Annotated in this window: 174 protein-coding genes and 2 pseudogenes (1 of these 176 running past the window's edge); 89 read left to right on the top strand and 87 right to left on the bottom strand. The window is 71.6% G+C overall.

The features are described from left to right. The first annotated feature begins 140 nt into the window (after positions 1-140). Together KF840_14045 and lnt are read left to right on the top strand one after the other, a co-directional pair. Positions 141-344 (top strand): cold shock domain-containing protein, encoded by a 204-nt coding sequence (locus tag KF840_14045; protein MBX3026025.1) that lies wholly within the window; start codon positions 141-143, stop codon positions 342-344. Positions 345-375: 31 nt separating this feature from the next. Then, positions 376-1,926 (top strand): apolipoprotein N-acyltransferase, encoded by a 1,551-nt coding sequence (gene lnt / locus KF840_14040; GenBank protein MBX3026024.1) that lies wholly within the window; start codon positions 376-378, stop codon positions 1,924-1,926. Between the two features lie 201 nt (positions 1,927-2,127). Here lnt and KF840_14035 read toward each other — a convergent pair whose 3' ends face one another. Both KF840_14035 and KF840_14030 read right to left on the bottom strand, forming a co-directional pair. Next, the gene (locus tag KF840_14035; GenBank protein ID MBX3026023.1) at positions 2,128-3,270 is read right to left on the bottom strand and encodes an acyl-CoA dehydrogenase family protein; all 1,143 of its coding nucleotides are present in this window, start codon (positions 3,268-3,270) and stop codon (positions 2,128-2,130) included. Between the two features lie 85 nt (positions 3,271-3,355). Continuing rightward, positions 3,356-4,552: an acyl-CoA dehydrogenase family protein gene (locus KF840_14030; protein MBX3026022.1), complete on the bottom strand. Its 1,197-nt coding sequence runs from the start codon at positions 4,550-4,552 to the stop codon at positions 3,356-3,358. A gap of 319 nt (positions 4,553-4,871) precedes the next feature. On the opposite strand from KF840_14030, the gene KF840_14025 reads away from it, so the two are divergent. The 14 genes from KF840_14025 (at position 4,872) to KF840_13960 (ending at position 19,661) form a co-directional block, all read left to right on the top strand. After that, on the top strand, positions 4,872-5,522 hold the full coding sequence (locus tag KF840_14025) for a cytochrome c3 family protein (GenBank protein MBX3026021.1): 651 nt from the start codon (positions 4,872-4,874) through the stop codon (positions 5,520-5,522). A 28-nt stretch (positions 5,523-5,550) separates the two neighbouring features. Next, complete coding sequence (locus KF840_14020; protein MBX3026020.1) at positions 5,551-8,571, top strand: TAT-variant-translocated molybdopterin oxidoreductase; 3,021 nt, start codon at positions 5,551-5,553, stop codon at positions 8,569-8,571. After that, on the top strand, positions 8,571-9,956 hold the full coding sequence (gene nrfD, locus KF840_14015) for a polysulfide reductase NrfD (protein ID MBX3026019.1): 1,386 nt from the start codon (positions 8,571-8,573) through the stop codon (positions 9,954-9,956). Before KF840_14020 ends, nrfD begins: the two co-directional genes overlap by 1 nt. A 47-nt stretch (positions 9,957-10,003) precedes the next feature. Next, positions 10,004-10,513, top strand: coding sequence for a DUF3341 domain-containing protein (locus KF840_14010; protein ID MBX3026018.1), 510 nt, complete (start codon positions 10,004-10,006; stop codon positions 10,511-10,513). Continuing rightward, complete coding sequence (locus KF840_14005) at positions 10,513-11,097, top strand: cytochrome c (GenBank protein ID MBX3026017.1); 585 nt, start codon at positions 10,513-10,515, stop codon at positions 11,095-11,097. The genes KF840_14010 and KF840_14005 overlap by 1 nt, the downstream gene beginning before the upstream one ends. Then, the gene (locus KF840_14000; protein MBX3026016.1) at positions 11,094-12,281 is read left to right on the top strand and encodes a hypothetical protein; all 1,188 of its coding nucleotides are present in this window, start codon (positions 11,094-11,096) and stop codon (positions 12,279-12,281) included. Before KF840_14005 ends, KF840_14000 begins: the two co-directional genes overlap by 4 nt. Then, entirely contained in the window at positions 12,278-12,685 is a 408-nt protein-coding gene (locus KF840_13995) for a hypothetical protein (protein ID MBX3026015.1), read from the top strand. The genes KF840_14000 and KF840_13995 overlap by 4 nt, the downstream gene beginning before the upstream one ends. Next, a complete protein-coding gene (locus KF840_13990) occupies positions 12,682-13,581 on the top strand; it encodes an SCO family protein (protein MBX3026014.1) in 900 nt (299 codons plus the stop codon). The genes KF840_13995 and KF840_13990 overlap by 4 nt, the downstream gene beginning before the upstream one ends. Positions 13,582-13,588: 7 nt before the next feature. Beyond that, complete coding sequence (gene coxB / locus KF840_13985) at positions 13,589-14,641, top strand: cytochrome c oxidase subunit II (GenBank protein ID MBX3026013.1); 1,053 nt, start codon at positions 13,589-13,591, stop codon at positions 14,639-14,641. Between the two features lie 11 nt (positions 14,642-14,652). Further along, positions 14,653-16,314, top strand: coding sequence for a cytochrome c oxidase subunit I (ctaD, locus tag KF840_13980; GenBank protein ID MBX3026012.1), 1,662 nt, complete (start codon positions 14,653-14,655; stop codon positions 16,312-16,314). A gap of 70 nt (positions 16,315-16,384) precedes the next feature. Beyond that, entirely contained in the window at positions 16,385-16,954 is a 570-nt protein-coding gene (locus tag KF840_13975) for a cytochrome c oxidase subunit 3 family protein (protein ID MBX3026011.1), read from the top strand. A gap of 9 nt (positions 16,955-16,963) precedes the next feature. After that, positions 16,964-17,293 carry a cytochrome C oxidase subunit IV family protein gene (locus tag KF840_13970; GenBank protein ID MBX3026010.1) on the top strand — a complete coding sequence of 110 codons (330 nt, stop codon included), beginning with the start codon at positions 16,964-16,966 and terminating at the stop codon, positions 17,291-17,293. Positions 17,294-17,394: 101 nt separating this feature from the next. Continuing rightward, on the top strand, positions 17,395-19,365 hold the full coding sequence (gene dxs, locus KF840_13965) for a 1-deoxy-D-xylulose-5-phosphate synthase (GenBank protein MBX3026009.1): 1,971 nt from the start codon (positions 17,395-17,397) through the stop codon (positions 19,363-19,365). Between the two features lie 14 nt (positions 19,366-19,379). Continuing rightward, positions 19,380-19,661 (top strand): hypothetical protein, encoded by a 282-nt coding sequence (locus tag KF840_13960; GenBank protein MBX3026008.1) that lies wholly within the window; start codon positions 19,380-19,382, stop codon positions 19,659-19,661. Positions 19,662-19,666: 5 nt separating this feature from the next. On the opposite strand, the gene KF840_13955 is transcribed toward KF840_13960, so the two are convergent. Together KF840_13955 and KF840_13950 are read right to left on the bottom strand one after the other, a co-directional pair. Beyond that, positions 19,667-20,002, bottom strand: coding sequence for a hypothetical protein (locus KF840_13955; GenBank protein MBX3026007.1), 336 nt, complete (start codon positions 20,000-20,002; stop codon positions 19,667-19,669). Next, positions 19,999-21,066 (bottom strand): 3-deoxy-7-phosphoheptulonate synthase, encoded by a 1,068-nt coding sequence (locus KF840_13950; protein ID MBX3026006.1) that lies wholly within the window; start codon positions 21,064-21,066, stop codon positions 19,999-20,001. The genes KF840_13955 and KF840_13950 overlap by 4 nt, the downstream gene beginning before the upstream one ends. A gap of 349 nt (positions 21,067-21,415) precedes the next feature. Between KF840_13950 and KF840_13945 the strand changes: the two genes are divergently transcribed. The 3 genes from KF840_13945 (at position 21,416) to KF840_13935 (ending at position 24,118) form a co-directional block, all read left to right on the top strand. Further along, the gene (locus tag KF840_13945) at positions 21,416-21,883 is read left to right on the top strand and encodes an SRPBCC family protein (protein ID MBX3026005.1); all 468 of its coding nucleotides are present in this window, start codon (positions 21,416-21,418) and stop codon (positions 21,881-21,883) included. 26 nt (positions 21,884-21,909) lie between these two features. After that, entirely contained in the window at positions 21,910-22,389 is a 480-nt protein-coding gene (locus KF840_13940) for a YbhB/YbcL family Raf kinase inhibitor-like protein (GenBank protein ID MBX3026004.1), read from the top strand. Positions 22,390-22,456: 67 nt separating this feature from the next. After that, entirely contained in the window at positions 22,457-24,118 is a 1,662-nt protein-coding gene (locus tag KF840_13935) for an ATP-binding cassette domain-containing protein (protein ID MBX3026003.1), read from the top strand. Between the two features lie 19 nt (positions 24,119-24,137). Here the strand turns inward: KF840_13935 and KF840_13930 are convergent, their stop codons facing one another. The 3 genes from KF840_13930 to KF840_13920 form a co-directional block, all read right to left on the bottom strand. Further along, positions 24,138-25,259, bottom strand: coding sequence for an ABC transporter permease (locus tag KF840_13930; protein ID MBX3026002.1), 1,122 nt, complete (start codon positions 25,257-25,259; stop codon positions 24,138-24,140). A 66-nt stretch (positions 25,260-25,325) separates the two neighbouring features. Next, a complete protein-coding gene (locus KF840_13925; GenBank protein ID MBX3026001.1) occupies positions 25,326-25,799 on the bottom strand; it encodes a GNAT family N-acetyltransferase in 474 nt (157 codons plus the stop codon). Next, complete coding sequence (locus tag KF840_13920) at positions 25,796-27,016, bottom strand: M28 family peptidase (protein ID MBX3026000.1); 1,221 nt, start codon at positions 27,014-27,016, stop codon at positions 25,796-25,798. Before KF840_13920 ends, KF840_13925 begins: the two co-directional genes overlap by 4 nt. A 186-nt stretch (positions 27,017-27,202) precedes the next feature. Here KF840_13920 and KF840_13915 point away from each other — a divergent pair, with 186 nt between their 5' ends. Continuing rightward, positions 27,203-28,177, top strand: a complete 975-nt coding sequence (locus KF840_13915) for a creatininase family protein (protein MBX3025999.1) — start codon at positions 27,203-27,205, stop codon at positions 28,175-28,177. A 188-nt stretch (positions 28,178-28,365) separates the two neighbouring features. Here KF840_13915 and KF840_13910 read toward each other — a convergent pair whose 3' ends face one another. Beyond that, positions 28,366-28,983, bottom strand: coding sequence for a DUF2238 domain-containing protein (locus KF840_13910; protein MBX3025998.1), 618 nt, complete (start codon positions 28,981-28,983; stop codon positions 28,366-28,368). Between the two features lie 94 nt (positions 28,984-29,077). Between KF840_13910 and KF840_13905 the strand changes: the two genes are divergently transcribed. Next, on the top strand, positions 29,078-30,688 hold the full coding sequence (locus tag KF840_13905; protein ID MBX3025997.1) for an amidohydrolase family protein: 1,611 nt from the start codon (positions 29,078-29,080) through the stop codon (positions 30,686-30,688). An 83-nt stretch (positions 30,689-30,771) separates the two neighbouring features. Then, complete coding sequence (locus tag KF840_13900; protein ID MBX3025996.1) at positions 30,772-31,533, top strand: Sir2 family NAD-dependent protein deacetylase; 762 nt, start codon at positions 30,772-30,774, stop codon at positions 31,531-31,533. 18 nt (positions 31,534-31,551) lie between these two features. On the opposite strand, the gene KF840_13895 is transcribed toward KF840_13900, so the two are convergent. Together KF840_13895 and KF840_13890 are read right to left on the bottom strand one after the other, a co-directional pair. After that, positions 31,552-32,259 carry an HAD family hydrolase gene (locus KF840_13895; protein MBX3025995.1) on the bottom strand — a complete coding sequence of 236 codons (708 nt, stop codon included), beginning with the start codon at positions 32,257-32,259 and terminating at the stop codon, positions 31,552-31,554. Then, positions 32,256-32,699, bottom strand: coding sequence for a pyridoxamine 5'-phosphate oxidase family protein (locus KF840_13890; protein ID MBX3025994.1), 444 nt, complete (start codon positions 32,697-32,699; stop codon positions 32,256-32,258). Before KF840_13890 ends, KF840_13895 begins: the two co-directional genes overlap by 4 nt. Before the next feature lie 66 nt (positions 32,700-32,765). On the opposite strand from KF840_13890, the gene KF840_13885 reads away from it, so the two are divergent. Together KF840_13885 and lhgO are read left to right on the top strand one after the other, a co-directional pair. Beyond that, on the top strand, positions 32,766-33,380 hold the full coding sequence (locus KF840_13885) for a rhomboid family intramembrane serine protease (protein ID MBX3025993.1): 615 nt from the start codon (positions 32,766-32,768) through the stop codon (positions 33,378-33,380). 101 nt (positions 33,381-33,481) lie between these two features. Further along, positions 33,482-34,693 carry an L-2-hydroxyglutarate oxidase gene (lhgO, locus tag KF840_13880; GenBank protein ID MBX3025992.1) on the top strand — a complete coding sequence of 404 codons (1,212 nt, stop codon included), beginning with the start codon at positions 33,482-33,484 and terminating at the stop codon, positions 34,691-34,693. Positions 34,694-34,755: 62 nt separating this feature from the next. Here lhgO and KF840_13875 read toward each other — a convergent pair whose 3' ends face one another. Beyond that, positions 34,756-35,772, bottom strand: coding sequence for a ferritin-like domain-containing protein (locus tag KF840_13875; protein ID MBX3025991.1), 1,017 nt, complete (start codon positions 35,770-35,772; stop codon positions 34,756-34,758). A gap of 124 nt (positions 35,773-35,896) precedes the next feature. On the opposite strand from KF840_13875, the gene KF840_13870 reads away from it, so the two are divergent. Further along, positions 35,897-36,892: a potassium channel protein gene (locus tag KF840_13870; GenBank protein MBX3025990.1), complete on the top strand. Its 996-nt coding sequence runs from the start codon at positions 35,897-35,899 to the stop codon at positions 36,890-36,892. Positions 36,893-36,962: 70 nt separating this feature from the next. Next, positions 36,963-37,877 carry an NAD(P)-dependent oxidoreductase gene (locus KF840_13865; GenBank protein ID MBX3025989.1) on the top strand — a complete coding sequence of 305 codons (915 nt, stop codon included), beginning with the start codon at positions 36,963-36,965 and terminating at the stop codon, positions 37,875-37,877. A gap of 182 nt (positions 37,878-38,059) precedes the next feature. Here KF840_13865 and KF840_13860 read toward each other — a convergent pair whose 3' ends face one another. The 5 genes from KF840_13860 to KF840_13840 all read right to left on the bottom strand — a co-directional run bounded on the left by KF840_13860 (position 38,060) and on the right by KF840_13840 (position 44,620). Continuing rightward, entirely contained in the window at positions 38,060-39,031 is a 972-nt protein-coding gene (locus tag KF840_13860) for an aldose 1-epimerase (protein MBX3025988.1), read from the bottom strand. Between the two features lie 38 nt (positions 39,032-39,069). Beyond that, positions 39,070-40,563, bottom strand: a complete 1,494-nt coding sequence (zwf, locus tag KF840_13855; GenBank protein MBX3025987.1) for a glucose-6-phosphate dehydrogenase — start codon at positions 40,561-40,563, stop codon at positions 39,070-39,072. Between the two features lie 185 nt (positions 40,564-40,748). Continuing rightward, positions 40,749-41,342 carry a thioredoxin family protein gene (locus KF840_13850; protein ID MBX3025986.1) on the bottom strand — a complete coding sequence of 198 codons (594 nt, stop codon included), beginning with the start codon at positions 41,340-41,342 and terminating at the stop codon, positions 40,749-40,751. A 1-nt stretch (position 41,343) separates the two neighbouring features. Further along, positions 41,344-41,823, bottom strand: coding sequence for a TlpA family protein disulfide reductase (locus KF840_13845; GenBank protein ID MBX3025985.1), 480 nt, complete (start codon positions 41,821-41,823; stop codon positions 41,344-41,346). A gap of 127 nt (positions 41,824-41,950) precedes the next feature. Then, positions 41,951-44,620, bottom strand: a complete 2,670-nt coding sequence (locus tag KF840_13840) for a glucosidase (GenBank protein ID MBX3025984.1) — start codon at positions 44,618-44,620, stop codon at positions 41,951-41,953. A 206-nt stretch (positions 44,621-44,826) separates the two neighbouring features. Between KF840_13840 and KF840_13835 the strand changes: the two genes are divergently transcribed. Further along, complete coding sequence (locus KF840_13835) at positions 44,827-45,762, top strand: alcohol dehydrogenase catalytic domain-containing protein (GenBank protein MBX3025983.1); 936 nt, start codon at positions 44,827-44,829, stop codon at positions 45,760-45,762. 35 nt (positions 45,763-45,797) lie between these two features. Here the strand turns inward: KF840_13835 and KF840_13830 are convergent, their stop codons facing one another. The 5 genes from KF840_13830 to KF840_13810 all read right to left on the bottom strand — a co-directional run bounded on the left by KF840_13830 (position 45,798) and on the right by KF840_13810 (position 53,175). Continuing rightward, positions 45,798-46,373, bottom strand: coding sequence for a Uma2 family endonuclease (locus tag KF840_13830; protein ID MBX3025982.1), 576 nt, complete (start codon positions 46,371-46,373; stop codon positions 45,798-45,800). Between the two features lie 62 nt (positions 46,374-46,435). Further along, on the bottom strand, positions 46,436-47,503 hold the full coding sequence (locus tag KF840_13825; protein MBX3025981.1) for an amidohydrolase: 1,068 nt from the start codon (positions 47,501-47,503) through the stop codon (positions 46,436-46,438). Positions 47,504-47,579: 76 nt separating this feature from the next. Next, positions 47,580-50,894, bottom strand: coding sequence for a hypothetical protein (locus KF840_13820; GenBank protein MBX3025980.1), 3,315 nt, complete (start codon positions 50,892-50,894; stop codon positions 47,580-47,582). Positions 50,895-51,064: 170 nt separating this feature from the next. Continuing rightward, positions 51,065-52,255 (bottom strand): amidohydrolase, encoded by a 1,191-nt coding sequence (locus tag KF840_13815; GenBank protein MBX3025979.1) that lies wholly within the window; start codon positions 52,253-52,255, stop codon positions 51,065-51,067. A 107-nt stretch (positions 52,256-52,362) separates the two neighbouring features. Further along, on the bottom strand, positions 52,363-53,175 hold the full coding sequence (locus KF840_13810) for an iron-containing redox enzyme family protein (protein MBX3025978.1): 813 nt from the start codon (positions 53,173-53,175) through the stop codon (positions 52,363-52,365). A 265-nt stretch (positions 53,176-53,440) separates the two neighbouring features. Here KF840_13810 and KF840_13805 point away from each other — a divergent pair, with 265 nt between their 5' ends. The 4 genes from KF840_13805 (at position 53,441) to KF840_13790 (ending at position 58,422) form a co-directional block, all read left to right on the top strand. Next, a complete protein-coding gene (locus KF840_13805; GenBank protein ID MBX3025977.1) occupies positions 53,441-54,577 on the top strand; it encodes a nitronate monooxygenase in 1,137 nt (378 codons plus the stop codon). Positions 54,578-54,752: 175 nt separating this feature from the next. Next, positions 54,753-55,568 carry a hypothetical protein gene (locus KF840_13800; GenBank protein MBX3025976.1) on the top strand — a complete coding sequence of 272 codons (816 nt, stop codon included), beginning with the start codon at positions 54,753-54,755 and terminating at the stop codon, positions 55,566-55,568. Between the two features lie 203 nt (positions 55,569-55,771). Continuing rightward, positions 55,772-56,767, top strand: a complete 996-nt coding sequence (locus tag KF840_13795; protein MBX3025975.1) for a DUF2889 domain-containing protein — start codon at positions 55,772-55,774, stop codon at positions 56,765-56,767. 80 nt (positions 56,768-56,847) lie between these two features. Further along, a complete protein-coding gene (locus KF840_13790; protein ID MBX3025974.1) occupies positions 56,848-58,422 on the top strand; it encodes a hypothetical protein in 1,575 nt (524 codons plus the stop codon). A gap of 54 nt (positions 58,423-58,476) precedes the next feature. On the opposite strand, the gene KF840_13785 is transcribed toward KF840_13790, so the two are convergent. Next, positions 58,477-59,247 (bottom strand): SDR family oxidoreductase, encoded by a 771-nt coding sequence (locus KF840_13785; protein MBX3025973.1) that lies wholly within the window; start codon positions 59,245-59,247, stop codon positions 58,477-58,479. 76 nt (positions 59,248-59,323) lie between these two features. Between KF840_13785 and KF840_13780 the strand changes: the two genes are divergently transcribed. From KF840_13780 to KF840_13765, 4 genes are all read left to right on the top strand, one after another. Continuing rightward, positions 59,324-60,091 carry an SDR family oxidoreductase gene (locus tag KF840_13780; GenBank protein MBX3025972.1) on the top strand — a complete coding sequence of 256 codons (768 nt, stop codon included), beginning with the start codon at positions 59,324-59,326 and terminating at the stop codon, positions 60,089-60,091. A 76-nt stretch (positions 60,092-60,167) separates the two neighbouring features. Then, complete coding sequence (locus tag KF840_13775; protein MBX3025971.1) at positions 60,168-61,370, top strand: acyl-CoA dehydrogenase family protein; 1,203 nt, start codon at positions 60,168-60,170, stop codon at positions 61,368-61,370. Positions 61,371-61,456: 86 nt separating this feature from the next. Continuing rightward, positions 61,457-62,449, top strand: coding sequence for an acyl-CoA/acyl-ACP dehydrogenase (locus KF840_13770; GenBank protein ID MBX3025970.1), 993 nt, complete (start codon positions 61,457-61,459; stop codon positions 62,447-62,449). A 5-nt stretch (positions 62,450-62,454) separates the two neighbouring features. Continuing rightward, positions 62,455-63,138 (top strand): hypothetical protein, encoded by a 684-nt coding sequence (locus KF840_13765; protein MBX3025969.1) that lies wholly within the window; start codon positions 62,455-62,457, stop codon positions 63,136-63,138. Between the two features lie 85 nt (positions 63,139-63,223). On the opposite strand, the gene KF840_13760 is transcribed toward KF840_13765, so the two are convergent. Together KF840_13760 and KF840_13755 are read right to left on the bottom strand one after the other, a co-directional pair. Next, positions 63,224-64,108: an alpha/beta hydrolase gene (locus KF840_13760; protein ID MBX3025968.1), complete on the bottom strand. Its 885-nt coding sequence runs from the start codon at positions 64,106-64,108 to the stop codon at positions 63,224-63,226. Between the two features lie 11 nt (positions 64,109-64,119). Then, positions 64,120-64,344 (bottom strand): hypothetical protein, encoded by a 225-nt coding sequence (locus KF840_13755; protein ID MBX3025967.1) that lies wholly within the window; start codon positions 64,342-64,344, stop codon positions 64,120-64,122. Between the two features lie 308 nt (positions 64,345-64,652). Here KF840_13755 and KF840_13750 point away from each other — a divergent pair, with 308 nt between their 5' ends. Next, complete coding sequence (locus tag KF840_13750; protein MBX3025966.1) at positions 64,653-66,263, top strand: AMP-binding protein; 1,611 nt, start codon at positions 64,653-64,655, stop codon at positions 66,261-66,263. Positions 66,264-66,338: 75 nt separating this feature from the next. Here the strand turns inward: KF840_13750 and KF840_13745 are convergent, their stop codons facing one another. Both KF840_13745 and KF840_13740 read right to left on the bottom strand, forming a co-directional pair. Beyond that, the gene (locus KF840_13745; GenBank protein ID MBX3025965.1) at positions 66,339-69,812 is read right to left on the bottom strand and encodes a PAS domain S-box protein; all 3,474 of its coding nucleotides are present in this window, start codon (positions 69,810-69,812) and stop codon (positions 66,339-66,341) included. Positions 69,813-70,150: 338 nt separating this feature from the next. After that, positions 70,151-71,701: an acyl-CoA synthetase gene (locus KF840_13740; protein ID MBX3025964.1), complete on the bottom strand. Its 1,551-nt coding sequence runs from the start codon at positions 71,699-71,701 to the stop codon at positions 70,151-70,153. A 99-nt stretch (positions 71,702-71,800) separates the two neighbouring features. Here KF840_13740 and KF840_13735 point away from each other — a divergent pair, with 99 nt between their 5' ends. Both KF840_13735 and KF840_13730 read left to right on the top strand, forming a co-directional pair. Continuing rightward, complete coding sequence (locus KF840_13735) at positions 71,801-72,436, top strand: very short patch repair endonuclease (GenBank protein ID MBX3025963.1); 636 nt, start codon at positions 71,801-71,803, stop codon at positions 72,434-72,436. Beyond that, a complete protein-coding gene (locus KF840_13730) occupies positions 72,415-73,695 on the top strand; it encodes a DNA cytosine methyltransferase (GenBank protein ID MBX3025962.1) in 1,281 nt (426 codons plus the stop codon). The genes KF840_13735 and KF840_13730 overlap by 22 nt, the downstream gene beginning before the upstream one ends. Here KF840_13730 and KF840_13725 read toward each other — a convergent pair. From KF840_13725 to KF840_13685, 9 genes are all read right to left on the bottom strand, one after another. Continuing rightward, entirely contained in the window at positions 73,667-74,452 is a 786-nt protein-coding gene (locus KF840_13725) for a restriction endonuclease (GenBank protein MBX3025961.1), read from the bottom strand. The genes KF840_13730 and KF840_13725 overlap by 29 nt on opposite strands. Before the next feature lie 129 nt (positions 74,453-74,581). After that, positions 74,582-75,232 carry a hypothetical protein gene (locus KF840_13720; GenBank protein ID MBX3025960.1) on the bottom strand — a complete coding sequence of 217 codons (651 nt, stop codon included), beginning with the start codon at positions 75,230-75,232 and terminating at the stop codon, positions 74,582-74,584. Positions 75,233-75,256: 24 nt separating this feature from the next. Next, positions 75,257-76,093 carry an ABC transporter permease subunit gene (locus tag KF840_13715; GenBank protein MBX3025959.1) on the bottom strand — a complete coding sequence of 279 codons (837 nt, stop codon included), beginning with the start codon at positions 76,091-76,093 and terminating at the stop codon, positions 75,257-75,259. A gap of 2 nt (positions 76,094-76,095) precedes the next feature. Next, entirely contained in the window at positions 76,096-76,605 is a 510-nt protein-coding gene (locus tag KF840_13710; GenBank protein ID MBX3025958.1) for a hypothetical protein, read from the bottom strand. After that, positions 76,595-77,500, bottom strand: a complete 906-nt coding sequence (locus KF840_13705; protein MBX3025957.1) for an ABC transporter ATP-binding protein — start codon at positions 77,498-77,500, stop codon at positions 76,595-76,597. Before KF840_13705 ends, KF840_13710 begins: the two co-directional genes overlap by 11 nt. Next, entirely contained in the window at positions 77,490-78,899 is a 1,410-nt protein-coding gene (gene nosD / locus KF840_13700) for a nitrous oxide reductase family maturation protein NosD (GenBank protein MBX3025956.1), read from the bottom strand. Before nosD ends, KF840_13705 begins: the two co-directional genes overlap by 11 nt. 34 nt (positions 78,900-78,933) lie before the next feature. Beyond that, positions 78,934-80,976: a Sec-dependent nitrous-oxide reductase gene (nosZ, locus tag KF840_13695; protein MBX3025955.1), complete on the bottom strand. Its 2,043-nt coding sequence runs from the start codon at positions 80,974-80,976 to the stop codon at positions 78,934-78,936. Positions 80,977-81,013: 37 nt separating this feature from the next. Continuing rightward, complete coding sequence (locus KF840_13690; GenBank protein ID MBX3025954.1) at positions 81,014-81,385, bottom strand: c-type cytochrome; 372 nt, start codon at positions 81,383-81,385, stop codon at positions 81,014-81,016. Between the two features lie 27 nt (positions 81,386-81,412). Beyond that, positions 81,413-82,072, bottom strand: a complete 660-nt coding sequence (locus tag KF840_13685) for a DUF542 domain-containing protein (protein ID MBX3025953.1) — start codon at positions 82,070-82,072, stop codon at positions 81,413-81,415. Positions 82,073-82,206: 134 nt separating this feature from the next. Here KF840_13685 and norR point away from each other — a divergent pair, with 134 nt between their 5' ends. From norR to KF840_13670, 3 genes are all read left to right on the top strand, one after another. Beyond that, a complete protein-coding gene (norR, locus tag KF840_13680) occupies positions 82,207-83,766 on the top strand; it encodes a nitric oxide reductase transcriptional regulator NorR (GenBank protein ID MBX3025952.1) in 1,560 nt (519 codons plus the stop codon). Positions 83,767-83,854: 88 nt separating this feature from the next. Then, positions 83,855-85,174, top strand: a complete 1,320-nt coding sequence (locus KF840_13675) for a DUF1329 domain-containing protein (GenBank protein MBX3025951.1) — start codon at positions 83,855-83,857, stop codon at positions 85,172-85,174. A 90-nt stretch (positions 85,175-85,264) separates the two neighbouring features. After that, positions 85,265-86,374 carry an amidohydrolase gene (locus tag KF840_13670; GenBank protein MBX3025950.1) on the top strand — a complete coding sequence of 370 codons (1,110 nt, stop codon included), beginning with the start codon at positions 85,265-85,267 and terminating at the stop codon, positions 86,372-86,374. A gap of 22 nt (positions 86,375-86,396) precedes the next feature. Here the strand turns inward: KF840_13670 and KF840_13665 are convergent, their stop codons facing one another. Next, complete coding sequence (locus KF840_13665; GenBank protein ID MBX3025949.1) at positions 86,397-86,924, bottom strand: YdcF family protein; 528 nt, start codon at positions 86,922-86,924, stop codon at positions 86,397-86,399. A 62-nt stretch (positions 86,925-86,986) separates the two neighbouring features. On the opposite strand from KF840_13665, the gene KF840_13660 reads away from it, so the two are divergent. From KF840_13660 to KF840_13625, 8 genes are all read left to right on the top strand, one after another. After that, on the top strand, positions 86,987-87,622 hold the full coding sequence (locus KF840_13660; GenBank protein MBX3025948.1) for a histidine phosphatase family protein: 636 nt from the start codon (positions 86,987-86,989) through the stop codon (positions 87,620-87,622). A gap of 11 nt (positions 87,623-87,633) precedes the next feature. Further along, positions 87,634-88,077, top strand: a complete 444-nt coding sequence (locus KF840_13655; GenBank protein MBX3025947.1) for a DoxX family protein — start codon at positions 87,634-87,636, stop codon at positions 88,075-88,077. A 93-nt stretch (positions 88,078-88,170) separates the two neighbouring features. Then, positions 88,171-89,160: a hypothetical protein gene (locus KF840_13650; protein ID MBX3025946.1), complete on the top strand. Its 990-nt coding sequence runs from the start codon at positions 88,171-88,173 to the stop codon at positions 89,158-89,160. Positions 89,161-89,284: 124 nt separating this feature from the next. Continuing rightward, the gene (locus KF840_13645) at positions 89,285-90,064 is read left to right on the top strand and encodes a hypothetical protein (GenBank protein ID MBX3025945.1); all 780 of its coding nucleotides are present in this window, start codon (positions 89,285-89,287) and stop codon (positions 90,062-90,064) included. Between the two features lie 28 nt (positions 90,065-90,092). Beyond that, positions 90,093-90,746 (top strand): hypothetical protein, encoded by a 654-nt coding sequence (locus tag KF840_13640; protein MBX3025944.1) that lies wholly within the window; start codon positions 90,093-90,095, stop codon positions 90,744-90,746. Continuing rightward, a complete protein-coding gene (locus KF840_13635) occupies positions 90,743-91,882 on the top strand; it encodes a hypothetical protein (GenBank protein ID MBX3025943.1) in 1,140 nt (379 codons plus the stop codon). Before KF840_13640 ends, KF840_13635 begins: the two co-directional genes overlap by 4 nt. Continuing rightward, positions 91,879-92,841, top strand: coding sequence for a MoxR family ATPase (locus tag KF840_13630; protein ID MBX3025942.1), 963 nt, complete (start codon positions 91,879-91,881; stop codon positions 92,839-92,841). The genes KF840_13635 and KF840_13630 overlap by 4 nt, the downstream gene beginning before the upstream one ends. Continuing rightward, positions 92,841-94,154 carry a DUF58 domain-containing protein gene (locus tag KF840_13625; protein MBX3025941.1) on the top strand — a complete coding sequence of 438 codons (1,314 nt, stop codon included), beginning with the start codon at positions 92,841-92,843 and terminating at the stop codon, positions 94,152-94,154. Before KF840_13630 ends, KF840_13625 begins: the two co-directional genes overlap by 1 nt. A gap of 131 nt (positions 94,155-94,285) precedes the next feature. On the opposite strand, the gene KF840_13620 is transcribed toward KF840_13625, so the two are convergent. After that, positions 94,286-95,326, bottom strand: a complete 1,041-nt coding sequence (locus tag KF840_13620; GenBank protein MBX3025940.1) for a stage II sporulation protein M — start codon at positions 95,324-95,326, stop codon at positions 94,286-94,288. Between the two features lie 40 nt (positions 95,327-95,366). Here KF840_13620 and KF840_13615 point away from each other — a divergent pair, with 40 nt between their 5' ends. After that, positions 95,367-96,209: an RDD family protein gene (locus KF840_13615; GenBank protein MBX3025939.1), complete on the top strand. Its 843-nt coding sequence runs from the start codon at positions 95,367-95,369 to the stop codon at positions 96,207-96,209. Between the two features lie 37 nt (positions 96,210-96,246). Here the strand turns inward: KF840_13615 and KF840_13610 are convergent, their stop codons facing one another. Together KF840_13610 and sppA are read right to left on the bottom strand one after the other, a co-directional pair. Further along, complete coding sequence (locus KF840_13610; GenBank protein MBX3025938.1) at positions 96,247-97,746, bottom strand: hypothetical protein; 1,500 nt, start codon at positions 97,744-97,746, stop codon at positions 96,247-96,249. 42 nt (positions 97,747-97,788) lie between these two features. Next, positions 97,789-98,778: a signal peptide peptidase SppA gene (gene sppA, locus KF840_13605; protein ID MBX3025937.1), complete on the bottom strand. Its 990-nt coding sequence runs from the start codon at positions 98,776-98,778 to the stop codon at positions 97,789-97,791. 41 nt (positions 98,779-98,819) lie between these two features. Here sppA and KF840_13600 point away from each other — a divergent pair, with 41 nt between their 5' ends. Continuing rightward, complete coding sequence (locus KF840_13600) at positions 98,820-100,163, top strand: DUF1329 domain-containing protein (GenBank protein ID MBX3025936.1); 1,344 nt, start codon at positions 98,820-98,822, stop codon at positions 100,161-100,163. A gap of 33 nt (positions 100,164-100,196) precedes the next feature. Here KF840_13600 and KF840_13595 read toward each other — a convergent pair whose 3' ends face one another. The 4 genes from KF840_13595 to KF840_13580 form a co-directional block, all read right to left on the bottom strand. Then, a complete protein-coding gene (locus KF840_13595) occupies positions 100,197-100,673 on the bottom strand; it encodes a hypothetical protein (GenBank protein ID MBX3025935.1) in 477 nt (158 codons plus the stop codon). A gap of 231 nt (positions 100,674-100,904) precedes the next feature. Continuing rightward, positions 100,905-101,654, bottom strand: a complete 750-nt coding sequence (nth, locus tag KF840_13590; GenBank protein ID MBX3025934.1) for an endonuclease III — start codon at positions 101,652-101,654, stop codon at positions 100,905-100,907. Continuing rightward, complete coding sequence (locus KF840_13585; protein ID MBX3025933.1) at positions 101,651-102,928, bottom strand: hypothetical protein; 1,278 nt, start codon at positions 102,926-102,928, stop codon at positions 101,651-101,653. Before KF840_13585 ends, nth begins: the two co-directional genes overlap by 4 nt. Before the next feature lie 185 nt (positions 102,929-103,113). Then, positions 103,114-103,938 carry an SDR family oxidoreductase gene (locus tag KF840_13580; GenBank protein MBX3025932.1) on the bottom strand — a complete coding sequence of 275 codons (825 nt, stop codon included), beginning with the start codon at positions 103,936-103,938 and terminating at the stop codon, positions 103,114-103,116. A 224-nt stretch (positions 103,939-104,162) separates the two neighbouring features. Between KF840_13580 and KF840_13575 the strand changes: the two genes are divergently transcribed. Next, positions 104,163-104,477, top strand: coding sequence for a hypothetical protein (locus tag KF840_13575; protein MBX3025931.1), 315 nt, complete (start codon positions 104,163-104,165; stop codon positions 104,475-104,477). 216 nt (positions 104,478-104,693) lie between these two features. On the opposite strand, the gene KF840_13570 is transcribed toward KF840_13575, so the two are convergent. The 5 genes and pseudogenes from KF840_13570 to KF840_13550 all read right to left on the bottom strand — a co-directional run bounded on the left by KF840_13570 (position 104,694) and on the right by KF840_13550 (position 109,659). Next, positions 104,694-105,668, bottom strand: coding sequence for an NADPH:quinone oxidoreductase family protein (locus KF840_13570; GenBank protein ID MBX3025930.1), 975 nt, complete (start codon positions 105,666-105,668; stop codon positions 104,694-104,696). Positions 105,669-105,756: 88 nt separating this feature from the next. Further along, positions 105,757-106,302, bottom strand: coding sequence for an OsmC family protein (locus KF840_13565; GenBank protein ID MBX3025929.1), 546 nt, complete (start codon positions 106,300-106,302; stop codon positions 105,757-105,759). A gap of 246 nt (positions 106,303-106,548) precedes the next feature. Beyond that, positions 106,549-108,450, bottom strand: coding sequence for a sigma 54-interacting transcriptional regulator (locus tag KF840_13560; GenBank protein ID MBX3025928.1), 1,902 nt, complete (start codon positions 108,448-108,450; stop codon positions 106,549-106,551). A gap of 3 nt (positions 108,451-108,453) precedes the next feature. Further along, positions 108,454-109,152: pseudogene (locus KF840_13555) on the bottom strand (molybdenum cofactor biosynthesis protein MoaE). A 12-nt stretch (positions 109,153-109,164) separates the two neighbouring features. Then, a complete protein-coding gene (locus KF840_13550; protein ID MBX3025927.1) occupies positions 109,165-109,659 on the bottom strand; it encodes a molybdenum cofactor biosynthesis protein MoaB in 495 nt (164 codons plus the stop codon). Here KF840_13550 and KF840_13545 point away from each other — a divergent pair. The 3 genes from KF840_13545 (at position 109,642) to KF840_13535 (ending at position 113,324) form a co-directional block, all read left to right on the top strand. Then, positions 109,642-112,068 carry a UvrD-helicase domain-containing protein gene (locus tag KF840_13545; protein MBX3025926.1) on the top strand — a complete coding sequence of 809 codons (2,427 nt, stop codon included), beginning with the start codon at positions 109,642-109,644 and terminating at the stop codon, positions 112,066-112,068. The two genes, KF840_13550 and KF840_13545, sit on opposite strands and share 18 nt — an antisense overlap. A 120-nt stretch (positions 112,069-112,188) precedes the next feature. Next, positions 112,189-112,731 carry a M15 family metallopeptidase gene (locus tag KF840_13540; protein MBX3025925.1) on the top strand — a complete coding sequence of 181 codons (543 nt, stop codon included), beginning with the start codon at positions 112,189-112,191 and terminating at the stop codon, positions 112,729-112,731. A 182-nt stretch (positions 112,732-112,913) separates the two neighbouring features. Next, positions 112,914-113,324 (top strand): hypothetical protein, encoded by a 411-nt coding sequence (locus KF840_13535; GenBank protein ID MBX3025924.1) that lies wholly within the window; start codon positions 112,914-112,916, stop codon positions 113,322-113,324. 72 nt (positions 113,325-113,396) lie between these two features. On the opposite strand, the gene KF840_13530 is transcribed toward KF840_13535, so the two are convergent. Continuing rightward, entirely contained in the window at positions 113,397-115,100 is a 1,704-nt protein-coding gene (locus tag KF840_13530) for an alkaline phosphatase family protein (protein ID MBX3025923.1), read from the bottom strand. Between the two features lie 520 nt (positions 115,101-115,620). Between KF840_13530 and KF840_13525 the strand changes: the two genes are divergently transcribed. Together KF840_13525 and KF840_13520 are read left to right on the top strand one after the other, a co-directional pair. Continuing rightward, positions 115,621-118,662: a VCBS repeat-containing protein gene (locus KF840_13525; GenBank protein MBX3025922.1), complete on the top strand. Its 3,042-nt coding sequence runs from the start codon at positions 115,621-115,623 to the stop codon at positions 118,660-118,662. A gap of 215 nt (positions 118,663-118,877) precedes the next feature. Continuing rightward, a complete protein-coding gene (locus tag KF840_13520; protein ID MBX3025921.1) occupies positions 118,878-121,121 on the top strand; it encodes a hypothetical protein in 2,244 nt (747 codons plus the stop codon). A 105-nt stretch (positions 121,122-121,226) separates the two neighbouring features. On the opposite strand, the gene KF840_13515 is transcribed toward KF840_13520, so the two are convergent. The 5 genes from KF840_13515 to KF840_13495 form a co-directional block, all read right to left on the bottom strand. After that, complete coding sequence (locus tag KF840_13515; GenBank protein MBX3025920.1) at positions 121,227-121,406, bottom strand: hypothetical protein; 180 nt, start codon at positions 121,404-121,406, stop codon at positions 121,227-121,229. 136 nt (positions 121,407-121,542) lie between these two features. Continuing rightward, entirely contained in the window at positions 121,543-122,181 is a 639-nt protein-coding gene (lepB, locus tag KF840_13510) for a signal peptidase I (protein ID MBX3025919.1), read from the bottom strand. Between the two features lie 247 nt (positions 122,182-122,428). Then, a complete protein-coding gene (locus tag KF840_13505) occupies positions 122,429-123,319 on the bottom strand; it encodes a hypothetical protein (GenBank protein MBX3025918.1) in 891 nt (296 codons plus the stop codon). After that, positions 123,306-124,124: a hypothetical protein gene (locus tag KF840_13500; GenBank protein MBX3025917.1), complete on the bottom strand. Its 819-nt coding sequence runs from the start codon at positions 124,122-124,124 to the stop codon at positions 123,306-123,308. The genes KF840_13505 and KF840_13500 overlap by 14 nt, the downstream gene beginning before the upstream one ends. A 54-nt stretch (positions 124,125-124,178) precedes the next feature. After that, on the bottom strand, positions 124,179-125,429 hold the full coding sequence (locus KF840_13495; GenBank protein ID MBX3025916.1) for a YncE family protein: 1,251 nt from the start codon (positions 125,427-125,429) through the stop codon (positions 124,179-124,181). Between the two features lie 209 nt (positions 125,430-125,638). Between KF840_13495 and KF840_13490 the strand changes: the two genes are divergently transcribed. Both KF840_13490 and KF840_13485 read left to right on the top strand, forming a co-directional pair. Continuing rightward, positions 125,639-127,060 (top strand): VCBS repeat-containing protein, encoded by a 1,422-nt coding sequence (locus KF840_13490; protein MBX3025915.1) that lies wholly within the window; start codon positions 125,639-125,641, stop codon positions 127,058-127,060. Positions 127,061-127,095: 35 nt separating this feature from the next. Next, on the top strand, positions 127,096-131,367 hold the full coding sequence (locus KF840_13485; GenBank protein MBX3025914.1) for a DUF11 domain-containing protein: 4,272 nt from the start codon (positions 127,096-127,098) through the stop codon (positions 131,365-131,367). Positions 131,368-131,442: 75 nt separating this feature from the next. Here the strand turns inward: KF840_13485 and KF840_13480 are convergent, their stop codons facing one another. The 4 genes from KF840_13480 to KF840_13465 all read right to left on the bottom strand — a co-directional run bounded on the left by KF840_13480 (position 131,443) and on the right by KF840_13465 (position 133,973). Then, a complete protein-coding gene (locus KF840_13480) occupies positions 131,443-131,730 on the bottom strand; it encodes a hypothetical protein (protein ID MBX3025913.1) in 288 nt (95 codons plus the stop codon). Positions 131,731-131,779: 49 nt separating this feature from the next. Continuing rightward, positions 131,780-132,265: a peroxiredoxin gene (locus KF840_13475; GenBank protein ID MBX3025912.1), complete on the bottom strand. Its 486-nt coding sequence runs from the start codon at positions 132,263-132,265 to the stop codon at positions 131,780-131,782. A 145-nt stretch (positions 132,266-132,410) separates the two neighbouring features. Then, positions 132,411-133,436 (bottom strand): LLM class F420-dependent oxidoreductase, encoded by a 1,026-nt coding sequence (locus tag KF840_13470; GenBank protein ID MBX3025911.1) that lies wholly within the window; start codon positions 133,434-133,436, stop codon positions 132,411-132,413. Between the two features lie 99 nt (positions 133,437-133,535). Continuing rightward, positions 133,536-133,973 carry an NUDIX domain-containing protein gene (locus KF840_13465; protein MBX3025910.1) on the bottom strand — a complete coding sequence of 146 codons (438 nt, stop codon included), beginning with the start codon at positions 133,971-133,973 and terminating at the stop codon, positions 133,536-133,538. 53 nt (positions 133,974-134,026) lie between these two features. Here KF840_13465 and KF840_13460 point away from each other — a divergent pair, with 53 nt between their 5' ends. Beyond that, positions 134,027-134,497 carry a DnaJ domain-containing protein gene (locus tag KF840_13460; GenBank protein ID MBX3025909.1) on the top strand — a complete coding sequence of 157 codons (471 nt, stop codon included), beginning with the start codon at positions 134,027-134,029 and terminating at the stop codon, positions 134,495-134,497. Between the two features lie 28 nt (positions 134,498-134,525). Here KF840_13460 and KF840_13455 read toward each other — a convergent pair whose 3' ends face one another. From KF840_13455 to KF840_13445, 3 genes are all read right to left on the bottom strand, one after another. Then, on the bottom strand, positions 134,526-135,719 hold the full coding sequence (locus KF840_13455) for a hypothetical protein (protein ID MBX3025908.1): 1,194 nt from the start codon (positions 135,717-135,719) through the stop codon (positions 134,526-134,528). Between the two features lie 107 nt (positions 135,720-135,826). Continuing rightward, on the bottom strand, positions 135,827-136,963 hold the full coding sequence (locus KF840_13450; GenBank protein ID MBX3025907.1) for an acyl-CoA dehydrogenase family protein: 1,137 nt from the start codon (positions 136,961-136,963) through the stop codon (positions 135,827-135,829). A 120-nt stretch (positions 136,964-137,083) separates the two neighbouring features. Beyond that, positions 137,084-137,884 carry an enoyl-CoA hydratase/isomerase family protein gene (locus KF840_13445; GenBank protein ID MBX3025906.1) on the bottom strand — a complete coding sequence of 267 codons (801 nt, stop codon included), beginning with the start codon at positions 137,882-137,884 and terminating at the stop codon, positions 137,084-137,086. A 65-nt stretch (positions 137,885-137,949) separates the two neighbouring features. Between KF840_13445 and KF840_13440 the strand changes: the two genes are divergently transcribed. Next, entirely contained in the window at positions 137,950-138,765 is an 816-nt protein-coding gene (locus tag KF840_13440; GenBank protein ID MBX3025905.1) for a hypothetical protein, read from the top strand. Between the two features lie 169 nt (positions 138,766-138,934). Here KF840_13440 and KF840_13435 read toward each other — a convergent pair. The 3 genes and pseudogenes from KF840_13435 to KF840_13425 all read right to left on the bottom strand — a co-directional run bounded on the left by KF840_13435 (position 138,935) and on the right by KF840_13425 (position 140,595). Then, positions 138,935-139,318 (bottom strand): annotated as a pseudogene (locus KF840_13435) (type II toxin-antitoxin system death-on-curing family toxin). Next, positions 139,315-139,542: a hypothetical protein gene (locus KF840_13430; GenBank protein ID MBX3025904.1), complete on the bottom strand. Its 228-nt coding sequence runs from the start codon at positions 139,540-139,542 to the stop codon at positions 139,315-139,317. Before KF840_13430 ends, KF840_13435 begins: the two are co-directional and overlap by 4 nt. Positions 139,543-139,683: 141 nt before the next feature. Beyond that, the gene (locus KF840_13425; GenBank protein ID MBX3025903.1) at positions 139,684-140,595 is read right to left on the bottom strand and encodes a hypothetical protein; all 912 of its coding nucleotides are present in this window, start codon (positions 140,593-140,595) and stop codon (positions 139,684-139,686) included. On the opposite strand from KF840_13425, the gene KF840_13420 reads away from it, so the two are divergent. Continuing rightward, positions 140,581-140,721 (top strand): hypothetical protein, encoded by a 141-nt coding sequence (locus tag KF840_13420; GenBank protein MBX3025902.1) that lies wholly within the window; start codon positions 140,581-140,583, stop codon positions 140,719-140,721. The two genes, KF840_13425 and KF840_13420, sit on opposite strands and share 15 nt — an antisense overlap. A 96-nt stretch (positions 140,722-140,817) precedes the next feature. On the opposite strand, the gene KF840_13415 is transcribed toward KF840_13420, so the two are convergent. Both KF840_13415 and KF840_13410 read right to left on the bottom strand, forming a co-directional pair. Beyond that, positions 140,818-141,609 (bottom strand): DUF1566 domain-containing protein, encoded by a 792-nt coding sequence (locus tag KF840_13415; protein ID MBX3025901.1) that lies wholly within the window; start codon positions 141,607-141,609, stop codon positions 140,818-140,820. A 156-nt stretch (positions 141,610-141,765) separates the two neighbouring features. Beyond that, positions 141,766-142,773, bottom strand: coding sequence for a glycosyltransferase family 2 protein (locus KF840_13410; protein ID MBX3025900.1), 1,008 nt, complete (start codon positions 142,771-142,773; stop codon positions 141,766-141,768). A 342-nt stretch (positions 142,774-143,115) separates the two neighbouring features. Here KF840_13410 and KF840_13405 point away from each other — a divergent pair, with 342 nt between their 5' ends. Then, complete coding sequence (locus KF840_13405) at positions 143,116-146,022, top strand: VWA domain-containing protein (protein ID MBX3025899.1); 2,907 nt, start codon at positions 143,116-143,118, stop codon at positions 146,020-146,022. Between the two features lie 127 nt (positions 146,023-146,149). Here KF840_13405 and KF840_13400 read toward each other — a convergent pair whose 3' ends face one another. Beyond that, positions 146,150-146,662 (bottom strand): DUF456 family protein, encoded by a 513-nt coding sequence (locus KF840_13400; protein MBX3025898.1) that lies wholly within the window; start codon positions 146,660-146,662, stop codon positions 146,150-146,152. Positions 146,663-146,782: 120 nt separating this feature from the next. Between KF840_13400 and KF840_13395 the strand changes: the two genes are divergently transcribed. The 4 genes from KF840_13395 to KF840_13380 all read left to right on the top strand — a co-directional run bounded on the left by KF840_13395 (position 146,783) and on the right by KF840_13380 (position 153,399). Continuing rightward, entirely contained in the window at positions 146,783-147,979 is a 1,197-nt protein-coding gene (locus tag KF840_13395; protein ID MBX3025897.1) for an acyl-CoA dehydrogenase family protein, read from the top strand. Between the two features lie 35 nt (positions 147,980-148,014). After that, a complete protein-coding gene (locus KF840_13390) occupies positions 148,015-150,444 on the top strand; it encodes a CoA transferase (protein MBX3025896.1) in 2,430 nt (809 codons plus the stop codon). 1,845 nt (positions 150,445-152,289) lie between these two features. Continuing rightward, positions 152,290-152,916, top strand: coding sequence for a dienelactone hydrolase family protein (locus tag KF840_13385; GenBank protein MBX3025895.1), 627 nt, complete (start codon positions 152,290-152,292; stop codon positions 152,914-152,916). Between the two features lie 3 nt (positions 152,917-152,919). Then, positions 152,920-153,399 carry an SRPBCC family protein gene (locus KF840_13380; GenBank protein ID MBX3025894.1) on the top strand — a complete coding sequence of 160 codons (480 nt, stop codon included), beginning with the start codon at positions 152,920-152,922 and terminating at the stop codon, positions 153,397-153,399. A 65-nt stretch (positions 153,400-153,464) separates the two neighbouring features. Here KF840_13380 and KF840_13375 read toward each other — a convergent pair whose 3' ends face one another. Together KF840_13375 and KF840_13370 are read right to left on the bottom strand one after the other, a co-directional pair. Beyond that, the gene (locus KF840_13375; protein ID MBX3025893.1) at positions 153,465-154,316 is read right to left on the bottom strand and encodes a hypothetical protein; all 852 of its coding nucleotides are present in this window, start codon (positions 154,314-154,316) and stop codon (positions 153,465-153,467) included. 11 nt (positions 154,317-154,327) lie between these two features. Beyond that, positions 154,328-154,984 carry a TetR/AcrR family transcriptional regulator gene (locus tag KF840_13370; GenBank protein MBX3025892.1) on the bottom strand — a complete coding sequence of 219 codons (657 nt, stop codon included), beginning with the start codon at positions 154,982-154,984 and terminating at the stop codon, positions 154,328-154,330. A gap of 204 nt (positions 154,985-155,188) precedes the next feature. Between KF840_13370 and larC the strand changes: the two genes are divergently transcribed. After that, complete coding sequence (gene larC / locus KF840_13365; protein MBX3025891.1) at positions 155,189-156,373, top strand: nickel pincer cofactor biosynthesis protein LarC; 1,185 nt, start codon at positions 155,189-155,191, stop codon at positions 156,371-156,373. Positions 156,374-156,405: 32 nt separating this feature from the next. Here the strand turns inward: larC and bioD are convergent, their stop codons facing one another. The 4 genes from bioD to bioF all read right to left on the bottom strand — a co-directional run bounded on the left by bioD (position 156,406) and on the right by bioF (position 160,093). Next, complete coding sequence (gene bioD / locus KF840_13360; protein ID MBX3025890.1) at positions 156,406-157,161, bottom strand: dethiobiotin synthase; 756 nt, start codon at positions 157,159-157,161, stop codon at positions 156,406-156,408. Between the two features lie 43 nt (positions 157,162-157,204). Further along, positions 157,205-157,357 carry a hypothetical protein gene (locus KF840_13355; protein ID MBX3025889.1) on the bottom strand — a complete coding sequence of 51 codons (153 nt, stop codon included), beginning with the start codon at positions 157,355-157,357 and terminating at the stop codon, positions 157,205-157,207. Between the two features lie 196 nt (positions 157,358-157,553). Further along, complete coding sequence (gene bioA / locus KF840_13350) at positions 157,554-158,915, bottom strand: adenosylmethionine--8-amino-7-oxononanoate transaminase (GenBank protein ID MBX3025888.1); 1,362 nt, start codon at positions 158,913-158,915, stop codon at positions 157,554-157,556. Then, complete coding sequence (bioF, locus tag KF840_13345; protein ID MBX3025887.1) at positions 158,912-160,093, bottom strand: 8-amino-7-oxononanoate synthase; 1,182 nt, start codon at positions 160,091-160,093, stop codon at positions 158,912-158,914. The genes bioA and bioF overlap by 4 nt, the downstream gene beginning before the upstream one ends. Before the next feature lie 95 nt (positions 160,094-160,188). Here bioF and KF840_13340 point away from each other — a divergent pair, with 95 nt between their 5' ends. Together KF840_13340 and radA are read left to right on the top strand one after the other, a co-directional pair. Beyond that, complete coding sequence (locus KF840_13340; protein ID MBX3025886.1) at positions 160,189-161,715, top strand: alkaline phosphatase family protein; 1,527 nt, start codon at positions 160,189-160,191, stop codon at positions 161,713-161,715. 88 nt (positions 161,716-161,803) lie between these two features. Further along, entirely contained in the window at positions 161,804-163,162 is a 1,359-nt protein-coding gene (gene radA, locus KF840_13335) for a DNA repair protein RadA (protein ID MBX3025885.1), read from the top strand. Positions 163,163-163,249: 87 nt separating this feature from the next. On the opposite strand, the gene KF840_13330 is transcribed toward radA, so the two are convergent. From KF840_13330 to KF840_13320, 3 genes are read right to left on the bottom strand one after another with little or no spacing between them, the layout of a single operon-like run. After that, positions 163,250-164,596, bottom strand: a complete 1,347-nt coding sequence (locus KF840_13330) for an MATE family efflux transporter (GenBank protein MBX3025884.1) — start codon at positions 164,594-164,596, stop codon at positions 163,250-163,252. An 8-nt stretch (positions 164,597-164,604) separates the two neighbouring features. Beyond that, complete coding sequence (locus tag KF840_13325) at positions 164,605-164,805, bottom strand: hypothetical protein (GenBank protein MBX3025883.1); 201 nt, start codon at positions 164,803-164,805, stop codon at positions 164,605-164,607. 17 nt (positions 164,806-164,822) lie between these two features. Further along, a complete protein-coding gene (locus tag KF840_13320) occupies positions 164,823-166,724 on the bottom strand; it encodes a peptidyl-prolyl cis-trans isomerase (GenBank protein ID MBX3025882.1) in 1,902 nt (633 codons plus the stop codon). A gap of 187 nt (positions 166,725-166,911) precedes the next feature. On the opposite strand from KF840_13320, the gene KF840_13315 reads away from it, so the two are divergent. The 5 genes from KF840_13315 to rodA are packed head-to-tail and all read left to right on the top strand — an operon-like array spanning position 166,912 to position 172,183. Further along, positions 166,912-167,922, top strand: coding sequence for a rod shape-determining protein (locus tag KF840_13315; protein MBX3025881.1), 1,011 nt, complete (start codon positions 166,912-166,914; stop codon positions 167,920-167,922). Between the two features lies 1 nt (position 167,923). Continuing rightward, positions 167,924-168,757, top strand: coding sequence for a rod shape-determining protein MreC (gene mreC, locus KF840_13310; protein ID MBX3025880.1), 834 nt, complete (start codon positions 167,924-167,926; stop codon positions 168,755-168,757). After that, positions 168,757-169,257: a rod shape-determining protein MreD gene (mreD, locus tag KF840_13305; GenBank protein ID MBX3025879.1), complete on the top strand. Its 501-nt coding sequence runs from the start codon at positions 168,757-168,759 to the stop codon at positions 169,255-169,257. Before mreC ends, mreD begins: the two co-directional genes overlap by 1 nt. A gap of 3 nt (positions 169,258-169,260) precedes the next feature. Next, on the top strand, positions 169,261-171,093 hold the full coding sequence (gene mrdA / locus KF840_13300; protein MBX3025878.1) for a penicillin-binding protein 2: 1,833 nt from the start codon (positions 169,261-169,263) through the stop codon (positions 171,091-171,093). Beyond that, complete coding sequence (gene rodA / locus KF840_13295) at positions 171,080-172,183, top strand: rod shape-determining protein RodA (GenBank protein ID MBX3025877.1); 1,104 nt, start codon at positions 171,080-171,082, stop codon at positions 172,181-172,183. Before mrdA ends, rodA begins: the two co-directional genes overlap by 14 nt. A gap of 108 nt (positions 172,184-172,291) precedes the next feature. Here rodA and trxA read toward each other — a convergent pair whose 3' ends face one another. The 4 genes from trxA to KF840_13275 form a co-directional block, all read right to left on the bottom strand. Next, a complete protein-coding gene (gene trxA / locus KF840_13290; protein ID MBX3025876.1) occupies positions 172,292-172,624 on the bottom strand; it encodes a thioredoxin in 333 nt (110 codons plus the stop codon). Positions 172,625-172,718: 94 nt separating this feature from the next. Next, positions 172,719-173,165 (bottom strand): response regulator, encoded by a 447-nt coding sequence (locus KF840_13285; GenBank protein MBX3025875.1) that lies wholly within the window; start codon positions 173,163-173,165, stop codon positions 172,719-172,721. Between the two features lie 212 nt (positions 173,166-173,377). Continuing rightward, positions 173,378-174,244 carry a FecR domain-containing protein gene (locus tag KF840_13280; GenBank protein MBX3025874.1) on the bottom strand — a complete coding sequence of 289 codons (867 nt, stop codon included), beginning with the start codon at positions 174,242-174,244 and terminating at the stop codon, positions 173,378-173,380. 7 nt (positions 174,245-174,251) lie between these two features. After that, positions 174,252-175,781 carry a tetratricopeptide repeat protein gene (locus tag KF840_13275; GenBank protein ID MBX3025873.1) on the bottom strand — a complete coding sequence of 510 codons (1,530 nt, stop codon included), beginning with the start codon at positions 175,779-175,781 and terminating at the stop codon, positions 174,252-174,254. A 252-nt stretch (positions 175,782-176,033) separates the two neighbouring features. On the opposite strand from KF840_13275, the gene ligA reads away from it, so the two are divergent. The 9 genes from ligA to KF840_13230 all read left to right on the top strand — a co-directional run bounded on the left by ligA (position 176,034) and on the right by KF840_13230 (position 186,133). Beyond that, positions 176,034-178,043 carry an NAD-dependent DNA ligase LigA gene (ligA, locus tag KF840_13270; protein MBX3025872.1) on the top strand — a complete coding sequence of 670 codons (2,010 nt, stop codon included), beginning with the start codon at positions 176,034-176,036 and terminating at the stop codon, positions 178,041-178,043. Positions 178,044-178,060: 17 nt separating this feature from the next. Continuing rightward, entirely contained in the window at positions 178,061-178,339 is a 279-nt protein-coding gene (yccX, locus tag KF840_13265; GenBank protein ID MBX3025871.1) for an acylphosphatase, read from the top strand. 27 nt (positions 178,340-178,366) lie between these two features. Further along, the gene (locus KF840_13260; GenBank protein ID MBX3025870.1) at positions 178,367-179,332 is read left to right on the top strand and encodes a phosphotriesterase-related protein; all 966 of its coding nucleotides are present in this window, start codon (positions 178,367-178,369) and stop codon (positions 179,330-179,332) included. 71 nt (positions 179,333-179,403) lie between these two features. Beyond that, positions 179,404-179,733 carry a YajD family HNH nuclease gene (locus KF840_13255; GenBank protein MBX3025869.1) on the top strand — a complete coding sequence of 110 codons (330 nt, stop codon included), beginning with the start codon at positions 179,404-179,406 and terminating at the stop codon, positions 179,731-179,733. A 189-nt stretch (positions 179,734-179,922) separates the two neighbouring features. Then, positions 179,923-180,381, top strand: a complete 459-nt coding sequence (locus KF840_13250; GenBank protein ID MBX3025868.1) for a prepilin-type N-terminal cleavage/methylation domain-containing protein — start codon at positions 179,923-179,925, stop codon at positions 180,379-180,381. Further along, positions 180,368-180,769 (top strand): hypothetical protein, encoded by a 402-nt coding sequence (locus tag KF840_13245; GenBank protein MBX3025867.1) that lies wholly within the window; start codon positions 180,368-180,370, stop codon positions 180,767-180,769. Before KF840_13250 ends, KF840_13245 begins: the two co-directional genes overlap by 14 nt. A gap of 28 nt (positions 180,770-180,797) precedes the next feature. Continuing rightward, positions 180,798-181,598 carry a hypothetical protein gene (locus tag KF840_13240; protein MBX3025866.1) on the top strand — a complete coding sequence of 267 codons (801 nt, stop codon included), beginning with the start codon at positions 180,798-180,800 and terminating at the stop codon, positions 181,596-181,598. A gap of 23 nt (positions 181,599-181,621) precedes the next feature. Further along, positions 181,622-183,760, top strand: coding sequence for a pilus assembly PilX N-terminal domain-containing protein (locus KF840_13235; GenBank protein MBX3025865.1), 2,139 nt, complete (start codon positions 181,622-181,624; stop codon positions 183,758-183,760). 204 nt (positions 183,761-183,964) lie between these two features. Next, entirely contained in the window at positions 183,965-186,133 is a 2,169-nt protein-coding gene (locus KF840_13230; GenBank protein ID MBX3025864.1) for a pilus assembly PilX N-terminal domain-containing protein, read from the top strand. Between the two features lie 33 nt (positions 186,134-186,166). Here the strand turns inward: KF840_13230 and KF840_13225 are convergent, their stop codons facing one another. After that, positions 186,167-186,976 (bottom strand): enoyl-CoA hydratase/isomerase family protein, encoded by an 810-nt coding sequence (locus KF840_13225; GenBank protein ID MBX3025863.1) that lies wholly within the window; start codon positions 186,974-186,976, stop codon positions 186,167-186,169. A gap of 125 nt (positions 186,977-187,101) precedes the next feature. Between KF840_13225 and KF840_13220 the strand changes: the two genes are divergently transcribed. The 3 genes from KF840_13220 to KF840_13210 all read left to right on the top strand — a co-directional run bounded on the left by KF840_13220 (position 187,102) and on the right by KF840_13210 (position 189,136). Further along, positions 187,102-187,632, top strand: coding sequence for a hypothetical protein (locus tag KF840_13220; GenBank protein ID MBX3025862.1), 531 nt, complete (start codon positions 187,102-187,104; stop codon positions 187,630-187,632). Then, positions 187,629-188,141 (top strand): TIGR00725 family protein, encoded by a 513-nt coding sequence (locus KF840_13215; GenBank protein ID MBX3025861.1) that lies wholly within the window; start codon positions 187,629-187,631, stop codon positions 188,139-188,141. The genes KF840_13220 and KF840_13215 overlap by 4 nt, the downstream gene beginning before the upstream one ends. A 269-nt stretch (positions 188,142-188,410) precedes the next feature. Then, entirely contained in the window at positions 188,411-189,136 is a 726-nt protein-coding gene (locus KF840_13210; protein MBX3025860.1) for a hypothetical protein, read from the top strand. Between the two features lie 72 nt (positions 189,137-189,208). On the opposite strand, the gene KF840_13205 is transcribed toward KF840_13210, so the two are convergent. Further along, positions 189,209-190,318 (bottom strand): phosphatidylinositol-specific phospholipase C1-like protein, encoded by a 1,110-nt coding sequence (locus KF840_13205; GenBank protein MBX3025859.1) that lies wholly within the window; start codon positions 190,316-190,318, stop codon positions 189,209-189,211. Positions 190,319-190,665: 347 nt separating this feature from the next. On the opposite strand from KF840_13205, the gene KF840_13200 reads away from it, so the two are divergent. Continuing rightward, on the top strand, positions 190,666-191,091 hold the full coding sequence (locus KF840_13200; protein ID MBX3025858.1) for a putative lipoprotein: 426 nt from the start codon (positions 190,666-190,668) through the stop codon (positions 191,089-191,091). A gap of 2 nt (positions 191,092-191,093) precedes the next feature. After that, entirely contained in the window at positions 191,094-192,941 is a 1,848-nt protein-coding gene (locus KF840_13195) for a hypothetical protein (GenBank protein ID MBX3025857.1), read from the top strand. Between the two features lie 24 nt (positions 192,942-192,965). On the opposite strand, the gene KF840_13190 is transcribed toward KF840_13195, so the two are convergent. The 5 genes from KF840_13190 to KF840_13170 all read right to left on the bottom strand — a co-directional run. Then, positions 192,966-193,769, bottom strand: coding sequence for a transporter substrate-binding domain-containing protein (locus tag KF840_13190; protein MBX3025856.1), 804 nt, complete (start codon positions 193,767-193,769; stop codon positions 192,966-192,968). 89 nt (positions 193,770-193,858) lie between these two features. After that, positions 193,859-195,091 carry an ABC transporter permease gene (locus KF840_13185; GenBank protein MBX3025855.1) on the bottom strand — a complete coding sequence of 411 codons (1,233 nt, stop codon included), beginning with the start codon at positions 195,089-195,091 and terminating at the stop codon, positions 193,859-193,861. 73 nt (positions 195,092-195,164) lie between these two features. Continuing rightward, on the bottom strand, positions 195,165-195,890 hold the full coding sequence (locus KF840_13180; protein MBX3025854.1) for an ABC transporter ATP-binding protein: 726 nt from the start codon (positions 195,888-195,890) through the stop codon (positions 195,165-195,167). Positions 195,891-195,901: 11 nt separating this feature from the next. Beyond that, positions 195,902-197,086, bottom strand: coding sequence for an efflux RND transporter periplasmic adaptor subunit (locus KF840_13175; protein ID MBX3025853.1), 1,185 nt, complete (start codon positions 197,084-197,086; stop codon positions 195,902-195,904). A 143-nt stretch (positions 197,087-197,229) separates the two neighbouring features. After that, on the bottom strand, positions 197,230-197,799 hold the 3' portion of the coding sequence (locus tag KF840_13170) for an SGNH/GDSL hydrolase family protein (GenBank protein MBX3025852.1). Its footprint extends 528 nt past the window's final position; 570 of the gene's 1,098 nt are visible here — the last part of the coding sequence; its start codon lies off the right edge, out of view; its stop codon occupies positions 197,230-197,232.

Below are 197,799 nucleotides of genomic sequence, written 5' to 3'. Positions count from 1 at the left end.
GGACCTGCCGGTCGTCAGCGACGCGCAAGCCGCGCTCGAGCCCGGCGCGACCCGGCGAGACGGCGGGCGCTGGCGGCCAGGCCCCGGCCGCGGCGGGCGGCCCGTCGCGTCGTCGGCGCCGTCGGCACGGGTGAGCGGCGATGTTCGGCACCATCAAGAGGATCGTGAAGGACAAGGGATTCGGGTTCATCGTCCCCGACGACGGGAGTGACGAAGTCTTCTTCCACCGCTCGCGTGTGGCGCCGAAGGTGTACTTCGAGGATCTGCGCGAAGGCGAGGAAGTGGAGTTCCAGGTGCGCCGCGGCGAGAAGGGGCCGCAGGCGTTCAACCTGAAACCGCGGTGACCGGCGTGGCGCAGGGGCGCGGAGAGCGCGGATGACGACGCGGCCGGACGCGCTGGCCACGCCGGCGGTGCCCGATGCCGGGGTCCTGACGCGCTGGCAGCTCGTCGCGGCGCCGCTGGTCACCGGCGCGCTGGTGGCGGCGCCGTGGCTGGACTTCTCCCTCTACCCGGTCGCCTGGGTCGCCTTCGTGCCGCTGCTGTGGGCGCTCGGCCGCGCCAGCTCGCGCCGCGAGTCGCTGCGCCTCGGTCTGCTCACCGGCCTCGCCACCAACGTGCCCGCCTTCTACTGGCTGGTCTACACCATCCACGTCTTCGGCGGCTTCCCGTACGCGCTCGCCGTCTTCTTCTACGCCTGTCTGTCGCTCTACTCGGCGACCCAGTTCGTGCTCTTCGCCTGGGGCTTCCACCGCCTGCGCTTCGGGCCGTTGGGGCTCTTCGCGCCGGTGCTCTGGGTGGCGCTCGAGTTCCTCTTCCCCAATCTCTTCCCCTGGCGCATGGCGAACTCGCAGCTCGAGCGGCCGCTGCTGCTGCAGAGCGGCGACCTCGCCGGGCCCTATCTCCTCAGCTTCGTCATGGTGTGGGTGAGCGCCGGCATCGCGCTGGCGCTGGACGGCCGGCGGCGCTTCGCGCCGCTCGCCGCGGCCCTGGCGGCGCTGGCGGCGCTGGTGCTGTACGGGGTCTGGCGCATGCCGATCGTGCAGGCCGCGGTCGACGCCGCGCCGACGGTGCGGGTCGGGCTGGTGCAGGGGAACATCGGCATCCACGAGAAGGGCAACGTATCGCTGTTCGACGTCAATCTCGACCACTACCGCGAGCTGTCGGCGCCGCTGCAGTCGCAGGTCGACGTCCTCATCTGGCCGGAGTCGGTGGCGCAGTGGTGGACCGAGGTCGGAACCGATCAGGTGCCGCCCAAGCACAACCCGTACGTCGGCACCGCCACGTACCTGATCTACGGCGGCCTGGCCTACGAGTATCCCGCGGAGGGCGGCGAGGCGCGGATGTACAACAGCGCCTTCCTCATCGACGGCGACGGGCGCGTCTTCGGCCGCTACGACAAGCAGGTGCTCATCCCGTTCGGCGAGTACATCCCCGGCGGCTCGTTGTTCCCCCAGGTGTACGATCTGAGCCCGCAGACCAGCCACTTCACCGAGGGAAGCGAAATCGCGCCGCTGCAGGTGCCCGGCCTCATCCGCATGGCGCCGCTCATCTGCTACGAGGACGTGCCGAGCCGCATCGCCCGCGCCATGACCGCCGCCGGCGCCGAGGCGCTGCTGACGATCTTCAACGACGCCTGGTTCGGCCGTTCGATGGCGCCGTACCAGCACGAGGCGATCGCCGTCTGGCGGGCGATCGAGAATCGCCGCTACTTCGTGCGCGTCGGCAACGCCGGCGTCACCGGCGTCATCGATCCCTTCGGCCGCATCGTCGACCATCTCGGCCTGTTCACCGCCGAGACCCTGCGCGCCGACATCCGGCCGCTGCGGATCACCACCGTCTACACCCGCATCGGTGACGCCTTCGCCTGGGGCGTCGTGGCGGTCGCGGCCGCCTCGCTCGTCCTCGCGCGCCTGAAGGCGCGCTGAGCAGCGGTCATCGCTGCCGCGGCATCGCTGCGATGCGGCGATCACCGCCGCCGCGCCGGCCTCCGGATCGTCGCCCCATCGGCATCACGCTGCTCCCGGTCACGGTCTCGAGTCTCGCCGATCGCCGTCGCTCCGCTGCCATCGAGTGCATCGTCCCGCTGGTCCGAGGCACGGCCCGCCGGCCGTGGCTGCTCGCGGGAGTCAGTAACCGCGCAGGGTGGCGAAGCGCTCGCGGTGGTGGGCGGCGTCGCCGAACGTGATCTCGGCGGCGCGGGCGCGCTTCAGGTAGAACCCGATGTCGTGCTCGTCGGTCATGCCGATGCCGCCGTGCATCTGCACACCCTCGTTGGCGGCGAGCAGGAAGGCGTCGGCGCAGCGGGCCTTGGCGGCGGAGACGGCCTGCGGCGCCTGCGCGTCGTCCTCGTCGAGTGCCATCGCCGCGGCGAGCACCGCCGAACGCGCCAGCTCGATCTCGGTGAAGACCACGGCGGCGCGGTGCTTGAGCGCCTGGAACGAGCCGATCGGGACGCCGAACTGCTTGCGCGTCTTGAGGTAGTCGAGGGTCATCGCGAACGCCGCCTGCATGCCGCCGAGCATCTCGGCGCAGAGGCCGGCGGTGGCGCGGTCGATCACGGGGGCGAGCAGGGCGGCGCCGTCGTCGACCGCGCCCAGCGCGTCGGCCGCGCCGACCGGCGTGCCGTCGAAACCCACCAGCGCCGCGTTGCGGCCGTCGAGCGTCCACTGGCGGACCACCGACACCCCCGGGGCCCCGCGGTCGAGGAGGAAGAGGGTGATGCCGTCGCGGTCGTTGTCGCCGCCGGCGGTGCGGGCGCTGACGATGAGGCGATCGGCGACGTGCCCGTCGAGGACGAGGCATTTCTCGCCGCGCAGGCGCCACCCATCGCCGGCGCGCTCGGCGCGCGTGGCGACGCGGTGCAGGTCGTAGCGGCTGTGCCGTTCCTGGTGGGCGAGGGCGAGCAACAGGTCGCCGCGGATCAGCGCCGGCAAGACCGCCGCGCGCTGCGCGTCGCTGCCGCCGCGCGCGATGGCGCCGCCGCCGAGCAGCACCGTCGACAGCATCGGCTCCGGCATCAGCCCCTTGCCGAGCTCTTCCAGCACCAGCGCCAGCTCCTTCAGCCCGAGCCCGAGCCCGCCGTACGCCGCGGCGAACGGAATCCCGAGCCAGCCCAATTCCGCCATCTGCTGCCAGAGATCGCGCGAGAATCCATCCGCGTCCCTGGCGTCGCGCAGCGCCCGGATGCGCCGCAGCGACGAGTGATCGCGCACGAACGCCGCCGCGGATTCACGAAGCAGCGATTGCTCCTCGTTCAACGAAAACTGCATCGCATGTGCCTTTCGAGGATCTTCACCACGGAGGCGGGGAGGGCGCCCGCGGACTCCGTGCCTCCGTGGTGACGTCGTCCTTCCTTCAGTCCGGCAGGCCCAGCACGCGCTTGGCGATGATGTTGAGCTGGATCTCCGACGTGCCGCCCTCGATCGAGTTGCCGCGCGAGCGCAGCCACTCGCGGGTGATCTCGAGCTCCTCGGAATCGAAGCCGTCGCCCTCCCAGCCGAGGGCCTGCGGGCCGAGGATGGAAACCATCAGCTCGCGGCGACGCTTGTTCAGCTCGGTGCCGTAATACTTGAAGATCGACGTCTCCGGGCCGGGGGCGTGGCCGGCCTTCGCCTCGTCGCGCGAGCGGGCGAGGGTCCAGTCGAGGCAGCGCTGATCGATCTCGACCTGCGCCAGGCGATGGCGGATGGCCGGATCGGCGATGGCGCCCTCGCGGGGGCCGAGATAATCGCGCGCCAGTTGCACGGCCGTGCGCGTCCGGGTCTCGCCACCGAAGCCCTTGCCGATGTCGGCGATCATCGTCCGTTCGTGACCGAGCAGCGCCTTGGCCACGCCCCAGCCCTTGTTCACCTCGCCCATCACCTGGGTGCGGGGGACGCGGACGTTGTCGAGGAAGGTCTCGCAGAACGGCGAGTAGCCGCTGATCAGCTTGATCGGCTTCACGCTGACGCCGGGGCTGGTCATGTCCATGAGCAGGAAGCTGATGCCCTCGTGCTTCGGCGCCGTGGGATCGGTGCGGACGAGGAGGAACATCCAATCGGCCTGGTCGGCGTAGGAGGTCCACACCTTCTGGCCGGTGACGACGAAGTGGTCGCCGTCGAGCACGGCGCGGGTCTGCAGGCTGGCGAGGTCGGAGCCGGCGCCAGGCTCGGAGTACCCCTGGCACCAGCGAACCTCGCCGCGCACGATCGGCGGGAGGTGGGTGCGTTTCAGCTCCTCGGTGCCGAGTTGCAGCAGCGTCGGTCCGATCATCGTCAGCCCGAAGCCCACCAGCGGCGGTCGCAAGCGCAGCGCGGCGAGCTCCTGCGACAGCACGCGCGCTTCGTCGCGGCCGAGGCCGCCGCCGCCGTACGCGGTCGGCCATGTCGGCGCGGTCCAGCCGCGCGCCGCCATGACGTCGAGCCACCGCTTCACGTCCGGGTTGTCGTAGCGCGCCTTGCGCCCTCCCCAGCACGGCTCTTCGTGCTCGCCGAGCGGCGTGCGCATCGACGCCGGCGCATTCGCCTCCAGCCAGGCGCGCGTCTCGCGCCGGAATTCGTCGAGATCAGCCATGGCCGCACCTTCGAACGCGCCGGCGCGCGCCGTCAAGCGCGCCGCCGCGCCTGGCGGCGCGCCGCGGTGGTCCACCCGCCGGCGCGGGTCGTCTTGCAATTTTCGGCCGTCGCGATAAACGCAAGCGGCTCGTCTGCGCGAGTCGTCCAATCCAATCGAGTCACAAGTGGGATGCTGATCGCGAGGGTCTCGGAGCGCCGGAACGACCGCATCGTGGCGCGCGCGTCGAGATAAGGGGTTCTACATGGGGCGGAAAGCTGATTTCGTCGGCGCTTATGTTGATATGGCGCGACGCTGTCTCGTAATCTCCCGGTGATCCATGTCGCAGGTCTTCCGTCCGTACTCCAACGTTCTCGCCAAGGTCAGCGTCGTCGGGGTGGCGCTGCTGCTCGGCGGCGGGCTCGTCGGCCTCGATCGCCTGTTCCGATCCGCCTACAACACCGGGCAGGACGTGGCGCGCGAACAGCCGGTGCCGTTCAGCCACAAGCACCACGCGGGTGAGCTGGGGATCGACTGCCGCTACTGCCACACCTCGGTCGAGGTGTCCTCCAACGCCGGCTTCCCGCCGACCCAGACCTGCATGAACTGCCATTCGCAGATCTGGTTCCAGAGCCCGACCCTCGAGCCGGTGCGGGCGAGTTGGCGGAGCGGCGAGTCGCTCAACTGGACCAAGGTCTACGACCTCCCCGACTTCGTCTACTTCAACCACTCGATCCACATCGCCAAGGGCGTCGGGTGCGTCAGTTGCCACGGGCGCATCGACAAGATGAACCTCACCTATCAGGTGCCGACGCTGTTCATGGAGTGGTGCCTGGAGTGCCACCGCAATCCGGCGCCCAACCTGCGGCCGCGTTCCGAGGTCTTCAACATGGGATGGGAGCCGCCCGCCGACAATCCGAACCTCGGCGCCGAGCTGATGGCGGCGCACGACGTCCACGGCCGCCAGGACTGCACCGCGTGTCATCGCTGAGCGCGGTCGCCACGAAGGTCTGACAATCATGAGCGTCACGTCCGACGAGCAGACGGCCGCGCCGCGCGGCGGCAAGCCCCGTTCGGCCCTCGATCTGCCGGCCCTACGCGCCCGTCTCGAGGCGCAGTCCGGGAAGCACTACTGGCGGAGCCTCGACGAGCTGGCCGACAGCGAGGAATTCCAGTCGTTCCTGCAGGCCGAGTTCCCCGCCGAGGCGCAGCAGGCGCTCGATCCGGTAGGGCGCCGCACCTTCATCAAGCTGATGGGGGCGTCGCTGGCGCTGGCCGGCGTCAGCGCCTGCACCAAGCAACCGACGGAAACGGTCTTCCCGTACGTGAAGGCCCCCGAGTACATCGTGCCGGGCGAACCGCTCTATTTCGCCACCGCGATGCCGCTCGACGGCATCGGCAGGGGGCTCCTGGTCGAGAGCCACATGGGCCGGCCGACCAAGATCGAGGGCAACCCGGACCATCCGGCGAGCCTCGGCGCGACCGACGTGCTGGCGCAGGCGTCGGTGCTCGGCCTGTACGACCCGGATCGCTCGCAGGTGGTCCGCTATCTCGGGGAGGTGCAGACCTGGCGCAACTTCGCCACCGCGGCGTCGGACCTGCTCGCCAAGCAGCAGGCGAGCGGCGGCGCCGGGCTGCGCATCCTCTCCGGCAACGTCAGCTCGCCGACGACGGCGCGCTTGATGGGCGACCTGCTCGCCAAGTATCCGCAGGCGACCTGGCACCGCTACCAGCCGATCAACAACGCCAACGCGCAGGCGGCGATGCGCACCGCGTTCGGACGCCCGCTCGACGTCCAGTATCGTTTCGACAAGGCCGACCGGATCCTCTCGCTCGATGCCGACTTCCTCGGCGGCGGTCCGGGCATGGTGCGCTACGCCAAGGACTTCACGCGCCGCCGCAAGCTCGATGCCGGCGGCGGGGCGATGAACCGCCTCTATGTGGTCGAGACCTCGACCACCAACACCGGCGCCAAGGCGGATCACCGCCAGCCGCTGCGGCCGGCGGAGATCGCCGAGTTCGCGCTCGGCGTCGCCCGCGGCCTCGGGCTGCCGGTGCGGGCGCCGGTCGGCATGGAGGGGCACCAGGCCCTGATCACCGCCGTGGTGCGCGACCTCCAGGCGCACAAGGGCCGCAGCATCGTGCTCGCGGGCGAGTGGCAGCCGCCGGTGGTGCATCTGCTGGCGGCGGCGATCAACACGGCGCTCGGCGCCGACGGCAGCACGGTGCTGTACACCGAGCCGGTGGTGGCGTCGCCGGTGGACGAGACGCAGTCGCTGCGCGATCTGGTGGCGGCGATGCAGGGCGGCGCGGTCGAGGTCCTGGTGCTGCTCGACGTCAACCCGGTGTACGACGCGCCGGTCGACCTCGAGTTCACCGCCGCGCTCGACAAGGTGCCGACGCGCATCCACCACGGGCTCTACTACGACGAGACCGGCATCCTCAGTCACTGGCACCTGCCGGCGACGCACTATCTCGAGGACTGGGGCGACGTCCGCGCCTACGACGGCACGGCCAGCATCCAGCAGCCGCTGATCGCGCCGCTGTACGATGGGCGCGGCACGCCGGCGGTGCTCTCGGTGCTGCTCGGGCAGCCGGACGCGACCACCCACGACCTGGTGCGCGAGACCTGGAAGAACCAGCTCGGCGGGGACTTCGAGAAATCGTGGCGCAAGGCGGTGCACGACGGCGTCATCGCCAACACCGCCGCGACGCCGGTGCAGCCGAACTGGGTCGGCCAGCCCGCCGACTGGAGCCGGAGCATGCTGCCGCCGCCGGCCGAGCGCCCGGCGGGCGCGGTCGACGTCGTCTTCCGCCCCGATTCGAGCCTGTACGACGGCCGTTTCGCCAACAACGGCTGGCTGCAGGAGGTGCCGAAGCACATCACCCGCGTCACCTGGGACAACCCGGCGCTGATCGCGCCGGCGACCGCGGAGCGGCTCGGCCTCGACGTCGGCGCGCTGGTCGAGGTGACGCTCGCCGGGCGCACCCTGCAGGTACCGGTCTGGATCCAGCCCGGCCACGCGCCGGATGCGATCACCCTCGGCCTCGGCTTCGGCCGGCCGCGCGCCGGGCAGGTCGGCAACGACGTCGGCTTCAACACCTACCTGCTGCGCACCGCCGATGCGCCGTGGAGCGCCAGTGACGCCAGCCTGGTGCCACTCGGCCGTCACTACAAGCTCGCCTGCACCCAGGACCATCATTCGATGCACGGCCGCAACCTGGTGCGCACCGGCACCGTCGAGCAGTTCGAGAAGAAGCCGACCTTCGCGCGCACGCGCGACATGCGCGACAAGTCGCTCTACCCCGGCTTCAAGTTCGAGGGGCATGCCTGGGGCATGACCGTCGACATCGGCAACTGCATCGGCTGCAACGCCTGCGTGGTCGCCTGCCAGGCCGAGAACAACATCCCGGTCGTCGGCAAGGACCAGGTGGCGCGCGGCCGCGAAATGCAGTGGATCCGCATCGACCGCTACTTCGAGGGCGACCTCGACAACCCGCAGACGGTGATGCAGCCGGTGTTCTGCCAGCATTGCGAGCAGGCGCCGTGCGAGGGCGTGTGTCCGGTCAACGCCACGGTGCACGACACCGAGGGCATCAACGCCATGGTGTACAACCGCTGCGTCGGCACCCGGTACTGCTCGAACAACTGCCCCTACAAGGTGCGGCGCTTCAACTTCACGCTCTACAACGACCCGCAGTCCGACGTGCACAAGATGGTGTTCAACCCCGACGTCACCGTCCGCAGCCGCGGCGTGATGGAGAAGTGCACGTACTGCATCCAGCGCATCAACTACGTCCGCATCAAGTCGAAGCGCGAGAATCGGCCGATCACGGACGGTGAGGTCCTCACCGCCTGTCAGCAGGTCTGCCCGGCCGACGCGCTGACCTTCGGCGACATCAACGATCCCGAGGCCGCGGTGACGAAGAACAAGCAGGACCCGCGCAACTACTCGCTGCTGAACGAGCTCGGGACGCTGCCGCGCACCACCTACCTGGCCGGGATCCGCAATCCCAATCCCGATCTGGCGAGGGGCTGATGGCTGCACAGGAACGACAGGGTCGCCACGACGGACTGCCGCCGGTGATCGAGCCGGGGCATTCGTTCGGCACGGTCACCGACAAGATCGCCTCGATCGTTCAGACGCGGCGCACGCCCTGGGGCTGGATCGTCGGCTTCGGCATCGGCTTCACGCTGCTGCAGCTCCTCGGGCTCTCGGTGACCTACCTCTTCCTCAAGGGCACCTACATCTGGGGGCTCAACATCCCGGTCGGCTGGGGCCTCGACATCCTCAACTTCGTCTGGTGGATCGGCATCGGCCACGCCGGCACGCTGATCTCGGCCATCCTGCTGCTCTTCCGGCAGACGTGGCGGACGTCGATCAACCGCTTCGCCGAGGCCATGACCCTGTTCGCCGTCGCCTGCGCCGGCATGTACCCGGTCATCCACACCGGCCGTCCCTGGCTCGCCTACTGGCTGCTGCCCTACCCGAACACGATGGGCATGTGGCCGAACTTCCGCAGCCCGCTGATCTGGGACGTGTTCGCGGTGTCGACCTATGCGACGGTGTCGCTGCTGTTCTGGTTCGTCGGCCTGATCCCCGACCTGGCGACCCTGCGCGACCGCTCGGAGAAGCCGATCGGCAGGACCATCTATGGCGCCCTGGCGATGGGCTGGCGCGGCTCGGCGCAGCACTGGCACCGCTACGAGACGGCGTACCTGCTGCTCGCCGCCCTCTCGACGCCGCTGGTGCTCTCGGTCCACACCATCGTGTCCTTCGACTTCGCCGTCGGCCAGGTGCCGGGCTGGCACGCGACGGTGTTCCCGCCGTACTTCGTCGCCGGCGCCATCTTCGCCGGCTTCGCGATGGTGATGATCATCGCCATCCCGCTGCGCAAGTATTACGGGCTCGAGGATTTCGTGACCATGCGGCACTTCGACTACATGGGCCGCATCACGCTCGCGACCGGCCTGGTCGTGGGCTACGGCTACATGGTCGAGACCTTCATGGCGTTCTACGGCGGCAACAAGTTCGAGATCGCCCTGATGATGAACCGTTTCGGGGGCCCCTACGCGCCGCTCTACTGGATGCTCATCTTCTGCAACATCGTCTCGATCCAGTTGCTGTGGTTCCAGCGCATCCGCTCCAGTCTCGGCTGGCTGTTCTTCATCTCGATCATCGTCAGCATCGGCATGTGGCTGGAGCGCTTCATCATCATCCCGGTCAGCCTGTCGCGCGACTTCCTGCCGTCATCCTGGGGCATGTACTACCCGACCTTCTGGGACTGGTCGACGTTCATCGGCACCCTCGGCCTCTTCACCACCCTGCTGTTCCTGTTCATCCGCCTGCTGCCGATGATCTCGATCTTCGAGGTGCGCACCTTGCTGCCTGAGGCGAAGGTCAACGGGGGGCATCAAGAATGAGCGCGGCGCACGCCAAGACCGCGGGAGACCCGCTGATCTTCGGCCTGATGGCCGAGTTCCACAGCCCGGCCGAGTTGGTCGAGGCGGCGGAACAGGCCACCAGGGCGGGGTACACGCAGTACGACTGCTACACGCCGTTCCCCATCGAGGAACTGGAAGAGGCGATGCCGCACCGCCGCAACTGGCTGCCGTTCCTGGTGCTGATGGGCGGCATCATCGGCGGCGTCGCCGGCTTCTCGCTCGCCTACTTCACCTCGACGGTGATCTATCCGCTGAACGTCGGCGGCAAGCCGCTCAACAGTTGGCCGGCGTTCATCCCGATCACCTTCGAGTGCACGGTGCTGCTGGCCTCGCTGACGGCGGTGTTCGGCATGCTCGGGCTCAACGGCTTCCCGATGCCCTACCATCCGGTGTTCAACGAGAAGCGCTTCGCGCTCGCCTCGCGCGATCGCTTCTTCCTCTGCATCGAATCGACCGATCCGAAGTTCGATCTCGACCAGACCTGGAGCTTCCTGTCGCGCCTGCATCCGACGCAGGTGTCGCAGGTCGAACGCTGATGCGCTGTTCGATCGTCGCGCGCGTCGTCCTCGCCGCCGCGGTGCTGTCGCCGCTCCTCGCCGGCTGCCGGCAGGACATGCACAACCAGCCGAAGTACCGGGCCTTCGCCCACAATCCGTTCTTCCCCGATCAACGCGCCTCGCGGCCGCTGGTCGAGGGCGTGGTGGCGCGCGGCCATCTCGACGAGGACGAGGCGTTCTTCCAGGGCGTCAGCAACGGCGCGCCGGTGGCGACCAACCCGCTCGGCTCGGGCCTCGAGGTGCTGCGGCGGGGCCAGGAGCGCTTCAACATCTACTGCACGCCCTGCCATGACCGCACCGGCAGCGGCGAGGGCATGATCGTGCAGCGCGGCTACAAGCAGCCGCCCTCGTTCCACGACCCGCGCCTGCGCGCGGTGCCCGACGGCTACTTCTTCCAGGTGATGACCAACGGCTTCGCCACCATGCCCGGCTACGCGGCGCAGGTGCCGGCGCGCGATCGCTGGGCGATCGTCGCCTACATCCGCGCGCTGCAGTTGAGCCAGAACGCCACGCTCGCCGACGTCCCCGCCGACGAGCGCGCCAAGTTGGGAGCGGCGCGATGAGCACCCTGCAGGCGACCTTCTCCCTGCCCGAGAACCACGTCCTGCGGCGCGGTCCGAGCGCGCTGCTCGGCCTCGGCGTCCTCGGCCTGGCGGTGCTCGGCGCCGGCGCGCTGGTCGATCGCGAGCAGTTCTTCCGCTCCTATCTCGTCGCCTTCATGTTCTGGGGCGGCATCGCCTTCGGCTGCTTCGGACTGGTGGCGCTCAACCACGTCGCCGGCGGCCGCTGGGGCATCGTCATCCGGCGCATCTGCGAGGCCGGCATCCGCACCCTGCCGCTGGTGGTGGTGCTGTTCCTGCCCATCGTGTTCGGCATGCACGACCTCTACTCGTGGGCCGATCCGCACCATGTCGAGAAGAGCAAGCTGCTCCAGTTCAAGGCGTCCTGGTACCTCAACCCGGAGTTCTTCATCGTCCGCGCGATCATCTATTTCGCCATCTGGATCGGCTTCGGCCGCCTGATGCTGCGCTACTCGCTGGCCCAGGACGCCACCGGCAACCCGAGCCTGGTTCGCACGCTGCAGCTCCTCGGGCGCGGGGCGATCGTGCTCTACGCGCTGACCATGACCTTCGCCGCGGTCGACTGGATGATGTCGCTCGAGCCGCACTGGTACTCGACCATCTACGGCCTGCTCGTGATCGGCGGCCAGGTGCTGAGCGCCTTCGCCTTCGCGATCGCCGTCCTCACCCTCCTGGTCGAGCACGAGCCGGTGGCGCACGTCGCCACCGCCGAGCGCTTCCACGACCTCGGCAAGATGCTGCTGGCGTTCGTCATGATCTACGCCTACTTCGCGTTCTCGCAGTTCCTGATCGTCTGGTCGGGCAACATCCCGGAGGAGACGCCCTGGTACCTCAAGCGCATCGCCGGCGGCTGGGGCGTGATCGCGGTGGCGCTGCCGCTCTTCCACTTCTTCCTGCCGTTCTTCGTGCTGCTGTCGCGGAAGCTGAAGAAGAACCCGCGGCGCCTGATCATCGTCGCCCTGTTGATGCTGTTCATGCGCCTGGTGGACCTGTACTGGATGATCGTTCCCGCCTTCTCGCCCGGGAAGTTCGTGCTGCACTGGATGGATGTCGCGGCGGTCCTCGGGGTCGGCGGCGTCTGGCTGGCGGCGTTCCTGTGGCAACTGCAGGGCCGGCCGGTGCTCCCGCTGCGCGATCCGGCCCTGCCGCTGGAGGCCGCCGCATGAGCCTGCCGCAGGGAGTCAGCGAGTCCGGCCACGCGCCGCACGCGCACGAGGAAGACAACACCGTCCTGCGCCCGGTGGTGATCGCCGGCATCGGACTGATGGTCGCGCTCGTGCTGTCCGCCGTCGCGATGTTGGGCCTGTACCACCTGCTGGCCCGCCAGGAAGCGCGCATGAGCCCGCCCGCCAATCCGCTGGCCGCGGCGGAGGGGCCACGGGTGCCGCCCCAGCCGCGGTTGCAGGCGCATCCGCTCAAGGACCTCGACGAGCTGCGCAAGGCCGAGACCGAGCGTCTCACGACCTACGGATGGGTCGACCAGAGCGCCGGCACGGTCCACATTCCGATCGACCGCGCCATCGACATCCTCGCCTCGCGCGCCGGGGGCACGGGGGCGGCGCCACAATGAGGCGAGCCAGCACGGCGCTCGCGCTCGCGCTCGCGGTGCTCGCGGCACCGCTGAACGCGCGCGCCTTCGAGGGCGGCGGTCCCGTCGATCGCGATGCCGATCGGCGCGGCCAGCCGAGCGAGGTCCGCCCGCCCGAGCTGCGCGACGTCGGCATCGACCAGCACCTCAATCAGCCGGTTCCGCTCGATCTCCCGTTCCGCAACGAGGCCGGCGAGACCGTGACGCTGCGCAGCCTGATGCGCGGCAAGCCGGTGATTCTGTCGCTCGCGTACTACGAGTGCCCGATGCTCTGCACGCTGGTGCTCAATGGCCTGGTGAGCGCCATGCGCGCCCTGCCGTTCGACGCCGGCAACGAGTTCGACGTCATCACCGTCAGCTTCGACCCCACGGACACGCCGGAGCTCGCCGCCAGGAAGAAGGCGACCTACCTGCAGGAGTATCGCCGCCCGGGCGCCGAACGGGGCTGGCACTTCCTCACGGGCGACGAAGCGTCGATCAAACAGCTCACCGACGCGGTCGGCTTCCGCTACACCTACCTGCCGGACAAGAAGCAGTTCGCGCACGCCGCCGGGGTGTTCGTGCTGACGCCGGACGGCATCCTCTCGCGCTACTTCTACGGCGTCGAGCCCGCGCCCCGCGATCTCAAGTTCGGGCTGATGGAGGCCGCCGACGGCAAGATCGGCTCGCCGGTCGACCAGTTGATGCTGTTCTGCTTCCAGTACGATCCGTCGACGGGGCGGTACACCAGCGAGGTGATGACCGCCATCCGCATCGGCGGCATCCTCACCCTCCTCGCGCTCGGCGGGTTCATGTTCCGCACCTGGCGCCAGGACCGCCGCGGCGGGACGGGCGCAGCGACGGCGGCCAAGCCAAGCACCGGGCCGGCCCGGCAGTGAGACGATGATGCGCGCCTACGATTTTCCGCTGTTTCCCGAGCAGGCGTCGACCATGGCCGCCCAGGTCGACTACTTCTATCTCTTCCTGATCGCCGTCAGCCTGTTCTTCGGCGTCATCATCGCCGCGATGCTGGTCGGCTTCTCGATCCGCTTCCGCCGCCGCAATCCGCAGGACGTCGGGCATCACATCCACGGCTCGACCCTGCTCGAGATCGCCTGGTCCGTGATCCCGTTCGGCATCACCATGGTGATCTTCGCCTGGGGCGTGTGGCTGTTCTTCGGTTTCTCGCGCCCGCCCGACAACGCCCACGAGGTGTTCGTGGTCGGCAAGCAGTGGATGTGGAAGCTGCAGCACATGGAGGGGCGGCGCGAGATCAACGAGCTGCACGTCCCGATCGGCCAGGCCGTGAAGCTGACGATGACGTCCGAGGACGTGATCCACAGCTTCTACATCCCGGCCTTCCGCATGAAGTTCGACGTCCTGCCCGGCCGCTACACCACCTCGTGGTTCGAGGCGACCAAGGTCGGCGAGTACCACCTGTTCTGCGCCGAGTACTGCGGCACCGAGCACTCCGGCATGATCGGCAAGATCGTCGTCATGGAGCCGGCGGCGTTCGAGAAGTGGTTGTCCGAGCAGCCGCCGGCGCCGCAACCGCCGGGGCACCCGGCCGCCGCCGCGGTATCGGCCCCGGCGGGCGCCGCCGCGTCGCCGGTCGCCGCGGGCGAGGCGCTCTTCACCGCCAGGGCCTGCGCCACCTGCCACCTGCCGCAGGGCGGCGGCCTCGGGCCGTCACTGGTCGGCGTGTTCGGGCACATGGTCAAGCTCAGCGACGGCAGCGAGGTGCTGGCCGACGAGGCCTACGTCCGCGAGTCGATCCTCAATCCGACCGCCAAGATCGTGCAGGGCTTCCAGCCGGTGATGCCGACCTTCCAGGGGCAGCTCAGCGAAGAGCAGGTGATGCAGCTCATTCAGTACATCAAGTCGCTCGACAAGGGCGCACCGGCCAGCGGACAGGGCGTGGCGCAGACCGCGCCCGTCGGCGCCGACAGCGCTTCCTGAAAGGACGACGCATGGCCACTCCAGCACTCAAGCCCGTCGCCGCCGGGGCGCCGCCCGCGGAGCGCATGCGACGCAGCTACCTCAACGCCGATTACAGCGTCGCCTCGTGGCTGCTCACCGTCGACCACAAGCGGATCGCCGTCCTCTACCTGATCTCGGTCACCGTCTTCTTCATCCTGGGCGGCCTCTTCGCCGCCGGGGTGCGGCTCGAGCTGCTGACCCCGAAGGGCGACCTGCTGCAGGCCGATACGTACAACAAGTTCTTCACCATGCACGGCGTGGTGATGGTCTTCTTCTTCCTCGTGCCCTCGATCCCGGCCACGCTCGGCAACTTCCTGGTGCCGATGATGATCGGCGCCCGCGACCTCGCCTTCCCCCGCATCAACCTGCTGAGCTGGTACGTCTTCATCCTCGGCGGCGCGTTCGCGCTGGCGGCGATGATCTTCGGCGGCGTCGACACCGGCTGGACCTTCTATACGCCGTACTCGACCTCGTACTCGGTCACCAACGTGATGCTGGCCGCGGTCGGCATCTTCATCACCGGCTTCGCCTCGATCCTCACCGGCCTCAACTTCATCGTCACCATCCACCGCATGCGGGCCCCCGGTCTCACCTGGTTCCGCCTGCCGCTGTTCATCTGGGCGCACTACGCCACCAGCCTCATCATGGTGCTCGGCACGCCGGTGATCGCCATCACCATCTTCCTGGTGGCGATCGAGCGCGGCCTGCACATCGGCATCTTCGATCCGGCGCTCGGCGGCGACCCGGTCCTCTTCCAGCACCTGTTCTGGTTCTACTCGCACCCCGCCGTCTACATCATGATCCTGCCCGGCATGGGCGTGATCAGCGAGATCATCACCTGCTTCGCGCGCAAGCCGATCTTCGGCTACAGCTTCATCGCCATGTCGAGTCTCGCCATCGCGGTGCTCGGCTTCGTCGTCTGGGGCCACCACCTGTTCACCAGCAGCCAGTCGGTGTACGCCGCGCTCATCTTCTCGATCCTCAGCTTCGCCGTCGCCATCCCGTCGGCGGTCAAGGTGTTCAACTGGTCGGCCACCCTGTACCGCGGCGCCATCTCCTTCGAGGCGCCGATGCTCTACGCCCTCGGCTTCATCGGCCTGTTCACCGTCGGTGGCCTCACCGGTCTGTTCCTGGCGGCGATCGGGCTCGACCTGCACGTCCACGACACCTACTTCGTGGTCGCCCACTTCCACTACATCATGGTCGGCGGCGCGGTGCTGGCGTTCCTCGGCGGCCTGCACTTCTGGTGGCCGAAGATGTTCGGCCGCATGTATCCCGAGATGCCGGCGCGGGTGGCGGCGGTGATCGTCTTCATCGGCTTCAACCTGACGTTCTTCCCCCAGTTCCTGCTCGGCTATCTCGGCATGCCGCGGCGCTACCACGCCTATCCGGCCGAGTTCCAGGTGCTGAACGTGATGTCCACGGCCGGCGCCTCGATCCTCGCCGTCGGCTATCTGCTGCCGTTCTGCTACCTGTTGTGGTCGCTGAAGTTCGGTCCCAAGGCGGCCAACAATCCCTGGGGCGCGACCGGGCTGGAGTGGACGACGCCCTCGCCGCCGCCGACCGAGAACTTCGCCGAACAGCCGATCGTGACCGCGGAACCGTACACCTACGGAACGGCGGAAGACCTGGAGGAGGTGTCCGTTGCTTGAGCAGACGGCGCCCTACGTCGCGCACCACTTCGACGACGCGGAGCAGCAGCATGACGCGTCGACCCTGGGCATGTGGTTCTTCCTCGCCCAGGAGGTCATGTTCTTCGGCGGCCTCTTCACCGCCTACGTGGTGTACCGCACCGCCTTTCCGGAGGCCTTCCACGCCGGCAGCCACGAGCTGGACATCTCGCTCGGCGCCTTCAACACCCTGGTGCTGCTGACCAGCAGCTTGACCATGGCGTTGTCGGTGCACGCCGCGCAGGTCAGCAAGCGCGGCATGCTGATCGTCAATCTCATCCTCACCCTGATCCTCGGCTTCGTCTTCCTCGGGGTGAAGGTGGTCGAGTACGCCGCCAAGTTCGAGCACCACCTGGTGCCGGGGCCGCACTTCCAGTTCCACGGCGCCGACCCGACCAACGCCCAGCTCTTCTTCTCGCTCTACTTCGCGATGACCGGCCTGCACGCGCTGCACATGATCGTCGGCGCCGGCCTGCTGCTGGTGCTCATCGTCCGGTCCTACCAGGGGATGTTCAATCGCAACTACTATACCCCGGTCGAGATGGTCGGCCTCTACTGGCACTTCGTCGACCTGATCTGGATCTTCCTCTTCCCGCTGCTCTACCTGCTCGGGCGGCACTGAGGGGCTGCGATGTCGTCTGCTTCCGCCGGTCACTCCGCCGATCACTCCAACGCGCTGCCGGTCTCGACCTGCATCGCGGTGTACGTCGCCCTGCTCGGGCTGACCGCCATCACCGTCGGCGCCGCGTTCCTCGACATGGCGTTCCTCAATACGCCGGTCGCGCTCGGCATCGCCTCCGCCAAGGCGCTGCTGGTCATGTATTTCTTCATGGAGCTGCGGCACAGCGAGAAGCTCAACTGGGTCGTCATCGGCTCGTCCCTGTTCTTCCTCGCCATCATGATCCTGCTCACCATGTCCGACATGGTGAGCCGCGGCTGGCTCGGCGTTCCGGGGAAGTAGGGCGCCCGTTCCGTCCCGGTCGGCCTATGCCGGCGGGCGTCCCCCCGGTGGGCGCGAACCCTCCCTAGGCGCGGACCGCGCTCGGGTGTAGCGTGGCGGCGATGCGCGCACCGCTGGAGTCCCCGTACCCATTGCTCGACGCGCTGGGCTCGCCCCAGGACGTCAAGGACATGGACGCCGACGGCCTGCGGGCGCTGGCCGGCGATCTGCGGCGTTTCATCATCGACTCGGTGACCCGCACCGGCGGCCACCTCGGAGCCGGTCTCGGCGTCGTCGAGCTCACCCTGGCGCTCTTCGCCGAGTATCAGTTCAACGACCGCGACAAGCTGATCTGGGACGTCGGCCACCAGTGCTACCCGCACAAGCTGCTCACCGGACGGCGCGACCGCTTCGCGACCCTGCGCCAGTGGCAGGGGCTGTCGGGGTTTCCGGACCCGGAGGAGTCGCCGTACGACACGGTGAAGACCGGCCACGGCGGCACCAGCATCTCAACGGCGATGGGCTTCGCGCTCGCCTGGCGGGGCAGCGAGGCCGATGTCGGCCGCAAGGCGGTGGCGGTCATCGGCGACGGCTCGATGCAAGAGGGCAACGCCTTCGAGGCGCTGAACCACGGCGGCGCCTACCGCGACCTCGAGCTGGTGGTGGTGCTCAACGACAACAACATGAGCATCAGCCCGAGCGTCGGCGCGCTCAGCGCCTATTTGTCGCGGGTGCGCAGCTCGACCTGGCTCAACCAGCGCCTGCGCACCATCCAGGGCGCCATCCGCCGCATTCCGGGCGTCGGCGACGACGTCGACGACGTGCTGCAGCGCTGGTACCACTCGCTGCAGGGCATCATCCCGCACCACGCCCTCGGCATCATCTTCGAGGAGCTCGGGTTCTTCTATTACGGGCCGATCGACGGCCACGACATCGACGCCCTGCGCACCGCCTTCCGCGCCACCCGCTGGATGCGCCGCCCGGTGCTGATCCACGCCATCACCACCAAGGGGCGCGGCTACCGGGACGATGTCCCCGAGGCGACCTGCTACCACGCCGCCAGCGGCAGCCAGCCGCCGGCCGCCGCCGCGATCGCGGAGTACCCCGACCAGGGCGGTCCGACGTTCACCGCCGCCTTCGCGGCGCACGCCGGTACGCTGCTCGAACGCGACCCGCGGGTGGTCGTGCTCACCGCGGCCATGCTCGACGGCACCGGCCTCACCCCGGTGCAGCAGCGATTCCCCGAGCGCGTGCTCGACGTCGGCATGGCCGAGCAGCACGCGGTTGCCCTCGCCGCCGGCCTGGCCCTCGCCGGCCATCGACCGATCGCGGCGATCTACTCGACCTTCCTCCAGCGCGCCTACGATCAGCTCTTCCAGGAGGTGGCGCTGCAGAACGCGCCGGTGCTCTTCTGCCTCGACCGCGGCGGCGTCGTCGGCAACGACGGCGCGACCCACAACGGCGTCTTCGACATCACCTACCTGCGCTGCCTGCCGAACTTCGTCCTGATGGCGCCGCGCGACAGCGGCGAGTTGGCGGCGATGATGGATCTCGCGCTCACCGTCGACGGTCCGACCGCCATCCGCTTCCCGCGCGGCAGCGGCGCCGCGCCGGGCGCGCAACTGCCGCACGCCCCGTTCCGCGTCGGCGAGGCCGAGCGGGTCGCCGATGGCCGCGACGGCTGCATCCTGGCCTACGGCCCGATGGTCTATGCCGCGCTGGCGGCGCGGCAGCGGCTGCGCGAGACCAGCGGCCGGACGCTGGCGGTGGTCAACGCCCGCTTCGCCAAGCCGCTCGACGAGCGCCTGATCGCCGCCGAGCTCGCCGAGCAGCCGGTGGTCTTCACCCTCGAGGACCACGTCGCTGCCGGCGGGTTCGGCTCCGCCGTTCTCGAGCTCGCCCGCCGCCAGCCGGGGCTCGACGCCAACCGCGTCGAATTGCTGGCGCTGCCCGATCGCTTCATCGACCACGGCCAGCGCGGCGAGCAGTTGGCGTCGGTCGGCCTCGACCTCGACCAGCTCACCGACCGCATCGCCGCTCGCCTCGCCGCGCTTCGTCCCGGCGCCCCCGTGCGCCTGGTCACCGGCATCTGAAGAGGAGCCTCGCCATGCGCGCCACCACTGGGATCCGCCTCGTCGCCCTGACCCTGATGCTCGCCGCCGCGACGGCGGCGCTGGCCGAGGAGCCGTCGATCAAGCAGGGCTTCGAGGAGCTCGGCCGCGGCATCAAGGCCGACACCAAGAAGGGGTGGGACGCGACCAAGGATGTCGCCAAGGACGGTTGGGACGCCACCAAGCGCGGCACCGGCACGGCGCTGGAAAAGACCGGCGAGGGTCTGAACAAGGCCGGCGGTTCCCTCCAGGGCGCCGGCACCGACGTCAAGGAGTGATCCCGTCAGTTCTTCCCGCAGGCGGCGACGATGTCGTCCGCCGTTCCCAACTCGCCGTCGGCGCCCGGCGACCGGAGGACGATTCCCTCGCCGCCGACGCTGATCTGCACCGCGTGACCCCAGGCGTCGGCCGGGTGTCGGAGCAGGTCGCCCGCCGGCCGCGCGGTCGGCGCCGGCGTGGCCGGCCCGCGATGCTTGCCGCACGCATCGCAGGGCATGCTGAGCTCACCGCACAATCGCTGCAGCAGCGCGCGGGTCGCGTCGTCGTTGCCGGGCGTTTGCGCCCGCGCCGACGCCGCCAGCAGCAGCGACGCGATCATCAGGCGCCGCATGCCGCTCACGCCGCGCGCCGCCGCGGGGTCGAGTCGGCGAGCTCGTGGAGCAGCGCCTCGGTCTCGTCCCAGCCGATGCAGGCGTCGGTGATCGATACGCCGTAGGCGAGCCGTTCGTCCGGCATCCAATTCTGCCGCCCGGGTTGCAGGTTGCTCTCCAGCATCAGGCCGAGGACGCGGCCCTCGCCGTCCCGCACCTGCGCCGCGACGGCGCGACAGACGGCGCCCTGGCGCTGGTGGTCCTTGCCCGAGTTGTCATGCGAGCAGTCGATCATGATCGGCCGCGCGATGGCCTCGTCGGCGAGCAGCCGGGCGGCGCGCGCGATCGCCTCCGGGCCGTAGTTCGGATCGCCGGCGCCGCCGCGCAGGACGATGTGGCGGTCGGGGTTGCCGGTGGTCTGGACGACGCTCACGGCGCCGTTGCGGTCGATGCCGAGGAAACTGTGCGGGTGGCGCGCCGAGATCATCGCGTTGAGCGCCACCTGGAGCCCGCCGTCGGTGCCGTTCTTGAACCCCACCGGCATCGAGAGCCCGCTCGCCATCTCGCGATGCGTCTGGCTCTCCGTCGTGCGGGCGCCGATCGCGACCCAGCTCAGCAGGTCGGCGATGTACTGGGGCACGATCGGGTCGAGCATCTCGCCGGCGCAGGCGATGCCCATGCCGTTGATGTCGAGCAGGATGCGGCGCGCCAGGTGCAGGCCGGCGGGGAGATCGCACGAGCCGTCGAGCAGCGGGTCGTTGATCAATCCCTTCCAACCGACGGTGGTGCGCGGCTTCTCGAAGTAGGTGCGCATCACCAGCACCAGCGAATCACGGGTCGCGTCGGCCACCCGCCGCAGGCGCCGGGCGTAGTCGAGCGCGGCGTCCGGATCGTGGATCGAGCACGGCCCGACGATCACCACCAGGCGGTGGGTGTCGCGCCCGTGCAGCACGTCGCGGATGGCGGCCCGCCCGGCGAGCACGGTCGACGCCGCGGCGTCGGTGAGCGGCAACGCCGCCTTCACGTCGCGCGGCGGCGGCAGCGGCCGCAGGGCGGCGAGGTTGCGGTCTTCGATGGCTTCGCTGTGGTGCATGACAGCTCCAGAAAACAAAAAAGCCCTGGGGATTGCCCCAGGGCTTCGGGTGTCGTCGGTTGGCTCGGCGGCGCTATGCCGAGGTGAGACCCTCCCGCAGCCCTGGGCGGCGCCAGGTAAAGTACCCAAAAAACCAGCTCCGGGTCTGCGACGCGATCATCACCGTTCCCAGCTATCGCACATTGCGCGGGAGCGTCAACCGGGATCTGCTGCGGCCCCTCGCCTCCGGGAGGGATCCCGACCAGATCCCGCCGCGCGGAGGCACACGGGGCCGGCTGGACGCGCAGGGAGGACGTCGCGTCCGCGTCCATCTGTGGCCATCGGCGTCCATCTGTGTTTTCAGACGCGCATGGCCAAGTTCCCCACCGAGGTCGAGGGGTCGGTCACCGTCAAGGTGCCGATCGAGAAGGCGTACAAGTATCTCTGGGACGTCGTCGGCTCGTCGAAGCACATCCCGGGGCTGGCGAGCTGCAAGAAGGTCGGCAACGACACCTATCGCTTCGTCTACGACGAGCGCTCGACCGCCGGGCTGACCATGAAGGTCCAGTACACGGCGGCGTACGAGACCGACGGCAAGACCTCGATCGTCTTCGTCAGCGCGCCGGCGAAGGGCGACAACACCGACGTCGACGGCGAGATCCGCTTCCAGAAGGCCGGCACCGGGACCAAGATCACGTTGCGGCAGATGGTCGCGCCCGACACGCCGGTGCCGTCGCTGCTGCAGCGCCTGGTGAAGTCGTTCGCCGAGAAGGAGGCGAGCGCCACGGTGAAGGAATACCTCGCCAACGTGAAGGAGGCGCTGGAGGCGAAGGCGTGACCGCCGCCGCGCTGCTCGCCATCGTCATGTCCCCCGCGTTCGCCATCACCTCGCCCGCGTTCGCTCCCGGCCAGTCGATCCCCGTCCTCCACACCTGCCAGGGCGCGGACGTCTCGCCGCCGCTCCACTGGGCCGCGCCGCCGGCCGGCACCAGGAGCCTGGCCCTGATCGTCGACGATCCCGACGCCCCCGATCCCGCCGCGCCGCGCATGGTGTTCGCACACTGGCTGCTCTACAACCTGCCGCCGCAGGCCGGCGCGCTGCCGGCGGGCGTCCAGCCCGAGGCGCTGCCCGCCGGCGCCCGGCAGGGACGCAACGACTTCCGCCGCATCGGTTACGGCGGACCCTGTCCGCCGATCGGACGCCACCGCTACTTCTTCAAGCTCGTCGCCCTCGACGCCGTGCTCCCCGACCTCGGCGCCCCCACGAAGACACAGCTCGAGGAGGCGATGCAGGGCCACGTGCTCGCCACCGCCGAGCTCGTCGGCACCTACCAGAAGTCGTAGCGCCGGCCGCCGCCTTGCGCCGGCGGTCTCCGCTGACACATAGGAGAGCGCAGCCGCCCACCCGTCCATGCCCGACGCCGTCATCGCCGACCACCTCACCCGCAGCTTCGGCAGCCGCGTCGCGGTCGATTCCCTGAATCTCACCATCGCCCAGGGCGAGATCTTCGGGCTCCTCGGTCCCAACGGATCCGGCAAGACGACGTTGATCCGCATGCTCTGCGGACTGCTCGCGCCGACCTCGGGCAGCGCCAGCGTCGGCGGCTACGACATCGTCCGCCAGCCGGAGGAGATCAAACGCCACATCGGCTACGTCTCGCAGCGCTTCAGCCTCTATCCCGACCTCACCGTGCGCGAGAACCTCGACTTCTTCGGCACGGTGTACGGCGTCGGCGCCGCCCGCGCCGCCGAGCGCCAGCGCGAGCTCCTCCACCTCTGCGGCCTGGAGGGCCGCGAGCGGCAACAGGCCGGCAGCCTCTCGGGCGGGCTCAAGCAGCGCCTGGCGCTCGCCTGCGCGCTGCTGCACGAGCCCGAGATCCTGTTCCTCGACGAACCCACCGCCGGCGTCGACCCGGTGGCGCGCCGCCTGTTGTGGGATCTGCTCTTTCAGCTCGCCCAGTCGGGGACGACGCTGTTCGTCACCACCCACTACATGGACGAGGCCGAGCGCTGCACCAAGGCGGCATACATCTACTACGGGCGGCTGCTGGTCAGCGGCGATCCCAACTCGATGAAGCGCCAGGAGATCGCCCACACCAACCGTCGCGTCGAGATCGTCTGCGAACCGCTGATGCCGGCGCTGGCGGCGCTGCGCGACGCGCCGTACGTCGACGACGTCAGCGTCTTCGGCCAGGCCCTGCACATCCGGCTGCGCGACGTGCCGCCGGAGCCCGAGGGGTCCGGTCAGTTCGCGTCGTTCGCCTCCGCCGCCCGCCGCGCGGCGGTGCGCCACGTGCTCCGCCAGACGCTGCTCGATGCCGGCATCGAGGTGGCCGAGAACCAGGTGCACTCGGTCTCCCCGACGCTGGAGGACATCTTCGTCAGCCTGACGCGGCAGATGGACACCAGCCTGGCGGCCCCCGAGCACGTCTTCGCCCCGCGCGCGACGCAACACCCGGCGCATCAGGTGGAGGCCCGCTACGGACCGGGCGAGGTGATCTTCCGCCAGGGCGACCACGGCGAGGAGATGTTCGTCGTCGCCGAGGGGGCGGTCGGGCTGTCGATCGCGGTCGAGGGCCACGAGCAGCGGATCGCGGTGCTCGGTCCGGGCGAGTTCTTCGGCGAGCTGTCACTGCTCAGCGGCGCGCCGCGGACGGCGACGGCGACGGCGCAGGAGGCGACCGCGCTGCTCGCCATCAGCCGCGACGTGTTCAAGATGATGGTGCAGGACGACCTCGAGATCGTGTTCGAGATGATGAAGGAGCAGGGGACGCGCATCAGCGCCAGCCATCGGCCGCTCCTCGAGCTCGGCCAGCGGCTCGATGCCGTGCGCATCGCCGCCTGGGCCCTGCAGCGGGTGCGCGTCCCGCACGATGCGCTGCCGGTGGCGTTCGACGTCGAAGCGCTGGGCGGAGCGCTCGGCCTCAGCCCGCGGGCGGTGCGCGACAGCATCGGCGACTTCGTCGCCCACGGCGCGGGTCGCCTCGAGGGCGCCCGCTGGACGATCGCCGCCGGCGAGCAGGTCGATCGGCTGCTCGAGCGACTCTCGGCCTACGCCGCGGGCCGCGGCTGAGCGCGCGCCGGGCGTCCTCTCAGGCGAGCTGCTTGCGGAAGCGCGCCAGGCTGAGGATCGTGAACCCGACCATGAACGCCGCCAGGACCAGGAAGTCGTGCGCCAGGTCGGCGACGCTGGCCCCCTTCAGGGTGAGGCCGCGAATGGCATCGACGAAGTAGGTCATCGGCAGGCTCCAGGCCACCGGTTGCAACCACGGTGGGATCGCCTCGATCGGGAACACGAATCCCGACATCAGCACCGAGGGGACGATCACGAAGACCGCCATGAAGTTCGCCTGCAGTTGCGTCTGCGACACGGTCGAGATCAGGGCGCCGAGCGCCAGCAGGGCGAGGATGAAGAGGATGGCGAGCAGCGTCACCGGGAGGGCGGCGCCGGAGAAGGGCATGTCGAAGATCAGCTTGGCGAGGATCGAGATCACCGCGAAGTCGAACAGGGCGACGATCCCATAGGGGATCATCTTGCCGGCGATCAGGGCGAAGCGGGAGATCGGCGTCACCAGCAGTTGCTCGATGGTCGCCTGTTCCTTTTCGCGCACCAGGCCGGAGGACAACGTCAGGACGACCAACATGATGACGATGCCGATCGTGCCCGGCAGGAAGAAGTTCGAATCGCGCAGGGTCGGATTGAAGAGGATGCGCTGGGTGATCTTGATCGGCGGCTTGGGCGGCGGCGGGGCCGGGTTGTCGGGATCGACGAAGGTGAACTGGGCGGTGGCGTCCTCGCCGCTGAGCACGCTGGCGCCGTACAGCGCCGCCTGGGCGAGGGTCGGCATGGTGCCGTCGACGAAGAGCGGGAAGCGGGTCTGTTTGGCGTCGGCGACGTTCTGCTCGAAGCCCTGCGGAATGACGATGCCGAGCCGCGCCTCGCCCGTGGTCAGCATGCGACGGATGGTTTCCTCGGAGTCGACCGGGATGAGGCGGAACTGGCGGTCGGCGCGCAGCCGATCCTGCACCTGCGAGCTGAAGAAGGTCTGGTCGAGGTCGCACACGGCCAGCGGCATGCGTTCGACCTGCAGCCCGAGCGCGTAGCCGAACAGCACCAGCAGCAGGATCGGCAGTCCGAGGACGAAGCCGATCAACTGCGGATCGCGCGCGATGTGCACGAACTCCTTGCGGATCATTGCGCCCAGCGCTTCCATTCGCCGTCCTCGGCTCCCCGCCGCGCCCTATAGACCTTCCACCGCCGCGACGCGACACGGCTCGCGTCAGCCTGAACGCGTCGCCGCCGGGAGCTCGCGCAGCATCACGTGGTGCGGGCCGATGCCTGGCACGTCGAAGGCATCCGATACCACCCGCCAGCCGGCGCTGGCGTAGAAGGGGACCGCGGCGAGGCGGGCGTTGCACCACAGGAGGGTGCCGCCGTGGTCGCGCACCACGGCGGCGGCGGCGCGCAGCACGGCGCTGCCGACGCCGCGGCGGGCCACATCGGTCCGCGTCGCCATGCCGCGCAGTTGCCATCCCGGTCGGCCGTCGTGCGGGCGCGGCAGCAGGGTGCAGCAGCCGACCACCTCGCCGGTCTCGAGCGCGGCGGCGAGATGGACCGTCGTCGGCTCGCCGTCGCCGTCGAAGTGCGCGCTGGCGAGCGGTCGACCCGGCCGCAGCACGGCATGGCGCAGGGCGAGGATCTCGTCCAGCGTCGCGCGCCGCACGCGCACCGGCAACGGGGGCCGCGGGCTCACGCGGCGTCGGTGCGTGCCGCGGGATGCATGTCCCGCCGCAGCGCCGCCATCGCCACGGCGGCGCCGAAATCGGCGGCCCGCACCACCATCGCGATGTCCAACGCCTCGACGGTGTCCTCGACCCGGTGGTAGTTGCGCGGCACGCCGTTGGCCTCGAGCGAGATCAGCGAGAGCGCCGGGTATCCGGCGGCGGCCGGCACGTGGCCGTCGGTGGCGGCCAGCAGGTCGGTCGGCGTCACGGCGCCCCAGCGCCCGTCGCTGGCGAGCTGGCGCGCGAGCTCGTTCATCCGCGGCGGGAAGTATCCCTTCTCGAGCACCCCCTCGCTGCGGATGTAGTGCAGGTGGCCGCCGCCGACGCACTCGAAGTTGACGAAGTAGGTGTGCTCGCGCGGCCAGTCGCGGTGCCGCTCGACGAAGGCGTGCATGCCGCAGCAGCCGACCTCCTCGGCGCCGGTGCCGACCACCCAGAGCTCGACGTCGGCCGGCAGCTCGGGCAGCAGTCGCTCGGCGCAGGTGAGCATCGCCGCCACCGCGGAGGCGTTGTCGTTGGCGCCCGGCGTCGGCGGCGAGAGCGCCCATTGCAGGGTCAGGGCGGCGGTGAGCAGCAGGCCGCCGGCGGTGACCAGCTTCACCAGCCCGAACAGCAGGCCATGCGCCCCGAGCCAGCCGGCGACCGCGACCAGGGCGCCGGCGATGATCAACCCTTCCGGCAGCGCCAGCGGGCCGATCGGTGGGCGGCCGCCGTCGCGCCGGCCGGTGAGTCCGGCGAAGGCGTCGGCGACCCGCTTCGAGAACAGGACGCCCGCCTGCGCCGAGTCGATGTGGGCGCTGAGCACGACCCGCCGCGTCGGCGCCGTCGCGCCGCAGCGGCCGACGACGTTGACCGATTCGGGCGCCGGCAGCAGGCGCGCCAGCCGCGGGACGCGCCGCCGCAGGTGGCTGCGGAATGACCACAGGGACAGCACCGCCAGCGCCGCCCCGAGGCCGTTCCCCCACCACAATCCGAGCAGGCTGACGCCGGCGTGCAGCGCCAGGACCGCGCCGCTGCGCGGGGCGCTCGCCACCGGCTCGATCGCCACCTCGCGGCATCCCAGACCGCGCATCCACTCGCCCACCTGCTCGGCGACCCGCCGCTCGGCGCTCGTCCCGGCAAACCGATCCGCCGCCGTGGTCATGGTCTCGATCCACTGATACGCGCGCGTTTCCTCGTCCGTCATGACCTTCTCGCCTACCAGACCTCGCCGAATTGAAAAACGACCGCCGCGGAGGGACACAGTGGCCTGCGTGCCCTCTGTCGCGACGATTCGATCGGCCCGCCTCCGGACCGATCGCCGGCGCGACGTTGCTCGCGGTTCGGTCTGGGCCCGCGGCCCCATTCCGACCGCGACGAAGAAAGGACTGCGATGACCGAGCCCACGCTGCTGCGCTGGGAGACGCTGACCAAACGCAAGTTCGACCAGCTCGACCGCGACAATTGCGTCGTGATGGTCACCTGCTCGCCGCTGGAGGTGCACGGCCCGCACCTTCCCTTCGGCGCCGATGCGCTGGAGGGCGAGGGGCTGGCGCGCCGTCTCCTGCGCTTCCTGCCCGAGCGTCACCAGGGCAAGACTTTCCTGCAGCTTCCGTTCATCTACGCCGCGACCGACACCGTGCCGCATCCCGGTTCGCTGTTCTTCCGCCCATCGACCACCCAGGCGGTGCTGCGCGATCTCGGCCGCACCCTGGCGGCGCAGGGATTCAAGACCATCCTGGTCTCCAACTTCCACGGCAGCCCCCGCCATTTTCTCGCCATCGAGGCGGCATGCGCGCGGGTCAGTCGCGAACGCGGCATCCGCATGGTGTGCATCTTCTCGGTGCTGCTGAAGCGCCTCACCGGCGGCAGCAGCGAGCTGTACGACGTGCTCGGCCAGTTGCCGGGGGTGCGCCGCGAGGATCTCGTCGGCGACACGCACGGCGGCCTCGTCGAGACCTCGCAACTGCTGGCGCTGCATCCCGAGTGGGTGGAGCGCGACTACGCCGACCTGCCGCGGCGCACGGTGGACGGTTGGCTTGCCGAGCGCGGCGAGGCGCCGCCACCCATTGAACGCGGCAAGCCGGCCGGCATCCTGACGATGATCCGGGCGTTCCGGGGCGGCCTGCGCTTCTTCCGCGCCGAGACCTATGCCGGCGCGCCCGGCAGCGCCTCGCCGGAGCTGGGCGAACGCATCCTCGATCGCCTGGGCGAGCAGGGCGCCGCGGCCGTCGCCGAGATTCTCGACGGCGAGCTGCCGCCGAGCGAGTGGCACTCGCCGCTCTGGACGCAGCGCTTCTGGTTCACCAACCCGCTGATGGTCCGCTTCTTCAATCGCGTGCTGGGCATCACGAAGGGGATGGCCTAGCCGACCTCGATACGACAAGACACCTTCACCACGGAGGCACGGAGACACGGAGGGCTCGGTGCCATAGCGAAGGCGCGGGGGCCTCTTCTCACTCCATTTCCAATGAACTGTGGGATGAACGCTGAGCGGGCTTCGAGATCAGTACTCTCCGTGTCTCCGTGTCTCCGTGGTGAAGGTCTTCTGTCGCATCAAGGCTGACCGGAGCGAGCCGCGATGCGCGCCAGCTCGCGATCCTGCAGGCGCGACAGCGTCGCCTGCGCGAGGATCGCGCCGATCAGCGCCATCAGCATGTCCGCCTGCGTGTCCCATTGGTCGCCCTGCGTGCCCAGGAACGCGGCCGCGGACTCGCCGCCGATGAGCGCCGCCCACCACTCGACGAATTCGTAGAACGCGCTGGCGGCGAGGCAGACGCAGCAGACCAGGAAGAAGAGCCACTTCCCGCGCTGCAGCGGCGAGGTGCGCAGCAGCACCTCGCGCGCCACGATGGCCGGCACGAAGCCCTGCGCGAAGTGGCCGATGCGATCGTAGTGGTTGCGCGACCAGCCGAAGGCGTCCTCCATCCAGAAGCCGAGCGGCACCTGCGCGTAGGTGTAATGGCCGCCGAGGCAGAGGATGAGCGCGTGCGCGCAGAGCAGGCGGTAGGCCAGCGGCGTCAGGGGAAAGCGCCGGTAGGTGGCGACCAGGACCGGCGCCGCGATCAGGACCGGCGCCACCTCCAGCAGCCAGGTCCCCGGCTGCACGGCGCCGATCCCGGAGGCGGCCACCGCGGCGAGCGCCAGGAGCAGCAGCAGCAGCGGTTCCCCCATGCGCGCCACGAAGCACAAATTCCCCCGCCGGGCCATCGACGACGCCTCCCGCCGCGCCGTGGTCCTTCGCGTTCGTTTGTGGTTTCAGTCGGGCATGACCTTCGACCTCCTCCTCCGTGGCGGCACCGTGCTCGACGGCAGCGGCGGTGACGGCGTGCCGGCGTCGGTCGGCGTGCGCGACGGGCGCATCGCCGCAGTCGGCGATCTCGCCGGGGCGACCGCGGCCCGGGCGCTCGACTGCGCCGGGCGCGTCGTCGCGCCCGGCTTCATCGACATGCATTCGCACAGCGACTGGGTGATTCCCCAGCCGGATCACGCCGAGGTGCTGGCGCCCCTGCTCGAGCAGGGCATCACCACGATCGTCGCCGGCAACTGCGGCTGCTCGCCGGCGCCGTTCGTCGCCGAGAACCGGGCGCTGCTGCCGCAGATCGGCCGCATGCTGCACGACCGCGACCTCGACTACGGCTGGAGCGGCATGGGCAGTTACCTGGCGGCGCTGGCGCAGCGCGGCCTGGCGCTCAACGTCGCGCAGCTCGTCGGCCACGGCACGGTGCGCGCCGCGGTGAAGGGCCGGGCCCCCGGGCCGGCGCTCCCGAACGAGACGGCGCGCATGGCCGATCTGGTGCGGGCGGCGCTCGACGAGGGCGCGATCGGCCTCTCCACCGGCCTCGGCTACGCGCCCGGCGTGTTCGCCGACCTCGACGAGCTGCTCGGCGTCACCGCGCCGCTCGCCGAGCGGCGCGGCGTCTACACCTCGCACGCGCGCAGCTACATCGCCCTCGACCACCGCGCCGCGCCCGATCAGCCGCCGACCAACCTGCTGGCGCTGGACGAGACCGCGGCGGTGTGGCGGGCGCACGGCGTGAAGGTGCAGCACTCGCACCTGATCTTCGTCGGCGACCGCACCTGGCCCACCACCGACCGCGCCCTCGAACACTTCGACCGCCTGCGCGAAGAGGGCGTCGACATCGCCTGCGACGCCTTTCCCTACGTCGGCGGCAACACCACCCTGGTGGTGTTCATGCCGCCGTGGGCGCTCACCCAGCTCTCCCGGGCGGTCACCGATCCCGAGATGCGCCAGCAGTGCGCCGCGACGCTCAACTGGGTGCTGCCGTCGCTCGGCATGCGCTGGCACGACACGCAGGTCCTCTGGGTGCCGAAGCGCGAGTATGCCTCGTATGAAGGGCGGACCGTGGCCGAGATCGCGCGCGACCGCGATCAGGATCCGACCGAGACCTACCTCGACCTGGTCGGCGAGCTCGGCAGCCAGGCGCGCATCATGAACTGGAACTACTCCGGGCGCGACGCCGAGGAGGCGAGCCTGCGCAAGGTGCTGGCGCACCCGGCGTGCTGCTTCGAGACCGACACCATCCTGACCGGCAACGGCGTCGACAATCCGGCATCGTACGGCACCTTCCCGCGTCTGCTCGGCCGCTACGTGCGCGAGCTGCGCCTGTTCTCCCTCGGCGAGGCGGTGCGCCGCATGACCGCCTTCAATGCCGAGCGCATGAACCTGCGCGACCGCGGGCGCATCGCGCCCGGGCTCGCCGCCGACCTGGTGGTGTTCGATCCCGACACGGTCGCCGATCACTGGGACCGGCGTCCGACCGGCATCGACACCGTGGTGCTGAACGGCGCCGTGGTCGTGTCCGGCGGCCGCTTCGATCGCACGTCACGCGCCGGCCAGGTGCTGCGGGGCCACTGAATACCGGTGGCCACGTGGGCGCGCCCTTGCGCGTCCATCGGTGGCCATCCGTCTCCATCTGTGTTTGTGGTGTCCGAGATCCCATGTCCGAGGAGCTCCTCCGCACCGCCCGCCGTTGGGTCGCCGAGGCCGAGCGCATCGTCGTGCTCACCGGCGCCGGCATCTCCACCGACTCCGGCATTCCCGACTTCCGCGGCCCACAGGGCGTGTGGACGAAGAACCCGGGGGCGGAGAAGATGGCCACCCTGCAGCACTACATGGCAGACCGCGCGGTGCGGGTGCGCGCCTGGCGCAGCCGCCTCGAGACTTTCGCGCGCCAGGTCGATCCCAATCCCGGGCACCACGCCCTGGTCGAGCTCGAGCGGCGCGGCACCCTGCACACGCTGATCACCCAGAACGTCGACGGCCTGCACGTGCTCGCCGGATCGTCGCCGCACAAGGTGGTCGAGATCCACGGCACGGTGCGCGAGGTGGTGTGCATGGCGTGCGGCGAGCGGGCGCCGATGGCGAACGCCCTGGCGCGGGTCGAGGCGGGCGAGGAGGATCCGCCCTGCCGTTCGTGCGACGGCATCCTCAAGTCGGCGACGATCTCCTTCGGCCAGGCGTTGGTGCCGGAGGACCTCATGCGCGCGCAGCGCGCGGCCAGCGAGTGCGACCTGATGCTCGCCGTCGGCTCCACCCTGTCGGTGTACCCGATCGCCGGCGTCGTGCCGGTCGCCAAGCGCGCCGGCGCCCGCGTCGTCATCGTCAACGCCGAGCCGACCGAGATGGACGACATCGCCGACGCGGTGCTGCGCGGCTCGATCAGCGAGATCCTGCCGCGGCTGGTGGGCGCCGACGCCTGAGCGGCACGCTCCCGCGGGTCACAGCAGGTCGAGCAACTCCGGGATGCGCCGGATGACGTGCGCCGGCCGCGCCCCGTCGGCGGCCGGCTGCCGGTCCTCGCGGTGCCAGATCAGCACCGAGCGCATGCCCATGGCGTTGGCGCCGGCGATGTCCTGGGCCAGCGTGTCGCCGACGAAGATCGCCTCGGACGCGGCGCAGTCGGCGCGGCGCAGCGCTTCCGCGAAGATCGCGGGATCGGGTTTGCAGGCGCCGGCGGCCTCGCTCGACAGCAGCGAGTCGAAATGCGGGCGCAGGCCGGCGACCTCCAGCAGGTGCGCCAGTTGGTCGTCGTCGATGTTGCTGACCATGCCGACGTGCAGGCCGCGGGCGCGCAGGGCCTCCAGGGTGTCGATGACGCCCTCGCGCAGTTGGAAGTCGCGCTGGTGCAGTTCCCACTGCAGAGCGCGGAAGCGGTCGAGATGATCGGGATCCGGCTCGGCGCCGAGGGCGCGCAGCGTGGCGGCGGCGGCGTCGCGAAAGAGGTCGCGGTGCAGATAATAGCGGCGCGGCAGGTAGGAGCGGAACACCGCCCGCATCGCCTCGCGCTGCGCGGCGCGGATCGTCGGCAGGTCGGCGTCGAGTCCCGCCCAGCGCGCCAGGGCGAGGAGGCTCTCGGCGTCGCCGGGCGCCAGCGTCGCGTAGTCGTAGAGCGTGCCGCCGAAATCGAAGAGGACGGCGCGGGTCACGGGACGAGTCCCAGGCGCGAGTAGTCGACCGAGTACCAGCGCTCGGGGCGCAGCTCGACCAGCACCGTCGGCTCCGGATTCTGGGCGCTGGTGGCGAGGTAGATCTCGCCCATCGCCTCGCCCAGATAGCGCAGCGCCACCTGGCGCACGTCGGTCTCGTAGTCGGGAGCGCCGAGGGTGACCGGTCCCTCGATGCTGACGTACTGGTAGGGTGGCGACTCGCTCTGGACGCAGAAGCCGGCCCGCCCGGCGGCGCGCAGGAGCGCGGCCTTGCGGGACCGCGCCCCGGTGACGAAGCGCAGGGTGCCGCCCGGGGCGTAGCGGTACCACACCGGTACCGCGAGCGGGCCGCGGGCGCCGTCGGCGATGCTCACCACGCCGACGTGCGTGGCGGCGAGGAACTCGTCCCGCTGGGCGGGAGACATGGCGAGGGTCGACATGGCGTCGACGCTAGCCGGCCCCGCGCCGCGCCCGCAAGAGGCGGTGTGCTAGGCTCCCGCAGCATCATGGGCCGTCCGATTCCACCCGTCACCCGCCTGATCCTCATCCTCAACGTCGCCGTGTTCCTGCTCGAGCTCAGCGGCGCCAATTTCAACGCCTTCGCCCTGTGGCCGATCGGCGGTGGCTTCGCGCCCTGGCAGATCCTCACCTACGGGTTCCTGCACGCCTCGCCGACCCACGTGCTGTTCAACATGTTCGCCGTCTACATGTTCGGCGGCACGATGGAGTACGTGTGGGGCGGCGGCCGCTTCCTGATCTACTACCTCGGGTGCATCGTCAGCGCCGCGCTCGCCCAGGTCGCCGTCGATGCCCTGATCGCCAGTCCGTATCCGACGATCGGCGCCTCGGGCGGCGTCTTCGGCATCCTGCTCGCCTTCGCGATGTACTTCCCGCGCCAGCGAGTGATGCTGCTCATCCCGCCGATCCCCATGCCGGCGTGGCTCTTCGTCACCCTCTACGGCGCGCTCGAGCTCTATCTCGGCGTCACCGGCACGCAGGCCGGGGTCGCCCACTTCGCCCACCTCGGCGGCATGCTCGGCGGCTGGCTGATGATCCGCCGCTGGCGAGGGCGCCGCGAGCCGGCGTTCACCGTCGAGGCGCCGGGCCGCGAGGACTACTGAGGCGCCGGTCCCCGGGCGCGTCGCCGCGCGCCCGGCCGGTCGCGCCGGAGCACGGCGCAAGCGTTGCCCGGCTGTCGCGCATCGCCTATTCCTGCCGTTCCATGTCCACGGAACCACGGGTCGTCATCATCGGCGGCGGCATCGTCGGGCTGGCGACCGCCAAGGCGCTGGTCGAGGCGGAGCGGCCGGCGCGGCCGATCGTGCTCGAGAAGGAGCCGGCGCTGGCACGGCATCAGACCGGGCACAACAGCGGCGTCATCCACTCCGGCATCTACTACAAACCCGGCTCGCTGAAGGCGCGCTTCACGGTGCAGGGGGCGCGCGAGATGGTCGAATTCGCGCGCGCTCACGGCATCGCGCACGAGATCTGCGGCAAGGTGGTGGTGGCGACCCGGCCCGACGAGCTGCCGCGTCTCGCCGAGCTGCACCGCCGCGGCACCGCCAACGGCGTCCCCGGCCTGGAGATGATCGGCCCGGAGCGCCTGCGCGAGATCGAGCCGCACGCGGCCGGGTCGCAGGCGCTGGCGGTGGCGTCGACCGGCATCATCGACTACGTCGGCGTCGCCGAGCGCTATGCCGCGATCGTGCGCGAGCGCGGCGGGGAGGTGCGCGCCGGCGCCCGCGTGATCGGCCTGCGCCGTGACGGCGGCGAGTGGATCGTCGAGACCACCGCCGGCAGCGAGCGTGCCGCGCACGTCATCAACTGCGCCGGCCTGCATTCGGACCTGATGGCGCGGCTGGCCGGCACGACACCGCCGGTGCGGATCATCCCGTTTCGCGGCGAGTACTACGAGCTGGTGAACGAGCGAGAGTCGCTGGTGAAGGCGCTCATCTATCCGGTTCCCGACCCGGCCTTTCCGTTCCTCGGCGTGCATTTCACCCGCATGGTGAAGGGCGGCGTCGAGGCCGGGCCGAACGCCGTGCTCAGCTTCAAGCGCGAGGGCTACCGCAAGACCGATTTCGACCTGCGCGAGGCCTGGCAGACGCTCGGCTATGGCGGCTTCTGGAAGCTCGCCGGCAGGTACTGGCGCACCGGCGCCGGCGAGTTCTACCGCTCGTTCAGCAAGGCGGCCTTCGTCAAGGCCCTGCAACGCCTGCTGCCCGACCTACGCCCGGACGACCTGCGCCCGGCCGAGGCCGGCGTGCGCGCCCAGGCGATCGATCCCAGCGGATCCCTGGTCGACGACTTCTCGATCCAGGTGCTCGGCGGGGTGGTGCACGTGCTCAACGCCCCGTCACCGGCCGCCACCGCCTCGCTCCCCATCGGCCGCGCCATCGCCGAGGAGGCGCGGCGGCACTTCGGACTGGAGTGAACCGCGGCGGCACGCGGCGGGCACAACGGGATCTCCCGTGCGGCCCTCCGCGTGCCGGCGGGCTAGGCGAGTCCGATCTCGCGGTCCGCCGCCTCGGCGTCGTAGTTCTCGAACTGGATGATCTCCAGGTCCTCGAAGCCCTTGCGCACGAACGGCGTCAGGAGGCCGAGCTTCTTGATGTTCGGCACGACGCGGGCGAACAGCGACTGGCGGAACATCTTCATCACCGGCGAATCGAGGACCTTCTGGCGCACCGTCTCGCGCGGCCAGCCGAAGTGGGTGGCGATCTCGTCGCCGACCAGGCGGTCGCGCATCAGGTGGCAGGCCTCGACGACGAACTGCTCGCGCTCCCGCCGCTCGGTCTCCGCCATGTCGGTGTAGTAGTTGCGCAGCGAGATGACGCCGAAGGCGACGTGGCGCGATTCGTCCTTCATCACGTAGTGGACGACGTCGCGCACCAGCGGCTCGACCGCCATCTGGTACATGCTGGAGAAGGCGGCCATCGCCAGGCCCTCGACCAGGATCTGCATGCCCAGGTACTTCATGTCCCAGCGGCTGTCGGTGATGATCAGGTCGAGGAGCTGCTTGAGGTTGGGGTTGATCGGCCACTCCCACTCGAGCTTGTCGCGCAGGTAGCGGGCGAACACCTCGACGTGGCGCGCCTCGTCCATGGTCTGCGTCGCGGCGTAGTACTTGGCGTCCATCCACGGCACGGCGCCGGTGAGCTGCGAGGCGACGATCAGCGCGCCCTGCTCGCCGTGCATGAACTGCGAGAGCTGCAGGGAGATGGTGGCGTGGCGGAATTCCCTCTGCCGCTTCTCGTCCAGCTTCTGGAACGGCGCGTAGTCCTCCAGCGGGTTGTACACCTGCGGGATGATCTCGCCCTCCGGATCGACCGGCGTGCTCCAGTCGAGCTGCACGCTGCCGTTCCACTGGTCGCGCTTGGCTTTCTCGTAGAGGTCGCGCAGCCCCTCCTTCACCGAGCCGTAGTTCCACGCGTAGTGGATGTCGTAACTGGCGAGGATGGTGTCGATGTCGGTGGCGGCCCCGGCGCCGCTGGCGGTCTGGTCGCGATCCATGCCTGCGTCCTCCAGGGGGGACGCTAGCCGGCGCCGGTGGCAGGGTCAACGCGAGATGCACGGGGGATGCGCGGGTGGCGGCCGCTGGCAGGCCGCCGCGTGGTTCACTAAAGCACCGCGCGTGATGTCCCGCTCTTCCCTGCTCCGGGCCGCGATCGCCCTTTCGGTGGTGGTCGCCGTGGGCGTGGTCGGCTACATGGCGCTCACCGGGCTGGGCTTCATCGAGGCGCTGTACATGACGGTGACGACCATCAGCACCGTCGGCTTTCGCGAAGTGGCGCCGCTCGGCACGGCGGGGCAGCTCTTCACGATCGCCCTGATCATCAGCGGCGTCGGGATCGTCTTCTACAGCGCCTCGATGGTGGCGCGCGACCTGATCGAGGGAGAGCTGCGACGCGGCTTCGGGAGGCGAAGAGTGGAACGACAGATCGCCCGCATGTCGGGCCATGTCATCGTCTGCGGCTTCGGCCGCATGGGGCGGTCGGTGTGCCGCGAGCTGGCGGCGAAGCCGGCGCCCTTCGTGGTCATCGACCGCGATGCCGAGGCGCTGCGCCACGCCGAGGACGAAGGGCACCTGTCGCTCGCCGGCGACGCCAGCGAAGACGACATCCTGCGCGCCGCCGGCATCGCCCGCGCCCAAGGCCTGGTGGCGGCGCTGTCCACCGACGCCGCCAACGTCTACGTCGTGCTCACCGCGCGCGAGCTCAACCCGCAGCTCACCATCGTCGCCCGCGCCGAGGACGAGCGCAGCGAGCGCAAGCTGCTGCACGCCGGCGCCAACCGCGTCGTCCTGCCCTACGCCATCAGCGGCCACCGCATGGCGCACGCGCTGCTCCGTCCGGCGGTGCTCGACGTCATCGACCTCGCTACCCATTACCGGAATCTGGAGCTGCAGATCGAGGAGGTGGCGGTCGGCGCGCAGACCTTCTGCGCCGACCGGACCGTGCAGGAGTCGGGATTGCGCGAGCAGCTCGGACTGATCGTGATCGCGATCAAGAAGCCCAACGACACCATGCAGTTCAATCCGACCGCTGACACCCGCATCGAGGCCGGCGACCGCCTGGTGTTGATGGGCCCGGCCGAGAACCTGCGCGAGATCGAACGCCGCCTCCGGCCGTGAGCCGCGCGGCGGCCGGGGGCCGGACGGCGCGTGCCGCATGGCGCACGACGAGGCGAAGAGGAGGCGAGCGATGACGGCGGAGACCGGCGGTCCGCGGATCGGGTGGATCGGCACGGGCGTGATGGGCGCGGCGATGTGTGGGCATCTGGTGGCGCGCGGCCATGCGGTGACCGTGTTCACCCGCACCGCCGAGCGCGCCGCGCCGCTGCTGGCGCGCGGGGCGCGCTGGGCGGCTTCGCCGCGCGCCGTCGCCGCGCAGTCGGACGTGGTGTTCACCATGGTCGGCTTCCCGGACGACGTGCGCGAGGTGGTGCTCGGGGCGGACGGGACGCTCGCCGGCGCGGCCGCCGGGGCGGTGCTGGTCGACATGACCACCAGCGAGCCGGCGTTGGCGCGAGAGATCGAAGCGGCGGCGCGGGCGCGCGGCGTCGCCAGCCTCGACGCCCCGGTGTCCGGCGGCGACGTCGGGGCACGCGAGGCGCGGCTGTCGATCATGGTCGGCGGCGAGGAGGCGGCGCTCGCGCGCGTGCGGCCGCTGCTCGCGTGCCTGGGCACGACCATCGTGCGGCAGGGGCCGGCGGGGAGCGGCCAGCACGCCAAGATGGTCAACCAGATCCTCATCGCCAGCAACATGGTGGCGATCGCCGAGGGCCTGCTGTACGCGCACCGCGCGGGCCTCGATCTGGCGACGGTGCTGGCCTCGGTGTCGGGCGGCGCCGCCAGCTCGTTCGGCCTGACGACCTACGTGCCGCGCGTCCTGGCCGGCGACTTCGCTCCCGGTTTCTTCGTCGACCACTTCGTCAAGGACATGGGCATCGCCCTCGCCGAGGCGCGGCGCATGCGGCTGGCGCTGCCCGGGCTGGCCCTGGCGGAGAGCCTCTACGTGGCGCTGCAGGCGCAGGGTCACGGCCGCAGCGGCACGCAGGCGCTGGTGCTGGCCCTGGCGTCGCTGTCGAACAGCGACTGGCCGCCGCGTCAGCGTTGATGTGACGAAGACACTTCACCACGGAGGCACGGAGACACGGAGAACCCGGACAAGAGAGGGTTCGGGGGCGAGATCCCCAACGCCATCAGCATGGCCAGGGGGATCGCACCCACCCGCCCTTCCGACGCTGCACCCTCCGTGTCTCCATGCCTCCGTGGTGAGGGTGTTGTGTCGTATCGAGGTCAGGAGTGGGGCGCCGCCGCGCCGCACTCCTGCGCTTCGATGGCGAAGGCGGCGGTGAAGACGTCGCCGGGGGCGACCTGCCGCAAGCCGTCGCCGCTCAGCAGCGCGTTGGTCGGCGCCGTCATCGGCTCGAAGCAGATCACCGGTTCGCCGGGCGGGGCGAAGATCTGGGCGCAGGGATAACCGGCGTCGAAGGCGACGGTGAGGCGGCGGCTGCCGCCGCTGATGGCGAATCGCGTCGGCGCGTCGAGCGCGGGGAAGAGATCGTCGAACGTGCGGGCGCCGAGCGGGCCGTCGGCGATGGCGCCGGGCGCGCTGGCGCCGGTCGGGATGCCGCGCGCGTCGAGCACGGCGCGGCGGCGAACCGGCGCCTGCAGCAGCCAGGTGGCGCGATCGGCGCCGGGCAACGTGAGGTAGGGGTGGAAGCCGAAGGCGATCGGCACCGCGACGTCGCCGGTGGGGCGCAGCGTGGTCGCGATCTCCAGCGTCCGCTCGCGCAGGGTGACGGCGATGGTCAGGGTGTGCGGGAAGGGAAAGGCGGCGAGCAGCTCCGGATCGGCGGCGAAGTCGAGCGTCGCGGCCAGCCGGGCGCCGCCGGCGCCGGCGCCGCGGTCGTCGATCCGCCAGCCCGGATGCGCGGCGAGCAGGCCGTGCATCGGCAGGCCGTTGCCGTCGCGGTGCAGGCGCGGGTTGGCGGCATCGATCGCCACCGCGCGGTCACCGATGCGGTAGGCGGTGCCGGCCAGGCGGTTGGCCCACGGATGGAGCAGCGGGATGCCCATCGTCGAGCCGCTCGCCGCATAGCGGGCGAGGCCGCCGCGCTGTCCGAGCAGCTCGTCGCCGCGGTGGCGCAGCGAGCAGCCGATCATCCCCAGCGACGGCACGAAGGTCGCGTGCAGGTCGGCGTCGCGCGCCGAGAGCACCACCGCCGCGTGCCCGGCCGCGCTGGCGTCGCCGACGCCGTATCGCATTCGCCCGCCTCCGCCCGTCGGCGTCGCCGCGGCGCGGATCAACCCTGCAGCGACTTGGGTTCGACCCACACCCGTCCGTCGCGCGCCAGCATCTGATTCGACGCCTCCGGACCCCAGGTGCCGGCGGGGTACATCGCGATCTGCGGCCCCTGGTGCTGCCAGTAGTCGAGGATCGGCATCACGACTTTCCACGCCGCCTCGACCTGGTCGCCGCGCATGAACAGCGTCGCGTCGCCGCGCATGACGTCGAGCAGCAGGGTCTCGTACGCCTCCGGCGTCGGCTCGTTGAACGAGGCATAGGAGAAGCGGGTCTCGACCGTGGTCAGGCGCATCGTCGGCCCCGGATACTTGGCCTGGAACGACTCGACGATCGCCTGCTCCGGCTGGATCTGCAGGTAGAGGCGGTTGGGCTCGATCTCCGCCACCTGCTCGGGCGGGAAGGCCATGTGCGGCACCGGCCGGAAGGTGATGCAGATCTCCGACGCCTGACCGGGGAGGTGCTTGCCGGTGCGCAGGTAGAACGGCACGTCCTGCCAGCGCCAGTTGTCGACCTGCAGCTTGAGGGCGACGAAGGTCTCGGTGGTGGACTTCGGATTCACGCCCGGCTCCTCGCGGTAGCCGACGACGCGCTGGCCGTCGATCGTGCCGGGGCCGTACTGGCCGCGCACGGCGTGGCGCGACAGCTCGTCGCGGTCGATCGGCCGGATGGCGTGCAGCACGTCGACCTTCTTGTTGCGCAGCTCGTCGGCCTCGAACGACACCGGCGGCTCCATCGCCACCAGGCAGAGGAGCTGCAGCAGATGGTTCTGGATCATGTCCCGCAGCGCGCCGGACTGATCGTAGTAGCCGCCGCGGTGCTCGACGCCCACCGCTTCGGCGACCGTGATCTGCACCGAGTCGATGTAGCGGCGGTTCCACAGCGGCTCCTGGATGCCGTTGGCGAAGCGGAAGGCGAGCAGGTTCTGGACGGTCTCTTTCCCGAGGTAGTGGTCGATGCGGTAGACCTGGCGCTCGTCGAAGAGGCCCATCAGGAAGCCGTTGAGCGCCTGCGCGCTCTCGAGGTCGTGTCCGAACGGCTTCTCGCAGACGACCCGCGCCCGTACCTTGTCCTCGGTCAGGCCCGACTGCTGCAGGTGGGTGGCGATCATCTGCACCACCGTCGGTGGCGTGGAGAGATAGAAGAGGCGCGTCGCCCGCACCTTCCACTGTTCGTCGAGCTGATCGAGCTTGGTGGCGAGCGCCGCGTACGGCGCGGGGTCATTGAAGTCGGCCTGGACGTACTGGATGTTGCCGCTGAAGCGCTGCCAGGCGGCATCCTCCGCCTTGCCCTGGCGCGAGAAGGCGTCGATGCCGTCGCGCAGATGCTGGATGAACGTCGCCGCATCGTTCGGCTTGCCGTCGATGCAGAAGATCCTGAACGGTTCGGTCAGCCACTGGTCGAGCCAGAGGTTGTAGAGGGCCGGGATCAGCTTCCGCCAGGTGAGGTCCCCGCCACCCCCGAAGATCACGAACGCCGTCGGTCCGATCTGCATCGTCATCCACGCTCTCCTCGCGCGTCGAGATACCACACTGGCGGAGCAACCTGGAGGGCCGCGCTCCGGCGCGGCCGCGCGACACGCTCGATCGCCACCGGTGCCTCGTCGCGCGCACCTCGGGACCGCTCGCGCGCCGGTCTGATGCGCCGGCAGCGCGCGACCGCGCGGGGGCGCGGCCCAGGTCAGCTCCCGTAGTACTTGATCGTGCAGCCCAGGGCCTTGGTTTCCTTCACCGCCACGGGCTGGCCGCTGGCCACGGCCTCCAGGGCGTTGGCCAGGTAGGCCTCCTTCACCTGGTCGGCGTGCTCGGCGTTGTCGTCGATGGTGCCGTGGTAGACGAGCCGGCCCTGGGCGTCGAAGAGGAACGCCTCCGGCGTGCGCTCGGCGGCGAAGGCGCGGGCGACCGTGGAGCCGCTGTCGACCACGTACGGGAACTGCAGTCCCAGCGCCCTGGCGCGCGCCACCATGCCGTCGTAGCTGTCGTCGGCGTAGGCGGCGGGGTCGTTGGCGTTGATGGCGATGACCCCGATGCCGCGCTTGCCGTAGGTGTTGCCGAGGGTCGCGATGCGCTGCTCCCAGGCCTTCGCCCAGGGACAGTGGTTGCAGGTGAAGATCACCAGCGTGCCCTTCGTGCCGGCGATCTCGGCGATGCTCACGGCGGGGCCATCGACGCTCCGCATCTTCACGTCGGCCTTGGGCGCGGTGGCGCCGAGGTCGAGCGCCGCCGCGGGGGCGGCGAACAGCAGTCCAACGACGAGCAGGGAGCGGACGGTCATCTCATCCTCCGGGCGCAGCGTTGAGCACGTCGAGGACCTTGGCCTCGAGCTGTGCGTAGGACGACTTGCCGAGCAGCGCGTGCCGCAGGCGGCCCTGGTCGTCGAAGATGAAGGTGGCCGGCAGCGCGCCCGACCACTGGGGATCGAGGGCGTTGATGAACGCCATGTCGTCGCCGGTCTTGATGTAGGTGGGGAAGTCGACGCCCTGCTCGCCGAGGAACGCCGCCGCCTGTTCCCGCTCGGCGGCGAAGTCGCCGGACACCAGCAGCAGCGCCACGCCGCGGTCCCGGTAGGCGCGCCGCAGCCGCAGCAGGTCGGGCATCTCCTCGCGGCACGGGATGCACCAGGTGGCCCAGACGTTGACCACCACGACCCTGGCGTCGGCCGCCTTCACGGCGTCCAGCACCTGCGCCGCCGTCGCCGGCACCGGCGCCGGCGCCGCCGGCACGGTGGCCAGCGCCGCGGTGCCGACGAGGAGCATGGCGAGGGCGCATCGCACGGCCCCCAGAAGGCCGGCTGTCGGGCGCCGTGTCAATCGGGTCCCGTCGCCGTCGCGCAGCATGGTCGGGCCCGGGCGACGCCGGCGCGCGCCCGACCGTCTCGTCCGCTCACGCCGCCTTGCGGGCGAGCTGCTTGAAGGCCTGCTGTTGCAGCAGCTTGGCGACCAGCGCCGTCCAGCCGGTCTGGTGGCTGGCGCCGAGGCCGGCGCCGTTGTCGCCGTGGAAGTACTCGTAGAAGAGGACGTAGTCGCGCCACTGCGGATCGTGCTGCAGGGTCGGCTGGCCGCCGAACACCGGCCGCTGGCCGTTGGCGTCGCGGGTGAACAGCGAGATCAGGCGCTGCGAGAGATCGTCGGCGACCTCGTCGAGCGTCAGGTGGCGGCCGGAGCCCACGGGGCACTCCACCGTGAAGTCGTCGCCGTAGTAGTGGTGGAACTGCTGCAGCGCCTCGACCAGCAGGTAGTTCATCGGCATCCACACCGGGCCGCGCCAGTTGGAGTTGCCGCCGAACAGGCCGCTGCGCGATTCCGCCGGCTCGTAGCGCAGGATGTGCTCGTCGCCGTCGACGGCGAGCACGAAGGGATGGCGCTCGTGGTACTTGCTGACCGCGCGCACGCCGTGATCGCTGTAGAACTCGGCCGGGTCGAGCATCCGCTTGAGCAGCGCCTTCATGCGGTGGCCGCGCACCAGGGCGACGAGGCGGCGCTCGCCGACGCCGGGCTCGTGCCAGCGCGACACCAGGCTGGCGAGGTCGGGCCGGTGCTCGAGGAACCACTCGAGCCGCAGCGTGAAATTCGGCACCTTGGCGAGCATCTCCGGCTCGATCGTCGCCACCGCGAAGAGCGGGGTCAGGCCGACCAGCGAGCGCGCCTTCAGGCGTTCGCGGCGGCCGTCGGCGTGGTGGAGGATGTCGTAGAAGAACTCGTCCGTGTCGTCCCACAGCGAGATGCCGTCCGAGCCCATGTTGTTCATGGCGCCGGCGATGTAGAGGAAGTGCTCGAAGAACTTGGTGGCGATGTCCTCGTACACCGGATTGTGCTGCGCCAGCTCGAGCGCGATGGCCATCAGGTTGAGCGAGAAGACGCCCATCCAGCTCGTGCCGTCGCTCTGTTCGAGGTAGCCGCCGTTGGGCAGCGGCGCGTTGCGATCGAAGCTGCCGATGTTGTCGAGGCCGAGGAAGCCGCCCTCGAAGACGTTGTTGCCCTCGGCGTCCTTTCGGTTCACCCACCAGGTGAAGTTCAGCAGCAGCTTGTGGAAGACCCGCTCGAGGAACGCGAGGTCGCCGCTGCCGCTGCGCTTCTCGCAGATCTTGTAGACGCGGTAGGCGGCCCAGGCGTACACGGGCGGGTTCACGTCGCCGAACGCCCACTCGTAGGCGGGGATCTGGCCGTTCGGGTGTTGGTACCACTCGCGGCCCAGCAGGAGGAGCTGCTCCTTGGCGAACGCCGGGTCGAGCAGGGCCAGCGGGATGCAGTGGAAGGCGAGGTCCCAGGCCGCGTACCACGGGTACTCCCACTTGTCCGGCATCGAGATGATGTCGGCGTTGTTGAGGTGCGCCCACTGGTGGTTGCGGCCGTGCTTGCGTTCCGGCGGCGGCGGCGGCTGGGCGGGATCGCCGTCCAGCCACTCCTGCACGTTGTAGTGGTAGAACTGCTTCGTCCACAACAGGCCGGCGAGCGCCTGGCGGTGGATCAGCCGCTGGTCGGCGTCCATCGCCTCCGGCTCCAGCTCGGCGTAGAGCTCGTCGGCCTCGCGCAGGCGTTGCGCGCAGGTGGCGTCGAAATCCACGAACGGCGTCCGCCGCGGCTGCCCGTCGTGTTCGCTGCGGCAGAGGCGGAGGCGGATGACGGCGCTGCCGCCGCCGGCGATCATGCGCTCGTACCACGCCGCCGCCTTGGTGCCGTGCGGTTCGGGATTCACCCCCGCCTGGCGGCCGTGCACGACGCGCTCGTGGAAGGCGTCCTTCACGTACGGCGTGGGGTTGGCGCCGCCGAACAGGCGCGCCGCGTTGGTCTCGTTCTCGGTGAAGAGCAGCCCATCTGCCGCTTCGGCATAGAGCACGTAGTCGCCCAGCGAATGATGGCGGGCGTGCACGGCGCAGACGCCGGGGCGTGTCTTCGGCAGCCCGCTCAGGGTCGGACGGCGGTCGTCGTAGCCCCAGGCCCAGGTGTTGCGGAACCACAGGGTCGGCAGCAGGTGGATGGTTGCCGGCTCGGGGCCGCGGTTCTCGACCGTGATGCGGATGCAGACATCGTCGGGTCCGGCCTTGGCGTACTCGACGAACACGTCGAAGTAGCGGTCCTCGGCGAAGATGCCGGTGTCGAGCAGCTCGTACTCGAAGTCCTCCTTGCCGCGGCGCGCGTTCTCCGCCAGCAACTGCTCGTACGGGTAGGCGGCGTGCGGGTACTTGTAGAGCCAGCGCATCCACGAGTGCGTCGGGGTGGCGTCGAGATAGTAGTAGTACTCCTTGACGTCCTCGCCGTGATTGCCCTGGTTGCCGGTGAGGCCGAAGAGGCGTTCCTTGAGGATCGGGTCGCGGCCGTTCCACAGGGCGAGGGCGAAGCACAGCCGCTGCTCGTCGTCGCACCAGCCGGCGAGGCCGTCCTCGTTCCAGCGGTAGACCCGCGAGCGCGCGTGGTCGTGCGGGAAGTATTCCCAGGCCGTGCCGCCCGCGCTGTAGTCCTCGCGCACCGTGCCCCAGGCGCGTTCCGACAGGTACGGCCCCCAACGCTTCCAGTTGGCGCCGTCCTGATTCAGGCGTTCGCGTTCGGCGCTCATCGGCGTGGGCGAGGATAGGTGGGTCCGGTGCGGGGGGGCAAGTGGAACATGGGCGTGGGATGCGGGGCGACCCCGGAAGATTTCACCGCCGAGACGCAGAGACGCGGCGGCGCCGGACTCGCATCCGCATCCGCCGCTTCTCTGTGTCTCTGCGGTGAAATCGTCTGGGTTTGACTGCGGTTCGCCGGCTCTGATTTGCACCCGCCATGCGCGCTGTTCGAGTGGAGAACGGGTCTGTCTGCGTGGTCGATGTGCCGCCGCCCAACGGGGACGGGGTGCGGGTGAAGATCAGGGCGGCCGGGATCTGCGGCTCCGATCTGCACATGATCGAGCACGGGGCGACGATGGGGGTGACGCTGGGGCACGAGCTGGCGGGCGAGCTGCCCGACGGCCGGCCGGTGGCGATCGAGCCGCTGGCGCCCTGCGAGAGCTGTGAATTCTGCCGCGCCGGCGACTACAACCTCTGCCGCTCGGCGCCGCAGATGATCTTCGGCATCATGCGCGACGGCGGCATGGCGGAGGAGCTGATCGTGCCGCGGCGCTGCCTGGTGCCGCTGCCCAGCGGCGTCGCGATCCGCGACGCCAGCCTGGTCGAGCCGCTGGCCGTCGCGGTGCACGGCTTCCGCATGATCGGCCTGCGCGGCGGCCAGCGCGTCGCCGTGGTCGGCGGCGGCTCGATCGGCCTCTGCGCCGTCGCCGCCGCCCGCTTCGCCGGCGCCGAGGTGTCGCTGGAGGCGCGCTACGATCGGCAGCGCGAGGCCGGCGAGCGCCTCGGCGCGACGCCGATCGACGGCGAGTACGACGTCGTCGTCGAGTGCGCCGGCAGCGACAGCGCGCTGCAGCGCATCACCGAGGTTGCCCGGCCGGGCGCGACCCTGGTGCTGCTCTCGGTCTACTGGGCGCCGCTCGGGCTGCCGGGCCTGCCGCTGATGATGAAGGAGCTGCGCATCCAGCCGTCGAGCATGTACGGGCGGCACGCCGCCGGCCGCGACATCGAGGCGGCGGCGGCGCTGCTCGCTGACAACCCGGAGATCCCCGGCGCCGTCATCACCCATCGCCTGCCGCTCGACGCGGCGCCCGAGGCCTTCGCCATCGCCCGCGACCGCAAGGCCGGCGCCATCAAGGTGGTGCTCGAGCCGTAGCCGCGGCCCTCGTGGCCGCAGGTCGCGCCCGCCGGTCAGTCGGTCGTGCGTCGCAGCAGGTCGCGCATGCGGATGGCGAGGCCGGGGAACAACGACGGCTTGAAGGTGCCGCGCGGACCCACCTCGGCCTCGACGGCGTAGGCGTCCCCTTGCAAGCGCAGCGCGACGAGCGTCCCCGCGCGCGGGTCGACCATCCAGTAGTGGGCGACGCCGGTGCGGGCGTAGAGCGCCTTCTTGCGGCCGCGGTCCCGCGCCGCCGTCGACGGCGACAGGATCTCGGCTGCCAGGTCGGGCGGACCGAAGATGCCCTTGCTCTGCACGATCGCGCGCCGCGCATGTGCGACGAAGATCAGATCTGGCTCGACCCCGCTCAGCGGCTCGAGCACGACGCCAACTGGGGCGAAGAGCAGGAGACCGAGCCGATGCCTGCGCACATGGTGGCGGAGGACGTCGTTCAGGTTCGCCAGCACCTCCTGATGGCTGACGTAGGGAGCGGGGGTCACGAACACCTCCCCGTCGATGATCTCGTAGCGGTTGCCGTCGTCCGGCATCCGCCAGAGATCGCGCGCGGTGAAGCGCTTCTGGCGGAGGATGTTGGCGGGTTGCGCCATCAGGACCTCTCTACCGCCGCGCCGAGGAGGGGAACATGACGTCGTTGCATCGAGGCTTCTTCTCATCCCAACCCATAGAACCGCTGCGCGTTGTCGCCGCCGATCTTGCGCCGCGACGCGTCGCTGATGTCGCCGCGGCTGCGCAGGTGCTTGGTGCTCTCCGGCCAGTCGCCGTCCCAGTGCGGGTAGTCGCTCGCGAACATGATGAAGTCGTCGCCGAGGACGTCGATGACGCCGGGCAGGATCGGCTCCTCGGGCTCGCAGCTCACGTAGATGTTGCCCGCCTTCAGGTACTCGAGCGGATCGCGGCGCCAGCCGTTGGGGATCCAGTCGCCGCGCTTCTCGTAGTGCTCGTGCAGGCGGTCGAGGAAGAACGGCACCCAGCCGACGCCGGCCTCGAGGAAGGCGACGCGCAGCGTCGGGTGGCGGTCGAAGACGCCGCCCGAGACCAGCGCGGTCATCGCCGTCATCTGGTCGAAGGGGAAGCTGATGCAGTGCACCTGGATGTAGTTGGTGAAGCGGTCGACGCCGATCTTCGGCAGGTGGATGCCGGGCGCGCCGTGGACGCCGAGCGGCATGTCGAGCTCGGCGGCGGCGGCGTAGAACGGATCGAGGTCGAGGTGGTCGAGGTTGCGCGTCTTCAGCGCCGGCGGGATCATCGTCGCCACCAGCCCGAGCGCGCGCGCCTCGCGCATGATGTCGATCGCCACCGCGCCGTGCTCCAGCGGCGTCACCGCCACGCCGCGCAGGCGGCCCTTGGTGTCCTTGCAGTAGTCGGCGATCCACTGGTTGTAGAGGCGCGCGAAGCCGGCGGCGAACTCGGGATCCTCGATGCTCGGGGCGCAGAGGCCGAAGCTCGGATAGAGCACCATGGTGTCGATGTGGTCGCGATCGGCGTCGCCCAGCACCCCGGCGGCGCTCGACCAGTTGATCCCCTCGACCACGCTGAGCCCGTGCTCCGGCGGACAGCCGGCGCCCGGCCCCGAGTCCTCGGGATAGTGCCGGCCCTCGATCATCAGGCTGGGGCGGCCGTCGGTGCGCAGCGCGATGTGCTGCGGCCAGCGCTTCATCGCTTCCAGCGCCAGCGTCGATCCCTCGGCGACGTGTCCGTCTGCGTCTACGATCTGCATACCCGGGCGTCCTCCCAGGCCGACCGGTTAGCAGCGGACCGCGGTCCGGAAAAGCGGGATGACCCCGGCCGCGACCCTACCCGTGCCGGCGGCGCAACCAGAGAAGAGCCAGCGGCAGCAGCGACAGCGCCGACGCCGGCGCGGCGCCGCGCGCGGCCTGACACCCGCCGCTGCCGGACGCGTCGCCGGTGGACGGTCGGCTGCCCGATCCCTCGCGGACCACGATGGTGCCGTCGATGCCGCTCAGCGGCACCGCGAGCCCGTCGGGATCGGAGGCGCCGAGGTTGGAGAGGGCGAGGCGATGGGTTCCCGGTTCGGCGCCGGCCGCGACGTGCAGGGCGCAGGTGTACAGGGCGGCGCCGTCGGGGATCGGATCGGCGTTGCCGAAGGAGATGACGATCGCGCGCAGGCCGGTGCAGGTCGCGCCGGGTGCGCAGCCGGGTGGCTGGAAGGCGAAGCTGGTCGCCTCCTTGTCGATGCCCGGATCGACCGCGCAATCCGGCGCGCCGTCGTCGCGGGCGGGGACCGTGATGCCGTCCGGGAACGCGAGGTCGTTCTGGATGCCGGCGATCGGCGCGTCGGTCGCCCGCAGGAGTGCCGTGATGGTCGTGGTGCCGCCCGCCTCGGCGGCGACCGCGTCGAGCGCCAGCACCGTGCATTCCTCGTCGCCGCCGGGGCACTCGAACGGCGCCGCCGTGCGACGCGGCGTCGGCGTTGGCAGCGCCGGGCAGGTCGGCGCATCGACCACCGGCAGCGCCGCCAGCGGCAGCGCCCACAGCTCGCGCCCGCTGGTGCCGAAGTCGCCGACGAAGAACACCCGATCGCCGGCGCGCGTGAGCTCCGGCGCCGGCGTCCGGCGGTAGCGGAGGCCCTCCGGCACCGTCAGCAGATCCTGCAGGGGCACGGTGCCGGCGGCGCTGCCGTCGCTGGTCCACAGGCGCGTGCCGTAGCCGACGTCGGGAGCCGAGGTGAACAGGACGCGATCCCCGAGACCGACGAGATCGAAGAGCGGATTGGGCGATTCCATCAGCACGCCGCAGTCGAGCCGGTAGAGCTTCGGGAAGTAGGTGTCGAGGATCGCGAACAGGCCGTTCCCGGCCGCGGCAGTGGTGGCGCGATCGAGGCGCGGGACGGGTACGGGGAAGGTGCCGGTCGCGGTGCCGTCGCTCTCCCAGAGGTGGACGCGATTGTGGCGTCCAACGTACGTCTCGGTCGCAAACAACATCCGTCCCTCGGCCACCGCCGCTCGGCCCACGAGTGTTCCCACGTCGGCGAGGCGCACCGTCCCGGCGCTGGTGCCGTCGCTGCGCCACAGGCTGCGGTCGCGCGACGGATTGACGGCGAAGAAGACCATCGCGTCGTTCAACGGGGTGAACCACTCGGGATCGGCCCCCGCCTCGCCGGGGAGGAGGTCGGCCACCAGCGTCGTTCCCGCCGCGGTGCCGTCGCTGCGCCACAGCTCGGCCCCGTGCTCGCCGTCGTCGGCGTTGAACAGCAGCGTCGGGCCGAGAAGCGCCGGCGCTGGGGTGTAGGGCAGCGATCCCTCCGGGCCGGGGCGGATGTCGCGCACCAGGCGGGTGCCGGCGGTCGTGCCGTCGCTGTGCCACGGCTCGTAGCCGGTCTCAGGCTGCGAGGCGAAGAAGAAGACGCCGCCGCGGCCGTCGGGGACGAACAGCCACGGATCGCCGGACTGCGGGGCGATGTCTTTCACCAGGTGGGTGCCCGCCGCCGTGCCGTCGCTGCGCCACAGCTCGCGGCCGTGCACGCCATCGTCGGCGCTGAAGTAGAGCGTGGCGCCCGACGCCGCCAGCTCCTGCGGGGACGACGACCGCGCACCAGGCGCGATGTCGGCGACCAGCGTCGTGCCGGCGGCGGTGCCGTCGCTGCGCCACAGCTCCACCCCGTGCGCGGGGTCGCTCGCCACGAACAGCAGCGTGCCGGCGACGTCGGTGAGCTGGTTCGGGTCGAGGCCCGGGCGACCGACGGCGATGTCGACCAGCCGTCGGGTGCCGGCGGCGGTGCCGTCGCTGGCCCACGGCTCGGTGCCGGCGACCGCGTCCGCGGCGGCGAAGACGATGCCGTCGCCGGCGGGCGTCATCGCGGAGGCGTAGTCGTACGGCGCCGCCACCATGGTGGTGCCGGACGGGGTGCCGTCGCTGGTCCACAGCCGCGCGCCGCCCTGGGTCGACTGCACGCTCAGGTAGAGCCGGTCGCCGGCCGCGGCGCTCTGCAACTCGCCCCAGTCGTCGGTCAGCCGCGCCACCCGGCGGGTGCCCGCCGCCGTGCCGTCGCTCTCCCAGAGCTCCAGCGCGACGCCCGACGGGCGCGCCGTGAAGAACAGCCGGCGGCCGGCGGGGAGCATGGCGATGGTGCGCTGCGCGACGTCGGAGTCGTCGTCGCCGCCGCTGGTCCCGTCGGCCCCGAGCGCGCCGGCGCCGAGGTCGGCGACCCGCTGCGTGCCGGCCTCGCTGCCGTCGCTGCGCCACAGCTCGAGGCCGCTGAGGCCGTCGTTGGCCATGAACAGCAGGGTGTCACCGACGGCGGCGAAGAAGGGCTGCGGCATCTCGCTGTAGTCGTTGAAGTGGAGGCCGCTGCTGGCGCCGGGAGCGATGTCGCGCACCCGCCGGGTCCCCGCCTCGGTGCCGTCGCTGCGCCACAGCTCCCAGCCGGCGTCGTCGCGGGCGACGAAGAAGAGCTGAGCGCCGGCGGCGAACAACTGCGCCTGGTTGTTCCCGCCCTCGCGGTTGGTGAGCTGGACGGCGCGCAGCGGGCGGGTGCCGGCCGCGGTGCCATCGCTGGTCCACAGCTCCTCGGTCGCCGCTGACGATACGGCGAAGAAGAGCCGGTCGCCGACCAGCGTCATCGACGGGGTGATCTGGCTGTCGGGAAACGCGGCGAGCCGGATGGAAACGCCGTCGTCGTAGGCGATCCGCCACAGCGCGTCGTCGCTGCCGAAGGCATACAGGGCATCGGGCCCGGCGAGCAGGTCGATGGCGGCGATGTCGGTCAGCCGACTGGTGCCGGCGGCGCTGCCGTCGCTGCGCCAGAGACCGCCCGGGCCGACGAAGTACAGCACGCCGCGGTGCGCGGCGCGGACGTCGCTGCGCCGGCCGGCCATGTGCCCCAGGTCGGCCACCAGCGCGGTGCCGTCCGGCTGCCCGTCCGTCCGCCACAGTCCGACGCCGTGCTCGGGGTCTTCGGCCGTGAACAGCACGACGCCGCCGAGGTCGGCGAAGCCCGACGGATCGGAAGACACCCCGGCCTCCGAGCCATCGGTGACGTCCTTGACCAGGTAGGCCGGACCCTCCGCCAGAGCGCGACTGTCGCCGGCCGCGCACACGGCGAGCACCGCCAGACTGGCCGCGAGGCCGCCCATCCCCCGTGCTGCCATTCCGTTCCCTCCCGGAGCGGGTCAACAAGCAATGCGCGCGCCGCCGATGTGTCGCGCGACTCGCCTGTGCCGCGTCCGCGCCGCGAGGCCGCGTGCCTGCGATGCCTTGCGTTCGCGCCACGGTCGCCGGGGCCGCCGGCATCGCGACGGCCCTCGCAGGGGCGCCGCCGTCACCCCGTCGCCGGGGCGCCGCTGCGCGCCTCGGGAGCCAGCACCGTGATGTCGTACAGCCGAGCGAAGTTGTCCCACAGGATCTTCTTCTGCGATGCCGCCGACAGCGGCAGCTTGGTGAAGGCTTCGACGGCGCGCGGGAACTTCGAGTCGGCGTGCGGGTAATCGGTGGAGTAGACGAGGTTGTCGTCGCCGAAGGTGCCGACGTACTGGCTCACCGTATCCTCGTCGGCCTCGACGGCGAGGAAGCAGTTGCGTCGGAAGTACGCGGACGGCTTCATCGTCAGGTCCGGCGCCTCAAAGGCGCCCAGCCATTCATAGTGCTCGTCGAGGCGGTAGAGCAGCCAGGGCGCCCAGGAGCAGTTGCCCTCCAGCAGGCCGGCGCGCAGGGTGGGGAAGCGCTCGAAGACGCCGCCGGCGGTGAGGCTGACCAGCGTCGCCATGATGCCGAGCGGCTGGCTGAACGTGTGCCACATCATCAGCTTGTCCAGCACCTCGAGCGAGAAGTCCGGCTTGAGGAAGTTCTGCCCGCCGCCGTGGAAGCAGATCGGCACGTTCTGCTTCGCGCACTCGGCCCACAGGGGATCGTAATCGCGGTGATGCCACGGCTTGCGGTTCACCGTGCCGGGCGACAGGAACACGGCCTTGAAGCCGAGCTCCTGCACGCAGCGGCGGACCTCGGCGACCGCCTGGCCGACGTCGTGGGGCGCCACCATGCCGCAGCCGAACATGCGCGTCGGATATTCGGCGCAGAAGTCGCGCATCCAGTCGTTGTAGGCGCGGGCGATGGCGGCGGCGAAGTCGGGCTCGAGGCCGTCGCCGCCCATCTGCTGCGGGGTGTCGAGACCGAGCACGAACAGGCCGCGGGTGGGGAACAGCACCGCGACGTCGATGCCCTCGGCGTCCATCGCCTGCACCTGCGAGGTCGGATCCCAGCCGCGCCGCTCGGCCTCGTCGTAGGGCGTGTCGTGCTCCGCCTTCCACGCCCCGCCCGCGTTGGGGTTCACCGGCCGCACCGCGCCCATGCGCAGGATGACGTGCGACTTCACCTTCACCCGCATGTCGCGCCGCATCTCGGTGAGGCCCACCGGCGCCGCGTGGCGGTATGCCGGATCGATGTAGCGCTGCCACAGATCCGGCGGCTCGAAAATGTGCATGTCGCAGTCCGCGACGAGCATCCCGTTCTTCATCGAAGACCTCCGATCCTCACCGCAGAGACGCAGGGGCGCGGAGAGCTCGGCATGGCCATGGCGACTCGGGGATCTCGGCGCCTCCGCGTCTCTGCGGTGACAGGCATCTAGGCCGCGCGCTTCGATACCTTGACGCGCTTCGACGGCTTCGGCCGCAGCGCGCCGGGCTCGTCGAGCCACTTGTTGAGGGCGGCGGTGCGGGCGTTGCGGCAGAGCAGGACGTGCTCGATGGCGCGGCGCACGCGGCGCTGCTGGCCGGCGGTCTGCACCACCTGGCGGAGGAGGAAGTCGGCGGCGTTGCCGTGGTCCTCCTCGGCATAGGCGTGGACGCGGAAGTTCTCGACGTCGAGGCCGTAGTAGTCGCGCATGCCTTCGTACATCAGCTTCGCGTAGTTGGTGGAGGCGGCGAAGCGTTCGCCCGCCCAGCCGAAGGCGGCGAGGCCCTCCTCGTACGAGCGGCGCATGTAGTAGAGCGTCGTGAACACGGAGCCGACGGTCTCCGGCATCGGCCGGTAGCTGATCAGCTCTTCGTCGCTGATGCCGAGGGCGCGCGCCCACGAGACCTTCATGTCGACGTGGTTCGCGTCGCCGGTGTAGCCGGTCTCGTCGGCGAGGTTCTGCAGCCAGTGCTGGAAGTGCTCGCTCGACCGGAGGTCGAGGGCATCGACGTCGGGCGCGTTGGAGACGATCGAGCCGAACTCGCACGTGTACCATTTGCCGAGGAAGTAATATTCCTTGCACAGGCGCTCGAGCAGCGGGACCGACAGCGTGCCGTCGGCGACCCGATGCCAGACCTGGTTCTTCTCCGTCGCCACCTCGGCCTGCAGGCGCTCCAGCGATCGCATGAACCGGTCGACCGGCATCGCCTTCGCCGACTCGCTCCCCGCGCCGCGGACGTTCCGGAAAACGCGTTTCGTCATCGCTCCCTCCCCTGGTCGAAGGTCACCGGTTAGCAGCGGACTGGAGTCCGGAAAAGCGAAATCCGGGGCGGGGCGTGAGGCCGCATCGGCCGGGGCTCTCGCGTGGCGCAGTCTCCGTCCGCAATGGTATGGGTCATCCATGACCCGCGGCTCGGCTTCCTCCACGCGACCAGACCCGATGACCCTGGACGAGGCGCCGCGGGCCAAGACCCGCCGGCCGCGCCGGCGGCGATCGCGGTCGTAGTCGCCGACATCGGACCCCGCCGTGCACACCCGCGTCACCCGGATGCTCGGGATCGACTTCCCGATCCTCGCCTTCACCCACTGCCGCGACGTCGTCGCCGCGGTCAGCAATGCCGGCGGCCTCGGCGTGCTCGGGGCCGTGGCGCACACGCCGGAGCAGCTCGACGTCGACCTCACGTGGATCGCCGAGCAGACCAAGGGGCGGCCGTTCGGCGTCGACCTGCTGATCCCGCGCAAATTCGTCGGCGCCGAGAGCGGCGGGCTCGACCGCGGCAGCCTGCGCGCGATGGTGCCGGACGCGCATCGCGAGTGGATCGAGGAGGTGCTGCGCCGCTACGACGTGCCGCCGCTGCCGCCGAGCGACAGCGATCGCGACGCGCGCGGCATGGGCGGGCTGCGGGTCGATCCCAGGAGCATGGAGCCGCTGATCGAGGTCTCCTTCGCGCATCGGGTGGCGCTCATCGCCTCGGCGCTCGGCACGCCGCCGGACTGGCTGGTCGAACGCGCGCATGCCGCCGGCATCCCGGTCGCGGCGCTCGCCGGCCGCATCGACCATGCCGTGGCCCACAAAGCGGCCGGCGTCGATCTGATCATCGCCCAGGGCACCGAGGGCGGCGGCCACACCGGCGAGATCGCCACCATGGTGCTCGTCCCCCAGGTCGTCGACGCGGTGGCGCCGACGCCGGTGCTCGCCGCCGGCGGCATCGCCAGCGGTCGGCAGATGGCGGCGGCGCTGGCGCTCGGCGCCGAGGGGGTGTGGTGCGGTTCGGTCTGGCTGACCACGCACGAGTCCGAGACCTCGCCGACCATCCGCGAGAAGTTCCTCGCCGCCTCGTCGGCGGACACGCGGCGTTCGCGCTCGCTGACCGGCAAGCCGGCGCGCATGCTGCGCAGCGCCTGGACCGACGCCTGGGAGGAGCCGGGCGCCCCGCAGCCGCTGCCGATGCCGCTGCAGAGCATCCTGGTCGCCGACTCGCAGCGCCGCATCCACCGCGTCGCTCACAAGGCCGACTCCCCGGCGCGTCCGCTGGTCACCTACTTCGTCGGCCAGGTCGTCGGCCAGATGAACGTCGCCATGTCCGCCCGCGACGTCGTCCGCGGCATGGTCGAGGAGTGCCTCGACACCCTGGAGCGAATGAACGGCCTCTTCGCGGAATAGCAGCCCGTTGAGAAGCAGGTCGGCCACCGCGGGCGGGTGTTGTGCGCCAGCTCTTCGTTGCCGAATCCTCGACAATACCGACCGGTTTGCCTCCGGTTCGGCGCCTCGATCTGGCGCACGATCCCCCGCCCTCGCTACGCCGCCTGCTTTTCAACGGACCGCTCGGGCCCCCGCCGTGGCGCGGCGCCTGTCCGCCGGCGTCGCGGCCGCGCTGCTCGCCGCCTGCGCCACGACGACCACGCAGCGCGTCGTCTATACGCCGCTCGGCGCGCCGGCGGCGCACCCGTTCGCCACCCGCCTGGTGGTGGTGCCGTTCGCCGACGGCCGCCCGCCGCGTGTCTACCCGGCGCCGCGCGACAGCGCGCTCCGGTTGCTGCTGCCGCTGGTGCCGTCGGTGACCGTGGACTACGAGCGCCTCGACGAATCGCGCGCCGCCGAGCGGCTGATCCGCGGCGCGCTGCCGCAGCGCGAGGACCTCTTCGAGGACGCCCTGGCGCGCGCCGTCGCCGCCGACCTGGCGGCGGCGCGGTTGTTCGACGGCGTCGAGCTCGCCGCCTCGCCGCCGCCCGACGCCGACCTGGTGCTCGGCGGCACCATTGTCTCCACCCGCTTCGTCTCGTCCACGACCGCGTACCTGCTCGGCGCGCCGGGCCTCCTGCTCTGGCTCACCGGCCTGCCCAACGGCCGCGACACGGTCGAGATGGCGATCGATCTCGCGCTGCGCGACCGCGACGGGGTCGTTCTCTGGCAGTACCCGCTGCGCGCCGAGGCGAGCCGCGTCGTCACGCTCTACACCGGCGGCGGCCACCAGCTCTCGACCGGCGCCGGCGGCCTGTCGATTCCGCGCTACGGCGACAACGACAAGGGCATCGACCCGGATTCGCTGTGGGCCTTCCACAGCGAGGCGCTGCGCGCCGGCATGGCGGCGGCCCGCCGCTCCCTCGCCGCGTACCTCGGCAGCCGCCAACGGTCGATGCCCCCTGACGCGTGATGGCGCCCGCGCAACGCGTCGACGTCGGCGATCATCGCGCTGTGCCGAGGCGCATCCGGCTCGTCGATGACGAGGACCGGCGCCGCCGCGCTGCGGCGCCAGTGCCCGCATCGCGGGACCGCTTGGCCAGGCGACATCTCCGGGCCGCTGCGGTCGGCCGCGGGACGCCTTGCGCCGCCGGGCGCCGCGAGACAGAACGACGCATGCCCCTCTCCGCCGCCGGCAATCCGCTGCACACCCGCGCCCTGTCCGTGACCCTGGCGGCGGCGGATGCCGAGGTGGCGTTCGCCGCCTACGTGCTCGATCTGCGCAAGCGCGGCTTCGCGCCGGTCGGCGGCGACCTGCAGGGCCCAGGCATCATCCACCACATGCGCCTCGCCGGCCGGCTCGATCGCGCCGCGGCGCGGGTGACGGCGATCGACGCCGAGATGCCCACCGTCGCCTTCGAGGCCTCGCCGGCGACCGGCGGCGAGAGCTGCCGCGACCAGATCGGCCGTGTCGTCGGCCTCGCCGGCCTCGGGCTCGACGCCGGCTGGTCGCCCGGGCTGAGCGCCGCCATCGGCGGCACGCGCGGCTGCTCGCACATCCTCACCCTGGCGCACCTGCTCGGGCCGAGCGCGCGCTGGGGCCTGGCGGAGGACGCGCGCCTGCACGCCGGCTCGCCGCCGCGCCGCCCCGGCGAGCGTCTCTTCCGCCGCGACATCACCGTCGACGGCTACGAGCCGGAGATGGGCGAGCTGGTGTTCACGCTGCAGCTCAACGACCTGCACTTCGCGCCGGCGCCGGCGCTGGCGATGCCGATGGACCGCTACGCGGCGCAGCGCGAGATCGTCGCCCGCGCCACCCTCACCATGCAGACCCTGGCGCTCACCAGCCTCGAGCTGCGCGAGCGCGTCCGCACGCCGGTCGACTTCCGCGACGCCGAGTGGGTCGACCGCACCGCCGACGGGGCGCCGCTGCGTGGCGCCTCGCTGCGCGCCGGCATCACCGCCCGCATCCTGGCCCTGTTCCCCGATCCGGCGCGCGATGCGCCGCTGCGCGACGCGCTGCTGCAGCTCGCGCCCGGGCTCATCCAGTGCTTCGCCGCGCTCGACATCTGGACGCTGTTCGCCGACGAGAGCGCCGCCCGCCAGACCGGCGGCCAGCCCGATTCGTGCTGGATGTGGCGCACCGGCGGCGGCCTGCAGCGCGGGCGGTGACCCGGCGCGCCGGCAGGGAGCGGTCGCGCGGCGCGGCTTGACGCTCACGCCCGGACCGGCGCAGGGTGCAGTCGCTGCCCATGAAGCGCCGCGAATTTCTGCGCCTCGCCGCCAGCGCGGCGGCGATGACGATGGCGGGTTGCGGCGATGCCGCCGATCCCGGCGCGTCGCCGACCGACGACGGCGAGGTGGCGCACATCCTCGGCACGGCGAGCAGCGATCGCCTGTATCTCAAGGTCTCGTTCCACGAGCCGCCGGCGTCGGCGCCCGAGCTGCGCCTCGACGGCCGCCGGCTGCGCGGCATTCGCACCGACAGCAGCGGGCGCTTCTGGGCCTTCGATGCCCGCGGGCTGGCGGCGCAGCGCCGGCACGTCCTGGCGCTGCACGAGGGGCGGCGCGCCATCACCGAGCCGTGGCGGCTGGCGACGCTGCCGGCGCCGAACGCGCGGCCGCGCCGGGTGCGCATCCTCGCCTACACGTGCGCCGGCGGGCACGACGCCTTCGGGCTCTACGTGCCGATCGACGTCCGGCGCCGGCTCCTGCAGCGCGGCCTGCGCTACGCGCCCGACGTCGTCGTGGCCAACGGCGATCACATCTACTGGGATCTGCGGGCGAGCATCTCGGCGGTGCTGCTCGGCCAGTCGCCGACCGCCAGACGCATCGCCGGCGTGTTCGATCGCGACCAGGCCGTGCTCGGCACCGCCAACGAAACGGTGCTGACGCGCGCCGTCGACGGGCAGATCGCCGCGCTGTACGGCACCCTGCTGCGCGACACGCCGGTCTTCTTCCTGCGCGACGACCACGACTACTTCGAGGACGATCAGGTGACGCCGTCGCTGACGACGTTTCCGCCCGACGCCTTCAGCCGCGAGCTGGCGCGCGCCACGCAGTGGCTCTACTACCCGGAGTTCCTGCCCGATCCGTGGCGCCCGCTCGACCTTCCCGGCGCCTCGGCCGCCGATCGACCCGCCGGCGTCAGCGAGTCGTTCGGCACCCTGCGCTGGGGGGAGCTGCTCGAGGCCCTGCTCTACGATTGCAAGGGGTTCATGCACCCGGCCGACGGGCCCGACGCCGGCCTGGTGCCGGACGCGGTCGAGCGCTGGTTGCACGGGCGCATGGCCGAGGCCACCGCGGCGCAGCTCGTGCACCTGCCGTCCAATCCTCCCGGTTGGACGGCCGGCAAGTACGCCGAGTGGTACCCCGACTACCTGGTCGACGGCGCGCTCACCACCGACGTGCCGAAGCCCGGGTGGGCGAGCGGGTTCCTGGCCCAGCACGACCGCCTGCTCGCCGCCGCCTCGGCGATGCCGCGGCTGCCGCTGTTCGTCAGCGGCGACATCCACGGCCAGGGCTCCGGCATCATCCACGCCAGCGGCGCGCGCGACTTCCGCGCCAACCCGATCGTCAGCGTCATCAGCGGCACGCCCGCCACCGGCGTCGGCTGGCCGTCGGCCGCGCGCGGCACCCTCGCCACGCCGCCGCGCGGCCTGGACGTCGAGCCGATCACGCCGATCCAGGAGCTCAACGGCTTTCACCTGCTCGACATCGAAGCCGACCACGTCACCATCTCCCACTTCCGCTGGCAGCGCGGCGTCGACAGCGTCGAGTCGATCGACACCCTCGAGCCCTACCACGTCAGCGTCCACGCCCGCTGACCGCCGTTCGGGGACGATCGGGGCCGCGGCCCCGATCGCGACCGGCAGCCGCGATCAGCCGGTGCGCACGCGCCCGCCGTCGACGAACACCACCTCGCCGGTGGTGTAGCTCGCCGCGTCCGAGGCGAGGAACAGCGCCGCGCCGGCGAGCTCGTCGGGGTCGCCGACGCGATTGAGCGCGGTGCGCGGCAGCAGCGCCGCCCAGCTCGGCACCTTGAGCGCGCCGCCCTCCTCGATGGTGCCGGGGCAGATGGCGTTGACCCGCACCGCCGGCGCGCACTCGCGCGCCAGGTAGCGGGTCATCGTCCACAGCGCCGATTTCATCGCCCCATAGGCGAGCATCGGCGGCACGACGGCGAAGGCGGCGGTGCTGAGGACGTTGATGACGGCGCCGCGGCCGCGCGCCTGCATGGCGGGGATGAGGGCGCGGCAGAGCTCGAACGGCGCCGCGACGTTGACTTCGATGGCCTCCCGCCACTGCGCCTCGCTGGTCGCCAGCCCGCTGTCCGGTCGGCCGCCGCTGGTGGCATTGTTCACCAGCACGTCGATCTCGACGCCCGCCGCCGCGACCGCGGCGAGCAGCCGCGCCCGCTCGGCGGGGCGCGAGAGGTCCGCGGCGACCGCCAGCACCGGCACGCCGTAGCGCTCGCGCAGCGCGACGGCGCACGCCTCCAGCCGATCCGGGGCGCGGGCGTTGATCACCAGTCCGGCGCCCGCTTCCGCGAAGGCGCGGCTGATGGCGGCGCCGATGTTGCGGCTGGCGCCGGTGATCAGCGCCGTCCGCCCGTCGAGACGGAAGCGATCCAGGTATCCGTGCTCGCCCATGTGCTCCGCGCGCCCCCGTGTCCTCGCCGTCGAACCGCGCTATAGCCTGCGCCGGCTCGCAGCCAAAGGAGCGCGCATGACCGAGCATGGGGTGAAGGACCGGGTCGTCATCGTCACCGGGGCCGGGCAGGGCATCGGCCGCGGCATCGCCCGCCATCTCGGGCGCCACGGCGCCCGGGTCGTCGTCGCCGAGTGGAAGGAGCATCGGATGCAGCGCACGCTCGACGAGCTGCGGGCGCTCGGCGTCGACGCGCTCGGGGTGGTCTGCGACGTCCAGCAGCCGGCCTCGATCGCGGCGATGGTGGCGGCGACCGTCGACCGCTTCGGCCGGGTCGACGCGTTGGTCAACAACGCCCAGACCTTCCGCGCCCAGGCGCCGGTGGAGGCGATCACGCAGGCGGACGCCGACGTGTTCCTGGCCTCCGGCCCGATGGGCACGCTGTGGGCGATGCAGGCGGTGTTCCCGCACATGAAGGCGCAGGGCTGGGGGCGGATCGTCAACGTCGGCTCCGCCGCCGGCTTCGTCGGCCTGCACGGCTACGGCGCCTACGCGATGTCGAAGGAGGCGATCCGCGCCATCACCCGCACCGCGGCGCGCGAGTGGGGCCAGCACGGCATCGTCGTCAACTGCTTCTGCCCCGGCGCCGCGTCCGACCGCGGCAGGTCGGGCGTCGAGCGCGCCGCCGCCCAGGGCCGTTCGCTGGTTTTCGACCGCTGCATCGACCGCCTCGGCGATCCCGAGGACGACATCGCGCCGGTCGTCCTCTTCCTCTGCTCCGACGCCTGCCGCTACCTGACCGGGCAGACCCTCATGGTCGACGGCGGCGCCTTCCTCTGGGCGTGAAGAGGGGCGCACGACAGGAGCGGCGCACAGAGGCGCGCTCTTGAGCCCATCCCCGCCGCCGCGCTAGCACCAGCCGATGGACATCCGCTTCACGCCCGAGGAGGAGCGCTTCCGCGCCGCGGCGCGGGCGTGGCTCGAGGCCAATCGCTCCGACCATGAGCCGCCCGAGCACGACCTCGAGGCGCGCAAGACCTTCGACATGGCCTGGCAGCGCAAGCTGTTCGATGCCGGCTATGCCGGCATCTCGTGGCCGAGGGAGTTCGGCGGCCGCGGCGCGTCGCTGATGGAGCAGCTCATCTGGTACGAGGAGTTCGCCCGCTCCGGCGCCCACGATCCGACCACCCTGTTCGTCGGCCTCAACCACGGCGGGCCGACGCTGATCGCCTGCGGCAGCGAGGAGCAGAAGGCCTTCCACCTGCCGCGCATCCTGCGCGGCGAGGTCATCTGGTGCCAGGGCTTCTCCGAGCCCGGCGCCGGCTCGGACCTGGCGGCGCTGTCGACCCGCGCCGTCGTCGACGGCGACGACCTGGTGGTCAGCGGCCAGAAGATCTGGACCAGCTTCGCGCAGATCGCGCAGTTCCAGGAGCTGCTGGTGCGCACCGATCCCGAGGCGCCGAAGCACAAGGGCATCACCTGGGTGATCTGCCCGATGGACGCCCCGGGCATCACCATCCGCCCGATCAAGACGATCGCCGGCGGCAGCGACTTCTGCGAGGTGTTCTACGACGAGGTGCGCATCCCGCGCCGCAACATCGTCGGCCGGATGAACGAGGGCTGGCAGGTGGCGATGGCCACCCTCAGCTTCGAGCGCGGCACCGCCTTCCTCGCCGAGCAGGTGAAGCTGACCCGCCTGGTCGACCAGCTCATCGAGATCGCCCGCGCCACGCCGCTGCTCGACGGCCGGCCGGCGCTGGCCGACGACGAGGTGGCGCGCCGCCTCGCCCTGCTGCGCGCCGAGGTCGAGGCGCTGCGCTCGATGACCTATCGCAGCGTCAGCCGCACCGCCCGCACCGGCATGCCGAGCGCCGAGGCGTCGCTCATCCGCCTCTTCTTCTCCGAGCTGCAGCAGCGCGTCTTCGCCCTCGCCATGGAGGTGCTCGGCGCGGACATTCTCGCCTGGGACGCCGAGGGCACCCCGGCCCGCGTCACGCCGCGCACGGCGACGGCGCCGAGCTGGGTCAGCCACTACCTGATCGCCTTCTCGTCGACCATCGCCGCCGGCTCGAAGGACATCCAGCGCAACATCATCGGCGACCGCATCCTCGGATTGCCCCGATGACCCTCTCCACCGCCGATGCCGCCGAGGGCGCCGCGGCTCGCGGAGGCGACAGCGAGCGTTGATCTCTGGAGTGAGCGATGGACCTGATGCCGACCCCTGAACAGGACGCGATCCGCGACTCGGTGCGCGCCTTTCTCGATGCCGAGCTGCCGATGACGCGGGTGCGGGCGCTGTGCGGCGCCGACGGCGACGCCCTGGCGCCGCTGTGGCGCGCCGCCGCCGGCCTGGGCGTCTTCGAGGACTACGCGCTCACCGAGCAGATGGTACTGTTCGAGGAGCTCGGCCGCGTCCTGGCGCCCGGTCCGTGGCTGGGCAGCGTGCTGGCGGCGCAGGCGCTCGGCGAGTCGAGACACGCGGCGGCCGCGGCGGCGCGCGCCGGCGAGCTGCGGGTCGCGCTCTGTGTCGACCCCTGGGGCGGCCCCCTGCGACTGAGCGGCGACCGCCTCTCCGGCACGCGGCGCGCCGTGCTCGGCGCCGGGCTGGCCGACGCCTTCCTGGTGATCGACGAAGCCGGCGTGCTGTTCGTGCCGCGCGGCGCCGGCGTGACGGCGCAGGCCGAAGCCAGCCTCGATGCCACCAATCCGGTCGGCACGGTGGCTTTCGCCGACGCCGCCGCGGTCCGTCTGCCGGCTGACCGCGCCGGGTTGCGCCGCGCCGCGATCGTCCTCGGCTGCGCCGAGGCGGTCGGCGGCATCGCCCGCACCGTCGAGATGTCGGTCGAGTACGCCAAGGTGCGGCAGCAGTTCGGCAAGCCGATCGGCTCGTTCCAGGCGGTGAAGCACCGTTGCGCCGACATGGCGGTGCGCGCCGAGGTGGCGCGCAGCGCCACCACCTATGCCGCCGTGTCGGTGCGCGACGGCGCCGCCGATGCCGACTTCCAGGTCGCCGTCGCCAAGCTGCTGTGCGCCAACGCCTACCTGCAGAACACCGCCGACAACGTGCAGAACCACGGCGGCATGGGCTTCACCTGGGAGTGCGACGCGCACCTGTTCGTCAAGCGCGCGCGCGCCTTCGACGCCACCATCGGGCCGCGGCGCGCCCAGGTCGACGCGCTGGTGGCGCGGTTCCGCGCCGCCTGAGCGGCATGGGCGGAGCGCGCGCCTGGCACGAGCAGGTGGCCGCGGCCGCGGCGCTGCTGCAGCCGTTCGCGCTCCTCACCGCGCTGCTGCTGTTCATCGCGCCGCCCGACGAGGTCGCGCTGCGCGCCGCCGATCCGCTGGTGCGCTCGATCGCCCTGACGCTCGGTCTGTTCGCCATCCCCGTCGCCGCGATTGCCGCCCTGCCGATCTGGCTGCTGCTCGCCTGGCCGGGCGCGCCCGCGCTGCGCCGCTCGCTGCGCCTCGCCGCGGTGGGCGTCGGCATGGCGATCGGCGCGGCGGTGCTGCTGCGGCTGCTCGTCGGACCGCGCCTGCCGGGCATGATTCCGCCCGAGGAGAGCGCCGCCCCCGGGCTCTCGGCCGGCCTCGCCGCCGGGCTGGCCGAGGAGGTGCTGATCCGCCTCGCCGTGCTGCCGGCGGCGCTGGCGATCGCCCGCCGCCGCCTGCCGCCGCGCACCGCCGCGGCGGTCGCGGTGCTGCTCGCGGCGACGGCATTCGCCGCGCTGCATCAGGTCGGCCCCGGCGCCGCTCCGTTCGTCCCCGCCCAGGTCGCCACCCGCTTCCTCTTCCCCGGCGTCGTCATGAGCGCCGCCGCCCTGTGGCCGGGCCCGGCCCTGGTCTGCGTCGGCCACTGCGCCGCCCACCTGGTGATCCCGCTGCTGTTCGCGTGAGCGCGTTGCGACGCGCTGCCGTCGGGGCGGTCGAGCCGTCGCTTCCCTGCCCGACGGTGCCCTGCGGCCACGGGCGGAGCCGCGGTCACGCGTCGATGCGGTCCAGGAAGGCGCGCAGCGCGTCGCCGGCGAGGCGTGGGTGGGAGAGGAAGAAATGGTGGCTGCCGGGGAAGTCGTGGACCTCGAGCGCGCCGCCGCGGCGGGCGCGCAGGGCGGCGACCTCCGCGCGCGGGGTGACGAAGCTGCCGCTGCCGCGGCCGATCCAGAGTGGGCAGGCGACGCTCGCCGCGACGTCGAGCAGGTTGCCGGCGCCGTCGCCGGCGAGCGAGAGCACGGCGCGGTCGAAGCGGAAGGCCCATTCGCCCGGGGCGCGCTCGGCGATGGCGTGGAAGGCGAGGTCGTCGGTGATCGCCGGCGCCACGTCGGCCTCCGGCGGCACGAAGCGGAAGGCGGCGCGCGCCTCGGCGTACGAGGCGTAGGCGCGTCCCCGGCGCTGGCCGGCGACCCGCCCGCGCCACTGCCGTGCCGTGGCGTCGTCGACCCCGGCGAGGCTGGTGTCGAGCAGCGCCAGGCCGCGCACCAGCTCGGGGTGGCGCGCCGCCAGCCAGACGGCGACCCGGGCGCCCATCGAGTGGGCGACGAGCGCCACCGGCGCGAGATCGAGCTCGTCGAGCAGCGCCACCAGGTCGGCGCCGAAGTCGGCCACGCCGTAGGCCGGCTCGGCCGGCCAGTCGCTCTCGCCGTGGCCGCGCAGGTCGGGCGCGATCAACCGCCGGCCGTCGAGCAGGAACGGCACCAGCGCGTCCCACCAGTGCGCGTGACCGCCGTTGCCGTGCACGAGCAGCACCGGCGGCGCCGCGCGCGCCCCCCATTCGAGGCAGTGCAGGGTCAGGCCGCCAGCGCCGACATCGCACGGCCGCGGCAGCAGACCGCCGGTGACGGCGGCGACGAGCGCCTCGCTTTCGGTCATCCCGCCCACGCCTACCAGTCGATGCGCCAGGCGGCGATGCGCTGCCCTGCGGCGTCGGTGCGTTCGTCGGCCGTGTGCAAGCCGGTGGGCGCGCGGCCGGCGAGAACGATCAGGCGGGCGGGGAACGAGTCGATCGCTCGCGGGCCGCCGACCAGATCAGGCCGACGAAGCCCGCGAACCGAAACCTTCAGGGCGTGAGCCCCGGTCGCGAACGGCGCGGCGAGCGCGACGACCACGAGCAGGCGGAAGCTCGTGCCGTCGTGTCATCTTCGCCGTCGGGGCACCTCACGACCGTTTGCGGCGCGGTCGCTTGCGCACCCGCAGCACGCCGGTGGCGGAGAGCAGCGCGGCGAGCAGGCTCATCGGGTCGAAGGTCAGCGGTGGACTTTCGGGTTCCTCTTCCGGCGTCTCCACGGGGCACCCTCCTCCTGCAGGTGCCGCTTCATAGCCCACGGCGGGTGACCGGTCCACGGCAAACCCGCGACGTCCACGGCCGCCACCGGCGCGGTTCCGCCCCGTCGCCGCGGATGCTACGAGCCGATCCGTGCGACCGACCCGCCCGCCCGACGACCGGCGCGCCCGCCACGAGGCGAGCGGCGAATGGCCGCAGCCGACCCTGTCGGCGATGCTCGACGCGCGCCTGCCGGCGGGTCGCGACCGCGTCTTCCTGATCGAGGGCCTGCGCAGCGGCGGCCGCCAGCTCACCTACGGCGCGCTGCGGGCGCGCGCCGACCGCATCGCGGTGGCGCTGGCGAGGCTCGGGGTGCGCGCCGGCGACGTCGTCTCCTGGCAACTGCCGAACTGGTTCGAGGGCGCGGCCCTGGCGGTGGCGATCGATCGCCTCGGCGCGGTGTCGAACCCGATCATCACCATCTACCGCGAGCGCGAGGTGGCGTTCGTCTGCCGTCAGGCGCGCTCGCGGGTGCTGGTGGTGCCGGGCGAGGTGCGCGGCTTCGACCACCGCGAGCTGGCGCGCGCCGTCCAGGCGGCGGCGCCGGATCTGGAACACGTGCTCACCGTCCGCGCCGCGCCGGCGGCCGGCCAGCGGGCGCTCGAGGCGCTGGAGGACGATCCGGCGGCGCCGCTGCCGCCGTCGCCGCTCGGGGCGCACGATGTCAGCGCGCTGTTCTACACCTCGGGCACCACCGCCGACCCGAAGGGCGTGCTGCACACGCCCTCGACCCTCGGCGCCGTGCTCCACTACCACGCCCAGCTCTTTCCGCCGCAGCCGGACGACCGCAGCCTGCTGCAGTTCCCGCTCACCCACATCGGCGGCCTGGTGATGTTCGTACTGCTGCCGATCCGCTGGGGGGCGAGCACGGTCTACATGGAGAGCTTCGATCCGGCGCTGGCGATCGACCTCATCGAACGCCATCGCGTCACCAGCGCCGGCGGTCCGCCGGCGATCCTGCAGGGCATGTTCGCGGCGCCCAACTACGCCCCGGAGAAGCTGCGCTCGGTGCGCAGCTCCGGCTCCGGCGCGGCCGACGTCTCGCCGGAGCTGATGCGCGAGCTGCGCGACAAGTTCGGGTGCTTCGCCTATCGCTCCTACGGCATGACGGAGTGCCCGATGTTCACCTGCGGCCGCCCGGGCGACCCGGAGGAGAAACTGCACGGCACCGACGGCCGGCCGGTGCCGGGCGCGACGGCGCGCCTGGTGGACGAACAGGGGCGGCCGGTGCCGCCGGGCGTCGAGGGCGAGGTCGAGGCCTACGGGCCGCAGCAGTGCGTCGGCTATCTCGATCCGGCGCTCAACGCCGCCTTCACCGCCGACGGCTTCTTCCGCACCGGCGATCTCGCCGTCGCCGACGCCGAGGGATTCATCCGCATCACCGGCCGGCGCAAGGACATCATCATCCGCAAGGGCGAGAACCTGTCCGCCAAGGGCATCGAGGACGATCTCGCGGCCCATCCCGCGATCGCGGACGTCGCCGTCATCGGCGTGCCCGATGCCGCCAGCGGCGAGCGCGTCTGCGCCTGCGTCGTCCTCCGCCCCGGCCGCGCCCTGAGCCTCGGCGACCTGCGCGCCTTCATGCAATCGCGCGGTGTCATGATGCAGAAGATCCCCGAACAGCTCGAGGTGGTCGACGGACTGCCGCGCAACGCCACCGGCAAGGTGCGCAAGGACGAATTGCGGGCGCGTTATCGCGGGTGAGCGAGATCACCGCCGAGCGCGCGGGGCGACGGCAACGGGGGAGGCCCGCGCCGGCTGGCGCGGGGGCGAAGGCCGTTACGTCGTCGCGGTCGGGGGGGCCGGGCCGAGGGTAAAATAGAACGTCGCGCCGCGGCCCGGCTCGCCCTCGGCCCAGACGCGGCCGCCGTGACGGCGGACGATGCGCTGCACCGTCGCCAGGCCGATGCCGGTGCCCTCGAACTCGGAGGCGGCGTGCAGGCGGGTGAAGGCGGCGAAGAGCTTGTCGGCGTACGCCATGTCGAAGCCGGCGCCGTCGTCGCGCACGAAGTGGACCGGCAGGCCGTCCGCTTCGAGGCGGCCGAGCTCGATGCGCGCCCGCGGCTGCTTGCTGGTGTACTTCCAGGCGTTGCCGATCAGGTTCTGCAGCACGACCCGCAGCAGTCGCCGGTCGCCTTCGACGCGCAGGCCGGGCGGGATGACGAAGTCGACCTCGCGCCGCGGGTCGGCGAGCTCGGCGGCGATGGCGGCGGCCGCCTCGCTGAGATCGACGACCTGCCAGTGGAGATCGCCGCGCGCCACCCGCGACAGATCGAGCAGGGCGTCGATCAGCTCGGCCATGCGGCCGGCGGCGGTGCGGACGCGCCCCAGGTAGTCGCGGCCGGCGGCGTCGAGCTGCGCGCCGCACTCTTCGGCGAGCAGGGCGCTGAAGCCGTCGATGGCGCGCAGCGGCGCCCGCAGGTCGTGCGAGACGCTGTAGGCGAAGGCTTCCAGCTCCTGGTTGGTGGCCTCGAGCTGCAGCGTGCGTTCGTGCACCCGCCACTCGAGCTCGTCGGCGTGGCGCCGCACCGCCTCGTGCAGGCGCGCCTGGCGCATCGCCACGGCAATCTGGGTGGTGACCTCGCGCGCCATCTCGATGTGTGCCGGCTCGAAGGCGTCGGCGCTGCGCGACAGCAGGTTGACGGTACCCAGGAGCTCGCCCTCGGCGAGCATCGGCAGGCGCACCATGGTGCGGAAGCCGGCGGCGGCCAGGCGGCGCAGGCCCGGTGGCCCGTCGTCGGCGACTCCCGGCGGCGCGATGTGCTCGGGGTGGCCTTCGCGGAGCACATCCATGGCGCCGATCTCCCCGAGCCCGAAGCGGTCGCCCGGCAGCAGCGAGGGCGGGCCGGCGTCGTCGGCCGCCAGCAGCGTCATCGAGCCGGTGGCCTCGTCGAAGAGCAGGACGCTGGTGCGGTCGCAGCCGACGGCCTGGCGCAGCCGGGTGATGGCGGCCTGGGCGATGGCCTCGGGCGCGGCGGCGGCGAGAATCGCCTGGTCGATCTCCCACAGCATCTGCAGCCGCTCCGAGGCGCTACGCAGCGCCGCGGCGTCGCGCCGGGCGGCGCCGATGTCGCGCGCGATCGAGGCGAGGCCCGTGGCGCGGCCGTTCGAGTCGACGATCGGCGAGACGGTGAGCGAGACGTCGACCAGGGTGCCGTCCTTGCGCCGGCGCAGGGTCTCGAGCCGCGGCGTCGCCTGGCCGCGCAGGGCGCGATCGAGGATCTGCTGCTGTTCCTCCTGGCAGTCGCCCGGGATGATGCGCCGCACCGAGCGGCCGATCATCTCGCCGGAGCGGTAGCCGTAGAGGCGTTCGGCGCCGGGGTTCCAACTGATGATCGTGCCGTCCAGGCTCTCGCCGATGATCGCGTCGTCGGAGGCGGCGACGATGCGCGCCAGGTAGCGTTCGACCTGGCGGGCGCGGTCGCGCTCGATCGCCGCCGAGAGCGCGGTGGCCAGGCCGCGCAGGAAGGCGAGGTCCTCGTCGTCGAAGCGGCGCGGCGCGGTGGTGTACACCGCCACGCAGCCGACGACCTGCGGCGGCACGCCGATCGGCGCCGCGACGCCGCTGACGACGCCGTGGGCGCGCAGCACCGGCGGGATGGCGAAGCGCTGCTCGCTGCGCGCGTCGGCGAGCACCACCGGGTGTCCGCGGTGGAGGGTGTAGCCGGTGTGCGACGCCGTCTGGCTGCCGACGGTGGTGTACCCGACGAGCCCCGGCGCCCAGCCGACGCCGGCGCGCGACTGCAGCGTCTCGCCGTCGGCCAGCAGCTCGACGATGACGCTGAGCTGGGTGTCGAGCGCCCGCGCCGCCGTCTCGGCGGCGGCGTCGTACACCGCTCGCAGCGGCGGATCGGCGAGCAGCAACTGGCCGAGCGACGCCAGCGCCTCCTGGTGGCGTGCCCGCCGACGCAGCGCCGCTTCCCCGCGCTGGCGTTCCAGGGCGTTGAAGAACATCTCGCCCACCACCTTGAGCAGCCCCAGCTCCTGCTCGTCCCAGCACCGCTCGCCGCGCACCGACGCGTAGCCGACGACGCCGGCGAGGGCGCCGCCGTAGGCGATCGGCACCAACAGCGACGAGCGCACGCCGGCGGCTTCGCTCATGAGGCGTTCCGGCGCCGCCTCCGGCGGCAGGTCCGCGACGCGCGGGATGAGGACGACCTCGCCGCGCCGGTAGCGTTCCAGCGCCCAGGGGAAGGCGTCGAGCGATCCGAGGTTGGCCATCATCGGGCGCAGCGAGGCAATGCCGGGCGCGCACCATTCGTGCGCGTACTCGGCGCTCTGGCCGTCGGCCGACACGCGGAGGATGTAGGCGCGGTCGACGCCGGTGAAGGTGCCGACGCGGCGCAGCGCTTCGCCCACCGCGTCGTCGATCTCGTCGAGCGGGCAGGTGATGAAGCGGCTCGAGAGCGACACCAGCAGCGCGTCGGCGTCGGCGCGGCGGCGCAACGCCGTTTCGGCGGTGACGCGCTCGGTGACGTCGCGCAGCGTCATCACGACGCGGCCGACGCTCGGCTGCGCCAGCTCGTTGCGCCCCGTCGCCTCGACCCAGCGCGCGCCGTCGCGCAGGCGCACGGTGCCCGATGTCGGTACCCGCGGGTGGGCGAGGACCGCGGCGAAGCTCTGGCGCGCCAGCGGGGCATCGTCGGGATGGACGAAGTCGATGGCGGAGCGGCCGGCAATCGCTTCCAGCGGCAGGCCGAGCACGCGCGCCGCGGCCGGGCTGGCGTAGTCGATGCGGCCGCGCGCATCGAGCAGCAGGATGCCCTCGCGGGCGTCCTCGACCAGGGCGCGGAAGCGCTCCTCGCTGGCGCGCAGGTGCTCTTCGGCCTGGCGTCGTCCGGTGATGTCGACGTGGATCATCAGCGCCCCGGGATGCGGCCGCAGCGGGGTGATGCGAAGCTGGAACCAGCGCTGCTGGCCGGGGGCGTGGCAGGGATACTCGCGCAGGAAGGTCTCTGACGTTCCGCTCAGCACCGCCCGCAGGCCGGCCGCGACGGCGACCGCGTCGTCGCAGTCCGCCGCCGCCGCGCAGAGGGCGGGATAGTCGCTGCCGACGCCGCAGGCCGGGTCGGCGAGCTGGTTCTCGGCCGCGAACTGCCGCCACGGGCGGTTGACCGCGACGATCACGCCGTTGCCATCGAGCAGCGCGACGTGCGCCGGCAGCGCGTCGAGCAGCGCCGCGATCGGTGGGCCGCGATGCGCCGGGTTGGCGCCCGTCGCCACGGGTCGCAGGTGCGATTCACGCCAAGCCATGCGTCGCGGCCCCTCCGCTCACCATTCCTCGCCGCGGGGCACGGCGTCGAAGCCGCGGATCCGGTCGACGTCTCCCCCCGGCGCGCCGGTGTTTCGTTGCCGCTTCAGCGCGTACTCCCCTAGCGTCCCCCTTTGCAAGGCTCGATCTGCGCCGATCACTACATTTGACGTAGCACGGTCCGGGCCAGGTCGGCCGTGGACCGCGGCGCGGAAGCCCGTCGGGAGATCGGAGATGACTGGCGGCATCGCTCGGGCGATTCCGGGCGCATGCGGGGTTCAATGACACCTCGACGGGCGCAGCGCTGGCGCGCTGCCGTGTCGCGAGGAAGTGCCGGACGTCAGTTGATGCGGCGCGCGTGGCCGTGCCAGTAGCGGTCGCGGAGCAGCCGTTTGTACAGCTTGCCGGTCGGCGCGCGCGGCAGCTCGGCGGTGAAGTCGATGCTGCGTGGACACTTGTAGCGCGCCAGGTGCTGGCGGCAGAAGTCCTGCAGCGCGGCGGCGAGCCCCGGTCCGGCGGCCGCCATGTCGAGGGGCTGCACCACCGCCTTCACCTCCTCGCCCATCTCGTCGTTGGGGACGCCGAAGACGGCGACGTCGGCGACCTGCGGATGGGTGACGAGCAGGTTCTCGATCTCCTGCGGATAGATGTTGACGCCGCCGGAGACGATCATGAAGTCCTTGCGGTCGGTGAGGTAGAGATAGCCGTCCGCGTCGAGGTAGCCGACGTCGCCGACCGATCCCCAGCCCTGGGCGTTGCGCAGCCCGGCCGTCTTGGTGGCGTCCTTGTGGTAGGCGACCGGCACCGGCGTGGGCATCTCGAAGAAGACGCGGCCCGATTCGCCGAGCGGCAGCTCGTTGCCGTCGTCGTCGAGGATGTGGATGGTGCCCGCCAGCGCGCGGCCGACGGAGCCCTTGTGCGCCAGCCAGGCGGCGCTGTCGATCGTGGTGGCGCCGATGCCCTCGGTGGACGAATAGTACTCGAACAGGATCGGCCCCCACCAGGCGATCATCTGCTCTTTGACCGCCACCGGGCAGGGCGCCGCGGCGTGGATGGCGATGCGGTGCGAGGCGAGGTCGTGACGCCGCCGCTCCGCCTCGGAGAGTTTGAGCAGGCGGACGAACATCGTCGGCACCCACTGGCTGTGGGTGACCCGGTAGCGCTCGATCAGCGCCAGCGCTTCGCTGGGGTCGAAGCGCTCCATCACCACCACCGTGCCGCCGGCGCGCAGCATGCTCATGCAGAAGTGCAGCGGCGCGGCGTGGTAGAGCGGCGCCGGCGAGAGGTACACGGCGCCGTCGTCGACCCCGTAGAGGGCGCAGAAGGTCTGCAGCAGCGGCGGGCCGCCGCCCATCGGCGTGCGCGCGTGCGGCTGCAGCACGCCCTTCGGCCGCCCGGTGGTGCCGGAGGAGTAGAGCATCGGCGAGCCCTCGATCTCCTCGGCGAGCGGCGCCGGGGGCTGCGCCGCCACCGCCGCTTCGTACGATTCGTAACCGGCGATGGCGCCGCCGGCGGCGAGTCGGATCGCCACCTGTGGGCCGAGCTGGCGCGCCAGCGCCGCCGGCGCATCGCCGAGCCCGCCGCCGACGATCAGCGCTCGCGCGTCGCAGTCGCCGACGATGTACGCCATCTCCTCCGCCGTGAGGTGGAAGTTGATCGGCGTGTACACCAGGCCCGAGCGCTGCGCCGCCCACGTCACCTCGAGGAAGCGGGCACAGTTCTCCATGCACAGCGCCAGGTGATCGCCCCAGCGCAGCCCGCGCGCGTACAGGAGCTGCGCCAGCCGATTCGACTCGGCGTCGAGCTCGGCGTGCGTCACCACCTCGCCCGAGCCGGCCATGACGATGGCCGGCTTGTCCGGCGTCCGCGCGGCATGGAATCCCGGCCACATGCGCGGGACGTCTAGTCCGAACCGCGCGGAGACGCCAAGCGCCGTCGGCGGTGCCGATGCCGAGACTGGGATCAACTGGCGGTTCGTCAGGCCTCGGCGATGTTCTCGACGCCCGCGCGCGCCCACCGACGCGCGGGGAATTTGGCGGTCGGGGATTTTCTTGGTAGCGACCGTCGCGTGACGATGGCGCGGGCTCCGAGCTATGTCGGGCGATCCTCCGCAAGCGCTCGCGCCAGCGCGGCGGCGCGCGCCAGCAGCCGGAAGGCCGGGACACGGTGCGAGGAGGCCCTGCGTCGGGCGCTTGCACGGCTCGGATACCGCTACCGCCGTAACGTCACCGATCTTCCCGGCAAGCCTGACTTCGTATTTCCGCGGGCACGGGTCGTGGTGTTCTGCGATGGCGACTTCTGGCACGGCCGGGACTTCGAGGCGCGACGTGCCAGACTGCGGGCGGGGACCAACGCCGACTATTGGATCGCGAAGATCAGCCGCAATCGAGAACGCGACCGCGAGCAGGCTGCCCGGCTTCGTCGCTGCGGCTGGAAGGTACTGCGATTCTGGGAGTCCGACATTCGGCGCAGCGCCGAGCGGGCTGCCCTGGCGGTTCGTCGGGCGCTGGAGCAGCGCCTGGGATGCGAGCTCAAGAGCGTTGACTCGCTGTCCAGCCGTGGGCGAAGATACGGCGTAAGTCGTCGCGGGCGAGGGACAAGGACATGGCCAGGCCGAGGGCGCTAAGCCTCTATACGGGTGCGGGTGGGTTGGATCTCGGGTTCGAGGCCGCCGGCTTCCAGACGGCGGTGTGTGTGGAGATCGACCCAGCGGCAGCTTCCACTCTGCGAGCGAATCGTCCTTGGCCGGTTCTCGACCGGGACGTCCACGCAGTGACGTCCGCCGAGATTCTCGCCGTGGCCGGCCTTGCCGAAGGGGAAGCTGACGTACTCATCGGCGGTCCTCCGTGTCAGCCGTTCTCGAAAGCCGGGTACTGGGCGACGGGTGACACGCTGCGCCTCGACGACGAGCGGGCCGGGACGCTGGGCGCGTATCTTCGCGTCCTTCGCGATGCCTTGCCGCGAGCGTTTCTTCTCGAGAACGTCCCCGGACTGGCGTACCGTGCCAAGAGCGAAGGCCTCGACCTCATTCGGCGCACCATCGACGCGATCAACCGGGAGCGACGGTCCGACTATGCGTTGACCGTCGCTTGTCTCAACGCCGCTGACTACGGCGTACCGCAGCAGCGGGAGCGCGTCTTCGTCGTCGGCGCTCGCGACGGTGCGAGTTTCAGGTTTCCAAGCCCGACCCACCGCCCCCACGACGCGGAGACGCAGTGGCTGATCGACCTGCCCCCCTATGCGACCGCTTGGGACGCGATCGGCGATCTCGAGAACACTCCCACCGATGGTTTGCAGGTGCGCGGCAAGTGGGCACACCTCCTGCCGAGCATTCCGGAAGGGCAGAACTATCTGTGGCACACCGAGCGGGGCGGCGGCGTGCCGCTGTTCGGCTGGCGCCGTCGCTTCTGGACGTTCCTGCTGAAGCTGGCGAAGGACCGCCCTTCGTGGACGATTCAGGCTCAGCCCGGTCCCGCGATCGGGCCATTCCACTGGAAGAACCGCCGGCTGTCCGCCCGTGAGCTCTGTCGGCTGCAGACGATGCCGGACGATTTCGATGTGCTCGGCAATCTCGCGGCGGTCCAACGACAGGTCGGCAATGCGGTCCCGTCGGGTCTGGCAGAGGTTCTGGCGCGCGCGATCAGACGGCAGCTTCTCGGCCAACCCCGGGTCGCGGCGAATGCGACCTTGTTGCCCAGTCCGCGCCCGGGCGCGCCGGAGCCGGAACCACCAGGCATCGTGCCCCGCAAGTACATGGCGCTCGCGGGTCGCCACGACGCACACCCCGGCACCGGCAAAGGGTACGCAGCCGCCAAACGCGCGGGGAACGGCGAAGGGGAGGGCCGGCAGCGGGCGGCTACACTTCCCCTGGCTTCCGTCCCGTAGCCCCGTCCTTCTGTGCCAGCAGCCTGTGGAGTTGCTTCTCTACCGCCCTTCCCGTCTTGAAATTGTACTTTCGCCAGTAGTCGTAGAACTCGCGTTCCGACGCGAACTCGCCCTTTCCGGCGCGAAGCTGGTCGATGGATTGAACGGCACCCAGGTATTCGCGTGTCGTCGACGAACGCTGCCGGGACCCAATGCGCCACGCTTCGTGAACCAGGAGCTCGACGTCGCGGGCGCGCTGCGTCAGCTCCGGGTCGAGGGTGTAGAGGACGATCACGTCGAGGTGGCTCGCGTACTCGCCGAACGGCCGAAACGTCCCAGGCCACCTCAACGTGTCGTACCGAAAATAGGTGTTCCCGGTGTAGAGGGTGATGCGGCTCTGGGTGCGCGTCGCGTTCCGTCGCCTGGCGACCTTGACGTCCACGGCGTGAAACCTGTTGCCCCAGACGTCGCCTCCGATTTCGATGTCTGGATAGCCCCGCTCGGTTCCTCGGTTCGCCAGCGCGCCGGGGACTTCGCGGATGCGCGTCAGCAGGTAGTCGACGACCGTGACCTCGATGACGTTGGCAAGCGCGGCGGGCTCTTTGGGGAGCGGGAGCAAGTGCCCACCCTCTCCGAGCTTTGCTTCGAGCTCCTGATCGTTCCGCGCCGTCAGCGGCCACGCGCTCGACCGGCTGTGTCGGAACACCGCGCGCGGCTCCAGTCGGTACTCCGCGCACGCATTCCGCAGCCATTCGAGGATCTGTCCGCGCTCATCCATCGGCGCGCATCATGCACGGCGATCCGATCGCTGCAACAGACGCCCTCCTGTGTCCGGCTCTCACGGGGCGATCAACGCGAGCCTGGACTCGTCCCTCGCCCCTGTGGCGTTTCTCGTCGCTCCCCCGGTTCAGACGGCGGCCGTCCGCAGGGCCCGGCTGCGGCCGGAGTACAGGTACCACAGCGTCAGCAACGTCACTCCCGCGGCGTAGAGGAAGATCAGGTAGCCGCCGATCGCCGGGTAGCTGTGGGTGGTGAAGTTGGCGATCTGCTTGGTGCCGAAGATCGCCGGGGTGAAGGGCTCGACCTTCACCGGGGCGTCGGGGGCGAGGTCGTGGCCGTAGAGGTAGAGGCGGTAGGTGAAGCGGGCGAAGGCGAAGGCGCAGACGTAGAGGTTGATCATCGTCAGGTCGATGAGCGAGCGGGTGGTGCCGATCGCGGCGGCGCGCAGCGCCAGCAGGGCGAGGATGCCGAAGCCGAAGGGGAGCCAGTCGAGGTCGGACATCTCGGCGCGGTCGAGGTGCTTCATGCCGATGTAGTGGTTCAGGGTGTTGATCTCCTGCAGGTGCTGGCCGTCGTTGCCGGCTGCGAGCTTGTGCGAGTAGATGTCGAGCCAGAGGCCCTTGGGATACTGCGGCGCGTACATCGAGATGCGCCACATCGGGGTGACGAAGCTGAGCAGCAGGGGCACGATCAGCGCCGCCAGGATGACCCGCACCGGCATGCGGATGGGCGTGTCGAGGTAGGCGTAGAATTTCTCGATCATCAGCGGTTTCATCACGTGGTCCCTCGTCCGTGGTTGCGCTCACGCCACGTCGCCGCGGGTGAAACGCACGTACGCCAACAGCCAGGCGGCGAGCCCGGCGCCCAGCGGCCAGGCGATGCCGAACGCCAACAGGGCGCCGGCGCCGACGCGGTTGGCGAGGTAGAAGCCGACCGGCCCGAGCGTCGACAGCTCGGGGTCGCCGGCCGACAGCAGCGCCATGCGCGCCGCCTGCACCGGATTCAGCAGCGCCAGGGCGAACACGCCCTGCGGCTGCAGGCGCCACTGCAGCATGACGCCGATGAGGGCGAAGTCGAGCAGGGCGACGGCGAGGATCCACGCCACCAGGGCGATGGTCGCCGAGCGCGCCGGGTTGGCGACGAAGGTGGAGATGGCCAGGCCGATGCCGAGGAAGGCGGCGAGCAGCGCGGCGCTCACCAGCAGCGAGCGGGCGAGGACGTTCCACAGGACGCCGCCGCCGAGCACGGTGGCGCCGAGGACGCTGAGCCCGGCGAAGAGCCCGAGCAGCGGCACGGTGAGCACCAGGTAGCGCGAGGCGGTGACGCCGAGGAAGTACGCGCCGCGGCGAATCGGATGGCTGAACAACACCTCCAGCGCGCCCTCCTCGCGGGCCCGGTTGATGACCTGCGACGAGGCGGTGAGGGCGAGCAACGGCAGCACCATCAGCATGGCGTGGCTGAGGCCGACCAGCACCCGTCCCATGCCGGTGAAGCCGAGCAGGGTCGATTCGCGCATGCCGACGAAGACGAAGACGGCGGCGAGGGCGGCGTAGAGGCCGACGCAGAACAGCGCCCAGCGCGAGCGGATGGTCTCCGCCAGGTCCAGGCGAACGATCGCGGTGAGGTCCCGGGTCGTCATCGTCACCTCCGCACCTCGGGGCGCGCCGCGATGCGGGCGCGCGCCTCGTCGTAGCTGATCGCTCCCGGTTCGCCGTCGGCGACCGCCGCCAGGCCGAGGTTCATCGGCGTGGCGGGCGCGGCGACGAAGGCGACCTCATGCCGCCGCCACCAGTGGTCGCTGCGCGAGTCGTGGAACCACACCTCGCGGATCGCCGGCCGTTCGTCGTCGAGGTAGAGGAAGAAGCAGCCCGGGTCGTCGAAATTCACCACCTCGCCGTCCAGCGTCTGGAGCTGCACGGCGTACTGCGGCTGGCTGAGCTGCATGTGACAGTGGGCGCAGGCTTCCCTGTCCCAGGCGATCGCCACCGGCGCATCCGGCAATCGCTGGCCCTCGCGCACCTGCCAGGCGACGACGGCGACGACGGCGGCGAGGGCGGTGACGACGCCGCCGACCAGCAGCGCGGCGCCGCCGCGCCAGAGCGGCGAAGCCGGCGCCCGCCGCGCGCCCGGGCGAAGGCTGTCAGTCGTCATGGTCGTTCTCCGCCGCGGCCTCGGGCGCCGCCGCCGGCGACAAGGTCTCGACGTCGCGCACCAGGACGTTCTCGACCGAGCCGTTGAGGCTGACGGCGAGGTCGCGCACCAGGGCGAGCTTCTGCCGCTGCGGCAGCACCCGCCGCCACCAGCGGTTGGCCCCGGGCGCGAAGCCGCGGGCGCTGAGCAGGGCGCCGGCGGTGTCGGCGGCCAGGCGCACGTCCACCACCGACACCGCGGTCGCCTGCAGGTAGTCCTCGGTCGCGCCGGCGAAGTCGAGCACGCCGTCGCGCAGCGCCAGCACGTGCGAGGTGAGCTGGCGCAGCTCGTCGAGGCGGTGCGAGCACAGCACCACGGTGGCGTGCGCCGGGATGCCGGCGATCAGGCGGAAGAAATCCTGGCGCGCCTCGGCGTCGAGGCTGGCGGTCGGTTCGTCGAGCACGAACAGCGACGCATCGACGGCGAGGGCGAGGGCGATGAGCAGCTTCTGGCGCATGCCGCCGGAGAGGTCGCGCAACTGGCGGCCGGCGATCTCCTCGAGGTCGAGGTGGAGCGCGCGCGCCGCGGCGGCGACCCGCGTCGGTTCGACGTCGCGCACCTGCGCGACGGCACGCACCAGGTCGCGCACCGGCACGGCGATGCGCGGCGCCACCTGCGGCACGTAGGCCAGACGCGCGGCGAGCGTGGCGCGGTCGGCGAACGGCGACAGGCCGTCGATGCGCGCCTCGCCCTGGCAGGAGACCATGCCGAGGAGGACGCGCAGCAGGGTCGACTTTCCCGAGCCGTTGGGGCCGATGAGGGCGACGCGGGATCCGCTCGGCACCGCGGCGGTGATCCCCTTCAGGGCCGCGATGCGACCGAAGGATCGGCGCACGTGCGTCAGCTCAATGCGCATCGATGGCATCCCGCAGCGCGCCTTCGTCCACCAGCGGCTGCATGCGCGGCCGGCTGTCCACCAACAGGGTCGTCGGCCGGAAGAGCGGCGCGATGTGGTTGACGGTATCGACCGCGAACAGCGCCAGGCCGCCGCGGAAGTAGGCGAGGCTCGGGTAGCGGCCGATGAGCGTCGTGGTCAGGCTGTGCAGCTCGTAGGGCACGTCGCCGAAGCCGTCGCCGTCGAAGTCGTAGCCGGCGTAGTCGTCGAAATCGTTGCCGCGCCACTCGGCGTCGAGCGCGGTGGTGCCGCCGCGGCTCTCGACCTGCGCCAGGTTGTCGCGGAAGCTGTTGTCGAGGAAATGGTTGCGGGTGGCGCGGCCGTGGAAGACGACCGCCGTCCCGCTCAGCCGGATGGCGTTGCGCGCGAAGCGATTGGCGTCGTCGTTGGCGAGCGGCGAGGTGTCGATGTAGACGCCGATGGTGTCGCGGACGAGGACGTTCTGGGTGGCGGTGACGTTGCCCGATTCCTTGAGGCCGATGCCCATGCCGGCGGCGCCGCCGCTGCCCGCCATGAGATTGTCGGCCAGGGTGACGTCGCGGCTGTACATCACGAACACGCCGACGACGTTGTCGACGTAGCGGTTGCGCCGCACCTGGTTGCGGTGGCTGTACATGAAGTGCGTGCCGTAGCGGCCGCGCACCACGACGTTGTCGATGACCTGATTGTCGCGCGAGTACCACACCACCATGTCGCGCGAGTCGGTGAGGCGGTTGTGCGCGATCGTCGCCCCGTCGACCTCCCAGAGGCGGATGCCGTCGCCGCGCAGGCCGAAGGGCAGGGCGGGATCGCCGACGATGTCGTTGCCGCGGACGGTCACCCGCTGCGCGCGTTCGACGAGAATGCCGAACGCGGCATGGACGACGGTCAGCCCCTCGACGGCGACATCGGAGGCGCCGACCTTCACCGCCGCGTCGACGGTGTCGAAGCGCCCGCCGCTGCCGTCGACGGTGAAGCCGAGCAGCCGGGCGCCGGCGCCGGTGACGCGGACGGTGGTGCCGACTCCCTTGGACGCGATCACCGCCTCGGCCGGACCCCACAGCGTCAGCGCGCGGGCGACGGTGATGGGGCCCGCATGGCGACCGGGCTCGAGGCAGATCGTGGCGCCGTCGGGCGCGGCGTCGAGCGCCGTCTGCAGGTCGCGGTCGGCCGCCGCCGTCAGGCAGTCGGCGGGGCGCGGCGGCGCCACCCGCGTCCAGCGCGTCGCCGCCGCCGCCGGCGCGGCGCCGATGTGCACCGGCTCGTAGAGCACCTCGTGCTCGTCGGTGGCGGCCGGAGCGGAAGCGGCGACGAGGAGGATGGCGCCGGCTAGGAGGCCGCTCCATCCCGCCCGCGTCGTCGCTCGGCCGAGTGTGGTCATGGTGGTCACCGGTCCTCTCTCCAGTGCCCTGCCGCTACTTCTTGCCCTTGGCCGCGGTCGTATCGGCCTTGGCCGTCGTCCCGCCGGCCTTCGGTTCGACGAGCAGGTAGCCCGCCATCTCCAGGTGCAGCGCCGAGCAGAATTCGGTGCAGTACATCGGGAAGACGCCCGGCTTGTCGGCGACGAAGGTGACGTTGGCGTGCTCGCCCGGCTCGAGGCTGAGCTGGATGTTGTGCGAGTCGATGGCGAAGCCGTGCGTCGCGTCGTACGCCTGCTCGAGGTTGGTGATGTGCAGGTGCACGGTCTCGCCCTCCTTGACGCGGATGATGTCGGGCGTGAAGTGGCTGCGGATGGCGGTCATGTAGACGTGAACCCCGTCCGGCTTGCGGTCGATGCGCTCCTTGCCGCCCTCGACCGCATGCGGGTCCTTGGTCTCGGTGAGCGGGTTGGTGCCGACCGGCTTGTAGACCTCGAGCGGCTTCAATTTGTCGGCCTTGATCATCTGCGCGTAGTGCGGCTCGCCGAGCGGGATCGGCAGATCGGCGAGGAGCTGCATGTGCTCGCCGCTGACGTCGAGGAGCTGGAAGTTCTGCGGCAGCAGCGGACCGACCGGCGCGAAGCGGTCGAGCGCCCACTTGTCCATCATCACCACGTACTTGCCATCCGGGCTGACGGTGTCGCCCTCGGCGGCGGTGATGTGGCCGATGTTGTAGTGGGCGGGAATCTTCTCGATCAGCTTGAGATCCTTGAGGCTCCACTTCGCCGCCACCGACTCGATGAACACCGAGGTGTAGGCGTTGCCCTTGTCGTCGAAGACCGTGTGCAGCGGGCCGAGGCCGATCTCCACCTGGCCGCGGATCGACTCCTTGAAGGGCAGGATGGGGACGCCGTACGGGTCGGTCCCCTCGAACTTCTTGTCGGCGATGAGCTGCTTGATCTTCTCGATGCTGTAGACGGTGGCGTGGGTGTCGAGCTTGCCGCCGACGACGATGTCCTTGCCGTCGGGGCTGACGTCGACCCCGTGCGGGCTCTTCGGCTCGGGGACGAAGTGGAGAAGGCCCTCCTCGACCGCCACCGGCAGACGGATGACCGTGAAGCCGGCGATCTTCTCCGTCTTGCCCGCCTTCACCACCTGCTCGGCCTTCTTCCAGTCGATGACGTGCAGGTAGTCCATGTCGTTCTGCGAGTAGCCGGACTCCATCGGCGGCCGGCCCTCCAGGTCGCCGCCGTAGGCGCGCTCGGTGTTGATCGAGTTGCAGAACGCGAAGCCGTCGCTGGCCAGCTTGCCGGCATCGACGAGATCCTGGGCGTACGGCGGCAGCTCGATGGCGAACGACTGCTCGGGGACGATGCGGCCCTTGTCGCGATCGAACTTCCAGAAGATCATCGCCCCGCGGTACTCGTCGTTGAACTGCTCGAGCGGCGCGTATTTGCCGCCCAGCGGCGCCGGGTACTGGCTGGCTTCGATGACGTACTCGGTGTTCGGGGTGACGAAGGTGCCGCCGTGGTCGGACTCGATGAGGTTCGACGACACGATCTGCTTGGTGGCGAAGTCGGCGAGGTCCACCACTGCGACGCGCGCGTTGGCCTTGTCGCCGATGAACAGGTAGCGGCCGTCGTAGTCCCCCTTCAGCTCGCTCAGCGCCGGATGATGAGTGTCGGCCCAGCGCAGCGGGTGGCCGTGGCGATCGCCGGTCTCGATCAGCGCATCGGTCTCGTCGCCGAAGCCGTAGCCCTGCCACGGCTCGGGGGTGAAGACGGCGATGTACTTGAGGATGCGCATGCTGGGCACGCCGATGACGACGACCTGGCCGCTGTGCCCGCCGGAGGCGAAGATGTAGTAGTCGTCGTGCCGGCCGGTCGGCATGTAGGTCTTCAGCGCCGCCGTCACGTCGGCCTCGCTGAGGTCGCGCGCCTTCATCAACTCCTGCAGGCTCTCGCCGCTGGCGCCACGCGCGGGGTGGCCGACGAGTGCCGCCAGCGCCAGGATCGCGGCGCCGGCCAGCAGTCGGCCCGCCCTGCGGACCACCGTCGTGCTCGCGGCCCCCAGGGCCGCTGTTGCGGTCGACTGAGTCATCTCCTGCCCTCCTTCTCGTGGCCTGTCGCGAGCGCGGTCACTTGCCGAACCCGCGCACGATCTCCCGCAGCTCGATCACCACCTGCGGCTTGGCGTTGAGGTCCGGATTGGCGGGCATGGCCGGGCTCTTCCCGACCGCCGCGCCGCCGTACTTGATGATCTTCTCGATGTGGTCGTCGGTGACGCTCTGCTGCCAGGCGGGATCGCTGAAATTGCGCGGTGGAGGCGTCAGGCCCTTCGACGCCGCGCCGTCCCCTTTGCCCTGCGCGCCGTGGCATGGCGTGCAGCGGCCGGCGAAGATCTCCTGCGCCTGCTGCCTGGCGTCGCCGCCCTGCGCTGCCGCGCGGTACGGCAGGGCAAGCGGGCTCAGCGCCAGGGCCGCGGCGATCGTGCGGGTGATCCAGCTCATCGTCATCGTCTCCTCGTCGTCGTGCGGTCAGTCCTCGCCGCGCAGGGCGCGCGGAAAGAGGACGTTGTTCTCGAGGTGCATGTGCTCGCGGACATGGCGGTCGAGCTCACAGAGCCCGTCGACGATCGGCGCCGCGGACGCGGCAGACGCGGCGGCGAAGGCCTGTCGCAGCGCCCGGACGTGGTTGAGCTGCCGCAGCGTCGCCTCGTGCTCCATCACCATCACCTGGATCGGCGTGCGCGCCAGGTCGCCGCGGCCGGAGCGCAGCCAGGGGAAGAGGACGCTCTCCTCCTTCGCCATGTGCTCGCCGAGGTCGCCGCGCAGCGCGTCGAACGCCTCCGCGAGATCGCGCGCCGCGGCGCCCGCCGGCTGCCGCGCCACGGCGTCGGCGAGCCGCCGCCCGAGCTGCTCCATCGCCCGCCGCTCCACGGTGTGGAAGGCGCCGATCAGGTGATCGACGAGCGCCGCGACCGGTCGCCGCAGCCACACCACCGCCGCCGGCCCACCGCCCTCCTCGCGCGCGACCTCCGCCAACACCGCCGCCGGCTCGACCGCCGCCTCGCGGCAGGCTTCGGACAGGCGCCGCGACGCCCCGGTGCAGTACTCGATCCCGTGTCGGTAGAGCACGCGGGTCGACGCCGGCCGCGTCGTCGCCAATTCCCCGATCGTCATCTCGTCCTCTCGCATCGCTGCGCTCTCCTCCCGGACGAGGGCAAAGGACGCGCCATGACCGTCCAACGGGCCGCCCCTTGCGGTCAGCCGCTTCACGGGTCAATCTGACCCGAGACTGCTCGAGTCCAACTGACTCGGGTGGAGTCGATATGACCCGAATCGGCGATGCCAGGGCGGTGGCGCTGCTCAACGCGGCCTGTGATCTCTCGGCGGATCTCGAGGAGCAGGAGCGCTATCGGCGGTTGCTCGATCACATCCGCGAGGTGATCCCGTACGACTCTGCGGCGTTCCTACGTCTGGACGGCGACGGCAGCCTGGTGCCGGTGGCGGTGAACGGGCTGGTGCCGGAGACCGTGGGGCGGCGCTTCTGGCCGCGGGAGCATCCGCGGCTGCAGCAGATTCTCGACGCTCCGGGGCCGATCCGGTTTGCCAAGGATCTGGCGGCGCCCGATCCCTTCGACGGGCTGCTCTCGTGCGACGCCTCGGCCGCGCACCGGGTGCATGCCTGCATGGGGTGCGCGCTGCGCGTGCAGGGCGAGACCCTGGGGGTGCTGGCGGCGGACGCGCTGGCGGCCGACGCGTTCGACGGCATCGACGTCGAGACGCTGGGCCACTTCGGCGCCCTGCTGGCGCTCGCCTTCAAGACCGCGAGCCTGTTGTCGGGGCTGCAGCACCAGTCGCAGCGCGAGCGCGTCGTCGCCCAGCAGCTCGGCTCCGAGGCGCACGAGCGGGTGGGCTCGGAATTCCTCGGCGTCAGCGCCGCGGCGCAGCGCATCCGCGAGGACATCGCCCTGATCGCCCGTTCCGACCTGCCGCTGCTGATCACCGGCGAGACCGGCGTCGGCAAGGAGGTCGCGGCCCGCGCCATCCACCTGCGGTCGGGGCGGCGACACCGTCCGCTCATCTATCTGAACTGCGCCGCGCTGCCGGAATCGATCGCCGAGAGCGAGCTCTTCGGCCACACGCGCGGCGCCTTCACCGACGCGCGCGAGGCGCGGGCCGGCAAGTTCGAGGTCGCCGACGGCGGCACGCTGCTGCTCGACGAGATCGGCGAGCTGCCGTTGTCGCTGCAGCCGAAGCTGCTGCGCGTGCTGCAGACCGGCGAGGTGCAGCGGGTGGGCTCGGACGAGACGGTGCGCGTCGACGTGCGGGTCATCGCCGCCACCAACCGCGACCTCCCGACCGAGGTCGAGTCCGGTCGTTTCCGCGCCGACCTGTACCACCGGCTCAACGTCTACCCGCTGCAGATCCCGCCGCTGCGCGAACGCCCGGCCGACATCGACCTCCTCTGCGGCTACTTCCTCGACCACGTCCGCGTCCGCCTCGGGCTCGGGCCCGTGCGCGTCTCCGCCGAGGCGCGCGCGGCGCTGCACGCCTACGACTGGCCGGGCAACGTGCGCGAGCTCGAGCACGCCCTGCTGCGCGCCTCACTGCGCGCCGCCGGCAGCCGCCGCGGCGAGCCGGTGATCATCGGCGGCGAGCACCTCGGCATCGTCGGCGCCGCGCCGCCGCCGATCCCCGACGGGCCCGCCGCCGCCGCGGACCTGCCGCTGCGCGCCGCCACCGACCAGTTCCAACGCCGCCGCATCGAACAGGCCCTGCGCGCCGCCGACGGGAGCTGGAGCGTCGCCGCCCGCGCCCTCGGGTTGGATCGCGCCAACCTGCGGCGATTGGCGAATCGCCTGGGCGTCTCCGCCGCCGCGCGCTGACGGGCCGCCGCCGATGGCCGCGTCTTTACAAATCCTGCGATCGGTCGATATGAGCGCCGCAGTCGTTGGGCAGGCGCGGGAGGGGCGCATGGCGACAGCGAGATGGGGTGGAGTGATCGCGGCGGTCATCGTCGCGCTGAGCGCGGCCGGATCGCCGGCCGGCGCCGAGCCGGCGCCGGGCACGGTGCTCAACGCCGACACCTGGCAGCAGGCGGAGGGCATGCTGCCGGCGGAGTTCCTCGACCGCTACAAGAACGGCCAGTGGCAGCACGAGGTGGTCACGCCGCCGGCGGAGACGCACTTCGGCGACGAGGATTTCCTCGCCGCCGGCCAGAGGAACGGCGGCCAGTACGCGCTCGGGGCGGACGGCGGCGTGGTCGAGAGCGGCAGCGGTCAGCAGCCGGCGTTCATCTACGGCCCGCCGTTCCCGGTGGTCGACCGGAACGACCCGCAGGCCGGCGCGAAGATCGTGTGGAACTTCTTCTACCAGTCGTACCTGCTCGGCAATTCGCACAACCAGGTGAACCTGGAGTGGGTCGGCTCGCAGGGCATGCAGCGCAGCATCGGCACCGACGTCTATCAGCACTTCTTCGACGGCCAGCCGGCGAAGTACCGGCCGGCGAGCAACCCGCAGAACTTCCTCTTCCAGCAGATCTCGGCGGTGACGGCGCCAGCCGACCTGCAGGGCACGGTGGCGTTGACGCACCGCTTCCGCGACCCGTCGCGACGCGACCAGGCGTGGACCTTCGTCCCGGCCCTGCGCCGCGTCCGCGCCGTGTCGCCGGCCAACCGCTCCGACGGCTTCCTCGGCTCCGACATGTCGCAGGACGACGGCTCGTACTTCGACGGCAAGCCCGAGGACTTCGACTGGAAGCTGGTCGGCGACGGCGAGATGCTGGTGCTGATGGACCGCGCGTCGCTGATGGACAAGGAGTGCAACATCTCCCGCCTGCCGAGCGGCGGCTTCCAGGGCCGGGACGGCCTGCTGCCGCGCTTCGCCTACCAGACCAAGGACTTCACCGGCTTCGCCTGGCGGCCGCTGCAGAGCGACTTCGTGCTCGTCAAGCGCCCGGTGTGGATCGTCGAGGGCACCCCCAAGGACAAGTACTACCTGTTCGGCAAGATCGTCCTGCGCTTCGACAAGGAGAGCTGGCGCGGCACCTACAACAGCAAGTACGACTGGCAGGGCGAGATCCTCAACTCGTACCTGCCGGTCTACGGCCCGTTCTTCGACGTCGACGGCGAGTGGCGCAGCTACGCCAAGCTGACCTTCACGATGGCGCAGAACTGGAAGCTCGACCGCGCCACGGTCAGCTTCGCCGACCCGAAGGCGCCGACGCAGCAGTCGCGCATCAGCTTCCCCGAGGGCTTCTTCAACGTCGACCAGCTCAATCGCCAGGGGAAGTAGACCGATTTCCGGAACGCGAGTGCCGTTTAGCCCCTGGCGCTTGACTGCCCGCGCGCGATGGATGAACTCGATGCGCAGGAGGGCTCACCGATGAGCGATCGCATCGTCTCCGCCGATTCGCACGTCAATCCGCCGAAGGACCTGTGGGTGCGCGACTGCCCGGCGCAGTTCAAGGACCGCGCGCCGCGCGTCGAGTCGACCGAGATGGGCGACTTCTGGATCGTCGACTCGCAGATCAGCGGCGCCATCGGCCTCGATTCCTCCGCCGGCCGCAAGCCGGAGGACTACAAGCCGCACGGCCTGACCTACAAGGACATGCGGCCCGGCGCCTACGACCCGACGGCGCGCCTCGCCGACATGGACCTCGACGGCGTCGACGCCGAGGTGCTCTATTTCGGCGGCCCGGTCACCCAGTACGCCGCCGACCCGGCGCTCCGTCGCTACGTCGTGCAGCGCTACAACGACTGGATGGTCGAGCTCTCGAAGGCCGCGCCGACCCGCCTGGTCGGGCTCGCGCACGTGCCGCTGGTCGACATCGACGAGGGCTGCGCCGAGCTCGAGCGCATCGCCCGGCTGGGGCTGAGGGGCTTCCACGTCGATCCGTTCCCCGACGAGCGCGGCGGCAAGGCGTTGTGGGATCCCGCCTACGAGAAGCTGTGGGCGCTGATCGAGGAGACCGGCCTCCCGATGAGCTTCCACATCGTCGGGCCGCGCAACGCCAACGTGCAGGCGACGTTCATGAATCCGACCCCCGGCGTGAAGGAGACGTTCATCGCCATCGCCCCGATCTCGATCTGCGAGGTGGTGTCGACGCTCACCTTCACCGGCATCCTCGAGCGTCATCCGAAGCTCCGGTACGTGCTCGTCGAATGCGGCATCGGTTGGATCCCCTACTTCCTCGAGCGCATGGACCAGACCTTCAACAAGCACCGCTTCTGGACCAAGTCGGTGATCACCGAGAAGCCCAGCTTCTATTGGTACCGCCAGGGGCACGCGACGTTCATCCAGGACCTCGCGGGCGTCGCCGAGCGCCACCGCGCCGGCCTCCACAACGTCATGTGGTCGACCGACTACCCACACTCCGACAGCACCTGGCCGAAGTCGCGCGAGGCGCTGGCCGAGCACTTCAAGGACGTTCCGGACGACGAGCGGCGCCTCATCGCCGGCGCCAACTGCGCCGCGCTGTACGGATTGAGCTGACCGCCGGCGATAGCCGCCCCGGTCATTTCTTCTCCACCGCCAGCCGCACCACGTACCACGGGATCGCCACCAGCTCGCGGGCGCTCAGCAGCAACCGGCGCCAGGCGGCGGTGTCGGAAGGGTCGGGCGGGGCGCTGCCGCGGGCGACGACGCCGAAGTGTCGGAAGGCCATCAGGGAGCGCGCCAGATGGTAGCGGTCCGTGACCAGCAGCACCCGTGTCCAGCCGCGCGCCGCGATGATGCGGGCGCAGGCGCGGGCGCTCTCGAGCGTCGTCGACGCGCTCTCGTCGAGCACCAGGCGCGCGGGCGGGATGCCGGCTCGCTCGGCGATGGCGCGCATGACGGCGGCCTCGGACGGCGGATGGCGGCCGACCCCGCCGGTCAGCAGCAGATGGGCGACCGCGCCACTGCGCGCCAGCTCGACCGCGTGCATCGTGCGCCGCGACAGCGTCGGACTCGGGCGTCCCTGCGGTCGTACCGCGGCACCGAGCACGACGGCGACATCGGCCTCGCGTCCTTCGGGAGGTGCGCCGGTTCCGCTGCGCTGCATCCCGTCATTTGATACACGGTGCCCTGTTCGATCGTCCACAGGGCTGCGGAGGAGAGGGACGCATGGCGCGATGGATCCGGCTGGCGATGGTGGTGGCGGCCCTGGCGACGCTCGCCGGCTGCCCGTCGCGTCAACCGGAGGCGCCGGCGATGCCGCCCGCCGTCGTGCCGCCGGTCAACGCCGCCCAGCTCGCGGCGGCGCTGCGCCAGGGAGGCCTGGTCCTCTTCGTCCGCCACGCCGCCAGCGACCCCAGCCGCAAGGACGACGCCCGCGTCGTGCTCGAGAACTGCGCCACCCAGCGCGGCCTCTCGGCGCTCGGGCGCGCGCAGGCCGAGGGCATCGCGGCGGCGATCGCGCGCCTCCGCCTGCCGATCGGCATGGTGCGCAGCAGTCCCTACTGCCGCTGCGCCGACACCGCCCGCCTCGCCTTCGGCTACATGTTGCTCGACCACGACCTCCTGCCCGCCACCGGGCCCAACGCCAAGTCGCACCTCGCCGCGGTGCGCCGCCTGCTCGGCACGCCGCCGATCCCGAGGCAGAACACCGTGCTCGTCGGCCACGGCGACACCCTCAAGGCGCTCCTCAACCTCGATCTCGAGGAGGGCGAAACCCTCGTCGTCCGCCCGGCGCCGAGCGGCGGGTCCTTCGCGCTCGTCGGCCGCATCCGCGCCGAGCAATGGGCGGCGCTGGCACACTGAGGAGGAACGCGATGAACGAACGCAGCGGGCTCCTCGCCTGGATCGTCCCACCCGTGCTCGACGGCCGCGGCGCGCTCGGGCTCCTGCTGCTCCGCCTGGTCGCCGGCGCGGCCTTCCTCGTCCACGGCTCGGGCAAGATCGAGACGCCGTTCTCCTGGATGCCGCCGGAGGCTCCCGTGCCCGGCGCGCTGCAGGCCCTGGCCGCCATCGCCGAGTTCTTCGGCGGCGGTCTGGGGTGGATCGCCGGCTTCCTCACCCCGATCGCCTCGCTCGGCGTCCTGGCCACCATGACCGTCGCGGTCGTCTTCCACCTCCAGCGCGGCGACCCGTTCGTCGGCGCCGGCGGACCGTCCTTCGAGCTGGCGCTGATCTACTGGTCCATCGCCCTCCTGCTCCTCTTCACCGGCCCCGGCCGCTTCTCGCTCGACGCCCAGTTGTTCCGCCGCCGCGCGTAACGAGGTTTCGCGCCTCGTAACGCCTTGGCAGCGAGACCCGTCCGCGCGGCCCGTGCGGGTGGACGGCCCGGTCCGTTGCCTGAGGAGGATGCGATGCGTGCGACCACGATTCTGTTCTGGGCTTCGGCGCTGTTGGCGTCCGCCGGCTGTGGCGGTGGCGGTGGCGGTGCCGGCGCGGCGGCGGTCGGGGAGCCGCAGGCGACCGGCGCGAGCGTCGCCGCGGCGCTGCGCGTCGCCGACGCCCTGGCCGAGCTGGCCGGCGGCCGGGACGTCCCGGCTCTCGCCGCCGCCGGCACGGCCTGCGAGCGCGGCAGCCTGCAGGGCGTCTGCGTCGAGCTCCGAGGCGGTAACGTCCTCCGTCTGGTGGCGCGTCAGTGCGCGCTGCGCGATGCGGCGAGCGGCGTGGTGGTGACCGTCGACGGCCGGATCGCCGTCAGCTCGGCGACGGCCTTCTGTGGCCTCGGCGGCCCGATCCCGCCCGAGATCACGCGCACCTATCGCCTCACCAACGTCCGCGCCGAGGTCGTCGACGGCGACGGCGTCGCCGAGACGTTCACCGCCGATCGCCTGGTCGAGACCGTGCAGCCCCTGCGCAGCGGCTGCGACCTGGACGATGCGATCCTGGCGCTCGACGGCGGGCTGACGGTGCAGCGGCGCGGCCGCGCCCCGCTGGCGCTGCGCGCCCGGGGCCTGCGTCTCGAGCGGCGGGCGAGCGGCAGCGCCGGGCAGTGCGTGCGCGCCGTCACTGCCAGCGGCCGCCTGGCGGTCGGCGCGGGCGGCGCGGCGAGGATGGAGGATGCCGCGCTGGACGGTTTCTCGGTCACGGTCGACGCCGCCGGCGTCGCGCGTCGCCTCGCCGGCGGGCTGGCGCTGTCCTGCGCGCGCCCGTTCACGGTCGCCACGGACGAGCCGCTGACCGGCGGCGGCGCCTGCCCGAGCGCCGGCCGCCTGGCGCTGGAGCGCCAGGACGGTTCGCGCGGCGGCGCGCATTTCGCGGCCGGCGCGGCGGAGATCGACGCCGACGGCGACGGCGCCGCCGATCTCGCCGCCGACTGCGCCGCCCTGCCGCGCTGCGGTGGCTGAGGGCGCCCCGCCTCCGGCGCGCACGCCGCGGCGCCCGTCGCAGATGGCGCTTGACGCTGTCCGGTGCCTTCGGCAGTAACGCCGCAACAGCGGATGCGCGGCACCGGCCGTGCGGGAGGCGGCGATGGCGTACGAGATCCGGCCGATGTCGGTGGGCGAGATCCTCGACACGGGATTCCGGCTGCTGCGCAACCACTTCGGACCGCTGGTCGCCATCGCGGCCATCGCCTACGGTCCGCTGGGCGTCCTGCAGTTGGCGCTGGTGCGGGTCACCGGCGGTGGCCACGGCCAGGCCGGGGCGATGCTGGCGCCGCTGCTGGTGGTGGTCGGGCTGATGATGCTGGTGGTCTTCGTCGCCTTCCCGCTCGCCTCGACGGCGATGACCATGGCGCTGGGGGACCTGTACGTCGGCCGCTCGTCCAGTGCCGGCCAGGCGCTGCGCCAGTCGTGGGGAATCCTGCTGCCGGTGGTCGGCACCGGCCTGCTGTCCTCGGTCCTGATCGGCCTCGGCATGCTGCTGCTGGTGCTTCCCGGCATCTGGTTGGTGTTCGCCTACTGGGTGTCGACGCAGGTGATGGTGATCGAGCGCATCTTCGGCATGGCCGCGCTGCGGCGCAGCAGCGCGCTGATGAAAGGCAACAAGGGCCGCGGCTTCGTCATCGGCTTCGTCGCCATGATGTTGATGAGCGTGGTGAGCAGCGGCGCGACCTGGGCGCTCAATGCCTGGCCGTCGGTCAATGCCATCGCTTCGACCATCGTCGGCATCGTCACGTACGCGTTCCTGTATGCCGTCAACGTCGTCTTCTACTTCGACGTCCGCTGCCGCCGCGAGGCCTTCGACCTCGAGCACCTGGCGCGGCTCGTCGAGCAGCGCGGCGCGGTGCCGGCAGTGGCGGCGCTCTGAGCGGCGCGACGGCGCGCCTGCCCGAGCGGTGGCCGCGCTGTCGGCGCTCGCGGAGGCGCTGATCGAGATGGATCCGGCGGCGATCGGCGACGAGCAGGTGCGCGCGCTCGCCCGCGAGATCCTGAGCCGCGAGCCGTACGCGACCTGGCACGGCAGCGACGATCCGCTGTGGTGGCTCCACCACGTCTCCGATTGGCTCGAGCGCTGGAACGACTGGGTCGGGGCGTTGCCGGCGGCGAGCCAGGTGCTGATCATCGCCGGCCTGCTGGCGGTGTCGGCGCTGCTGCTCACCCACGTGGTGTGGTCGGTCGCCGCCGCGCTGCGCGCGCCGCGGTCCGACGCCGCGCCGCCGGCGACCGACGCGGCGCCGAGCTTCGCCGCCGAGGCGGAGGCGCTGGCGGCGCAGGGGCGGTTCCTCGACGCCGCGCACCGGTTGCAGCTCGCGACCATCGCGCTGTTGGTGAGCCAGCGCCGGCTGGCCCTGTCGCGCTTCGAGGCCAACCGGGTCCTGCGCCGCCGGGTGCGCGAGGCGGCGCTGCCGTCGGCCGAGCGGCGGACGCTGCTCGACCTGCTCGACCGGCTGGAGCGCGGGTGGTTCCGCGACCGCGCCGGCGATGCCGACCTGTACGGCGCCTGGCGGGCGCTGCACGCCCGCCTGGCGGGGGGCGGCGGCGAGGCATGAGCCGCTCCGCCCGCTGGTCGCTGGTCGCGCTCGGCCTGCTGCTCGGCCTCGTCGGCCTGCTGCAGCCCGATCGCAGCCGGGAGCTCTCGCGCAGCACGTTCGGCGTCACCTCGGTCGGCCACGGCGCGCTGCTGGCGCTGCTCACCGAGCTCGGGCTGCCGGCGAGCCGCTCCTTCGCGCCCGCCGACGCCCTGCCGCCAGGCGCCACGGTGTGGTGGATCGAGCCGCAGGGGGTCTGCCGCCCGCGGACGCCATCGGCGGACGCGGTCGAGGCGCCGTGGACCGGCGATGCCTGGCTCGCCGCCGGCGGCGTCGCGGTGGTCTTTCTCGGCGCCGATCCGGACGACGACTGCGCCGAGATCGCCGGCGTGACGGTGCCGGCGCGCACCGCCGTCGACCATCGACCCGACGCGCCGCGCGCGGCGCAGACGATCGACGGACCGCTGGTGGGCGCGCCGCGTCTCCTGCCGATGCCGGCGCTCGCCAGCTTCACGGATCACGGCGCCGGCACGGTACGGGCGATGATCGACGGCAAGCCGTTCGTCGTCGCGATGCCGGTGGGCGACGGCACGCTGGTGCTGGTCGCCGACGCGGCGCCGCTGCGCAACCAATGGCTCGACGCGGGCGACGCGGCGCTCTTCGCCATGGACCTCGTGCGCGCCTACGGTGTGCCGCGCATCGACGAGCGCAGCCACGGCCTGCACCGCGAGCGCGGCGCCGTGCGCTACCTGGCGCGCTCGCCGGCCGTGCCGGCGCTGCTCGGGATCGCCGTGCTCGGCCTGCTGGTCGTCTGGCACGCCAATCTCTGGCCGGCGCGGCGCGCGCCGAACGCTCCGGAGCCGGCGCCGACGCTGGAGGCGTTCGTCGATTCGCTGGCCCACCTCTATGCCCGCAGCGGCGACTTCCAGCGCGTCGCCGAGCGCTACCAGCAGCTCGCCGCGGCGCGACTGCGCCGCCATTTCGGTCTGCCGGCGGACACGCCGCTGCCGGCCCTGCTCGATCGCCTGCGCGCCAGCCGGCGCGCCGCCCCGCCGGCGCTGGCGGCGCTGACGGCGCCGATCGCCGCGCGCAGCGCGGCGGCGCTGGCCGCCACCGTGCGGGCGCTCGATGCCCTGGTGGAGGATGTGACCCGATGAGCCAAAGCGGACCCGCCACGATCGCCGACATCGGCGCCGCCTACGCGCGTCTGCGCGAGACGCTCGCCGCCGTGCTGGTTGGCCAGGAGGAGGCGGTCCGCCTCGCCTTCATCACCCTGCTGTGCTCGGCGCACAGCCTGATCGAGGGCGTGCCGGGCATCGGCAAGACGCTGCTGGTGCGCGCCCTCGCGGCCTGCCTCGACGTCCGCTTCGGGCGCGTCCAGTTCACCCCCGACCTGCTGCCCGGCGACGTCATCGGCATGCCGGTGCTCGACCCGGCGCGCGGCGAGCTGCGCTTCCGCCCCGGACCGCTGTTCACCGACCTGCTGCTCGCCGACGAGATCAACCGCGCCCCGGCGAAGACGCAGGCGGCGCTGCTCGAGGCGATGCAGGAGCGCGCCGCCACCATCGACGGCCAGCGCCACGCGCTCGGGCCGCACTTCGCGGTGTTCGCCACCCAGAACCCGGTGGAACAGGAGGGCACCTACCCGCTGCCGGAGGCGGAGCTCGACCGTTTCCTGTTCAAGATCGCGATGGCGTACCCGGACGAAGAGGAGGAACGCGGCATCCTCCGCCTGCACCAGGACGATCGCCGCACGCCGGCGGCGTTGCCGCGCGTCCTCGATGCCGCGACGCTGGAACAGGCGCGCGACCTGGTGCGGGCGGTGATCGTCCAGGAGGAGATCATCGCCTACGCGGCGGCGCTGGTGCGCGCCACCCGCGCCGACCTCAGCTTCGCGCTCGGCGCCTCGCCGCGCGCCGGGGTGCTGCTGCTGCGCGCCGCCAAGGCGAACGCGACCCTCGAGGGCCGCGACTTCGTCATCCCGGAGGACGTGCAGGAGATGCTGCTGCCGGTGCTGCGCCACCGCGTCCAGCTCGATCCCGCCGCCGAGGTGGAGGGGACGGCGGTCGACCAGGCGCTGCGGCAGACGCTGCAGAGCGTCACCGTGCCGCGCTGATGATCGGGCCGGACCGCCGCCTGCTCGGCGCCGCCGCCGCGTGGTGCGCCGGCGCGCTGCTGGCGGTGGCGCTGCCCGTCCTCTGGCCGTTCGTGCTGGCGGGGGCGCTGGCGCTGGCGGCGCTGGTCGCCGCCGACCTGCTGCTGCTGCGCCGCCTGCCGGCGCCGCGTCTTCTCCGCGCGCTGCCGGCGCGCGCCTTCGTGGGGCGCGCAGCGGCCATCGGTCTGCGGGTCGCGGTGCCGCGCGGCACCGCGCTGGTGTGCGCGCTCGCCGACGACCCGCCGGCCGACGTCGCCGCGGCGCCGCGGTTCGCGGCGGTCGCCGTCGATCGCGACGGCGTCGCCGAGCGCCGCTACCCGATGCAGCCGACGCGGCGCGGCGATCGACCCTTCGGCGAGCTGGTGGCGCTGGTGCGGTCGCCGCTCGGCTTCCTGCGCCGCCGCCATCGCGGCGCCGGCGGCGACGTGCTGCGCGTCTATCCCGACACCACCCGCCTGCTGCGCCCCGCCGCCCTCGACCCGCGGCGGGTGCTGGCAGCGCTGGGTGTCAAGCCGGCGCCGCGCCGCGGCGACGGCTTGGACTTCGATTCCCTGCGCGACTACCTGCCCGGCGACGATCCGCGGCGCGTCGACTGGCGCGCCACCGCGCGCCGCGGCCGGCTGGTGGTGCGCCAGCTCCAGCACGAGCGCAACCATACGGTGCTGATCGCCGTCGACACCAGCCGCCTGATGGCCGGCGACGTCGACGGCCGCAGCAAGCTGGATCACGCGGTGGATGCCGGCCTGGCGCTCGCCTACGCGGCGCTGCAGGCCGGCGATCGCGTCGGCCTCGTCGCCTTCGATCGCGAGCTGCGCGGCTTCTGCCCGCCGCGCCCCCAGCGCCGCCAGCTCGGGGTGCTCATCGACGTCCTGCGGCCGCTGCAGCCGCGCCTGGTCGAAGCCGACTACCGCGTGGTGGTGCGCACGCTGGCGGCGCGCCATCGCCAGCGGGCGCTGCTCGTCGTGCTCACCGACGTCGTCGAGGCCGGGGCCGCGATCTTCACCGAGCCGCTGGCGCTGCTCGGCCGCCGCCATCGCGTCCTGCTGGTCGCCGTGCGCGACCGCGCCTTCGCCGCGCTCGACGCGCCCGGCGGCGGCGCCGACGTCCTCGCCGTGTCGCGCCGCCTGGTGCTCGCCGACCTGGTGCGCGAGCGCGACACCGCGCTCGCCACCCTGCGCCGCGGCGGCGTGCAGAGCATCGACCTGCCGCCGGAGGCGATCACCGCCGCGGTGCTGCAGCGCTACCTCGCCCTGCGCTACGGACCGGAACGCTGAGCCGTCCATCTCGGGCGCTCCCCGGACCGAGCGGGATCGCCGCATGCAACCGTCCACCTGGAGGGCCGCGCCGCCGCGCGGCCGTCGCGGCTCGCGGCAGGCGCGCGCGAGTCGAGCCCTGAGCCCGTCGTTCACGTCAGGTCGCGCAGCCAGCTCGTGTCGGCCGCGTGCGGCGGCGCGGCGCGGCGGGCGGCGACCACCAGAGCGACCGCGGCGGCGATCCACAGCGCGGCGACGGCGAGACGCGGCGCGGTGCCCAACGCGGACTGGCGGACGAAGCTCTCGATCAGCGCCGCGACCACGAACAGCGGCAGGGCGGCGCCGAGGAGCACCAGCACCGGCGGGACGGCGTCGGCGAGCGCCGCGGCGCGGCCGCGTGGTCCGGGCATCGCCACCGCGGCGCCCAGTTGGAGGCCGCCGGCGGCGCAGAGCGAAATGGCCGTCAGCTCCGGCACGCCGTGTGGTAGGATCCAGGCGAGGAACGCGAGAGGCCACGGATCGTGGAGAAAGATCGAGGCGAAGGCGCCGAGCAGGATGCCGTTGTAGAGGGTCAACAGCAGCGTCGGAATGCCGGCCAGCATGCCGGTGGCGAAGGCCAGGAGCCCGACGCGGGTGTTGTTGGCGAACAGGAACGAGCCGAACACCGCCTTCAGGCCGGCCGGCATCGCGTGCGCGGCGAAGAAGCGCTCGCGCGCCGTCGCCGAGGCGAGCAGCGCGTCGAGCTGATCGGGCGAGTAGCCCATGCCCGACGGCACCAGCGCGTGCACGGCGAGCGGGTCGTGCCAGGTGAGGCCGCCGCCGAGCAGCATGCCGGCGGCGAGCAGCGCCCAGGCGATCACCTGCGCGCGCCAGGTCTGGCCGAGGGCGGCGCGCAGCGCCTGCGACCAGGGGCGGCGGGTGCGCGCGGCGCGCTCGCTGAACAGCGCCGCGTAGGCGCGGGCGCAGAGCCCGTTCAGCGTCCGCACGGCGTCCGGATCGGCGTCGCGATCGCGCGCCACCGCCAGGCGCGCCACGTGGGTGCGATACAGCGCCGCCAGCTCCCGCAGCTCGTCGAAGCCGACGCCGCGGACGCGGAGCCGTTCGGCGCGCTCGACCAGCGCCGCGAAGCGCTGCAGGTCGGCGCGCGCCGCGCCACGGCGGGGCGCGATGGGCTCGGCTGGTCGCGGCGTCATCGGCGCCCCAACCTCAGCACAGAGACGCCGCGGGTGCCACATGCATGAGCCGGCGCGCCCGCTTCCCGTCGCCGGCGAGCCGATCCAGGAGATCCGCTCCGCCGAGCAGGTCGCGCTGCGCTTCCCGATCGCCGGTCCGGGGACGCGCGTGCTCGCCTACGCGATCGACGCGATGGTGCTGGGGCTCATCGAATGCGCCGTCCTCATCGGGTTGTTCCTGACCACGCCGCTGGCGCAGTCGATCCTCGAAGCGTTCCGACCGCTGCTCGACGAGGGGCTCGGCGGGCGCGCCCAGGAGATGCTGGTGAACGCCGGGATGCTGGTGATCGCGTTGCTGATCATCGGCCAACTGCTCGTCGAGTGGGCGTACTTCATGCTGAGCGAGTGGCTGACCGGCGGTCGGTCGATCGGCAAGCGGGCGGTCGGTCTGCGGGTGATGGGCGACGATGGCCTGCCGCTCACCAGCCGCGCCTCGCTGGTGCGCAACCTGTTGCGCGCCGTCGACGCGCTGCCCGGCAGCTACGTCGTCGGGCTGGTGGCGATCGTCGCTTCGCCGCGCTGCCAGCGGCTGGGCGATCTCGCCGCCGGGACCATCGTCGTCCGTCTCGACGCCGGGGCGCCGCTCGACCTGCCGATCGACGGCGATTCGGCGGGCGACGCCTTCCGCTTCAGCCACGCCCAGGTCGCCGCCCTCGGTCCGCTGGAGCGCCAGCTCCTGCGCCAGACCCTGCGCCGGGTGGAGGCGCTGGACGGCGAGCCCGCGGCGGTGGCCGTCGAACGCAGCGTCGAGGCGCTGCGCGGCCGCATGGGCTACGAGCCGGTGGCGCCGGGACAGCGGATGGAATTCCTGCGCGCCCTGCTGCGGGTCATCGAGCGCGGCTGACGCCCGCCCGCTGCCGGGGCGCGGCCGCCGGCCGCGGCTACGGGAACGGCAGCATGCCGCGCGGCGCGGTGGACGGGCCCGTCGCCGCGTCGCCGTCGCGGCTCCACAGGGCGGCGACCTGGTCGGTGTACAGCAGATGCCACTCGCCGCGGCGGTCGAGCGGCGTCGGCGTGCCGCGCGGGACGAGCACCAGGGTGGTCGGATAGGCATCGAGCAGGCGCGCCGCGTTGGCGTCGCCGTCGGCGCGGAAGAACGCGAATCCGTCCTCGACGACGGCGGGCGGGTAGACGGTGGCGAAGCGGCCGTCGAGCGACACCTTGAGCGCCGGCGCGCCGTGCCAGAGCGCGTAGCCGCCCCAGTCGAGCGGCAGGGCGAGGTTGCCGGCGATGCCGCGCTCGCGCAGGAAGCGCAGCGCGCCGACGGGATACTCGCCGGCGTCGAAGACCAGGGCGCCGCGGTCGCGCGACAATTGGCCGCCGACCGTCGCGAGCTGGACGGCGGCGAGCGCCGCCAGCGCGGCCGCCACGAGCGCGCTGGCGGCGGGCGAGAAGCGCCAGCGCGTGCGCAGCGCGGCTACGTCGAGGGCGCCCTGCAGTTGGTCGGCGAGGGGCGCGGCGGCGCACAGCGCCAGCAGCGGCACGTGCCGCTGCGAGCGCAGCGCCATGACGCCGACCAGCAGCAGCAGCGCGGCCCACCAGCGGCGCTGGCGCAGCAGGCGGGTCCAGTAGAGGCTGGCGAGCAGCGCGGCCAGCAGCACCACTGCCGGGCGCTGCGCCGGGTCGTCGAGCGCGAGCGGTTGCCATTCGCTGATCGGGTGCGGCACGCGCAGCTCGTTGGCGATGTAGGCGAGCAGGTGTGGACCGTAGGGATTGCAGGCGATGGCGAGCAGGGCGCAGGCGAGCAACGCCGCCCGCTGCGCCGTGGTCGCGCCGTCGTGGCGGGCGCTGCCGAGCGCGGCGTAGAGCGCGAGCATGCCGATGCCGGCGACGACCGCGCCGTGCGCGTTGGCCCACAGACAGAAGCCGGCGGCGACGATCGCATACGTCGCCCAGCCGGGCGGCGCGCGGCGCGGGCGATCGAGCCAGGCGAGCAGCGCGGCGACCCCGAAGTACGTCACCACCTGCGGGCGCACCGCGTAGCCGCGCGCCATCGCGGCCAGGGTGAGCACCATCACCGGGCCCCAGACCCAGGGCGAGCGGGCGTGGCGGCGTACCAGGCGCCAGACGAGCGCCGCGGTGCCCAGCGCCAGGGCCAGCTTCGCCATCCACATCGCGGTCGAACCGCCGGCGGCGTAGAGCGCGGCGAGCCCGACCTGGCTCAGCCATTCGTGGTCGATCCACGGCAGGCCGGCGGCGGTGTACGAGGCGTCATCGAGGCGCGGGATCGCCCCCTCGGCGAGGATGCGCCGACCGCTGTAGAGGTGCATCCAGAGGTCGTTGTCGGCCTGGTGGTCGGCGAGGAAATAGAGCGCGCTGCTGGCGACCAACAGCGTCCAGGCCCAGGTGAGGAGGCGGGGCGATCGCCGCGGGTCGGTCATGCCATGCCGCTCGCCGCGGGCCGCTGCCGCGGAGGGCGCCGCTCACGGCTCCCAGAGATAGAGGAAGTGGGGTCCGGGCGGCAGCCGCCCGTCCTGGAGGCTCAGCAGGCTGACCTGCGTCACCTGCGCCGGCACGGCGGCGCGGGCGTAGATCGTATCGGCATACTCGTCGCCGCGGCGGTAGCGGATGACGCGCGCTTCGCTGACGCCGGCGCGCTGCTTGGCGCGCTCGATGGTGTCGGTGAGATAGCCGAGACGGTCGATCAGCCCGCCCTGCAGCGCCTGGTCGGCGCTGAAGACGCGGCCGTCGGTCATCGTCGTGCTCATCTCCGGCGTCAGGCCGGGGCGGCGCTCGCGCACCAGGTCGACGAAGCGCGACTGCAGATCGCCGATCAGGTTCTGCAGAACGCCGCGCTCGGCGGGCGTCATCGCGCGCAGCGGCGAGCCGATGTCCTTCATCGCCCCCGAGGCGACGGTCTGGTTCTGCACCCCGAGCTTGTCCATGAGGCCGGCGACGCTGATGTTGGTGAAGATGACGCCGATGCTGCCGGTGACCGTCGTCGGGGTGGCGACGATCTCGTCGCCGGCGAGCGCGGCGTAGTAGCCGCCGGACGCGGCGACGTCGAGCATCTGCACCAGCACCGGCGTGCCGTGCTCGGTCTTGAAGCGGGTCAGCGCCGTATAGATGATGTCGCTGGCGGTGACCGTGCCGCCGGGGCTGTTGATGCGCACCACGATGGCGCGTACCGCGTCGTCCTCGGCGGCGGCGTCGAGCTCGGCCTGGACGCGCGACACCGTGCTCTCGCGGCCGCCGAGTCCGAGCGGCCCGGCGCGTTCCTCGCCCGAGATGACGCCCGAGAGGTCGATGAGCAGGACCTTCGCCTTGCCGGTGCCGCTCACCACCTGCTCGGTGAGCGGGCGGGGGCGGCGCGACAAGGGGTCGAAGTCCCCGGTGATGACGATGCAGCCAGCGGCGGTGAGCGTCAGCAGCGCGGCGAGCAGCGAACGGTGCACCAGGGTTGGCATCGGCAAGGGTTGGCTTATAGTCATGGCCTCCACGGCGAAACAAGGTGATGCAGGCTCCTCCGCGGCGCGGCGCGCCGCTCGCGCTCGCGATCGCGAGCACGCTCGCCGTCCTGACGGGCGCGGTGGTGGCCGCGGCCGCGGCAGAGGACGCGACGCGCATCAGCGCGGCGAACGCGAAGGCGTTCGCGGCGCTGCTGCCCGAGTCGGTGTACGCGCGCGTCGCCGCCGGCCAGTACGAGCTGCCGCTGGTGGCGGTCGACCCGGCACGCTTCCGCGCCAACTACAGCGATCGCTTCTGGCAGGCGTCGCAGGCGAACCGCGGCAGGTTCGGCATCGATGCCGAGACCGGCGGCCTCACCGACGCCGCGACCGGCCGGATCCCGACCCGCTTCTTCGGCCTGCCGTTTCCCGACATCGACCCCGCCGATCCGCAGGCCGGCGCCAAGATCGTCCACAACTACCGCGCCCGGCGCATGCAGATGGACGGCGACTTCCACACCTTCGACCTGAGCGACGTCGAGCTCGACGGCGAGGTGCGGCGCACGGTGCGCATCCTGCTGTCGCAGGCCTACTACGTCGGCACCAGCGCCGAGCCGCCGGCGTCGCTGCCCGACAACACCGAATCGCGCCAACTCGCCGCGGCGCTGGCGCCGAAGGACCTCGAGGGCGTCGGCGTCCTCACCTGGCGCATCAACGACTGGACGACCTGGGACCAGGTGTGGGCCTACCTGCCGACCATCCGCCGCGTCCGCCGCGTCCGCAGCTCGACGCGCGGCGACAGCATTCCCGGCTTCGAGGTCCAGGGCGACGACGCCGACTGCTACGACAACAAGACCAGCTACTTCACCTGGAAGCTGGTGCGCGCCGACGAGGTGATCGGACCGCTCGGCAGCGACACGCCCTACGCCCGACCGCTGACCGACGAGCCGCCGAGCCGTCGCGCCATGAGCCTGCCCTACAACCCCGCCGTCTACGAGAAGCCCGGGGCGCGCGGCGCCGGCTGGTTCACGCTCGACAACGTGTACGTCAGGCGGCCGGTGTGGATCGTCGAGGGCACCCCGCGCGATCCGTACTACGAGGCCGGGCGCATCGTCCTCTACGTCGACCGCGACCTCTACCACGGCTACTACAAGCTCTCGTACAACAAGGCGGGCGAGCTCTACCGCACCAACTTCTGCGGCACCGCCTGGGGGCGCAGCGCCGACGGCGGCTTCGCCGCGCCGACCGCCCTGCTCATGCTCGGCGTCAACGAGAAGGAGAACCGCGGCACGCCGGCCGGCCGCTTCACCAGGGAGACCTACGATCGCGCCTTCGCGCCCGGCTGGTTCACCGCGACGCATCTCGACGAGCTGTCGGCCACCGCGGACGGCACGCCGGGCCCCGCCCGGTAGACCCGTCGACCGGGCACGGGATGCCCGCGATGGCTACGCCGTGACCGGTTCGCTGTGGCCGGAGTCGCCCGACTCGCCGGGGCGGATCTGGTCCCAGGCGTTGCGGTAGGTCGCGAACTTCCCCGCATACGACCGCCGCGAGTCCGGCAGGTAGAACGTCTTGCCGCTGATCGCCTCCCAGGGGATGACGAAGGCCTGGGTGAGATCCAGCGCCTGACCCGGGACCAGCGGCACGCAGGCGAAGAAGTCGCTGTACCGTTCGCCCACCTTGCCGCGGTGGTGGAAGTTGAAGTTCCAGGCTCGGTACACGTAGTTGTAGTGGCGGCCGCCGACGTGCACCCGCCGCCGCGACGAGCTCGGATACGCCACCCGCAACGCCAACCGCACCCCGCCGTCGACGTAGAAGTCGAAGCGCGCCTGCGGAGGAGCGGGCTCGACGCGGTGGCCCAACTCGGCGAGGTGGGTCACAACCTCCTGCTTCGGGACATCATGGATCTCGACCCGGTTCATCGTCCGTTGCGCGGGCGGCGTGCGTCGGCTCGTGCCCATTTTCAAAAATGCGAGGCTTGTCAGACCACCAGAACTCCGGCCGCCGTTTACTTACCAGCGCGTCATCCGACTGCCAAGCAAAAAAGTCAGAGCCGGGCAGGCGCCGACGGAATTGCTGCCCGACGGGGCGTGGACCGTCGCGCCAGTACTCCACCTCCTGACGGGCCTGCCGCCCGACATGAGTAAAGCGGTTTACACCCAGCGCGAGCGGCGCGGGGGTTCTTTCGCAGCTTTCGGAGGCGTCTTGTCTGGAAACGGGCAGATATCGATGAGAACGCAGGCCGAGCAGTCTGGCTTACGGGCGAAGCAGACCCGACGGCCGTGGAACTGGAGGAGGTGGCAGAAGCGGATCTGGTGCGTGGCGGGGACCACCTTGGACAGATCGCTCTCGATGCGGTCGGGGTCGGTGTGGCGGGTCAGGCCCAGGCGTTGGCTGAGTCGGCCGACGTGGGTGTCGACGCCGATCCCGGGGATCCCGAAGGCGTTGCCGCGGAGGATGTTCGCCGTCTTGCGGCCGACGCCGGGCAGGGTGAGGAGATCGTCGAGGTCGCGCGGCACGCTGCCGCCGAAGCGGTCGACCAGCGCCTGGCAGCAGGCGCGGACGGCGCGTGCCTTCTGGCGATAGAAGCCGGTCGGACGGATCCAGCGCTCGAGCTCTTCCTGCGCGACGGCGGCGAGGGCGGCGGCGGTGGGGAAGGCGCGGAAGAGCGCCGGGGTGACCTCGTTGACCTTGGCGTCGGTGCACTGGGCGGCGAGGATGAGAGCGATCAGCAGCTCGAGCGGCGAGCTGAAGTCGAGGGCCAGCTTGGCGTCCGGGTACGCCGCTTCGAGTCGCGCGATCACCTGGTCGATCGGGGCGGCGGCGGGTCGGCGGCGGGCGGTCGGTCGGCTGGTCGCCGTCCGTTTCGCCGGGCGTGGGGTGCGGCCGCGGGGCGGGCTCATCGCGGCTGGGCGGGGGCGGTGGGGTCGATCGGCGCGGGCAGGCAGGCCTTCAGGAGGGCGCCGGTGCCGGCGACCGAGCCGCTGCTGCGCGCCCCGGCGGCGATCCACAGGCGGACGGCCTCGAGCTCGTCGGGGCTGAGCGCCGGCAGGTCGATCGGCATGGCGCGACCCGCGACGTCCGAGCGCCCGACCGTCGCCTTGGCGAGCAGCAGCCACAGGCGGCTGCGTTCGGGATCGCCGGGCTCGATGCGCGCCAGCGGGCCGACCGCGGACGGCACGCCGACGGTCTCGTCGTAGGAGACGCCGATGCGCAGGTCGAGGTCGCCGGCGCGCGCTTCGCCGTGGCAGCGGTCGTCGCTGCAGCCGTGGCCGTCGAACACCGCGTCCTGGATGAGGTCGAAGGTGGACGCGTACACCGGGCAATCGGTGCGGGTGCAGTCGGCGCGACAGGTGTCGTCGTCGTTGGCGTTGCCGTCGTCGCACTCCTCGCCCGCTTCCTCCATGCCGTTGCCGCACACCGGCGCCGGGCAGCGGGTGCGGTCCTGCACGTAGACGCCGCCGACCAGGCAGTCGGCGCGGCTGCCGACCGCGTCGAGCAGTTGCGCGATCGGGCGTCCGTACAGCGCCGAGAAGGCGTCGGCGTCGCAGGTCGCGGCGAGGCGCGCCGCGACGCTCACCCGTGCCCGTTGCGCCCGTTGGGCGCCGCGCGCCACGGCGGCGAGCTTTCCCTCCGGCGCGATCGCCTGGCCGGCGATGCGATCGTACGGCGCCCGTTGCTCGCGGGCGGCGAAGCGGAGCAGCTCGCTGGCGCGGGCCGCCGCCGCCTCGAGGCAGGCGGCCCGCGCCGGCGCCACTGCGCCGACGACGTAATCGGCCGAGCTGCCGACCAGCGCCGGTCCGTACACCGCGGTGACCAGCTCGCGCTCCAACTGGCGGCAGATACTGGTGACGTCGGCCAGCGCCTCCTGGCGATCGATGAAGCGCAGCGGCGTCATGTCGACCTCGCTGCAGAAGGCGTCCACCCTGTCGAGCGCTCGCTGCCGGGCAGCGCGCACGGCGCGGGTCACCGCGTTGGCGTCGCAGGACTCGCCGCGGAGCTGCGGTTCGATGCAGGCGCGGCGCAGCGCCCAGACGTCGAGAGCGCACTGCGTCGCGGCCTGGCCGAGCGCGCGCTGACAGCGGCCGGCCTCGGCGCCGAAGTCGCCCCACTCCGCCAGCGGCAGCGGCGTGCCGTGCGCCCAGGCGCCGCCGGCGCCGACTCCGACGAGCAGCACGGCTATCACGGCAGCGGCGCGCGGACTCACGACTCCTGACCCTGGCGGGCGATGCCGCCGAATGCAACGCCCGGCGGACCGCGCTCCGGCTGGGCGGTCGCGGCGCGGCACGAGACGGGAGGTATCTCGGCGCCGATCGCGACGCCCCGCCGTCCGCCCGGCCGCGCGACCGCCCAGGTCGGGGATCACATGTACGAGCCGCCGGTGACCAGCACGACGTGGCCGGTGACGTAGTCGGCCAGCGGCGAGGCGAGGAACAGCACCGGACCGGCGGCCTCCTCGGGCGTGCCGGCGCGTCCGAGCGGGACCATCTGCATGGCGAGCTGCCGCATCTGCTCGGGGATGCCCATTTCGACCGCGTGCCCGTCGACGCTCTCCTTCTGGGACCTGTCCTTGGCGGCGGTGAGGCGGGTCTCGATGAAGCCGTAGGCGACGGCGTTGACGTGGATGTTCAGCCGTCCCCACTCCTTGGCCAGCGTCTTGGTGACGCCGACGATGCCCATCTTGCCGGCCGAGTAGTTCACCTGGCCGGCGTTGCCGGCGACGCCCGAGGTCGACGAGGTGTTGACGACGCGGCGGATCACCCGTTGGCCCGCCGCCTGTTCCTGCTTCGCCCAGTCGCGCCAGTAGAGCGAGGCGGCGCGCAGGATGCGGAACGGGCCGGTGAGGTGGCAGTCGATCATCGCGTACCACTGCTCGTCGCTCATCTTGTGGATGACGCCGTCGTAGGTGTAGCCGGCGTTGTTGACGATGATGTCGAGCGCCTTGAAGCGGTCGACCGTCGACTTGATCAGTTGGTTCGGAAACGCCGGGTCGGTGACCGATCCCGGGGCCGCCACCGCCTCGGCGCCGGTCTTGCGGATCGCCTCCGCCGCCTCCTCGGCGACATCGGCGTTGAGGTCGTTCACCACCACCCGCGCGCCGTGCTGCGCGAACAATTCGGCCACCGCGCGCCCGATGCCGCGCCCCGACCCGGTGACGATCGCCACTTTGCCTTCGATCAGCTTCATCTGGACCTCCTGTGGGGAATCGCTCCTGCTTAGCCGATACCGGCGGGTGCGGGAACTCCGCGCGACGGCGCGGCCGCCACCGCTGCCGTCGCGCGGCCATGAAACGCCACGCCAGTGTCGCTAGGGATCGCTGCACCAGAGCGCACAGCGGGACGGAGAGGGCTGGCGCGCTGTTTGCCCTTCTGCGGCGCGCCGCAATCGACCGGCAGACGGAGGGTAGGCGCATGACCAGACGCGTGACTGACGGACTGATCATCCTGGCGGTGCTGGCGCTCGCCTCCACCCACCTCTGGGCGCAGGGGGTCGGTGGGCGGCGGGTCGTGCGGCCGAGCCAGGCGGGCGTGAGCGGCGCCGCCGGGCGTGGCGCCGGCGGTGCGACCGACGGCGCCGCGATCGGCGGTCGCCGCGTCGCGGGCGACGCCGGCACCAACCGCGCCGCTGATCGGACTCGCGCCGGTCGGGGGCCGGGCGACGCGCCGGGCGTCCCCGCCGGCAGGCTGACGCGCCCGAACGCCGCGGCGGAGGTGTCCGGCCGCTAGCCTCGATACGACAAGGACACCTTCACCACGGAGGCACGGAGACACGGAGGGGGCAGCGTGGGAATGGCGGGTGGGCGCGATCCCTGTGGCCGCTGATGGCGTTGGGGTCGTCCCCGAACCCTCTCTCCTCTCGTCCAGGTGACTCCGTGCCGCCGTGGTGAAATGTGTTCGTCACAACAAGGCCAGCCCGGGCGCGGCGCCGGCGCGGGGTGCGGGCTACGGAATCAGCAACACCTTGCCGACGCTGCGGCGCGAGGCGATTTCCTCCAGCGCGTCGGCGGCGCGGGTGAGCGGATACTGCGACGAGACCAGCGGCGTCACCAGGCCGCGCTCGTAGAGCGCGAACAGCTCGCGCATCGCCAGCGGAATCTTGTCGGGGTCGTGTTGCCGGTAGGCGCCCCAGTGCAGGCCGACGATCGCGATGTTCTTCAGCAGGACGCGGTTGAGCTGCACGCTCGGGATGGTGCCGGAGGCGAAACCGATGACCAGGAAGCGGCCGCCGAAGGCGATGCACTTGAGCGACAGGTCGACGATGTCGCCGCCCACCGGATCGTAGATCACGTCGGCGCCGCGGCCGCCGGTCGCTGCCTTCACCTGCTCGACCCAGTCCGGCGTCGAGTAGTCGTACGCCGCCTCGGCGCCGTGCTGGCGGGCGATGGCGAGCTTGGCCGGCGAGCCGGCGGTCGCCAGGACGCGCGCCCCGAGCGCGGCGCCGATCTGCACCGCCGCGAGGCCGACGCCGCCCGCCGCGGCGTGCACCAGCAACGTCTCGCCCGGCTGCAGGGCGGCGCGGTAGACGAGGCCGAAGTACGACGTCTGGTAGACGACGCCGAAGGCGGCGCCGTGCTCGTAGGACATCGAGTCCGGCATCCGCACCGTGCCCGCGGCCGGCGCCAGGCACATGGTCGCGAAGCCGCCGTAGCCGAGCATGGCGAAGACGCGATCACCGACCGCGAGCCCGCTGACGCCGTCGCCGACGGCGCGGACGATGCCCGCCACCTCGCCGCCGGGCGAGAACGGCAGCGGCGGCTTCACCTGGTACTTCCCCTGCGCGATCAGGATGTCGAAGAAGTTGCAGCCGATCGCCTTGACCTCGATCGCCACCTGCCCCGGGCCGGGCCGCGGGTCGGGCAGCTCGCGCCACGCCATGTCCCGGGGCTCGCCCCAGTGCTCCACCAGCATCGCCTGCATGGTGGCGGTGTAGCCGCCGCGCGGCCGTCGGCGCAACCGGGAGGGCGCCGCGCCAGCAGCGCCCTCCCGGTCGCCGCGCGAGCCTCGCTCACGCGCGCGTGATCACCACCGGCACCGGCCGGCAGACGGTGTTGCACACCGGCGAGTGCCGCTGGGCGACGGCGATCAGCTCGTCGAGTTGCGCCGCGTCGCAGTCGGCTTCCACCTGCATCGCGATGCGGATCTGTTCGTAGCCGGGCGACACGGACGCGTCGAGGCCGAGCAGGCCCTGCAGGTCGATCTCCCCCTCGAGCGCGGTGGACAGCGCGGTGATGCGGATGCCGCGCGCCGCGGCGTGCAGCACCAGCGTGGTGGTGACGCAGCCGGCGAGCGCGTGCAGCAGGAACTCCACCGGGTTGGCGCCCTCGTTGTGTCCGAGCAGCACCGGCGGCTCGCCGTTGACGAATTCGAAGCTGCTGCTGCGCGAGGTGTCCTCGCCGCCGGCGCCGTAGAAGTCGCGGATCGTCGAGTGGTTCTCGCCGCCGTCGATCCAGCGGTTGCGCGCCCGGAACTGGAAGCGCGCCAGGCTCGGCTGGCGCTTGATGGCGGCGATGGTGTCGGTCATCTGCGCCGTGTCGAGGCCGTTGAGCGTCATCGCGGGGCGGGTGGCAGGTGCGGGCATGGGATCCTCCTTTGCGTCTGGCGCGCTCCGTGCGCGCGATGCCACGAGGTATCCCAAGTCGCGTGCCAGGCTGCGGCGGCGCCGCAGCGCGCCGCGGCGACTGCGGGTCGAGGCCCGAGATCCCGTGCCCTCACGAGATCTCGGGTCGCGAAACCCGACGTCCCACGAGGCACGGGCGCCGCGCCCCTTGGTGTCGCGCCTGCCGGGTGCGATCCCTCGTCAGTCGCGGCGGGCGATGCCGAGCGACTTCATGCGCGAGGAAAGCGTGTTGGGGTTGAGGCCCAGGCGCTCGGCGGCGCCGCCGGCGCCGGCGATCTTGCCGCCGGCGGCGGCGAGCGCGCGGCTGATGTTCTCGCGTTCCAGGGCCCGCAGCTCGTCGGCGGTGAGGATCCGGTCCTCGGCGGCGGCCGACGGGGCGACCGGCGCGGCCTCCGGCAGGGCGCGCGCCAGGTTGAGGTGGCGGCCGTCCTCCGACGTGATCACCGCGCGCTCGATGACGTTGCGCAGCTCGCGCACGTTGCCGGGCCATTCGTAGCGGCGCAGGCGGTCGCGATCCGCGGCGCGCAGCAGCAGCGGCGCCCCGCCGCGGCGGCGCGCCAGCTCGGCGGCGAACGCCTCGGCGAGGCGGACGACGTCGTCGCCGCGTTGCCGCAGCGGCGGCACGTGCAGCGGGAAGACGTTCAGCCGGTAGAGGAGATCCTGGCGGAAGGTGCCGGCCCGCACCATGTCGTCGAGCGAGCGGTTGGTGGCGGCGATGACCCGCACGTCGACGCGCACCGTGCGGCTGCTGCCGACGGGATCGAGCTCGCCCTCCTGCAGGACGCGCAGCAGCTTGGCCTGCAGGTCGAGCGGCATCTCGCCGACCTCGTCGAGGAAGATGGTGCCGCCGTCGGCGAGCGCGAAGCGGCCCTCGCGGCGCTGGGTGGCGCCGGTGAAGGCGCCCTTCTCGTGGCCGAAGAGCTCGCTCTCCTGCAGCGTGCTGGCGATGGCGGCGCAGTTGACCTTGACCAGCGGCTGGGCGGCGCGCGGGCTGAGGCGGTGGATGGCGCGCGCCACCAGCTCCTTGCCGGTGCCGGTCTCGCCGGTGATCAGCACCGTGGTATCGCCGCCGGCGACGCGCCGCAGGTCGGCGAGCGCGGCGCGCAGCGCCGGGCTGTCGCCGATCAGCTCGTCGTCGCCGAGCAGCGCCGCGATCTCCTCGCGCAGCGTCGCGGTCTCGCTGGCGAGGGCGCGGATGCGGGCCTCGGCGGCGACGCGCTCGTTCACGTCGCGCAGGATGACCGTGAAGTAGGCGCGGCCGTCGAGCTCGAAGCGCGACAGCGTCGCCTCGGCCGGGAAGGGCTCGCCGTCGGCCCGCTGCGCGGTCAACGCGTCCGGAATCCACAGCGATTGCTGATCGCTCGGCTGCCGCGCCAGCTCCCGGGCCAGGCGCTGCAGGGTGGGGCGGGACGGCGGCGCCAGCAGGCCGTCGATGGGCGCGCCGAGCAGCGCCGCGGCGCGGCAGCGGAAGACCTGTTCGGCGGCGGGGTTCATGCCGACGACCGCGAGCGCGGTGTCGACCTCGATGATGGCATCGCGCGCGCTGTCGATCAGCCGCGACAGGCGCTGCTCGCGCTCGCGCAGCTCGCGGTCGCGGCGCACCCGGCGCAGCTCGGCCGCGGCGCGCCCGGCGAAGATGCCGAAGACGGCGAGCGCCCGCGGGTCGGCGGGCATCGGCGCGTCGTGCATGACCGCCAGGTGGCCGAGGATGCGCTCGTCGGTGTCCACCAGCGGCACGCCGAGGTAGCTGACGGCGCCGAGCGGCCGCAGATCGGGATCGTCGCTGTAGAGCTCGATCAGGCGCTCGGGAATGTGCACCAGGCGGCGGTTGTCCATCACCGTGCCGCAGGGGGTGTTGGCGACCGCGTACTCGTAGTCGTCCTTGAATTCGCCGCCGACCCAGAAGGCGAGGGCGCGCAGCCGCCGCGCCTCGGGCAGCCATTCGGTCACCCACGCGCACGTCGTCCCCAGCGCCTGCGCCAGGTGGCGCACCAGCTCGGCGAAGAACGCCTCGCCGGTCTCCCCGGCGGTGCCGGCGAGGATCGCCTGCAGGGCGGCGTCGTCGAGCGGCGCGGCGGCCATGCGCTAGGGCTCGTCGCCGGCGAAGCGGGTGCCGGTCTGCGAGCCGATCCACACCTCGCCGCCGTGGAAGCGCTCCTTCTTCCAGATCGGCACCACCTCCTTCAGGCGGTCGATGGCGAAGTGGCAGGCGGCGAAGGCGGCGACGCGGTGCGCGGACGAGACGGCGATGACGACGCTCGCCTCGCCGATCGGCACGACGCCGATGCGGTGCACGATGGCGATGCGCGCGATCGGCCAGCGCCGCCGCGCCTCGTCGCCGATCTTGCGCATCTCGGCGACGGCCATCTCCGGGTACGCCTCGTACTCCAGCTCGGTGACGGCGCGGCCATCGTTGTGGTCGCGCGTGGTGCCGAGGAAGGTGCAGGTCGCGCCGGTGGCGGGATCGGCGACGGCGGCGGTGACCGCCTCGGCGTCGATGCGGTGGGTGACGATCTCGAACATGCGCTCCTCCCCGGCTCAGCCGCCGCTCACCGGCGGGATCAACGCCAGCTCGTCGCCGTCGGCGAGGCGGTGCGCGCGGTCGACGTATTCGCGGTTGACGGCGAAGGACATCGACGCGCCCAGCGGTTCGAGCGCCGGGTGCTCGCGGCAGAGCGCCGCCCACGCCTCGCCGACGGTGCAGCCGTCGGGCAGCACGCGCTCCGCCTCGCGGGCCCGCAGGCGTTCGCGCAGCACGGCGAAGAAGCGGAGCTGGACGGTCACGCGCCGCTCCGCTCAGCGCAGCAGGCCGACGATGTGGCCGAGCTCGGGAAGGATGAGCTTGGTCATCGCCAGCTCGACGGCGCGGCTCGATCCCGGCAGCGAGAAGATGGCGCGCTGGCCGGCGATGCCGGCGGTGGCGCGGCTCAGCATCGCCGCCGAGCCCACCTGCTCCCAGCTCAACATGCGGAAGAGCTCGCCGAAGCCGGTGATCTCCTTGTCGAGCAGGCCGCGGATCGCCTCGTAGGTGGTATCGCGGCGGGCGATGCCGGTGCCGCCGTGGCAGATCATGACCTCGATCTCGGCCGGCGCGCCGGTGAGCAGGGCGACGATCTGCTCCGGCTCGTCCCTGACGATGCGGTAGAGGCCGACGCGATGGTCCTCCTTCTCGAGCAGGGCGCGGATGCGCTTGCCGCTCAGGTCGTCCGCCTCGGTGCGGGTGTCGGAGATGGTGAGGATGCCGCAGGCGATGTTCCGCACGTCGCTCTGGTGATGGTGTTCCGACGCCATGCCCATCGACTAACCGAGCCGGCGCCGCCGGGCAACGGTCGGCGCCGCCGCGCCGGGAGTCGCCGCCGCGCGGGGCGGACCGCGAGATCGACGCGGCGGCCGGCGATCACCGGCGGGGATCACCGGCGGGGTTTTCCGGATCGCCGCGGCGTGCTAGCGACGCCCGCACACCAACAACTTCACGCAAGAGGGGTGGCGGCGGTGGCGGATCTTCTCTCGGCCCTCAATCCGGCTCAGCAGCAGGCGGTGCTGCATGGCGACGGCCCGTTGCTCATCCTCGCCGGCGCCGGCTCGGGCAAGACGCGGACGCTGACCCACCGCATCGCGCACGTCATCGGCGAGCGCGGCGTCGAACCCTGGCGCATCCTCGCCGTCACCTTCACCAACAAGGCGGCCGCCGAGATGCGCGAGCGCCTGGAGCGGCTGCTCGGCGGCGAGCGCCTGCCGTGGGTGTCGACCTTCCACGCCGCCTGCGTGCGCATCCTGCGGCGCGAGATCGAGGCCCTCGGCTTCACCCGCGACTTCACCATCTACGACGACCGCGACAGCGAGCGGCTGGTGAAGGACGTGCTCGCCGGTCTCGGCGTGCCCGAATCGGTGCTGGCGCCGCGCCTGGCGCAGTCGCTGATCGACGGCGCCAAGAACAAGGGCATCAGCGCCGCCGAATACGCGCGCCGGCACGAGCGGCACGAGGCGATGGCGCCGGTGTACCGGCGCTACCAGGACGTGCTGAAGCGCGCCAACGCGGTCGACTTCGGCGACCTGCTGCTGCTCACCACCCAGCTCTTCACCGAGCATCCGGCGGTGCTCGAACGCTACCGCGCCCGCTTCCGGCACGTGCTGGTCGACGAGTACCAGGACACCAACGCGGTGCAGTACCGGCTCACCAACCTGCTCGCCGGCGAGCACCGCAACCTGTGCGTGGTCGGCGACGACGACCAGTCGATCTACCGCTGGCGCGGCGCCGAGATCGCCAACATCCTCGACTTCGAGCGCGACTACCCGGACGTGACGACCATCCGCCTGGAGCAGAACTACCGCTCGACCGGCACGATCCTCGCCGCCGCCGGCGCGGTGGTGGCCTGCAACGCGCGCCGCAAGGGCAAGACGCTGTGGACCGAGAACCCGCGCGGCGACCGGATCGCGGTCGGGCCCATGCCCGACGACCTCGAGGAGGCGCGCTTCGTGGCGCGCGAGATCGAGCGCGCCCTGCAGGGGGCCTGGGCGCGGCGCGACATCGCCATCCTCTACCGCACCAACGCCCAGTCGCGGGCGGTCGAGGAAGCGCTGGTGCGGCACCGCATCCCCTACGTGATGATCGGCGGCGTGAAGTTCTTCGCCCGCGCCGAGGTGAAGGACGTCCTCGCCTACCTGCGGGTGCTGGTGAACCCGGCCGACGCGCTGTCCACCCGGCGCATCATCAACACGCCGGCGCGCGGCATCGGACCCGGCACCGTCGAGCGCCTGGGGCAGCTCGAGGAGGAGGCCGGCGGCCTGCTCGCCGCCTGTCGGCTGGCGGTCGCGCGCGAGCTGCTCAAGCCGCACCAGGGCGAGAAGGTCCGCGCCTTCGCGGCGATGATGGACGGCTTCCGCGCCCGCCTCGCCGAGCTGCCGTATCCGCAACTGACGGCGCGGCTGATCGAGGAGAGCGGCTACGGCGCGGCGCTGCGCGAGGACGGCAGCCCCGAGGCGCGCGAGCGGCTGCAGAACCTCGACGAGCTGCTGAAGGGCATGGAGGAGTCGGCGGCGATGGGGCGCAGCCTGCAGGAGTACCTGGAGCAGGTGGCGCTGGTGAGCGACATCGACGCCTGGGACGGCGGCGCCGATCGCGTCACCCTGATGACCCTGCACTCCGCCAAGGGGCTCGAGTTCCCGATGGTCTTCATGATCGGCATGGAGGAGGGGCTCTTCCCGCACGCCCGCGTCGAGGACGCCGACATCGAGGAGGAGCGCCGCCTCTGTTACGTCGGCATGACGCGGGCGATGAAACGCCTGGTGCTGACCCACGCCCTGCGCCGCCGCGTCTACGGCGACGCGCAGATGAACGCCCGCAGCCGCTTCATCGACGAGATCCCGCCCGAGCTGGTGGAGACCGTCGGCCAGCCGGCGCGGCCGGCGGCGCCGCAGTGGCGCCTCCCCGCCCGCCAGGGGTCCTTCTTCGCCGCGCCCCGCGCCGCCAGCCGGCCGGAACGCATCGAGGTCGCGAACGGCGAGGACGGCGAGCGGGTGCGCATCGTCTACGACGAGGACGCGCTGCGGGTCGGCAGCCGCGTCCGCCACGGCACCTTCGGCCTCGGCACGGTGAAGGGCCTCGAGGGCGCCGGCGAGCAGCAGAAGGTGACGGTGGTGTTCCAGTCGGTCGGCGCCAAGAAGCTGCTGCTCAAGTTCGCCGGCCTCGAACCGGCGTGACCGGCGCGCCGCGGCCTCTACGGGTATTTCCCGACTTGCCAGCGGCACGGCGGCCGGCGACATGGTGCGGCCGGCGCGGACAGGGATCTGCAGCACACCCCGCGTCGATCAGGAGGGGACATGCCGTCGAGAAAAATCAGCGACCTGGTGACCGAGCTGCGTGCGCCGGCGACGACGTTGATCGAGCGCTGCGCCGCCAAGGGGGTCGAGCTGCGGGTCAGCGCCACGCTGCGCGATCCGTTCGAGCAGGCGCGGCTGTGGCGTCAGTCGCGCACGATCGAGGACATCAAGGCGAAGATCAAAGAGCTCAGGCTCGCCGACGCGCCGTTCCTCGCCCACTGCCTGGAGAGTGTCGGACCGCAGTCTGGCCGCGACGTCACCGGCGCGCCGCCGGGGTTCTCGTGGCACCAGTGGGGCGAGGCGATGGACGTCTTCTGGGTCGTCGATGGCAGCGCCGAGTGGTCGACGACGCGCAAGGTGAACGGCGTCAACGGCTACCAGCTCTATGCCGCCGAGGCCGTGAAGCTCGGGCTCGACGCCGGCGGGCTGTGGAAATCGCGCAAGGACTGGCCGCACGTCCAGCGACGCGATGCGAGCAGCCCGGCGAAGGTCTTCAGCGTCGCTCAGATCGACCGCGCGATGGCGAAGAGATTCGGCGGCTGAGCCACCGCTGAGGGCGACGGTCGGGGCGCGCCCGCCTCGCCGCGCGGCGATTCTCTCAGGCCCCTCTTCCCAGGAGCCCCGGGCATGGGTTCAATGGAGGGCGCGGAGCGCTGCCGACGCCGCGCGAGGAGGTTGCCTGGATGCGACGCTCTCCCAGCACGTTCACCGCCGCCTGTGCCGTCCTGATCTCCGCGGCCCTCCCGGCACGCGCCGCCGAGACCCACTGTGCGATGACCTTCGACCTCAGCGGCTGGTCGGCGTTCTACAAGACGGCCAGCGGCGCCGGCACGATCACCTGCGACAACGGCCAGACGGCGCGGGTGGCGATCGCCGCCAAAGGCGGCGGCCTGACGGTGGGCACGTCGACGATCCGCGACGGCCACGGCAGGTTCTCGCCGGTGGCCTCCATCAGCGACCTGTACGGCGACTACGGCATGGCGGAGGCGCACGCCGGCATGGGCCGGTCGTCGTCGGCGCAGGTGATGACCAGGGGGACGGTGTCGCTGGAGCTGACCGGCAAGGGGCAGGGCGTCGACGTCGGCTTCGCGTTCGGCAAATTCACCATCGCGCCACGCGGCGCCGCCGGCCGGTGACGCCGCCGCGGTCCGACGGCGTCGGCCGTGGCGCGGGACATTCCGGCAGCCCGGAACCGCAACGAGCGGACCTCACCACGGCGCCAGGGGGAGGGTGTTCTCGCTGGTCAGCGCGCCGTCGGTGTCCGACACCCAGATCGCCTGCCCGTTGCGGTCGAAATACTCGACCGTGAGCCGACTCGCCGCGCGGTCGATCTGGATGCGGCAGTAGTTGTCCTCCTGGGTGAAGGCCCAGGCGCGGTAGTGCATCTCCCCCCCGGTGAAGGGGAAGAGATCGGTCTGCCCCGGGTAGCGCGATTCGTGGACGTAGCCGTTGGGGTCGCCGTCGGCAAAGGGAAACGGCCAGTAGAACGCCGACGAGGTGATGTCGTAGGCGCGGAGCGCGGCCGGGTTGGGATCGAAATCGAGCGCGGCGATGTTCGAGCAGTGAATGTCACCGCTGAGGAACACCACGTTCTGGATGCCGTTGCCGTGGATGTGTTCGACGAGCTGCCGCTTGGTGCCCGGGTAGGCCGGCCACGAGTCGCTGTTCAGGCGCCGCTCGCGGTTGCTCTCGAACAACGTGTCCTCGATCGTATGGCCGACGCGCTCGGCGATGCGCTCGTTCATCGCGTTGGGCGCGAACACGCTGGAGGTGGCGATGAACTTCGGCACGTTGCCGCGCGTCCGCTGCTGCGCGCTGAGCCACTCGAGCAGGCACTGGAGCTGACCCCGGTGGGCGGGGTCGACCATCGGGTAGCCGAGCATGTGGTTGTCGGCCAGGCTCTCCCTGATGTCGTCCTTGAACCGCTGCGTGCGGGTGTCGAGCACGAAGAAGGGATACCCGGCGCAGTCGAAGTAGTAGTAGAGAAAGCGGCCGAACGAGCGCGGGCCGTGGCTCCACTGGTAGCTCATGTAGGCGCCGATCGCGACGTTGAAGAGGCGGTGCTTGGCTTCGTCGTGGATGCGATCCTGCGTCCAGTTGTCCTCGATCTCGTGGTCGTCGAGGATCATGTAGGTGGGCGCCGTGCGCAGCAGGCGGCGCATGTTGGGGGAGCGGTAGGCGGTGTGGTAGCGCTCCTGGAACTCCTCGTAGGTGTCGGCGCGTCCGATCGGGACGTAGCGGGTGAGCGTGTCGCCGTAAATCTGGTCGCCGACCATCAGCGTGAAGCGCGGGCCGGTCGCCCGCGCGCTCAACTGGTCGACCATCGGACCGAAGATGCGATCGGCCTCCTTCACCTTCCACAACCACCCGGGGTAGCGGCAGGAGCCCAACAGGAAGGACAGGCTGGCAGCCGGCGCGTCGTCCTCGGGAAAGGTGCGGAAGGTCGCCTCGCAGGCGTCAGCCGGCAGATCCAGCAGCAGCGGCGCGATGTTGTTGATCGGCGGCAATCGCCTCGCCAGCTCGCTGTCGCTGAGCGTCTCGGCATCCGGCGTCGGGTCGTCCAGCAGCATGGTCGCCATGCGGACCGTGTACTCCGTGTCGGGAAGGAGCGTGAACGGCTCGTCCCGCTGGCTCTCGGGAACGCCGTCGAGCGCGTGTCGGCCGAGCGCCACGTCCTTGCCGAGCATGAAGGCCCCGCTGCGATCGAACTCGCGCTGCAGGCGAAAGTAGTACGCCTTGTCGACCTTCCTGCCGCTCTTCGACAGCACGCCGATGATGCCGACGCTCCGTCCCTCGCCTCCCGGCGCGCCGGGTCCAGATTCAGGAGCGACCGATTGGATCCAGAGCCGGCAACTGCGCGGCGTGGTGTGACCGACGATCGGTCCGAGCTCGGGTGGGCGAAGGGCGGACATGCAACCTCCTTGGTCGTGTGTGCCGGTCGTGGATGGATCGCCGGGACCCGTCCGTGCGGATCGCGCTCGGTGGTCGTCAGCCGTCCGAGCGTGGCGACATGGTCGCCCCTGCTCCTGACTCTTCGACGCCGCGCGCGCTGCCGGTCTGCCCCGTCGAGAGCGCAGTAGCGTCCCGCGCCGGTGGTGAACCAGTTCGGAATTTCCCGATCAGGGATTTCCCTTACGGCGTCCACCGCCACCGGTGATGGCCCGCGGCGCTGGCAATCGCGCCAGTGTCCGGTCGCGATGCAAGGCCATGCGCGCGGCGCCGCGCGCCGCCGCGGCGATCCGGGATCGCGGCATGGGCGTTGCTTCGTGCCGCGACGGGGGTCTGGTGCGCATGGGAGGAATCGCGACGCGTGGCGCTCGCCGTTGGCGAGTCGCGCTCTGCTCCGGAGCGCTGGCGGCCGCGGTCGTCGCCGCGCGGCCGGCGGCGGCGGGGCGCAATGTGTGGACGGCGATCGGGCCGGACGGCGGTTCCGTGCGCGCGCTCGCGGTCGATCTGACCAATCCCCGCATCGCCTACGCGGCGGCGGGTCGCCTCTTCAAGACCGTCGACGGCGAGCACTGGCGGCGCCTGCCCATCGACGACTACCTCACCGCCCTGGCGGTCGATCCGCGGACGCCGTCGACGCTCTACGTCGGCAGCCAGGACGATTCGGGCGAGGGGTACATCCGCCGCAGCGACGACGGCGGCGAGACCTGGAGCGATCCGATCCCGGTGCTGAGCGATGACGTGGTCGCCATCGCCATCGATCCGCAACAACCGCGGACCCTGTACGTAACCCAGGGACTCGCCCAGATCGGCATCAGCCGCGACGGCGGCGTCACCTGGGCGGTCGCGACCGTCGCCCAGTCCCTGGCCCGGTCGCTGGCGCTCGACCCGCGGCGCTCGGGCACCGTTCACGCCGTCAGTCCGCGCGGGCTGCACACCTCGACCGACTACGGCAGCACGTGGACGCTGCGCGCGTTTCCGGAACCGCTCGACGTCAGCGCCCTCGCCATCGATCCGGTCGATTCCGACCTGCTGTACGTGGGGACCTACGACGCGGGCCTCTTCCGCAGCGACGACGGCGGAAACACCTGGACCCCCGATCCGGACCTGGCGGGGGTGAGCGTGTGGGGGTTCACCGCCGATGCCGGGACGGCCGCCGTGTTCGTCCGCACCGACCGCGGCCTCTTCCGCATTCGCGGCGGCGGCGACGGCGTCGAGCCCATGGGGCTCGATGGCGTCCAGGCGGTGGCGACGGCGGGGGCGACGCTCTACGCCGGATTCTCCAGCGCCGGCATCGCCCGCAGCGACGATGGTGGCACCACCTGGCAGCGCGCCTCGTCCGGGCTCGGCGCGGCGCCGGTGCCGATAACCGCTGGCGCCGACGGCACGCTCTACGCGCCGGCGGACGGCGTGTTCCGCAGCACCGACCACGGGCGGAGCTGGACGCTCCCGACGACCGGGCTGCGCGGCTTCGTCTTCGCGCTGGCGCCGCACCCGGTGCGCGGCGACACGCTCTACGCCGGCACCGAGCACGGCGTGTTCGTCTCGCACGATCGCGCCGCCACCTGGCAGCCCACTGGGCTGGTGTTCGACCCGCCGCCATACAACGCCAGCTTCCACGTGCGGGCGCTCGCCGTCGATCCCAGCCACCCGGCGCGGCTCTATGCCGGCACCTGGGAGGGCCTCTACGTCAGCGCCGACGGGGGCGACACCTGGCAGCGGATCGAGCAGCGGCTGCTCCGCCATGTCCAGGTGTCGCAGATCGCCGTCGCCGCCGACGGGACGGCATACGTCGCGGTGTTCGGTGCCCGCTCGCTCTTCGTCTCGACCGACGGCGGCGCCTCGTGGCGACTGCGCGATCGGCGAGGGGGCGAATTCACCGCCCTGGCGGTGGATCCGCGGCGTCCGGGGACGCTCTTCGCCGGGCGCCGCTTCTGGTACGGCTCGCGACGCGGCGGCACCGACGGGCTCTACGTCAGCCGCGACGGTGGCCGCACCTGGTCGCTGCTTCGGCTCGGCGGCTACGGCCCGGAGTGGATCGATGCCGTCGCGGTCGATTCGGCCGGGCGCGTCTTCGCCGCCGGTTGGCGGTTCGCCTACCGCTCCGACGACGGCGGCGCCTCGTGGCATGTGTTCACCGCCGGGCTGCCGGGCGATGTGAACGATTTCGCGTTCGCGCCCGATCGCCCGGACGTGGTCTACGCCGGCTCGTCCGCTGGCATCTTCGAGGTGGAGATCGTCGAGCCCTGCCGCGGCGACTGCGACGGCGACGGCCGCACCGGCGTCGACGACCTCGTCGCCGCCGTGGTGGCGGCCGGCGACGCCGATGCGGGTGCCTGCGCGGTGGCGGACCGCGACGCCAACGGCGAGATCTCGATCGCCGAGATCATCGCCGCGGTGCGCGCCGGCCAGCGGCCGTGCGCGAGCATCCGCGAGCCGGCGTATCGCGCCCCGCGGAGCCTGTGGCTTCCCGCCCTGCCGTTCGCGCTCTTCGCCGCCGACGTCGACCGCGACGGCCGGATCGACGCCGTGCTGGCCACCGAGGGCCTGGTGCTGGTGGCGCGCGGCGACGGCGCGGGCGGATTCTCGCTCGCACCCGGCGGCGGCTTCGAGCCGCGGGGGACGATCCGGGCGGCCGAGGTCCTCGACCTGAACGGGGACGGGGCGCCCGATCTGTTGCTGCAGACGGCGGCGGACGGCAGTGGCGACGACCTCGGGGTGACGGCAGCGCTGAACGACGGCCGCGGCGCCTTCACGCCGCGCGCGACCTACCGCGGGCGCGGCAGGTCGTCGTCGCCGTCGTTCGCGGCCGGCGACCTCGACGGCGACGGCGTGCCCGATCTCGTGCTCGCCGACGGGTCCGGAACGGTGATCGCGTACCGCGGCAACGGCGACGGAACCTTCGGCGCCACCAGGACCATCCGCCCGCAGACGTGCTCCGGGGAGGACCCCTACTGCTACGCCGTGCGTGCGATTGCCGACCTCAACGGCGACGGCGTGCCAGACGTCGTCTCGAGCGACGACGTGCTGCTGGGACGCGGCGACGGGACGTTCGGCGATCCGGTCGGCGGCGGCGCGGACGGTCCGCTGGTCGACCTCGACGGCGACGGCTACCTCGACACCCTCGCGTGGTCGTGGCCGTACGGCAACGTCGACGTGTCCTTCGGCGCCGGCGACGGCAGCTTCTCTCGGTTCTGGACGTTCGCCAGCGGCGGCGACTGGAACGACATCGCCGGCGGCGATCTGAACGGCGACGGGGCGCCGGACTTCGTTGTCGCCATCGGGCCGGACTGGGGCGACGGGACCGGCGACTCCGCCGATCGCCTGTCGCTGGCGCTCAACCTCGGCGACGGCGCCTTCACGATGCCGCGCTCGCTGGCGGTGGTCGGGGCGCCGGTCGTGGTCGCGACCGCGGACGTCAATGGCGACGGGCGGTTGGACCTGCTCGCCGCCGTGCAGTGCTCGCAGATCGGCCGCCCGTCGTGCGAGGGAACGGCCGCGCTCACCGTCTGGTTGGCCGCGCCCTGAGGGGCCGCGCGCTGGCGCGGCGAGGTCGCCGCGGCTGACCGGCGGCTACGCAGCCAGGGCGCCGACCCTGGCGCGGCGTCAGGCGAGGTCGCGATCGCGCGTCGGCCGGGCTGCCGGCCCGAGGTGACGGCGATGATCGCGCGCCTCCTCGCCGTTGCCTTTCCGCCGCCGCTTTGCTCTGTCCGGCCCGATTCGTTCAGCACGGAGCCGACATCGTGAGCGACCTCCGCCGCGCCGCGGCGCGCGTTTCCTGCCAGGGCCGTTCCCGGGAGCGGTGTCGCGGGCGGTTCGAGCGGGTCGTGGTCGCGGCGCTGCTCCTGTTCGCGCCCTGCGCGGCGATGGCAGTGCCGCGCGGCGTCATCCCCGGCGGCCGCGAGGGCGAGATCGCGGCGCTGGCGGCGCCGCTCACCCTCGGGGGAACGGTGGCGGACGGCTACCGGCTCGCTGGCATCCGGGTCGAAGGAGACGCGTTCGCCTTCGTCCTCGCCGCCGACGGGCAGGCCCCGGTCGAGGTCCGCTTCGCCGCCGACGGGACGGTCGAGAGCCGCCCGGCGGCCGCGGCGCTGGCGCCGGCGGCGCAGGCGGCGGTGGCGCGCCTGCGCGCGAGCGTCGAACCGCGCGTCGATGCCGCTTTCTGGCAGCGGATTCTCGTCGCGCCAGGCGCCAGCGGCCCGCGGCGGATCGAGACGCCGCATCCCCTCCTGACCTGGGCGGTCTTGGCAGCCGCCCTGCTCGCGATCGCGCTGCTCGACCGGAGGGGCGTGGCGACGCCGCCGTCCCTCCTGCTCTCCGCCGTGCTGGCGCTGGTGCCCCTGGTCGCGTGGTCCGTGCAATGGGGGGCGCCGCCGGGTGGAATCGATCCGGGGCAGCTCGAGGACTGGCTGCAACAGCGCGAGCGACATCTCGTGCAGCTCGCGCTCGCGGTCGCGCTGGTCGGGCTCCTCGCCGGCGTCGGCGTGCTCGTGCGCCGCCGCCGGCTGTCCCGCGCCGCGGCGATCGACGCCGGATCCGTGCTGCTGTGGAGCCTCGCCGTGCGCTTCCGGCTCACTGCCGCGAACGTCCTCACCGACGGCGGCTCGGGATGGAGCCGACTGCTCGAGTACCGCCGCGGCTTCAGCGGCATCGCCGTGCTCGTCGATCTCGTGCTGCCGGATCGTCCGATGTGGGAGTCGATCGCCGTGCCGCGGCTCGTCGCGGCCCTGTCGCCACCGCTCCTGGTGCTGCTGGCGCGCGCCCTCGGCGCCGACCGCGGCAGCGCCGTCTTCGCCGGGCTGGCGCTCGCGTCGTTGCCGCTGCACGCGGCGCTCTACTCGAGCGACTTCGAATCGGGCGCGGTGGTCAGCCTCGCCCTGGCCGCGTTGGCGCTGGTCGCGGCCGCGCGGGACGGCCTGGGGCTGCTGCTCGCCGCCGGCTGCGCGCTCCTCGGCTATGCGGTGTGGGGGCGCCCGGAGGCCCTCGTCATCGGGCTGCCGCTGCTCGTCGTCGCCTGGGGTGTTCTCCGCCGGTCGTGGGCGCGCTGCACGGTGGTCGCGGCGCTGGTGTGGTTGGGAGGACTGACGGTGGTCCGCCTCGCCTCGCTGCCGCAACTCGCGCACGGCACCCGCGGCGATCTCGCCGGCCCCTGGCGGGTCCTGCCGCTCGGCGAGCTGCTGACCACCAGCGCCGTGCTGCCCTGGTGGCTGTGGCTGCCGCTGCCGGTCGGGTTGGCGTGGCTGCGCGGCCGCGCCCGCGCCGCCTGCGTCGCCGGCCTGCTCGCCGGGGTGGTGCCGTTGCACGTGACCCCGACCGGCTTCGATCCGACGGAGACCTATCTCGAGCTCTTCCGCTACGGCTCGTTCGCGCTGCCGTGGATGGCGCTGCTCGCCGGCGCCGGCCTGGCGGGCGTCGCCGCGGTCCTGGCGCGCGGGCTGCGCCGTCGCGGCGCGGCGAGTGGAGCGGCGGTGGTCCTCGGGCTGCTCGTGGCGGCGACGCCGTTGCTCAACCGCGACTACCTCGCCCGCCGCTACGGCCCGGCGGTTGACGAGGAGGTGTTCCGCGAGGCCCTGACGCAGGTGCCGGGGCAGTGCGCGCTCATCGTGCCCGACGACGGCGACGCGCGCGGCGCCCTCGAGGTGATGAAGCGCTACGTCGAGATCGCGCGCACGGCGCCGCCGCCGGCGGGCGGCGCGTCACCGCGGTTGGTGGGACTGTCGGCGTTCCTGCGCGACTGGCGCGACGGCGGCGCGATGCCCGATGGCTGTTGGTTCTTCTACCGTGGCAGCTTCTGCCACGACGGCTTCGAGGGGACGCCGCCCGCCGATTGCGCGGCGCTGCTGGCGCGGGCGCCGTTCGAGCCGGTGTGGAGTCGCGCGGTGGAATACCGCAGCCACCGTCTGGTCACGCGCCCGGCCCGGGTCGCGGCGCCGTGGTACGAGCCGCGCCTGGAGCTGACGCTCTACCGCCTGCGAACGCCATCATGAGCGCTCGCGACGGGCCGCCGGCGCCGTCGCGCGGGGGGTTGCGATCGTGCGCTGCGCGTTGCTGGGACGACGCCTCGCTCCGTGGTCGCTGACGGCGGCGCTCGCTCAGTCGGCGTCCTGGGCCGACGGTTCGTCCGGTGGGTTGATCGTCTCGTCGATGTCGTCGATCGACTTCTTCTGTTCCTTGCGCGCCGCGCGCTCGCGCATCTTCTCTTCCTGCTTCAGCTTGCGCGCCATCTCCTTGCGGCGCTTCTGGTCGCGCTTGAAGGTCTTCCCACCAGCCATGGGCGGACTCCTTTCGGGTTGTTCGGAACGCGGGACCGCGACCGTACCAGAGGCCCTGGGGGGCCGCAATTCGCGCTGGTGCGTGTGCTCCGGTCGCGCAGCGGATCGCCGCGCGCCGCCAGGAATCGCCGCGGCGCTAGTCGATGAAGTGGCCGAAGCGCTCGAAGCGCGGCGCCGCCAGCCAGCCGTTCGACGTGTCGCGCGACCAGTAGATGAAGGTCGCCTTGCCCTTGATGTCCTCGATGTTGGCGAAGCCCCAGAAGCGGCTGTCGTAGCTGCGGTCGCGGTTGTCGCCCATGACGAAGAACTTGCCCTCGGGGACCTGCGTCGGTGGCATGTTGTCGCGGCCGCCGTTCGGATTGATCGTCGAGTCGACGAAGTGGGCGTGGCTGTCGGGGATCGCCTCGCCGTTGACGAACACCTTCTTGTTCCTGATCTCCACCGTGTCGCCGGGAACCGCGATGACGCGCTTGATGAGGTCGGTGGAGCGATCGACCGGCGAGACGAAGACGACGATGTCGTTGCGCTGCAGATCGCCGACCTTGAAGAGCTCGGTGCCGATCAGCGGCAGGCGCACGGCGTAGGCGAGCTTGTTGACGAAGATGTGATCGCCGATCTGGATCGTCGGCAGCATCGATCCGGAGGGAACCCAGAAGGCCTGCACGACGGAGGAGCGGACGGCGAGGGCGATGATCAGCGCCAGGCCGATCGATTCGACGTTCTGGCGCCAGCGCGATTTCTCGGGCTTCGGGGGAGCGGGGGATGCCGGTTTCATCAGCTCTGGAGTAGAGCACAGACGTGCGTCCATGGCCACGCGGCATCCGGCCAGGGCGGGCAGCGGAGCGGCCGGTCGCGCCCGGGCCATTCACCCGGCGCAGCGCGCCGGAACGGGGCTGGCGCGGGCTTCACGGATGAGATCGACCTCATCGGGCGAGGACCCGGTCCATGCGTCGTCGGTGCGCCAGTTCCATGCCCCGGGGCGCGGGTGATCGCCAGGGTGGCGGCCGCGCCGGCACGCCGGGTCAGAATTCCACCCGCACGCCCTCGTCCTCCTCGCTCTCGGCGTCGGTGAGGACGGCGCGCGCGCTGGTGTAGTCGGCGAGCGGGAAGTAGAGGAAGCCCTGCTGTTGGCCGTTGGGGGCGATCGACGTCGCCGTGAATTGATGGGCGGCGAGCGCGTCGGCGATGGCGGCGGTGTTCATGGTGGTGAGCGGGGCGCCGCCGACGCGCGCCGCCGCCACCTGCGCCGCGGCGGCGGACACCGCCAGCGGCGCGACCCGGGTGCGGTCGCGCCGTTGCAGGCGGATGGCGTCGGGGGCGAGGCGATAGGTGCGCGGCGTGAGGTTGGTGATGTCGACGCGCACCGGCAGGATGCCGGCGGCGGCGAGGTCGAACGGGAACTCGAGCTTCGAGCCCGGGCCGCGCAGCGGCGCGATCACCACCCGCAGGTCGCGCCGTTGCTGCGAGGCCGGCGCGGTGCCGGCGCGCATCTGCGCCTCGAGCTGCTGCTGCGCGGCGCCCATCGCCTGCACGTTGAGGAAGGCGTGGTGGAAGCCGCGCTTGGTGTCCATCTGCTCGACCAGCACGCCGTCGCGGCTGGCGTTCAGCGTGACGCCGCCCGGTCCGCAGGCGATGCCGACGGTCATGTGCTGCTCCTCGCCGGAGCCGCGCGCCTGGCGACTGGCCCTGATCGTGCCGTCGCGTCCCGGCGTCGCCGGCTCGAAGGCGCCCACCGTGTACCCCATGGCCTCGACGGTCCGGTAGGCGAGGTGGTTGCCCTCCTCGCAGGTGAGCGGCTGGTCGGCGAGGTCGTACTGACGGATCGGCGCCGAGGCGCAGCCGACGAATGGCAGCAGCGCCGCGGCGGCGATGCGCCGTGACCAGCGTCCGATGCGCCGCTCAGAACTCGACACTGAAGCCTTCCTCTTCCTCGGTGTCCTGGTCGATCAGCACCACCGTGGCGCGGCGGTAGGCGGAGGCCGGCGCGTAGAGGAAGCCGGTGACGACGGCGCGCGGCGCGACCACCGTGTCGGCGATGGCGTGGCGGCTCGCCGCCTGTTCGCCCGGCGCGCCGGCGCGCTCGCCAACCTGGGCCGCGGACAGCGCCGCGGTGCGCTCGCCCTCCTGGCTCTCGAGGCGGACCCGGGAGGGGGAGAAGGCGTAGGTGCGGTCGGTGCGATTGTCGATGGTGAGGCGCACCGGCGTGACGCCGGCGGCGGGCAGGTCGATGCCGAGGGCGTGGCGCGCCTCGCTGTCGCGCAGCGGCTCGATGGTGATCACCATGCCGGTGGCCGGGCGGCTGGCGAGCTGCGGTCGCTGGATGCGGCGCGCCGCGACGGCGTCGACGGCGCTGACGAAGTCGCCCTTGAACGTCAGCGCGCCGGGCAGCGGCTCGTCGGTGACCGCCTCCAGGGTCGCGCCGGCGTTGGCGCAGGTGACGGTCACCGTGGCGGTGTACTGGCGGGTCGCCGCGTTGGTGACGTAGTCGTAGCCGCCGGCCTTGTGGGCGACGATCCGGCCGGGCGTCCCCGGCCGCGACGGGGTGACCACCTCGCCGTCGTAGCCGAGCCGCAGCAGCGCCGCGCGCGCCACGCGGTCGGCCTCGCTGCACGGCATGCCCTTCATCGTCGCCCGGCTCTGGGTCAGCCCGGTGCTGGCGGCGCACCCGGCCGCCAGCAGCGCCAGCGCCGCGCCGCGCCATTTCCCAGCTCGCCGCATCCGCCGCAAATAGCCGCTCGTCGCGGCCGCCGCCACCGGCGAGCGCCGCGCGGCTCAGCAGCCGCCCAGGGCGGCGTTCACGGCGGCGATGAGCTCGTTGACGCTCACCATCTCGTCGCCGTTGCGGTCGAACGACGGACAGTTCGCGACGCTGGTGTTGCCGAGCGCGATGTTGACGCCGGTGATCAGCTCGCCGATGGCGACCATGCCGTCGCCGTTGCAATCGCCGGTGCAGGTGCCGCTCGGTGGGGTCGGGGTGACGGTGGAGCGCGGCGTGGCGGTGACGGTCGCGGTCGGCGTCGGCAGCAGCGGGCAGCTCCCGAGGGCGAGGTCGAACGGCGCGCCCTGGTCGGCGAGCGTCGTCACGCCGCCGCTGGCGACGTCGAGGATCGACAGCGTGTTGTCGGAGAGGTTGGCGACGTAGCCGGTGGTGGCGTCGTCGGTGAGCACGATGTCGATCGGCGCGCGGCCGACGGTGATCGGCGTCCCCGGGGTCTGGCTGGCGGTGTCGATCGGGGTGAGGGTGCCGTCGAGCCAGTTGGCGACGTAGGCGGTGGCGCCGCTGCTCGTGAAGGCGATGGCGCGCGGCCCGAGGCCCACCGGAATCGAGCCGAGGGGCGCGCCGGGATTGGCGAGGTCGAGCACCGAGACCGTCGCGATCCGGAAGTTGCTGACGTAGAGCCGGGTGCCGTCCGGGGTCAGCCTGACGGCCGTCGGGCCGCCACCGATCACGACCGTCAGGGTGTCGATGACCTCGCCGCTGGCGGTGTCGATCACCGACACCGTGTCGCCGCGAAAGTTGGCAACGTAGAGGCGCGAGCCGTCGGGGCGGACGGCGAGGCCGCGCGGTTCGTCGCCGACCGCGATCGTGTCGATCACCGCGTCGAGCGCGGTGTCGATCACCGATACGGAATCGCTGCCGAGGTTGGCGACGTAGAGGCGGGACCCGTCGGGGCTCAGCGCGACATCGGCCGGAGCGCTCCCGACCCCGATCTTCTTCGGCGGGGCGATGCCGGTCATGTCGATGACCTGCACCGAGCCGGCGTCCTGCCGCGCCACGTAGGCGCGGCGCCGCGCGGTGTCGACCGCCAGCGCCGTCGGCATGCACTGCGGCAGCACGCATTCGCTGAGCCCGACGCTCGCCACCAGCGAGAGCCCGGGCCGGGAGAAGGCCTCGACCGCCCCGCGCAACTGGTTGACGACATAGAGGCACGGCTGGCCCTGCGCCGGCGCCGAAAAGGCCAAAAGAAGAGCCCCGCAGAGGAGCCCGTGCAGCAAACCGGGAAGAGCGAATCTCCCCCCCATTTGCCAATTCGCGTGTCGCCGGGGCATGGTCATGTCTCTATTCGTCTCCTCCAACAGCGGCAAGGCAAATCACCGTCTCGCCCACCGTCCAAATATTCTTGAAAAACTTCAGCGCCGGACAATAGGATGCAGCGTTCGGACCTGCATGAATGCGCGTGTGCTCCGGGGTGCCCATGGTGAGGCGGGCGGGGCTCTGTCTCACCTGGGCAATGTGGCTCTGTGTCGTGGTGTCGCCGGGCTGGGCGGCGCCTCGCTTCGGGCGGCCGGGGACGTACGCGGTCGACGGCTCGCCGGTGAGCATCGCCATCGGGGCCGTGGACGCGCAGGCTGGACGTGATGTGGTGACGGCGAACGAGGCCGGGGCGGAAGGCCCGTCGCTGTCGATTCTCTTCAATCGGGGTCAGGGGAGCTTCTTTCCGGAACAGCGGGTGAGCGTGGACGCGTCGAAGTACATCCTGCACGCGGTGGCGGCCGGCGATTTCAATGCCGACGGCGCCGCCGATCTCGCCGCCGCGGTGGACGACGTCACCGCCTTTCCGCTGCGCGGCAGCATCCTGGTGTACCTCAACAACGGCAGCGGCGGCTTCGCCCGTCCCGTCGAATACAAGCTCGGCGGCTTCTTCCCGCGCGTCATCCGGGTCGGCGACGTGACCGGCGACGGCGCGCTCGACCTGGTGATCGGTTTCGCGCAGAGCGGCGGCAGCCGCGGCCTGTTCACGGTGCTCGCCGGCCAGCGCCAGTCCGGCTCGCCCAGCGGCGCTTTCGCCACCACCGCCACGACCGTCGTCGGCACGGCGCCGAGCGCCATCGACCTCGGCGATCTCGACGGCGACGGCCACGTCGACGCGCTGGTGGCCGATCGCGAGGGTGGCGCGGTGTTCGTGTTCTATGGCACCGGCACGGCGGCGCCGTTCGGCTCGCCGCAGTCGGTGACGACGGTCACCGCGCCGGTGGCGGCCCTGATCGACGCCGCGCCGGGCCTGGCGCGGCCGCAGGTGCTGGTGGTGGCGCACAACAACGGCCGCTTGCTGACCCTGGCGCAGACCGCGCCGCGCACCTTCGCGGCGCCGACGACGCAGATCGTCGGCTTCCTGCCCGAGGCGGCCGCCCTGGCCGACGCCGACGGCGACGGCACGGACGATCTCTTCGTCGTCAGCGTCCTCGGCCTCGAGCTGTGGAAGGGCGCCAGCGACGGCGGCTTCAGTCTCGCCGAGAAGATCATCGCCAACGACGACTCGCTGGACGCGCTGGCGATCGACGATCTCAACGGCGACGGCATGCCCGACGTGGCGGCCAGCGCCTCCAGCCAGGACCGGGTGACGGTGGCGTTGAACGGCGCCGACGTGCCGTTCACGCCAGCGCCGACCTTCACGGCCACGCCGACCTTCACCGCCACGCCGACCCACGTCGGCACGGCGACCCCGACGCGCGGGCCGCAGGCGTGCGCCGGGGATTGCAACGGCGACGGCGCCGTCTCCATCAACGAGCTCATTGTGGGGGTGAACATCGCCCTCGGCACCACGGCAGTCGACGGCTGCGCCGCGTTCGACCGCGACGGCGACGGGCAGGTCTCCGTCAGCGAGCTGATCGCGGGCGTCAACAGCGCCCTCGGCGGCTGTCCGGCGACGTGACCGGTGCAGGGGGGAACGGGGGCATGCGAAGACTGATGACGAATCGCCGCGCGGTGTGGTTGCCCGCGCTCGTCCTGCTGGCCGCTCTCGTCTCGGCCCGCCCCGGCCTGGCACAGGTCGACACGCCGACCGAAACCGAAACCGCCACGGCGACCGCGACGGCCACGGAAACCGAAACCCCGACGCCCCTGGACACGGCCACCGCCACGGCGACGGAGACCGAGACCCCGACGCCCGAGGACACCGCGACCGCCACGGCGACGGAGACCGAAACGCCGACACCCGAGGACACCCCCACCGCGACGGCCACCGCCACGGACACCGCGACCGCGCCGCCGCTCGACACCGCGACCGCGACGCAGACGGCAACCGATACCCCAGTCGACACCGCGACCCCGACCAGCACCGCGACCGAGACGCCGGTCGACACGCCGACGGCGACGGCCACGGAGACGGACACGCCGACGCCGACGAGCACGGCGACCGAGACCTTCACGCCGACCTTCACCGCGACCGAGACGGCGACCGCGACGGCGACGCCCACGGCCACGGCGACGGACACCTTCACGGCCACCCCCACGCCGACCAGCACCGCCACCCACACGTCGACGCCGACGGTGACCAACACGCCGCAGATCGTGCGCATCAACCTCGGCACCGGCAGCGGGCTGCCGGGCGGATCGGTGTCGATCACCGCCTCCCTGGTCACCGCCGGGCTGGATGTCGCGGCGGCGGGCAACGACATCACCTTCGACAACACCGCCCTGAGCCTGAGCCTCGGCAACTGCAGCGTGAACCCGTCGCTGCTGCGCACCCTCTCCGGCGGCGTGGTCAACGTCAGCGGCAACCTGACCACCATGCGCATCCTGGTGCTCGGCGCGCCGCTCAACACCGATCCGATGCCGGACGGACCGCTCTACACGTGCACGTTCGGCATCCTCGGCAGCGCCCTGCCCGGCACCTACGCCCTCACCGGCAGCAACCACATCGCCCAGGACCCCATGGGGACCAACCTCCCGCTCGTGACCGGCGCCAACGGGTCGATCGTCGTCACCCTGGTGGGCCCGACCGCGACCGTGACTTCGACGCCATCGATCACCGCCACCCCGAGCTCGACCGGGACCGCGACCTTCACCCCGACCGTCACCGAGACGCCGACGGTCACGTCGACCGCCACCGACACGCCGACCAACCTGCCGACCGCGACGGAGACGGACACGCCGACCGAGACGCCGACGGTCACGGCGACGCCGACGGTCACGGCAACGCCGAGCCTCACCCTCACGCCGACCCCCTCCCAGACGCCGGTCAGCGTGCTGATCGATCTCGATCAGGTGATCGGGCTCGCCGGCCAGCAGGTGGTCGTGCACGCGACGATCAACAGCTCGCTGCTCGGCGCGTCCGTCGCCGGCACCGGCAACGACCTCACCTTCGACAACACCATCCTGTCGATCAATCCGGCCAACTGCGCCGCCAATCCGCTCCTCGGCAAGGCGATCTCCGCCGGCATCGTCAGCATCAGCGGCACCCAGAGCACGCTGCGCGTCTTCGTGCAGGGACCGCCGCTGAACACCGATCCGATTCCAGACGGTCCGCTCTACTCCTGCGCCTTCGACATCGTCGCCAGCGCGCCCCCGGGCAACTACGCCCTGGTCAACAGCAACGGCATCGCGCAGGATCCCAATGCGCTGCCGGTGACCCCGGTTGCGGGCAGCGACGGCCGGGTCACGGTGCAGCTCGTCGGTCAGACGTTCACGCCGAGCCTGACGCCGACCGTGACGCCGACGCCCGCCGACACGCCGACGATCACCCAGACGCCGATCAGCGTGCTGCTCACCGTCGGCGAGAGCGTCGGCCTCGCCGGCCAGCCGGTCGACGTGCCGGTGACCATCAATTCCTCGATCCTCGGCGCGCAGGTGGCCGGCACCGGCAACGACCTCACCTTCGACAACACCGTGCTCAGCATCAATCCGGCGAACTGCGCGACCAACCCGGCGCTCGGCAAGTCGATCTCCGCCGGCATCGTCGGCGTCAACGGCACGCACACCACCCTGCGCGTCTTCGTCCAGGGTCCGCCGATCAACAACGCCCCCATCCCCGATGGCCTGCTCTACACCTGCCGCTTCGACGTCATCGGCAGCGCTCTGCCCGGGACCTACCCGATCACCATCGCCAACGGGCTGGCGCAGGACACCAATGCCATGCCGGTCGGCCCGGTGCAGGGCGCCGACGGCCAGGTCACCATCGTGCTCGTCGGCCCGACCTACACCCCGAGCAGCACGCCGACGATCACCGACACGCCGTCGATGACGCCGACCGAGACGCCGACGCCGACGCCGACCGACACGCCGACCGACACGCCCACCAACACGCCGACCAGCACCCCGACGTCGACGCCGACGAATACGCCGACCTCGACGCCGACCGAGCCGCCGCCGGTGCTGGACATCAGCGCCGTCGCCAGCCGCGATCCGATCGGCGCCGGCCAGTTGCTGACCTACACCCTCACCTTCACCAACGCGGGCGGCCACGCCACCGGCATCACCGTCACCGCCGATACGCCGCCGGGCACCACCTTCGAAGCGGCCAGCTCCGATCCGGACAGCGCGCCGACCATCGGCGGCACCGGCACCGTCACCTGGAGCATCGACGAGCTGCCGATGAGCGGCGGCGGCATCGTCACCATGACGGTGCGCGTCGACACCGGTCTACCCAACGACTCCACCATCGTCCTCACCGGCTACCAGGTGGAGTGCCTGATCCCGCCGCTGATCCCGCCGGTGACCGGGCGCGACATCGCCGTCACCGTGCAGAGCGACCTCAGCCTCGAGATCGAGAAGGTGGACGATCCGGACGGCGTCGCGCCGGGCAGCCCGCTGACCTACGAGGTCATCGTCGCCAACCGCGGCACCTCGGCGATGCGAGGCGTCGTGGTGCGCGAGCTCTTCGATCCCAATCTCGTGGTGGTCTCGTCGCTGCCGGCGCCCGACCTCGGCACCGACGATCGCTGGACGTTCCCCTTCCTGCCCGCCGGTTCCTCGCGCACGATCAGCATCGCCACCGAGGTGAAGGCGGAGGCCAAGCCGGGCACCATCGTGCAGAACATGGCCCAGGTCGAGGACGAGACCGGCCGCGTCGCCCGCACCTACGAAGACACCGAAGTGGTCGAGCCCGGCGTGCTCGGGATGTCGATCGACGATCTGCCCGATCCGTTCGGTCCCCAGGACGAGCTGGTGTACGCGATCACCTATCAGAACCTGAGCGACGAGACGCTCGAGGGGGTCGTCGTCCGCGCCGAGCCCGACCCCAACCTCGAGCTCGAGTTCGCCAGCCCGCCCGAGGACGGCGACCTGTTCTGGGAGATCGGCGACATGCCGCCGACCAGCGCCGGCCGCATCTTCGCCGCCTTCACGGTCGACGACCCGCTGCTCTACTTCGACGGCACGCTGGTGCCGATGCGCACCTGGGTGGAGGACGAGCACGGCCACGTCGCCAGCGCCGTCGAAGTGACCCTGTACCGCACCGAGTCGGGGCCGCTATCGCCCTACACCCTCAGCATCACCGGCGCGCCCCGCAACCTCCGTGTCGGGGCCGTGACGACGATGGTCTACGTGATCAAGCTGACCAACCAGGGGGCGCTCGCGACCACCGACGTCGTGATCAACAACACCCTGCCGGCCGGCCTCGATTTCCTCGAATCCGATCCGCCGCCGGCCGACATCGCTGGCGGCCTGCTCAGCTTCAAGCTGTCGAGCCTCCAGCCGGGCGCCAGCAAGGTCATCGTCATCCGCGCCGAGCTCAACGCGTCGGCGGTGCCGGGGTCGACCCTGACCAACCGCACCAGCGTCGTCGACGCGCAGGGCAACTCGGCGCAGGGGACCTTCGCGGGCGGCCTGCGCGCCGGGTCGCTGCCCAGCGACGGCAAGCTGCAGCTCAAGCTGACGATGCCCAAGACGCTGACCATCGCCGGCGGGCGCGCCGGTCAGCTCAAGTCGAGCCTGACGGTCACCAACGGCGCCCGCGGCGATGCCAAGAACGTCGTCGTCACGCTCGAGGGCCCCGCCGCCGCCGGGTTCAAGTCGGCGATTCCGGGTCCGTCACTGACCGAGACGACGCCGCAGGGGATGCGGCGGCTCACCTGGACGTTCCCGTCCTTCAAGGGGCCGGGCAACAAGACGATCAAGATCACGCACGAGGTGCCGCCGACCGTGGCCGACGGCAGCGTGCTGAGCTTCACCGCGACGGTCAGGGCCGGCGACGGCCGCCACGATGACGAGAGCCGCACCATCACGGTGCGGAACCGCTGAAGGGGGAACGAGCGCTTTCAGTCGGGTGGTGCGGGGCGTGGCCTTGAAGGGGGACGCCCCGCACCCTCGTCATGCTCAGTCGAGCGGCCGACAGGTCGCCTTGGTCGGCAGCGTGCGCTGGCAGCGCAGCGTGTCGGTGACGCCGGAGGCGAGGATGGCGCAGGCGTTGTCGACGCCGGTGCGCAGTCCTTCCTGCTCGGTCTTGCCGGTCACCGTTCGGCAGGTGGAGCGTCCCTCGAAGGTGATGCACACCTCGCACTCGAAGTCGCTCACCTGGAAGCTCGAGTAGACGACCACCGCCGCGATCGGCAGCAGCACGACCAGGGTGACGATGGTGTTGCGCCAGGGATGCTTGGCGGCCACGCGGGGGGACGCGGCGGGCGGGCCCGGGGGCCCGCCCGCCGCATGCGCTCTAGAGGTTGCTCAACACCGACTCGGCGCTGGAGGCGCTGAGTCCGGGGCCGGGTTCGACCAGCAGCTTGACCACCTTGCCGTCTCTGGCGATCAGCGCGAAGCGCTGCGAGCGCTTGCCCATGCCGAAGCCGGAGGCGTCGAGCTCGAGGCCGAGCGCCCGGGTGAAATCGCCGTTGCCGTCTCCGACCATGCGCACCTTGCCGTGCGCCTTCTGGCTGTCACCCCAGGCGCCCATCACGAAGGCGTCGTTGACCGCCATGCAGACGATCTCGTCGACGCCCTTGGCCTTGATCTCGGCCGCTCTCTCGACGAAGCCCGGCAGGTGCTTCATCGAGCAGGTCGGGGTGAACGCGCCCGGCACCGCGAACAGCACCACCGTCCTGCCTTTGAAGATGTCGCCCACCGAGACGTCCTGCGGGCCCTTTTCGCCCATCTCCTTGAGCGTGATGTCGAAGGGAAGGGTGTCGCCTTCTTTGACTGCCATCCGAATCCTCCTGCGGACAATGCGTGACCGGTGACCAGTGACCGGTGACCCGTGGGTTGGGAAGGTCGCTACCGGCTACTCGTAACCGGTCGGCGCCCCCCGGTCGAGAGGCGGTGGCGCGCTGCTCACCGATCGCGCCGTCTCCTCACTGGCACTCCGCCAGCAGCCGCACCGCTTCGACCTGCATCGTCGCGCAGATCAGCGTCTGGATGCCGCTCTCGCGCCAGGCGGCGAGGCGGTCGCGGATGCGCGCCGGCGGGCCGACCAGCGCGACCTCGTCGGCCAGCTCGTCCGGGACGGTCGCGGCGGCCTCGTCCTTCTTGCCGTCGAGATAGAGGTCCTGGATCTTCTTCGCCTCCGCCGCGAAGCCGTAACGGCAGGCGAGGTCGTTGTAGAAGTTCTTTCCGCGCGCCCCCATGCCGCCGATGTAGAGGGCCAGCACCGGTTTGACGAAGCCGAGGCACGCCTTGACGTCGTCGTTGATGATCACCGTGGCGCCGGCGGCGATGTCGAAGTCGTGCAGGCCCTTGCCGCCGCCCGCCTTCGCGAACCCAGCGTCGAGCGAGTCCTTGAACACCTTCGGGGCGCGGAACGGCGACCAGAAGATCGGCAGCCAGCCGTCGGCGATCTCCGCCGCCTGACGCACGCTCTGCGGGCCGATGGCGGCGACGTAGATCGGGATCTGGCGGCCGTGCAGGATGCTCTTCAGCGGCTTGCCGAGGCCGGTGGCATCGGGGCCGCGGTAGGGAATCTGGTAGATGTCGCCGCCGTGCTCGAGCGGCTTCTCGCGCGCCCAGACCTGGCGGACGATCTTTATGTACTCGCGGGTGCGCTTCATCGCGTTGCCGTAGGCGACGCCGTGCCAGCCCTCGACCACCTGCGGCCCGGACGCGCCGAGGCCGAGCAGGAAGCGGCCGCCGGAGAGCTGATCGAGGGTGGAGGCGGTCATCGCCGTCATCGCCGGTGAGCGCGCCGGCATCTGCATGATGCCGGTGGCGACGTTGATCTTCTCGGTCTGCGCCGCGATCCACGTCGCCGGCGTCACCGCGTCGGATCCATAGGCCTCCGCCGTCCACACCGAATGGAAGCCGAGCCGATCGGCTTCCTTGATCAGCGGCATGTTGAGCTGAATGCGCGCGCCCGAATAGCCGGCGTTGAGTCCGAACCGCATGCGATGTCCTCCCTGCAATCGCCTCTCCATAGACCAAGCCGGCGGCGCGAGCGAGCACGGCGCGGTCGGCGGATCGACGCACCCCGAGGGGAGCGTCGCTCAGCGGTGCGTCAGCGGCCCCGAGTCGGCCAGGCGGTCGAGGAACTGTCGCTGCGCTTCGATCATCAACGGGCGGGCCTCGGCGACGGGGTAGAAGCGGCAGACGTCGTTCTCGGCGTCGTGGTGGGTGCAGCGGCCGCGGTCGTCGATTCGGGACAGGCTCTCGGCAGCGACGGTGGCGTGGAAGGCATGGACGACCTTGCCCGACTTCTGTTTCACGCTGCCGAGGTCGGCGCCGAGCGCGACCCGCAGCCCGGTCTCCTCCTCGGTCTCGCGCCGGGCGGCGGCGGGCAGCGACTCGCCTGGCTCCACCAGGCCTTTGGGGATGCCGAACAGCGGCCGTTTGAAGGTCGCGCCGCGGGCATGCACCAGCAGCACCTCGAGACCGGACGGTCCCTCGCGGGTCACGACGCAGCCGGCGGACACCAGTGCGGTCACCAGCGCTCCACAGCCGATCGCGCCCGCTCGGTCAAGGCGGTACACTGCCGGCGATGGCGCGATTGATCCTCGTGCTGGCCGCCGCCGTCCTCGTCTACTTCTGGTTCCGGCCGCCCAGTCGCGGCGCCGTCTGGCGCGGCAGACTGCCGCTCGTCGCCGCTGCGGTGCTGGCGTTGGCATACGTGATCTCGCCCATCGACCTGCTGCCCGACTTCAGTCCGCTCGGGCTGATCGACGATCTGATCGTCCTCGTCGCCACCGGCTGGTGGATCCACGCGCAGTGGCATCGCCGGCCGCGGCTCGAGCCGGCCGGGCCGGCGGGGGCGCCGCCGGGTTGGGATCCGCATGCGGTGCTCGAGGTCGAGCGCGGCGCGTCGCCCGACGAGATCTCCCGCGCCTACCGCGAGCAGATGAAGCGCTACCATCCCGATCGCGTCAACGGGCTCGGCGAGGAGCTGCAGCGTCTCGCGCACCAGAAGACGCTCGAGATCCAGCGCGCCTATGCCGAGCTGCGCGGGCGATGACGGCGCCTGCCGGCGTGCCGCCGTCCGTTCAGTCGACGAACACGAAGGTGGTGATGATGTCGGTCGGCTGTTGATTCACCGCCAGGGTGTTCAGCGCCGGCGCGGCCAGGACCAGCGTGCCGGGGCCGTCCTCCACGCTCCACGTTCCGCAGTCGAAGTTGGCGCCGCTCTGCTCGGCGCTCAACGTCGCCCCCGGTTGGTTGTTGTAATCGACGATCGTGCAGCGCGCCGTGCCGGTGGTGAGGGCGATCGAGGTGGTCAGGGCGGTGGCGTTGGGCTCGTCGCCGCATGGCAGCGCGGCCTCTTGGATGATCGCCACCGGAATGCCCTTGGTGATGCCGGTGTTGGGGTCCGGTGACAGCAGCAGCGCACCCGGGCCGGTGTCGCCGGGCAGCGTCGCGCCGGCGAGCGGGCCCTGGCAGACGCCGGGGAAGGGGTCGTCCTCGCCCTCGAGCGTGCCGCCGAGGGCGCGGCAGCTCGCGGCGGTGAAGCAGGCGCCCTGCGGACAGTCGTCGTCGCTCGCGCACGCCAGGCCGTCGGACGGTCCGCCGAGGCAGGCGTCGGCCACGCCGAGGTTGCGATCCTGGGTCAGCGACAGGCCCAGGCTCACGCCGCCGTTGCAGGCGAGGATGCCGGCGTTGCGCACCGGCAACTGGCTGCGGTCGACCTTGATGCACACCGCGCTGCCGCTCGCCGGAATGCTCAGGGCGAGGAAATCGGAGGCGTCCAGCAGGTCGACGAAGGTGATGCCGGTGTTGCGGTCCGGGGCCCCCGCCGAGAGCTCGAGGAAGCCGGTGAAGCCGGTGGTGGGGAAATCGAAGCCCTGCGCGATGGTGGCGACGAGGCGGCTCCTCGCCGGGTCGAGCGAGAAGTGGCGCACGCCGAGCGGTCCGCCCGGGGTGTTGGTCGGCGCCGGCGTGGCGGTGGCGGTGCTGGTCCCGACCGGAATGCCGGTCGCCGTTGGGGTCGGAACGAGCGGGCAGCCGTCGAGGGCGTTGTTGACCATCCGGATCAGGCAACTGATGTCGAGCGGCGCGTCGCTGCAGAAGGCATCGCAGACGCCGATCGGGCTGTTGCCGAGCGCGACGTTGATGAGGGTGATCAGCTCGTTGATCGCCACCTGGCCGTCGCCGTTGCAGTCGCCGGGGCAGGTGGTCGAGCGGGCCGGGGCCGACCAGGCGAGCGAGGCGAAGACGACGAGGCACGACAGGATGCGGAGCATGCGGATCCCTCCCGTGCCAGCCCTTGCACAGTCGCCGACCAGGGCCAAGGACGAGCGCTCGTGCGGGCGATTGCGCCGTCCGTACGGCCGCCGGCGGCGCGTCGGGACTACCGCCGCGGCAGGCCGAGGACGCGCTGGGCGACGATGTTGCGCTGCACCTCGCTGGTGCCGCCCGCGATGGTCGACGAGCGGTCGGCGAGGAACTGGTACGCCATCCGGCCCGCGTCGGGCGCGTCGTCGTCCCAGAGCAGGCCGTCGACGCCGAGCATCTCGACTCCGGTCTCGGAGAACTTCTGCGTCAGCTCGGTCGAGAGCAGCTTCATGCCCGCCGAGAGGTGCGGGTTGCGGCGCCCGCGCAGGTCGTCGGTCATCGCCTGGTAGCCGGCGGCGCGCAGGATCTGGGCGCGGATGGCGAGATCCGAGAGCCGCTGCCGCCAGTGCGGAACGCCGGTCAGGCGGCGCTGCCGCGCCAGCGCGACCAGGCGGGCGAGCGACTGGTCGGCGCGGATCGAGCCGGCGATGCCGCTGCGCTCGTTGATCAGCGCCGAGGAGACGATCTCCCAGCCCTGGCCCTCGGCGCCGAGGCGGTTGCTGACCGGCACCTTCACCTCGTGCATGAAGACCTCGTTGAACTCGCTGTCGCCGGTGATCTGACGGATCGGCCGCACTTCGACGCCGGGCGATTTGAGATCCATCAGCAGCACCGTCAGCCCGGCCCACTTCGGGCCCTCGCTCGAGGTGCGCACGAGCACGAAGTACCAGTCGGAGATGTGGGCGATGGTCGTCCACACCTTCTGCCCGCTGACGACGTAGTAGTCGCCCTGCCGGTCGGCGCGGGTTTTCGCCGCCGCCATGTCGCTGCCCGAGCCCGGCTCCGAATAGCCGGTGGCCCAGATCTCCTCGGCGTCGAGGATGCGCGGCAGGAAGCGCCGCTGCTGCTCCTCGGTGCCGTACTTCATGATCGCCGGGCCGACCCACCAGATGGCCATGATGTTGACCACCCCCGGGGCATTGGCGCGCGCCAGCTCCTCGTTGAGGATCGCCTGCTCGACCTTGGTCAGCGTCGCGCCGCCGTACTGCGCCGGCCAGCCGACGCCGAGGAAGCCGGCGTCGTGCAGCGCCCGCTGCCATGCCCGCGCCGCCTGGAGATCGCGCACCGCGGTTCGGGCCGGAGCGTGGTCGGCGATCCACTGGCGCACGCGCACGCGGAAGGCTTCTTCCTCGGGAGAGTAGGTCAGATCCATGTCTCCGTTCCTAACCACAAAATGAGCACGAAGGGACACAAAGGACACAAAGGCCCCAGAGAAGCTTGTGTGTGCTTCGTGGTCCTTCGTGTTCTTCGTGGACTCGTGTGCTTCGTGGCTTCAGCGCGCCTTCCACACCGGCTTGCGCTTCTCCACGAACGAGCGCGGGCCCTCCTTCTGGTCCTCGGACTGCTCGACCACCTCGAGGTAGCCGGCGGCGATCTCCTCCGCCTGCTCGATCGGCAGGCCGAGGCCGCGCAGCACGCCCATCTTGGTGCCCCACACCGCCAGCGGCGCGTTCTGACAGAGCTTCTGCGCCAGCTCGTTGGCGCGCTCGAGGAGCTGCTCGTGCGGCACCACCTCGGTGACCAGTCCGACCTCGTAGGCGCGCTGCGCGCTCATCCGCTCCTGGTTGCCGAGCAGCGCCATGCGCAGGCAGACGGCGACCGGGACGCGGCGCGCCATGTTCACCATCTCGTGCGAGGAGACGAGGCCGATCGAGACGTGCGGGTCGACGAAGTACGCCCGGTCGGAGGCGATGGGGATGTCGGCCTCGGTGACCTGGTCGAGCGAGACGCCGGCGACGACGCCGTTCACCGCCGCGATCACCGGCTTGTGGACGACCATGCGGCGCGGCGTCGGCAGGGCGCGGATGCCCTCGTGCATGCAGAGCTCGCGCCAGCGGTCGATCTTGGTGAAGCCGCCGGAGTCGAGCGCCTGCACGTCGGCGCCGCTCGAAAAGGCCTTGCCGGCGCCGGTGATGATCGCCACCCAGATCTCCGGGTCGTCCTTCACCCGCTGCCAGGCGGCGCGCAGATCGTCCTTCATCTGCTGGTTCATCGCGTTCATGCGCTCCGGCCGGTTCAGGGTCAGCGTGGCGACGCGATCGCGCACCTCGAACGACACGGTCTCGTACGACATCGAGTCTCCTCTCGTGGGGACGCGGCTTGCCCTGGGCGGCCGCGCGATGGTAGCGCCGCTAACATATGTTCGCCGCGCCGAACAAGGACGCGGCGGCGCTGCTGGCGCATCTGCGCGCCGGCTCGCCGCCCCCGGAGTGGAGCCGCGTGCCGGTGCTGCGCGGCGCCGACATCGCGGCCGAGGTCGAGGCGCATCCGCCGTTCGGCCGCTACGGCGTCGTCGCCGACGATCTCATCCGCGCCGGCCTCGCCACCGCGGCGCTGCCGACGCCGACGCCGATCGCCTGGTCGCGCGCCGACCTCGACCGCGAGGCGGCGCTCGGCGCCCGCATGCTGCGCCGCGCGGGCCTGGCGCCGCGCGGCCGCAGCTCCGACACGCTCGAGGGCGGCCTGGTGGCGCCCGGCACGCTGGCGGTGACCGACGCGCTCGATGCGCTCGACGCGCTGGCGCTGCCGGTCGGGCCGATCGTCGACGCCGCCGGCCTTCGGCGCGCCGCCGACGTGTGGGAGATCGTCCGTCCCGACGTGCTGATCGTCGATCCCGCTTCGCTCGCGTTCCTGCACGGCGCCGACGGCTACCCGCGGCCGCGGGTGTTCGTCGCCATCCTCACGCCCGCGGACGCCGCCTTGCTCGCCGCCCCGCCGCGGCCCGACGTCAGGCGCATCCTCTCCGTCCCGCACGTCGGCACCTGGATCGCGGGCGAATGCGCGGCGCAGCGCGGCCTGCACCTGGCCGACGACGTGTACGCGGAGACCGTCGACGGCCGCCTGGTGCTGACGGCGTTGCGGCGGGCGATCGCGCCGCTGCGCGTCGACGTCGAGCTGTCGGCCGCGATCGACGCCTCGCCGTGTCCCTGCGGCGATCCCAGCCCGCGCCTGTAGCCGCCACCGCCGGCAGGCGCGGCGTCGCGCCCCGCCGCTCTGGGTCGGTGTGGCACTGCACGAGACGGCGGCGACGATCGGGCGGGTGGCGGGCAGGTGCGTCCTTCGTCAGCGAAAGCGACCGCTGACGGAGCTCATTCCGTCGGTCCTCCGACACGGGGTTGGGCCTTCAACGCCCTTTTGCCACGCGAACATTGTGCCGCAACCACTCCTCGAGCTGCGCAAACTGGAACGTGCCGGCGGTGTAGAGACCGTTGATGAAGTCGAATGCGGAGTCGCCCGATGCCGTGAGCTCCATGCCGTTGGCGGCGAGGAAGGTGTACGTCGCGGCAAAGGCCAGGCGTTTGTTGCCGTCGACGAAGGGGTGGTTCTGCGAGAGGCTCTCCCAAAGCGCGGCAGCTTCCTCGATGACGTCCTTAGTAGTACCCCGTCTGCGGGCGAAAGAGGGCCGCATCGAGGAGGCCGGGGTCGCGGACCCCATGCCTGCCCCATAGCGGTCGATCAGGTCGCGGTGGATTGCCAGCGCCTCGACGAGCGTGAGGTGGACGGTCACTTCGCCAGCTTGCGGTAGAGATCCGCATACCGGTCATGGCTGGCGGCGTAGAGATCCATGATGCGGCGACGCGGGCTCTCCTGACGCCGTTTGTCGAGCAGGTCGTGCAAGGCCTCCTCGAGCAGCGCCTGAATCTGCCGGCCTTCCGCCTTGGCCAGGCGGCGCACATCCCGCAGGAGGCTGCTGTCGATCTGGGATGCGAATTTCTCGCGCGCCTGGCCCATGAGCCCAAGTGTCTCGATCTGCCTTGATCTGTCAAGATTCATCAAGATTCGGTGCGGAGACAACGCCCGTCGTGAGCCGCGAAGAGGGCAGGTGTTGTTGGCCGCGCACCTGGCGACGGCAGGCGCGGCGCGCCCCGCCGGTCAGCGAGCGCGCCGTCGACCGGCCCACGCGCCGGCCGTCTCGCGGATCCGCTCGATCCAGGCGAACCGAGCGTGCCACCGCGGCGCCGGCGGCACGAATTCGTCGAGGCCGAAGCGCTCGGCGTAGGCCTGGTAGTGCCGGCCCGGACAGCGCGGGGCGAGAGTGCACGTCGCGACGCGCGGGCAGGGCACGGTGGCCACCGGCTGCTCCTTGCCGTCGTACGCCGGGCTGTCGGCCCCCTCGAGGTGCCAGTGATCGTCGCGGCGCGGCCGCAACGGCCTGCCGCCCGGCTGCTCGGCGGCGCGATACAAGACGCAGGGATGCGGCAGCGTCTGGGCGAAGGCGCGCGCGACCTCGTCACGCCGCGAGCGGATGCGCGCCAGGGCGCGCGCGAACGTCTCGACGATCTCGCTCTCGCGCAGCGCCACGCCGCCGTAGATCGCCGTTCCGGCCTGGCGGAGCGGATAGGGCAGGCGACTCCGCACCTCGACGCCGAGCCTGGCGCCGAGCGCGAAGATCGACGCGATCTCTCCGACGTTGGCCGGTGTCGGCACCGTCGTGATGGCGACCTGCACCGGCTTGCGGCTGCTCGCGAGCAGTCCATCGATGGCGGCGCGCGCCTCCCGGAACGAGCCGGGGCGACCGGTCACCGCGTCGTGGACGTCGGCGGTGACGCCGTACAGCGGCACGACGACGGTCGTCGCGTGCGGGGCGCGGGCGAGGAATGCCTCCCGGAAGGAGGTGTCGGCGAAGCGTCGCGCCGTCCCCATGACGGTGAGCCGGGAGAAGCCGAGCGGCGAGAGCTGCTCGACCAGGGGCAGGATGTGCGAGAAGGCGACCGGATCGATGCCCTCGAGCTGAACGTGCGCGATCCCCCGCTCGCGCGCCGCCCGCGCGTGCGCCAGCAGCACCGCCAGCTCGGCGGCGGCTCCGTCGCGCGGCGGCTGGTAGGTCTTGAGGGCGCAGAAGGCGCAGCGCTGTCCGCACTCGGCGCCGAGGTACAGGAGCAGCAGGTCCGAGCCGATCCGGTGCTGTGACGATGGAGCGAACGGTCCGGCGCCCGCCGCCTTTCCGGGGGGGGGGACAACTCGCTCACCGGCGGCTCGTGGCGGCGGCGCCGCGTGCGCCGCGGGTCAGTACGCGTTGTTGCGGACCCGGGCGCGCGAGGCGCCGGCGAGGGCGTCGAGGTCGGTGAGGCAGTCGACGTTGCCGGTGAGCGTGTTGAGCGCCCTGGCGCACGCCGCGTCGGGGTCGTAGGTTCCCGACAGCGCGTGCAGGATCAGCGACGGCACACCCGGTCCGACCAGCGGATCGACGGGCGAGCACGGCAAGCTGCTGCAGTCGAAGATGGTCAGCAACTCCTCGATCGTCGGCAGGCCCCAGTTCCGCCGACCGCCCAGCGCGCTGGCGTCGTCGAGCCCGTTGACCCGGCCGATGAAGGTCGTCATCGCCTCGTTCCAGGAGCGGTCGACGTCCATGCAGTGCAGACACCCGCCGGTCGCCGTCTTCTTCTCCCAGAGGATGCCGGTGGCGTTGTCGGTGACCGTGCCGTCACCGTTGTCGACGAAGCGCGTTCCCGACAGCGCGCCCTCGACCCGTTGGACGCACCCCTGGATCTCGATGCCGACCGACGCGGCGTCGCCGCCCCCCGGACAATCCCCGCCAGCGGCGGTCTCGGCCTTCGCGAAGGCGCTCGACAGCTTGTTCTGGCAGGCATCGAGCGCGTCGCCGGACGGCGCGTCGCCGATCTGCGCCGCCTTGGCCCCGGCCTTGAACAGGCACTTGGCGGCGTTGCCCGAAGCGAGCAACTGCTTCGCCGTGCACTTCTGCGCGTCGGTCGGGCCGGCGAGCGCCGAATCCCCGGTGCCCAGCACCGTGGCGACGGCGACGGCGATGGCGAGTCCCGTGATGTGTCTCTGCAGCATAGCCCCCTCCTGGCGAGCGATGGCTCGCGACGCGTGTCGATGCGCTGCGACGGCCGGCATGGCGAGCGCCCCCCTGGCGCTTCGCCACCGTCGATGTCGCTCATAGGCCGGCGTCGTGGGTGATCGCAAGATCCGATCGCGCGCCCGCTCGGTCGCCTACTTCAGCGCCAGTTCGATGGCGTCGAGCTTGAAGCGGCTGATCAGCTCGTAGAGCTGGCGCTTGCTGAGGGCCGACCGGCGCTGGATGTGGCGCCGCGCGCGCCACATCGGCGGCAGATGCCACGCCGCCGCCAGGTAGGCGGCGGCGATGGTCGTCGCGCCCTGGGCATAGGAGTAGTCGCGGGCGAACTTGCCGGCCAGGCCCTGACGGGTGGCCGCCGCGTACAACTGCAGCAGGTAGCGGTTGAGGGTGAACAGCGGGCTGACCAGGAGCAGGAAGCCGGGCAGGAACTTGACCGCGTTCCAGATGCGGTTGCGCTCGACCAGGAAGGCCTTGCGCCGCGAGTGTGGACCGGTGGTGAACGAGCCGCGGTGGCGGACGCGGGCGGCGGGCACGTAGCGACACCCCCAGCCGGCGAGCCGCCCGCGCATGCCGAGGTCGAGGTCCTCGAGGTACATGAAGTACGCCTCGTCGAAGAGCCCGGTCTCGCGCAGCATGCTGGCGCGATAGCCGGCGGCGCAGCCGTTCGGCGCCAGGACGTCCGCCTCCTGATCGTACTGGCCGAGATCCTTCTCCTCCCAGCCGCGCGAGCGGCAGATGCCGTCGGGGTAGAGGAGCAGCCCGGCGGAATCGATCAGATGGGGGAACTCGTACGACACGACGCGGCAGGCCAGCATGCCGACGTCGGGACGCGCGCCGGCGACGGCCATCAATGCGGCCACCAGGTCGGGGTCGGCCACCGCGTCGTCGTTCAGCAACAGGATCCACTCGCCCCGTGCCGCCCGTATGCCGCGATTGCAGCCGCCGGCGAATCCCTCGTTGCGTCGGTTGGCGATGATGCGCAGGCGCTCGCCGTGGCGCGCCCGCATGGCGCCGGCGTGGGCGCCGTCGTCGCTGTTGTCGACCAGGATCACCTCGAGCCGTGGATAGGTCTGGCCGAGCAGTGAGGCGAGGCATTCCACCAGCACGTCGCCGCCCTGCCGGCTCACCACGACCGCCGACACCAGGGGCTGAGGCGCGAGACCCGGTGCGCCGGTGGGCGTGTCCATGGACGCCGCGCCATTACCGGGTCCGCGGCCGCAGCGTCAATGTGCCCGTCGGTCGAACCGCTTGCGCGGCATCAGCCGTGCGCATGAGTGCCATTTCCGTGAGCGATATCGGGATTAGGCGAGTTGGTATGGCAGGTAGCATGTTGGATTAAATGGATTCATGCATGGGGCAACGCATTTTATGTTGAATGACGAACGCTTTGCGGCGAACGTACTGAGCATCCCCCTTCGTCGATGGCGCGCCCAGTTCTGGGCCAACGAAGCGTGCCGGACACGGTCCGAAAGAGAGGAAGAGCCATGCTCGTACGTTCTGCGTCCCGTCGCGCCCTCGCGCCCGCTTCCCTGGCCCTGTTCGCGCTGCTCCTGTCGGCCGCGCCGGCGGCGGCGACGATCACGCACGTCAAGACGATCGGCACTGCCTCATCGAAGACCGCGGGGACGACCATCGCCGTCACCGTGCCAGCCGGCGGGGTGGCGGCCGGCAACAGCATCATCCTGACCCTGGCGATGGACAACGCCAGCGGCACCGTCTCGGCCACCGACAGCGCCAACAACACCTATTCCGCCGATGCCACGGTCACCAACGCCGACGGGGTGCGCACGGTCATCCTCGCCGCCCACAACGTCGCCGCCCTGGCCGCCGGCAACACCATCACCGTCTCCCATCCGAGCGTCACCGCTCGTGCCCTGGCGGCCAACGAGTTCTCCGGCATCCTGGCGCCGTCGCCGCTCGACAAGGTCAAGACGCAGACCGGCACCGGCACGGTGCCCTCTTCCGGACTGAGCGCCACGACCACCCAGGCCTATGAATTGGTGATCGGCGCCATCGGCGTCGAGGGCCCGAGCGGCGACAGCTTCACCGCCGGCCCCTACTACACCGGCCTGACGCGCGCCGGCACCACCGGCGGCACCGCCGACACCAACATCACGATCAATCCCGAGTTCCGCATCGTCACGCTGACCGGCGCCTATGCCGCCGACGGCACGATCACCAGCCGCGACTGGGCGGTGGCGCTGGCGACCTACAAAGGCGTGTTCATTCCCCCGGCGCTCACCGCCGCCAAGCAGGCGGTGGCGCTGGCCGACTGCCAGCAGGCGCGCGTGAAGCTCGACGTCAGCGGCACCGGCGACCCGCCGAGCCAGCACGTGCCGCTCGACGTGCAGATCGTCTTCGACCGCTCCGGATCGATGGACGATGCCGGCGGCAACCCGGTGCAGCCCATCACCAACGCCAAGAACGCCGCCAAGGTCCTGATCGACCAGCTCGATCCCGCCACCGATCGCGCCGGCCTCACGTCGTACAGCACGACGCCGACCCTGGACAGCGGGCTGACCAGCAACTTCACCAGCGTCAAGACGGCGGTCGACGGCCTGTCGGCCAGCGGCTTCACCAACATCGGCGGCGGCGTGCTCAACGGCCAGACCCAGCTCGCCAACAACGGCCGCAGCGCGCCGGTGGTGCGCGTGCTCGTCGTCCTGTCCGACGGCGTCGCCAATCGCACCGCCGCCGGCGCGACCTGCCCCACCGAGCCCACCACGCCGAACGCGTGCACGCAGGACGCGGTCGATCAGGCCACGGCCGCCAAGGCGGCCGGCACGATCGTGTACAGCGTCGGGTTGAACCTCTCCAACATCGCCGAACCGACGCGCACCATCGCGCGCGATACCCTGCGCAACATCGCCACCGATCCGAGCAAGTACTTCGAGGTGCCGACGAGCGGGATCGAGGCGGCCTTCGCGCAGATCGCCGAGGCGGTGACCTCGATCGCCGGCTCGACCGCGGTCATCACCGACATCCTGCCGCCCGGGGTGTCGTACATCGGCGGCTCGGGCAACCCGGTTCCGACCAGCATCAACGGTCAGACGCTCACCTGGAATCTCGGCATCCTCAGCCTGGGCGAGACGCGCTCGGTCACCTTCGACGTCACGCTGAACCCGGGCGGCCCCAACCAACTCGTGGACGTCTACCCCGACTCGCGCGTCGACTACACCAACTACCTCGGCCAGAGCGCGTCGACGCCGTTCCCGCAGACGTTCGTGTCGACCACCGTCTGTCCGACCAAGACCCCGAGCGTGACGGCGACGGCCACGGTCACCTCGAGCGCGACCAGGACCCTGACGCCGAGCGTCACGCTCACGGCCTCGGCCACCCGGACGGCCACCGCCACCGCCACCCGCACCGGCACCGCCACCAACACGCCGACCGCCACCGCCACCCACACCGGAACGGTGACCTCGACGCCGACGGCGACCGCCACCCACACGGGGACGGTGACCTCGACGCCGACGGCGACGGTGACCGCGACCTACACGGGGACGGCGACGTCGACGGCGACGGCGACGGCCACCCACACCGGGACGGTGACCTCGACGCCGACGCCGACGGTGACTCCGACCTACACGGGGACGGCGACGTCGACCGCGACGGCGACGGCCACCCACACCGGGACGGTGACCTCGACGCCGACGCCGACGGTGACTCCGACCTACACGGGGACGGCGACGTCGACCGCGACGGCGACGGCCACCTACACCGGGACGGTGACCTCGACGCCGACGCCGACGGTGACTCCGACCTACACGGGGACGGCGACGTCGACCGCGACGGCGACGGCCACCCACACCGGGACGGTGACGTCGACGCCGACGGCGACGGCCACGGCGACTCGCACCGGGACGGCAACGCCAACCGTCACCCCCACCGAGACGTTCGTCGAACCGACGCTGGAACCGCTCATCGGCCCGGATGTCCGCATCCGCAAGGCCTTCACCGCATCCTGTCGGCCGGGAGCGACGACCACCATGCGACTGCTGGTGGACAACGTCGGTGATGGGCCGACCAGCGGACCCATCCAGGTGACGGATGCGCTGCCTGCCGGCCTCACCTTGTCACTGCCCGTCAACGCTCCGGGCTGGAACTGCGCCGCTTCGACGGCGACGGTGCTGAACTGTTCCTACCCGCCGCCCGTGGCGGCCGGCGGCAGCCCATTGGTCATCTTCGCGACCGTCACGGTGGCGCCCAAGAACACGGCCAAGGTGAACACCGCCGTCGTCAGCACGAGCGGCGATCTCAACCCGGACAATGATCGCAGCAGCGCGCTGTGCGGGCCCGCCGCGCCGGCGCCCGCGGCGTCGCCGATCGGCCTCGGCCTCGGACTCGCCGCGCTCATCGCCACGGCCGCCGTCGCCTTCCGCCGCCGCTGAGCCTCGTCCACGCCCAGAGGCCGCCCGCGCCGTTCTCGACGCGGGCGGCCTCGGCGCCCGAGCGGCGCTTCGTGCGCCCCGGGTGAACGGCACCCTTGCTCCCGGGGCGGCAACGCCGGAACCGCGGCTACAGGACGGCGAAGAGGACGATGATCACCATCGCCACCGCGATGGCCGATTTCACCACGAAGCCGAGCAGCCGCCCGCGCATCGCGGCCAGGCCGGTGGTCAGCGAATCCTCGACGCTGCCGCCTTCGCTGCGCACGGCGAGCGCGGCGCCGACGAAGGCGCCGGCCAGCGCGCCCAGGAGCGCGCCGACGCCGAAGAGGAACGGCGTCCCGAGGATGCCGCCGGCCACGGCGCCGCCGAGCGCCCCGAAGGTCACGCGCCGCGACGGCCGCGCCGCGCTGGCGCCGGCCCCGGCGGCGAGGAGTTCGAGGCCCTCGGCGGTCACGGCCAGCAGCGCCAGCCAGCCGATGGTCGACCACTGGATGAGCGTGAAGTCGGTGGCCCAGGCGTAGACGAGCGCGATGCCGACGATCAGCAGCGTGCCGGGCAGGCCGAGCACCAGCGTGAACACCGCGACGCCGCAGGCGAGCATCAGCAGGACGATGCCGAGGACGTGCAGCAGGGCGCTCATCGCCGGCGCACCATATCGCCTCGTCGAGCCGCGCGCGATTGGCGCCACGCGCCCCGCCCACGACCTTGACTCCACCGGCGGCGCTCAGTACGCACGGCTACCACCCGTCAGCCCCTGCGCATGATCACCCTCGCCGATACGCCGCCCGACGCGGCCTTCCGCCGCGAGCTGCGCGCCTGGCTCGAAGCGCACCTGCCGCCCGGGTGGCTCGCCGGCCGGCGCGACATCCCGCACGAGGAGAAGGCGCGCTACGAGTTCTTCCGCGACTGGCAGCGCACGCTGCACCGAGGTGGCTGGCTGGCGCCGGAATGGCCGGTCGAGCATGGTGGCCGCGGCGCCAGCTCGCGCGAGCAGATGATCTACACCGAGGAGCTGGCGCGGGTCGATGCGCCGCGCATCCTCGACAACGTCGGCCTGGGCATCGTCGGGCCGTCGCTGATCGACGTCGGCACGCCCGCGCAGCAACGCCGCTTCCTGCCCGGCATCCTGTCGGCGGACGAGATGTGGTCGCTCGGGTTCTCGGAGCCCAACGCCGGCAGCGACCTCGCCTCGCTGCGCACCCGCGCCCGGCGCGACGGCGACGAGTGGGTGATCGAGGGGCAGAAGGTGTGGTCGAGCCGCGCCCACCTGGCGCGCTGGTGTCTGTTGCTCGCCCGCACCGATCCCGCGGCGCCCAAACACAAGGGCATCAGTTGCCTGCTACTGCCGATCGACGCCCCCGGGCTCACCATCCGCCCGACCCGCCAGCTCACCGGCGAGAGCGAGTTCTGCGAGCTCTTCCTCGACAACTGTCGCATCCCCGCCGACCACGTGCTCGGGCCGGTGCACGGCGGTTGGGCGGTGATCCAGACCGCGCTCGGCCACGAGCGCGGCACGCTGTGGGCGACCGAGTTCAAGATCCGGCTCGAGAAGGGCGCGCGCAGCCTCGCCGCGATGTACGACCGCCTGCGGCGCGAGGGCGTCGTCGACGGCGCCCAGCTCGCCCGCCTGCGGCCGCGCGTCGTCCAGGCGTGGATCGAGGCGACGGTCTTCGCCGCCCAGACCCTGCGCACCCTGCCGCTGCTCGAGCACGCGCCGACGGTGCCGCCCGAGGCGGCGCTGCAGAAGCTCTTCGGCAGCGAGATCGAGCAGCGCATCGAGGAGCTGTCGCTCGACCTGCAGGGACCCTACGCGCAGCTCTACCGCGATGCCCGCCAGCTCGATCCCACGGACTGGCAGGAGCGCTACCTCTATGGGCGCTCGGTGACCATCTCGTCGGGCACGTCGGAGATCATGCGCAACCTGCTGGCGCAGCGGGCGCTGGGGTTGCCGCGCTGACGCCCCGCTGAGGCGTCACGGAGGAGCACGGAGTCATGGCTGAATCGCTGGCTCTCAGCGGCCTGCGCGTCGTCGATCTGACCGACGAGAGCGGGCATCTCGCGGGCCGCATCCTGGCCGATCTCGGGGCCGAGGTGCTGAAGGTCGAGCCGCCAGGCGGCGATGCGGCGCGGCGGCGCGGGCCGTTCCTCGGCGGCGAGCCGCATCCGGACGCCGGGGCGCAGTGGCTGGCGCGCAACCTGGGCAAGCGCAGCGTCGTGCTCGACCTCGACGCCGCGGCCGATCGGGCGCGGCTGCACGCGCTGCTGCGCGAGGCCGACGTGCTGCTCGAGACCTGCACGCCGGCGATGCGCCAGCGCCTCGGCCTCGACGACGCGGCGCTGCCGGCGCTCAACCCGCGGCTGGTCGCCTGCTCGATCACGCCCTACGGGCGCAGCGGGCCGAAGGCCGAGCTGCGCGGCTCCGATCTGACGGCCCTGGCGGCGAGCGGCAATCTCTTCATGACCGGCGACGCCGACCGGGCGCCGGTGCGCTGCTCGATGCCGGTGACGCACTACCACGGCGCCGCCGAGGCGGCGCTCGGCGTGCTGTTCGCCCTCTGGCATCGCGACCGCACCGGCGCCGGCCAGCAGGTCGACGTGGCGCTGCAGGAGCTCATGCTGATGCCCAATATGACCCACCCGGCGCAGGCGTGGGTGCAGGGCTATCGCGGCCAGCGCTCGGGCAACTTCAACCGCGTCGGCGAGACCATCCAGCAGGAGATCTGGCCGTGCAAGGACGGCTTCGTCAGCTTCGCGTTGCGCGGCGGCCCGGCGCGCATCCCCGGGCTCATCGCGATCACCCGATACATGGACGAGCACGGCATGGCGCCGCCGGTGCTGAAGGATCGCGACTGGACGACGTACAACAACAACCTCCTGACGCAGGAACAGGTGGACGAAATCGCGGCGCCGTTCGCCGCCTTCTTCAAGACGAAGACGATGCAGGAGCTGTACGATGCCGCCTGCAGCCGCCGCCTGATGCTGGCGCCGGCGAACACCGAGCGCGAGCTGTTGCAGAGCCGGCAGCTCGCGGCGCGCGCCTACTTCACCGAGCGCGCGCCGTCGCCGGCGCGCCGCGAGCGGGTACGGCTGCCGTCCCGCTTCGCTGCGTTTCCGCTCGCCCGGGTGGCTGAGCGCGCCCCGGCGCTCGGCGATGCCGGCGGCTTCTCGCCCGGCCCGCGCTTTGCCTCGCCGCGGACCGGCGCCGTGCCCGCGGGCGAGGGCGGGATCTTCGCCGGCCTCAAGATCGTCGAGTTCGGCGCCGGCGCGGCGGCGCCGCTGGCGACGCGCTACTTCGCCGACCAGGGCGCCACGGTGGTGAAGATCGAGTCGCGGCAGCGTCCCGATTTCCTGCGCACCCTGCGCGACGACGGCTCCGGCAAGCTCGACCACAGCCTCTTCTTCGCCTGCATCAATCCCAACAAGCTGAGCGCCGGCCTCAACATGAAAGCCCCGGGCGCCATCGCCCTGGCGAAGCGGCTGATCGGCTGGGCCGACGTCGTGATCGAGAACTTCGCGCCCGGGGTGATGGAGAAGTGGGGCCTCGGCTACGCGGCGCTCGAGAAGGAGTTTCCGGGCCTGATCATGGTCAGCACCTGCCTGTGGGGGCAGACCGGCCCGGAGCGCGCCTATCCCGGCTTCGGTGGTCAGGGGTCGGCGCTCGCCGGCTTCAACCATCTGACCGGGTGGCCCGACCGCGAGCCGCTGGGGCCGTTCGGCACCATCACCGACTCGATCTCGCCACGCTACGGCGTGGTGGCGACGGCGGCGGCGCTGCTGCACCGGGCCCGCACCGGCGAGGGCGCGTACATCGACGTCTCGCAGGTGGAGACCGGCGTCTACGGCCTGAGCGAATGGCTGCTCGGCTACGAGGCGAGCGGCGCCAGCGCCGGCCGCATCGGCAACCGCTCGCCGCACGCCGCGCCGCACGGCGTCTTCCCGTGCGCCGGCGAGGACCGCTGGATCGCGATCGCGGTCCACGACGACGAGGACTGGCGTCGGCTGGTCGCGGCCATCGGCAGCCCCGGCTGGGCGACCGCCCCGGCGTTGGCCTCGCTCGCCGGTCGCCTGCGCGCCCTCGACGACATCGAGCGCCAGCTCGCCGCCTGGACGCGCGCCCAGGATGCCGCGCCGCTCGCCGAGACGCTGCAGCGCGCCGGGCTCGACGCCGCGGTGGTCGCCGACATGCAGGACCTGCTCGCCGATCCGCAACTCGCGCACCGCGGCCACTTCACCGAGCTCGTGCACCCGGTGCTCGGGCGCTACGTGGTCGAGGCGATGGGCGTGCGCTTCTCCGCGGCGCCGATGCGCTTCGCGCGCCCGGCGCCCTGTCTCGGCGCCGACAGCCGGGAGACCTACTGCGGACTGCTGGGCATGTCCGAGGCCGAGCTCGAGGACCTGCGCGCCGCGGGCGTGCTCTCCTGAATCCACGGATGAACGCCGATCCCCGCGCCACCCCGCAGCGATGAACGCAGAGCCGATCCGCCCCGCGCGCGCTCGGCGTCCTGGGGTCCTCGCAACCCTTCGCCGCCGATGGGCGGCGTGCGGCTTCGTGTTCATCGGTGGGCGATGGGGCGGGAATCGGTGTTCATCGGTGTCTCCATGTCCTGAATCCACGGATGAACGCCGATCCCCGCGCCACCCCGCAGCGATGAACGCAGAGCCGATCCGCCCCGCGCGCGCTCGGCGTCCTGGGGTCCTCGCGACCCTTCGCCGCCGATGCGCGGCGTGCGGCCTCGTGTTCAGTGGTGGAGGGTGGGGCGGGAATCGGTGTTCATCGGCGTCTCCATGTCCTGAATCCACGGATGGACGCCGATCCCCGCGCCACCCCGCAGCGATGAACGCGGAGCCGATCCGCCCCGCGCGCGCTCGGCGTCCTGGGGTCCTCGCGACCCTTCGCCGCCGATGCGCGGCGTGGGGCTTCGTGTTCATCGGTGGAGGGTGGGGCGGGAATCGGTGTTCATCGGTGTCTCCATGTCCTGAATCCACGGATGAACGCCGATCCCCGCGCCACCCCGCAGCGATGAACGCAGAGCCGATCCGCCCCGCGCGCGCTCGGCGTCCTGGGGTCCTCGCGACCCTTCGCCGCCGATGGGTGGCGTGCGGCTTCGTGTTCATCGGTGGGCGGTGGAGCGGGAGTCGGTGTTCATCGGTGTCTCCATGTCCTGAATCCACGGATGAACGCCGATCCCCGCGCCACCCCGCACCGATGAACGCAGGGCCGATCCGCCCCGCGCGCGCTCGGCGTCCTGGGGTCTTCGCGACCCTTCGCCGCCGATGGGCGGCGTGGGGCTTCGCGGTCATCGGTGGGGGCTGCAGCGGGAATCGGTGTTCATCGGTGTCTCCATGTCCTGAATCCACGGATGGACGCCGATCCCCGCGCCACCCCGCAGCGATGAACGCGGAGCCGATCCGCCCCGCGCGCGCTCGGCGTCCTGGGGTCCTCGCGACCCTTCGCCGCCGATGGGTGGCGTGCGGCTTCGTGTTCATCGGTGGGCGGTGGAGCGGGAGTCGGTGTTCATCGGTGTCTCCATGTCCTGAATCCACGGATGAACGCCGATCCCCGCGCCACCCCGCACCGATGAACGCAGGGCCGATCCGCCCCGCGCGCGCTCGGCGTCCTGGGGTCTTCGCGACCCTTCGCCGCCGATGGGCGGCGTGGGGCTTCGCGGTCATCGGTGGGGGCTGCAGCGGGAATCGGTGTTCATCGGTGTCTCCATGTCCTGAATCCACGGATGGACGCCGATCCCCGCGCCACCCCGCAGCGATGAACGCGGAGCCGATCCGCCCCGCGCGCGCTCGGCGTCCTGGGGTCTTCGCGACCCTTCGCCGCCGATGGGCGGCGTGGGGCTTCGCGGTCATCGGTGGGGGCTGCAGCGGGAATCGGTGTTCATCGGTGTCTCCATGTCCTGAATCCACGGATGGACGCCGATCCCCGCGCCACCCCGCAGCGATGAACGCGGAGCCGATCCGCCCCGCGCGCGCTCGGCGTCCTGGGGTCCTCGCGACCCTTCGCCGCCGATGGGTGGCGTGCGGCTTCGTGTTCATCGGTGGGCGGTGGAGCGGGAGTCGGTGTTCATCGGTGTCTCCATAATCCACGGATGGACGCCGATCCCCGCGCCACCCCGCAGCGATGAACGCGGAGCCGATCCGCCCCGCACGCGCTCGGCGTCCTGGGGTCTTCGCGACCTTTCCCCGCCGATGGGCGGCGTGGGGCTTCGTGTTCATCGGTGGGCGGTGGGGCGGGAGTCGGTGTTCATCGGTGTCTCCATGTCCTTCGTCGGCCGCGTGTTGATTCCCGCCCCGCACGGGCAGTTGGAAGCCATCTACCGGCCGGCGAGCGATCGCGCCGAGCGCGTCGCCCTGGTGCTGCACCCGCACCCGCTCTACGGCGGCACGATGCACAACAAGGTGGTGTACCGGATCGCCAAGGCGCTCGAGCAGGCGGGGCTCCTCACCCTGCGCTTCAACTTCCGCGGCGTCGCGGGCAGCAGCGGCGGCTACGACGAGGGGCGCGGCGAGGCCGAGGACGCGCGCACCGCGCTCGACTGGCTGCTGGCGCGGCAGCCGGCGGCGCGCCAGGTAGTCGTCGCCGGCTTCTCCTTCGGCGCCTCGATCGCGCTCCGCGTTGACTGCCCCGATCCGCGCGTGCAGCGGCTGATCGCCGTCGGCACGCCCGCGCGCTGGCTCACCGCGGCGGCGCTCGCGGCGTGCGGGAAGCCGATCGACTTCATCCATGGCACGCGCGACGACCTGGCGCCGCTGGCCGATCTCGAGGCGCTGCGCGCCGGCGCCGCGGCCGCCGCGACCTCGCTGCACGTGATCGACGGCGCCACCCACTTCTTCGATGACCACCTCGAGGAGTTGGCTCGGATCGTCGCCGCGCTGGTGCAGTGAGCGATGCGGTTGCAGCCGGTCGACCTCGCGTTCGCCGCCCGCGCTCCCCATGCCTGCATCCGCGACGCCGACATCGCGGCGCCGCCGGCGGCGGTGTTCGAAGCGCTCGGCGATCTCGAGAGCTGGCCGCGCCGCTTCGGCCCGGCCGTGCGCGGCGAATGGATCACCTCGCCGCCGCATGGCATCGGCGCGGTGCGCGCCGTCCAGGTCGGCGCGCTGTATCTCGTCGAATGCTTCGTCGCCTGGGAACCGGGACGCCGGTTCGCCTTCACCGTCATCGACGCGAATCTGCCCTTCGCCCGCGCCCTGCTCGAGGACTGGCAGATCGCTCCCATCCGCGACGGCAGCCGCGTCACCTACGCCATCTACTACGCGCCGCCGTTGCTGCTGCGCCCCTTCGCCGGCGCCGTCGTCCGCCGCCTGGAACGCGAGGGCCGGGCGACGCTCGCCAACCTGAAGCGATCGATCGACGGGCGGGACTGAGCGCGGGTCTTGCGGTCGCGTCCGCTCCCGCCGTGCGAGGCGCGTGATCGGTGCGGGGGGCTCGCTCAGAGACCCAGGAGGCGTCCCGGATTGCGACGGGCCATCAGGTCGATGTCATCCGCGCCGAGGCCGGCGCGCAGCATCTCGTCGATGAACAGCCGCATGCCGATGGCCGGGTGCGGGCTGCGCTCCTGGCCGAAGTCGGTCGACATGATGGCGCGCGCCGGCCCGACGGTGGCCATGGCACGGGCGAAGGTCGAGGGCGCGTGCGTCGCGGCGAATCCGCCCGGCATGCAGCTCAGGTAGGTGAACTCGATGACCGCGCCGCGATCCGCCATTTCGACGACGTGCGCCAGGGTGTGATCGGCGCCGATCTGGGTCTCCAGGGCGTGCGTCATCACCAGCTTCACGCCGATGGCGCGGCAGGCGTCGGCGAGCGCGAAGAGCTCCGGCAGGTCGACGTGTCCGGTGGCGACGACGGCGTCGTGCGCCTTGGCCAGGCGCAGGATCTCGTGCACCGGCGACACCGGCGTGCCGCGGCTGTCGAGCAGCGCGATCCCGGGTCCGGGGAGGCGCAGCTTGCGGCGGTCCGGAATCGACGAGAAGGTCGGCATCCAGACCACCTTGGCGCCGGTGCGCAGGGCGACCTCGACGGCGGCGGGGTTGAGCCCACCGACCTCGAAGTCGCAGCAGATGCCGCCGAAGACGCGCAGCCGCTGCACCTGTTTCTGCATCAGGATGGCGATCGGCCCCGTCGGGTAGGCGTGGCTCTTCAGCACCAGGGCGCGCATGCCGATCGCGTCGGCCTCGCGCGCCGCTTCCTCGGCGTCGACCGAGCGCGCGCGATGCGGATCGGGGCCGTGGTGGCAGTGCATGTCGATGGCGCCCTGGACGAGCTCGGCGGCGGCCGTCGACATGGTCTCGCCGCTCAGCGGTGGGGCCGCGTCCGCCGGCGCGCCAGGCTCGGCGGTGCCAGCAGCGCGCCGCGCGCCAGGTCGAGCACGGTGCGCTTCCACGCCGAGCGGTCCGGCGGCGCCACCCGGTTCAGGATGGCGGAATACGGACGCGCCGCCAGGCTGTGGTAGAGGATGGCGCCGGTGAGCGCGACCTGAAAGCGGAAGCGATCGACCTGGCGGAACTGGCCGGCGCGCTGGCCGGCCTCGAGAAAGGCGTCGATGCGGCGGTAGATCTCGAACGCGGCCGAGCGCGTGTCGGGATCCATCTCGTCCGAGTGCTCCATCATCTCGCGGAAGAGCAACTGCGAGACGTTGGGGTCGGTGGCGACGAGATCGACGTAGCTGTAGACGAACTCCTCGAGCCGCTGCGCGAACGGCCCTTCGCCCTCGAGCCGCGCGCTCACCTCCGACAGGCGGGTGAAGATGTTGCGCAGCACCGCGTTGTAGAGCGCGTGCTTGCTCGGGAAGTGCTTGAACAGCGACGGCGCGCGGATGCCGACCTGGGCGGCGATCTCGCGCAGGCCGACACCGTGGTAGCCGCCGCGCGCGAAGAGCGCCTCGGCCGCGCGCAGCACCTGATCGCGCCGCGCCTCGGGCTCGGGCGGAGTCGCCGCCTGCGGCTTTGCCATCCTGCCGCGCGGCTAACACACGTTAGCCGGAGGAGTCAACGCAGCGACACGCAGTGACACGCAGCGACACGCAGCAGCGACACGCAGCGGGGACGCGCACCAGGTACGCGCGTGCCAGTGACGCGCCCAACCACCGCCGGGCGCGGGCTGGCGTGGGGCGGCGGATTGCCCGCCCGGGACCGGTGCACTATCGCTGGCGCAGCGATGCGAGCGCTCTACTTCGATGCCTTCGCCGGCGTCAGCGGCGACATGACGATCGGCGCGCTGCTGGCGCTCGGCCTCGACCTCGAACACGTGCGTGCCGAGCTGGCGGCGTTGCCGCTGCAGGGCTATGCGCTGCGCGCCACGCCGCGACTGGTACACGCCATTGCGGCGGTGAAATTCGAGGTCGAGATCGAGCCTCGACAGGCGCGGGAGCACGACCACTCGCACGACCACCGGGCCTACGGCGAGATACGGCGCATGATCGAGGACAGCCGCCTGGCGCCGCGGGTCCGGGAAACGGCGCTGGCGATCTTCGCCCGGCTCGCCGAGGCCGAGGGGCGGGTGCACGGGGTTGCCGCCGAGTCGGTGACGTTCCACGAGGTGGGCGCGGTGGACTCGATCGTCGACATCGTCGGCACCGCGATCGGGTTGCACGCGCTCGGCGTCGAGGCCGTCTACGCGTCGTCGCTGCCGCTCGGGACCGGGCTCACACGGTCGCAGCACGGGGTCATCCCGGTGCCGGGTCCCGCGACGGTCGAGCTGCTGCGCGGCCTGCCGGTGCGGGTCGGCGATGGCGCGGCGGAGTTGGTGACGCCCACCGGCGCGGCGATCGTCGCCGCGCTCGTCGATCCCGCGCAACCGCTGCCGCCCCTGCGGATCGAGGCGGTCGGCTACGGGGCCGGCACGCGGACGCTCACCGACCGGCCGAATGTGCTGCGCCTGCTGCTGGCGCGCGTCGAGGCGCCGTTGGCTGGCGAGGAGCTGGTGGAAGTCGCCGCGACGATCGACGATGCCAACCCCGAGCTCTACGCGCACGCGCTCGAGGCGGTGTTCACGGCGGGCGCGCGCGATGCCTGGTTGGTGCCGGCCTTCATGAAGAAGCAGCGCCCCGGCGTGGTGCTGTATGCCCTGGCCGATGCTGGCGCGCGCGACGCGGTGGCGGGCGCGATCCTGCGCGAGACGACCGCGATCGGCCTGCGCTTCCACACCGTGCGGCGCGCCGTCCTGCCGCGCCAGATCATCGACGTCGAGACGCCGTACGGCCCGGTGCGGGTGAAGATCGCCACGGCGCCGGATGGGACCCGCAACATCGCCCCCGAATACGAAGACTGCCGCCGCCTCGCGCGCGAGCACGGCGTGGCGCTCAAGCTCGTCTATCAGGCCGCCATCGCGGCGGCGCTCTGAGGGCGCCGCCGCCGCGCTGCGCGCCGGCTGGGCTAGCGTCGAGCCTCCGCGTCCCCGCGTCCAGGGACGAGCTGTTCCAGCCGCAGGGTCCTCTCGGCCAGGTCCGCCAGCCGGTCGCGGCTCGCCTCGTCGCACGACGTTTCGCCGACCCAGGGAAAGACGCCGAGCGATGGGCCGAGGGTGTCGTGCAGCAACTCGACGTTGGTCTGCATCGCCATGTCGGCCGCGGGCTGCAGCGTGTTGACGACGTAGCCGACGACGTCGAGGCCGGCCGTCTCGGCGCAGCGCATCGTCAGCGCGGCATGATTGACGCAGCCGAGCCGGTTGCCGACGACGACCAGCAGCGGCAGGCGGCAGCGGGCAGCCAGGTCGGCGAAGGTTGTCCGCCCAGCGAGCGGCACGAGCAGGCCACCCGCTCCCTCGACGAGCCCGACGTCCCAGCGCCGGGCGAAGCGATCGACCAAGGCGGCAATCTCATCGAGATCGAAGGCGACGCCCTGCCGGCGAGCGGCGAGCGCCGGAGCGAGCGGATCGCGGAGCGGGAAGGGGCAGATGACCTCTGGGGGGTCTGGGCTGCCGGCGAACCAGCGCAGTCGTTCCGCGTCCGCCGCATGCGATCTGCCATGCGCATCGGCGTCACAGCCGGTCTCGGCCGGTTTCATCACCCCGACGCGGCAGCGCCTGCGCCGGAGGGCCGCCGCGATGGCGCTCGCGACGGTCGTTTTGCCGATACCCGTGTCGGTACCGGTGATCAGGAAACAGCGTGACAGCGGCAGATCCTCGCGGATCTGCCTACCATAGGGGCAATTGGCTCAGAAGCCGTCTGGCGGCTCAGGTGGCCCAGGCCAGCATCGCCAGCCCGGCCCACAGCGCCAGGCTCAATACCGTACCCGTCAGGAACCCGAGCAACGGCATCCCCGGAAGCCGGTCATTCACCAGCTCGTCGGTGTCCTCGTAGCGCCTCAGCGAATGTGCTCTCGGCATCGCTCGCTCCGTCCGATGTGATCTCTAGCATAGAAGCAATCGCGGTGCCTACAAGGGGAGTGGCATGAATTTGTGGCCTTGTGGTCAGACGGTGTGCAAAAGGCACGAAGCAAGTGCCAAAGAAGTGTCCAGTGTGTCGGAAAGACCCGATTCCTGACACTCCCGGTGTGGGCGCTCGTGGAGCCCACGACGAATCCTAGGTGCCGGCGATCGATTGGATCGACTCGGCGGTCACGCGGACCAGGGTTTCCAGCTCCTCGGGGGTGATGCTGAGGGGCGGCATCAGGATGATGACGTTGCCCAGGGGGCGTAGCATCACGCCGCGCTGCCGGGCGGCCTGGATCACCCGGTGCCCGACGCGCAGGGCCGGGTCGAACGGGGTGCGGGCCTCGGGGTCGCAGACCAGCTCGAGGCCGACCATCAGCCCCCACTGGCGGACGTCGCCGACGCACGCCAGGTGTCCGGTGGATTCGGCCAGCAGCCCGGCGAGGTGGGCTGCCCGGTCGGCGCACCGCTGCACGACCTGCTCGGCGGCGAACACGTCGAGGTTGGCGAGGGCGACGGCGCAGGCGAGTGGATTCCCGGTGTAGGTGTGGCCGTGGAAGAAGGCTTCGAAACGCTCGTAGGGGGACAGGAAGGCCTCGAAGATCGCCTCGCTGGCGAGGGTGGCGGCGAGCGGCAGGTAGCCGCCGGTGATGCCTTTGCCGAGACAGAGCAGGTCCGGGGCGATGCCCTCGTGCTCGACGGCGAACAGGCGGCCGGTGCGGCCGAAGCCGGTGGCCACCTCGTCGCAGATGAGCAGGGCGCCGTGCCGGCGGCTGAGGTCGCGCAGCGCCGGCAGGTACCCGAGCGGCTGCGCCCACATGCCCGCCGCGCCCTGCATCAGCGGCTCGACGATCAGCGCCGCCACCTCTCCACCGTGCGCGGCGAAGACGCGTTCGGCGTCGGCGATCGCCAGCTCGAGGGCGCGCGCCGGCGACTGGCGTTGCTGCCAGCGGAACACGTGCGGGGGGTCGATGCGCAGCGCCGGCGTGATCACCGGGCGGAAGAAGCGGTGGAACGCGTCGCTGTAGCCGACCCCGACCGCGCCCAGGGTGTCGCCGTGGTAGCCCTCGGTGAGCGAGACGAACCGGGTGCGTTGCGGCTCGCCGCACAGTTGCCAGTACTGCAGCGCCAGCTTGAGAGCGATCTCCACCGCGGTGGCGCCGGCATCGGAATAGAAGACGCGGGTGAGCGGGGTCGGCGCGACCTCGATCAGGCGCTTGGCGAGCTCGGTCGCCGGCACGTTCGCCAGCCCGAGCATGGTGCTGTGGGCGATGCGCGCCGTCTGCGCCGCCAGGGCCTCGTCGAGCTCGCGCTTGCGGTGGCCGTGGACGTTGCACCACAGCGATGACACGCCGTCGAGGTAGCGCCTGCCATCGGTGTCGACGAGGTAGTTGCCCTCGCCGCGCTCGATGACGATCGGCGTCTCGGCCAGCCAATCGCGCATCTGCGTGAAGGGATGCCACAGGTACTGGCGGTCCCAGGCCGCCAGCTCGGCGGTCGTCGGCCGGCTCATTGCGCCGCCCGCCGGCGCGCCGGCGCCAGGTCCGCGAAGGCCGCGAGCGCGGCGTCGATCTCGGCCTCGCGGTGCGTGGCCATGGCGGTCGCGCGCAGGCGGGCGGTGCCCTCCGGCACCGTCGGCGGCCGGATGCCGTGCGCGAAGACGCCGCGTTGGAGCAACGCCGTGGACAGCGCCATCGTCGTCGCCGCCTCGCCGACCATGATCGGCAGGATATGGCTCTCGGGGTCGCCCGGCACCTCGAAGCCGAGCGACAGCAGGCCCGCCCGCAAGCGCGCGGCATTGCGGCGCAGCGCGGCGCGCCGCTCGGGTTCGCGCTCGACGATGGTCAGCGCGGCCCCGGCCGCGGCCGCCACCGGCGGCGGCAGGGCGGTGGTGAAGATGGCGGTGCGGGCGGTGTTGATCAGCAGATCGACGAGGGCCCGGCTGCCGGCGACATAGGCGCCGAACGTTCCCAGCGCCTTGCCGAGCGTGCCCATCTGCACCGTCACCCGGTCGTGCAGGCCGAGCGCGTCGACCAACCCGGCGCCGCGCGCGCCGAGCACGCCGGTGGCGTGCGCCTCGTCGACCATCACCATGGCGCCGTGCCGTTCGGCCAGCGCGCAGATCGCCGCCAGCGGCGCCGCATCGCCGTCCATGCTGAAGATCGAATCGGTGACGATGAGGCGGCGCTTCGCCGGCACGGCGCGCAGGCGCTCGTCCAGCGCGGCGACGTCCGCGTGCGGGTACACGTGGACGGCGGCGCGCGACAGCCGGCAGCCGTCGATCAGGCTGGCGTGGTTGAGGGCGTCGCTGAACACGGCGTCGCCGGGGCCGACCAGAGCGGTGATGACCCCGAGGTTGGCCTGGTAGCCGGAGGTGAACAGCAGGCAGGCGGCGGTGCGCTTGAAGGCCGCCAGCCGTTCCTCCAGGCGATGCAGCTCGCGCATCGAGCCGGAGATCAGGCGCGACGCGCCGGATCCCATGCCGGCGGCGCGCGCCGCCGCGACCGCGGCCTCGATCACCTCGGGATGGTTGGCCAGGCCGAGATAGTTGTTGGAGCAGAGGGACAGGACGCGCCGGCCGCCCACCAGGATCGCCGTGTCCTGCGCTCCGTCGACCGCCCGCAGCGAGCGTTCCAGCCCAGCCGCGCGCAGGCGCGCCAACTCCGCCGCGAAGACGTCGTCGTGGCGCATGACCGCCATCGTTAGACGCCCCCCGGGGCGATCGCAAGCGACCGGCGCGCCCGCGCCGCGTTGACTGCGCGCGCGGTCGTTGTCAGGGAGCGAGGGTGGCGCAACCGCGAACGGTGGTGATCGGGCTCGATGCAGCGGAACCCTCGCTGCTCCGCCGCTGGTGCGATTCCGGCGACCTGCCGACCCTGCGCCGCCTCGTCGCCGGCGGCGACGCCGGGCAACTCGAGACCGGATCACGCCAGTTTCCCGACCCGGCGATGCTCACCGCCTACACCGGCGTGCGCCCGCCGCGGGTCGGTCGCTACTTCTTCATCCAACCGCGGCGCGATCGGCCGACGCTCGAGGTCGCCGACCATACGCTGCCCTGCGATCCGTTCTGGGTCACCGCCGCTCGGCACCAGCGGCGGTGCATCGTCGTCGACACGCCCAAGATCGAGCTCGCGCCGCCGGCGGACGGCGTGCACGTCGTCGGCTGGGGCGCGCACGGCTTCAACAGCGCGCTGCGCAGCGCGCCGCCCGAGCTGGCGGACGCGCTGATCGCCCGGCACGGCCCCTATCCGCTGCCGAATTGCGACGACCATGGCCGCGGCCAACGCAGTTACCGCCGCCTGCGGCGCCGCCTACTCGACGGCGTCGCCGCGCGCCGGCGGTTGCTGCTCGACCTGGCGCGCGGCGGCGAGTGGGATCTCTTCTTCGCCGTCTTTTCCGAGCCGCACTGCGCCGGGCACAACCTCTGGCACTTCCATGATCCGTCGCACCCGCTGCACCACCCCGATGCCGAGCTCGGCGCCACCCTGCGCGAGGTCTACACCGCGGTCGACGCGGCGATCGCCGAGCTCATCGCCACCGCCGGACCCGAGGCGCGTGTCCTCGTCTTCTCCAACCAGGGCATGCGGCCGCAGTACCACGGACGCGACCTCATCCCGGCGCTGCTGCGGCTGTGGGGGATGCACGAGCCGCAGGATCGCGCCCCCGACCCGGCACGCGCCACGCACCAGCGCGCGCGCCAGCCGTGGCTCAAGCGGGCGCGCGAGGCGGTGCCGCTGCCGCTGCAGTACGCCGTCAAGCGCCGCTTGCCCCGACGCCTCGGCGAGGCGCTGCTGTGCCGGTTCATGGGCGTGATCGCGCTCGACGTCGGCGCCCGCGCCTACCAGGTGCCGAACAACGAGATGACGCCGGCGTTGCGCATCAACCTCGTCGGCCGCGATCCCCACGGACGCGTCCAGCCGGGACGGGAGTACGAAGCGTTGCGCGACTTCCTGGCGACGCGAATGCGCGAGCTGATCAACCCGGCGACGGGCGAGGCGGCGCTCGCGCACGTCGCCATCATCGACGAGCTGTACGAGCGCGAGGCGCGCGACGTGCTGCCCGACGTGGTCGGCTACTGGAGTCCCGCGGCGCCGATCCCGGCGCTCCATTCGCCCGGCTACGGAACCGTCTTCGGCGCGCACGGCGACTATCGCACCGGGGGGCACGGGCCAGACGGTTGGTTGTGCATCGCCGGCGCGCCCGCCGATCTCGCCGGCGCCCATATCGCCGACGTCGCGCCCACCGTGCTCGACATGCTCGGCGTGCCCATCCCCGCGGACCTCGACGGTCGCAGCCGTCTGGTGGGCCGGTAGCCGCGGCCACCGATGCCGCGGCTACCGGCACGCGAGCGATGCCCTGCACGGTTGGACGCCCGCGCCGTTCAGGCTAGCTGTGCTGGCGATGGCCAAGGAGCGCAGCGTCTTCGTCTGTCAGAGCTGCGGCGCGCAGGCGCCGCGCTGGCTCGGTCGCTGCGCCGACTGCGGCGAATGGAACACCTTGGTCGAGGAGCGCCTGGCCGCCGCGCCCAAGGGCGCGGGGCGTGTGGTCGCGGCGGAGCGGCCGGCGGCGGAGCCGATCACCGCGCTGGCGGCGGCGAGCGAGCGGCGCAGCTCGTGCGGCATCGGCGAGCTCGATCGCGTGCTCGGCGGGGGCGTCGTCCCCGGGGCGGTGATCCTGATCGGCGGCGACCCCGGCATCGGCAAGTCGACGCTGGTCCTGCAGGCGCTGGCGCAGCTCGCACGCCAGGGGCAGGCGCTCTATGTCACCGGCGAGGAGTCCCCGCAGCAGGTGAAGATGCGCGCCGACCGTCTGGGCATCGCGGAGCCGACGCTGCTCGTGCTGGCCGAGACCAACGTCGAACGCATCCTCGAGCAGGCGCGCGCCCTCGCCCCTGCGATCCTCGCCGTCGATTCGATCCAGACGATGTTCACCGAGCACTTCGCCTCGGCGCCGGGCAGCATCGGCCAGGTGCGGGAGAGCGCGGCGCAGTTGGTGCAGTTCGCCAAACGCAGCGGACAGGCGATCGTGCTGGTCGGCCACGTCACCAAGGAGGGCGCCTTCGCCGGGCCGCGCGTCCTCGAGCACATGGTCGACACGGTGCTCTACTTCGAGGGCGATCGCGGCCACTCCTTCCGCATCCTGCGCGCGGTGAAGAATCGCTTCGGGTCGACCAACGAGATCGGCGTCTTCGAGATGAAGGAGCAGGGCCTGCAGGCGGTGTCGAATCCCTCGGCGTTGTTCCTTGCCGAGCGGCCGGTGGACGTGCCGGGATCGGTGGTGGTGGCGAGCATCGAGGGGACGCGGCCGATCCTGGTCGAGATCCAGGCCCTGGTGTCGGCCAGCTCGCTCGGCACGGCGCGGCGGACGACGCTCGGCATGGACCACAATCGCATCGCCCTGCTGGTGGCGATCCTGGAGAAGAAGATGGGGCTGCAGCTCACCGGCCAGGACATCTTCGTCAACGTCGCCGGCGGCGTGCGGCTCGACGAACCCGCGGCCGACCTGGCCGCGCTGGTGGCGGTCGCCTCGAGCTTCCTCGACAAGCCCATCGACCCGCACACGCTGATCATCGGCGAGGTCGGCCTCGCCGGCGAGGTGCGCGCCATCGGCCAGGCGGAGGCGCGCGTGCGCGAAGGCGGCAAGCTCGGCTTCAGGCGTTGCATCCTGCCCGAGACCTCGCGCCAGCAGCTCCCCTCCCTGCGCGACGTCGAGCTGCGCGGCGTCGCATCGCTGAACGAGGCCTGGGACTTCCTGTTCTGAGACGACCTCGCAGCCACCGGTCACGGTGGAGGCGTTCCCAAATTGGGGACGCCCACGTGTCCCGCCGCTTGTGGCTCGCGGTCGCGTCTAGGCGTCGCGCGTGGCGCCGAGGGCGCGCCAGAAGAGCAGGACCAGTACCAGGCACGAGACGACGTTGGCGACGGCGATGATGACGAAGATCGTCTGCGCCTGGGCATGGAAGGTGTTGATGGCGAGCAGGGCGGCGGCGAGCACCAGCACCACGCGCGCCACCATCACCGCCAGCGGGATGACGGCGCGGGCCAGCGCCTGGAACGACGAGGCGACGACCATGCTGACCACGATGAAGAAGTAGGTCGGGCCGACGATGTGGAAGTAGTCGGCGCCGATGCCGTGGATCGCCGGCGCGTCGCTGAAGGCGCCGATCCACCAGCTCGGGCGCACGATGACGATCACCGCCGGGATGGCGACCACCGCCACCGCGACCAGCGCCGATTGCGCCACGTAACCGCGCACCAGCTCGCGACGGCCAGCGCCGACGGCCATGCCGACCAAGGTCAGGCCGGCGGCGGCGACGCCGAAGCCGAGCGAGAAGAGCAGGAAGTCGAGCCGCGATCCGAGGCCGTAGGCGGCGAGGTAGACATCGCCGAAGCGCGCCACCGTGCCGGTCAGCACCATGAGCGTGATGTAGTTGAGCGCCGCCGAGAGCGACGCCGGGATGCCGACGCGCAGGATCTCGCGGAAGTGCCGCGCCTGGAGGCGGCGCGGCACCAGGCCTGGGCGCACCGGGCTGCGGGCGCCGAAGATGAAGCGGGAGCGGGGTACCAGGCCGATCGCCTGGCCGGTGAGCGTCGCCAGCGGCGCGCCGACCAGCCCGAGGTTGAAATGGAACATGAACAGCGGCGTGAAGGCGATCTGCAGCAGCAGCGACAGGGTGGAGCACATCGCCGGCACGCGGACGTTGCCGGCGCCGCGCAGGATGGAGTCGAAGGTGCCGACGGTGAAGCTGATCAGCAGGCCGCCGAACAGCACGCGCGAGAACAGGGTCGCCTGGTCGAGCACGGCGCCGGTGCCGCCCATCAGCCTGAACAGCGCGCGGGCGCCGATCTCGCTCGCCACGCTGCCGCCGACGGCGAGGGCGGTGGTGATGACGATGGCGTGTTCGGCGATGGCGCGGGCGTCGCCGGCGCGGCCGGCGCCGAGGGCGCGCGCGATGCCGGAGGCGACGCCGGTGCCGAGACCGCCGGAGACGACGGTGATCAGGATCATGACGATCGGGAAGACCAGCGACACCGCGGCGATGGCCTCGTCGCCGAGGCGGCTGACGAAGTAGGTGTGGAGGATGTTCGACAGCGCGGCGATCAGCATCACCGCGGTCGTCGGCGCGGCGAGGGTGACGATCGCCCGCAGCGGGCGCAGCGCCAGCAGTGCGGCGGCGGGCTGGTGCTCGGACACGGCGGCCGTCAGGCGTCCGCGGGATCGGGCGGCGGCGGGTTCGGCTCGTGACCGGGGCAGCGGACGACGGGCAGGGGCGGATAGCGGTGGTAGCGGGCGTCGCTGGCGGCGCGATCGCAGAGCAGGAAGAGCGAGCCGCGGCGGGTGGCGATCCGGCGGGCGTGCCGGCAGTCGGCGCAGAGTCCGGCGGCAGCGCCGTCGCGGGTCACCGCCGGGCCTCCGTGGATCAGGAGCCGAGGTCGATCGTGCCGGTGACGCCCATGCCGTACTCGATCTTCGACTTCGCCTTGAGCTGATCGACGAAGGTGCGCACGGCGGCCGCCGCGGCCTGGCCGCGGAGGCGGTCCTCGATCGATGCCTTCTCGCCGTCGAAGCGCGACGGATCCGCGGGCAGGCGCTCGATCAGCACGGCGACCACGGCATCGCCGTTGGCGTCGTACACCGCGGGCGCCACCGGGCTCTCCGGCGTCAGCGCGAACGCGGCATCCTTGAGCGCCTGGGCATTGCCGATGTTCGGCAGGTAGCCGCCGAAACGTCCGATCTCGCGGCTCTCCTCGACCGCCAGGCCCGCCTCGCTGGCGACGCGCTGGATGTCCTCCTTGTTCTTCAACTTGGCGAGGATCTCCTCGCCGCGCTGGTGGGCCAGCTCCGCCGCCTTCTTGGCGCGCAGATCGTCCGTGACCTTGGCGCGGATCTGGTCGAGCGGTGGCACCGTCGACGGGATCCGCTCCACCACCTTCAGGATGGTGTAGCCCCCGGCTTCGGTCACCACCTCGCCGATCTCGCCGACCTCGGTGTTGAACGCCTCGTCGTTCAGCGGCTTGCGCGGCAGCCCGTCGACCCGTTCGGTGCCGGCGAACGGCGCCGGCGTCTTCACCGTCAGGCCGTAGTCGGCGGCGATCTTCTCCAGCGGCGTCCCGTCGAGCGCCGCGTCGTGCGCCTTTTCCACCGCGTCCAGGGCCACCTGGCGCGAGTGTCGATTCTTCAGCTCGCTGACGATCGCGTCCTTCGCCTCGTCGAGCGACTCGGTGCGTGCCGCCTGCTTCTCCTCGAGCTTGATGATGTGGAAGCCGAACTGCGTCTCGACGATGTCGCTCACCTGCCCTGGCTCGAGCGCGAAGGCCGCGGCCTCGAAGGGCGGCGTCATCATGCCACGCCCGAAGGTGCCCAGGTCGCCGCCACTGGCGGCGGTCGAGTCCTCGGAGAACTCCTTGGCGAGCGCCGCGAAGTCGGCGCCGCCCTTGGCCTTGGCGAGCACCTCCTCGGCCTTCTTGCGCGCCGCCGCCTTGTCGGCGTCGCTGGCGTCGGGCTTCACGGTGAAGAGGATGTGGCGCGCCCGCACCTCCTCCGGCTTCTGGAACTGGCCGAGATTGGCTTCGTAGTATTCCTTGATCTCGTCGTCGGTCGGCGTGACCTTGGCCGCGAATTCGGTTGGGTTGAACTCGACCATCTGGATCCTCACCCGCTCCGGCTCGCGATACTTCTCCTGGTTCTCGTTGTAGTAGGCCTCGACCTCCTGATCGCTCACCGTCACCTGCCCCAGGAAACGAGCGACCGGCAGGCGGATGAACTGCAGGCTCAGGCGCTCGTTGTCGAACTGGAAGCGCTCCTTGACCTCTTCGTCGCTGACGTAGGCCCCCTGGGCGACCAGCTCCTCGACCTTGCCGGCCAGGAGCTGGCGGCGCTGCAGCTCCTCGAAGTCGCTCGGCTTGAAGCCATTCTGGCGCAGGATCTCGACGTACGCGTCCTTGTTGAAGCGCCCATCGGTCTGGAAGCTCGGCATGCCGGCGATCGACTGCCGCAGCTCGCTCTCGTCGACCTCGAAGCCGAGCCGCTGCGCCTCCTGGATCAACAGCTCGTTCGAGATCAACTGCGCGATCGCCTGCGAGCGCAGCAGCGCGTCGGGCGGCGCCGCCTGCTGGCCCATGTTGCGGTACATGTTGACGAGGTTGGTGTAGGCGCGGTCGTACTGGCGCTTGGTGATGACCTCGTCGTTGACCCGCGCCGCGACCTCCATCCGGTTGGCGCGCATGGTGCCGACGCCCCAGAAGACGAACACCGCGACGATGATCAGATAGAACGCCTGAACGGCGAGCGAATTGCCCCGTTTGCGTAGCGCATCCAGCACGGTACAGCTCTCCTTGCGAAGCCCCGGACGATAAAGAACCCACGTTTCAAAAGCAACTTGCGGGCCGCCCAACCTTGCCCGCCCAGGGCAATTCTGGTACGGCGCTTACGCTCCACACCTTCACACAGCGGCAACTACCCAGGCAAAGCGAGGCGGGCGGCGGATGGTGCTGAATTTCCTGCTTGGCATGTTCTCCAACGATCTGGCGATCGATCTGGGGACGGCAAACACTCTGATCTACGTCAAAGGCGAAGGCATCGTCTGCAACGAACCCTCCGTGGTCGCGGTCCAGAAGGACGCCCGCGGCGGCCGCCGCGTCCTCTCGGTCGGCGCGGAAGCGAAGAAGATGCTGGGCCGCACCCCCGGCTCGATCGTCGCCATCCGGCCGCTGAAGGACGGCGTCATCGCCGACTTCGACATCACCGAGGCGATGCTCAGCTACTTCATCCACAAGATCCACAACCGCCGCACCCTGGTGCGGCCGCGCATCGTGATCTGCGTTCCCTTCGGCGTCACCGAGGTGGAGAAGCGGGCGGTGAAGGAATCGGCCGAGGCCGCCGGCGCCCGTGAGGTCTACCTCATGGAGGAGCCGATGGCGGCGGCGATCGGCGCCGGGCTGCCGATCACCGAACCGACCGGCAACATGATCGTCGACATCGGCGGCGGCACCACCGAGGTCGCGGTGATCTCGCTCAAGGGCATCGTCTTCTCGAAGTCGGTGCGCGTCGGCGGCGACAAGATGGACGAGGCGATCGTCCAGTACATCAAGCGCAAGTACAACCTGCTGGTCGGCGAGCGCACCGCCGAGCTGATCAAGCTGACGATCGGCTCCGCCTATCCGGGCAACGAGATCCAGACCATGGAGATCAAGGGCCGCGACCTGGTGGCCGGGGTGCCGAAGACGGTGGAGGTCTCCGACGAGGAGATTCGCGATTCCCTGCTCGAGCCGATCAGCCAGATCGTCGACGCGGTGCGCATCGGCCTCGAGCGCACGCCGCCCGAGCTGGCGTCCGACATCGTCGACAAGGGCATCACCCTGGCCGGCGGTGGGGCGCTGCTGCGCAATCTCGACGTGCTGCTGCGCGAGGAGACGGGGCTGCCCGTCCATCTCGCCGAGGATCCGTTGACCGCGGTGGTGATGGGGGCCGGCAAGGTGCTGGATGAGCTGACGTTGCTGAAGGACGTCACGATCCAGTGAAATGGAGTTTCTGCGCCGCAACCGCGTCCTCGTCGCGTCGGCCAGCCTGCTCGTCTGCTCCCTGCTTCTCGTCTCGGTCAGCGTCCGCGCCGAGCGCCGCGATCCGGTTGGCCGCCTGTTGCTCGACGCGCTGGCGCCGTTCCAGGTCGTGTTCAGTTGGATCGGTCGGGGCACCGGGCAGCTCTGGGCGGGCTACATCGACGTCGTCAACGCCCGCCGCGAAGCCGACGAGCTGCGGGTCCGCGTGGCGGCGCTGGAGAGCCAGTTGTCGCGCCTCGCGGAGATGGAGCGCGAGAACCAGCGGCTCCAGGCGCTGCTCGGGTTCCGCGCCCAACTGCCGTCGACCGCGTACGGCGCGCGGGTCATCGCCCGCGATCCGGGTCCGCTGTCGACGACGCTGACCATCGACCGCGGCAGCCGCGACGGCGTCACCCGGGGCATGGCGGTGGTGGCGAGGGACGGCGTGGTCGGCCGGGTCGTCGAGGTCAGCCACACGGTGTCGCGGGTGGCGCTGCTCACCGACCACAACAGCGGCATCGACGCGATCGTCGATCGCACCCGCGCCCGCGGCGTCGTCCAGGGCGGCAGCGACGGCGACTGCTACATGAACTACCTGAACCGCGATGCCGACGTGAAGATCGGTGACCGCGTGCTGACCTCCGGCCTCGACGGCGTCTTCCCCAAGGGCATGACCATCGGCGAGGTCGTCGAGGTCGGCCGGCGCCACCGCGGCCTGCTGCAGTCGGCGACCGTCCACCCGAGCGCCGAGCTCGATCAGGTGGAGGAGGTGATGCTGGTGTCGCCGGCGCCGGTGTCCGAGGAGCCGCCGGCGTAATGCGGGCGGTGGCCGCGATCGCGCTGGTCGCGGGGTTCGGGGTGTTGCTGCAGACGACGTTGATCCACGCCCTCCCGACCCGCTTTCAGATCGCCCCGGATGTCCTGCTCGCGGTGTGCGTCTTCCTCGGCCTGCACCGCCACACGGTGGGCGGGGTGATCGGCGCCTTCCTGCTCGGCTACGTGCAGGACGCGGTGGGCGGCGGCGCCGTCGGCCTCAACGCCTTCGGCATGGTGGTGGTCTACGTGCTCGTGTACTTGACCTGCCGCAGCCTCTGGGTGGACAACGTCATTTCCAAGGTCGTACTGGTGTTTCTCGCCTCGTGGGTGAAGACGGTGGCGGTCCTGGCGGTGTCGATCGTGTTCGGGACGATCGGCGACGACTGGGGGCCCGTGTTCGGCCAGGCGCTGATCAGCGCCACGTTGGCGGCGGCGGTGGCGCCCCCGGTGTTCGCGCTGCTCGCCGGGATGCGCATGAGCGACCCGCGCGAGGCCGCCTGAGCGATGTTCGGCGTCCACGAGGTCTCGCCCGTCGTTCGCCGGCGGGTCAGCCTGGCGATGACCTTCGCGGTCGTCGTCGTGCTGCTCCTCGGCGCGCGATTGTGGCACCTGCAGGTGCTGCACGGCGAGGAGATGGCCGCGCTGTCGGAGAACAACCGCATCCGTCTGCGCCGCGACCCGGCGACGCGCGGCCGGGTGGTCGACCGCTACGGCGCGGTGGTGATCGACAGCCAGGCGTCGTTCGATGCCGTGCTGGTGCCCGAGGACGCCCGCGACCTGCCGTCGGTGGTCGAGACGCTGGCGCCCTTCCTCGGCCAGACCACCGCCGAGACGCAGGCCGCCCTGGATCGCGCCGCCGGCCGGCCGGCGTTCCAGGAGGTGACGATCAAGCGCAACCTCGCCTACGACGAAGTGGCGGCGATCGAGACCCATCAGGTCGAGCTGCCGGGCGTCTCGCTGCGCGTGACCCCGAGTCGGGTCTATCCGCACGGACCGTCGCTGGCGCACGTCCTGGGCTACGTCGGCGAGGTGACCCAGGAGGAGGTCGAGCGCCATCCCAACTACCGCCCCGGCGACGTCGTCGGCAAAGCCGGGCTCGAGCGGCAGTGGGAGGCGGATCTGCGCGGCGTGGAGGGCGGCCAGCAGATCGAGGTGGACGCGCTCGGCCGCGAGCTGCGGGTGCTCGACGAGGCCGAGGCGGTGCCCGGGCACACCCTGGTGCTGTCGGTCGACCTGGCGCTGCAGGAGGCCGCCGAACGGGCGCTGGGCGACAATGCGGGCGCCGTCGTCGCGCTCGACCCGCGCAACGGCGACGTCCTGGCCATGGTGAGCGAGCCGTCCTTCGATCCCAACGCCTTCACCGGCGGCATCAAGCCGGCCCTGTGGCGCGAGCTCACCACCCACCCGCGGCATCCGCTGAACGCCCGCGCCACCCAGGGACAGTATCCGCCCGGCTCGACGTTCAAGATCATCGTCGCCGCGGCGGCGCTCGAGGAGGGGATCGTCAACCCGTTCACCCGCATCGGCTGCCCCGGCTATCTCGCCTTCGGCAACCACACGTTCCGCTGCTGGAAACACGGCGGGCACGGCTCGGTGAACGTGCACGACGCCCTGGTGGGGTCCTGCGACGTCTTCTTCTACCAGGTGGGCTCGCGACTCGGCGTCGACACCATCGCCCGGTACGCGCGCGAGTTCGGGCTCGGGGCGCCGACCGGCATCGAGATCGGCAACGAGCGCTCGGGCCTGATGCCGGACTCGGCGTGGAAGAAGCAGCGATTCAAACAGCCCTGGCAGAAGGGTGAGACGCTGTCGGTGGCGATCGGCCAGGGCGCGGTGACGGCGACGCCGCTGCAGATGGCGGAAGCGGTGGCGACCATCGCCACCGGCGTGCGCTACCAGCCGCGTCTGGTGCAGCGGGTGGAGGCGATCGACGGCTCGCTGGTGCGGGAGATCCCGCCGCGCGTCGCCGCCAAGCTGGAGGTGCGGGACACCGTGCTGAAGCAGGTGCAGGAGGCGCTGGTGGACGTGGTCAGTCGCGGCACCGGCAAGAACGCGAAGCTGCCCGACATCGCGGTCGGCGGCAAGACCGGCACCTCGCAGGTGGTCACCATCGGCCGCACCCGGCTCAAGGCGAGCCAGATGAAGTGGAACCAGCGCGATCACGCGTGGTTCGTCGCCTTCGCGCCCGCCGAGGAGCCGACGATCGCCATCGCGACGCTGGTCGAGCACGCCGACGGCGGCGGCGGCGCCGTCGCGGCGCCGATCGCCAAGGAGGTGCTGAAGGCCTACTTCCGCCTCCAGGAGGAGCGAACGGGGGTGCGCGTTGCTCAGAATTGACCGCCGCCTCCTGGCCCACATCGAGTGGCCGCTGCTGGTGCTGGCGCTGCTGGTGACCGGGGTCGGCCTGCTGACCATCCTCAGCGCCACCTTCCACGATGGTCACCTGGTGAGTGCCTACGTCGTGCGCCAGGCGACCTGGGCGGGCCTCGGCCTGATCGGCATGGTGCTGGCGATCAGCATCGACTACCGGACCCTGAACCGGTACGCGTACCCGATCTACGGCCTCCTGCTGCTGGCGCTGGCGCTGGTGCTGGTGATGGGCGTCAGCGGCGGCGGCGCGCGGCGCTGGCTGGGCGTCGGCGCCGTCGCCCTCCAGCCCTCCGAGTTCATGAAGGTGGGGTTGGTGCTGCTGCTCGCCCACATCCTCCACCGCTGGGCCGGCGAGCGCCGCCTGACGATCCGGCGCCTGATCGGGCCGGGGCTGTTGATCGTCGTGCCGATGTTGCTGATCCTCAAGCAGCCCGATCTGGGAACCGCGATCGCGCTCGGCATGGGCGCGTTCACGGTCCTGATGATCGCCGGCTTCCCGGTGCGCCTGCTGGTGATTGCCGCGCTGGTGATCGGGCCCCTGCTGCCCTACGGCTACCATCACCTGAAGCCGTACCAGCAGAAGCGGCTCGACAACTTCATCAACCCGCAGGCGGATCGGCTCGGCTCGGGATACCACGCGCTGCAGTCGCAGATCGCGATCGGCTCCGGCCAGGTCTACGGCAAGGGGTACCTGAAGGGCACGCAGAATCAGCTCAAGTTCCTCCCCGAGCAGCACACCGACTTCATCTTCTCCGTGTATGCGGAGGAGTGGGGCTTCGCCGGCGCCGCCGTCCTGCTGGTCCTCTACCTGGCGCTCGTGCTGCGCGGCGCCAGCATCGCCTTCCGGGCCCGCGACAACCTGGGCGCCCTGCTCGCGGCGGGCCTCACCGGCACCATCTTCTGGCAGGCCGTCATCAACGTCGGCATGACCAGCGGCGCCCTGCCGGTGGTCGGCATCACCCTGCCGTTCCTGAGCTATGGCGGCTCGTCGATGCTGGCCCTGCTGCTGTCCGTCGGGCTGCTGATGAACATCAGCATGCGACGGCACACGTTCTGAGACAGGGGGTTACGCTGTTGGGGTGTTGCGGTGTCATGCCGTTAGGGGGGCCGGAGAGCGGATTCGGCCCGCCCTCCGGCCCCCCTGACAGCCTGGCAGCGTAACAGCTCAGGCCAGCGCGTTGTCGATGGCGCGCACGAGATGCGCCTTCGGGACCGCTCCCACGATCTGGTCGGCCACCTGGCCGCGCTTGAAGAGGATCAGATTCGGGATGCCGCGAACGCCGTACCGCGACGGGGTCTGCGGATTGTCGTCGACGTTCATCTTCACGACCTTGAGCCGTCCGGCGTAGGTGCCGGCCACTTCCTCGACGACGGGGGCGATGGCCTTGCAGGGGCCGCACCACGGCGCCCAGAAGTCGATGAGCACGGGGGTCGATGAGTTGATGACTTCCTGGTCGAAGGTTTGGTCGCTGACCTCCAGCACGTTACCCACAGCCACTCTCCTTTCCGGTGGAGGGCGAACCTAGTCCCGCGACACGGGTGGCGCAAGGCGCCTGCCGGGGCCGCGCCAGGGACTGATCCGCGGCGACCGGTCAGTGACTCGTGCCGAGGTCGCTCTCCACCGCGCTCATCTTCGACAGGCGGTGGCGGAGGCTGAGCTGGTCGCGGACCGTGGCGAGCAGGCGGGCGCGATCGACCGGCTTGGGAATGAAGTCGGCCATCCCCGACCGCATCGCGCGCTGCTTGAAGCGGGTCAGGTCGTAACAACTGAAGGCCACGATGGGGATGTTGCGGAACTGCTCGCGCGACAGGATGTTCTCCGCCAGGCAGTAGCCATCCATGCCCGGCATGTGGAGATCGAGCAGAATCAGGTCGACCGGCTGTTCCTGGAGGACCCGCAGCGCCTCCCAGCCCCGGTCGGCGCAGACACATTCGTACCCCTGACTCTCCAGGAATCGCCGCGTGATGATCAGGTGGTCCTGCTCGTCGTCGACCAGCAGGATCACTTCCTTCCGCATCGCCTCGTTCTCATGCTCCATGGTCGCCTCGCTCGTATCCCCGCCATCGAGCACGGGCCGTACCAACGCGTGCCGATCGGGTGGAGCGGACATCTACGCCGTGCAGCAAAAGACCGATCGCTCGGAAATTAGCACCTGACGGCGCGAAGGCGGTCGAGTGACGAATCTGGCGATGGCTCGGATCGGCGGCGGGAAGCAGGAGCGGACGCGCGATTGCGCATCCGCCATGGCATTCACTGCGGCGGAACGACGTTCGGCGGGTACGCCTCGTAGACCGGCAGCGGCTGGGTGTTGGCGCGCACGTCGGGAGACAGTCGCCACATCAGCGGCTCGTCGGGGACCGGCGGCTTCAGATACGTGCCGCCCGTCGCCGTGGCGGCGGCGCTGAGCTGCGGGTGATCGCTCTCGGCGACGACACTGCCCTCGAGCAGCGGGTTGTCGGTGTCGAGTCCATCGCGACCGCCGGTGCCGAACAACCCCAGCCCAGCCAGCATCTGGGTGCGCTCGGCGGCGGACATCTCACGCACCGGGCTCGGGAACTTGCCGATCTCCACCCGGCTCGTCTCGTCGCGACCCACCGCGACCCCAGGGCCGATGACGGCGGTGCGTCCCTGCACCGCGACGGTGCCCTCGAGCCCAGCCACGTCGGTGGCTTTGGTGATCGGGTCGAAGCGGACCACGAACTGCGTACCCTGCACCCGCACCACCGCCGACGCGGTCTCGACCTCGAAGCGCGCGCCCTCGCCGCTGTAGCCGCTGACGATCGCCTGCATCGCGCCGTTCTCCAGGCGCAGCAGCGCCCGCCGCGGCGCCTTGCCGCCGTAGCGGTCGACCGTGAGAGCGGTGCCGGGGCCGAGAATGACGACGCAGTCATCGTTGAACACCAGCGTCACGCCGCCGCTGGCGTTGGTGCGCAGACGATCGCCGTCGACCACCGGATGGCCGGCGAAGGCCGGCTGCCAGTCGCCCTTGCCGCGCAGCACCTCGACCTCGCCTCGCACCGCTGCCAGGCTCGCCACCTGCTGCGCGGACGCCGCGCCGGCGGCGACCGCGACCGCGATCGCCGCGAGGAGGGCACAGGGCGAGGGGCGTCGGGACATGGGTCGCTCAGAACTGCAGCCAGACATTGGCCTGGATGATCTGCCGATCGTATTCGAAATCGGAGATGTTCGAGTGGTTGAAGACGCCGAGGTACGCGAGATCGGCCGAGATCATCTCGGTGAAGGCGTGCGTCAGGTGCACGACCACCTGGTTCTGACCGTCGTGGCGCCGTTTCGAGTAGTCGACCCGGCTGTTCGGGTGCTCGTAGTTCTGGAGGTCGAAGAGGTAGCCGACCTGTCCCTGCGCGTAGTCGAGGATCGGGAAGTCGATCGCCGCGTCGAACATGTTGTCCGTGTAGGCGAAGTCGGTGCCGTTGCGGGAGAGCGGGTCGAAGTTGTCCCAGGTGTACCCCAGGCTGAGGAAGCGGTCGACGGCGCCGAGCAGGAACATCTGCCGGGCGCCGACGCGGTTGATGTAGGAATCGCGGAAGGGGTTGAAGGGGCCGCGGAAGAAGTCCTGACCGCCGAAGGTGTAGAAGATCTGCGTGGCGCCGATGTCCCCCTGGTAGAAGTTGACGAAGGGCGTGCCGCGTCCCGCCTGATAGAAGGACTGATAGTCGAGCAGGTAGAAGTCGTAGATGCCGGCGACGCCGGCCTGCCAGAAGCCGTTGCGGAGCGGCGTCGCCAGCGTGAGGTTCAGGCGATGGCTCTGCAGGTCGAAGCGCGGCGTCGAGAAGTGGACGCTCTGGTAGATGTTGTACCCCATCTCGGCGCTGCCGATGTCGGCGTCGGCCACCGTGTAGCTGCCGCCGGCGCCGACGCGGAAGAAGCCATCCATTTCGCCGGCCGTGTCCAGGCCGACCTGCGCCGCCGAGCTCGACGGCACGAGGCCGTTGTTGCTGTCGTAGCCGAAGCCGGCGTTGGCGTGTACCGACCAGGGCTTCTCCGCGCCCGCCGCCACCGCCATCGCGCCGCCGCCGGCGAGCGCCTGCCTGGCGACCTGCGTCGTCTGCAGATCGCCTGGTCCCGCCTGCACCTCTTGCAGCAGCGTCTTGCCCGGGCCGGTCTGTCCGTCGCGCAGCAGCGCCACCGCTTCGTAGTACTGCCCGGTCTGGCGCAGCGCCGGATCCTTCTGCGCTTCGCGCAGGTACGCCAGGGCGCCCGCCGGGTCGCCGAGCCGCAGGCGGGTGATGCCGAGGTAGAGCGCCGCAGAGAAGCGGCTGTCGGGCTGTTGGTAGGCGCGCTCCAGCCATTGCTGCGCCGCCGGATACTGGCCGCTGTCGAAGTACAGGATGCCGAGGTCGAGCAGCGCCGGCTTGAGCGTCGGATCGAGCGCCAGGGCGCGCTCGATGTCACGGATCGCATTCGGCCGATTGCCGAGGCGCGCCTCGGTGAGGCCCAGGTAGTACGCCGCCACCGCGTCGTCCGGGTCCGCCTGCAGGGCGGCGCTGAAGATGGGCTGCGCCTCCTGCCAGCGCTTGGCCTGGAAGGGGACGAGCCCCTTGGCGTCGAGCTGCTGCGAGCGCGTGTTGGCCACCGCCGGTGCGGCCAGGCCCGCCGCGAGCAGGGCCACGCCAATGCCCCGCCAGTATTTCACACCCCTCCGCATGGCCGCTGCGCCCAGCCCGCCCTCCATACCGGCGCGCCGGCCCGACCGACGCGCGCCTGGCGGTATATGCCGCGTCGCGGGAAAGGGTCAAGTCGGCGATGGAGGTCCGCGCCGCCGCGCGGCCGCGCGCCGCGCGGGCGCCGCCAGCGGCGACGGCGGCGCGGGAGGCGGTCCTCCCGCCATGACAGGCGACGGGCGCTGCGGTAGGAAGTCGGCGTGTCCGAGCGTCCATCCGCCGCCGTGGCCGAGGAAGTCGAGCGCCTGCGCGAGGAGATCGAGGCGCACAACCGTCGCTACTACGTCGAGGACGCGCCGAGCATCAGCGATGCCGAGTACGACGCGCTGTTCCGGCGCCTGGTCGAGTTGGAGCATCGCTACCCGTCGCTCGCGTCCGAGCGTTCGCCGACCCGACGGGTCGGCGCCGCGCCGGCGGCCACCTTCGCGCCGGTGCGCCACGGCGCGCCCATGCTGTCGCTCGACAACGCGATGTCGGAGGAGGAACTCCGCGAGTTCGACGCCCGGGTGCGGCGGACGCTGCGGCGCGACGAGCCCATCGAGTACGTCGTCGAGCCCAAGCTCGACGGGCTGGCGATCGAGGTGGTGTACCTCGACGGCGTCCTGACCGTCGCCTCCACCCGCGGCGACGGCGTCACCGGCGAGGACGTCACCGCCAACGTGAAGACGATCCGGTCGGTGCCGCATCGCCTGCGCCGCGCCGCGGGCGCGCCACCGCCGGCGCGCCTCGAAGCGCGCGGCGAGGTCATCTTCCCGAGCGCCGCCTTCGCGGCGCTCAACGAGGAGCGGCGCCGCCAGGACGAGCCGCCGTTCGCCAATCCGCGCAACGCCGCCGCCGGCTCGCTGCGCCAGCTCGACCCGGCGATGACCGCGGCGCGCCCGCTCGACCTGCTCTTCCACAGCGCCGGCCTCACCGAGGGGGCCGCGTTCGCCAGCCACTGGGAGTTCCTCGCCGCCCTGCGCCGCTGGGGCCTGCGCACCAGCGAGTACAACGAACGGGCGACCGGCGCCGATGCGGTGGTCGACTACCATGCCCGCATCGCGGCGCAGCGCGAGCGGCTGCCGTACGAGGTCGACGGCGTGGTCGCGAAGGTGAACGACGTCGCCCTGCAGCGCCGGCTCGGCGAGGTGTCGCGCTCGCCGCGCTGGGCGATCGCGTTCAAGTTCAAGGCGCAGCAGGGCGAGACGCGGGTGCGCAACATCATCGCCTCGGTCGGTCGCACCGGCGTTCTGACCCCGGTCGCCGAGCTCGAGCCGGTGACGGTCGGCGGCGTGACCATCTCGAGCGCCTCCCTGCACAACATGGACGAGGTGGTGCGCAAGGACGTGCGGATCGGCGACGCGGTGCTGATCGAACGCGCCGGCGACGTCATTCCCTACGTGGTCCGCGCGTTCCCCGAACGGCGCAGCGGCCGCGAGCGCGTCTTCCGCATGCCGAAGACCTGCCCGGTCTGCGGCAGCGCGGTGCTGCGCGAGGAGGGCGCCGCCGCCTACCGCTGTCTCGATCGCCAGTGCCCGGCCCAGCGCCGGGAGGTGGTGCGACACTTCGCATCGAAGCACGCCCTCGACATCGACGGCCTGGGCGAGAAGCTGGTGGCGCAGCTCGTTGGCGGCGGCATGGTCGAGGACGTCTCCGACCTCTTCCGCCTCACCGTCGAGCAGCTCGCCGACCTCGAACGCATGGGCACGAAATCGGCGACCAATCTGGTGCGCGCCATCCAAGCCAGGCGGCAGCCGCCCCTCGATCGCCTGATCTACGCCCTCGGCATTCCGCAGGTGGGCGAGCGCACCGCGGCGCTGCTGGCGGAGCGCTTCGGCACCCTCGAGGCGCTGGCCGATGCCGACGAGGAGACGCTGACGGGTATCCGCGACATCGGCCCGGAAACGGCGCGCGAGATCCGCGCCTTCTTCCAACTGCGGCAGAACCGCGACACCCTGCGCCGCCTGCACGAGGTCGGGGTCCGGCCGCAGCCCGCCACGCGGCGCCCCCGCGGCGGACCGCTCGCGGGCAGGAGCCTGGTGATCACCGGCACGCTGTCGGCGCCGCGCGACGCGGTGATCGAGCGCATCGAGGCGGCGGGTGGCAAGGTCACGGGCAGCATCAGCCGCAAGACCGACTACATCGTCGCCGGCGAGGACGCCGGCTCCAAGCTCGAGAAGGCGCGCACGCTGGGCGTCGAGGTGCTCGACGAGGCGGCGCTCGAGCGGCTGCTCGAGCGGGCGGACGGGGCATAGCGGGCCGGATGGACGCGATGGTGACGACGTCGGTGCGTCTGATCGTGCGTGGCCGGGTGCAGGGGGTCGGCTTTCGCTATGCCACCGTGGAGCAGGGCCGCCGCCTCGGCCTCGCCGGTTGGGCGCGCAATCTCCCGGACGGCGCAGTCGAGGTGGTCGCCGCGGGCGACGTGGACGCCGTCGAGCGCCTGGTCGCCTGGTGCCGACAGGGGCCGCCGAGCGCGCGCGTCGCCAGCGTCGAGCGCGGCGAGGGGCCGCGCGATGGCCCACCCGCCGGCTTCGCGGTGCGGTATTGAACGCCAACCGATTGACGGAGGAACGCGATGAGCACCATCAACACCGCCACCGGGAGCTGCGGCGCCGGCGATCTCGGCATCACGCTGATGCACGAGCACCTGCTGATCGGCTGGCCGGGCTGGGAATCGGACCGCGCGGCGCCGCCCTGGGACCCCAGGGAGGCGAAGAAGATCTGCGTCGACCACATGCTCCAGCTCAAGGAGCTCGGGGTGACGGCGCTGGTCGACCCCTGTCCGATCGACCTCGGACGCGACGTCGAGCTGGCCGCCGAGGTGTCGCAGGCCTCGGGCGTCCGCGTCATCTGCGCCACCGGTCTCTACAAGGAGGACGCGGGCGCCGCCCCGTACTACAAGTTCCGCGGCGGATTCACCGATACGGTCGCCGAGATGACCGAGACCTTCGTCAAGGAGCTCACCGAGGGGATCGGCCCGACGGGGATCAGAGCCGGCGTGATCAAGGTCGCCACCGGCCCGCATCGGGTCACCGACTACGAGAAGGCGGTGATCACCGCCGCGGCGCGCGCCCACAAGGCGACCTGCGCGCCGATCACCACCCACACCGACGAGGGGACCATGGGGCGCGAGCAGTTGGCGATCCTCACCGCCGAGGGCGTCGACCCGGCCCACGTGGTGATCGGCCACTCGTGCGGCAGCGCCGATCTGCGCTATCACGTCGACCTGCTCGACGCCGGCGCCTATCTCGGCTTCGATCGCTTCGGGCTCGAGCTGCTGCACCCGGATCGCCTGCGCCTGGCGTCGCTCATCGGCCTGCTCGGCATCGGCTTCGAGCGGCAGATCGTGCTCTCGCACGATTCGGTCTGGTGCTGGCGCGGCCGGCCGCTGCCGCTGCCGGTCGAAACGCTCGCCCCGCAGTGGGACCCGCGTCACGTCTTCCTGCACATCGTCCCGGCGTTGCGCGACGCCGGCGTCCCGCAGGCGAAGATCGATGCCATGCTGGTCGACAACCCGCGGCGCTACTTCGGGGCGCGGTGAGATCCCGGACGGGCGCCGCTCCCGTACGGCGGCCTTGCACCACCAAGCGCCGCGCGTAACCTGATCGCGAAATGACCCGCTCCTTCCGCCCCTCGCGCCAGCGGCGCCGTGGCGCGCCCGTCGACGCCGGGGAGCTGGTGCGCGCGGCACGGGCACAGGCGGCCGAGCGGGCACAGGGCTATCGCGAGCGCTCGTTGGCGCTGCATGGATGGATCTGCGCCAAGTGCGCGCGCGAGTTCGATGCGAGCACGTTGCACCTGCTCACCGTGCACCACCGGGACGGCAATCATCAGCACAACCCGCCCGACGGCAGCAACTGGGAGAACCTCTGCGTCTACTGCCACGAGGACGAGCACAGCCGCGGCCTGCTCGCCGACTACCTGAGCGGGCGCGACGACTGAGCGAGCGCGACCCGCGTGACCACCTCGTCGCCATCGTCATTTTCTCGTCGATCATTTGCCGAGTGACCAGTCCGTCCCGGGGCATTGCGCCCTGCTGACGGGCGGTGGTCTCTCACTTGCACGCCTGCCGTGGTGTTCCCGGAGCGACGAGAGGCAGGCGGACAGATGACAGGGACCATCGCACGGCACGTGGCAGGTCAGCGCGGCTACTCGCTGATCGAGCTGCTGGTCGCGGTCGGCATCTTCGGCCTGTTGGCGGCGCTCGGCCTGCCGCACCTCGATACGCGACGGCAGAATCTCCAGAACGTCAGCAAACAGGTGGTGGCGGACTACCGCTGGGCACGCAATCGCGCCATCACCAGCGGCGTCCACTTCGGCATCGAGTGGACCTCCACCAACAGCTACCAGGTCCAGCGGATGAAGCAGGCGGCGAACGGCTCGTGGTCAACGGACGTGACGGTGAAGCAGGTCACGCTGCCGACCAACGTCAACACCACCTGGTACTGGCCGACGCTCCAGGAGTTCAACACCCGCGGCATGATGGTGACCACCACCTACCCGGTGTACCAGCTCTTCTGGGACTCGACGTACAATGGCTGGCGCATGCTCTCGATATGGCCGTCGGGGCAGGTCTATGAAGAATACTGAGCCCCGGCGCCGCCGCCTCGACGCCCGCGGCATCTCGTTGATCGAGACACTGGTCGCCCTGGGCCTGTTCGCCATGACCGCCGCCACCATGGGGCGATTCCTGGTGACGCAGATCCGCCAGGCGTCGAGCTCGCAACTGCAGACGCGGGCGCTCTCCATGGCCGCCGAACAGCTCGAGTCGACGCGGGCGCAGCGCTTCAGCGACATGGCATCGGGGACCAAGACCAAGACGATCGGCGGCGTGCTCTTCACGATCCGGACCACCGTCAGGGACGCCACGCCGACGAGCGGGCTCAAGTCGATCGCCGTCGACGTGAGCTGGAACGAGCCGCTGGGGTCGAAGAATGTCACGGTCAATACGATCTACACCGAAGTGCGCCGCTTCTGAGGGCGGCTTCACGGCGGTCGAGCTGCTGATGGGCGTCATGCTCATGGGGCTCGCCGTGGTCGCGACCTCGGGCATGTTCGTCGCCGGCAAGGAGCACATGAAGCGGCAGTCGCGTGAGGTCGAGGCGACGCAGGCCGCGCGTGCCGCCGTGGACATGATCATCCGCGACCTGCGCCTCGGCGGCGCCTGCCTGCCGGTGACGGGGGACTTCATCTCGCTCGACGGCATCAACAACGGCAACACGGACCAGATCACCACCCGCACCGGCCTGACGCGCCCCGACCTGTCGTGCATCCGCACGTCGGTGCCGACCGGAGCGACGGTGACCGCCTCGGGCGGCGTCTTCTCGGTCTCGAGCTCGGAGGGCTTCTCCCCTGGCATGCGCGCCTACATCCGTCATCCGGACGGCCTGGGCGAGTACTTCGACGTCATCGCGGTCCCCTCGCCGACCCAGCTCGCGAAGGAGCAGCCGCTGAGCCGCAACTACCCCGAGACCAGCGGCGTGTACGCCATCGACGAGCGCCGCTTCTACCTCCAGAACTTCACCAACTGGCGCGGCACGGTGCCGGAGCTGGTGCTGCAGGTCGGCAACCAATCGCCGCAGTCATTCGCCGTCGGCATCGAAAAGCTCAACATCCAGTATCAACTGCGGCGCAACTGTCCGCCGTGCGACGTCGTCGATCTGCCGGCGAACAACGCCGAATGGTCGGTCGTCGAGCAGGTGCTGGTGAACGTGACCGCCCGTTCGGAGCTTCCCGACGCCACCGGCAGCTATCTGCGGCGAACCGTGTCGGTGGGCGTCAAGCCGCGCAATCTGCTGCCGCAATAGACTCAACCGGGAAGGGGGCCGTCATGGCCATGCGCCTGCGTGCCGATGACCGCGGCATGGCGCTGATCGGCGTCATCGTCCTGACGGCACTGTTGATGTCGCTGGCGATCGCCGTCGCCCTGCAGGTCGGCTCCGATACCCAGGTGGGCGGGGCCTTTCGCAGCGGCGTCACCGGCTTCTACGCCGCCGAGTCCGGCCTCAACAGGGGCATGGGCGAGTACCGCAACATCTTCCTCGACTACAACGTTCCCTCCGGCAGCGACTTCAGCGCCCGCAGCTACGCGCTCGGCGATCGCCAGGTCAGCTACAAGCTGTCGGAGCGGCCGGGCAACCCGCAGAACATCGTCATCCCCTCGGGCGAGGTGTTCTCGGGCCTCAACGCCATCCAGTACCGCTACATCGTCAACTCGACGTCCCAGAACGTCAACGGCGATGTCGAGGCATCGGTCGGCGCCGAGTTCCTGGTCGGCTACATCCCGCTCTTCCAGTTCGTGGCCTTCTACAGGAACGATCTCGAGATCCTGCCCGGTCCCAACATGACCCTGAACGGCCGCGTGCACACCAACGGCCGGCTCTACCTGAACGCCAACAACACCCTGACCATCGCCGACAACCCGGCGCAGCAGGTCTTCACCGTCCAGGTGTCGGCCGGCCTGGGCGTCTATCGCGGCCGCAAGGACCAGAACACCTGCACCGGCACGGTCAGCGTCGACATGCTCGAGGACAAGGTGGCGCCGTTCGGCGATCTCGATCCCAAGATCCTGCCGTGCAACGGCAGCAGCACGCGCGAGGTACCGGTCGCGGAGCTGGCGGCGTGGAAGGGCTCGATGATCCGCGACATCGGCAACATCGCGATTCCCGAGCCGGACATCGTCAAGCCGCCGAGCACCGTCAGCCCGGGCGGCAGCGGCGATCCCGGCGTGTACTGGGCGAAGGCCGACCTGCGCATCGTCCTGCACCGCGACCAGGCCGGCGGCCTGCCCGGCGGCCCCGGCGGCCTCGCCGTGGTGGACGTGGTGAACGCCGCCGGCGTGCGCGACGACGCGCGCACCAACGCGCTGTGGCAGTTCATGTCGGACGCGACCTGGAACGCCGGTCTCGTCTCCGGTCGCGGTCCGAGCAGCTACCCGGGGACGATGCCGATCTTCTACACCGACGTGCCGATCCCGGCGAGCGGCTGCGGCAACAACCAACCGGCCTGCAACAACACCGCCGCGGCGGCGTACAGCCCCACCATTCCCGCCCCCGGCTCGCTCGGCGGGCCACGCGCCGGCGCCGCGGCGTCCGGCGTCTACGCCGAGCTCATGGGCGCCGCGCTCGGCACCTTCGATCGCGATTACCGCCGCGGCGGCTTCTACAACCAACGCGAGAAGAAGTGGATGCTGCTGCTCAACCTCAACGTCCGCGATCTCATCCTGTGGAACAGCCAGAACGGCGAGCCGTTCTTCGCCACCAACGACACGAGCGAGGGCGGCCTGGTGATCTTCGCCACCATCGCCGGACCGGCGTCGGCGGGGATCAACAACTACGGCGTGCGGGTCTTCGGCAGCGCCGACATCCCGCTGCCCGGCGGCATCGGGGTGTCCGCCGACCCGACCGGTGTCACCGTCGCTTCGGATCAGGCGATGTACGTGCTCGGCAACTACAACCGCGGCACCGCCGCGGTGCCCGCCGGTCCGCCGCGCCAACCCGCGTCGCTGATCGGCGACAGCATCAACGTGCTCTCGCAGCGCTACTGGCAGAGCCAGGCCGCCTGCAACAATACCCTGTGCCGCGACGGGCAGAGCACGCAGAGCCTCGGCAACGCCTCGCGCAACGCCCAGAACACGTGGATCAACGCCGCATTCCTCGGCGGCGTCGACACCACGCCGGACGGCTATCAGGGCGCCGGTTCGTACAACGGCGGGCTCGAGAATTACCCCCGCTTCCACGAGAGCTGGTCCGGCACCAGCCTCACCTACCAGGGCTCCTTCGTGTCGCTCGGACAACCCGAGCACGTGAACGGTGACTGGTGCGGCACCGGCAACGGCTGCAACATCTACAATCCCCCGGATCGCCTGTGGAACTTCGATCCGGCGTACAACGACGCCGCCAACCTGCCGCCGCTGACGCCGCGCTTCGTCTACGTCCAACAGGTCCTCTTCACCGAGGACTTCAAGTAGCCGCGACGCGGCCGAGGATTGCCGGGGCGCCACGGGGCGGGCGCCCTCGAGGTGTCAGGCGCCCTTCGGGTGACGTGTCCCGTCGACGGCGTCGATTTCCCGACGCCGGTGCAAGCCTGCAACGGCGCGTGCGAATGCCATGTCCTGCTCAGTGCACGGCGCGGCGGATTGGTACAACGCGTGCACAGCAGCATGACGGGGCAGATGAGCATGACACGTCGCAACTCGCCGCCGCTGAACGAGCGCGGCATGGCGCTGATCGGAGTGCTCGTGCTCTCGGCGCTGCTGATGTCGCTGGCGATCGCGCTCGCCCTGGCGGTGCGCTCCGATCAGCAGATGCGCGGCGCCTTCGGCAGCAGCATCACCGGGTTCTACGCCGCCGAGTCCGGCCTCAACATGGGCATGGGCGAGTACCGCAACATCTTCCTCGAATACAACGTGCCCTCCGGCAACGACTTCAACCCGCGCACGCTGACGGTCGGCAACCGGACGGTGACCTACAAGCTCAGCGAGCGCGCCGGCAATCCGCAGAACATCGTCATCCCGTCGGGCGAGCTGTTCTCCGGCCTGAACGCCATCCAGTACCGCTACATCGTCAACTCGACCGCGACGAACGCGAGCGGCGACGTCGAGGCCGGCGTCGGCGCCGAGTTCCTGGTCGGCTACATCCCGCTCTTCCAGTTCGTGGCCTTCTACAAGAACGACCTCGAGATCCTCCCCGGCCCGAACATGACCCTGAACGGCCGCGTGCACACCAACGGCAAGCTCTACCTCAGCAGCAGCGGCAACACCCTCACCATCGCCGACAACCCGGCCCAGGGCGTCTACACGGTGCAGGTCTCGGCGGGGCAGGGCGTCTACCGCGGTCGCAAGGACACCACCGTCTGCGACGGGACGGTCACCATCGACATGCTCGAGGACAAGGTGGCGCCGTTCGGCGACCTCGATCCGAAGACGCTCCCCTGCAACGGCACCACCACCCGCCTGGTGCCGCAGTCCGAGCTCGCCGACTGGAAGGGCTCGATCATCAGCAACATCGGCAACATCGCCATTCCCGAGCCCGACATCATCCTGCCGCCGACCTCGGTCAGCAACGGCGGCACCGCCAACCCCGGCGTCTACTGGGACAAGGCGGACCTGCGCATCGTCGCCCATCCGGGGGTCGCCGGCCCGGCGCTCGGCGGTGGGCCCGCGGGCCTCATGCTGATCGACGTCGTCACCGCGGCGGGCGTCCAGGATGCCACGAAGACGACGGCCCTGCGCAACTTCATGATGGACGGACGGTGGAACGAGGGCGAGCTCGCCAGCAAAGGCCCGAGCCGGATGCGGGGCACGATGCCGATCTTCTACACCGACGTGCCCAACGCGGCGAGCAATTGCGGGCCCGGCGTCTACTCCGGCGCCTGCACCCACATCAACCGCACCAACTACACGCCGAACCTGCCCGATCGCACCGGCTATACCGGAAACAACGCCAACTCGGGCGCGTACGCCGAGGCGATGGGTCCGGGATTTCTCGGCGGCGCGGCCGTCGCGACGTTCGACGGCGACTACCGGCGCGGGGGCTTCTACAACCACCGCGAGAAGAAGTGGATGCTGCTGCTCAACATCAACATCCGCGACCTCATTCTGTGGAACAAGGAGAACGGCGAGCCGTTCTTCGCCCACAACGACAACACCGAAGGCGGTCTGGTCATCTTCGCCACCGTCGCCGGCCCGAATTCGAACAGCACCAACAACAACTACGGCGTGCGCATCTTCGGCTCGAACGACATTCCGCTCACCGGCGGCATCGGCATCTCCGCGGATCCGACCGGCGTGACCGTCGCCACCGACCAGGCGATGTACGTGATCGGCGATTACAACCGCGGCACCGTCAACGGCGGCGTGGCCCGCCAGCCCGCGTCGATCATCGGTGACAGCATCAACGTCATGTCCAGCAACTACTGGCGCTCGGGCGCGGCGGGCTGCACCGATCAGCGCTGCCGCGACGGCCAGAGCTCGCTGGACCTGACCGGCGGCCGACGGACTGGCGCGAACACGTGGATCAACGCCGCCTTCCTCGGCGGTGTCAGCAACAGCGCGGTCGGCAACTACAACGGCGGACTCGAGAACTATCCGCGCTTCCACGAGGACTGGAGCGGCACGACGCTGAACTACCAGGGCTCCTTCGTGTCGCTCGGCGACACCAAGCACGTCAACGGCGCCTGGTGCGGCACCGGCGGCAGCAACAGCAGCGGCTGCAACATCTACAACCCGCCCACTCGCGCCTGGAACTTCGACCCCGCCTTCAACAACGCCGCCAACCTGCCGCCCCTGACCCCGCGCTTCGTCTACGTGCAGCAGGTGCTGTTCACCGAGGACTTCAAATGACCGGAGGGCCGCGCGGGAGCGCGGCCCTCCGGGTCAGAACAATCCGCCCTTCTCGACGTCGACCGTCTGGCCCCCGGCGGCCATGAAGCGGCGCATTCGCTCCTGGGCGTCGGGGGTCGCCAGCGAGCGGTTGAAGCAGTCGGCCTCGATCAGCAGGCCGGCGAGCACGCCGGTATCGGCGGCGTTCACCGCTTCCTTGGCGAGCGCGATGGCGGCCGCCGGGAACGATGCGATGCGGGTCGCCAGCCGCTCCACGAACGGCCACAGCTCGTCCGCCGGCAGGGCGCGGTTCACGTAGCCCCAGCGTTCGGCGACATCGGCCGGCACGTCGTCGCAGCCGAGAATGATCTCCAACGCCCGCGCCCGCCCGACCAGGCGCGGCAGGCGCTGCGTGCCGCTGCCGCCGGGGATGATGCCGAGCGCCACTTCCGGTTGCGCCAGGCGGGCGCGGCCGAGCGCCGCGAAGCGCATGTCGAGCGACAGCAGCAGCTCGCTGCCGCCGCCGCGCGCGATCCCCTCGACGACGCCGATGGTGGCCTGCGGCATGGTGCGGAAACGGTCCACCATCTGGTGGAACGGCCCCAGCTCGGTCGGCGCCGGGGGCGGCGTGGTCGGCAGCCGTTGGATCAGCGTCACGTCGGCGTGGGCGATGAAGAAGTCGGGATTGGCGCTGCGCAGCACCAGCACCCGCACCGACTGGTCGGCGGCGATGGCGCGGCCGAGTGCGTCGAGCTCGCCGATCAACGTCAGGTCGAGCAGGTTGAGCGGCGGGTGATCGATCGTCGCCGTCGCCACCCCATCGCGGATCGCCACCCGCACGCACCGCAGGTCGTCGTAGGGCATTCCGTGCTCCTCTCTGCCCGCACTATGCACCGGACGGTCACGTCACGGCCATCCCGCGCCGCCCCGGCGCCCGGACCCGTAACTTGCGCTGGCATGAGCAGCCGAAGCGGCCTATTTCCGACGCTATGCGGAGCGCCCAGCGCCTGATCGCCCTCCTGGCTCTCCTCGCCCCCACCCTGGCGGCGGCGCAGCCCACGTTCACCCCGATCGAGTCCCCCACCCCGTACCGCACGTTCACGCCGTTCCAGACCTTCACCCCGATCCAGACCTTCACCCCGATCCGCACGTTCACGCCGGTCACCACGGTGACGCCACCGACGGCGACCCGCACGCGCACGCCCACGTCCACCGCCACCGCGACGGCGAGCGCGACCCCCACCGGCCCGACGCCGACCGGCACGGCGAGCCGCAGCCCGTCGCGGACGCCGACCCGCACCAGCCTGCCGTCGCTGACGCCGACCCGCTTCGTCTATTGCGTCGGCGACTGCAGCGGCGACGGTATCATCGTCGTCAACGAGCTCATCATCGGCGTGCTGATCGCCCAGGATCCGCGCGGCCTCGCCACCTGCGGCGCCTTCGACCGCAACGGCGACCAGCGCGTGAGCATCGACGAGCTGGTGGTCGCAGTCGGCCTGGCGCTCAGCGGCTGTCCATGACCCGCCCGCCGCAGGTGGTGGTGATCGGCGATGCGCGCGCGCCGCGTCCGACGTTGCGCGCCGCCGAGGCCATCGGCGCCGCGATCGCCGATCTCGGCGCCACGTTGATCACCGGCGGCCGCGGCGGCGTCATGGCGGCCGCCAGCCGCGGCGCCCGCCGTGCCGGCGGCTGCGTCGTCGGTATCGTGCCGTCCCCCAGCTTCGCGGAGGGCAACCGCTGGTGCTCGGTCGTCATCCCCACCGGGCTGGGGCACGCGCGCAACGCCATCACCGCGCTCGCCGGCGACGTCGTGGTCGCCGTCGGCGGCGGCGCCGGAACGCTGTCGGAGATCGCCTTCGCCTGGATCCATGGCCGGCCGATCCTGGTCGTCGCAGGCAGCGGCGGTTGGGCCGAGGCGCTGGCGCGCCGCGGCGTCGACGCGCGGCGCTCGGCGACGATCACCGCGGTCGCCGACGCCGCCGCCTGCGTCGCCGCCCTGCGGCGAATGCTGAAACGCCCCCGCGCCTGACCCATCGCCCGCCGGCGAGCCGCCCACGCTCCCCGCACAGCATCCGCGCTCCGAAGCGACGCGGGACTGCCGCTGGCATGGCGGCGCGACGCCGCTTTTCGTCCGCGCCGCGCGATGCCGACAGCACCTGCCGTACCAGCCTCCGTGTGACTCGTACGGGTGGCGCGAGCGGGGCGATGCCGGCCGTGACGGCATCGGCCTTGCAGAACGTGGCGGACAAATCTCTACCCGTCGCGCTTGGGGGCGTGCGGGTAACAGGGGAGGTTCGCATGCCTCAGAACACGTCCGCAGCAGTGGTCCACGGTCCGAACGCCAACGCGATCGTCACCGTGCGTTGGGCACTGATCCTCACCTGCGCCTACCTCATGTTGATGGGGCGCAGCGGCGGCGGCGCCGAGGTGCCGACCTGGCTCGGCCCGCTGCTCATCGCCGCGTATCTCGCGTCGAACCTGGCGGTGGGCCGCGCCCAGCAGCCGTACTCGCAGGGCCTGAAGGTCGGGCTGGCGGTGCTCGACAGTTGCTTCATCGCCGCCTCGCTGTGGGTGGCGGGACAGCTCTCCGTCGAGCTCCTGCTGCTCTGTCTCGGGGTGCTGGTGTTGGCGATCGCCGGCCTGTCGGTGGGCACCATCGCCGGCGTGACCATCGGCCTGGCCCTGGCGTCGCTGGCGGTGAGCTGGCTCACCGGCGACGCGCCGCCCTTGCAGTCCAGCCTGCTGCTGCGCGTGCCCTTCCTGCTCGGCGCCGCGATGGTGTTCGCCCTGCTGGTCGACAACCGGCGCGGCGGCGCCGGACCGCTCGACCGCGACGACCTCATGGAGAGCCTCAGCGCCCACGTGACGCAGCAGCACGACGCCCTCCGCCGCTGCAACGCGGCGCTCGCCGACGGGGCCGTGAAGTCGGCGCACACGGCGATGGAAGACGTGATCTTCCACAACCGCCAGATGGCGCAGAAGCTCGGGCGCTTCCGCCCCGAGGGCGCGCGTCACGCCGCCTGACGCCGGCGGCGTGACGGAGTCAGGCGGGGCGGGGCGCAGCCGGTCCAGGCTGCGCCCCGCCCCGCGCACCCATTACTCGATGTCTGACGCCGCGCACTCCACCGGCGCGCTGATCGGGTTGCAGCGGGCCGGCATGCCGCCGGGGATGGCGACGAAATAGCCGGTGCCGAAACGCGGATCGGGTACGGGGTAGTCGGTGCTGACGAACTGGGCGCCGCTGGTGATCGCGGCGTCGCGCTGCGTCGTGTCGCCGGTGCGCGCCTGCACGGTGTCGGCGTCGGCGCGCGTGCGCACGATGTAGCCGGCCGCGACCAGCTCCTGGATGCGGGCGAAGTCGGCGAGCGGGTCGTTGAGCTTGACGAAGCCTGCCTCGTCGGCGGGCGGCGCCGAGCTGGTGAACATCACCCGTCCGCGCAGCGAAGGGTGGCCGTCCAGGTAGTACCGCTTCGCCGCGCCCTCGTTGTCGAGGGTGAACAGCACCCGGCCGCGGGCCGCGCCGAGCGTCGGCCAGCCGTCCTGTTCGAGCGCCTCGCGCAGGGTGGCGCGCGCGCCGCGGACGTCGTCGGGCGTGATCAGCGACTCGGGCGGGAACACGGAGCGGATCTCGTAGTCGATGGCGTCCATCTCGTCGGGGCCGAAGGGCACCGGCACGACGAAGTCGAAGCCGAGGTTGGCGGGGAGCACGTCGTCCTTCGCCTCGACCTGGATCATCAACGGCGCGTGCAGCGGATGCGCTTCGGACCAGCGCCGCACCTGGGTCAGGCATTCGATGAAGGTCTGGCAGTTCGTGTAGTAGTCGATGTCCTGGACGTGCAGCACCTTCAGCCCGGGGGCCTCGAGCTCGGGGATGCGCAGGTTGGGATCGCCGCTGACCAGCGCCAGGCCGAGCGGATGCGCGTACAGGCCGCCCTGCGGGTCGGCGAAGACATCGAGCTCGATCTGGCGGATGCCCTGGTCGTCGAACTGCTCGGGGAGCGGCGGATGCGAGTACTCGAGACTGTCCGCCAGCACCTGGAGGAACGCCGCGACCGCGTCGAAGAGCGGCGGCGGCGACTGCACGTGGTAGCTGTTGTGGCTGCCCAGCACCTGCATCTGGTTGAGCCGCAGGCTGTCGTCGCGCGGGTAGGGCGCCGGGCAGGCGTCGAGAGCCGCGCCGAGGCCGCTGACCAGGTCGCTGACCATCACGTCGCCGTCGCCGTTGGCGTCCGCGGCCGGACAGCTCGCGAGCGCGTTCTCGCCCAACGCGATGCTGACGCCGCGAATGAGCTCGTCGACGGCCACCGTCCGATCGCCGTCGCAATCGCCGGGACACGCCACGATGGCCGACGCGGCGCGCGTCCCGAGCGCCGCCACCAGCGCCGCCATGCACAGCACCTGCAGGATCTGCTTCCCCATTCCTGTCGCGTAACCCGGTGCCTCCGCCTGTTGCAAGCGCAGGGCGCCCGGAACCGGCGGCGGCGTCGCCCGGGCGAGACGATGGCTTGACCCTGCCCGCCACTCGCGTAGCGTGCCGCCCGGAGGATATCGCCATGCGGCCACTGCGTCCTGTCCTGCTCGCCACCGTCGCCCTGTTGCTGGTCGGCTGCTCCATCTCCGAGAGCGTCAAGAGCTCGTTCGAATCGAGCTCCGCGTCGGTGGCGAGCTCGTCCGGCAGCTCCGAGAGCTCGGGGTCGAAGGACCGCGAGTCGTATCGCAACGAGGTGCGCGACTATACCTCGGCGTACGTGAAGTCGGGCGGCCAGTTCGAGAACTTCACCCGTGGCCTCGATTCGATCGCGGCCCGGCACGACGTCACCAACTGGGAGGACGACCAGGACACCTACGTCGGCATCGGCGCCGGCCTGCGCGTCGGCGGCGTCACCGCCGAGCAGTTCACGGTCTGGCAGACCAACCTGGCGGGCGGCGACAGCGCCAAGGCGTCGTCGATGCAGAAGGGGTGGGACCAGGCCAAGTAGCCATGCGCCGCGGGGCGGTCGCCGCCGCCGCGCTGGTCGCGCTGCTCGGGGCGGCACGGCCGGCGGGCGGCGCGGCGCTGGACTACCTCTACGTCGAGGCCAACGAGGGCGGCTCGAGCGGCGGCCACGTCGCGCTCGGCATCGGCGACGACGTCTACCACTTCCAGCAGGACGACGGCGGCGTGCTCGCGCTGCGCCGCGATCCGCGGCCGGTGTTCCGGCTGCGCTACACGCTGCTGCAGAACCGGCCGGTGCACCTGATCCGCCTCGCCGCCGACGATGCCGCCGCCGAGCGGGTGCGCGCCGCGTTCGCCGAGCGGCTGCTGATCGAGGAGAGCGAGCGCCGGCGCGCGGCGGCGCTCGCCGACGACGTCCGCCTGTTCGACCTCGCCGCCGAGGCGCCGGCGGCCGCCGCCTGGCCGGTGCGCGCCGCCGGCTACTTCCTGCCCGACGGCTTCGCCGCCGGCGGCGACGCGGCCGGGGTGTCGCCCGCGCTCGTCGCGCTGCGCGAGCGCGTCGGCGTCGCCGCCCTGACCGCCCGCCTGTCGGCGCTGCGCGCCGCGCTCGCCGCGCTGCCGCTGCTCCCCGCTTCGCCGCCGCCCGCCGGCGCGCTGGATGTCGGCCCGCCGACCGCGGCGACGCGATTCGGCGAGCTGCTCGAACAGATCACCGCCCTCGAGGTCCTGCTGGCGGCGCCGGCGCTCCGCCGCGACGCGCTGGTCGCCGCTCCCGACCCTCTGTCGACGGCCGAGCGCGAGGCCCTGCGCGCGTATGCGTCGGACAGCGCGGCGGCGCTCGCCGCGGTGCCGTTCTCGAGCCGGCCCGATTGGGGGTGGACGATGCTCCTCGGTCTGGCGCGCCTCGTCGCCGTCGAGCGCTCGCTCGCCGACGGCCGCCTGCTGGTGCTCGACGGCTGGCCGTCCGATGCGGCGCAGCCACCGCTGCCGGCCGGCGGGCAGCGCGACGCCTACTTCGCCGCGCTGGCCGACCACGGTGCCGTGGCGCTGAGCCAGCGGCGGCGCTCCTGTCTCGGCGCCGCGCGCTGCGGCGAGGCGAGCTACACCCGCCTCGAGACCGCCGCCAACCGCGCCGCCGACGTGGCCGCGGCGCGCGCCGCGGCGCGACCAGCGCGCGTCGCGCCCGACCCGCTGCTGCCGGCGCGCCCGGCGCTGCGCCGCGATCTGGTCGTCGCGCTGCCGCCGCCGGCGGAGGCCGCGCGCCGCCGCGCCGTGGCCGTCGCGGCGGCGGCCGCCTATCGCGACGCGGTGCGCGGCTGGCGCGGCTACCAGCTCGTCACCCGCAACTGCGTCACCGAGCTCTTCGCGGTGGCCGAGTCGGCGAGCGGCGTCGCCGGCGACCGCCTCGCGGCGCAGCGGGCGACGCTGGGTAGCGCCGTGCCGCGCCGGCCCTGGAACGCGATCCCGTTCGTCGCCGCCGCGGCGGTCGACGACAGCCCGCGGGTCGTCGCCCGCGACACGTGGCCGTCGTACCACCAGCAGGCCCGGGACCGCCGGCTGCGCGACGCCCCGACGCTGGCGACGTGGCTGGCCGAGCGCACGGTGTTCGGCGCCGCCGACTATCGGCCGGGGCCGACCGATTCCACCTTCCTCTTCTTCACCGACGACGCGGTCGCGGCGCGGCCGCTGTTCGGCGGCGCCAACCTCGCGGTCGCGAGCGCCAACGCGCTGCTCGGACTCCTCACCTGGCCAGCGGACCGCGGCGAACGCCTGCGGGCCGGCGCCCGCGGCGCCCTCTTCAGCCTCCCGGAGCTGGCCTTCGTCAACATCCGCAAGGGCAGCACGGCCTGGCTGACCGTGGACGAAGTGCGCGCGCTGACGCCCGCGCCGTGATGCCGGCGACCCGCGGGGGGATCGTTACTGCGGCTTCACCTCGATCGAGGTCTTCTTGACCGTGATCCAGTCGTCGATCACGTCGTCGAGCGTGCCGTCCTTCTTCCACTGCGCCAGCACCGTGTTGAGCTGCGCCAGCAGCTCCGGGTTGTCCTTCGGCACCGCCCAGGCGAGTTGCTCGGTGGTCAGCGGTCGGTAGATGCCCTTGAGCTTCGGGTGCGCGTTCATGATGCCGCCGGTCACCCGCCACACCGCTGGCGCGTCCTGGATGAAGAAGTCGATCTGATCGTCCTCGAGCGCCGCCACGCCCTCGTCGGTGTTGGTGTAGCCGTGCAGCTTCGCCTTCTTGAGGTGCGCCCGCGCCCACTGCTCGCCGGTGGTGCGCGACACGTATCCGACGCGCGACTTCGGGCGGTCCATCGCCTTGGGGTCGCGCAGCGCGGGGTAGTCGGCGGCGCGCACGATCACCATCTGGCCGACCGTCAGGTACGGGTCGGTGAAGTTGACCTTCTGCTTGCGCTCCTCGGTGATCGACGTGCCCGACATCACCATGTCGATCTTCTTCTTCTCCAGGGCCGGGCCCAGCTTCTCCCACTCGAGTTGGACGATCTCGATCTTGCGGCCGAGAGCGCCGCCGAGGCGCTTGGCGAAGTCCACCTCGATGCCCTTGAGCTGCCCGTCCGATTTGAACGCCAGGGGCGGGTAGTTCGGCGCCATGCCGATGCGCAGCGGCGGCGGCTCGTCGGCGGCGGCCGGCATCCCCAGCAGCAGGGTCACGGCCAGCGCGGCGCCTCTCAGGACTCGGCTGCTCCACCTCGCGTCGTGCATCGTCTCCTCCGCTCCGCCGCGCGGCGGGCGCGGCCCGAGCTTTGTTGCAGGGCGGTCCGGCGCCGTCAATCGGGTCTCCGGCGCCGGCGTCACTCCCAGCGCAGCGCGACGATCGGGTCGAGGCGCGACGCCTTGCGTGCCGGGTAGAAGCCGAAGAACACGCCGACGACGGCGGCGAAGAGCAGGGCGCCGGCGATGGCGTCCGGCGCCAGCAGCACCGGCCAGCCGGCAAGCGTGCCGATCAGCGCCGCGGCGCCGACGCCGAGCGCGACGCCGAGCACGCCGCCGACCGCGGCCAGCGCCACCGCCTCGACGAGGAACTGCAGCAGGATGTGGCGCGCCTTGGCGCCGACGGCCATGCGGATGCCGATCTCGCGCGTCCGTTCGGTGACCGAGACGAGCAGGATGTTCATGATGCCGATGCCGCCGACCAGCAGCGAGATCGAGGCGACGGCGAGCAGCAGGTTGTTCATCACCTGGCCCGCCATCCGCGAGGCGCGCGCGAACTCCTCCAGGCTGCGGACGGTGAAGTCGTCCTCCGCGTCGGGGGGGATGCGATGCCGCTGCCGCAGCACCGAGGCGATCTGGGCGCGCGCCTCGTCCATGTCCTCCGCCGTGGCGGCGCTCGCCTGGATCATGTCGACCGTGCCGACCAGCGCGCTGCCGAGAACCCGTCGCTCGGCGGTGCGAAAGGGGACGAACACGACGTCGTCCTGGTCCTGGCCCCACATCGTCTGTCCGACCGGTTCGAGAATGCCGACGATGCGGAAGGGCACGTTGCGGATGCGAAGCATGGCGCCGATCGGCTCCTGGCCGGGGCCGAAGAGCTGGTCGATCACGGTGCGGCCGACCAGCGCGACGCGGTGCGCCGCCGCCTCGTCGCGATCGTCGTAACCGACGCCCGACGCGATGGCCCATGGGCGCACGGCGAAGTACGACGGCGGCGCGCCCTGGACGGCGGTCGACCAGTTCCTGTCGCCCGCCACCACCTGCGCGATGTCGCGCCGGAAGTAGGAGACCGCCGCGAGCGCTGGCACGTGGGCGCGCAGCGCCTCGGCGTCGGCGACCGTGAGCGTCGACGCTCCGCCCCAGCCCGAGCGCACGCCGGCGGCGGTGGTCGCGCCAGGCACCACCATCAGCAGATTCGTCCCCAGACTCTGGATCTGCGTCTGCACCGCCGTGTCGGCGCCGCGCCCGATGCTGACCATGGCGATCACCGCCGCGACCCCGATGACGATGCCGAGCGTCGTCAACGTCGACCGCAACGGGTTGCGGCGCAGCGCCCGCAGCGCCGCGACCGTGGTCATGCGCAGCAGCTTCATGGGTGCACGCGCCTCGCCGCGCAGGCACGGCGCCGCCGCGCGCGGCATGCGCGCAGCGCGGGGTCGATGCGCGTCACGACCACTCGGCCCTCTCGGGGTCTCCGTGTCCTCGTGGTGGGCGCTTCTGGCCCACGTCGCTGACGATCGCGCCGTCGCGGAAGGTGATCACCCGCTCCGCCCATTCGGCGACCTCGGCTTCGTGGGTGACCAGGATCACGGTGAGCGCCTGTTCGCGGTGCAGGCGGGCGACCAGGCGCATGATCTCGGTGGTGGTCTGGGTGTCGAGATTGCCGGTCGGCTCGTCGGCGAGCAGCAGCGAGGGCTGGTTCACCAGGGCGCGGGCGATGGCGACCCGCTGCTGCTGGCCGCCGGAGAGCTGGTTCGGCAGGTGGTGGGCGCGCTCCGCCAGGCCGACGGCGGCGAGCGCGGCGAGCGCCCGCGGCCGCTGCTCGGCGAGCGGCAGGTCGCCGTAGACCAGCGGCAGCTCGACGTTCTCCAGCGCGCTGGTGCGCGGCAGCAGGTTGAAGCTCTGGAAGACGAAGCCGATGCGGCGGTTGCGGAGCGCGGCGCGCTGGTCGGCGGAGAGGGTGCCGGTGTCGATGCCGGCGAGGCGCACCTGGCCACGGGTCGGCCGGTCGAGACAGCCGAGCAGGTTCATCAGCGTCGATTTGCCCGAGCCGGACGCCCCCATGATGGCGACGAGCTCGCCGGCCCCGATGTCCAGATCGACGCCGCGCAGCGCCGCCACCTCGAGATCGCCGAGGGCGTAGATCTTCCAGACGTCGCGCAGCGCGACCAGCGGCTCGGCCATCAGCGGTAGCGCGGCACGCCGGGGATGCGCGGGCCCTCGCGCGGGCCGACCGCCCGGTCGAGCGCCAGGGCGACGACGTCGCCGGGCGCCAGGTCGCCCTCCGCGATCGCGACGTGGGTGTCGTCGCGCACGCCGGTCCGCACCGGCACCCACGCCAGGGCGCGGCCGGCGTCGAGCCGCCAGACGCCGTCGCCGCGCCGCCGCTCGCCCTCGCCCGGCGGCGTGAACGTCAGCGCCCGCAGCGGCAGGCGCAGCGCGTCCGCGACGTGCGCCGTCTCGATCCGCACCGTCGCCGTCATGCCCGGCTTGAGCGCCAGGTCGGCATTGTCGACGCCGATCACCACGTCGTAGGTGACCACGTTCTGCACCGACGTCGGCGCGTTGCGCACCTGGGTGACGCGGCCGTGGAAGTCGCGCCCGGGATAGGCATCGACCGTGAAGATCACCGGCTGCCCGTCGCGCACGGCGCCGATGTCCGATTCGCTCACCGCCGCGTTCACCTGCATCTCGGTCAGGTTGCGGGCGATGAGGAACAGGGTGGGCGTCTGGAAGCTCGCGGCGACGGTCTGGCCGACGTCGACGCTGCGCGACACCACGACGCCGTCCACCGGCGAGGTGATGTCCGTGTAGGCGAGGTTGATGCGCGCCTCCTCCAACTCGGCCTGCGCCTGGCGCACGCCCGCCTGCTCGAGCGCGACGCGCGCCACCGCCTGCGCGTGCGCGCTGTGCGCTTCGTCGAGCTCGCTCTGCGCCACGACATTGGTGCCGAGCAGTCGGCGGGCGCGCTGGAGGTTGGTCGCCTTGAGCTCGAGGTCGGCCTTCGTCTGCGCCACCCGCGCCTGCGCCGTCGCCAGGTTGGCCTCGGCCCGCTGCACCTTCACCTGGAACGGCGCCGGGTCGATCTTCGCCACCCGCTGCCCCTTGCGGACCGGCGAGTTGAAGTCGACGTCGATCGCCTGGATCGGCCCCGACACGTAGGTGCCGACCTGCACGGTGGTGACCGGATTGACCTGGCCGGTGGCGGTGACCAGCGCCGTCACCGGCCCGCGCTCGACGGTCGCCGTGACGTAGGCGATCCCGGCGTCGTCGTTGCCGCGGCGCCAGTAGGCCCAGGCGGCGCCGGCCAGCAGCAGAACCGCCAACCCCAGGGCGATCGTGCGGCGGGAACGGGCGGAGGCGGCCATGGCCCGCCACGATACCAGATCGCGCCGCCCGCGCACGTGATCGATCGGCGGCGAGGTGGACGCCGGGCCCGCCTCGCCAGCGTGTCACAAAAGAAAGGGGCACGGCGCGCGCCGTGCCCCCGCTTCGTCGCGATGGCCGCGCGTCAGGGCGCCGCGGCGTTGAACGCCGACAGGGCCCAGCCCATGCGCTCGTGGCCGAGCTGGTTCCAGATCGGGTTCTTGCCGCCGACGATCTGGGTCGTGTAGTCCGGCGCGCCCGAGCCGCTGCCGGTGCCGCCGAGCAGGCCGACGTAGATCGTGCCGCCGCTGTACGTCGGGTGGGTGTCGTCCGACTGCAGGTAGTCGTAGCTGGTGCTGGCGGTGACGAAGTGCGTGTTCGCATCGCGGATCGTGGCGCGCAGCGTATTGCTGATGCGGGTCACGTACGCGTCCTCCGACTCGCCCTGCACGTAGCGCAGGGCCTCCGCGTCGACCTGGCCGTCGCCGTTCGCATCGTAGTCGGCGCCCATGTACTGGGCGAACGAGTCGGCGCACTTGAAGCCGTACGTGTTGGCGAAGTTGCACGCCCGCCAGTTGCTGCGCGCCAGGTAGGGCAGGAATTTGGTCTGCTTGTTGATCTTCTGCCCGGTACTCGGATCGTTGCAGCCGCTGAGCGCGTTGTCGGCGTTGTAGCCCGGGTAGTAGATGTTCGAGACCACCTTCACCGCCGCCGC

It is taken from the genome of bacterium (assembly GCA_019637795.1).
In the GTDB taxonomy this organism is placed as follows: Bacteria; Desulfobacterota; Binatia; order HRBIN30; family CADEER01; genus JAHBUY01.
The sequence above is the reverse complement of the archived record's forward strand: the minus strand, read 5'-3'. Positions and strand labels throughout refer to the sequence as shown.

What these genes read in the sequence shown, in the direction of transcription:
- KF840_14045 (MBX3026025.1), top strand. Translation starts at nt 141, where the DNA reads ATGTTCGGCACCATCAAGAGGATCGTGAAGGACAAGGGATTCGGGTTC.
- lnt (MBX3026024.1), top strand. Translation starts at nt 376, where the DNA reads ATGACGACGCGGCCGGACGCGCTGGCCACGCCGGCGGTGCCCGATGCC.
- KF840_14035 (MBX3026023.1), bottom strand. Translation starts at nt 3,270, where the DNA reads ATGCAGTTTTCGTTGAACGAGGAGCAATCGCTGCTTCGTGAATCCGCG.
- KF840_14030 (MBX3026022.1), bottom strand. Translation starts at nt 4,552, where the DNA reads ATGGCTGATCTCGACGAATTCCGGCGCGAGACGCGCGCCTGGCTGGAG.
- KF840_14025 (MBX3026021.1), top strand. Translation starts at nt 4,872, where the DNA reads ATGTCGCAGGTCTTCCGTCCGTACTCCAACGTTCTCGCCAAGGTCAGC.
- KF840_14020 (MBX3026020.1), top strand. Translation starts at nt 5,551, where the DNA reads ATGAGCGTCACGTCCGACGAGCAGACGGCCGCGCCGCGCGGCGGCAAG.
- nrfD (MBX3026019.1), top strand. Translation starts at nt 8,571, where the DNA reads ATGGCTGCACAGGAACGACAGGGTCGCCACGACGGACTGCCGCCGGTG.
- KF840_14010 (MBX3026018.1), top strand. Translation starts at nt 10,004, where the DNA reads ATGGCCGAGTTCCACAGCCCGGCCGAGTTGGTCGAGGCGGCGGAACAG.
- KF840_14005 (MBX3026017.1), top strand. Translation starts at nt 10,513, where the DNA reads ATGCGCTGTTCGATCGTCGCGCGCGTCGTCCTCGCCGCCGCGGTGCTG.
- KF840_14000 (MBX3026016.1), top strand. Translation starts at nt 11,094, where the DNA reads ATGAGCACCCTGCAGGCGACCTTCTCCCTGCCCGAGAACCACGTCCTG.
- KF840_13995 (MBX3026015.1), top strand. Translation starts at nt 12,278, where the DNA reads ATGAGCCTGCCGCAGGGAGTCAGCGAGTCCGGCCACGCGCCGCACGCG.
- KF840_13990 (MBX3026014.1), top strand. Translation starts at nt 12,682, where the DNA reads ATGAGGCGAGCCAGCACGGCGCTCGCGCTCGCGCTCGCGGTGCTCGCG.
- coxB (MBX3026013.1), top strand. Translation starts at nt 13,589, where the DNA reads ATGCGCGCCTACGATTTTCCGCTGTTTCCCGAGCAGGCGTCGACCATG.
- ctaD (MBX3026012.1), top strand. Translation starts at nt 14,653, where the DNA reads ATGGCCACTCCAGCACTCAAGCCCGTCGCCGCCGGGGCGCCGCCCGCG.
- KF840_13975 (MBX3026011.1), top strand. Translation starts at nt 16,385, where the DNA reads ATGTGGTTCTTCCTCGCCCAGGAGGTCATGTTCTTCGGCGGCCTCTTC.
- KF840_13970 (MBX3026010.1), top strand. Translation starts at nt 16,964, where the DNA reads ATGTCGTCTGCTTCCGCCGGTCACTCCGCCGATCACTCCAACGCGCTG.
- dxs (MBX3026009.1), top strand. Translation starts at nt 17,395, where the DNA reads ATGCGCGCACCGCTGGAGTCCCCGTACCCATTGCTCGACGCGCTGGGC.
- KF840_13960 (MBX3026008.1), top strand. Translation starts at nt 19,380, where the DNA reads ATGCGCGCCACCACTGGGATCCGCCTCGTCGCCCTGACCCTGATGCTC.
- KF840_13950 (MBX3026006.1), bottom strand. Translation starts at nt 21,066, where the DNA reads ATGCACCACAGCGAAGCCATCGAAGACCGCAACCTCGCCGCCCTGCGG.
- KF840_13945 (MBX3026005.1), top strand. Translation starts at nt 21,416, where the DNA reads ATGGCCAAGTTCCCCACCGAGGTCGAGGGGTCGGTCACCGTCAAGGTG.
- KF840_13940 (MBX3026004.1), top strand. Translation starts at nt 21,910, where the DNA reads ATGTCCCCCGCGTTCGCCATCACCTCGCCCGCGTTCGCTCCCGGCCAG.
- KF840_13935 (MBX3026003.1), top strand. Translation starts at nt 22,457, where the DNA reads ATGCCCGACGCCGTCATCGCCGACCACCTCACCCGCAGCTTCGGCAGC.
- KF840_13930 (MBX3026002.1), bottom strand. Translation starts at nt 25,259, where the DNA reads ATGGAAGCGCTGGGCGCAATGATCCGCAAGGAGTTCGTGCACATCGCG.
- KF840_13920 (MBX3026000.1), bottom strand. Translation starts at nt 27,016, where the DNA reads ATGACGGACGAGGAAACGCGCGCGTATCAGTGGATCGAGACCATGACC.
- KF840_13915 (MBX3025999.1), top strand. Translation starts at nt 27,203, where the DNA reads ATGACCGAGCCCACGCTGCTGCGCTGGGAGACGCTGACCAAACGCAAG.
- KF840_13910 (MBX3025998.1), bottom strand. Translation starts at nt 28,983, where the DNA reads ATGGGGGAACCGCTGCTGCTGCTGCTCCTGGCGCTCGCCGCGGTGGCC.
- KF840_13905 (MBX3025997.1), top strand. Translation starts at nt 29,078, where the DNA reads ATGACCTTCGACCTCCTCCTCCGTGGCGGCACCGTGCTCGACGGCAGC.
- KF840_13900 (MBX3025996.1), top strand. Translation starts at nt 30,772, where the DNA reads ATGTCCGAGGAGCTCCTCCGCACCGCCCGCCGTTGGGTCGCCGAGGCC.
- KF840_13890 (MBX3025994.1), bottom strand. Translation starts at nt 32,699, where the DNA reads ATGTCGACCCTCGCCATGTCTCCCGCCCAGCGGGACGAGTTCCTCGCC.
- KF840_13885 (MBX3025993.1), top strand. Translation starts at nt 32,766, where the DNA reads ATGGGCCGTCCGATTCCACCCGTCACCCGCCTGATCCTCATCCTCAAC.
- lhgO (MBX3025992.1), top strand. Translation starts at nt 33,482, where the DNA reads ATGTCCACGGAACCACGGGTCGTCATCATCGGCGGCGGCATCGTCGGG.
- KF840_13875 (MBX3025991.1), bottom strand. Translation starts at nt 35,772, where the DNA reads ATGGATCGCGACCAGACCGCCAGCGGCGCCGGGGCCGCCACCGACATC.
- KF840_13870 (MBX3025990.1), top strand. Translation starts at nt 35,897, where the DNA reads ATGTCCCGCTCTTCCCTGCTCCGGGCCGCGATCGCCCTTTCGGTGGTG.
- KF840_13865 (MBX3025989.1), top strand. Translation starts at nt 36,963, where the DNA reads ATGACGGCGGAGACCGGCGGTCCGCGGATCGGGTGGATCGGCACGGGC.
- KF840_13860 (MBX3025988.1), bottom strand. Translation starts at nt 39,031, where the DNA reads ATGCGATACGGCGTCGGCGACGCCAGCGCGGCCGGGCACGCGGCGGTG.
- zwf (MBX3025987.1), bottom strand. Translation starts at nt 40,563, where the DNA reads ATGCAGATCGGACCGACGGCGTTCGTGATCTTCGGGGGTGGCGGGGAC.
- KF840_13850 (MBX3025986.1), bottom strand. Translation starts at nt 41,342, where the DNA reads ATGACCGTCCGCTCCCTGCTCGTCGTTGGACTGCTGTTCGCCGCCCCC.
- KF840_13845 (MBX3025985.1), bottom strand. Translation starts at nt 41,823, where the DNA reads ATGCTCCTCGTCGGCACCGCGGCGCTGGCCACCGTGCCGGCGGCGCCG.
- KF840_13840 (MBX3025984.1), bottom strand. Translation starts at nt 44,620, where the DNA reads ATGAGCGCCGAACGCGAACGCCTGAATCAGGACGGCGCCAACTGGAAG.
- KF840_13835 (MBX3025983.1), top strand. Translation starts at nt 44,827, where the DNA reads ATGCGCGCTGTTCGAGTGGAGAACGGGTCTGTCTGCGTGGTCGATGTG.
- KF840_13830 (MBX3025982.1), bottom strand. Translation starts at nt 46,373, where the DNA reads ATGGCGCAACCCGCCAACATCCTCCGCCAGAAGCGCTTCACCGCGCGC.
- KF840_13825 (MBX3025981.1), bottom strand. Translation starts at nt 47,503, where the DNA reads ATGCAGATCGTAGACGCAGACGGACACGTCGCCGAGGGATCGACGCTG.
- KF840_13820 (MBX3025980.1), bottom strand. Translation starts at nt 50,894, where the DNA reads ATGGCAGCACGGGGGATGGGCGGCCTCGCGGCCAGTCTGGCGGTGCTC.
- KF840_13815 (MBX3025979.1), bottom strand. Translation starts at nt 52,255, where the DNA reads ATGAAGAACGGGATGCTCGTCGCGGACTGCGACATGCACATTTTCGAG.
- KF840_13810 (MBX3025978.1), bottom strand. Translation starts at nt 53,175, where the DNA reads ATGACGAAACGCGTTTTCCGGAACGTCCGCGGCGCGGGGAGCGAGTCG.
- KF840_13795 (MBX3025975.1), top strand. Translation starts at nt 55,772, where the DNA reads ATGCCCCTCTCCGCCGCCGGCAATCCGCTGCACACCCGCGCCCTGTCC.
- KF840_13790 (MBX3025974.1), top strand. Translation starts at nt 56,848, where the DNA reads ATGAAGCGCCGCGAATTTCTGCGCCTCGCCGCCAGCGCGGCGGCGATG.
- KF840_13785 (MBX3025973.1), bottom strand. Translation starts at nt 59,247, where the DNA reads ATGGGCGAGCACGGATACCTGGATCGCTTCCGTCTCGACGGGCGGACG.
- KF840_13780 (MBX3025972.1), top strand. Translation starts at nt 59,324, where the DNA reads ATGACCGAGCATGGGGTGAAGGACCGGGTCGTCATCGTCACCGGGGCC.
- KF840_13775 (MBX3025971.1), top strand. Translation starts at nt 60,168, where the DNA reads ATGGACATCCGCTTCACGCCCGAGGAGGAGCGCTTCCGCGCCGCGGCG.
- KF840_13770 (MBX3025970.1), top strand. Translation starts at nt 61,457, where the DNA reads ATGCCGACCCCTGAACAGGACGCGATCCGCGACTCGGTGCGCGCCTTT.
- KF840_13765 (MBX3025969.1), top strand. Translation starts at nt 62,455, where the DNA reads ATGGGCGGAGCGCGCGCCTGGCACGAGCAGGTGGCCGCGGCCGCGGCG.
- KF840_13760 (MBX3025968.1), bottom strand. Translation starts at nt 64,108, where the DNA reads ATGACCGAAAGCGAGGCGCTCGTCGCCGCCGTCACCGGCGGTCTGCTG.
- KF840_13745 (MBX3025965.1), bottom strand. Translation starts at nt 69,812, where the DNA reads ATGGCTTGGCGTGAATCGCACCTGCGACCCGTGGCGACGGGCGCCAAC.
- KF840_13740 (MBX3025964.1), bottom strand. Translation starts at nt 71,701, where the DNA reads ATGTGGCCGGGATTCCATGCCGCGCGGACGCCGGACAAGCCGGCCATC.
- KF840_13735 (MBX3025963.1), top strand. Translation starts at nt 71,801, where the DNA reads ATGTTCTCGACGCCCGCGCGCGCCCACCGACGCGCGGGGAATTTGGCG.
- KF840_13730 (MBX3025962.1), top strand. Translation starts at nt 72,415, where the DNA reads ATGGCCAGGCCGAGGGCGCTAAGCCTCTATACGGGTGCGGGTGGGTTG.
- KF840_13725 (MBX3025961.1), bottom strand. Translation starts at nt 74,452, where the DNA reads ATGGATGAGCGCGGACAGATCCTCGAATGGCTGCGGAATGCGTGCGCG.
- KF840_13715 (MBX3025959.1), bottom strand. Translation starts at nt 76,093, where the DNA reads ATGACGACCCGGGACCTCACCGCGATCGTTCGCCTGGACCTGGCGGAG.
- KF840_13710 (MBX3025958.1), bottom strand. Translation starts at nt 76,605, where the DNA reads ATGACGACTGACAGCCTTCGCCCGGGCGCGCGGCGGGCGCCGGCTTCG.
- KF840_13705 (MBX3025957.1), bottom strand. Translation starts at nt 77,500, where the DNA reads ATGCGCATTGAGCTGACGCACGTGCGCCGATCCTTCGGTCGCATCGCG.
- nosD (MBX3025956.1), bottom strand. Translation starts at nt 78,899, where the DNA reads ATGACCACACTCGGCCGAGCGACGACGCGGGCGGGATGGAGCGGCCTC.
- nosZ (MBX3025955.1), bottom strand. Translation starts at nt 80,976, where the DNA reads ATGACTCAGTCGACCGCAACAGCGGCCCTGGGGGCCGCGAGCACGACG.
- KF840_13690 (MBX3025954.1), bottom strand. Translation starts at nt 81,385, where the DNA reads ATGAGCTGGATCACCCGCACGATCGCCGCGGCCCTGGCGCTGAGCCCG.
- KF840_13685 (MBX3025953.1), bottom strand. Translation starts at nt 82,072, where the DNA reads ATGCGAGAGGACGAGATGACGATCGGGGAATTGGCGACGACGCGGCCG.
- norR (MBX3025952.1), top strand. Translation starts at nt 82,207, where the DNA reads ATGACCCGAATCGGCGATGCCAGGGCGGTGGCGCTGCTCAACGCGGCC.
- KF840_13675 (MBX3025951.1), top strand. Translation starts at nt 83,855, where the DNA reads ATGGCGACAGCGAGATGGGGTGGAGTGATCGCGGCGGTCATCGTCGCG.
- KF840_13670 (MBX3025950.1), top strand. Translation starts at nt 85,265, where the DNA reads ATGAGCGATCGCATCGTCTCCGCCGATTCGCACGTCAATCCGCCGAAG.
- KF840_13665 (MBX3025949.1), bottom strand. Translation starts at nt 86,924, where the DNA reads ATGCAGCGCAGCGGAACCGGCGCACCTCCCGAAGGACGCGAGGCCGAT.
- KF840_13660 (MBX3025948.1), top strand. Translation starts at nt 86,987, where the DNA reads ATGGCGCGATGGATCCGGCTGGCGATGGTGGTGGCGGCCCTGGCGACG.
- KF840_13655 (MBX3025947.1), top strand. Translation starts at nt 87,634, where the DNA reads ATGAACGAACGCAGCGGGCTCCTCGCCTGGATCGTCCCACCCGTGCTC.
- KF840_13650 (MBX3025946.1), top strand. Translation starts at nt 88,171, where the DNA reads ATGCGTGCGACCACGATTCTGTTCTGGGCTTCGGCGCTGTTGGCGTCC.
- KF840_13645 (MBX3025945.1), top strand. Translation starts at nt 89,285, where the DNA reads ATGGCGTACGAGATCCGGCCGATGTCGGTGGGCGAGATCCTCGACACG.
- KF840_13635 (MBX3025943.1), top strand. Translation starts at nt 90,743, where the DNA reads ATGAGCCGCTCCGCCCGCTGGTCGCTGGTCGCGCTCGGCCTGCTGCTC.
- KF840_13630 (MBX3025942.1), top strand. Translation starts at nt 91,879, where the DNA reads ATGAGCCAAAGCGGACCCGCCACGATCGCCGACATCGGCGCCGCCTAC.
- KF840_13625 (MBX3025941.1), top strand. Translation starts at nt 92,841, where the DNA reads ATGATCGGGCCGGACCGCCGCCTGCTCGGCGCCGCCGCCGCGTGGTGC.
- KF840_13620 (MBX3025940.1), bottom strand. Translation starts at nt 95,326, where the DNA reads ATGACGCCGCGACCAGCCGAGCCCATCGCGCCCCGCCGTGGCGCGGCG.
- KF840_13615 (MBX3025939.1), top strand. Translation starts at nt 95,367, where the DNA reads ATGCATGAGCCGGCGCGCCCGCTTCCCGTCGCCGGCGAGCCGATCCAG.
- KF840_13610 (MBX3025938.1), bottom strand. Translation starts at nt 97,746, where the DNA reads ATGACCGACCCGCGGCGATCGCCCCGCCTCCTCACCTGGGCCTGGACG.
- KF840_13600 (MBX3025936.1), top strand. Translation starts at nt 98,820, where the DNA reads ATGCAGGCTCCTCCGCGGCGCGGCGCGCCGCTCGCGCTCGCGATCGCG.
- KF840_13595 (MBX3025935.1), bottom strand. Translation starts at nt 100,673, where the DNA reads ATGAACCGGGTCGAGATCCATGATGTCCCGAAGCAGGAGGTTGTGACC.
- nth (MBX3025934.1), bottom strand. Translation starts at nt 101,654, where the DNA reads ATGAGCCCGCCCCGCGGCCGCACCCCACGCCCGGCGAAACGGACGGCG.
- KF840_13580 (MBX3025932.1), bottom strand. Translation starts at nt 103,938, where the DNA reads ATGAAGCTGATCGAAGGCAAAGTGGCGATCGTCACCGGGTCGGGGCGC.
- KF840_13575 (MBX3025931.1), top strand. Translation starts at nt 104,163, where the DNA reads ATGACCAGACGCGTGACTGACGGACTGATCATCCTGGCGGTGCTGGCG.
- KF840_13570 (MBX3025930.1), bottom strand. Translation starts at nt 105,668, where the DNA reads ATGCAGGCGATGCTGGTGGAGCACTGGGGCGAGCCCCGGGACATGGCG.
- KF840_13565 (MBX3025929.1), bottom strand. Translation starts at nt 106,302, where the DNA reads ATGACGCTCAACGGCCTCGACACGGCGCAGATGACCGACACCATCGCC.
- KF840_13560 (MBX3025928.1), bottom strand. Translation starts at nt 108,450, where the DNA reads ATGGCCGCCGCGCCGCTCGACGACGCCGCCCTGCAGGCGATCCTCGCC.
- KF840_13545 (MBX3025926.1), top strand. Translation starts at nt 109,642, where the DNA reads ATGGTGTTCCGACGCCATGCCCATCGACTAACCGAGCCGGCGCCGCCG.
- KF840_13550 (MBX3025927.1), bottom strand. Translation starts at nt 109,659, where the DNA reads ATGGCGTCGGAACACCATCACCAGAGCGACGTGCGGAACATCGCCTGC.
- KF840_13540 (MBX3025925.1), top strand. Translation starts at nt 112,189, where the DNA reads ATGCCGTCGAGAAAAATCAGCGACCTGGTGACCGAGCTGCGTGCGCCG.
- KF840_13530 (MBX3025923.1), bottom strand. Translation starts at nt 115,100, where the DNA reads ATGTCCGCCCTTCGCCCACCCGAGCTCGGACCGATCGTCGGTCACACC.
- KF840_13515 (MBX3025920.1), bottom strand. Translation starts at nt 121,406, where the DNA reads ATGGCTGGTGGGAAGACCTTCAAGCGCGACCAGAAGCGCCGCAAGGAG.
- lepB (MBX3025919.1), bottom strand. Translation starts at nt 122,181, where the DNA reads ATGAAACCGGCATCCCCCGCTCCCCCGAAGCCCGAGAAATCGCGCTGG.
- KF840_13500 (MBX3025917.1), bottom strand. Translation starts at nt 124,124, where the DNA reads ATGCGGCGAGCTGGGAAATGGCGCGGCGCGGCGCTGGCGCTGCTGGCG.
- KF840_13495 (MBX3025916.1), bottom strand. Translation starts at nt 125,429, where the DNA reads ATGGGGGGGAGATTCGCTCTTCCCGGTTTGCTGCACGGGCTCCTCTGC.
- KF840_13490 (MBX3025915.1), top strand. Translation starts at nt 125,639, where the DNA reads ATGTGGCTCTGTGTCGTGGTGTCGCCGGGCTGGGCGGCGCCTCGCTTC.
- KF840_13485 (MBX3025914.1), top strand. Translation starts at nt 127,096, where the DNA reads ATGACGAATCGCCGCGCGGTGTGGTTGCCCGCGCTCGTCCTGCTGGCC.
- KF840_13475 (MBX3025912.1), bottom strand. Translation starts at nt 132,265, where the DNA reads ATGGCAGTCAAAGAAGGCGACACCCTTCCCTTCGACATCACGCTCAAG.
- KF840_13470 (MBX3025911.1), bottom strand. Translation starts at nt 133,436, where the DNA reads ATGCGGTTCGGACTCAACGCCGGCTATTCGGGCGCGCGCATTCAGCTC.
- KF840_13460 (MBX3025909.1), top strand. Translation starts at nt 134,027, where the DNA reads ATGGCGCGATTGATCCTCGTGCTGGCCGCCGCCGTCCTCGTCTACTTC.
- KF840_13455 (MBX3025908.1), bottom strand. Translation starts at nt 135,719, where the DNA reads ATGCTCCGCATCCTGTCGTGCCTCGTCGTCTTCGCCTCGCTCGCCTGG.
- KF840_13450 (MBX3025907.1), bottom strand. Translation starts at nt 136,963, where the DNA reads ATGGATCTGACCTACTCTCCCGAGGAAGAAGCCTTCCGCGTGCGCGTG.
- KF840_13445 (MBX3025906.1), bottom strand. Translation starts at nt 137,884, where the DNA reads ATGTCGTACGAGACCGTGTCGTTCGAGGTGCGCGATCGCGTCGCCACG.
- KF840_13440 (MBX3025905.1), top strand. Translation starts at nt 137,950, where the DNA reads ATGTTCGCCGCGCCGAACAAGGACGCGGCGGCGCTGCTGGCGCATCTG.
- KF840_13430 (MBX3025904.1), bottom strand. Translation starts at nt 139,542, where the DNA reads ATGGGCCAGGCGCGCGAGAAATTCGCATCCCAGATCGACAGCAGCCTC.
- KF840_13415 (MBX3025901.1), bottom strand. Translation starts at nt 141,609, where the DNA reads ATGCTGCAGAGACACATCACGGGACTCGCCATCGCCGTCGCCGTCGCC.
- KF840_13405 (MBX3025899.1), top strand. Translation starts at nt 143,116, where the DNA reads ATGCTCGTACGTTCTGCGTCCCGTCGCGCCCTCGCGCCCGCTTCCCTG.
- KF840_13400 (MBX3025898.1), bottom strand. Translation starts at nt 146,662, where the DNA reads ATGAGCGCCCTGCTGCACGTCCTCGGCATCGTCCTGCTGATGCTCGCC.
- KF840_13395 (MBX3025897.1), top strand. Translation starts at nt 146,783, where the DNA reads ATGATCACCCTCGCCGATACGCCGCCCGACGCGGCCTTCCGCCGCGAG.
- KF840_13390 (MBX3025896.1), top strand. Translation starts at nt 148,015, where the DNA reads ATGGCTGAATCGCTGGCTCTCAGCGGCCTGCGCGTCGTCGATCTGACC.
- KF840_13385 (MBX3025895.1), top strand. Translation starts at nt 152,290, where the DNA reads ATGTCCTTCGTCGGCCGCGTGTTGATTCCCGCCCCGCACGGGCAGTTG.
- KF840_13380 (MBX3025894.1), top strand. Translation starts at nt 152,920, where the DNA reads ATGCGGTTGCAGCCGGTCGACCTCGCGTTCGCCGCCCGCGCTCCCCAT.
- KF840_13375 (MBX3025893.1), bottom strand. Translation starts at nt 154,316, where the DNA reads ATGTCGACGGCCGCCGCCGAGCTCGTCCAGGGCGCCATCGACATGCAC.
- KF840_13370 (MBX3025892.1), bottom strand. Translation starts at nt 154,984, where the DNA reads ATGGCAAAGCCGCAGGCGGCGACTCCGCCCGAGCCCGAGGCGCGGCGC.
- larC (MBX3025891.1), top strand. Translation starts at nt 155,189, where the DNA reads ATGCGAGCGCTCTACTTCGATGCCTTCGCCGGCGTCAGCGGCGACATG.
- KF840_13355 (MBX3025889.1), bottom strand. Translation starts at nt 157,357, where the DNA reads ATGCCGAGAGCACATTCGCTGAGGCGCTACGAGGACACCGACGAGCTG.
- bioA (MBX3025888.1), bottom strand. Translation starts at nt 158,915, where the DNA reads ATGAGCCGGCCGACGACCGCCGAGCTGGCGGCCTGGGACCGCCAGTAC.
- bioF (MBX3025887.1), bottom strand. Translation starts at nt 160,093, where the DNA reads ATGCGCCACGACGACGTCTTCGCGGCGGAGTTGGCGCGCCTGCGCGCG.
- radA (MBX3025885.1), top strand. Translation starts at nt 161,804, where the DNA reads ATGGCCAAGGAGCGCAGCGTCTTCGTCTGTCAGAGCTGCGGCGCGCAG.
- KF840_13315 (MBX3025881.1), top strand. Translation starts at nt 166,912, where the DNA reads ATGTTCTCCAACGATCTGGCGATCGATCTGGGGACGGCAAACACTCTG.
- mreC (MBX3025880.1), top strand. Translation starts at nt 167,924, where the DNA reads ATGGAGTTTCTGCGCCGCAACCGCGTCCTCGTCGCGTCGGCCAGCCTG.
- mreD (MBX3025879.1), top strand. Translation starts at nt 168,757, where the DNA reads ATGCGGGCGGTGGCCGCGATCGCGCTGGTCGCGGGGTTCGGGGTGTTG.
- mrdA (MBX3025878.1), top strand. Translation starts at nt 169,261, where the DNA reads ATGTTCGGCGTCCACGAGGTCTCGCCCGTCGTTCGCCGGCGGGTCAGC.
- KF840_13285 (MBX3025875.1), bottom strand. Translation starts at nt 173,165, where the DNA reads ATGGAGCATGAGAACGAGGCGATGCGGAAGGAAGTGATCCTGCTGGTC.
- KF840_13280 (MBX3025874.1), bottom strand. Translation starts at nt 174,244, where the DNA reads ATGTCCCGACGCCCCTCGCCCTGTGCCCTCCTCGCGGCGATCGCGGTC.
- yccX (MBX3025871.1), top strand. Translation starts at nt 178,061, where the DNA reads ATGGTGACGACGTCGGTGCGTCTGATCGTGCGTGGCCGGGTGCAGGGG.
- KF840_13260 (MBX3025870.1), top strand. Translation starts at nt 178,367, where the DNA reads ATGAGCACCATCAACACCGCCACCGGGAGCTGCGGCGCCGGCGATCTC.
- KF840_13255 (MBX3025869.1), top strand. Translation starts at nt 179,404, where the DNA reads ATGACCCGCTCCTTCCGCCCCTCGCGCCAGCGGCGCCGTGGCGCGCCC.
- KF840_13245 (MBX3025867.1), top strand. Translation starts at nt 180,368, where the DNA reads ATGAAGAATACTGAGCCCCGGCGCCGCCGCCTCGACGCCCGCGGCATC.
- KF840_13240 (MBX3025866.1), top strand. Translation starts at nt 180,798, where the DNA reads ATGGGCGTCATGCTCATGGGGCTCGCCGTGGTCGCGACCTCGGGCATG.
- KF840_13235 (MBX3025865.1), top strand. Translation starts at nt 181,622, where the DNA reads ATGGCCATGCGCCTGCGTGCCGATGACCGCGGCATGGCGCTGATCGGC.
- KF840_13230 (MBX3025864.1), top strand. Translation starts at nt 183,965, where the DNA reads ATGAGCATGACACGTCGCAACTCGCCGCCGCTGAACGAGCGCGGCATG.
- KF840_13225 (MBX3025863.1), bottom strand. Translation starts at nt 186,976, where the DNA reads ATGCCCTACGACGACCTGCGGTGCGTGCGGGTGGCGATCCGCGATGGG.
- KF840_13220 (MBX3025862.1), top strand. Translation starts at nt 187,102, where the DNA reads ATGCGGAGCGCCCAGCGCCTGATCGCCCTCCTGGCTCTCCTCGCCCCC.
- KF840_13215 (MBX3025861.1), top strand. Translation starts at nt 187,629, where the DNA reads ATGACCCGCCCGCCGCAGGTGGTGGTGATCGGCGATGCGCGCGCGCCG.
- KF840_13210 (MBX3025860.1), top strand. Translation starts at nt 188,411, where the DNA reads ATGCCTCAGAACACGTCCGCAGCAGTGGTCCACGGTCCGAACGCCAAC.
- KF840_13205 (MBX3025859.1), bottom strand. Translation starts at nt 190,318, where the DNA reads ATGGTCAGCGACCTGGTCAGCGGCCTCGGCGCGGCTCTCGACGCCTGC.
- KF840_13200 (MBX3025858.1), top strand. Translation starts at nt 190,666, where the DNA reads ATGCGGCCACTGCGTCCTGTCCTGCTCGCCACCGTCGCCCTGTTGCTG.
- KF840_13195 (MBX3025857.1), top strand. Translation starts at nt 191,094, where the DNA reads ATGCGCCGCGGGGCGGTCGCCGCCGCCGCGCTGGTCGCGCTGCTCGGG.
- KF840_13190 (MBX3025856.1), bottom strand. Translation starts at nt 193,769, where the DNA reads ATGCACGACGCGAGGTGGAGCAGCCGAGTCCTGAGAGGCGCCGCGCTG.
- KF840_13185 (MBX3025855.1), bottom strand. Translation starts at nt 195,091, where the DNA reads ATGAAGCTGCTGCGCATGACCACGGTCGCGGCGCTGCGGGCGCTGCGC.
- KF840_13175 (MBX3025853.1), bottom strand. Translation starts at nt 197,086, where the DNA reads ATGGCCGCCTCCGCCCGTTCCCGCCGCACGATCGCCCTGGGGTTGGCG.